This is a genomic window from Arthrobacter sp. UKPF54-2 (genome assembly GCF_007858535.1).
GTDB lineage: Bacteria > Actinomycetota > Actinomycetes > Actinomycetales > Micrococcaceae > Arthrobacter.
Genome location: NZ_CP040174.1, coordinates 114,759 through 345,444 on the forward strand (window position 1 = coordinate 114,759; position 230,686 = coordinate 345,444).

Genomic DNA, 230,686 nt, shown 5'->3' on the forward strand with positions numbered 1-230,686 from the left:
AAGGATGTGCGGCGGCGCGCCGCCGCACCCGTGAAGACGGGCGCGGTGCTGATGGCGGTCTTCACCGCTTTCGGCGGGGCATTCATCGGCGGTTACGCCATGGACGAGCCGGGCGGCACCGCGGGGTTGCTGATGATCCTCGCCTGAGCGGTGCCGATGCTGGTCCTCGCGGCCCTAGCCTGGTTCTGGCCAGCCGGGACCGCTCCCCTGCTGACGGCGCTGACCGCCGCATTCATCGCCATCTGTGTGTGGTTCGCCCTCGACCCGGCGATGGCGCGCGGCTTCCAGGACGACAACGGGCCGGTGCTCGCCGTCGGCGTCGTCGCCCTGGCGTTCCCGGCTGCGGTCCTCGGGCTGAAACGGACCCGGCCGGCCGGCTGGTTGCTGCTGGCCCTGGTGGCAGCCCGGATGGCCCTCGGGAGTTCGACGCCGGACACCGTCCGAGCGGCAGCGGCCTAAGCCTTTGCGGCAGGCAGCCCGGCCACGAAGTCCTCGGCGAAACGCCGGACGCCGTCCCACTCGGTGTAGACGTAATCACGGGACAGGTCCGTGTCCGGTGAGCCCTTGCTGCTGGTGATCCGCTTCATCATGTGCCGCTTGAGGAAGCCGTACTGGGTGTAGGGCAGCGCCCCGGCGAACAGGCCGACGTGCGCCGGTCGCCAGCCAGTCTCCTCCTCGAATTTCTCCACGTACCCTTCCGCGCTTTCCTCGTCCCCGTGGGCAGCGAGGCTGACCGAGAACAGCGCCGAGGGCAGCCGCTCCAACGCCGCCTTGTTCGCGCGGACAAAATCAGTAACGAACCCCTCGTGCTTGCCCATGTGGACCGAGGCTCCGACGATGACGCCGTCGCAGTCGTCCGGGAAGGAGTCACCGGAACTCTGCAGGTCCGCCGCTCGGGCCTCGTGGCCGTGCTCGCGGATCACGTAGGCGATGTACTCGGCGATCCGGGCGGTCTGGCCCTCGACGGTCCCGAAGGGAATGTAAATATTGGCCATGGTCCACCGTGCCCAGCACCCGCGGCCCGGGGCTAGGGCCGAATGTCACCGAGGGTCAATAGTGGGCGGGTCTTGACGGCGACGGCGGCACGACATGTGATGGACGGGGCCGCACCTTCGCTTTCGGGTCCGGCCCCGACGCCTCCGCACGCCACGGTCCCCACGATGAAAGGACAAAGATGTCCCTGCTCGACTCCGCCCTCTGGGAGGGCAAAATCTACCTCAACGGCTGGCGCACCGGCGGAGGCGGGACTGCTGACGCCGTCGAACCAGCCACCGGCGAGACCCTGGGCAGCTACGGCGTCGCCTCCGTGGCGGACGTCCGCGAAGCCGCCACCACCGCCGCGAAAGCCCAGAAGGAGTGGGCCGCCCGGAACCCCGAGGACCGGGCCGCCGTGCTGCGCCGGGCCGGCCAGCTCTGGGAGGAACACGGCGCGGAAATCCAGGACTGGATCGTCCGCGAATCCGGCGGCATCCCGCCGAAGGCCGGGCTGGAGACCCACATCGCCGCCAACGAATGCTACGACGCCTCCGCGCTGCCCTCGCTGCCGGCCGGGGACGTGCTCACCTCGAACGAAAACCGCTGGTCCTTCGCCCGGCGCCGGCCCGTGGGGGTGGTCTCCGTGATCGCGCCGTTCAACTTCCCGCTCATCCTCTCGATCCGCGCCGTCGCCCCGGCCCTGGCCCTCGGCAACGCCGTGCTGCTCAAGCCGGACCCCCGCACCGCGGTCTGCGGCGGCGTCACCGTGATGCGGATCTTCGAGGAGGCCGGACTCCCGCCGGGGCTGCTCTCGCTGCTGCCCGGCGGCGCGGACGTCGGCGCCGCCGTCGTCGAGGCCCCCGAAGTCCGCGTGATCGCCTTTACCGGCTCGACGGCGGCCGGCCGCAAGGTGGGCGAGGCGGCCGGGCGGCTGCTCAAGCGCGCCCACCTGGAACTCGGCGGCAACAACGCGCTGATTGTGCTGCCCGGCGCGGACCTGGCCAAGGCCGCCTCCGCGGCGGCGTTCGGATCGTTTATGCACCAGGGCCAGATCTGCATGGCGGCCGGACGGCACATTGTGCACGAGGACATCTACGAGGACTACGTGGCCGCGCTCGCCGAGAAGGCCGGGCACCTGCCGGTGGGAGACCCCAAGAGCGGCACCGTGGCCCTGGGCCCGGTGATCGACGAACGCCAACTGCAGCGGGTGGACGGCATTGTGCAGGACGCGGTGCAGGCCGGGGCGCGGCTGGCCGCCGGCGGGACCCATGACGGCCGGTTCTACCAGCCCACGGTGCTGGTGGACCTGGCCCAAGACAGCCCGGCGTGGAAGGACGAGATCTTCGGCCCGGTGGCACCGGTGATGAAGTTCTCCACCCTCGATGAGGCCGTGGCGCTGGCCAACGACAACGAATACGGCCTCTCCATCGGCATCCTGGGCGAGGTCGGCATGGCCATGACCATTGCGGACCGGCTGGACTCCGGCAAGGTCCACATCAACGAGCAGACGGTCTCCGACGAGGCGAACTCGCCCTTTGGCGGGGTGAAGAACTCCGGCAACGGCTCACGGATCGGCGGGCACCACGCCAATATGGAGTCCTTCACCGAGATCCAGTGGCTCACCATGCGCCCGGACATCGCGCCGTACCCGTTCTAGGCGAAGGTCGTACTTAGAGGCCTTCTGCTCCGCAACGCACGTCATGGGCCTGCTGAATTGCAACCGAGAAGTCATCAGCGGCGCTGGCCCTCTGGAAGCTGGGTGCGCCGATAGACGATACCGCGGTGTGGACGCAGAACAATCTGACGTGGCGACGAAGTGCCGGTCGCATCAACCATCCCCGGGGGCACGGTCACCCGCCGGCGACAGCGTCCGTCCTCATTGAAATTTACCGCCGCCCAGCCCCCGGTAAACTCCCGCGACCATACGTCTCCCTGTCCCGTCGCGGGATGCAGTGGTGCCCCCAGGTTCCAATCAAGCTCCGGGGTGTGCTGCGTCCGGCTGTAATCGTCGTGGGCAGTCGCGGAGTATGCTCCGGTGCCGGCGTTGAATATCCAGAACGCAGCCAGGCCGTAGCTGAAATTGGGGTGGCGATCGTCTCCATCGGTGGGGACCCGAAGAATGGTAAGTCCTGGGCCGCTAGCCTGGGTGAGTTGGGCTTCCACGGTTGCCGGGCCGAAGAGGTTGGTGGGGCCGTAGCCCAACCAGACCTCCTCGAAGCCGCCTCCGTAGGAGGCGTGGGATGCCCAACGACCCTTCTCACGCCGGGACTCGGCGATGTTGGGAACCAGGATCTTTCCGACCCGATTCAGCGCCTGGCCGGCAGCATGGACCAAGCTGTTCAGGCCGTCCCGGAGCCCTGAAAGGGATTCCACACCTGACAATGGCAGGTTCAAGCCGTAGTAGTCGTCGAACACGTCGTTGTCTCCCATGACGCCGTCGAAGGGAGAGTCCCGGAGTTCGGCAACGACGTTGGCAACCCACTGGGAGCGATAGTCTTCATCCCACACCGTCATCTGCCAGTGTCCCGGATAGCGCTCCCACTGGACGCGCTCCCCGTCCAGCCGTCGTGAGAACCACTGTGCACCGGCGGCTTCTGCCTCTAGATAGGAGACCCCTGACGAATAGATGGGTCCAGGCTCGTAATCGCGTGTCGAGGACAGACACTTGTAGCACAGCAAGGTCATGTCCGGCCGCCGCTGCTTCAGCTCCCGGGCGGCGTCCAGCTCCCATGGCTGCAAGATCGCGGCCCGGTAGTGTTCGGCGGCGAAATCGAGCTGCTCGGGGGTGATCGGATCGCCATAGCGGATCCAGGCTCCGACACCGCTCACAGGGCCACTTGCGAGCTGTACTCGACGTGGGAAGTCTCGTCCCCGGCCAGAACGGGAATGTTGCCCAGGGCACGATAGATCTCGTTGTAGGAAGTCATAACATCGTGCATCTGAAAGAACTCTTGCACGCGTGCGCGGGCGTTGACCGAGTACTCGCTGTAGGTCGCCATGTTGCCGACGACTGCCTCAATGCCCGCGGCCATCTGATGCACATCGCCCGGAGTTGTGAGTACCCCGCAAGGACCCACGGTGCGGCCGTCGGAGGTGTAGAGGTTCTCCGCAACGAGTTGGCCCATGCCTCCCACGTCAGATCCCACCGTGGGTATGCCAGCTGCCATGGCCTCGAGAACCACGATGGGCTGCCCCTCGTTATAGCTGGGGAGTACGAGAACGTCGAACTGATCCAGCATGTCGCGAACATTGACCGTGCCGTGGATAGTTACCTGATCGTGCAGGCCCAGACTCTCGATCTTGGACAGGCACGCTTCGTAGTAGGCGGGCACATGCCCCGTTGGGCCCAGCACATCCAAATGCAGGTTCGGGAAGCCGCGCTGACTCAGGAGGTGGATGCTGGACAGCAGGTCCATGAGCCCCTTGATGGGAACTATGCGCGCAATAAATACGAGCCGCCAAGTGTGCGCTGACGGAGCGCGCATGATTTCCGGCAACGCCGACTGGCGAGCGCGGTGCTTTTCCTCGAACTCCTCGATGACCATACCGTTTGGTACCACCACCGCCTTGTCGATATCAGTTCCCAGGCTTGCCGCCTCGGTAATCGCTGTGGGGTACAAGTACGTGATGAGCTTGGCGCTCGGGTAGCAGAAGTGGCCCATTTCCGTCCACCACGCCATCCATGCCCTCTGTTCGGGCGTCACGTCAAAAATTCGGTAGTCGTCCGACGTTATGGACAAAGCCATATTCCGATCCAGCAAAGTGTTGATCGTATCCCGGACGTAAAGGTTGTGCTCTGTGAGCAGGAAGGAAGACTCATGGTCCCTTGCAGCTGCTGCCCCCAGCAAGGATGCGTAGCCTGTGGTGTGGGCGTGGTAGACGTGGGCCCGCGGCATCGTTTCGCCAAGAATGGCGAAGGCCAGGGAGAAGAAATTACGCAGCGTCCAGAAGGAGTCTGCCAGGGAGAGATTGAGCTGCGGCATTCGCAGAGCCAGTGCTTCCATGAACTCGCGGGATCCCAGCAGCGCCCACAGCGGATAACGTCGCGTGCGTTCGTTAAGGCCCTCGCCAATGAGGTCCCACAGTGCCTGCGTTTCGCCGTCCTCCGCAAGGGCATATAGGGCGTCGAATAGGCGGTGGGAAAGCGCCGTCCGCTCCTCAGCGGTCATGGCAAGATCTTTGGCGGAAACCGCTAGAAAATTGTGTCGGTGCTCCTGCATATTGAGGTACACCGGCCGAACCCAAAGGACATTGCTTGGCATTCCGTACAGGTCCTCGTGTGGGGAGTCGGAGTCCCACGTGATGTGGATGATCCCGTAGGTGAGGTCCGGATTGTGGGTAACAATGTCGTGCACGACGGCCGACACGCCGCCTTTGAGGTAAGGGTAAGTGGACTCCATGACGATCGCCACGTCTACGTCCGGATACTCCCGACTACGGATTTCCTGGGCGGCCGGGGTCAGCGAGTCTTGAAGCTTTGCCCGCCGGGCTTTAGGGAGGTGAAAGCTGTACATGTTTGTTCCTTCGGAGCGCTGGGGTGTGCCTGTGCAAGGCAGACGGGGAATTAGGCGGGGTGGAGCCCAACCACGATGCTGAACTTATGAGCCGAGGGAGACGGTGCGTCCCGGATCACCAGGTGGTGGCGTGGCGCCAGAACAGGGTGTACTCCGGCTGAACCCAATGTCGTTTGTAGAGCAGCCATGCCACACCAACCAGAAGGAGATCGGCAACAACCAGCGCCGCGTAGGCGCCCGCTCCGTTGCCGTCCCCACCCGGAACTCCCAACACGTAGAACGCAGCCACGCACAGGACTAGATGCGCGCCCCCCAAGAACTGAGGGGAGACCTTTTCTCCGATGAAGTCGAGTTCGTAGCTCAGGAGGGTGAGCATCATGAACGCCCAGGAAGATGCGCCGGCGAAGACTGCCAGCAGCACCTGCGTCGGCAGCAGCCCGTTGACCACCAACGAAACTGCCAAAGTGAGAAGTACGCCAATGGTTCCCGTTGTCAGCACGGACCGGTCAACGACAAGGCTCAAGCGCTTCGACGCCGTGAGGAGGGTCGCCATCGGTCCCCCGGAAATAGTCCGGTGGAGTCCTGCCATCTCGCGGTCAACACGCGGTGCCAAGTTGATGAAGTAGAAGTTGTAAGCGACGACGGCCGGCAGCATTGCTGCAAACACCACGACCACTTGAAAGTCGCCCCCGGTAGCGAGGAAAAGCACCAACTTGTCGGCCCACAGGACCGAGCCCATCAGAAGTCCACGGAGGACATCGGCGCTGAACTCCCGGGCTCCAATACGATGCGCTACGCCGAGGTGGCGTAGTCCTGGGCCCATGGCCGCGAGCTGGGTGAGAGACCCAATCAGCGGCGGCAGCCACCAGAGCGTAGGCGCTAGAAAGAGGGCACCGGCGTACGCGCTCCAGGCGAGCGCCCAGGCGCCTCGGCGGTTAGCCACATTGGACATCACCAGGGACTGGACGAATAGGAGGTGCAATCCGCACAAGGAGGCAAAGATGGCCAACGCTGTGGGAGTCCATCCCGTTACTAGCCACAGCGGCAGCGCAAACACCACGACTAGCGGGAGCGACTGCACAAACATCATCGGCCAAAATTGGCAAAAACGTCGTGTGATAGCTTCCAGATCCCGTTCAGCCATGAGGTCTCCGATTACCCGGTAGGCCGGCAGACAGGCCGCTTGCGCGAGCCAGGGCACCGTGATGGACGAGGCCAACACCACGAGAGTCAATGGCACGCCCCCTACATCCACCGCCGCCATTGCAGGGCTCACCATTGGGTAGACCACGTTCAATAGGATGACCGGCGAAAGATACAGCAGGAGGGCTGCCCCAGTACGGGCGTCACCGTTTGTTTCCGTCGATTCTTCGGCGTTGTCAATGCCTGGGCGCATCATGACCAGTAGGGCGATCATGACCACACCTGCGCCGACCGCCAGCAGAACAATCGAGAACCCGGCTGGCATTACTCCATCGACAAATGGAACCAGCCCCGTGAGCACCATGCCCGCGATCATCGCCAGGGTCCGTGTCCGAGCGTAGGTGTCCCTCATCAGGGACGTGAGTGATTTCATTGCTTCCCCCTGCAACGCGTCACACACGTGCCCGGCATCAGACTGCCCACAACCGCGCATCACACGGTCACGGCACGTGAATGTGAAAAATAGCCCTGTCTCGTCAGTGCTTCATCACGCGACAGCCCGTGCAACGGTGCTGAGGTTCGCGCAGTCAGCCACTGATTTCGGGCCCGCCCATTCCTGAACCGAAGACTTGGCGGGTCGTTTGGGCCCACTCGAAAATCTACCTACGGCATGGAGCACGAACGCGAGTAGTTGTTACCTGATTTAGTGAGCCGAATTGTGGCCCCACTACGTACAGCCAGCCCCACAACTACTCAGATCCGGCGCCACGATTACTTGGCCGTCGGACGGCCCGGAACTCCGCTATGTCACGATGCTGCCGGTGTGGGTGCGAGCCAACCAGAGTTCGTCGCGGTTCTTGATCCGAGAGCGGGTGGAAAAATCCCCAATGAGCCGGGGCTACATGTGGACGTGAAGCCGCCGTGCCGCCTCGGAGATGGAGCCGCTCAGCGACGGGTACACGGTAAAGGTGCTGGCGACGTCGTCGACGTGCAGCTTCTGCGTGACCGCAAGGGAGATCGCGAAGATCAGCTCGGAGGCGTTCGGGCCCACCACAACGCCGCCGATCACCGTGCCGGAGCCCTTCCGGGCGAAGATCTTGATAAAACCGTCCTTGTGGTTGCGCATCTTGGCGCGGGCGTTGCTCTTCAGCGAGAGCTTGACGACGTCGCCCTGATACTTGCCGGAGTCGATCTCGGCCTCGGAGACGCCGACGTTGGCGATCTCGGGCGAGGTAAAGATGTTCGAGGCCACCTGGTGCAGCTTGAGCGGGGTGACGCTGTCGCCGAGGAAGTGCGCGATCGCGATGCGTCCCTGCATGGCCGCGACCGAGGCGAGGGCCAGCACGCCGGTGCAGTCGCCCGCGGCGTAGATGTTCGGCGCGGTGGTGCGCGAGACGCCGTCGACCTTGATATGGCCGCTCTCGGTCAGCGCGACGCCGGCCTCCTCGAGACCGATCCCGGCGGTGTTGGGGATGGAGCCGACGGCCACGAGGCAGTGGCTGCCGGTGACCTTGGAGCCGTCGCCAAGGGTGACCACAACGCCGTCGTCCGTGCGCTCCACGGTCTCGGCGCGGGCCCGGGAGAGCACCTTCACGCCGCGGCGTTCAAAAACGCCCTCAAGCACCTCGGCGGCGTCCGTGTCCGAGCCGGGCAGCACGCGGTCGCGGGAGGAAATCAGGGTGACCTTGGAGCCGAGGCCGTTGTAGGCGGAGGCGAATTCGGCGCCGGTGACGCCGGAACCCACCACGATCAGTTCCTCGGGAAGCTCGTCCATGTTGTAGATCTGCGCCCAGTTCAGGATGCGATCGCCGTCCGGGCGGGCGGTGGGCAGTTCGCGCGGGTGGGCGCCAACCGCGAGCAGGATGGCGTCGGCCTCGATCGTCTCGGTGCCCTCGGCGGTGAGGACCTCGATCGTGTGGTTGTCCAGCATCTTGCCGGAGCCGAGCAGGATGCGGACGCCCTGGCCCTCGAGGCCCTTCTGGATGTCGGCGGACTGCTGCCGGGCCAGGCCCAGCAGGCGGTCGTTGATGTGCTTGAGGTCCGCGCGCATCGTCGGGGTGCAGTCGCCGCCGTCGAGGTCGAACTTCACGCCCAGCTCGCCGGCCTCCCCCACGCGGGTCATCAGGTCCGCCGTCGCGATCAGGGTTTTGGACGGTACGACGTCGGTCAGCACCGCGGATCCGCCGAGTCCGGCGCGTTCAATGATGGTGACCTGCGCCCCCAGGGAGGCTGCGACCATGGCGGCTTCGTAGCCGCCGGGCCCTCCGCCCAGAATCGCGATACGGGGTGCACTGAAATCGGGATGCGTAGTCACAATCATCCATTGTCCATCATCCGGACCGGCGCCACCAATAAGGATGCTGGGCAGCGCGGGGCCGGCACGGTAGCTTGTACCAGTGAGTAATACAGAATTCCTGAACACGGACCCCTTCGACGCCGCCCGCGCCGCCGCCGACTACATTGCCGAAGAGACCGGCGTTGACAGCCACGACGTGGCACTGGTGCTCGGCTCGGGCTGGGGCGACGCCGCCGACCTGATCGGCGAGACCACCGCGACGCTCTCCGCGGACGAGGTCCCCGGCTTCTCCTCCCCCTCGGTGGTAGGCCACGTCGGCACCATCCGCTCCGTGCTGACCAAGGAGGGCAAGCGCGCCCTGGTCCTGGGCGCCCGCACCCACTACTACGAGGGCAAGGGCGTCCGCGCCGTCGTCCACGGCGTCCGCACCGCGGCCGCCGCCGGCTGCAAGACCCTGGTCCTGACCAACGGCTGCGGCGGACTCAACGAGGACTGGGCGCCGGGCACCCCGGTGCTGATCAGCGACCACATCAACCTCACCGCCACGTCACCGCTTGAGGGCGCCACCTTCGTAGACCTCACCGACCTCTACTCCTCGCGGATCCGCGGCCTGGCCCGCGAAGTGGACCCCAGCCTGGACGAGGGCGTCTACGCCCAGTTCACCGGCCCGCACTACGAGACCCCGGCCGAGGTGCAGTACGCCAAGCGGATCGGCGCGTCCCTGGTGGGCATGTCCACCGCTTTGGAAGCCATCGCCGGCCGCCACGCCGGCATGGAGGTCTTCGGCATCTCGCTGGTGACCAACCTCGCCGCCGGCATCAGCCCGGTGCCGCTGAGCCACGAGGAGGTCCTCGAGGCCGGCCAGTCCGCGGGACCGCGCATCTCCAAGCTGCTCGCGGAGATCATCGCCAAGCTCTGAGTTAGCCCGCGGCGCTCAGGTGCCGGACGGCCTTCTCCCGGTCCCCGGGGAACCGGCGCTCCATGGACTCGGCGATCCCGGCAATGGTCTGCCGCGCCAGCGCCTGCCGCCAGGCCAGTTCCGCCTGCCGCATGGTCTGGGAAATCAGGCAGGTCCGCACGAAGTTTTCCTGCCGGTCCGCCTCCGGGACGCTGCCCAGGATGCCTTCGCAGCGGAACGCCGGCTCCTGTCCCTCCAGAGCCAGCACCACATCGAGCACCGTGATGTTTTCCGGCCGGCGCGCCAGGTGGAAGCCGCCGCGCGGGCCGGAAACCGAGGTCAGGATGCCGGCCCGGACCAAGGCCTGGAGCTGCTTGTTCAGGTACGCCGCAGGGAGGCGGTAGAACGCCGCGAGCCGGGCACTGTTCACGGCCTCCCCCGGCGGCGTCCAGGACATGTTGACGCAGGAGTGCAGAGCCCACTCCACCCCGCGTCCCATTTTCATATTCAAGACGTTACGTGTCCGGAAAATTTGGTGTCAATGGCCCGCGGCTGCACCGGCTGCGGTCTTGAGCCGATCCTTCGGAAGTCCTGCGCCGGGCCTGAGTGTGACGGAACTGTAAGCCCGCACCGCGCTTGTCGGGGCGCGCGGGCCCGCATTTGCCGCTAGTTTGGTACCCATGACGTCTTCCGATGCCGCCGTGACCCAACTGTTGAGCGACGCCCGCACCTGGGCCGCCCAGGACCCGGACCCCGCAACCGCCGCCGCCCTGACCGAGCTGGTCCGCCTCGCGGAGGAGGGCGCTCCCGGAGCCCGGCACGAGCTGGCGGACAGCTTCAACGGCACCCTCCAGTTCGGCACCGCGGGACTGCGGGCAGCCCTCGGCGCAGGCCCCAACCGGATGAACCGCGTGGTGGTGCGCCGCGCCGCCGCCGGCCTCGCCGCCTTCCTGGTCAGCACCGTCGGAAAGGCATCGCCGGGAACCCGGCCACGCGCCGTCGTCGGCTATGACGCCCGCTACAACTCCGACATCTTCGCCGAAGAGACGGCCGCGATCTTCACCGCCGCCGGCATCGAGACGTTCCTGATGCCCGCCGCACTGCCCACCCCGCTGCTCGCCTACGCGGTGCGCGCCCTCGACTGCGACGGCGGCGTGATGGTCACCGCCAGCCACAACCCGCCGCAGGACAACGGCTACAAGGTCTACCTGGGCCGGCACGCCGTCGAGGACAGCGGCCGCGGCGCCCAGATCGTCGCACCCTACGACGCGCTGATCGCCGCGGAGATCGACGCGGTCGGCGCCCTGGACTCGATCGCGCTGGCACCGGAGGGATGGACGGTGCTGGATCCGTCCATCGCCGCCGACTATGAGGCCGCCGTTGCCGCCCTCGCCGCCGCGGACCGCTTCCCCGCCCGGGAGCTGCAGATTGTCTTGACCCCCATGCACGGCGTGGGCGGGGAAACGGCCGTGGCCGTGCTCAACGCCGCGGGCTTCGCCGACGTCACGCTGGTCGCCGAACAGGCCGAACCGGACCCGGACTTCCCCACCGTGAACTTCCCCAACCCGGAGGAACCCGGTGCCCTGGACCTCGCCCTGGAAACCGCGGCCCGGGTGGACGCGGACATTGTGATCGCCAACGACCCCGACGCCGACCGCGCCGCCGTCGCCGCCAAGGACCCGGACACCGGCGCCTGGCGGATGCTGCGCGGAGACGAGGTGGGCGCCCTGCTGGGGGCGCACGTCGTGGCGCGGCTGGCCGCCGGCGACGTCGCGGCGGAGGGCGTCTTCGCCAATTCGATCGTCTCCTCCCGGCTGCTGGCCCGCATTGCCGCCGCCGCCGGCTACGCCCACGAGGAAACCCTCACCGGGTTCAAGTGGATCGCCCGGGTGCCGGGCCTGCTCTACGGCTACGAGGAGGCGCTGGGATACTGCGTCGCACCCTCGCTGGTGCGGGACAAGGACGGAATTTCGGCCGCCGTGCTGATCGCCGAGCTCGCCGCGGCCGCGAAGGCCGAGGGCAAGACCATCTTCGACACCCTGGACGAGCTCTACCTGGTGCACGGGCTGCACGCCAGTGACCAGCTCAGCATCCGGGTGGCCGACCTGGGCCTGCTGGACGCCATGATGAACCGGCTGCGGGTCAGCCCGCCGGACTCCTTCGGCGGCTCCGCCGTCGAAACCGCGGCGGACCTGGCGGAGGGCAGCGAACAGCTCCCGCCCACCGACGGGCTGCTCTACCTAACCAAGGACGGCACCCGCGTGATCATCCGCCCCAGCGGCACCGAGCCGAAGCTCAAGTGCTACCTCGAAGTGATCCGCAGCGTGGGGTCCGCCGCCGAACTGCCGCAGGCGCGGCTCGAGGCCCGGGCGGCCCTTGACAGTGTCCTGGCCGACGTGCGCGAGGCGCTGGGGCTCTAGAGCTCCACCTCGACGAAGCCGTCCGCGACCCGGGCGGCGTAGGTGCCCAGGCGCAGTTCCGGGTTGCCCAGGCACTCCCCCGTGCCGAGGTCATAGACCTCCTTGTGCAGGGGCGAGGCCAGCGTGGGGCGGGTTCCGCGGGACCCCGTGATGCCGCGGGCCATCACGTGCGCGCCGGTGGCCGGATCGGCCTGTTCCACCGCGAACACGCCGGTGGCGGTGCGGAACAGCGCCACCTGGCGCCCCGCGATAAGCGCGGCCTCGCCCCAGCCCGGCTCCAGGTCCTCGACGGCGCAGACCCGGTGCCACGCGGGTCCGGCGCCTGCGGTGCGCTCCACAAAGCTGCGGGCTGCGCTCTCCAGTACGGCAGTCATGATGGCCCCTCTCAGAATTTTCGCGGCCACCGCTGCGGCCACACCCCCCACGCTAGGACCGCGGTGTTTCAACCGCGTGCGGCCAATGTGTCCGGCCGGTAAAAGAGACCTCACGCGGCCGGAAACGCAGCCGTGATGCAGAAGTTAAGATCACGAAACAAAAGGGAAACTGAAGCGAAACTGCCCGTCCCTAGGCTGAACGGACCAGCTCACCCCGGATGACTCCCCGGGCAGATCACCGCAGCTGGATCGAACCGTTGCAGCGCACCGCCTGCGGCCCAACGAAAGGCCACCCGTGACCGGACAGACCGCCAGCCCCGAAAACGCTAGTCCCACTGCCGCATCCGGGCAGAGCCCCCGCCGCGTCGTCGTCGCCGGCGGCGGACCCGCGGCGCACCGCTTCGCCGAGGCGATGCACGCCCGCGGCCTGGACGGCTGGCAGGTCACCGTCCTCACCGAGGAAGCCCACCTGCCCTACGACCGCGTCGCGCTCAGCAGGGCCCTCACCGACGCCGACGTCGACCTCACCCTCGGCACCGCCTCAATGTGGGACCACGACGCGCTCACCCTCAGGACCGGCGAGCGCGTCACGGGCCTCGACGCCGCCGGCAAAACCGTGCAGACCGCGGCCGGCACCGAATACCCCTACGACGAACTGGTGGTCGCTACCGGCTCGGACGCGGCCCGCCTGCCCATCCCCGGCGCCGAACTCACCCACGTCTACCGCACCCTGGAGGACGTTCGGGCCATCAACCAGGCGATCGCGGAGCTCACCGTGAAGCTGGGCCGCAAGGTCAACGCCGTCACGATCGGCGGCGGGCTGCTGGGCCTGGAATCCGCGGCAGGCACCGAACAGCTCGGCGCCACCCCGATCGTCATCAACGGCTCCCCCTGGCTGATGAACACCCAGCTGGACGAGGGCGCCGGGCAGGCCCTGGGTCGGCTGATCGAGGCCAAGGGCTTCACCGTCCACGGCGGCGTCTTCCCCGCCGAGGTCCTCGCCGACGCCGACGGCCAGGTCACCGGTGTGCTGATGGCCGACGGCCGGATCATCGACGCCGACCTCGTCATCGTCGCGATCGGCGTGAAGCCTCGCGACGAGCTGTTCCGCACGGCCAACGAGGCCGGCCCGGCCGGGGACCAGCTGTTCGACCTCGGCCCGCGCGGCGGCGTCGTCATCTCCGACGGCTGCGAAACGCAGGTCCCCGGCATCTGGGCCATCGGAGAGGTCGCCAACTTCGGCGGCATGTGCCTGGGCCTCGTGGCACCCGCCAACACGATGGCCGAAATCGTCGCGGACCGGCTGCACGGCGGCGCGGCGACCTTCCCGGGGTTCGACACCGCCACGAAGCTCAAGCTCTCCGGCGTCGACGTCGCCAGCTTCGGCGACGCCTTCGCCCGCACCGAACACGCCCTCGAAATCGTCTACGCCGACCCCGCCCGCGGCGTCTACCAGAAGATCGTCACCACGGACGACGCCAAGACCCTCCTCGGGGGCATCTTCGTCGGCGACGCGGCCCCCTACACGTCGCTGCGCCCCCTGCTGGGCCGCGAACTCCCGGCCGAGCCCGGCGCCTACCTCACCGCGGCCGGCGGCGGGGACGACGTACCGGACACCGAACTCCCGGACGACGCCATCCTGTGCTCCTGCAACAACGTCACGGCCGGATCCATCCGCGACGCCGTCAACGGCTGCGGCGCCTGCGACGGCGACGCGCCGGTCCGGGACCTCGGCGAGCTCAAGGGCTGCACCCGCGCCGGGACCAGCTGCGGATCCTGTGTCCCGATGCTCAAGAAGCTGCTCGAAACCGAGCTGACCAAGTCCGGCGTCGAGGTCTCCAAGGCGCTCTGCGAGCACATCGAGCTCTCCCGCCAGGAGCTCTTCGAGACCATCCGGGTGCTGGAACTGGACTCCTTCGAGCAGGTCATGGCCAGGTACGGCACCGGGGACGGCTGCGACATCTGCAAACCGACCATCGCCAACATCCTGGCCAGCCAGAACAGCGCCTATGTCCTGGACGCCGGCCGCGGCACCCTGCAGGACACCAACGACCGTGCCCTGGCCAACATGCAGAAGGACGGCAGCTACTCGGTGGTCCCGCGCATCGCCGGCGGCGAGATCACCCCCAAGAAGCTCGGTGTGATCGCCGCGGTCGCGGAAAAGTACGGTCTGTACACCAAAATCACCGGCGGGCAGCGGATCGACATGTTCGGCGCCCGGCTGGAGCAGCTGCCGGAGATCTGGAAGGAACTGGTGGACGCCGGCTTCGAATCCGGCCAGGCCTACGGCAAGAGCCTGCGGACCGTGAAGTCCTGCGTCGGCTCCACCTGGTGCCGCTTCGGCGTGCAGGACTCGGTGGCGATGGCCATCGCGCTGGAGCTCCGCTACCGGGGCCTGCGCAGCCCGCACAAGTTGAAGATGGGCGTCTCCGGCTGCGCCCGCGAATGCGCCGAGGCCCGGGGCAAGGACGTGGGCGTGATCGCCACCGCGGACGGCTGGAACCTCTACGTCGGCGGCAACGGCGGCGCCACCCCGGCCCACGCCCAGCTGCTGGCCAAGGACCTCGACGACGCCACCCTGGTCAAGTACATCGACCGCTACTTTATGTACTACATCCGCACCGCCGACCGGCTGCAACGCACCGCCCGCTGGCAGGAGGAGCTCGACGGCGGCATCAAGCACGTGGCGGACGTGGTGGTGCACGACACCCTCGGCATCGCCGCGGACCTCGAAGCGGCCATGGCCAAGCACGTGGACACCTACATCGACGAATGGGCCGACACCCTGAAGGACCCCGACCGGCTGCGCCGCTTCCGTTCCTTCGTCAACGCCCCGGACCAGCGGGACGACTCGATCACGCATCTCCCCGACGAACGCGGCCAGATGCGCCCCGCCACCGCGGAAGAAAAAGCCGCCGGCAGGCAACCCGTGCTCATCGGCGCCAGCATTCCGGTCCGGTCCAGCAACGAAAACGAGGTTTAACCATGCAGCTCACCCTTGACCTCACCGGCCGGGACGTCCTGGTCACCGGTGCGGACCCCGCCGCCCGCCAGGCCGTCCGCCGCTACCGGGCGGCCGGCGCCGTCGTCTCCCGGCTAAGTTCCCCGCAGGGCGGACCGCACGACGGACCGCTGCCGGAGCGGCCCTTCCTGGTCGCCGCCGTCGACGACGGCCAGCCCGGCTGGGACGCGCTGCTGGGGCGCTGCCGGGACACCGGCATCCCCGTGGCCGTGGAGCCCGCCGCCGGCCCGGCCGGCCACGTGACCCTGGTGGGCGGCGGCCCCGGCACCGCCGAGCTGCTCACCGTCGCCGCCGTGGCGGCCCTGCGGGACGCAGACGTCGTCTTCTACGACCGGCTCGCCCCGTACCAGGACCTGCCGTCCCTGACCTCTGCCGAGCTGGTGGACGTGGGCAAACAGCCCGGCCACCACAAGGTCAGCCAGTCCGGGATCGAGGAGCTGATGGTGGATGCCGCGCTGGCCGGCCACAACGTGGTCCGGCTCAAGGGCGGGGACCCGTACGTCTTTGGCCGCGGCGGGGAGGAGGTGGCCGCCTGCGTGAAAGCCGGCGTGCCCGTCCGCGTGATCTCCGGCGTCACCAGCGCCATTTCCGTCCCGGCCGCCGCGGGCATCCCGGTCACGCACCGGGACGTCAGCCACCTGTTCACCGTGGTCTCCGGCCACGCCCCGCTGACCGAGCAGGAACACACGCACCTGGCCGGCCTGGGCGGGACAATCGTGGTGCTGATGGGCATCGGCACGCTGCACCAGCTCGCCGCCGGCCTGCGCCGGGCCGGGATGCGCGCGGACATGCCGATGGCCGTGGTGGAACGCGGCTACCGGCCCGGCCAGCGGACCACCATCGCGGACCTCGGCACCATCACAAGCGCCGCCTCAGACTGCAGCAACCCGGCCGTGCTGGTGATCGGCGAGGTGGTCAGGGTGGCCGAGGTCAACCGGGGCTGCGCGGAAGCCGAGGCCGAGCTCAACCGCCTGGCCGCGTCCCTGATGGGGGCGTGAGCGACGTGAGCGCACTCCACGCCGCCGCCCCCGCCGCCGCGCCGGCGCCAACGGCCCCGGCCCCGGCCGCCGCCGAAGAGGCCGCAGCTGAGCTGCCGCTGGAGGGCTTCCGGATCGGGGTCACCTCACACCGCCGCTCGCAGGACCTGATCGAGGCCTTGGAACGGCGCGGCGCCGAGGTGCTGCATGCCCCGGCGCTGAAGATCGCCCCGGTCCAGGAGGACCTGCGGCTGATCGAGGACACCCGCGCCATCATCGAGGCCCGGCCGGAACTGTGCATCGCCACCACCGCCTACGGCATGCGCCGCTGGTGCGAGGCGGCGGACACCTTCGGCATCGGCGAACAGCTGCTGGAAACCCTCGGCGCCACCCGGATGTTCGTCCGCGGCCCCAAGGCCCGCGGCGCCGTGCGCGCCGCGGGCCTGGCCGACGTCGGGATCAGCAGCGACGAAACCACGGCCACCCTGGTGGACATGCTGCTCGCCGAGGGGGTGCGCGGCAAGACCGTCGCGGTGCAGCTGCACGGCTACACCGACGTCCGCCAGCTGGAGCGGCTGCGGATGTCCGGCGCGAACGTTATGACGGTCACGCCCTACCGGTGGGTCAAGCCGGACGGCGCGGACCGGCTGCCGAAGCTGATCGAGGCCGCGTGCGCCGGCAACCTGGATGTCCTGACGTTCACGTCCGCCCCCGCCGTGGACGCCCTGTGGAGCACCGCGCACGAGATGGGCCTCTACAAGCAGCTCGTGCAGAGCCTCAAGACCACGGTGGCCACCGCCGTCGTCGGGCCCATCACCGCCCAGCCGCTGCTCGACGCCGGGGTGCAGCCGCTGATCCCGGAACGGTTCCGAATGGGCGCCCTGATCAGGCTGGTCGTCGAACACCTGGCCCTGAACCACGTCCGCCGCCTGGACACCGCCTCGGGCGCGGTGGAGCTGCGCGGCCGGTCGCTGCGGATCGACGGCGAGGCGGTGGACCTGGCCCCGGCGCCGCTGCTGCTGCTGCGGGCGCTGCTGGGCGCCGGCGGGGCCGTGCTCTCCCGCGACGCGCTCTCGGACCTGCTGGAACTGCGCGGATCGGTCCACGCCCTGGACATGACCGTCAGCCGGCTCCGGTCTGCCCTGCCGGACGGGGCCCTGGTGGAAACGGTGGTGAAGCGCGGCTACCGGATCCGGGTGTGACCCACGGCATTACCAGCTGGTAACAACTGGCGAACGGGCCGGGAAAATACCGCAACACCACCGAAACCTGCCCGAAAAACCGGCCCCCTACGCTGGGGAACATCAAGAACACGGGCCACATCCACCGGCCCACCAGCGAAAGGGCCAGCACATGTCCGTCACGGAAGCCGCCGCCATCTCCACCGTCTCCGCCACCTCCCAGACCCGGCCGCGGATCGTGATTGCCGGCGCCGGCCCGGCGGCGCAGGCGCTGGTCCGCCAGCTCACCCGCACCCCGTTCGCCGGCGCCATCACGGTGCTCAGCAACCGCGACGACGCCCCGGAGGAACTCCTGGAGCTCGCCGCACTGCCCCAGGTCTCGGTCCGTTTCGGTCAGCCGGCCAGCTACATCGACGCCGCCGGCCGGCGGGTCACCACGGCGGACGGCCTTGAGTTCAGCTACGACCAGCTGGTGATCGCCACCGGCTCGGCGCCGGCCCTGGCCCCGATCGAGGGCGCGGGCCGGTGCCTGAGCTACTCCACGATCGACGACGCCACCCGGCTCGGCGACGCCGTCAAGGACGTCACCCGGGTCCTGGGCCGCCGGCCGCTGGGCATCCTGGTGGGTACCGGCACGGCCGCGGGCCAGGCCGAGGCCGTGCTGCGGGCCCGCGGGGTCCGGCCGGTCCGCACCACGCTGCGCCCGTCCGCCGTCGTCCCCACCCTCGCCGGGTCCACGCTGCCGGCCGCCGGCCTTGTCTTCGAGGACGGCGCCCGGATGAGCGGGGACCTGGTGGTCCTCGCCGAAGAGCGCGTCTCCCGCGACAGCCTGGCCCACACGGCCGGCCTGGCCACCGCCCCGCAGGGCGGGATTGTGGTGGGCACAGACTACCGCACCTCGGTGCCCGGGATCTGGGCAATCGGGGACGCCGCGGCGTACGACGGCGTCCGGCTCGGCCTGCTCGTGGCAGCCGGATCCGCCGCCGGGGTCTGCGCCTCCCACCTGCTCCGCGCCTCCCTGTCCGCGCCGCTCGCGACGGCGGCGTAGGGCCCGCTGCCGCCGGTGGCGTTATGGCAAGATGGTTCACTGAGAAGCCACGACATACGCCGTGTCAGCAGGCCGGCCCGGCCACGAACCAGGCCCGCCAGGAAAGGGACCACCATGAGCAACGAAGCCACCACGGACGGCACGGCTGCCGGCACCGACAACACCGCCGGCCAGGCCGCGGGCAGCATCGCCTCGTACATCGACCACACCCTGCTCAAGCCGGAGGCCAGCGAGGCCGAGGTCCTGAAGGTCTGCGCCGAGGCGGCCGAGTACCACTTCAAGTCCGTTTGCGTGAACCCCATCTGGGTCAAGACCGTCAAGACCGCGCTTAGGGGTTCCGGTGTGCTGACCTGCTCCGTGATCGGGTTCCCGCTGGGCGCCACCCCGAGCGACGTCAAGGCGTTCGAGGCCCGCGGCGCGGTGCTGGACGGCGCGGACGAGATCGACATGGTGATCAACATCGCCGCCGCGCGCGCCAATGACAAGGGTGCCCTGGTGGACGACATCCGCGCGGTGGCGGACTCGGTCCACGCCGGCGGCGCCATCCTGAAGGTCATCATCGAGACCGCGCTGCTCGACGACGCCCAGAAGGTCCTCGCCTGCGAGGCCGCCGTCGAGGCCGGGGCAGACTTCGTGAAGACCTCCACCGGCTTCAACGGCGGCGGGGCCACCGTGGAGGACGTCGCCCTGATGCGCCGCACCGTGGGTCCCGGGCTCGGCGTCAAGGCCTCGGGCGGCGTGCGGTCCCTCGCCGACGCGCAGGCTATGATTGCTGCAGGTGCAACACGTATTGGCGCCAGCTCCGGCATCGCGATCGTCAAGGGTGAACAGGGTTCGTCCGCGTACTGACCGCATACCGTAACAGCCGCTGACGCCACAGTTTTTTGAGCCCCGCGGGGCCGAGGAGGAACGAATGTCCAGCAACACCACCAAGACCCCGCAGGGCGAGAGCAGCCTGGCATCCAGCGTCGTGCTGTTTGTCCTGATGATGGCCCTGTTCTTCGGCGCCCTGTACTCGCTGTCGTTCCTCAGCCTGGGCAACCCCTGGCCGATGGCCGCCTGCCTGGGCCTGTTCGCCCTGGCGTTCTGGATCCCGCAGACGCTGCTGGGCCGCTCGGATTCCGCCGGCGAGAACTAGACACTCCCGGCTGTTGCCCCGGTTCTTGCCGGGGCAACAGTTGTTTAAGCGGCCGAACGGCCCAGGCAGGCGTCATAGCCGCCCCGGACGGCCGAGGCTCAGGCGTCGCCGTCGACGTCGCCGCAGCCTGCGGCACTAACCCCCGACGGCGGCCAGCAGGCGGTTGACCAGCGCAGTGCCCAGCGCGAGGGCCGCCGGGAAATGCCCCTTGGCCAGGGCCAGGGCGGCGGACAACATGCCGACCATGGCGTAGGCGCTGACCGGGATCAGCACCAGCCATTCCCGCCGCGACCCGGCCCGGCCCAGCAGCGGGATCGAGAACGCGCCGTTGGCCTTCCACACGTCTTTGACCAGCGGCAGTTTGCGCAGGAACTTCGGCGGCTTGACCACCAGCGGCCAGAGCAGCGGCACTCCCCCGGTGGTGATCATGTCCCCGATAATGTGCACGATGACGCCGGCGAGCATGGACACCGGCAGCCAGGACCACTGGTGCGGCGCGAACCAGGTCACCAGCGACGCCATGGCCAGGGCGAATATCCAGTTGCTGATCCAGCCGTACTTGGGAAACAGCTTCAGCGCCTTCGCGGCGATGTTGATCAAGAACATGCACAGCAGCCCGGCGCCGACGGACAGCTGGCCCCAGCTGGTCTGCAGCTGGAGCTGCCCGGCGAACGCGGCGAGGAGCACAAAGAACGCCGCGCCGAGCACCGAGTGGGTGCCCTGGCGGTGGCCGCCGGAGGCGTTCTCGATCCCGACGGCGATCAGGTTGGAGAGCGGCGGCAGGGCGTGCGCCACCGTGGACGAGCGGTGGTCCCAGTCGCAGACCAGGGCCGTGCCCGCCGTCGCCATCCCGCCGATCAGGATCCCGGTGGCGTCCAGCGGGTACCAGCCCAGCGTGTACGGCCCGGTCGAGGCAATAGCCACCCACGCCGCGGCCCCGGACGCGGCGTGGTGTCCTCCCATCACGGGCTAGCCCACGGAGAGCGGGGCGTCGGAGAAGATCGCCTCGATCACCGTATTGGCCCAGGCCAGAATCTCGGCGTCCTGCAGGTCGCGGCCGCCGATCCTGGCCGTCTTGGGCTTGGGGATCAGCACCGCGTCCAGGGCCGGTTTGGCCTGCGAGCCGGGGTACATCCGGGCCAGCCGCATCAGTTTGGACTCCGGGAGCTGGGCGGGCGAGAACTTGATGAAGTTCCCCTGCAGCGCGACGTCGGTGAGGCCCGCCTCGCGGGCGCCCACCCGGAACCGGGCCACGGCTACCAGGTTTTTCGCCGGCAGCGGCAGCTCGCCGTAACGGTCCACAAGTTCGGCCTCGACCTCGTCGATCGCCTCGTTGCTGAGCGCGGCGGCCAGCTTCCGGTACGCCTCCAGGCGCAGCCGCTCGCCGGGCACGTAGTCGTGCGGCAGGTGCGCGTTGACCGGCAGCTCGATCTTCATCTCCGCAGCCTTCTCCTCGGCCTCGCCGCGGTAGTCCGCCACAGCCTCGCCCACCAGCCGGATGTACAGGTCAAAGCCGACGCCCTGGATGTGGCCCGACTGTTCCCCGCCGAGCAGGTTGCCGGCGCCGCGGATCTCCAGGTCCTTCATGGCCAGCTGCATGCCGGCGCCGAGCTCGTTGTGGGTGGCGACCGCCTTGAGCCGCTCCAGCGCCACCTCGCCGAGGGGTTTCTCCGAGGGGTACAGGAAGTAGGCATAGGCCCGTTCCCGGCCGCGGCCCACCCGCCCGCGCAGCTGGTGCAGCTGCGAGAGCCCGTACTTGTCCGCGCCGTCCACGATCAGGGTGTTGGCGTTGGAGATGTCCAGGCCGGTCTCGATGATGGTGGTGCAGACCAGCACGTCGAAGCGCTTCTCCCAGAAGTCCACGATGATCTGCTCCAGCCGGCCCTCGGACATCTTGCCGTGCGCAACCTCCACGCGGGCCTCCGGCACCAGTTCGCGGATCTTCGCCGCAGTCCGGTCAATCGTGGAGACCCGGTTGTGCACAAAGAAGACCTGGCCCTCGCGCATCAGCTCGCGCCGGATCGCGGCCGAGGTCTGCTTGTCCGTGTACGGGCCCACGTAGGTCAGCACCGGGTGGCGTTCCTCCGGCGGGGTGGCCAGCGTGGAGGTCTCCCGGATGCCGGTCAGCGACATCTCCAGGGTGCGCGGGATCGGGGTGGCGCTCATGGCCAGGACGTCCACGTTGGTGCGCATCTTCTTGAGCGCTTCCTTGTGTTCGACGCCGAAGCGCTGCTCCTCGTCCACGATCACCAGGCCGAGGTCCTTGAACGCGAAGTCCTTGGACAGCAGCCGGTGCGTGCCGATCACGACGTCCACGGCGCCGCTCTTGACGCCCTCGGCCGTCTCCTTGGCCTCCTTGGCGCCCTGGAAACGGGACAGCGGCTTGACCCGCAGCGGGAAGCCGGAGAAGCGTTCGGTGAAGGTCTCGTAGTGCTGCTGTGCCAGCAGGGTGGTGGGGACCAGCACGGCGACCTGCTTGCCGTCCTGGACCGCCTTGAACGCGGCACGGACCGCGATTTCGGTCTTGCCGTAGCCGACGTCGCCGGAGACCAGGCGGTCCATCGGGATCTCCCGCTCCATGTCCGCCTTCACCTCGTTGATGGTGGTCAGCTGGTCCGGGGTCTCCACATAGGGGAAGGCCTCCTCCAACTCGCGCTGCCACGGGGTGTCCGGGCCGAAGGCGTGGCCGCGGGAGGCCATCCGGGCCGAGTACAGCCGGATCAGTTCGCCGGCGATCTCCTTGACCGCCTTGCGGGCCTTGGACTTGGTGCTGGCCCAGTCCGAGCCGCCCATCTTGCTCAGCACGGGGGTGTCGCCGCCGACGTACCGGGTGACCTGGTCCAGCTGGTCGGTGGGCACAAAGAGCCGGTCGCCCGGGGCGCCGCGCTTGGACGGCGCGTATTCGAGCACCAGGTATTCGCGCACCCCGTCGCCCCCGCCGGCCACCTTGCGCTGGATCAGCTCGACGAACCGGCCGATGCCGTGCTGTTCGTGCACCACAAAGTCGCCGGCCAGCAGCTGCAGCGGGTCCACCGCGTTGCGCCGTTTGGACGGCATCCGGCGCATGTCCTTGGTGGACCCGGCGGACGTTCGGCCCAGCAGGTCCGCCTCGGTCAGCAGGGCCAGCTTCAGCGTGTCCAGGACAAAGCCGCGGCCGACGGCGGCGGTGGTCACCTCGATCAGGCCCGGCTGCGGCTCCGCGTCCAGGGTTTCCACCCGGGCGCAGGGGATGTCGTTGTCGTGGAAGAGCTCGGCGAGGCGTTGCGCCGGGCCGGGGCCCTCGGTGGCGACGACGATCCGCCACTGCTCCCGCACGTGCGAGCCGATGAAGTCCATCATCTCCGCCACGTCGCCCTGGTAGCCGCGCGGTTCGCGGGCGTGCAGGTTCAGCACGTCGATCTCGGGCAGCAGCTCTTCGTCGCTGGCGAGCGAGCTGATGGACCACCAGGACACGCCGTGCGCGAGCGCGGTGGAGCGGGTCTCGCCCAGCGAGCGGAAGCTCGCCGAATGCAGCGCCTCGGAGGCGGCGGCGCTAAGATCCAGCGGCGCGGCGCCGCCGTCGGACGCGGTGGACCAGGCCGCTTCGAGGAACTCCTCGTTGGTGGCGGCGAGGTCGTGGGCGCGGGTGCGGACCTTTTCGGGTTCGATGACGACGGAGATGGAGCCGGCCGGGAACTGGTCAAGGAACGGCACCATGGAATCGACCAGCACCGGGGCGAGGGACTCCATGCCTTCGACGGCGATGCCGCCGGCGATTTTCTCCAGCATGTCCGCCGCGGCCGGCAGCTGGGATTTCAGCGTGGCGGCCCGGGACATGACCGAGGGCGTGATCAGGATTTCGCGGCACGGCGGGGCGTGCAGTTCGGTGGGGTGGTGCACGCCGGGGGCCGTCAGCGAGCGCTGGTCGGCGACGGCGAACCAGCGCATCTGCTCGACCTCGTCGCCGAAGAACTCGACCCGGATCGGGTGGTCCTCGGTGGGCGGGAAGACATCCAGCATGCCGCCGCGGACGGCGAATTCGCCGCGCCGGGTGACCATGTCCACCCGGGCGTACGCGGCGCCGGCGAGGCTCTTTACGACGTCGCCGAACGGGGCGTCCTGGCCCACCGTGAGGGTCACCGGGACCAGCTCGCCCAGGCCTGCCACGATCGGCTGCACGACGGCGCGGACCGGGGCGACCACCACGCGCAGGGCACCGCCGGCGGTTTCCGGGTGGGCGAGGCGGCGCAGCACGGAGAGCCGGCGGCCCACGGTGTCCGAGCGGGGCGAGAGCCGTTCGTGCGGCAGGGTCTCCCAGCTGGGGAATTCGGTGACCGCCTCGGCCGGCAGGAAGGCACGCAGGGCGGCGGCCAGGTCCTCGGCCTCGCGGCCGGTGGCGGTGACGGCCAGCACCACCGGCGTGGCGCCGCCGTCGGATGCGCCGCCGGCGGCGAGCCCGTCGGCCATCTCCGCGAGCAGCGCGGCCCGCAGCCCGGCCGGGGCGCTGAGCTGGTAGTCCTCGCTGCGCACTGTGAACGGCCGGGACGCTTCGGCCTGCACGCGGGCGAACGTCTTGTCCTCGGCGAGGGCGCGCCGCAGGCCGGTGAGAGAAGGGCCGTTGAGGCTCATGGCTGGAACTCCTGAAGTGATCACGGGCATGCAGGCAACACGAATACCCGAAATTCGCAAGAATCCCGGGTGCTTCCAGCCTACCGCGACCCGGCGCCGGGGCGGCACCCGGGGATAAGCTGGAATGGTCCCAGTCCGGCGGGTTCGGCGCTCCGAATGGCTTGTATCCGCAACGAGAAGGAGCACCATGAACGGCACCCCCAAGGCTGCAAACCCGAAGACGGTGCTCGTGACCGGCGCCACCGGCTACATCGGCGGCCGGCTGGTCCCCCGGCTGCTCGAGGCCGGGCACCGGGTGAAGGTCCTGGTCCGCACCCCGGCGAAGATCGCCGGCGTCCCGTGGCTGGACGACGTCGACGTCGTCCAAAGCAGCCTCGACGACGGCGCGGCACTCCGGGAGGCGCTCGAAGGCGTCGACGTGCTCTACTACCTCGTCCACTCGATGGCGGGCGGCTCCGGGTTTGAAGCCAAGGAGAAGGCCATGGCGCAGACGGCGGCACAGGCTGCCGCCGGGGCCGGCGTCGGGCGGATTGTCTACCTCGGCGGGCTGCACCCCGCCGGCGCCGAGCTCTCCACCCACATGCGGTCCAGGGAGGCCGTGGGCAAGGTCTTCCTCGACAGCCCGGTCGATGCAGTGGTTTTCCAGGCGGGCGTGGTGATCGGCTCCGGCTCGGCGTCGTTCGAGATGATCCGGCACCTGTCCGAGACGCTGCCGCTGATGCCGGCCCCGAGCTGGGTGCGGAACAAGATCGAGGCGATCGCGGTGCGGGACGTGCTGCACTACCTCGTTGGGGCCGCGGCGCTGGAAGGCCCGATCAACCGCACCTTCGACATCGGCTCCCGGCAGGTGCTCAGCTACGCCGGCATGATGCAGGAGTACGCCGCGGAGGCCGGGCTGCCCCACCGGCTGGTGCTGGCGCTGCCCATCCCGGCCCCCAGGCTTGCCGGGATGTGGGTGGCGCTGACCACCCCGATCCCGCTGTCCATGTCGCTGCCGCTGGTGGAGTCGTTGCAGCACGACGCCGTGTCGCGGGAGCATGACATCGACGCCTTCATCCCGCTGCCCGAGGGCGGGCTCACCCCCTACCGGCGTGCGGTGGCCCTGGCCCTGGGAAAGGAACGCGACGGCCAGGTGGAGACCATCTGGGCCAACGCCGGAGCCGACGCCGATCCGCTCCCGAGCGACCCGGACTGGGCCGGCCACCGCGTCTACGTGGACGAGCGCAGCTACTCCAGCGCGGTGGACCCGAAGTACGTCTGGACGATCATCGAGGGCATCGGCGGCGGCAACGGCTGGTATTCGCTGCCGCTGGCCTGGAGCGTGCGCGGCTGGCTGGACAAGCTCACCGGCGGCGCGGGGCTGGCGCGCGGCCGGCGGCACCCGCACCTGCTGGCCGAAGGCGAGGTGGTGGACTGGTGGCGGGTGGAGCGGATTGACCGCGGCCGGCTGCTCCGCCTGCGCGCCGAAATGCGGGCGCCCGGCCGGGCCTGGCTGGAACTGTCGGTGGAGCCGGAGGGGGCCGGCAGCCGCTACCGGCAGCGGGCCATCTTCTTCCCGAAGGGGCTCAGCGGCAAGCTCTACTGGCTCGCCGTGCTGCCGTTCCACAGCCTGATTTTCCCCGCCATGTCGCGGAACATCGCCGCGGCGGCGCAGCACCTCGCAGAGACGGAGCCGGAGACGGAGCCGGGGACGGAGCCGGCGGCCGAATCGAAACCGGCCGGGCCCACCGCGTAGGATGTTGGGAGCCCGAAACGACCAGTCCCACCCCATGGAGGACCCCCAATGGCCCTGAGTGCATCCACCACCCTTCCGCACAGCGTTGAGAGCGTCACGGCGGTTTTCGTCAACGAGGACTTCCTGCGCCACACCAGCGAACTCGTAGGCGGAACCCTCGAATCGTTTGCCGTCGACGGCGATCCGGCCGGCGCTTTCACCACCACCACCGTCCGCACCATCCCGACCACCCGGATGCCGGACCTGGCCCGCAAGTTCGTCGGCGAGAGCCTCAAGGTGACGCAGCTGGAGAGCTGGGAGGCCCCGGCCGCCGACGGCTCCCGCCAGAGCAGCATCTCGCTGAAGGTCGCCGGCGCCCCGCTGGATGTCAATGCCGTGCAGCGCCTGGTCGCCGACGGCGGCAGCACCCGCATCGAGCTGGAGGGCACCGTGACCTCCTCGGTGCCGCTGCTGGGCGGCAAGATCGCCGACGCGGCCGAGCCGATGGTCGGCAAGGCCCTCAACATCCAGTCCACCCAGGCGCAGGCCTGGCTCGAAAGCCACTAGCCGGTGGAACTCCCCGCGTTCCTCGCCATTGTGCTGGTGGTGGCCGGCGTCTGGTCCCTGGCCGTCTGGCCGCAGTTCCTGCGCCGGGTTATGAAGGACCCGCGGGCGCGCGACGCCGGCGGCCAGGCCACCCGCTTCCTCACCGTCCACGTGGTGCTGGTCAGCATCTCGATGCTGCTCGGCGCGGCGACGGCCGCCATCGGGATCGCCGGCCTGCTGAACTGACCGGGGTCTCCCCCGCCCGGCTGGCCCGCAGTTGTTGACTTTCCCCGGAACGACAACAACTGCGGGCCAACTGGGTTAAAACGCGGGCGGTGCGGGGCTAGAATCAGGAAAACGCCCGCCGACTGCTGAAGGGGGATGCCTGTGCGGCCCCATCGCGTGGCCAGCTGGGGACTCACGGCCTACGTCGCGGTGCTGGCCGCGGTGGCCCTGTGGCCGCAGCCGGTGGACCGGCCTATCGGCGAACTCCTGCACCGGGCGCTTAGGGCTCTGCACCGCCGCGGGATTCCGGACTGGGTCGACTACCCCCTGGTGGAATCCGTCTCCAACGTGCTGCTGTTCGTGCCGCTCGGCGCCCTCGTGGCCTGGATCATCGGCCGCAGCTACTGGTGGGTGGGTGCTGCGGCCGGCCTGCTCACCTCCTGCGTCATCGAGCTCGCGCAGCTCCTTTTCCTCCCGGCCCGCGTCCCCACCCTCGCCGATGTCCTGGCCAACACCATCGGCGCGCTCCTGGGCGCCCTGCTCGTGCTGCCAATAATGCGCCGCCGCAGGCCTGTCCGAAACCGGGCGGCAGCACGTACTCTGTGAACACACCCTTGGCGGGAGGACCTTGGAATGCGGATCTCGGTTATCGGCTGCGGCTATCTTGGCGCGGTCCACGCGGCGTGCATGGCGAAACTGGGCCATGAGGTGGTCGGCATCGACGTCGACGCGGCCAAGGTGGAGCACCTCTCCCGGGGACGGGCCCCGTTCTACGAACCCGTGCTCGATGAGCTCCTGTCCGAACTCGAAGAATCCGGACGGCTCCGGTTCACCACCGAGATGTCCGCCGCCCACGGGGCGGAGGTCCACTTTATCTGCGTGGGAACCCCGCAAAAACGGGGCGAGAACGGCGCGGATCTGCGCTTCGTCGACGCGGCCGTGGAGGCCCTGGCCGGCTATGTGTCCCCCGGCGACGTGATCGCCGGAAAATCCACCGTTCCGGTGGGCACCGCCGCCCGGCTCGCCGAGCTGCTCGCGGAGACGGAGCCGGGCGCCACCCTGGTCTGGAATCCCGAATTCCTCCGGGAGGGCCACGCCGTCACGGACACCCTGAACCCCGACCGTTTCGTCTACGGCGTCCCGGACGGCCGCGAAGACCACCCCGCCGTCGCCGTCCTGGACCGGGTCTACGCGACGCCGCTGGCGGGCGGAACACGGCGGCTCATCACCGACTACGCCACGGCCGAGCTGGTCAAGGCAGCCGCGAACTCCTTCCTCGCCACCAAGATCTCGTTCATCAACGCGATGGCCGAGGTCTGCGAGGCCACCGGAGCGGACGTCACCCGGCTGGCCGACGCGATCGGCATGGACGAGAGGATCGGGCGGAAGTTCCTGAACGCCGGGATCGGCTTCGGCGGCGGCTGCCTGCCCAAGGACATCCGGGCGTTTATGGCCCGCGCCGGCGAGCTGGGGGCGGACCAGGCCCTGACGTTCCTGCGCGAGGTGGACGCGATCAACATGCGCCGCCGCACCCGCGTCGTCGAGCTCACCCGGGAACTGTGCGGCGGCTCGCTGATGGGGCAGCGGATCGCGGTGCTGGGCGCCGCTTTCAAACCCGAGAGCGACGACGTCCGGGACTCGCCCGCGCTGAGCGCCGCGGCCCAGCTGCAGCTCCAGGGCGCCGTGGTAACCGTGACCGACCCGCAGGCGCTGGCCAACGCCGCCAAGCGTTTCCCGGAACTGCCCCTGGAGCCGGACCTGGACGCGGCCCTGCACAAGGCCGACGCGGTGCTGCTGCTGACGGAGTGGCGGCAGTACCGCGAGCTGGACCCGCACGACACCCTGGCCCTGGTCTCGTCCCCGCGGATCCTGGACGGCCGGAACGTGCTGGATCCGGCCAAATGGCGTGCCGCCGGCTGGACCTACAAGGGCCTCGGCCGGCCCTAGTCCGCGGGGTCCTCGTTAGCGAGGTCCTCGTTAGCGGGGTCCTGGCTAGCGGGGTCCTGGTGTGACTCCGCCTGGCCCAGCGCGTCCTCGGCGGCCACCCAGGAGAGCATGGCGCACTTCACCCGGGCCGCGTACCGGGACACCCCTTCGAAGGCCGCTGCGTCGCCGAGGATCTCCGGATCGGCCGGCACCTTGCCGCGGGAGCGCAGCACCTCGCGGAAACTGTCGATCACCTGGTGCAGCTCTGCCGGGTCCAGGCCTTCGGCCAGGTCCGTCAGCACGGACGCGGACGCCATCGAGATGGAGCAGCCCTCGCCGTCCCAGCGCAGTTCGCTGACCTTGCCGCCGGCCACCGACACCCGCAGCGTGATCTCGTCGCCGCAGACGGGGTTGAGCTGGTGCGACTGGCCGCTGCTGGCGCCCTCCGGGACGCCGGCGTCGGCCAGGCCGCTGCCGTGGCGCGCCTTGGAATGCTCGAGGATGATCTGTTGGTACAGCTGGTCAAGACTCATGCAGGGCCGTCCTCAGGCTTGGAAGTATCCGCGGACACCGGCGACGGCGGCGAGGAACGCGTCGACGTCGTCGGTGGTGTTGTACAGGTAGGTGCTGGCCCGGGTGCTGGCCGTGAGGCCGAGGCGGCGGTGCAGCGGCTGGGCGCAGTGGTGGCCCACCCGGACGGCGATGCCGCGGCTGTCGAGGAACTGCCCGACGTCGTGGGCATGCACCCCGGCGACGTCGAACGCGGCGAGGCCGATCCGCTCCTGGCCGGCGGCCGGACCCAGCACGCGGATCCCGGGGATGGCCTCCAGCCCTTCGACCAGCCGTCGGCCCAGTTCGGCCTCCCATGCGTGGATCCTCTCGAGGCCGGTCTCGCTCAGGTAGTTGGCGGCGGCGGCCAGCGCCACGGCCTGCGAGATTTTTTGCGTGCCGGCCTCGAAGCGCTGCGGGCTGGGCAGGAACCCGGCGCGTTCCATGGTGACGGTGGTGATCATGGAGCCGCCGGTCAGGAACGGGGGCATGGCGTTGAGCAGTTCCGAGCGCCCGTAGAGACCGCCGATGCCGGTGGGGCCGAGCATTTTGTGCCCGGAGAAGACGGCGAAGTCCACGTCCAGGGCCTTGACGTCCAGGGCCAGGTGCGGGGCGGACTGGCAGGCGTCCAGCACCACCAGGGCGCCGGCGGCGCGGGCGAGGGAAACCAGCTCTGCCACGGGGTTGATGGTGCCGAGCACGTTGGAGGCGTGGGTGAAGGCCAGCACGCGGGTGCGGCCGCCGATCAGGCGGGCGGCGGCGTCGAGGTCCAGGGCCCCGGCGTCGTCGACCGGAATGAATTTCAGGGTGGCGCCGGTCCGTTCCGCCAGCTGCTGCCAGGGAATCAGGTTGGCGTGGTGCTCCATCTCGGTGACCACAATCTCGTCGCCGGCGGCGAGCGCGAAGCGGGCCGCCGCCGCCGGGGCGCCGGGCAGGGATGCGTTCAGGAACGAGTAGCTGAGCAGGTTCAATCCCTCGGTGGCGTTGGAAGTCCAGACCAGCTCGTCGGGGTCGGCGCCGATGAAGGCCGCAACGGTCTCCCGGGCGTCCTCGAAGGCTTCGGTGGCCTCCACCGCGAGGTGGTGCGCGCCGCGGTGAACGGCGGAGTTGCGCTGCTCATAGAACTCCTGTTCCGCCTCCAGCACGCTGAGCGGGTTCTGCGAGGTGGCGCCGGAATCCAGGTACACCAGCGGGTGCCCGTTGACGGACCGGCCCAGGATCGGGAAGTCGTTGCGGATCCTTCGGACCTCCTCGTTGCCCAGCGCCGTGGCTGAGCGGAGGAGATGGGCGGGTGTGGCAACCATGGGCGGAACTCCTGGATCGGCAGTCGCTGCGGAGCAACAGGGGCGCCCGGCCGGGCCCTGTCCTATTACGTCACGCAGATTAGACCTAATTATCCCACGTTCGCGCAACGCTCGGATCCAGCGGCGGCGCGCAGGTGCACGCGGCGGAACTCAACCGGGGGTCCGGCGTCGTAGTTCTTCAGCAGGGAGAACCAGCCGCCGCCGTAGCGGGCGTCGTCGGTGCTGAGGCTCCAGCGCGGGGTTCCGCCCTCCAGCCGGTGCACCGTGAGGCTGCGCGGCGCCACCGACACCACAAAGGCCAGCCACTCCCCCGGCGCCGGCGCCGGGCTGTTGCCGGCGGCCAGTTCGACGGCGGTTGCCGCGCCGGGGTCGCGCCGGGAGAGGGTGATCCGGCCGTCGGCGCCGACGTCGAGTTCGTAGCCGGGCGCGGCCGGGCCCGGGTCCCGCCGGTAGGACGCATCGGTGGGCTGCCCGAAGGCCAGCCCCGCTCCGCCGGATGCACCGGCCGGCGGCGGCCCGTCCGGCCAGCGCAGCTCGAACGCAAGCTCCCAGTCCGCGGCGTCCACCGCCCCGGCCATGGACCCGAGCAGGTAGCCGGCGTGTTCCCGGTTGGACAGGCGCAGCGCCCCGCCGGTGAAGGCGGGCTGCTCGTCCCACCCGCCGTCCGCTTTCCACGGCAGGTCGCCGGCGCCGCGCAGCCCCTCTGCGAAGAGATCCTCGGCGCGGGGCGACTCCTGGTGCAGTACGTGGCGGATGTTGGAGCAGATGAACCCCCGCACGCCGAGCTCCCGCAGCCGCAGGTGTTCGCTCCGGCGTCGTACCTCCCAGGCGATCACGGGTTTGCCGGAGTCCACAAGTTCCAGGATCCTGTCCTCGGGGGCAGTGTGGTGGATGCCGAGCAGGTCCACCAGCGGCGCCAGTGCGGCGAGCCGGGGATAGTCCGCCCGGGTGACGTAGCCCCAGGTGGTGTAGCCGTCCGCGGAGGCCTGGGCATGGCCGGCGGAGGACGCGGGCTGCTTCCAGACAATGTGTTGCCGCGCGTCCGGGTAGTTCTCCAGCAGGGCCAGGATCCGCTCCGCGTTGGTGCCCTGCTTGTCCTCGAGGAAGATCACGTGGCTGGCCGCGAAGGCATCCAGGACCTCGGTCAGCAGCGGGATCGGTTCCAGCGGGGTTGCCGGGCCGAGCCACGGCCGGGCGTCGTTGCGCAGCCGGGCCAGCGACGCCGCGGAGCTCGCGGCAATGGTCAGCCCGGCGCCGGTCAGCCGGGCCGTGGTGAGGTCGTGGTGGCAGACCAGGACACCGTCGGCCGTGGCGGAGACGGAGACTTCGATCGCTTTCAGGCCTGCGTCCGCTGACTGCCGGTAGGCGCGCATGGTGTGCTCTGGCCAGTTGTCGCCCGATCCGCGGTGCGCCACGAAGAAGTGCGGCGCCGAGAGCAGGGTCCCGATGGTGTGCGGTCCGGTGGTCCCGGGCCCGGCGACGGCGCCTTCGGCCACGAAGGCGGCCGCCGCCGTGGCGGCCGGAAGAATGCCGGTACCGGGCCGGGGGCTGCCCGCGGAACCGGGGCACGGGGCGCAGCCGGCCGCCCCGAGGACCGCGCCGGCCGCCAGGCCCAGGAACGCGCGCCGGCCGAGCCCGTCGGCAGTTTCCCCCGATCCGCCCATGGTCTCCCCCGGTGCGCGCCGGGCTCAGCCGGCCGAAGCCGTGCGCGCGGGCGCCGGGGCCCGGGGGGCCGCGGCCGCCAGGGCTGCCGCTGCCTCGTCGCGCCGGATCCGCTCGCGGCGTTCATCCCCGGCGATCACCACCATCGCCAGCACGGTCCAGACCAGGATCCCGGCCGCGGACCGCGTGGCGAGCGAGCTGTAGGTCTGCGGAATCACCAGGGCCATGACCCCGGCCAGCGCCAGGCCGGGGTAGCCCAGGCGGAACCCGCTGCGGGCCACCAGCACCAGCATGGAGCCGAAGTAGAGACCGGCCGCGACGATCCCGATGTCGACGCTGTACATCAGCAGCGGATTTTCCAGGCTGCTCTGCAGCCCGGCGTGGAAGGCCAGCCTGAAGCTGGTGCCGATTCCGCCGCCGCCGAGGAGGTAGTCGTTCCAGCGGGCCAGGAAATAGTCCAGGGCGACTTCGCGGGCCTGCGCGGAACCGGAGTCGTCGGCCAGGCGGGCCGTCACGCCGTCGATCAGCGGGGAGGAGACGATGGCGGCCCCGACACCGGCGATGCCCGCCAGCATCACCGCTTTCACCCAGACCCGTCCCTGGGCCAGCAGAATGGCGGCGACGGCCGAGACGGCGACGGCAATGATGCCGACCCTCGACTGGGTGATCAGGCTCCCGACCACCATCAGGACCAGCAGCGCCGCCTGCACGAGCTTGTTCCGGAGGCCGGCCACCAGCGGCGCGGCCACCGAAATCGCCAGCGACAGGGCGAGGGGCTGGTCCAGGGTACCCATCCAGCGTCCCGACTGCCGCTCGAACCAGTACTGGGTGCTGTAGCCGGAGCCGTAGAACAACACGTCCTTCGCCTGCCACTGCAGCACCGCGGCCACGCAGGCCAGCGCGACAAACAGCAGCAGCGTGCCGCGGAGGGTTCGAACGAGGCCGCTGCCGCGGGAGGCCTCGGAGAGCAGGAGCAGGAAGAACAGCACCGGGATCAGGATCTGGTCCACCAGGACCACCAGGCCGCCGGCGGTGCTGGTGCTGACGGAGGCGAGGAAGGCCGCGATGAGCACCACGGCGAGGACCAGGAACAGGAGGAAACGCCGGGCCAGCGCCTGGTGGACGCTCCACGGGTCATGCAGCATGCGGACCGCGAAGGCGCAGAGGACCAGCCACGTCGCCGGGTGGAAGCCCAGGGGTCCGGCATCCACGCCGGTCACGACCCCGGCGCCGACGGCGGGAACCAGGATCCAGAGCCCGATCACCAGGACAATCAGCACCCGGGCGTGGCGCCGGAGCACCAGCGCCGCGGCCAGGCACAGCCCGATCCAGAGTGCCAGCTGCATTCAGACCACCTGCCCCGCGTTCCTGTCCGTTGCGCCGCCCATTGAGTGCGACCCTAAGGCCGGCGGGACGCGCTCGCGACCGGTTTACCGGCTTGCGGGGAGGCCGGCAGGCCCGGGGCCGGCTGGCGGGCGTTGGCGGTCAACGGGAATTTGGCGCGGAGCCCGCGGCGGCCTTCCGCGAGGCGTCCCGGCAGGGCGTTCAGCACCACGCCGGCGACGGTGCCGTTGACCAGCTCCAGATTGCGCAGCGCCGCCCGGAGCGTGTCGCGGGTGACCGTCCGGTGCCGGACCACCAGCACCGTGCAGTCAGCGGCCGCGGCAATCACGGCGGCGTCGCTGTAGGGCTCCATGGCCGGCGCATCCAGGACCACCCGGGCGTAGCTGCCCCGCAGCTCCTGAAGCGCGGCCGGCAGCGCCCGGCTGCCGAGCAGTTCGGTGGGGTTCGGGGGCACGTCGCCCGCCGCGACGGCGTGAAGGCCTTCGACGGCGGTGTGCTGGATGACCTGGTCCAACGGCAGCCGGCCGGAGAGGACGTCGGTGAGCCCCGTGCCCGCGCCCAGGCCAAGGTCGGCGGCGAGCCGCGGCGAGCGCAATCCCGCCTCGACCAGCAGCACCCGCTCCCCCGCTTCGGCCCACGCCCGCGCCAGCATCAGCGCCACGCTGGTGCTGCCTTCACCGCTCCCGGCGGCGGTCACCGCGACGACGCCGCCGGTCCCCATGGCGGGGAAATGGTCAATGTTGGTGCGGAGCCGGCGCCCGGCCTCATCCAGCAGCGTCCCCCCGCTTTGGTCCAGGATCCGGGCCGGCGGCCGGACGGCGGTGCTGAGCGGGATGCGGGCCAGCACCGGCAGCCCGGATGCGTCCTCGACCTCCTGCGCCGTCCGCAGCGACTTATCGGAGAGCCGGCGGGCGACCGGGATCGCGATGCCCGCGGCGAGGCCCAGGAGCGCGCCGACGGCCAGGTTCAGCGGCACCTTGGGCGAAACAGGCGCCGGATCGTTGGTGGGTCCTGCCACGACGGTCAGGTTGGTCACGGCTCCGCCGGTATCGAGTTCCCCGGCCGCGCTGCCGAGGTTGTTGGCGATGGACCGGGCGATCGCGAAGGCCTTGGCCTGTTCAGGCTGGCTCACGATGACGGAGAGCGTCAGGGTGTCCCGGTCAGCGGACGCGCCGATGCTGTCGACGAGGTCCTTGCCGGAGATACCGGCGCCGCTGTCCCGGACCAGGCGGCCGAGGAAGCCTTCGCTCTTGACGAGGTTGGCGTAGGAGGTGATGCGGTTCCGCGAGAGTTCCTGGGCCTGCAAGGTTGATTGGCCCGCGGCCGACGGAGTGACGGCGAAGAACTTGATGGTGCTCTGGTACACCGGAGCCGTCCTGGCCGTGACGAGGGCTGCCGCCCCAAGACCCGCCAGCAGGCACACCAGCAGGATCCACCACCCCCGCGCGATCGCCCGGCCGTATTCTGCAAGCTCCAAGGGAACCCCCATGCGGTTCCCATGCCATGCCGCGCCGGCACGGTCCTTCACGGTCCCCTTGGTGCACCATTATTGACTGCAAAGGTGCCCGGCGGAAGCTTTTAACCGGCACCGGTTTGCTGCGCATTCGGGAGCCGCCGGCGGCGTGCTGCCTGGCGTAATCCGCGGCTGCACCGGAACCGGCCCGGAATCCTAGCCAAAGCCGGGCGCCGGCCGTAGTCTTTCCCTAAGCCTGGGCGGATTCCGTGGGTCTCAACGGCTCCTCGCCAGGACCGGGACCGCGCATGCGGCCGCCCGGCCCTGCCGATGAGCTTCCCGTCCGCCGGGGCACGGATCCGCGGGGGAACGATGGACGAGACCGGGCGCAGTTTCACAGTGCTGGTGGCGCATCCCAGTGCCGACCTCTACGGGTCCGACCGTGTCCTGCTGGAAACCATCGACGGCCTGAGCGGCGCCGGCGCCCGGGTCCTGGTGGCACTGCCGGAACCGGGGCCGCTGGTCCCCGAACTGGAACGCCGCGGCGCCGCCGTCGTCCTGTCGCCGACTCCGGTATTGCGCAAGAGCCTGCTCTCGGGCGCCGGGCTGCTCCGGCTGGCGGCCGAATCGGCCCGTGGCCTGCCCCGCAGCGTGGGCGTGATCCGCGGGGCCCGGCCCGACGTGATCCTCGCCAACACCATCACGGTGCCGCTGTGGACCCTCGCCGGCCGGCTCACCGGTGTCCCGGTGGTCACCCACGTCCACGAGGCGGAGGCGAAGGCGCCGCGCCTGCTGCGCGCCGCGCTAGCCGCGCCACTGCTGCTGTCCCGGGGCATCCTGACCAACAGCCAGTTCAGTGCCGACACGCTGGCCGCTTCCCTGCCGGCCCTGCGCGGGCGCTCCACGGTGGTCTACAACGGGGTGCCGGGCCCGGCGGAGCCCGTCCGGCCCCGGGAGAAGCTGCTCGGCGGGCTGCGGATCGCCTACGTGGGCCGGCTCTCACACCGCAAGGGCGTGGACGTCGCGGTCGAGGCGCTGCTGCAGCTGCGCCGCCGCGGCATCGACGCGGAGCTCTCGATCGTGGGAGCCGTCTTCCCCGGCTACGAGGACTATGAAGCCGCGCTGCGCGGCCAGGTCGCCGACGGCGGTGCCGCCGCGCACGTGAAGTTCCACGGGTTCCAGGCCAACGTCTTTCCGTTCCTGGCCGACGCCGACGTCGTGGTGGTGCCGTCCCGGCTGGAGGAGCCGTTCGGGAACACGGCCGTGGAAGCGCTGCTGGCCTCCCGGCCCGTTGTGGTCAGCAACACCTCCGGGCTGCGGGAGGCCGCGGGCGGCTACCGCTCGGCCCAGTTCGTGGAGCCCGGCGACGCCGCGGGCCTCGCCGCCGCGCTCGCGCGGGTGGCCGCCGCGTGGCCGGAGTTCGCCGCCAAGGCCCGGGCCGACTCCGCCGAGGCGGAATTCCGGCACAGCCCGGAGCGCTACGGAAAGGTGATGGCCGACCACCTTGCCCAGGCTGCCGGCGGCCGACAATGACAACCGACCTCGCCGGGAGAGCGGCCCGCAGCGTGCGCTGGAGCTTCGGCGCCGTGCTGGCCCGGCAGGGATTCCAGATCGGCTGCGCCGTGGTGCTGGCCCGGCTGCTGGGCCCTCAAAGCTACGGCACCATCGCTGCCGCGACCGTCTACATCAGCCTGGTCGCGCTGCTGCTCGACCAGGGCCTGTCCGCGGCGCTCATCCAGCGCCCGGACATCACCCGGCGGCTGGCCGGCGCCACCGCCACGCTGAACCTGCTGGTGGCCGCAGCCCTCGCGGCGGGGACCTGGTTCGCTGCCCCGGCGGTGGCGGGGTTCTTCGCGGTGGCCGAGCTGGACCCGATCCTGCGGGTGCTGGCGTTCGCCATCCCGGTCAAGGCGCTCGCGATCACGCCCCGGGCCATGCTGGCCCGGGACCTGCAGTTGCACCGGGTCGGCGCGGCGGACATCGCCGCGGCGGCCGCCGGCAGCGCGGCGGGCATCGGCGCCGCCCTCGCCGGGGCCGGGGCCTGGTCCATGGTCTACCAGGTGGCGGTCACCGACGTCGTCTGTGCCGCCATGCTGCTGGCCGCCAGCCGCGGTCCCGCACCGAACTTCGCGCTCCGCGCGGTGGGCCCGCTGCTGGGATTCAGCCTGAGCGTCTTCGCGACCGATTGCCTCGCCTACTTCTCCCGCAACCTGGACAACATCCTGGTGGGCCGGGTACTGGGCGTCACAGCCCTGTCGATCTACGGAATGGCCTACCGGATCCTGGTGGTTCCGGTCCAGCTGATCGGGCAGACCGTCAACCGGGTCATGTTTCCCGCCTTTGCCAGATCGGCACAGGAACCCGAGCGGGTGGCAGCGAGCCTCGTCGCCGCCACCCGCGTCCTGGCGATTCTGGCCGTTCCCCTGATGGTCTTCGTGTCCTGCGCCGCGCCGGAACTGGTGCACCTGGTGCTGGGACCGGAATGGATGCCGGCGGCGGCGCTGGTCAGTGTCCTGGCGATCGGCGGCGCGCGCGAGACGATCTTCTACATCACCCCCTCGCTGATGAAAGGGCTGGGCCGCGGGGCGCTGATCGTGCGCTACGAGATCCTCGCCGCCGTGGTGCAGGTCGGCGGCATCGTCATCGGCCTGCAATACGGGGTGTTCGGCGTCGCCGTCGGCTACACCGCGGCCGGCTTCCTGCTGACCCCCGTGCTGCTGCGGATCCAGACCCGGCTGACCGGGGTGAGCGCCCGGTCCCAGCTTGCCTCGATCCTGCCGGCGGTCCACGCCGCGCTGTGGGGGGCCGCCGGCTACGCCCTGTGGCAGCTCGGGGACGCGGGCAGGCTGTGGCATCTCTTGGGCGGTCTGGTGATCTTTTTCGCCCTCGCGGCGGGGGCGCTGTGGCTCTTCCACCGGCGGCTGCTGGCAGCCTTCCTGGCCCAGGCGCGCAGCCTCGCCGGGCGCGGCCGGAACCGAACGAACAGCGACGGCAGCCCCGGCGCCCGGACAGGCCGGCCCGCACCAATCGAGCCGGAAACCCCGGACATCCCTCACCCGGACATCCCTCATAAGGCAGGAGGCCTTCATGGCTAACGACGACCGCTCCGCCGGGGAGGTGGTGATCGCGGTCCTGACCTACCGCCGGCCCGGGGACATCAGCCTTGCGCTCCCCCGGCTCGCCGCGCAGGCCACGACCCTCGCCGCCGGTGACCGGCCGCCGGCCACCGTGCTGGTGATCGACAACGACCCGGCCGCCAGCGCCCAGGCGGCCGTGCAGGATATTGCCGGCACGCTGGGTCCCGGCCTGGTCCGCTATGCGCACGAACCGCGGCCCGGCATCGCCGCCGCACGGAACCGCGCCCTCGCCGACGCCGGAACCGCGGCGCTACTGGCCTTCATCGACGACGACGAAGTGCCCTCCGAACACTGGCTCGCCCAGCTGGTGGAGCTGCAGCAGCGGACCGGGGCGGCCGCCGTCGTGGGTCCGGTGATCAGCGAGTACGAACACGAGCCGGAACCCTGGATCCAGGCCGGGCGGTTCTTCCGCCGCCGCAGGCTCGCCACCGGCACGCCGCTGACCGTCGCGGCGACCAACAACCTGCTTCTGGACCTGGACCAGGTCCGGGCCCTGGGGCTGAGCTTCGACGAGCGGTTCGGCCTCAGCGGAGGCTCTGACACGCTCTTCACCCGCCAGCTCGTGCAGCGCGGCGGGTCCATGCTGTGGTGCGACGAGGCGGTGGTGGTGGACCGTGTCCCGGCGTCCCGGCTGACCCGCGGCTGGGTGCTGCGCCGGGCACTCCGGAGCGGGAACTCGGCGGCCCGGGTCAACCTCGAGCTCGCCGCCGCCGCGGCCCCGCGGCTGGCGGCGGCGCGGGCCTCGTCACTGGCCGCGGGTTCGCTCCGGCTGCTCGGCGGCGCCGCCCGCCTCGGCGCGGGGCTTCTGACTGGCTCGACGGCGCACCAGGCCATGGGCCTGCGCACCGCGGCACGCGGCCTCGGGATGGCCTCCGCGGCCTTCGGCTATGTCTACAGCGAGTACCGCCGGAAGTAGTCCTCCACCCCGCCGGGGCACCGCGGCCTTGGTAAGCGGCCCCGGACTCGGCTAGCGTGGAGGCAGGTCTCAGCCGCAGTGTCCCGCCCCGGCGGGGCCCATGACGAGACCCCGGAGGTAACCGAGCATGGCCCGTCCGACCCGCAGCACCGGCGCCGCGCTTGCCGCGGCGGTGCTGGCAGCGGCCCTGACGGCCGGGTGCGGCCAGCCCGCCGCGCCGCCCCCCGCCGCCCGGGACGCCGCCCCCGTCACACCGCCGCCGCCGGTGCCCGCCCCCGCAACTGCGCCTGAGAGGACTCCGGCTCCCGCCGCCGCTGACTCACCGCCACCGGCGCCTGCTCCGGCGCCGCGGTCGGAACTCGTGGCCGGCAGCTACCGCCCCTCGGAAACCACCACCGGGGTGCCCGCCGGAACCGTGGTGAAGCCGCTCAACCCCGGCGCGGCCGAGCTGGTAATTACGCAGGACGGCACGGTCCTTGACGGCCTCGAGATCTACGGCGACGTCAAGGTCCGCGCCAGGAACGTGACGATCAGGAACAGCCGGCTCCACGGCGGCCCGGGCATCCCGGCCTCGAACACGGGCATCATCGACGCCACCGGCGCCGGCGTCGTGAACCTCGTGATCGAGGACAACACGATCATCCCGGACCGTCCCTCCTACTACCGGGACGGCATCGTCGGCCACGACTACACCGCCCGGCGCAACCACATCCAGGGCACCAACGACGGCCTCGGCATCTTCAACCGCCCCGGCGGACCACCCGGCGCCAACGTCACGGCCGAGGCAAACTACATCCATTCGCTGACGTTCTGGTCCAACGACCCGGCCCACACCGACGGCACCCACAACGACGGCATCCAGGTGCAGGGCGGCGAGAACATCCGCATTGCCGGCAACACCATCGTGGCCAGCGCCAGTCCCGGCCGCGGCAGCGGCCCCAACCCCCGCGGCGGCCACGCCGGGATCGGCATCATGCTGCAGCAAAACGTCGCCCGGCTGGGCAATGTGGTGGTCGAGCGGAACTGGGTGGACGACGGGCAGACCTCCATCAACATCGACCACGGCAAGTTCGCGACCATCACGGTGACGGTCGCGGCCAACTATCTGGGCCGAAACCAGTTCGACTTCGGCAACGGCTCGAAGTACCCCGTCCGCGTCATCAACCGCGCCGCCAGTTCGGTCCCGGGCCTGGCGACGAACCGCTGGGCGGACAGCCTCAACCCCCTGGCCGAGGGGCCCGCCGGCGGGATCCGTTTCAACGGCTGAGGCGCCGGCGGCTGCCGGCCGCCTTACCGGGCCGTCAGGCTGACCGTGGTGGAGTATTTGGAGTTGCCGAACGGATCCGTCACCACCACCCGGTAGCTGTGCGTTGTCCCGGGGGCGACGGTGTCCCTGAACTCCATCATCGGCCGCTTCCAGAAGGTGGTGGACAGCGTCTGGGTGCTGATCAACCGCCCGTCCCGTGAGAGCCGGTAGCTCAGCGTGCCGTTGTCCCGGTCCCAGTTGGACTGCCACTTGACCGTGATGACCCCCGGCGACGGGGAGGTCAGCGCCGGGTTGGTTGACGCGGACGAGGAGCGGGCCCCCTCCTTGTTCGGGGCCGCGGAGCTGACCGCGAACCGGACCAGGCCCTGCTGGCCCTTGAAATTGACGTTTTTGAACTCCCCGCCCATCACCACGTAGCTGTTGTTGCCGGTCACGGACCAGGGCCCCTGGCTCTGGCCGGTGGCGGTCCCGGTGTCCAGGTCCGGGTACCAGACCAGCAGCGAGGGCGCCGGCTTGCCCGTGAAGCTCGGATACCCGTGGATGTCCTTCGTCAGCGTGCCGGTGGCCTCCCTGCTGTAGGCCAGTCCCCGGTGCCAGGTCCGCGGCGTCGTCTCCGGGAAGCCCAACAAATTGCCGCAATAGTGGGAGTGGCCGGCCTTGTACACCGCGGTGTTGCTGGCGAACACACTGTAGGAGTCGCCGTGGCAGTCGTCGATCCACTTGACCCCCAGGTCCGTCCAGTTCGCGGCGAAGGAGCCTTCCAGGGTGCCGGTGCCGTTCATCTTCGAGTCGATGAAGCCCGTCCCGTACCAGTTCGTCCCGTCGCTGGAGAGCGAGGTGATGCCGGAGCCGGCGCCCGCATTCCGGACGACGTCGTTGACCGGCGTCACGATGTTCGCCCCCGAGAGGGCGTCGACGGCACCGAGCCCGAAACCCGGCTTGTTGGTGCCGTTCAGGGTGGTGAACAGCCCTCCCGCAACCACCTTGCTGCCATCGGGCGCCAGCACCAGCGCGTTGACCCTGCCACCGGCAGCGATCGGTTTCCAGGGCAGCAGCGTCCCGTTGCTGGCGCGGACCGCGGCCAGCTTGGACCGGGAGGTGGACCCGACGGTGCTGAACAGGCCACCCAGGTAGACCGTCGCGGAGGTGGCTGCGATCGCCCGGACGGTCGAGGACATCCGCGGCGCCCACCCGGGGATCGTGGCGCCGGTCTGCGGGTTGAGGGCCACCACCTTGCTGGCAGGCTGGCCGTTGGCCTCGGTGAAGTCCCCGCCGACGTAGAGCCTGCTGCCGTCCGGCGAGGCAGCGACGGCCAGGGCCTGGGCGTTCAGCGAGGCCGTGAACCCGGTAAGCAGCTGCCCGGTGCTCAGGCTGTAAGCCAGGATGTTCTTGCGCTCGGTGGTCTGGGTTCCTGCGGCGGCCCCGGCCGGCCTGGCGGTGTCAAATTTGCCCACCGCATACACGGTGTCGCCGATGATGGTCTGCTGCCAGACGACGCCGTCAATCTGCACCGTGGGCAGAGCGTCCGCGGAGACGGTGACCGGGGTGGCCGGGTCCGCCGGATCAAGAGGCGCAGTGTCCGCGGAGGCGGGAAGGGCGCCCGCTAGGACGAGCGCGGCGGCCAGCGCCGCGCTCGATGCGGCGGCCAGGCTCCGCGGGCGCCGGCCGCCCGCACGGCGACGGCCGGTGGCGCGACGCGGCACTCCGTGGGGGCCCTGCCGCGGCAGGCCCCAATTCCTCCAGGAACAGTTCATGGCATTCCTCAGCTCAGTGGCCGGGGACGGCGGCTGCCGCCCCCGGCGCCGGACCCCGGCATCGAACGGCGTTCTGAGCAACGCCCAGCGTGCCGCTTCGCGAAGCGGCGTTGTACAAACGGGGCCGATGACGGCGGCTCCCCCGCCGCCGTCATCGGCCCCGGATCATCAGCTCCCTCCCGCTACGGCCTGGCCACGGACAACTCGTCGAACCTGACGGCCACCGGCGCGTTGGTGGCGGTACTCCAGAGGTAGCTCAGCAGGCCGATGCCGCCGGCCGCCTGCAGTGACGGCGTCGAATCCGTTGCCGTCAGCCCCCAGGTGGCCGGCTCGGCCGCCCCGTCCCGCCAGATCTTGGCCCGCACCGTGGTGGGGTTGGTTCCGGTGACCTGCACCCTAAGCCGGAGCTGGTCGTTCGCGGCCACCGTCAAGCCGGCCACCGCGGCGGACTGCAGCGTCGTCTCCGTGCCGCCGGACACCCGGGTCAGGAAGAGCGTCGCCGCCCCGGTCGCCGCGATCCGCAGCTTGGCCCGGTATTCGTCGTCGCCGACCTTACGCCCGACCGCACCGACGTAGGTGCCGCCGCCGGTGGCGATCTTGTCCTGCGAGACCTTCACCGAGAGGTCGGTCGCGGTGGCGGAGACACCGGCCAGGGTGGCCAGCCGGGCGATCCCGCCGGAGCGGGTGGTGATGATGCCCGCGCCGCCGGCCACCGTGTAATTGGCGGCCGTACCGGCCAACGTCCAGGCGCCGCCGGTGTCTGCGGATCCCCAGCTGCCCACGAGGTCACGCCCAAACGTGTCCGCCGCGAGCAGGCCCGCCGGGGGGTTCCCGCCGACGGTGACGGCCCGGGTGACGGTGCCGGTGGCACCGGCGTTGTCGGTAACCGTGAGCGTCACCTGGTAGGTCCCGGCGGCCGCGTAGCCGTGCGAGGCCGTGGCGCCGCTTCCGGTGGCGCCGTCGCCGAAGTTCCAGGCGTACCCGGCCACGGTCCCGTCGGTGTCGGTGGAGCCGCTGCCGTCGAAACTGGCCTGCAGGCCCGTGGCGGTGGAGCTGAAGGCCGCCGCCGGGGCCGCGTTGGGGGCGGGGGCCGCGCCGCCGGCGGTGATGTTCAGGTTGTCCAGCCGCAGGACCACCGGCAGGTTGGTGGAGGAACCGGAGACGTAGCCGCCGGCGCCGGCGGCGCCCGCGGCCTGCAGGGCGGCCGTCGCGTCGCTGACAGTCAGCTGCCAGGCGGCGGGCTCGGCCGCCGAAGCGCGCCAGACCTTGCCGCTGACCGCGGTCGGCGCGGTGCCGTCCAGCTTGAGCCGGATGATCACCGGGTCGTTGGCCGCCAAGGTCAGCCCGCCCACGGCCAACGGCCCGGCGATGGTCGTTTCGGCGCCGGCCACCACCTTGGTCAGGTAGAGCGAGACGGCGCCGTTGGCGGCCACCTTGATCTTGGCCCGGTACTCGTTGTTGTTGGCCCGCCGGCCCACCAGCGTGGCGAACATGCCGCCGCCGTTGGGGACCTTGTCGGCCGAGACGGTGATCCGGCCGTCGTAGGCTGCCGTCGCGACGCCGTTCAGGTACGCGTACCTGCTGGCTCCGGCGGTGCCGATCGTGGCCGCTCCCGCTCCGTTGGCAACGGAGAAGTTGCTGCCGCCGCCGGCCACGGTCCAGGCTCCGCCGACGTCCGCGGTGCCAAAGCCACCGGTGGCGGTCCGGCCGAATGCGTCGGCGGCCACCACGGTGTCGGCCGGCGGGGCCGTGACTGTGACGGTGCGGGTGAGCTGGCCGGTGGCGCCGTCGTCGTCCGTCACCGTGAGGGTCACCTGGTAGCTGCCCGCCGCGGCGTAGCTGTGCGATGCGGTGGTGCCGGTTCCGGTGCCGCCGTCCCCGAAGTCCCAGGCGTAGCCGCTGATGGTGCCGTCGGCATCCGCGGAGCCGGCGGCGTCGAAGGCGGCCGTCAGGTTGTTCACGGCCGAGGTGAAGGCGGCCGTCGGGGGCTTGTTGGGCGGCGGCGCGGTGACCGTGACGGTGTTCGTCACGCTCGCGGTGCTGCCGGAGTTGTCCGTCACCGTCAGCCGCACGTTGTAGCTGCCGGTGGCCGCGTAGCTGTGCTCCGCGGTTACCCCGGTTCCGCTGGAACCGTCGCCGAAGTCCCAGGCGTAGCCGGCGATGGGTCCGTTGGCGTCGGAGGAGGTGCTGGCGTCCACCGTTGCGGTCAGGCCGCTCACGACGGAGGTGAAGGCCGCCACCGGCGGGGACGGCGGCGCGTTCACGGTGCGGCCGGAGGCCACGTAGTGGGCCTGGATCCGGGCTAGCGGAAGCACCGTGGGGTAGAGCGCGACGTCGTCGATCTGCCCGCTGAGGAAGCTGCTGTAGGGCGGCTGGCCCTTGGGCACCGTGGGCCAGTTGGGCCAGCCGGTGAGGCTGTCGCCGCCGACCCGCCAGTACCCGTCGAACGGCCAGGCGGTGGTGGTGGCCGCCCGGTTCGCAACGGTGACCCCGTCGATGGTGAGCTTCATCCCGTCGGCGCCGAGCGAGGCGACAACATGGTGCCACTGGTTGTCGTTGAAGGTCGCCGTCGAGTTGATGGCGATGCGGGTGCCGGCACTGCCGCCGGGCCGGACGCCGAAGAAGATGCGCCCGGCGGGGTCCATGTACACGGTCCGGTCCAGGTCGGCCGAGAGGTCTGCCGGGCTGTTCCCGTAGCCGATGATCTGCCCGCCCGCGGTGGAGTCGGTGCGGATCCACGCCTCGGTGCTGAAGATGTTGGGCCGGGCGGCCAGGGTCGGGTTGCTCGCGACCGCGTCCGGGCTTCCGTTGAGGCTGATGGCGGTGTCCGCGTCGCTGTTCAGGGCGCCGGTGGCGCCGAAGCCGGCACCGGGCTGAAGTTGCAGGTCATCGTTGCCGGCCAGGTCCACGGCCGTGGAACCGGCGCCGTCTCCGAGCCGCCAGTAGTTTCCGGGCTTGTCTGCCAGGACCTGCTGGGCGTAGTTGCCCGGCGATGCCACGGAGCCCGGCACGGTAATGGTGGCGTTGTCGCTGCGGGCTTCGTTGCCGAAAGGATCCCGGACGAAGATGCGGTAGGTGTAGCTCTGGCCCGGCACCCGGGAGGTGTCCAGGTAGCTCATCCCGGGCCGCCGCCAGAAGGTGGATGCCTGGTTGATGGTCGCGATCACGGCGCCGTTGCGCCGGACCTCGTAGACCAGGTTCTCGTTGTCCTGGTCCCAGTTGGCCTGCCAGCGGACCCGGACGGTGCCGGCGGTCGGGCTGGACAGGGTGGGCGTCAGGTTCGCGCCGGTGACCCGGGGCCCGCGCTGGTTCGGGGCGATACTGCTTCGGGCGAAGCGGACCAGGCCCTGCTGTCCGTTGAGGTTGACGTTCTTGAACTCGCCGCCCATCGCCACGTAGTTGCCGTTGCCGGTCACGGACCAGGGCCCCTGATCCTGACCGGTGGCAGTGCCCGTGTCCAGGTCCGGGTACCAGGCCAGCAGCGACGGGGCCGGTTTGCCCGTGAGGCTCGGATACCCGTGCGCGTCATTCGTCAACGTCCCGGTGGCCTCCTTGCTATAAGCCAGCCCCCGGTGCCAAGCGCGGGGCGCCGTCTCCGGGAAGCCGGCCAGGTTCCCGCAGTAATGCGAGTGGCCGGCCTTGTATACCGCGGTGTCGTTTGCGAACATGCTGTAGGAGTCACCGTGGCAGTCGTCAATCCATTTCACCCCCAGGTCGGACCAGTTCGCGGCAAAGGAACCCTCCAAGGTTCCCTTTCCATTGTTACCGAAGTGGATATAGGCCGTCCCGTACCAGCTCGTCCCATCGCTGGACAGCGAGGTGACGCCGGCCGCGAGGCCGGCGTTGCGGACTACGTCGTTGGCAGGCGTCGGAATGCTGGCCCCCGTGAGGGCGTCGACGGCGCCGAGTCCGAAGCCGGGCCTGTCGCTGCCGTTCAGGGTAGTGAACATGCCGCCCACGACCAGCTTGCTCCCGTCGGGGGAGAGAACGAGCGCGTCGACCCGGCCGCCGGCGGCGATCGGCTTCCATGGCAGCAGCGTACCGTTGCTGGCCCGGACGGCGGCCAGCTTGGACCGCGAGGTGGACCCTACGGTGCTGAACAGGCCGCCTAGGTAGACCGTCCCGGAGGTGGCCACGATGGCCCGGACAGTCGACGACATCTGCGGGGCCCATCCGGAGATGGTGGCGCCGGTCTTCGGGTCCAAGGCCACAACCCTGCTGGCTGGCTGGCCGTTGGCCTCGGTGAATTCTCCGCCAACGTAGAGCCTGCCGCCGTCCGGCGAGGCGGCGACGGCGAGGGCCTGGTTGTTCAAAGATGCCGTGAACCCTGTGATCAGCTCGCCGGTGCTCAGGCTGTAGGCGAGGATGTTCGCGCGCGGGGTCGTCTGGGTGCCTGTGGGTGCGCCGGCGGGCCGTGCGGTAGCGAACTTCCCCACCGCATATACTGTGTCCCCGATGACGGTCTGCTGCCAGACGACACCGTCAATCTGCACGGTGGGAAGCGCGTCGGCGGAGACCGTGACCGGCGTGGACGGGCTGGCCGGATCGGCCGGCGCAGTGTCTGCGGATGACGGCGGGGCGCCCACCAGTACCAGTGAGAGCGCCAGCGCCGTGCCGAGCAACACCGCCAGCAGTCGTTGTAGTTGATTCCATACGGCGCCTCCCGGCGCCGGGTAGGGCGCAAACCCCGCAGCTTTCGTCTGAGCGCTCCCCAGCGTGGCGTTCCGGAACATGTGCTTCCCCTCTAGTCCATTCGGTGTCTGGCGGCGCTGCTGGTCAGCACAGCCACGTCTTCGGCCGTGAAGAGGCCTCGGATCCAGTGGTCGTTTCGGCTTTCGCCGACATTCGTTGTCATCAGTGCTTCGCCCTGGCTTCCCGGGATCATTGGGAAGTGCCGAGGCGCCGGGCGGACCTGACGGACCGGTATCCCGGCGCGCAGGGCCACCCACTTGAGCCAGATGTCGTCGGCGCCCGGGCAGGCGGCGGCGAAACCGGTGCCGTGCCCTCTCAGCGCCTGGAGCATCGCCGGAGGGTAGATGACCCCGGAGACGCCGACGGCGAAATTGGCCGTCCGGGCGGCGGTGTCCCGGGCCCGCGCCCAGGTGGCGTAGTCGGCTATCCCGTCCACGGAGGGGCCGATGATGCTGATCCAGTGCCCGCAGACGGCATCCGGGTGCCGGCGGTTGGCGTCGGCGAGCAGCGCCAGCCAGTTCCGCGGGTAGATGATGTCGTCGTCGGCGGTCACGAGCGGCACGGTGTGCCGTTCCACCGAGGCAACGTACGGGTAGTACTTGGTGTGGGGGCCGTAGTCCGGGCTGAACATGATTTCCACGCCCCGGCGTTCGAGCCGGCGCAGGGCGGCCGGAGCGTTCCTTAGCTGCTCGGGCGTCTGCAGCCACAGCAACAGCCGTTGCGGCCTGGTGCTGCCGCGCGCAATCGATTCGAGCGCGGCCGCCACGGACTTCAGCCTTGCCCCGTGCGTCGTCATGGAGACCACGACGGGCGCGGTGCCGGTGGCCGGGCGGCGGAGCAGCCGGTTGCGGAGCCGCAGGTACCCGAGGGCGGCGGCGGCCCGGAGCCGCTTCGCCGCTTTCCTTCCCCGCCGGGCCGTGGTCCGGACCAGCAGAAGCGATGGCAGGCTGTCCAGTTGTGTTGCCATGGCCTGGATCCTTTCCTGTGATTCAACGGTCAGTTCTGATGCGTCGGCCGGGTCGGCTCAGGCCGGGACCTTGCCCGCAAACGTCGCCACCGGCGTCTCGGCCTCAAGGTTGAGATGGATCTTGACGTTGTCGCGGGCATCCAGCGGCACCGCGAAGACGAACACGCCGACGCCGCTGGTCCCGGGCGCCACCAGGGACGGGAAGGCGGCCGTGTCCGGGCCGCTCAGGGCGCCGGCCGGTTCGTCGTCCCGGCCGAACGTCACGTCAACGACGGCGGAGTCCAGGGAGATGGTCCCCGCGGTGCTGTTGGTCACGGTGACCTTGAAACGCACGGCCGGGCCGGCGATTTCACCGATGCCCTTCGCCTCGCCCTGAACGGACTGGACGTCCGTGATGGACGCCGAGACGCCGCCCTTGACCGCTTTCTTGTCCTTCAGATCCACGGGGGCGGCGGTGGGCTGCGGTATTTCGGCGAGCTGCTGCTCGGACTTGCCCTGGCGGTCCACCGGGCTCGGATCGGGCCTGGCTTCGGCGGGCGCCGGGGCCGGCGCGGATCCGGCCTCGGTGGTGGCCGCCGGTGCCCCTGTCGCGGCGGCCTTGGCCGCTGCGGGGCCGGCCGGGCCCGCCGTCTCCGGTTTCGGGCCGGCGGGCCGGGCAACGGTGTCCTGGCCGGGCCGCTCCCCTGCCGCCCGGGCGACGGTGTCCTGGCCCGTGGCCCAGACGGTGCCGCCCAGGGCGAGCAGTGCGGAAATGCCGATCGAGGTGGCGAGCAGGCGCCGGCGCCGGCCGGCGCTGTGGGCTCCTGGCCCGTGGTGTGCGGTGTTCATTGCGGGACCCCAGTTCCAGTGGTGTTGCCGGTTGGTGCGGACGGTTCCGTGAGGCTGTGCCGGCCCGCCCGGCCGGGCGCCGGCGGGAAGGCGGAGATTTCTCGGAACCACTTGATGGATGCCAGCAGCAGGAAGCCTGCCGTTGCGGCGACGATCAGGGTGTAGAGGGCGAGGAAGAGCGGGACCACGCCGTAGAAGGCAAAGCAGAGGCAGAGGACCCCGTAGTCCATCGGGACCACCAGCACCGAGCGGAGCCAGGACCGGCGGCCGGGGGCGGCCATGGAGACCAGGCCCCGCTGGCGGCGCAACTGCTCGGTGAGGATCATGCTGAAGAACAGCACGGCCGAGATGACGGCGGCGGCTAGCGGAACCAGCAGCCAGCGCCGGTCCACGGTGCCGAAGCGGTACAGCCCGACGGCGAGCGCCAGCGGAAGGGCGGAGGTTTTCACCGCGTCCACCATGTGGTCCAGCCACTCCCCCGCAGCCGATCCGCTGCCCTGCATCCGTGCGACCTGTCCGTCGGCCGAGTCCAGGGCGTAGCCGACCACCAGCAGCAGGGCCACCCCGATCCCCAGGGCTCCGGACGGCGGGAACATCATCAACAGGGCGATCCCCGAAAAGGTGAAGACCGCGCTGACCGCCGTGACGGTGTTGGGCCCCAGCCCGGCATGCAGGGCCACCGCGGCCAGCAGCCGGCCCAGCCGGCGGTTGACGTAGCGGGAGTACGCCGGAGCCCCGCGGGCCGCCGTCTTCTGCGCCGCGGCGAGCCGCTTCACGGTGTCCCGGTAGCCGGTGCTGGCCGGGGCGGCCGCCCCGATGCCCGGATCGACGGCGGTCATTGTCCGGCCCCCAGGCTGCGACGCGGCGCCCGCCGCCGGTCCCCGGCGCCCGCTTCGGGACGCGTCCGGGCGGTCCGCGTCCGGCGGCCCAGGAGCGTCTCGCAGAGTTGTTCGTAACCGGCCGCGACGTCGCCCCAGTTGTACCGGCGGGCCAGCTGCTGCGCGTGCCGGCCGCGGTCCTCGGCGTCGGAACCGGGGGCCTCGGCCTCGTCCACCAGCCGGGCGACGTCGGCAGGGCCGGCGAAGTACCGGCCGGCGGTCTCGAGCACCTCGCGGTTGAACCCGACGTCGAACGCGTTGGTGGCCGTGCCGGACCCGAGGGCCCGCAGCAGCGAGGGGTTGGTGCCGCCGACGGAGTGCCCGTGCCAGTACACCAGCGCGTTTGCGTACAGCTGGTCCAGCAGCGTCTGGTCCCAGACGCCGCCGACAAAGCGGACCCTCTCGTCGCCGAGGGCGTGGACCTCGCGGGTGTACCGGTCCGAGTAGGGTGCGGAGCCGACGACGACGAGCGGCAGCCGGGCGGCGCTCCGGGCGAACCCTTCGACGATGAGGTGGACGTGGTTTTCGGGCTCGAAGCGGGCGACGACGAGGTGGTAGCCGCGCGGCGCCAGGCCCAGTTCCGGGAGCCTGTCCGAGCCGGCGTCTGCCTGGATCGGCGCCCCGTAGGCCAGGTACACCGTGTCGGCGTCGAACTTCTCCCGGTAGTAGTCCTGGATGCTGACCGCGTCGGCGATCAGCGCGTCGGACCACCGGACCGCGAGCCGTTCAACGAGCTGGTAGTAATTCCGGCCCGCCCTGCCCCACTTGGCGCGCTTCCATTCCAGCCCGTCGACGTGGGTGGCCACGGGGATGCCGGCGGCCTTGATCGCGGGCAGGTAGGGGGCGTTGGCCGCGTTGAAGACGATGGCGGCGTCCGGCCGGTGCCGGAGCAGGTGGGCGACGGACAGCCCAGTGTGGCTGAGGGTCTCCAGGGACCGTTTGCGCAGCGCCGGCAGGTGCACCAGGTCCATCCCGAGGTGCCGGTCCGGCCGGTCGCCGCCGCCCGTCTCACGGCAGTAGACGGTGACGCGGTGGCCGCGCTGCACGAGCCGCTGGCCGATTTCCTCGATGGCCGTCTCGAATCCGCCGTACCGGGCCGGGACACCGCGCGTTCCGACCATCGCGATGTGCAGCCCGCTCACAGCCGCACCCCGTGGAGCCGGTGCCCGGGTTCGGGGGAACGGTTGATCAGTTCGAGGGCGGTGCGCAGGGCGGAGCTGGACGTCTGCACGGTGTACGGGAAGAAGACAACGTCGACGCCGACCGCCCGGAACGCCGCTTCCAGCCTGTCGCCCTTGGGGGTGCCCTTCCAGTCGTCGCCCTTGAAAAAGACGTTGAACCGCAGTTCCTCCCAGACCTGGAGCTTGTCCGGGACGGTTTCGGCGTAGACCTTGTCCACGTAGCCGATGCTGGCGACAATCTCCATCCGCTCGGCCAGCGGGATCACGGGCAGCCGGCCCTTGGCCTGTTCCAGCATTTCGTCCGAGACGACCCCGGCGACCAGGAAGTCGCACTGGCTCCGGGCGTGCTTGAGGATGTTGAGATGCCCGATGTGGAACAAATCGAACGCCCCCGGCGCGTAACCGATTCTGAGACCCATTTCCTGCCCTTTCAATTCACCGCCGGCCCTCACCAGCGTTTAGTAAGCCCCCACCGGGTTCAGGATGACCTTGACGGTTCGCCAGAGGATCATGATGTCTCCGGTCAACGACCAGTTCTCCACGTAGTAGAGGTCCCAGCGGACACTCTCTTCCCAGCCAAGATTTGACCGGCCGTTCACCTGCCACAGCCCGGTGATGCCGGGTTTGATCAGCAGCCGGCGGGTCACGTCGCCCTCGTAGCCCTCCACCTCGCAGGGCAGCTGCGGACGCGGCCCCACCAGGCTCATGTCCCCCTTGAGCACGTTCCAGAACTGCGGCAGCTCATCGAGCGAATACTTCCGGAGCCAGCGTCCGCACTTGGTGACCCGCGGATCCTGCTTCATTTTGAACAGCAGGCCGGCCCCCTCGTTCAGCTCCCTGAGCAGCGCCAGGTCATCCTCCGCGGTCACCACCATGGAGCGGAACTTGATCATCTTGAACCGTTCGCCGTTGCGGCCGACCCGCTCCTGCTGGAAGAAGACCGGACCCTTGCTGTCACGGGCGATCACCCAGGCCAGGATGCACAGCAGGGGCGAGAGGAGCAGCAGCGCCGCGGCCGAGGCAACCACGTCGACGAGGCGTTTGAGCGTGTGTTTGCCGCCGCTGAACTCCGGCAGCTCCACGTGCATCAGCGGCAGGCCCTCGACGGGCCGCCAGTGGATCCGGGGACCGGCGACGTCGGTCAGGCTGGCGGCCAGGACCAGGCTGGCGTGCGTGCCCTCCAGAGCCCAGCCGAGCTGGCGGATCGCCCGGCTTCCGCCGTGCAGCTGTCCGGCGACGACGACGGCGTCGGCCCCGGTCTCCGTGACCTTCCCGGCCACCGAGTCGACATCGCAGAGCACGGGCACCCGGGTCGCGGAAATCTGCAGGTGGCTAGCGGTGTAGCCGGCCGGCAGGGCCGCCCCCACCACTTCGTAGGCGGCACCGGACACCTTGCCGAACTGGCGGATGACGTATTCGACGTCGGCGGGTTCGCCCACCACAATCACTTTGGAGAGGTAGTGGCCGAAGTTGCGCTGGCGGTTCAGCCAGGCCCGCCACCGCCACCGGCTCAGCAGGAGCAGCAGCGAACCGGCTGGGAGGGCGATCGCGAAGTGGCTGCGCACCACATCGATTCCCAGCAGCAGGACCACGATGGCGATGCCACCGAAGACCCCCACGGTGGCATCCATGACCCGCTTGTATTCCTCGGCCCCGACCCCGAGGACGGTCTCCTCCCGGGTGCGGTGCACTTCGAGGGCGACGATCCAGGCCAGGAGGATGGCGATGCTGAGCGAAACGTAGGTGCTGACTGCGGGGGTCCGGGCGAGCACGCCCTCGGCGTCGAGGCGGACCGCGTAGGCCACGGCAACCGCACTGGTCACGATGGTGATGTCGGTGAACCGCAGCCAGCGGCGGTAGCGCCGCGCCCAGGACATTCCCGAGTCCACGGGCCGGGCCGCTGCAGGTTGCCGCCCCGCGGTTGCGGGGTGATCAAACGCCCCGCCTGCGGGCCTTAGGACCCGGGCGGGGCGTCGATTCCAACGACTGCCTCTTTTTCTGTAGCCGGCGCGGTGTTCGTCTACCGCGCTCACGGCAATTCCACATCTCTCAGTGGTGCAGACCGTTTAAGGGAGCCGGCGGCGGCTGGGGGGAGAGCCTCGGTCTCAGAAGGCTCTGACGCCGCCGGCTCCGTCTTTGGGGTACGGCTGCCGGCTGGGGCACCGTACGGTTCCAATGAAGGAGTTCGGATATGGGAGGTGTCGACGCGGCCACCGTTGCTGGTGGCTCTGGCAATTGCGGCGCTGGAGCTCAGGCTTGTGGCCTTGCTCCTCCGCGGGCGCTGCCCGCAGTCGAATACCGCCCTGTAGTTACTCATTTTGAGACCTTTGTGAGTCGTTCCTGGGACTGACTTAAGTCAATCGCGGGGGCCTCATCTGCACACGAGTAGGGGTTACCCGACTTCTCTTGAGGTCGACTCCGGCGAACTACTTAGGCATACTCCCGGGGGGCGCCCGGGTCACGCAGTAGATACGCGGGATCCCCCGTGGCACCAGCGAAAAACCCTTGAATGGCGCACTCGCGCCCTGCCGGTGCCTGCCCCGCCGCGCTCACGGCAGCGGAAGATCGCGCTGGATGTCCATCAGCTCGCCGCGGCGGCTGACGCCGAGCTTGCCGAAGATGCGGTACAGGTGACCTTCGACGGTCCGCTGGGACAGGGTCAGGCGGGCGGCGATTTCGGCGTTCGTGGCCCCGCCGGCCACCAGCTTCAGGATCTCGGTTTCGCGGGCGGTGAGGTCGGCGTAGTGCTCGCCGCGGACGATGTTCATCTGCCCCGACATGCCGGCGGCGACCATGCGGTGGTGCACCTTGCGCTGGACCGCGGTGAGTTTCCATTTGTCCGGGTCATGTTCGAGCAGGTGCGCGGCCTGCTGGGCGGCTTCGAGCGCCAAGAGCAGGTAACCGGCGCTCAGGGCCTGGTCGCTGAGCGCCATCAGCCGGTTCGAGTCAGAGGCGGCGACGGCGAGCGCGTAGTCCCGCAGCAGGCCCGCCTCCGGGCCCTCCACGGCGCCGCTGCTGGCCGCCAGGGCCTCCGCGGCCCCGGTGTCCCCGCCGCGCAGCGCGAGCCGCCTGATGTCCGTTTCCACGGCCCGCAGCCCCTGCCGCTGTGCCTCGGCGGCGAGCCGGTCAAGTTCCCGGCGGCCGTCGCCGGGAACTTGACCGGAGGCGACCTCCGCGGCAGCGCAGTAGGCCTCCGCGAGGAGCCGGAGCGTCGCCGGCTCACGGTACCCGGTGCTGCGGAAAGCCAGCGTCTGCTCCGCCGCGTCACCGGGGTGCCCGGCCGCGGCGGCGGCGTAGGCTGCCACGGCGTGCGCGAAGGCAAGCAGTTCCCAGGGGTCGGCGATCCGGAGTTCTTCCACCCCCAGCAGCAGCTCGGCGTGGCTCTCCGGGATCCGGCCCTGACGCAGCCTGGAGTAGCCGCGCATCACGTGCAGCATGCCCCCGCTGTACAGCAGGCGGGGCGACAGGACGGCGGTGTAGTCGTCCAGGGCGGAGGCGAGTTCCTCCCATTCGCCGGCGCGGATCAGGTTCAGGCAGTGCCGGGCCAGTACGTCCTCATAAACCAGCGGCAGAGCCAGGCCGGTGCCCTGTACCCCGTGCCACGCTTCCCGGTCGATGCCGAGTCCCGCCAGCACCCGGCCCTGCGCGGTCAGCACCTCCGCCAGGCGGGACACCGCCGGGAGCCGGATTTCCGGGTTGCCCTCCGCAGCGGCGGCCAGCCCCTGCAGCCGCTCCTTCAGTTCGGCGGTGCGGCCGTCCCAACGCTCCAGCAGCAGGCCGGTGGCCAGGCCCACGGCCGGGCCACCCCAGCGCAGCTGATCGGGACCGCCGGTTTCCGCTTCACCGCTGCCGGCGTCGCGCGGAAGGTCAAGGGCAGCGGCGAGGGGCCCGAGCCGGGCGGCCAGGAGGGCGGCAAGATACGAGGCCCGGCCGTAGCGCACAGGCTGCGCGGCCTCGAGGTAGCCGGCCGACGCCTCGCGCCGGCCCAGGATGTAGTTGGCGTAGGCCAGTTGGATCCGGCCCTCCGGCAGGAAGCTGTCCTCCCGGATGGCGCCCGCGGCCCGCAGCGCCGTCGCGGCATCCAGGTCGATGTTCGCCGCCGTCGCCGCCCGGAGCAGCTCCGGGTCCGGGACGTCCGCGCCCGAGTCCAGAGACCAGCGCAGCTGGTTCAGGAAGGCGTCCGGGTGCACCGTGCCCGCCCACGGCAGCGCCAGCAGGCTGGCCCGGAGACTGGCGCTCCGGCCTGCGGGGACACGGCGGCGGATGATCTCGCCGATGAGCGGGCTGGCGGGCCTGACGATCCGGTCGCGGTCCCGCGAGACGGTGATGATCCCGGCCATCTCGAGCGCGTCGACGGCCCGGGGGCTGCTGAACCTGAGGATCTGGCCGAGCGAGAGCGGCCCGGCCAGGGCGACGATCGCTGCGGCCGTCTTTTCCTCCGGGGACATGGAGCGGACCTGGTGGTCCAGCAGGTCCGCGGCCGGAACGTCGCCCAGCTCGGGCGGAGCCAGGAGGAACCACGCGCCGCGGCGCTGGCCGATGGCTCCGGTGGCGCGGGCGTGCTCGATCAGGGACATCAGCATAAACGGGTTGCCCTCGGTCAGTTTGGCGAAGAGTTCGCTCACCCAGGGGGACACCTCGGCCCGCAGCACTTGTTCGCAGAGCTGATGCACCTCGGCGCGGCTGAGCGGCGCCAGGTCGAACTTCGCGATGATGCCGTCATCCCACAGGGCCAGGAACTCCTCGGGGATCAGCGGCCCGGGACGGCAGGTGGCGAGCAGCCGGGCCGCGCCGGTGGCTACCGCCTGCGCGATGAGCTGGACGGTCCCCCGGTCCAGGCTTTGAGCGTCGTCAACCACGAACAGCGCCAGCGTCGGCTCGGCCCTCAGGCTGGCGGTGACGGCGCCCAGCACGGCCGTGTAGGAGTCGAGGTCGTGGGCCGGGAGGCCCGCAAGGTAGGGGGTGAGGGCACCGAACGGGACGGCGGCGAGCGCCGGGGTGGCCGCGAGCCTGATCACCGTTCCGTGGGGGTGCAGTTCCGCCAGGACGGCCTTGACGACGGCGGTTTTGCCGGACCCGGAGCTGCCGACAATCAGAGCCCCGGCCCTGCCCTCGTCGCGGAGGCAGCGCACCACCTCTTTGACGACGCCGGACCGGCCGATCAGGGTCGCGGCATCAGTCAGGCTTTCCACTCAGGGCCACTCCCGCCGCCGTGGACCGCGTCCGGGGCCGCGGAGGGCCCCGCGCGGGTCAACCGATGCGGGCGCTGGCCGCCGGTCCCGAGATGACATCTTTGAGCTCCGATCGGCTGGCGACATGGAGTTTTGCGTACACCTGGTACAGGTGGCCCTCGACTGTGCGGACCGAGACGTGCATCTGTTCGGCGATCTTGCGGTTCGAGATTCCGGCGGCGGCCCGGACGGCGACTTCGCACTCCCGGGCGGTCAGGGTGGAGGTGGTCAGCGAGTGAAGGCCGTTTTTCGGGCTGCCGAACCGGTCGTCCAGGGACTGTTCGGTGCGTTGGGAGACACGGAGCGCAATCCGGTTTCCGGCTTCGTTGGCGCAGTAGACGGCGCGGCGGGCCACATCCCGGGCGAACACCGCGTTCCCCGAGGCGTCGGCGTCCCTGGCAACGGCCAGCAGCTGCTCGCTGGCGCAGTCCTTCACACCGTCGGCCAGCCGCAGGCAGAGCAGGGCGAACTGCCCGGTCACCCGGCCGGCGAGGCCGGCGAGCTTCTGGCACAGCTGCCGGTCCCCGAGCCTGGCCGCGGCGGACAGGAAGAGCAGCGCGGTGGCCGTGGCGCCGGCGTCGGCGTCGGCGTCCGAATCGGTGACGAGGCTGCGGATCGCCGCGGGCCGCTGGCCGAGTTCGGCCAGCGCGCACAGTTCGAAGTACCGGGTCATCCGGTCCACCAGCCAGGGGCTGGCCAGCTGGGGCTGTCCCGCCTCGGCGAGCAGCAGGCTGGCCCGTTCCTCGTCCCCGGCGAGTCCGGCGGCGTAGGCGCAGGCCGCCGTGGCCAGTCCGGACAGGGCATCGGGGTCCTGCATCCGCAACTGCCACATCCCGGCCTCGAGCCACGGGCCGGCGGCCTCCAGGTTGCCGGCGTGCAGGTCGATCACGCCTTGGACGATCTCGAACATCCCGCCGAGGCGCGTCTGCGGCTCGGCGGTGCCCGACGTGGCCGTGAGGAAGGCTGACGCCTCGCGGAACTTCGCCGAGAGCAACATCAGCAGCAGGAACCTCCCCCTGATCTCACGGACGGCCCGGTCGGACATCGGCACGGTGGAGGCCGCGGCTACGACCTGCTTGCCCAGGGCCATGGCCCCAAGGACGTTGCCGGTGACGGACATCGCCTCGCAGAAGATGCTGGCGGTCAGGAGCCCGGTTTCGGTTCCCAGCTCGGTGTCCATCCCGGCCTGCACGGCCAGGACGTCGGCGTAGCGGCCCTCGAAGGCTGCCAGTTTCACCTCGGCCAGCCGCAGCTGTTCCCGGGCCGGCTCCAGTCCCTCCGCCTCGTCCGCGGCGGGTCCGTAGAGACGGTCGCGGACCACGTCCAGCCTGGCCCGGGCACCGGCCGCGGTGGCGGCGCTGCGCAGGTCCAGGTCCACCCGCAGCAGCTGCAGGGCAACCCACTCGGCCAGCGGGCGCCCGGCGCCGCCGGAGCCGTCGGAGCTGTCAAGGTTATGGAGCAGTCGCCGCGCGGATTCGTCGTTGTTGACCCCCAGCTGGGCGTGCACGGATTCGATGGCGACTCCGGCGAGCGCCTCGCCGCCGTCGATTTCGTGGATAAACCGCAGCGCCGAGGTTGGATCCGAGGCGTTGTTGGCCAGGTGGGCGGCGGCCAGGGCGGTGGCGGAGCTGATCTGTTCCCCGCAGTCCAGGGCCCACGCGACGTCGGCGGAGCCGGTGGGTTCGCCCGGGTCAGTATCGGCCAGCACCGCGGTCAGGCGGCGCCGGAGCTCGGCGCTGCGGCCCGGCGGGACGACGCTGGCGACGATCGCGGCGGTCACCGTGTTGGCGACGCTGACCATGGGCGGGTGGTCGTGGCTGACCTGGATCAGCGCCCGCTCCTGCAGGTTGTCCATGTCCTGCGGGTTGAAGATCCGCATGAGCGTCTGCAGCGGCACCGCGCCGGCGAGGGAGAGGAGTTCAAAAACATCGCGCTGGCCGGGGCTGAGCCGGTTCAGCCGCGCTTTGACGACATCGCGCACTTCCCCCGTCAGGGCGATGGAGCGGCCGCCCTGGACCCATGCGCCCTCCTGCCGCACGATCGTGCCGAGCTTGATCTGTTCCCGGGCCAGGGAATGCAGGAACAGGGCGTTTCCGCCGCTGGCACTCCAGAGCGCGCGGGCAGCCGTGTGGGAAAAGTGGCCGCCGTATTCCTGGTTCAGCGTGGCGGCCGTCTCGGCGAAATCGAACGGCTCCAGGTCCACGCGGCGGAGCAGGTCATCCTTCCAGAGCCCCATGATGTCGCCGCCCACATGGGGCAGGTCAACGCACGCGGCCAGCAGGGTCACGTGGCCACCGGCGCTGAGCTGGGCGACCATCATGCAGGACAAGTCATCCAGGTCGTGGGCGTTGTCCACGAACAGGACAATGGCGCGCCCCTGGGCTTTGGCGTGCAGGAGCTGGGTGAGACCGCGCAGCACCATCAGCGGGTGTTCCAGATGGGAGGCGTCGAGGTCGTTGAGCAGCACACTCAGTGCGCCGTACGGGAGTTTGGATGAAATGGAACTGCCCCGGACCTGGACAACCAGGTAGTCGTCGCCGAGTTGCTCAAGGGTGCGCTGGGCGATGAAGGATTTTCCGGCCCCGTGCTCCCCCACCAGGACGACGCCGCAGCCCGATCCTGAGGTCAGGGTTTCAAGGACGTCCGCCACGATGTGCTGGCGGGTAAAGGGTTTTTCCTGCCGCCCCTGCGGGGGGCGTTGCGCTGGTGGAATCGCGTCCGTTTTGCCGCTGCCCGCGGGCACGCCGGCTTCTTGCTGAAACATGGGAGAGACCTTCGCAATCAATGTTTAACCAGTGATAGGTCAACGCTAGGGACCGGCCGCGGCGAAGGCATCCGTAAGTAGTACTCGATTGCCAGGCGGGTACGGCGCGGGTGCCTACGCGGCTGTACTCGGATTCCGCCGGCCTCCCGGGACCGCGGACCAAGTAGTCACCGACGGACTTCGAGTGCTCCCGGCCGTAGTGCGCCGGGGCCGGGCAGGCAACACCTACTCCTCGGCCATCCGGCGGAGTTCCTCGCGCCCCTTGACGTTCAGCTTGGCGTAGCTGCGGTACAGGTGGCCCTCTACGGTGCGGACGGAGACCTGCAGATCGGCGGCGATCTGCCGGTCGCTCAGGCCCCGGACCGCCAGCGCCACGATGTCGCGTTCCCGGCGGGTCAAGAGCCCGAGGGTGTCGTCCTGGCCGGCGGGTTCATCCCCGGGAGCGCTGTCGGCACGATCACGGCACCGCTGCCGCTGGGCCGCGGCCATCCGCTCCCGCAGGCTGTCTCCGGCGGCATGGTAGGCAGTGGCGGCGTCACCGTACGCCAGCGCTGCGAAGCCCCACAGTTCGGCTTCCTCGCAGGTCTTGGCGGCGTCGAGCAGCTCGCCGGGGAGCCCGGTTCCGATCGCCGCGGCGTACCCGCAGATGGCCCCCGCCCGGCGTCCTTCCAGTTCTGGTTTGAGTTCGCGCAGCCGCACCGCGGCCTCCGTGTCGCCGAGGGCCAGCCGGAGGGTCAGCGAATCGAACTCCAGTCCCGCGGTGTTGCCGTCGCCGTCGGGGTTTCCGAGCCGTTGCAGTTCCTCCGCCGCGCGGCGGTAGCCGCCGAGCCGGGCCTTGCCGTACACCACGGCCATGGCGGCGAGGGCGCGCAGGTAGCGGGAGACGGGCGGGCGGGCGGATTCGTAGTCCGCCAGGAACCCGGCGGCCTTTTCCGTGAAGCCGGCGTCGGCGGCGGCGGCAAACGCCATCGCGGCGGTCAGCGAGAACAGCTGCTGGGGGTCGGCCAGCCGCAGGGCTTCGAGGGCTGCCCGCAGCGTGCGTTTGGCCTCGGCGGCCCGGCCCTGGTAGAGCAGCACGATCCCGGCGGCGGTGTGGACGCCGCCGCCGAAGGTGATCAGGCTGGGCCCGAACCCGGCCACGAAGCCCTCGAGCAGGCTGTCCGCGGCGTTCCAGTCCCCGCCGTGGATCGCCGCCGTGACGGCGCGGACCACCAGGAAATCGGAGAGGAAGTACAGTTCGTCGTGTTCGGTCCCGGCCGCCTGCAGGGCGGCGGCGGCCACCGTGTAGGCGCTCTCCGGCTTCCCCGCAACCAGCAGTTGTTCCGCTTCCAGCGCCAGCCCGAAGGCCCCCTCGAGGTTACTGGCCGGCGGCTGCCCCTCGTCCGGACCGGCCGCGCCGGCAGCGTCCGCGTCCCCGGCGAGGGCCAGGACCATCGCGCGGATGGTCCGCACCCGCTCCCGCGTCGCGGCGAGGATGCCCTCGGCGTCGGCGGGGTTGTCCGCGGCCAGCCGTTCGCCGGCGCGGAGCAGCGCCTCGGCGCGCTGCATGATGTCCGCCGGGGTGTGTCCGAGCGCGGAGAGGACCGCCGCCCACAGCAGCGAGCCCGTCAGCAGGCTGTCCACGGTGCGTCCCTTGGCGAAATCCACCTCCAGGATGTCCCGTGCCGCCGCGTGGTTGGAGGTGTTGTAATACGTCCGGGCGATCACCGCCCGGGCCGTGATCTGCAGTTCAGGGTCCTTGACCTGCGCGGCCGCCTTGCGGGCAAGTTCGTCTTCGAAGAGCCTGCCGGCCAGGATCGCGGCCCGGAGCAGCTGGCGGTCTTCGACCTCGACGCCGCATTCCATCGACCAGCTCACCTGCCGCAGGAGCCCCTCGGCCGAGGCGGGTTCCCGGTCCATCAGCCGCAGCAGGCTCTGGCGGAGCTGCAGGCTGCGTGCGGGGGAAACCAGGTTCCGCAGCGTGTCGCCGTAGACGGTGTGCCAGAGCCGCAGTTCGGGCTCAGACCCCTCGGAGATGCGGAGGAGTTCCTGTTCGACCAGCCCCGCGACGGTGGATTCGTCCACCATGGCCTCGATCAGGGCCTTGGACACCGGCTCGGCCAGCGCCACGAGGTTCAGTGCCTTGCGTTCGTCGGCGGGGCGCCGGAGCAGCTGGCGGCGGACGACGTCGGTGAGCCGTTCGCCGTGGCTGTTCAGCGGCCGGGCGAGCAGCCACACCCCGTTGCGCTGGAGCAGGGTGCCGTCGCTGATCGCGTCGTCCACCAGGCAGCTCAGCAGCAGCGGGTTGCCGCCGGAGGCCTCCCACAGAACCTCGGCGACATTGGGCAGGACCTGGCGCCCGAGCCGGTGCGCCAAGGCTTCGGTCGTTTGCTCCCGGGTGAGCGGGCGCAGGTCGTGGCGTTCGGCGATGCCCTCGAACCAGAGCTGCAGGAGTGGCTCGGGCAGGCCAGGGCGGGCCGCCGCGCCCACCAGCAGCTTGGCCCAGCCGGCGGCGGCGAGTTCCACCAGCACCCCCGCCGTTGCCTCGTCCAGGTCGTGGGCATCGTCGACAATCAGCAGCAGCGGCTTCTGCGTTGTCCGCCGTTGCCCTTCCAGGTAGCTCCAAAAGGTCCGGAGCACGGCCAGTTGGGAGGTGGCGTCCTCCACGGGCAGGTCCACGATGAACGGCGCGAGCACGCCGTAGGGCACGTGGCTCAGCGCCGGGCTGCCGTGCAGACGCACCGGGGTCACCTGGCCGCGGAGCTCCTCGGCCACGGCCTCCATCAGCTGCGATTTGCCGATTCCGTGGTCACCGAGCAGCAGCACGGCCCCGTGCGTGCCGCCCTGGAGTGCCTCCACCGCGGATGCGAGGTCTTCCGAGCGTCCGGCCAGGACACCCTGCCGGGCTTCGCCGGGAGCGGCTGCCGCTGCGGCTGCGGCTGTGCGGACCCTAGATGAGTCCAAGCAGATCACTCCGCGAGGACACTCCGAGCTTCGTGAATACCTGGTACAAGTGCCCCTCCACTGTCCGAACCGAGATGCCCACTTCCAGGGCGATGTCTTTGTTGGAAACCCCGTTGCCAGCGAGCGCCGCGATTTGCCGCTCCCGCTCGGTCAGCAGCGGACCCTTGTTGCGCGGAACGACCGGCAGGGCCGGGACCGAGTCGGACAAGGATTCCAGCATGCTGTGCGCTGCCGTGGCGCTGCCGGCCAGCCCTGCGGCCTTGGCAAAATCGAAGGCGAGGGCCGCGCACCTGGCCTGGACGGCGTCGAGCTCCAGGGCGGCGGCGAGCTCCGCCGCTTCGAGCATGGTCACGGCGTCCTTTTTGCGGCTGCCGACCGCCACCACCCGGGACAGCTCCGCCAGCGGGCCCTCCCGCAGCGCGGCGATCTCCTCCAGGAACTGGAAGTCCTTGACGGTGCCGTTGACGGTTGCGCCGAACATACTGATGCCGGCCAGGGTGTAGAGCCCGTTCCGGAAGTGCCGCTCGGCGGCGTGGACCAGCCGGTCCTTCGCGTCGGGGTCGCCCAGCCACCGGGAGGCCATGTCCATGCAGAACTCCGCCGAACTGCTGACGACAAAGCGCGCCGGGCCATCCGCGGACCGGGCACGCTCCAGGTAGACGGTGGCCTGCACGGAGTTCCCCATCTGTGCGTAGGCAAAGGCGGTGGCGGCGTAGGCCTGGCGCAGCGCGTGCAGGCTGGTCCTGACTTCCAGCTGGGCGATCGCGGCCAGCAGCGGGTCCAGTGCCAGGTAGCCGCGGCCGGCATACACGTAGGCGAGTCCGACGGCGAGGTCGGTGGCGGCGCTGCCGGAGTGCAGGCCGTGCCCGGCGCGGCCGCTCGCGTCCTTGAGCATGTCGATGCTCTGGCGCCACTGGCCGGAGAGCAGCAGGACATTAAAGGAACGCCAGGCGAAGTTCTCCCTGATCCGCGGGACGTTGGCCCATTCACCAAGCCGTCCGCCGATGTCCCGCATCAGCGCCCGGGCCTGCAGTTCCTTGCCCGTCAGGCACAGGGCCTCCATCAGGATGATCGAGGTGCGCAGCCGGTGCACCGGGTCGATGGCGTCAGTATCGGCACTCGATGCGGCGGCGAGCCGGTCCATCATCGGCTCGTAGTCGCCGATGAAGGACAGGTAGTTGAACTCGCTGAGGTCAAGGCACAGGCCGGCGCGGGCCAGCGCCGCGGCGTCGGCGTCGGCGTCGGGGTCACTGTCCGCCTTTTCGCGGCGGAACTCCTGCAGCCGCAGGCGGGCCTGCCGGATCAGCTCCGGGACCTTCCCGCTGCGGTCCTCCAGCCAGGCCATGCAGTCAGCCTTGGCCGCGATCAGCTCGGCAAAGGCCTCGGGGGCGAGGGCATTGATCTGCGCCTCGGTGACGTCGTCGAGGGCGGACATCGCCTGCAGCGGCAGGCCCAGCTGCAGGTACGCGGCGGCTTTCTGCAGCTGCCCCCCGGGCCATTCGCTGTCGCCCGGTGCGATGCTCCCGGCGCATTTGAGCGCGAATTTCGGGTCGAAGAGGCGGACGGCTGCCTGGGCGGCAGCCAGTGCGTGGGCAGGCGCCAGCTCGGCGTGGCAGTCGTGGGTCCACGCCGCGTAGGCGAGCAGGTCCTCCACGGTCAGTTCCCCGAGTTGGTGGACCTGGTGGCCGGGGACCTTGTCGCGCAGTTCGAGCCGCCGTTCCACGCTGAGCCAGTTCCGCACGATGTCGCCCAGGTACCGGTCACCGAGCGTCACGAAGTGCCGGTCGGTGCGGTCGACGACGATCTGCCCCGCCTCCTCCATGTCCGCGATCAGTCCCGGCCCGTACATTCTTGCCAGCCGCGACAGCGACATGCTGCGGGCGCAGGAGAGAACCTCGATGACCTCGCGCGCCTCGGGCGACTCCCGGGCGTAGCGCGCCCTGACGATGTCCTCCAGCGCGGTTTTGCCCTCCAGCACCACCTCGTCGAGAAGGGTCCAGACCGAACCGGAGAGCACGAGGTTGCCGCGTTCGATCTGCTCGGAGACAACGGCCTGCAGGAGGGTGGGGCTGCCGCCGACCAGCTCGTGCATCTGGGTGGCCAGGGCGGTCGACACCCGGTGCCCGAGTGCCGCCTGGAGCACCTCGCGGGTTTCGATCTCGGTCATGCCGGCGAGCCGGACCTCGGCGAGCTGCCCGGAGGTGATGAGCCAGTAGAAGTCCGGCGGAAGATCGGTGGCGCGCTGCGCGGTGGCGATCAGCCGGGCGGTGCCGGTCTGCAGCAGGTTCAGCAGCACCCCGGTGCTTTGCTCGTCGAGGGAGCCCGCATTGTCCACCAGGATCACGCACTTGCGTCCCGCCGCGTCGTTGCGGATCAGCGAGGTGATCCCGTGCAGGATCGCCGTCGGCGAGCCGAGCGAGCTCTGCGGGAGGCGGGCGAGGGTGAACGCGAGGCAGCCGTAGGGGGTGGCGGCGCCGGGGCCGGAGGTGCGCAGCTGCAGGCTGTAGACGTCGGGGCCGAAGCCGGCGAGGGCGCTGCGGCCGACGAGGGATTTCCCGACGCCGCGGTCCCCGGTGATGACCACGCCCATGCTCTCGGGCGCGGTGAGGGCAGACCGGACACGGTCGGCGTCTGCGCCGCGGGCCAGTCCTGACCACGCGTGTCTGTTCACCGGCCCCGCGGCGTGCTGATCTTCGGCGGGCGCCAATGTAATGGAAACATTCCCCCAGCCCAGCGAATCCCTCGACATCTAGTTTCCTTTGTACCGCTTTGCGGACGGCAAACCCGTCTCCGTCCGCCTAGAAGTAGCGTAACCCTATCCCCCGACAAGAGAGTAGACAGATCATAGCGGCACAGCGGACGCTTGGAAAGGAACCAGCGACGGCGCCTGCTACGTCGCCTTCGCGGGGTGGAACTTCTGCTGGGCGGCCTGCAGCCCGTCGCGGACCAACGCCTCGACGGCGTCGGCAGCGGTGTCAATCAGGAACGGCAGTTCCTTCTTCTCCGCCGTCGCGAAGTCCCGCAGCACAAAGTCGGCGGTGTCCATCCGGCCCGGCGGCCGGCCCACCCCGACGCGGACCCGCAGGTAGTCCTTGGTGGCCAGCGCCTTGGAGATGTCGCGGAGGCCGTTGTGGCCGCCTTCGCCGCCGCCGATCTTCAGTTTGACCGTATTAAAAGGAATGTCGATCTCGTCGTGGACGGCAATGACGTGGGCGGGGTCGACGTCATAGAACTTCGCCAGCGCGGAGACCGGGCCGCCGGAGACATTCATGTAACTCAGCGGCTTGGCCAGCACCACCCGCGGGCCGCCGATGCCCAGTCTGCCTTCGAGGACCTGGGCGCGGGACTTGTGCGACTTGAAACCGCCGCCGACCCGGGCCGAGAGTTCATCGAGCACCATCTGGCCGACGTTGTGCCGGTTGTGGGCGTACTCGGTGCCCGGATTGCCGAGGCCTACGATCAGCCAGGTGTCGGTCATGGGTCCATCCTTCTCATGGGCGGCGGGCAGGGGGTCGGGCAGGGCGGCGGGCGCGGAGACGACGGCGGCCGGGCCCCATCGGGACCCGGCCACCTGAGAATACGCCGGAATTACTCGGCTGCAGCCTCGGAGGACTCTTCGCCTTCCGCGGCTTCGGCGGCCGGGGCAGCCTCTTCCGTGGTCTCTTCTTCTTCGAGGGCGATTTCAACGGCCTCGGAGATGTTCACGACCAGGGCGTCGGCGTCGGCCAGCAGGACGGTGCCCTTCGGCAGCACGACGTCGGAGGCGTGGATGTGCTCGCCGGCGGCGCGGCCTTCGATGCTGACCTCGACGGCGGTCGGCAGGTGGGTTGCCTCGGCCTCGAGCGAGATGGTGGTCATCTCGAGGTTGTGCACGTTGCCCGGGGCGACATCGCCGGTGACGTGCACGGGGACGTCGACGGTGACCTTTTCGCCCTTGCGGACGGTCAGCAGGTCGAGGTGCTCAACGATCTGCTTGATCGGGTTGCGCTGGATGTCCTTGACCAGGGCCAGGTGCTCTTCACCGTTGATGTCCAGGGACAGCAGGGCGTTGGCGGTGCGGACGGCCAGGGTGGTGGCCTTGGCCGGCAGGGTGATGTGGATCGGCTCGGCGCCGTGGCCGTAGATGACAGCCGGGATCTGGTTGGCCATGCGGGCGCGGCGGGCAAAACCCTTGCCGAATTCGGTGCGTACTTCTGCTGCGAGCTTCTGCTCAGCCATGGAAATCTCCTCTGGGACGAACGGTGTTCAGCAAGGGCGGAGGTCTGTCAGCGACCTTCAACGCCGGGCGGCCGGGCCGCCCCTCAGAAGGGAGATTCAGACCCAGTCGATTACGGAGACCAGCAGTCCGGCTGTCACAGCCGGCGCTCTCCCTCGCCAAGGTATCGGATCGAGTTTAGCAGTGCCGGGCCCCGTCGCGAAAACGGGGCCCGGCCGGGCGGCTGCTACGCGTTGCCGTCGAAGAGGCTCGTCACGGAACCGTCGTCGAACACTTCACGGATCGCGCGGGCGATCAGCGGCGCGATGGAGAGCACGGTGAGCTGCGGGAAGTGCTTGCTCGCGGAGATCGGCAGCGTGTTGGTGACCACTACTTCGCGGGCGCCGGATTCGGCGAGGCGCTGCGACGCCGGGTCGGAGAACACCGCATGGGTGGCGGCGATGATGACGTCCTTGGCGCCGGCGTTCTTGAGCACCTGGACGGCGCCGGAGATGGTTCCGCCGGTGTCGATCATGTCGTCGATCAGCACGCAGGTGCGGCCTTCGATCTGGCCGACGACGGTCTTGGAGACCGCCTGGTTGGGGACCGTGAGGTCGCGGCTCTTGTGCACGAAGGCCAGCGGAGCGCCGCCGAGGCGCTCGGCCCACTGTTCGGCGACGCGGACGCGACCGGTGTCCGGGGAGACGACCGTGATGTTGTCCGAGCCCACCCGGGTGCGGATGTAGTCGGCGAGGAGCGGGATGGCCATCAGGTGGTCCACGGGGCCGTCGAAGAAGCCCTGGATCTGCGAGGTGTGCAGGTCAACGCTCATGATCCGGTCGGCGCCGGCCGTCTTGTACAGGTCGGCGACCAGACGCGCGGAGATCGGCTCGCGGCCGCGGCCTTTCTTGTCCTGGCGGGCGTAGGGGTAGAAGGGCGAGACCACGGTGATGCGCTTGGCGGAGGCCCGCTTGAGCGAATCGATCATGATCAGCTGCTCCATTAGCCAGTTGTTCAGCGGGGCCGGGTGCGCCTGGATGACGAAGGCGTCGGTGCCGCGGACGCTCTCCCCGGCGCGGACGTAGATCTCGCCGTTGGCGAAGTCGTAGGCGTCCAGCGGCAGCAGCTCGGTGCCCAGCTCCTTGGCGATTTCGCGCGCCAGCTCCGGGTGCGCCCGCCCGGCGGCAAGTACCAGCTTCTTCTCGCCGTGTGCCGTAATTTCGCTCATGATTGCTAGCCCTGTTCTGTCGATGCCGGAGGAGTGGAGGATGTCGGGGTGGCGCCGGCCGCCTCGGCCAGCGCCGCGGAAAGGGAGCCCGGGCGGTTCGCCACGACCCAGCCCTCGGAGTTCCGCTGCTTGGCCAGGGACACGGCCAGGGCCCCGGCGGGTACGTCGCTGCGGATCACGGCGCCCGCGCCGCTGTACGCGCCGTCGCCGACCCGGACGGGGGCGACGAACACGGTGTTGGAGCCGGTGCGGACGCCGGAACCGATCACGGTACGGTGCTTCTTCTCGCCGTCGTAGTTGGCCGTGATGTTCCCGCAGCCGATGTTGGTGTCCTCGCCGATCTCCGCGTCGCCGGCGTAGCCGAGGTGGGAGAGCTTGGAGCCGCGGCCGATCGTGACGTTCTTCGTCTCGTAGAACGCGCCGATCTTGCCGGTTTCGCCCAGGACGGTGCCGGGGCGCAGGTAGGTGAAGGGGCCGACGCTGGCGTTCGCGCCGATGCGCGAGCCCGAACCGTGGGTGCGGATCACCGTGGCGCCCTCCCCCACCTGGACGTCGGTCAGGGTGGTGTCGGGGCCGACGACGGCGTCGCGCGCCACCGTGGTGGCGCCGTGCAGCTGGGTGTTGGGCAGCAGGCGGACGTCCTCGTCGAGCGTGACGGTGGCGTCGATCCAGGTGGTGGCGGGGTCGACGACGGTGACGCCGGCGCGCATCCAGGCCTCGACCGTGCGGCGGTTGTGCTCGGCGCCGAGGGCGGAGAGCTGGACGCGGTCGTTGGCGCCTTCGACCTGCCAGCGGTCTTCGGTGACGACGGCGGCGACCCGGCCGCCCGCGGCGCGGGCCAGGGCGAGGACGTCGGTCAGGTACTTTTCGCCCTGGGCGTTGTCTGTGGTGACGTGGGCAAGGGCGTCCCGCAGCACGGCGGCGTCGAAGGCGTAGATGCCGGAGTTGATTTCGCGGATGCCGCGCTCCGCGTCGCTGGCGTCCTTGTGCTCGCGGATACCGGTCACGGTGCCGTCGTCGGCGCGGAGGATGCGGCCGTAGCCGGTGGCGTCGTCGAGGACGGCGGTGAGGACGGTGACGGCGTTGCCCTCCGCCTCGTGCGCGGCGACAAGTTCGGCGAGCAGCCCGCCGGTGAGCAGGGGCACGTCGCCGTAGGTCACGACGACGGTTCCGGCCAGCTGCGCCTGGGGGTGCTGCGCGTCGAGGGCCTCGAGGGCGGCTTCGACGGCGCGCCCGGTGCCGGGCACCTCATCCTGGTCGACGATCAGCGCCTTCGGGTCGAGCGCGGCGATGTGCGCGGCGACCTGGTCACGTTCGTGCCGGACCACCAGGGCGAGTTCGCGCGGCTGGAGCGAACGGGCGGCGTTCAGCGCGTGGCCGACGAGGGAGCGTCCGCCGATTTCGTGGAGGATCTTGGGGGTACGGGATTTCATCCGGGTACCGGCACCTGCAGCTAGGACAATGACGGCGGCGGGGCCGGTGTTCTCGGGGCTCACGTACGGGCTCTCCTTGCTCAGTGGCCTGACTCAGTGCCGCTGCTCGGTCGATCTCGGTTGGCCCGTGGACGACAGCCAGGTGGTCTACCTCGTTGCCGGCTCCGCGCGGCCGAGCCGGACCACATTCCGGCCGCGGCATCCTCTTCATCCTACTGGACACACGCCGGGCAGGTTCCTCCGGCCGCGGCCGCCCGCGGCAGTTCCGCCCATAGGACTCGAACCTATACTCCACGGCTCCAAAGGCCGGGGTGCTGCCATTACACCAGAGCGGACCGTGCCCGGGCGTCAAGCCTGTGGCACAAGAGACAATTCTGCCACGAAGGATGTTGCTCGTGCGACCCGGCGCCCCGGGGGCGGGCGGGCCCGTAGGGCATGATGGTGCTGTGAGCAACAGCGCAGGCGTGTCCGGAGGGGCGGACCACTTCACCGGCAGGCCGGTGCGGTCCCCCGGCCACATCCCCAGGGCCCGGATGACCGGCCCGCAGCGCCGCACCCAGCTGATTGGCGTCGGCCGCGGCCTCTTCGCCCTCCGCGGCCTGGACGGCACCACCATCGAGGAGATTGCCTCCGCCGCGGGTGTTTCGAAGCCGGTGATCTACGAGCACTTCGGCTCCAAGGAGGGCCTGTACACCCAGGTGGTGGAGTGCGAATTCCGGATCCTGCTCGGCTCGATCAACGATGCCCTGTCCGCGGAGGCCAAGCCGCGCGTCCTGGTCGAACGCGCCGCCCTGGCGCTGCTGGGCTACATCGAGGACCGCACCGACGGCTTCCGGATCCTGATGCGCGATGCGCCGCCGTCGCAGCCCGAGGGCGCGTTCTCCAGCCTGCTCTCGCAGGTGGCCGCCCGCGTCGAGTACATCCTGGCCGACGAGTTCGCCCGCCGCGGTTTCAGTGCGGCCGACGGCGCCATGTACGCCCAGATGCTGGTGGGGATGGTCGCGATGACCGGCCAGTGGTGGCAGGACAGCCGGACCCCCGACAAGCGCGAAGTGGCCGCGCACCTGGTGAACCTCGCCTGGAACGGCCTCACCGGCCTGAGCAAGGAACCTGAGCTCAAGACAGAGGACTGAGACTCATCTCCGTGGTCACCCTCGCAGCGCAGGGGCCCTTCGCCGCTATTGCCGACAGCCCCATTCCGAAACTGTTGGCGCTGTAGGGTGACGATCCATGCGCCGGAGGCGGTCCTTCCGAAAGGAGCGCATCGCAGCGCCTCGGGGTCCGGAGGTCGCCCAGCGACCGAAGGGCTCCGAGTTGCCGTGTCTAAGCGAGGTGGAAGGGCCGGCTGCGGCACCCAACCCAACCACGCGGAAGGGGCTATTCGCCGAGGACTTCGAGGGCCTCGAGCCATTCGAGTTCGAGGGCTTCGCGTTCTTCGGCCAGGGATTTCAGCTTTTTGTTCAGCTCCGCCATGGCGTCGAAGTCGTTGTCTGCGGTGCTCTTGACCATCTCGGCGTGGATCTTGTCCTCCTGCTGGGTCAGTTTGCCCAGCTGGCGGTCGATCCGGTTCTTGGCCTTGCGGGCGTCGCGCTTCTCGGCCTCGGAGGGGCCGGAGGCGGCCGGGGCGGAGCTGCCGCTTGCGGCCGTGACCGGGTTGCCGCCGCCGGTGATCGTGGAGCCGGCCAGCGCCGCCTCGCGCAGTTCCAGGTACTGGTCCACGCCGCGCGGCAGGGCGCGGATCTTGCCGTCGCCGAGCAGCGCCATCTGGTGGTCCGTGACGCGTTCGAGCAGGTAGCGGTCGTGGCTGACCACGACAAGGGTGCCGGGCCAGCCGTCGAGCACGTCTTCGACGGCGGCGAGGGTGTCCGTGTCGAGGTCGTTGGTGGGCTCGTCGAGCATCAGCACGTTGGGCTCCCCCACGAGCAGGCGCAGGAGCTGGAGCCGCCGCCGCTCGCCGCCGGAGAGGTCCCTGACCGGGGTCCACTGCTTCTCGTTGGTGAAGCCGAGCTGCTCCACGAGCTGGCCGGCGGTGAATTCCTTGCCGCCGACGTTGAAGGACCGTTTTTCGCGTTCGATCACTTCGATGACGCGCAGGTCCGAGACGTCGTCGAGCTCTTTGACCTCCTGGCTGAGGACCGCGGTGACCACCGTCTTGCCGCGCTTGACCTTCCCGGAGCTGGGCTGGATTTCGCCGTTGAGGAGCTTCAGCAGCGTGGTCTTGCCGGCGCCGTTGACGCCCACCAGGCCCAGCCGCTCACCGGGCGCGAGGCGCAGGGTGATGTTGTCGAAGAGCTTCTGCCCGGCGTCGCCGCCGAGGAAGTCGAGGGAGACGTTTTCGAGGTCCAGGACGTCCTTGCCGAGCCGGGCGGTGGCCATCTTGCTCAGCGCCGTCGAGTCGCGCGGCTCCGGGACGTCGGCGATCAGGGCGTTGGCGGCCTCGATCCGGAACTTGGGCTTGGCCGTGCGGGCCGGGGCCCCGCGGCGCAGCCAGGCGAGTTCCTTCTTGACCAGCTGCTGGCGCTTGCCTTCCATCACGGATGCGGCCCGGTCGCGCTCGGCGCGGGCCAGCACGTAGGCGGCGTAGCCGCCGTCGAACGGCTCCATGATGCCGTCGTGGATCTCCCAGGTCTTGTTGCAGACTTCATCGAGGAACCAGCGGTCGTGGGTGACCACAAGGAAGGCGCCCTGGTTGGGCCGCCAGCGGGTCTTCAGGTGCCGGGAGAGCCAGGCGACGCCTTCGACGTCGAGGTGGTTGGTGGGTTCGTCGAGCATGATGACGTCGTGGTCCTCGATCAGCAGCTTGGCCAGCGCCACGCGCCGCTTCTGCCCGCCGGAGAGCGCGTGGACGTTGGCGTGCCAGTCGACGTCGGAGACCAGGCCGCCCATGACCTCGCGGATCCGCGGGTTGCTGGCCCATTCGTAGTCGGCCTGGTCGCCGACGATCGCGGCGCCGACGGTGAGGTCGCCGTCGAGCACGTCGCTCTGGTCCAGGTAGCCGATGTTGACCTCGCTGCGCTTGGTCACCCGGCCGGAGTCCGGGGTGGAGCGCATGGCGAGCAGCCGCATGAGGGTGGACTTGCCGTCGCCGTTGCGGCCCACCATGCCGATCCGGTCGCCCTCTTCAAGGCCGAGGGTAATGCCATCGAGGACTGTACGGGTTGCGTACGAGACCGAGAGGTTCTCGCCGCCGAGCAGGTGTGCCACGGGGAACTGCTTTCCTAGATGAAATGGTCGAGCTGGGGGCGCTGATGGCCCGGGTGGTGCCGCCGCTGCGGCGAAAGCTATTAAAGGAGCGTATCGGAGATGATGCGGGCCCCGTGCACCGGTCCGTGGACCGCCTGGGCGTCCAGGCCGTGATGCCGCAGCTCCCCGGCGAGTGACTCGGCGGCCGCCGCGCCGTGGGCGAGCAGCGCCACGGTAGGACCGGACCCGGAGACGAGGCCGGCGATCGCACCGCAGGATTCACCGAGGCCCAGCACGTCGCGCAGCCCGGGGGCCAGCTCAATTGAGGCGCGCTGCAGGTCGTTGACGAGGACCCGGCTCAGCGCGTCGGCGTCGCCGCCGCGGAGGGCCGCGAGGACGCGCGGATCCACCGAAGTGGGCTCCTCGATCTCGACGCCCTCGGCGGCGCGCAGCCGGTCCAGGGTGCGGAACACCTCCGGGGTGGACAGGCCGAAGTCGGCGGTGACGAGGACCCAGTCCGTCTGCGCCTTGACCAGGGCGGGCGAGAGGTCATCCCCGACCCCGAGCCCGACGGCGGTGCCTCCGAGCAGTGCGAACGGCACGTCGGCGCCGAGTTCGGCAGCCAGGTGGGCCAGTTCGTCGCGCGAGAGCCCGCTGTTCCAGAGCGCGTCGCAGGCCAGCAGGGTGGCCGCGGCATCGGCCGATCCGCCACCCATGCCGCCGGCGACCGGCACGCGTTTGGTGATCTCCAGGTGGACGCCGGTGGAGTGCTCCGAGACGTCGGCCATGATGGCGGCCGCCTTGTGGGCGAGGTTGCGCTCGTCGAGCGGGATGTCGACGCCGTCGAGGTCCAGGGTGCTGGCCGGGCTGATACTGACAGTGATCCCGGGGGTGTCCGTGCTGGTGGCCGCGACTTCCTCGTAGAGCGAGACCGCCAGGTAAACGCTGGCCACCGAGTGGTAGCCGTCGGCGCGCAACGGCCCGACGTCCAGTGAGACGTTGACCTTGCCGGGTGCCTTGACCCGGACGGTCCTCGCGGAAAAGCGCCCTCTCACTGCGTTCATGGCTCCACGCTATGGCATGGCGACCCGTGGCTCCAAGCAGGGCCGGCAGCTCCGGCGGCGGGGACTGCGCTCAGGAGGCGGGCCGGGCGTGCGCCTCGGCGATCCGGGCAAAGGCGGCAATGTCGAGCACTTCGCCGCGGGCGGTGGGATCGACGCCGGCGGCCCGGAGGCAGCGTTCGGCTTCGGCGGCGCTGCCGGCCCAGCCGGCCAAGGCGGCCCGGAGGGTCTTGCGCCGCTGGGCGAAGGCCGCGTCGATGACGGCGAAAACTTCTTCGCGGGTGGCGGTGGTGGCTGGCGGTTCCCGGCGGGTGAAGGCGACGAGCCCGGAGTGGATTTTTGGCGCCGGCCAGAAGACGTTCATCCCGATCACACCGGCCTTGCGCATGCCGCTGTACCAGGCGGCCTTGACCGAGGGGACGCCGTAGGTCTTGGAGCCCGGGGGCGCAGCCAGACGGTCGGCAACTTCGTCCTGGACCATCACAAGGCCGTGCCGCAGGCTCGGGAAGTGCTGCAGCAGGTGCAGGACGACAGGGACGGCGACGTTGTAGGGCAGGTTGGCGACCAGCGCCGTCGGCTGCACCGGCAGTTCGGTGACCTTCATCGCGTCGGCGAGGACAAGATGGAAGTTGTCCCCGGCGTCGGGCCGCCACCGGCTGACCGTGGCGGGGAGCTTGCCCGCCAGCACCGGGTCGATCTCGACGGCGACGACGGCCTTCGCGGCGTCCAGCAGGCCCAGCGTCAGGGAGCCGAGGCCCGGCCCGACCTCGAGGACCGTTTCCTCCGCGCCGATGTCCGCCGCGGCGACGATGCGCCGGATGGTGTTGCCGTCGATCACGAAGTTCTGGCCCAGCGTTTTGGTGGGGCGGACGCCGATTTCCTCGGCCAGCCTGCGGATGTCGGAGGCGCCCAGGAGGGGTGCGGGGGCGCCGGGGGTCAGCTTCCCGGCGGGCTCGACGGCGGCGGAGGGGGTCGGTTCAGTCACCTAGGTATCCTATCCCGCGGCAGCTACGGCGAAGGCCGGTCCCGGGGGTCCGGGACCGGCCTTCGCCAGTTGACTGCTGTCCTGCGCTGCGCGGGTCAGGTGCCGCGGGGGTGCGCTAGCGGGACGCCGCCCAGCCGCAGCCCCAGGGCTGCAGGCCACGCTGGGCGTAGACGCGGTTGGCGATGTCGATCTGCTGGGCCTTGGTGGCCTGGCTGGCGTTGGGGGCGTACGCGCCGCCGCCGGAGCCCACCCAGGTGCGGATGTCGAACTGCAGGCCGCCGTAGTAGCCGTTGCCGCTGTTGATGGACCAGTTGCCGCCGGACTCGCACTGGGCGATCTTGTCCCACATGGCTTCGTTCATCATGGCCGGGGCCGCGGCGCCGGTATTGGCGGCGGCTTCAGCCTTGGGCTTCTCCTTCGTGCCGACCGTGACCTTCTCGGTCACCGGCTGGAGGGTGATGTTCTGGGAAACCAGGGTCCGGGAGGCTTCGCGGCCGTCCACCAGCACCAGCTTAAAGCTCTTGCTGATGCTTCCGGCGGCACCGGCCTGGGTAACCTTCTTCTCACCCTTGAGCATGGCCGCGTCTTCGGTGGTGAGGGTCTCGAACGGGATGGCCTCGGTGGCATCCGCGGTTTTGGTGGCGTCGACCCGGGACACCTTGACCACCATGTTGTTGACCACGGGGGCGTTGGCCGGCTGCGAGGTGCGGTCGCTGGCGCCGAGCTTGATGCCGGCGTCGGCGAGCAGGTTCCCGACGGTGGCGGAGGTGGTGGTGGTCTGGGTTGCCTTGCCGTCGGCGACGATGGTCACGGACTTCGGCGTCGAGATGCTGACGAAGGATCCGGAGACGGCGAGCTGCGCGTCCTTGGGGGCGGAAACTTCCGAGGCGCCGGCGACGCCGAGTTCGCTCACCAGGGACTCCACGGTGGGCGCGGTGGTGTTGATGGTCCGCTCGGCGCCGTCCACGCTGACCTTCACGGCCTTGGCGAGGTTGACGTTGATGACGGATCCGTCCTGCACATGGGACTCAGCCGAGGGCGAGACCTTGTCGGCGGACTGCAGTTCCACTTTGGCGCCCCGGACGACCTGGCCGACGGTGCCGCCGAAGGTCTGGACGGAGCTCACTTTGCCGTCGACGTTCAGGGTGACCGTCTTGTTGTTGCCAACGAAGGCGACCAGGCCCAGCACGAGTGCCACAAGCACCACCAGCTGCGCGCCGACCTTGACGAAACTGACCTTGCCGTCCGATGTGAAGAACTTGACCACGATTGCCCATATCTTTTGGACCATCCGGGCACGGGGATAAGCACCCACGCCTCCCCTGCGCAAACACCCCCAGGGCAGCTCCGGACAGGTCCGGATATTTGCGGAAAACGCGGGCACCGCCACACCCCCAAACGAGAGCGCACACGTGGATTGTTTACCGCGGTGCGCGCCCGGAGGGAGTGAAATTATCCGAAGGCCTTCCCCGACCCCGGCTAATAGTTGACCACTGTAACCGTAGCGTTATAAACCAACCAAGATTTTGTGCATACTCGGTATGTTGCCAGAGTGACGCCGGGGGATGGATTTAGTCCCAGGATCCGTACGCCTGCAGGGTGTTTTCGGCCAGCCGGGCACACAGCCCGGAGAGCTCCCGGCCTGTCAATTCGGCCATCGCCCGGACCGTATAGGGAACCATGTAGCTGGCGTTGGGCCTGCCCCGGTGCGGGTGCGGGGTGAGGAACGGGGCGTCCGTCTCCACCAGCAGCCGGCCGGGGTCCGCGATGGCCAGCGCCGCCCGCAGGTCCGCCGCGTTTTTGAACGTCACCGTCCCGGCGAAGGACATGTACCAGCCCTCGCTGTTGCAGGTGCGGGCCAGGTCCTCGCCGCCGGAGAAGCAGTGGAAAACCACCCGCTCCGGCGGCCCCTCTTCGCGAAGCACCTGCACGACGTCGTTATGGGCGTCGCGGTCATGGATCTGCAGCGCCAGGCCGAGCCGCTTGGCGATGTCAATGTGACGCCGGAACGAGTACCGCTGCTGCGCCAGCCCCTCCCCTTCGGTGCGGAAGAAATCCAGGCCGGTCTCGCCGATGGCCCTGATCCGCGGGTGGGCGGCGAGGGCCTCGATTTCGGCGAGGGCCTCCTCCAGCTCGCCGCGGGCGGCGTAGGCAGGGGCGTCGTTGGGGTGCAGCGCGACGGCACCGAGCAGCCGGGAGTCCTGCTCCACCGCCTGCACGGTGAACCGGGAGGATTCAAGGTCGCAGCCCACCTGGACGGCGCCCTGGACCCCCACGGCCTCCGCGGCATCGAGGGCGTCCTTGATACTGACGGCCGGACCCCCCTGGGAGTAGTCGGCGCCCGGGAAGTCCAGGTGCGTGTGGTTGTCCATCACCGGCACGGGCAGCGGCTCCGGCGCCGGCGGGTACCCTTTCCGGCCGGACGGGCCGGTTCCGGAAGGGCCGCCGTCGGCCGCGTCAGTGCCGGTCGCACGGAAGGGGGCGGGAGTCAGCGGATTGCACATTCTTCCAGCCTAGCCGCGGGGTGCGCGGAGATTTACCCGGAACTCTCTGTCTGCATCGTCAGTTGTGTTAGTACGCTGTTAGGAATACAGGCGTGCACGAGATGGGGTTCCCGGCAGACGTTGCCGCTCCGCCCGGGCCGCACCAGGGCTGAAAGGCTGCCGATGGACTACCACCGACGCACCTCCGTAGACGAAGCGCTGCCCGAACGGCAGGGCTTCCCGCACGAGCCGGCCGGGTCCGGGTCCGGGTCCGGAAGCGCGGGCGGCACCGGGGCCCCGAGCGCCAACGGCAACGGCAAGGGAAGCCGCCGGCAGCCGGCGCCGGCACTCCCGGCCGCCATGGAGGCCGAGGCCTTCCACGCCGCCAGCGAGCGCATCCTGCGCGCCATCAACACGGTCATCGACGGCAAGGCCGAGGCGGCCAAGCTGGCGCTGACCGTACTCCTTGGCCAGGGCCACCTGCTGCTCGAGGACGTGCCGGGCGTGGGCAAGACCCTGCTGGCAAAAACCCTGGCCCGCACCATTGACTGCTCGGTCAGCCGGATCCAGTTCACCCCTGACCTGCTGCCCTCCGACGTCACCGGCGTCTCCATCTACAACCAGGCGTCCCGGATGTTCGAATTCCGGCCGGGCGCGGTGTTCGCGAATATCGTGATCGGCGATGAGATCAACCGCGCCTCCGCCAAGACCCAGTCGGCCCTGCTGGAGTGCATGGAGGAACACCAGGTCACGGTGGACGGAAACTCCTACAAGCTGGACGAGCCCTTTATGGTGGTGGCCACCCAGAACCCGATCGAGATGGAAGGCACCTACCCGCTTCCGGAGGCGCAGCGCGACCGTTTTATGGCCCGCATTTCAATGGGCTACCCGGACAAGGACTCCGAGATGGAGATGCTGGAAACCCACCAGGCCACCTCCCCGCTCGCCCGGGTGACGGCCGTGGTGACCGCGGATGAGGTGGCGTCCATGATCGCCACCGTCCAGCAGGTGTACGTCTCCCAGTCGATCAAGGAGTACACGGTTGCCGTGGGCCGCGCCACGAGGGAGAGCTCCATGCTCCGGCTCGGCGCCAGCCCCCGGTCGATGCTGCAGCTGTTGCGCGCCGCGAAGGCCACCGCCGCGCTGGCGGGCCGGGATTTTGTGCTGCCGGACGACGTCGTGAGCGTCGCGGAAGCGGTGCTGGCGCACCGGATCATCCTGGACCGCAAGGCGGCCAGCACCGGCGAGACGCCGCAGAGCGTCATCCGGGCCATCCTCGCGAAGGTGCCCGTGGGACAGGAAGCGGCCCCGGCGCTGGCCCGGTCCGGGCACGGGAACGGACGTCCCCGCTCCGCCGCGCAGCCCGCCACGAACCCCACCACCCGCTAAGGGGCTGTCGCGGGCGTGGCGTTGCTGGACCGGTTTCCGAGGCACATCTTCAGCACGCGCGGCTGGGGCCTGCTCGGCACGGGAACCGTGTCCCTGCTGGCCGCCCAGGTGATGGGGCGCCGCGACCTGCTGGCGCTGGCCCTGCTGCTGCTGGTCCTGCCGCTGCTGTCCCTCGCCGGGACCCGGGTGCTCAAGCCCCGGTTCCAGGTCTACCGGGAGTTCAATCCCTCCCCGGTCGAAACCTCCGCCACCACCACGGTCCGCCTGGCGGTGGCCCGCACCGGCCCCGGGACCGGCCACGCCCTGATGGAGGAGCAGCTGCCGTCCCGGTTCGGACAGTCCCCGGTCTTCCGGTTCCCGGCGCGGACCGCCACCGCCGGGTCCAGCCGCTACGAATACCAGCTGCGGAGTGCGAAGCGCGGCCAGTTCCTGATCGGACCGGTGACGGCCGAGTTCAGCGACCCCTTCGGGCTTTCCGTCCACCGGCACGCGATCGACGCCGGCGACGTCCTGACCGTCACCCCGGCAGCGGTCGACCTGCCCGAAACCGGGCTGGCCGGCGCACGCGGCCACGACGGTGTCACCGCGACGCGGATCCGCGCCAACCCCAGCGACGACGACGTGATGACCCGTGAGTACCGGAACGGTGATCCGATGCGCCGTGTGCACTGGGCGGCGACCGCGCGCCACGGGTCCCTGATGGTCCGCCAGGAGGAATCCGTCACCACCCCCGAGGCCACCATCATCCTGGACCAGCGGTACCTGGCGTACTCCCACGGCGCCGGCTACATCTCCGGCGGTGCCGCGGCCGACGCGCACGAACTCGTCACCAACGATGCGTTCGAGTGGGCCGTGACCGCCGCCATGTCCATCAGCACCCACCTCGGCGAGCGCAACTATGCGCTGCGGTGCCTGGACCCGGCGGGCGAGCCGGCGTTCCTGCATTCGCCCTCGGCGCCCGAACCGGAAGCCGACGAGTACTCCGGCGCCGGCGGGCTGCAGTCCATTGCGGAGAGCCTGGCGGCGATCGGGCTCACCGGGCCGCGCCACCCGGGCGCCGACGCCGGACCGCAGCCGTTCGATGACCGGCTCATGGACAAGCTCTCGGCGCACCGGCTGCGCGGGCCCATCCTGGCGGTCCTGGGGCGGCTCTCGGCGGCCGAGGCGGCGGCCCTTGCCCCGGCGGCAGGGTTCGGCGCGAATGCCTTCGCCTTGGTCATCACCGACCGCGCGGCGGACGCCGGCCCGGTACTGGAGACCCTGCGCCGCGGCGGTTGGCGGGCCGTTGCCGTTACGGCGGCCACTCCGCTGGCGGCCGCCTGGTCGGCCTTCGACCAGGGTGGAACCCCGGGGCTTGCGGCGGCCGCCGATGTGCGCCGCGGGGCGGGAGGCCGGCGATGACCCTGACACCGCAGCGCACTCCGGCCGCCGGGAGCCCCGCGTCCGACGCCGGGCCGCGCCCCGGGCCCGCACCGGGGGGCGGCGGCGGGCCGAACCTGGCCGTCGTCGAACCGTGGGCGATGGGCCTCGCCGTCGCGGTGGCGGTGGCCGGGGCGGCGCTGGGACTGAACGGTGTGCTGCGCGGCTGGGCGTGGTTCCCGGCGGTGCTCACCACGGTCTTCACCGTTGCCATGACGCTGGCGGCGCTCCGGGCCCTCCGGCTGCGCGGCGTCCTGGTCGGAGCCGGCGGGTTCCTGGCCCTGGCCCTGGTCCTGACCTTCACCTTTTTCCGGCAGCACAGCATCGCCGGCATTATCCCTTCCGGCGACACCCTGGCCCAACTGCAGCGCTTTCTGCGGCGGGCCAGCGAGACCGTCCTGGCCGAGAGCACCCCGGTGGCACCCAACGCCGGCATTGTGATGCTGGTCTGCGGCGTCCTGGGCCTGCTGGTCATCCTGATCGACGCGCTCGCCCTGCCGCTCTCGTTGCCGGCGACCAGCGGGCTCGGAATCCTGGCCATTTTGGTGGTCCCCGCGATGGTCAAGCCGCAGAGTGTCGGTTGGCTGGGTTTCACCGGGGCGGCGGTCGGCTACCTGATGATCCTGGCCTGCAGCCACTGGTTCCATCCGGGGTCCGGGGCGCGCACGGATACGGCGCGCAACCCGGGACAGCTCCGGCGCGCCACCCTGACCGGGGCGATGGCGCTGGCCCTGACGCTGCTGCTGCAGCTGGTAGTCCCGGGATTTGACCAGGGAATCTTCCCGGAGGGCTCCCGGCTGAATCCCTGGGGCACCGCCAACGGCCTGAACCCCATGATCAGCCTGGGCAACAGCCTGCGCAGCCCCACCGGCACCGGCCGGATCACCTACGCCACGAACGCCGCCACCGCCCCCTACCTGCGCTCGGTCACCGTGGACAGCTTCGACGGCGATTCCTGGTCGCCGGATGACCGGGACGCCAGCCGCAGGGTGGGCACCGGAAGGATCGACCCGGGGGTCGACTCGACCGTCGAGGAGCAGGTCCGGGTGGTCACGGCCGTTAATGCAGGCCAGTTCACCAGCCCGTACCTGCCGGTCCCCTACGCGCCGGAGGCGGTCAACGGACTGACCGGCCGGTGGAGCTGGGACCCGGCCACGCTGAGCATCAAGGGTGTGGACCTGAACTCCCGCAACCAGCAGTACGTGGTGACGTCCGTGGCGCCGAAGCTGACGCCCGCCACCCTGGCGCAGTCCTCGGCCCCGGTGCGCGGCATTGCGGACACCTTCACCCGGGTTCCCGGCAACGTCCCGCAGATTGTTCGCCAGACCGCGGACAGGGTTACGGCCGGGAGCGGCACCAGCTACGCCAAGGCGATGGCGATCCAGAAGTATCTGCGGTCCGTGGAGTTCCGCTATTCGCTGCAGTCCCCCGTCCAGGGAGGCTACGACGGCAACGGGCTGTCCGTGCTGGCGGACTTCCTGGCCGCCAAGAGCGGCTACTGCATCCACTTCGCCTCGGCCATGGCCGTGATGGCACGGCTGGAGGGCATCCCGAGCCGGATCGCCGTCGGCTACGCGCCGGGCCGTGCCACCGGGGCGACGGTGTCGATCGCGGGCCAGGGGGCGCTGCCGGAGTACGAGGTTGATGCCCGCGACGCGCACGCTTGGCCGGAGCTGTACTTCCAGGGCGTCGGGTGGGTGGCGTTCGAGCCGACGCCCTCGCGCGGGGTGGTGCCCGCGTATGCCATCGAGCCGGCCGCGCCCAGCGGCGCCAGCACCAACGAGAACAATGACGGCCTGTTCCCCACGGGCGACCCCAAACCCACCGCCGCCCCGGCTCCGGCCCCGCTGCCGCTGCCCGGCCCAGGCGGTGAGGCCGGGTCCGGGAACCGGTTAGCCCCGCTGCTCTACGGTGCCGGCGGGCTGCTGCTGGCGATGCTGCTGCTCGCCAGCCCGGCACTGGCCCGCCGCGGCCTCCGGCAGCGCCGGCTCCGGATGGCAGGGGCGGCCGGCGGGAGCGCTGCCCCGGCCTGGGCGGAGCTGCAGGACCTGGCCACGGACTTCCGCGTCCCGCCGCGCGGGAGCGAGACGCCGCGGCATTTCGCCGCACGGTTGAGCGGATCCGCCGCGCTCGGCGGCATGGACGAAGCGGGCCGGCCGGACAGGCCGGGCGGGGCGGAGGAGTCGGGCGGCGCGGACGCGGGCGCGCGGGCCGCCGTGGCCGGACTGACCGACGACTTTGAACGTCAGCAGTACGGCCGCCCCGGCGCGGCGCCTGCGCCCGCCGACGCCGGCGCCGCGGACCGGATTGCCCGGGTCCGGGAGTCCCTCCGGGCAAACGCGTCGTGGTGGACGCGGCTGCGCGCCACCTGGCTCCCGCCCTCACTGCTGGCCCGCTGGCGGCGCCGGGCGTCGACGCCGCTGCGCGCGGTTTCGGGGCCGGCGCGGGGCGCCGGGCGGGCCGCCGCGGTGGCCTGGTCCAGGATCCGCGACGCCGCCCGCCGGCTCCGCCGCGGCTAGCCGGCGTAGGGGTCGGCGATCCCGATGTACTGGGTGTAGAGGTACTCCTCGATGCCTTCGAGGCCGCCCTCGCGGCCCAGTCCGGACTGCTTGACCCCGCCGAACGGTGCCGCCGCGTTGGACACCACACCGGCGTTCAGGCCCAGCATGCCGGTCTCGAGCCGCTCGCCCATCCGGATGCCCCGGTTCAGGTCCTTTGTGAAGACGTACGCCACCAGGCCGTACTCGGTGTTGTTCGCGAGCCGGACGGCCTCGTCCTCGGTGTCGAAGGTAATGATCGGGGCGACCGGGCCGAAGATCTCCTCGGACAGGATCCGGGTGCCCTCGGTGACGCCGGTGAGGATTGTGGGCTGGTAGAAGTAGCCGGGGCCCTCGACGGCGGCGCCGCCCAGCACGGCAACCGCGCCGGCCGAGACCGCGTCGGTGACCAGTTCGTGGACCTTGTCGCGGCTCTTCGCGTCGATCAGCGGGCCGACCTTGGACTCCGCCTCGGTGCCGCGGGCCGTGGTCATCTCCTTCATCTTCGCGGCGAACTTCTCCGCGAACTCACCGGCCACGGACTCGTGCACAATAAACCGGTTGGCCGCGGTGCAGGCCTCGCCCATGTTGCGCAGCTTCGCCAGCATCGCCCCGGCCACGGCGGCGTCGACGTCGGCGTCCTCGAACACCACGAACGGGGCGTTGCCGCCGAGCTCCATCGAGGTCCGCAGCACCGTCTCGGACGCGTCGGCGAGCAGCCGCCGGCCGACCTCGGTGGAACCGGTGAAGGAGAGCTTGCGCAGCCGGGCGTCCTTGATCAGCGGCCCGGTGGTGGCGCCGGCGGTGGAGGTGGGGATCACGTTCAGCACGCCGGCGGGCAGGCCCGCTTTGAGCATCACGGCGGCGAAAAGCTGCGAGGTCAGCGGGGTGAGGTTCGCTGACTTCAGCACCATGGTGCAGCCGGCCGCGACGGCGGGGGCGATCTTGCGGGTGGCCATGGCCAGCGGGAAGTTCCAGGGCGTGATCAGCAGGCAGGGGCCCACCGGCTTTTTGGTCACCAGCAAGCGGGACTTGCCGTCCGGGGACACCGAGTAGCGGCCGAAGGCACGGACGGCTTCCTCGGAGAACCAGCGCAGGAACTCCGCGCCGTAGGTGACCTCGCCGCGGGCCTCGGCCAGCGGCTTGCCCATCTCCAGGGTCATCAGCAGGGCGAAGTCATCGGCCCGTTCGGTGACGAGGTCGAAGGCGCGGCGCAGGATTTCCCCGCGCTCCCGCGGCGGGACCTTGGCCCAGGACTCCTGCGCGGCGGCGGCCGCGTCGAGGGCGGCGGCGCCGTCCTCGGGCCCGGCGTCCGCCAGGCTCAGCAGCACCTTGCCGGTGGCGGGGTCCTCGACGTCGAACGTCTTGCCGGACGCGGCCGGACGCCACTGTCCGTCAATGAGCAGGCCGGTGGGCACGGAGGCCAGCAGTGCGGCTTCGCGCTCCGCGGTAACAGTGGGCTGGGCAGTTACAGTCACAATGACTCCCTCGTCAGCAATGGGTTCGGAACTTTCTGAGCGGCCCGCGGCGGCTTGGCGCCGCAGGCCCGGACTACTGCCACGGTACTGCCCGATTCTCCGCAGTGTCTACGCGTCCGCGCACTAGCGCATGCCGGTTTCGCTGTGCAGCTGCACAAGGCCGGAGCCGGCCCCGCGGCGGAGCCGGCGCGTGCCCAGCCCGCGGGCCAGCGTAAGGGTTCAGCGTGCGGCGAGTACGGCCGCATAGAGTTCGCGTTTGCTGACCCGCGCGTCCTCGGCGACGGCGGCGACCGCCTCCTTCAGCCGGATGCCCTGGGCCATGAGCGCGGTGACAGCGGCGACGTGGTCTTCCGGTTTGCCCGGCTCCCGCTCGGGCGCGCCGGCCACCACCACGGCGATCTCGCCGCGGACCTCGTTGTTCTCCGCCCATTCGAGGAGTTCGTGCACGGTCCCGCGGATGACCTCTTCGTAGGTTTTGGTCAGTTCCCGGCAGACCGCCGCGCGCCGGCCGGGGCCGAAGCGTTCGTGCAGGGCCCGGAGCATGGGTTCGAGCCGGTGCGGCGCCTCGAAGAACACCATGGTGCGCCGTTCGGCGTCGAGGTCCGCGAGCCGGGAGGCCCGTTCCCCGGCCTTGCGCGGCAGGAAGCCTTCGAAGCAGAAGCGGTCCGTGGGCAGCCCGGAAAGGGCGAGCGCCGTCAGCACGGCCGAGGGCCCGGGAACGGCGGTGACGGTGAGCCCGGCGGCGACAGCGCCCTCCACCAGCCGGAAGCCGGGATCAGAGACCGCGGGCATACCAGCGTCGGTCACCATGACCAGGGTCTTCCCCGCGCGCACCTGGTCCAGGAGCTCGCCGGTCTTGGCCGCCTCATTGTGCTCGTGGTAGCTGACCACCCGGCCGGCCACGGTGATGCCGAGGCTCTGCACCAGCCGGTGCAGCCGCCGGGTGTCCTCCGCGGCCACGATGTCCGCCGTCTCCAGCAGGCCGATCAGCCGGGCCGAGGCATCCCCGACGTTGCCGATCGGGGTGGCGGCCAGCACGATCCGGCCCGGACCGGCGGGCACCCCCGCTGCCGGAACGGCGTCGTCGGGGGCAGGGATAGGGGAGGTGCTTTGCTCGGGGTCCACCCCACCAGCCTACTGCCGGCGGCCGCGCGGAACCGACGATCCCGGCGTCGAAAGGTAGCATGGGCAACGTGACGCAGACCCCCATGCGGCCTGCCGAGGCCGGTTCAGCCGCATCGGCGCCCGACGACGCCAGCCCGGACAGCACCCGCCCCGCCGGAACCCCCGGGCCCGCCGGGACCGGGCGCAACCTGGAGGGGCACCGCTGGATCAGCCGGCCGGCGGAGGCGTTCACGGCCGGGGCGCTCACGCAGCGGCTGATCGGCGACATCCGCAGCTGGCGCGACTTCCCGGCCTCGCTGCGGCTCTGGTTCTGGCTCATCCCCGCCCTGACCGCGCTGCTCGGCGGGGTCCTGCGCTTCGTCCGGCTGGACGCCCCGCACAACCTGGTCTTCGACGAAACCTACTACGTCAAGGACGGCTACTCGTTCCTGGTCAGCGGCTACGAGCGGGCCTGGCCGGACAAGGCCAACGACGCCTTCATCGCGGGCAACCCCGGGGTGCTGCTGGAGAGCCCGGAGTACGTGGTCCACCCGCCGGTGGGCAAGTGGATGATCGCCGCCGGGATGTGGCTGTTCGGGCCGGAGAGCTCCTTCGGCTGGCGTTTCGGCGCCGCCCTGACCGGCACGCTGTCCATCTTCCTGCTCGCGCTGATCGCGCAGAAGCTCTTCCGCTCACTCACCCTCGGCGCCGTGGCCGGCACACTGCTGGCGGTCGACGGCCACCACCTCGTGATGTCCCGCACCTCGCTGCTGGACATCTTCCTGATGTTCTGGGTCCTGGCCGCCTTCGGCGCGCTGCTGATGGACCGCGACGACGGCCGGCGCCGGCTCGCGGCGCGCCTCGCCTTACAGGCTTCCGCCTCCCCCGGCGGGGTGCCCTCCCGGCTGCAGCTCGCCGCCGGGCCGTGGCTGGGGATCCGCTGGTGGCGGCTTGCCGCGGGCGTCTGCCTGGGCCTGGCGGTCGGCACCAAATGGTCCGCGCTGTTCTTCCTGGCCGGCTTCGGGCTGCTGACGGTCCTCTGGGACCTGAGCGCGCGCCGGATCGCGGGCATCCACGGCTGGATCACCGGCGGCATCCTCAAGGACGGCATTTTCGCGTTCCTCAGCATCGTCCCGGTCGCGGCGCTGGTCTACACGGCCACCTGGACCGGCTGGTTCCGCTCCGCCAACGCCTACTTCCGGCACTGGGCCGAGACCAACCCCTCCGCGGAATGGGGCTGGCTGCCCGATTCGCTCCGCTCGCTGGCGCACTACCATCTGGAGGCGTACAAGTTCCACCAGGGCCTCACCGCAGACCACCCCTACGAGGCGAGCGCCTGGAGCTGGCTGGTGCTGGGCCGGCCGACGTCGTTCTTCTACGAGTCGCCCAAGCAGGGTACGGCCGGCTGTGAACTGCCGAACTGCACCTCGGCCATCCTCTCGGTCGGCAACCCGCTGATCTGGTGGAGCGCGGCCATCTGCCTCGGTGTGCTGCTGTTCTGGTGGGCGGGCCGGCGCGACTGGCGCGCCGGGGCCATCCTGGCTGCCGTGGGCGCCGGTTACCTGCCCTGGTTCCTGTACCCGGAACGCACCATGTTCTTCTTCTACGCGGTGTCCTTCGAACCGTTCCTGGTTCTGGCCCTCACCTACTGCCTGGGCCTGGTCCTGGGCCGGCGCACGGACCCGCTCTGGCGCCGCCGCTCCGGCCTGCTCCTGGTCGCGCTGTTCGTTGTGGCCGCCGTGCTGCTCTCGGCGTTCTTCTATCCGGTGTGGACGGCGGAGCTGATTTCCTACCAGGACTGGCGGTTCCGGATGTGGATGCCGTCCTGGATCTAGGGCAGGATTACTAACGGAGTCCGGGGCCGCCGGGCCTCGGACCGGAACGGGAGATGTGGGTTGTGAGAGAAGCTAGCACCGGGCTGCTTGTGGAGCTGGACCCGGACAGCAATGTGACGGACCTTTTGCTGGAGCAGCACGCCAAGGATCCGGTGCACGCGCTCTACTCCCGCAAAGGCCCCTCGGGCTGGGCCGACATCCCGGCCCAGCAGTTCCTGGACCAGGTCCGGGCCCTCGCCAAGGGCCTGATCGCGGGCGGCCTGGCCCCGGGCGAGACGGTCGCCGTGATGTCCGCCACCCGCTACGAGTGGACCGTGGTGGACTTCGCCATCTGGTTCGCAGGCGGCGTCACGGTCCCGGTCTACGAAACCTCCTCCGCCAGCCAGGTCGAATGGATCCTGCACGACTCCGGCGCCCGCCGCATCTTCGTCGAAAACCAGGAGAAGGCCACGCTGGTCCAGGGCGTCCTGGACGGCTCCGGCCTGCTCGGCGACCGGCTGCTCGGCGTCGTCCGGATGGACTACGACGGCGCCGCCCCGAACCTCGCCAGCCTCGCCGCCGCCGGCTCAGGGGTCAGCGACGCCGAACTCGAGCGGCACCGCTCCGCGGCCGGCCTCGCCGACGTCGCGTCCCTGGTTTACACCTCCGGCACCACCGGCCGGCCCAAGGGCTGCGAAATCACCCACGGCAACTTCGCCCTCGTGGCCAAGAACATCGTCCTGTTCCTGCCCGAAATCCTCCTCCAGCCAAACACCCGGACGCTGATGTTCCTGCCGCTGGCGCATGTCCTGGCCCGCGCCGTCCAGGTGATCTGCCTGACCGCCGGCACCACCCTGGGCCACACTTCCAACGCTAAGGAACTGCTGGAGGACCTGGGCACGTTCAAGCCGACCTTCCTGCTGGTGGTGCCCCGGATCTTCGAGAAGGTCTACGCCGGCGCCGCGCACAAAGCTGCGCTGGCCGGCAAGGACCGGCTCTTCGGCGCGGCCGCCGACGTCGCCGTCGAGTATTCCAAGGCCCTCGACGCCGCCGCCCGCGGGGCCGGCACCGGCCCGGGCTTGGTGCTCCGCGCCAAGCACGGCATCTTCGACCGGCTGCTGTACCCGAAGCTGCGGCAGGCGTTCGGCGGCCGCGTGGGCTACACGGTCTCCGGGGCGAGCCCGCTGAGCGCGAACGACGCGCACTTCTTCCGCGGCGCCGGCATCCCCGTGCTCGAAGGCTACGGGCTGACCGAAACGACGGCGCCCTGCACCGCCAACACCCCCACCCGCACCCGGGTGGGCACCGTGGGAATCCCGGTGCCGGGCACCACCATCCGGATCGCCGACGACGGAGAGATCCTGGTCAAGGGCATCGGCGTCTTTAAGGGCTACCACGCCAACGAGGCCGCCAACGCCGAGGCGTTCGTGGACGGGTTCTTCCGCACCGGGGACCTCGGCTCCCTGGACGCGGACGGCTTCCTGACCATCACGGGCCGTAAAAAGGACCTGCTGGTCACCGCCGGCGGCAAGAATGTGGCCCCCGGCCCGCTGGAGGAGAAGATCCGCGAACACCAGCTCGTGGCGCAGGCCGTGGTGGTCGGCGACGGGCGGCCGTTTGTCTCGGCGCTGGTCAACCTGGATCCGGAGGGTCTGGAGAACTGGTGCGCGGCGCAGCGGGTGCCCGTCATGGGTACCGCCGAGGCGGCTGCCAGCGCGCAGGTCCGGGCCGCCATCCAGGCCGCTATCGACGAGGCCAACACCCTGGTCTCCAAGGCGGAGTCGATCCGCAGCTTCGTGGTCCTGGACGCCGACTTCACGGTCGAGTCCGGTCACCTCACGCCGTCCCTGAAGCTCAAGCGCTCCGCCGTCGTGCGGGACTTCGAGGCGCAGATCAACGGGATTTACGGCTAGCGCCGCGGAGTTTCCCGCGGACGCAAAAGCGGCCGGCACCCGGGAGGGTGCCGGCCGCTTTTGGCGGTGCTGGTGCTGGTGCTAGGCGGAACCGTCGCGGCCGGCGGGTGCGCCGGCGCGGTCTGCCGCGGGGGCGTCGACCGGGTCGCGGCCCGTACCGGTGTCCCGGCCGGCGTCGCTGTCGGGGCTGGCCGGGTGTTCCGCCTTGGTGGTCCGGCGCTTGAAGCGGCGGCCCGTGAGCGCGGCGGGGTCCACGGCGCCTGTCTCGTCCTCCACGGATTCGGCCGCCGGGGCGGCGGTCCGGGGCGGCAGCCCGCGGCGTTTACGGGTCGGCCAGGTCAGGACCAGGGTAAGGAGCGCGGCGAGCAGGACCAGTGCGCCGATCACGATGCCGGCGTCAACCCAGAACTGGCCGGGGAACAGCCGGATCAGGGTGTCCTGCAGCGAGAACGTCCAGGTGCCGTTGGCGAAGAAGACGCGGTGGAACTCGGTGAAGAACTGCTCCCAGCCCAGCACCGCGAGCACGCCCAGGCCGATGATGATCACCAGGGTGGCGATTGACCCGGCAAACAGGCCGCGGCGGACACCGCCGCTGCTGCGGCGGCGCAGATAGAGGATGGCGACCAGGCTGAACAGCACCAGCAGGGCGCCCGCACCGAACGCGGAGAGGATAACAAGCTTGACGTCCGCCATGTGGCTGACTTCGCCGTCCTTGAACAGCTTGTCGCCGGCGCGGTTGACGAGTTCGCCCAGGTAGCGCGGGCCGGACCAGTTGCTCAGGTAATCCACCGCGTAGGAGCCGTAGGTCATCCGGTCGTCGGTGCTGAAGCCGTAGCCGTCGCCGGGGAAGCCCGGGCGGTTGTACTCCACCCAGAGGAACAGCGGGCTGGTCACGGCGCGCACCGCGAGGACCAGCAGGATCACCGGGAAGCAGACCGCGAGCAGGACCTGCATGACCCGGGGGGCCACCGGCTTGGCGTTGGCGGCCTGTTCGCGTTCGGCGTTGCGGCGCTCCACCTCTTCCCGCGGCGGCCGGACCTGCAGCGCCGAGGTGGGCAGCGACTCGTTGAAGCCCCCGTCCGCGGCCGGGCTCCCGGCGGGTGCGGCCGAGGCGGCGGTACCGGTGCCGGCGGCCGTTCCCGTGCTCTCGGCAGCGGCCCTCCGCTCGGCGCGGCGGCCCTGGCGTTCGCCGGCGGCGTGCGCCGCGGAAGGGTCCCCCGGCTCCGGCGTCGTGCCGGTCTGCCCGGCGTCCGGCGCCGTGTTGCCCCGCCCGGCGTCGGCGGTGCCGGCGGCGCTCGGGCCGGCGGCCGGCTTCATCCAGTCGAAGGCGGGCTCGTCGGCGTCCTCCGCGGGATCCAGGGGCGGATCCTGCCGCTTCGGAGGGGTGGGGCTCTGTTCAGTCACTGCAGCTTCGCTTCCGTAGGCTCTCACGCTGCCGGGCCAAGGGTCCGGCGGCGCCACATATCTGACTTCGAGCCTACCGTCAGGGCCTGAGCAGCGGCGAGGTGCCACCCCGGGGCCAGGCCGATTCAGGCGGCAATTTCGGTGTATCCGGCATCCGCACTGCCGAGGTCGCCGCTGGCTCCGGCCCGGTTTGCCCGTCCGCCGAACCCGAGCACATAGGCCCAGTAGGCCGCGAGCACCGCGGCGCCGATCGCGATTTTGGCCCACACCGGAAGGTCGCTGGGCGTCACAAAACCCTCCACCAGACCCGAGACCAGCAGCACCAGCACCAGGCCGAGGGCCACGGTGATGAGCGAGCGGCCCTCCAGCGCGAGCGCCTGCGAGCGGCGGCGCGGACCCGGCGCCACCACGGACCAGAAGATCCGCAGCCCGGCCGCGCAGGCCACGAACACGGCCGTCAGTTCCATCAGGCCGTGCGGGAGGATGTAGCTGAAGAACACGTCGGTTTTGCCGGTCGCGGCGAAGACGCCGGCCGCGACGCCGACGCCCTGGGCATTGGCGATCAGGATCATCGGGACCCAGAACCCCGTGACGCCCAGGGCCACGGCCTGCGCGGCGATCCAGGCGTTGTTGGTCCAGACCAGCCCGGCGAAGGATGCCGCGGGATTCTCGGAGTAGTAGTCCACAAAGTCGTGGTCCACGTAGCGGCGGACCGCGGCATCCGAGCCCAGGGCGCGGAGGGCCTCCGGCGAGTTGCCGATCCAGAGCGCGTACGCCGCGGCGATCAGGCAGAAGACGAGCCCGCAGCAGAGCGTCAGCCAGCGGATCCGGTACAGGGCGGCGGGCAGCGCGATGACGAAGAACCCGGCGAGGTCGGCCATAAAGTTCGACCGGGCTCCGGTGAACCGGGTGCGGGCCTGGGCGAGGGTCGCCGAGAGCGCTGCCGACAGCCCGCTCTCGGGCGCCACGGAGCGCAGCAGCGAGAGGTCGGCGGAGGCGCCCTGGTAGAGCCGCAGCAGCTCGTCCGCCTCGGCACCGCCGAGCCTGCGCTGGTGCGCCAGCGCATGCAGCCGTGCCCACTTGTCCCCGTTCACCAGGGAGAACGCCTCGATGTCCACGGCACCACCCTAAGCCCCGGGACCCCCATTAGGCCCGCCCGTTGACCCGGATGATTAGACTGTGCCTGACTGGCAGAGGAGCGGGGGCGGGTTGAGTTCCATCATCACAGGCGAGGCCGTTGTGCTCGAGCTGCGCCCGGCGTCGTTCGCCGCGCGGGCGCTGGGGCTGCTGCTGGATGTCCTGGTGCACGCCGCCGCGCTCTGGGGCCTCATCGCGCTGGTGGGCGCCGCCGCGCCGGATCTGGACCGCGCCGCCCTGGGCGCCCTGATCACCGTGGCCGTGGTGTTCTGCTTTGTGGTGCTGCCGGTCGCGGTGGAAACCCTCAGCCGCGGGCTGTCGCTCGGCAAGCTCGCCGCCGGGCTTCGGATCGTGCGCGACGACGGCGGTTCCATCCGCTTCCGGCACGCCCTGATCCGGGGGCTGATCGGGTTCCTCGAAATCTACGCCACCGTGGGCGGCCTGGCGGTCGCCGTCGCCCTCTTCAACGGCAAGTCGAAGCGGCTCGGCGACTTGGTGGCCGGCACCTACGCGCTGCGGCGACGGGTCCCGGCCGAGGCGCCCGTCCTGCACCACGTGCCGTTCCAGCTGCAGCCCTGGGCATCGCTCGCGGACATCGGCCGGATTCCGGACGCCGCGGCCCGCCGCGCCTCGCTGTTCCTGCGCCAGTGCGGGCGGATGGCCCCCGGCTCCAGGGTGGCGATGGCGCAGTCACTCGCCTCGGAATTGGCGGCGCACGTCGCTCCCCCGCCGCCGCCCGGGACTTCTCCGGAGGACTACCTCGCCGCAGTGCTGGGCGAGCGGAGCCGGCGCGAACTGGACCGGCTGCGGCTCAGCCGGGAACGCAGCGCGCGCCTTGGCGCACGGCTGGGCCGGCTGCCCCACGAACGCGGCCGCTGACCCTTCCACTGACCCGGCCGCGGCCGGAGTCCTCAGCGTTTGGCGTACTGCGCCCAGGGGATGTTCCAGTCGCCGAAGCCTTCCAGCGGTTCGACGGCGGGCGCGCCGGTGTTCAGGGTCTGCACCACATCACCGGTCTTCATGTTGTTGAAGAACCAGGCGGCGTCCGCCGGGAGCAGCCCCACGCAGCCGTGCGAGACATTGAATTTGCCCACCGCGCCCCACGCAGATTCGAGGGCCTGGTGGACATACACGCCGGAACTGGTGAGGCGGTTGGCGTACTCCACGGTCAGCGGCGGGTAATAGCCCTTGTCCCCCGGCTTGAGGCCGATGCTGCCGGCGTTGAACTTGGAACTGCGTTCCTGCTCCATGATCACCGCGTACCCGGTGGGTGAGAGCCAGTCCGCGTCGCCCAGCGTGACGGGCGCGGTCTTGACCAGCTGGCCGTCGAAGTAGACGTTCATGGTCTTGCTGAGGTCATCGACCACGGCGAGGCGCCGCTGGCCCACCGTGAAGGTGACCTTGGTGTCGGAGTTGCCGATCATCTTGTTGCCGAAGTCGACGCCGAAGAGCTTCAGGTCCACGGTGACCTGGGTGTTGGCCGCCCAGAACGCCTCCGGCCGGATCCGGACGCGGCGGTCCGAGTACCAGCGCAACGCCACGGCCTGGCCGGACGAGGCCGTGACGGTCACTGCCTTCTCCATCGCGGCCTTGTCCAGCACCGGCTCGCTGAAGACAATCTCGATGGGCTGGCCGGCGCCGACCGTGGTGCCGGCCAATGGATAGACCGCGGCGTCCGCCTCATTGGCCTTCGCGACGGTGGCGAAGGTCTGGCCTTTCTTCGTTTCGCGCCCGGCCTGGTCCACGATGGTGAAGCTGTACCGGTACGTGGTGTCGAAGTCCAGGGGCTGCTCTGCGGTCCAGGTCGAGCCGTCCGCGCTCGTGGTCCCAGGCACAGGCCCGCCGCCGGAGTCCGGCTCCAGCAGCACGTCCTTGACCACCCCGTTGACGGCCTTGACCGAGGGGAGGGAGGCGGGGTTGACGCCCCGGGCGCCGTCGGTGGGCGACACCCCGAGTTCGACCGGCTTCACCACCGGCGCCGCCAGGCCGGCGACGTTGCGCATCGGCGCGGCCGCCTCCGAGGGCAGGGCGCTGTCGGCCCAGACCGGGGCCGTGGCGGCGCCGATCCCGCCGGCGCCGACGGCGAGGCAGACCCCGGCGACGGCCAGCATCTTGCCGGTGCTTGGACGGGCGCTCCGTGCGGCGGCCCTTCCGCCGCGAGTGGTCCGGTCGCTCATTCCCTGGTCCATCGTGTTCTCCCCCAATAACAAATCTTCCGGCAGCCGGACGGCTCAGTTCGCGTACTGGGCCCAGGGGATGTTCCAGTCCCCGTAGCCGTCGTCGTTCGCCGCGTAGTCGCCGTCGGTGTTGACCACCTGGACGACGTCGCCGGCGGTCATGTTGTCGAAAACCCACTGGGCGCCGTCCGGGCCGAGCCCGATGCAGCCGTGCGAGAGGTTGGCCTTGCCGATGAACGGCAGGGCGGAGTCCGTGGCCTGGTGGATGAACTCCCCGCTGGGGGTCAGGCGGGTGGCGAAGTTGACGTCCAGTTCGCCGTAGTAGGCGGGGTCGCCGGGCTTCAGGCCGATCGAGGCGGCGCTCATGTGCTCCACCCGGTACTTCTCCATCAGGACCAGGTAGCCGCGCGCGGACGGGAACCGGGTGTCGCCCATGGTGGCGGGCCACTCGCCCACCTGCTTGTCGTTGATGAAGGCCTTGAACGTGTGGGCGGCGGCGTCCGCGACCGCGGTCTTCTTGTCCCCGATGTGGATGGTGACCTTTTTGTTAAAGTTGCCGATCTGACCCTTGCCGAGGTCGACGCCGAACAGCTTCATATCCATGGTGATGGTGCTGTTGGCGGCCCAGAAGTTTTCCGGGCGGTACCGGACCATGGTGTTGCTGAACCAGTGGAAGTCACCCGCCTGGCCGGCGCTGGAGCTGATCTTGATCGCCTTTTCGACGGCGTCCCGGTTCAGTACGGGCTCGCTGAAGGTGATCTGCAGCGGCTGCGCCACCCCCACCTTCATGCCGTCCAGCGGGTAGATCGCGGCGTCCGCCTCGTTCGCGGTCGAGACCGTGGTGAAGCTGTGCGTGGTGCTGGTGCTGCGCCCGGCGCCGTCCACGACCGAGTACGTGTAGGTGTAGCGGGTGTTGAATTTCAGCGGCCCGGCGGCGGTCCAGGCGGAGCCGTCGGCACTGAGCGTTCCGTCCACGGCGTCGCCGGACGCGCTCGTGAGTGCCGCCCGTTCGATCCGGCCGTTGTCCACCTTCAGGGTCACCGGGGCTGCGGGGTTGACCTGGGTGGCCGCGTCCGCGGGCGCGGCGGTCAGTTGGACCGGGGGCACCACCGGGAAGGCGAGTCCCTGCGTGGACCGCTCCGGGGAGGCCGCCTCGGACGCGAAGGACGGGTGGGCCAGCGGACCGGCCGCGGCGAAGACTCCGCCGGCGGCGGCCAGGGCGCACACCGCGGCCAGCGCAGCGGCTTTCCGGCCGGTGCTCCAGCTTTTGGGGGCGATCACGATACTCGGGTCCTTCCAGACGTTACCCTGAAAGCATAGGTGACTTTCGGCTGCGGGCCGCCGTCGCGCACACCACGATCCGGTCACAAAAAGAGGCCCCGGACGGTGACGTCCGGGGCCCCTGGCCGCACGATGGCGGGTGTGCCTAGTAGCGGTAGTGCTCCGGCTTGTAGGGGCCGGCGGCGTCGAGGTCCAGGTACTCGGCCTGTTCCTTGGTCAGCTCGGTGAGCTCCGCGCCGAGGGCGTCGAGGTGCAGCCGGGCCACCTTCTCGTCGAGGATCTTCGGCAGCACGTAGACCTGGTTTTCGTACTCGCGCTCACCCTCGGGCTGGCCCGCCTTGGTGAAGAGTTCGATCTGCGCGATGGTCTGGTTGGCGAAGGAGTTGCTCATCACGAAGGAGGGGTGGCCGGTGGCGTTGCCGAGGTTCAGCAGCCGGCCCTCGGAGAGCACAATGATGGACTTCTCCGCGTCCGTGCCCTGGTCGAAGACCCACTCATGCACCTGGGGCTTGATCTCGACCTTCTTGATGCCCGGAACCCGGGCCAGCCCGGCCATGTCGATCTCGTTGTCGAAGTGGCCGATGTTGCCCACGATCGCCTTGTCGCGCATCCCGGCCATGTGCTCGGCCATGATGACGTCCTTGTTGCCGGTGGCGGTGATGAAGATGTGGCCCTCGGCCAGGACATTCTCCAGTTTGGCCACCTGGTAGCCGTCCATGGCGGCCTGCAGCGCGCAGATCGGGTCGATTTCGGTGACGATCACCCGCGAGCCCTGGCCGCGGAAGGCCTCCGCGGCGCCCTTGCCGACGTCGCCGTAGCCGCAGACGACGGCAACCTTGCCGCCCATCAGCACGTCGGTGGCCCGGTTGATGCCATCCGGCAGCGAGTGGCGGATGCCGTACTTGTTGTCGAACTTGCTCTTGGTGACGGAGTCGTTGACGTTGATGGCCGGGAACAGCAGCTTGCCCTGCTCGGCGAGCTGGTAGAGGCGGTGCACGCCGGTGGTGGTCTCCTCGGTGACGCCAAGCAGGCGCGAGCCGATCCGGGTCCACTTCTGCGGGTCCTTCTCCAGCGAGGCGCGCAGGACGGACAGGAAGACGCGGCCTTCCTCGGATTCGTCGTCGGCCGCGGCCGGGACGGTGCCCAGGGCTTCGAACTCGGCGCCCTTGTGCACCAGCATGGTGGCGTCGCCGCCGTCGTCGAGGATCATGTTCGGGCCGAGGTCCGGGTTGCCGTCCGCGCCGGGCCAGGTCAGGATCTGCTCGGCCGTCCACCAGTATTCCTCGAGCGTCTCGCCCTTCCAGGCGAAGACGGGGACACCCTGCGGGTCCTCGACGGTTCCGTTGCCCACCACGACGGCGGCGGCGGCCTCGTCCTGGGTGGAGAAGATGTTGCAGGAGGCCCAGCGGACCTCGGCGCCGAGGGCGGTGAGGGTCTCGATCAGCACGGCCGTCTGGACGGTCATGTGCAGGGAGCCGGCGATCCGGGCACCCTTGAGCGGCTGGCTCGCGCCGAATTCCTCCCGCAGGGACATCAGGCCTGGCATCTCATGCTCGGCAAGGCGGATCTGGTGCCGGCCTGCCTCGGCCAGGGAGATGTCGGCAATTTTGTAATCGAAGGTCATGGGGATCCTTTGTGGTAGCCGGAATGGAGCTGAAGGGACTGCAGGTGGTTCGGCGCCGGAGCGCCCGCCGATGGGCCGTGGCGGCAATTACCGTGGTTTCTGACGTCACAGCGGCGGGGCCGGTGCGCGGCGGGCTGTCGCGCGGGCGGGCTACTGCGCGGCGTGGCGGCCGCCGTTGGGCTGGCCGCCGTCGTGCTGGTCGGAGCGGGCCGAAGTGGCGGCGGCGAGCAGTTCCGGCGGCAGCAACAGCGGGATCCCGTCCTCGACCGTGTACCGGAGCGTCTGCCCGTCCGCGCCCGGGCTCGCGGCGACGAGCTCCTCGCCTTCCTGCACCAGGGCCGAGCCCGTGACGGGGCAGCGCAGGACGGACAGCAGTTCGGGGCTGATCAGTGGCGTGGTAAGACCTGGCATGGTGAAGGCTCCCTGGGGGCGACGCAGCAGGCGCCGGTGGCGTACGGAAATTTCAGTTCCCAGCCTACCGCCAGTTCGCGGCTCAGGAGGGTTCGCGCAGGACGCGCAGGTGCCCGCGGCGGGTACCCTCGGCGGCGGCCGGGGCTTCGAGCGCCGGATGCGGGCTCCGCTGCCCGGGGGCGGGCTCCGCCGCTGCGGGTCGGGCCGCGGCGGCCTCGCGGACGGCGTGCGCCAGGGCCAGCAGGTCATCGGGTCCGGGGCCGGCGGGGGTGGCGGGCATCGCTAGCCGCAGGACTTCCCAGCCGCGCGGCACGGTCAGCGAGGAGGCGTGCTGCTCGCAGAGGTCATAGCAGTGGGGTTCGGCGTAGGTGGCCAGCGGGCCGAGGACGGCCGTGGAGTCGGCGTAGACGTACGTCAAAGTCGCCACCGCCGAATTGCGGCAGGCGGATCTTGAACACTGACGAATTGCACCCACGACATCACAGACTACTCCCCCCGGCCCCCGGCACCGCGCATTGAAACGCCCCGTGCGGCCCGCCGCCCACCGTCTCGCAGAAATCAGGCGCCGGGTTTAGAGTCAAGATATGCAGTCATCGCACCATGTTCCCGGCTTTACGGTCCGGTTGGCTGACCCCGCCGCCGGCGGCACCGCCACGGCCAAGGGCTTCCGGCAACGCCGCCGGAACCGGCATGGCCGAGGCCTCCGCGGCGAGTTGATGCTCCCCACCCTGCCCGGCTACCGGACCCGTTCGGACCGTTTCGATGACTTTGTCCTGGATTCGGCCCAGCGCCTGCATGACATCTGGGGCAAACCACTGGACGGTGTCCGCTTCGCCGTCGAGGAAATCCCGCCCGGCCTCGAACAGCTCGTGGCCGACGGCACGCCCGCGCCGATGGGCAGCTACGCCCCGGCGACGGCGGAGGACGGCCCCGTGATCACGCTGTACCGGAGGGTCGTGGAGCAGGCCTGCGGCAGCCGCGAAGAACTCCAGGACCTTGTGCACGACGTCGTGGTGGAGCGCACGGCGGAGATGCTCGGCGTCCCGCCGGAGTCGCTGGACCCGGTCTACCGCCGGCGGTACTAGCGCCACCGTCCCTAGGCCGTTAACCCGGCCGAACTCCGGCCGAACGTGCTAGTAGCCGAGGATGACGGGAACCTGCTCCTGCCCCGCCGCACCGGGCGCCACCGGAACGCTCGAAACGTCGGCCTTGTTGTCCTCTTCGAGCAGGACGGACCCGTAGGCCGCGCCGCCCGCCGCCGACACGAGGTAACCCACCAGCGGTGAGCCCTCAATATCGGCGGGGACCTTGACGGACGTGGTGGTTCCGCCGGCGATGTCGGCGGTGGCCGCGGCACGGACCTTGCCGTCCGCAGTGACCGGGGTGTAGGAGATGGTGGCGCGGCCTTCCGGCGCGCCGAACACCAGGAACCGGGCGCCGGTGGCGGGCACCGGGACCACGTGCTGGCTTCCGAGCCGGGCCGAGGCGGGAGCCCAGGCGAAGTCCGCGGCCTCCTCAGCCTTGAGCCCGCGGGTGACGCGGGCGGCGGCGGCAAAGGACACATCGGAACTGGCCGCGAGCGTGTAGTGGCCGGCCGGAACCCCCGCGAGCGAAACCTCGGTGACGGCGCCCGCCTTGGCGGTCACCACGCCGCCGCCGGGGAGCGGCTTCTGGCCGTCGCGGCCGAACAGTTTCACTTCCACCACGGCGTCCGCGGCGCCCGGGACGGTGATCTGCAGGGCCGGCTTGGCGTCGGCGAAGCCCGGTTTGTCGGCCAGCGCGGCCAGCGCTGCAGGGTCCTGCAGGTCAAGGCCCGCGATGGCCTGCCGGGTGGCGGGCGCCGTGCCGGGCGAGATGAAGTCCACGCCCCCGGCGGTCAGGCCGCGGAGCACACTCTGCGCGATGACGGCGGCGACCGGTCCGCCCGTGCTGCGCACCCGCACGCTGAGCTGCTCTTGCCCCGGGGCCAGGCCGGCGAGGATCACAGAGCGCGTGCTGCCCGGTGCCACCAGCAGCCCGCGGCTGCCGGACGCCTGGATGGGCCCCTTGGCGCCGTACAGATCCAGGCTGACGGTGGCCGGGGTGCCGGAGGCGTTGCTGAGGTTGAGCACCGCGGTCCGGCCGACGGCGGTGTTCGCCCCGACCAGCCAGAGGTCGTTGGCCGGACGCTGGCAGGCGGCGGCTGCGGTGCCGCGCAGGTCGCCGTCGGCGGCGGTGTAGCTCATCACGGCCCCGGCGGACGGCTGCTGGTTTCCCTGCGCATCGGCGCTGAGCACGCTGACGGCGTCCACGGGGTGCTGCGGCACCACACCGGCCCGCAGCGCTGGGGCGGCCGGCGCGGGGCTGGGCGCCGCGGACGCGGCAGCGGGCTTGGCCAGTTCCACCAGCGGGCTGCCGGTGAGCGCTGCGAGGCGGCTTCCGGGGAGGACGCCGGCGCTGGAGCTGAGCACCACGGCGTTGACCGCGCTCTTGGCGGTGGCCGATTCCGGGCTGAACTGGGGGTCGGTGCCTACGGGTGTGCCCTCCAGCAGCCGGGCCGGTCCCGGGCAGATGCCCACGCTGTTTCCAGCGGGCACCGCGGTCAGGGGCGCCTCGAGGGCCCTGCTTCCGGGGCCCTGCGGGGACAGTGCCGACGCCGCGACGAGGCCGCCGCCGGCCGCGGCCAGCAGCGCGGCGGCGAGGATGCCGCCCACGGCGCCCGAGAGGCCCTTCAGCCGGGCCAAGGCCGGAACCGGGGCGGCGGCCCGGCGCATGTCGCCGCCGCGTCCGTTCCTGTCCCGTTTGCCGTGCTCCGTCGCGGCCTGCTCCGCCGGGGTTTGCTGCGCCGGTTCGGCGGGTGTCTCCGGGGGCGTTTCGGGCCGGTTCCCGTTCACGTTCTTTATCTCGTCATGCATGCTGGTGTTCCTTACGCAGCGAGCCTTCGTCCCTGGAGAGCCCGGTGTTCGGGCGGCGGGCGGGCATCGGGATGGCGAGCAGGACGGTCAGTCCGATCACGAGGGCCTGGCCGATTCCGGTCCACAGCGCCCACGGGTTCTCGTAGCGGATGCTGAGCTTGCCGCCCTGGGCCGGCAGGGTGAACGCCTGGGCCCAGTCCGAGGTGGTGGCGGTCAGGCGCCGGCCGTCCACCCAGGCGCTCCAGCCAGGATCGGAACGTTCGGCGAGGACCACCAGGCGGCCTTGCGGCCCGGCGGGCACGGCCGCCTCCGCCGTGACAGCCTCCGACGGCAGCAGCCCGGCGGTTGCTCCGGCGCCGTCGACGATCCGGACGCGGTGCGCGACGTCGGCGGCGTTGATCACCGGCTGGTTCAGCGGGCTGATCCGCCACAGCCAGCCGGCGTCGGTCTGGCCCACGGCCACGAGGCCGGGGACGGCGTCCATCCGGCTGGCCGTCAGCTGCGCCGCGCTGTCGGCGGCCTCCAGCACCACGAACCCGACGCCGAGCTGCTCCAGCTGCGCGCGGGGGTCAACCCCCTGGCCGGCGACGATGGTGGCGACCACCCGGCGCAGCATCGCGGCCACGGCGTCGTCGTCGCGCACCGTTTCCTCCCCGGGGGCTCCGATGACGGTGCGGGCGGAGGCGACGGCCGAGAGGCCGTCCAGCCGGGTGCCGGCCCCGCGCATCAGCGCTGCGGCAAAAGCCCCGTTTTCCTTGGCGGTGATGACCAGGGTCCGGGCCTGTTCCGGGCCCTCGGCCCGGTCGATGGCCGTCGCCGGCAGCGTGCGGGTCTTGCCGGCCTGGACCAGCCGGCGGGTGCCCAGCTCCCCCGCGGCGGGGCCGGCCGTGCCGGTGGCGGCGGTTTCCACTCCAGGGTCCGGGGCGCCGGTGACTGACGCAGGCGCGGGTACGGCGGCCGGGACGGTCTGGAGCACGTTGTGCGCGGCCCACGCGGTGAGCCCGGCCAGCGGGCCGGCGAGCAGCAGCACCACAGCTGTGACGGCGGTGCCGCGGACCAGGATCTTGCGGTACAGGACGTTGCGGCCGGGCGCGAGGGCCGCCGTGGCGTCGGCGGCGTCGAGCAGGGCCTCGGCGCCGAGCAGTGCGGCTCCAAGCAAGGTGAAGGCGGCGGCGGAGACGGCCGGGCCGGTGAACGGGGTGACGAGGACCTCGGCGCTGGCGCCGGTCGCAACGTGACCGGCCAGCCAGCCCCCTGCCAGCATCAGCAGGCCGGCGGCCCAGAGGCAGCGGGCCAGCCGGGGCCGCCGGCCGGCTCCGTGCCGGCCGGGAAGGAAGAGGGCCGCCAGGGCCAGCAGCAGCACGGGCAGGCCGAGCAGCAGGGCCAGCAGCAGCGCCCACGGTACGGCCCCCGGTCCGAAGGCCGCCAGGCCGGCGAGGCCGGCGCCGGCGTCGAAGCGCAGCGGCTGGCCGAGCGCCTGCTGCCAGAGCGGAGCGGCGTCGAAGCCCAGCGGCAGGCCCGGATCGGCCAGCAGGGCGCGGGGCCGGTCCGGGACGGAGAGGGTGAAGGGAACGAACAGGGAGAGGCTGGGCAGCAGCGACCACCAGACGGTGCGGCCGCGCCGTCCCAGCAGCACACCGCAGAGTGCAACGCCGGCGACGGCGGGCAGCAGCAGCGACGGCGCTGCCGCGGTGACAACAGCCAGCGCCAGTCCGGCGGCGGCCGCGGCGGTCCAGGACGGGGTGCCGTTGATGCCGGGTTTGGCCGGAGGTTTCTCGGTGAAGCGCCGCTCCCCCGGACCCGGGACGGCAAAACGTCCGCGGCCGGGCACCGAGCCCGTGGCGCGCAGCAGCGCCAGGACCAGCAGCGGCATCATCACGTGTGCAACGAGCGCGCCGAGGCGGCCCTGGTTGAGGGCCACCTGCAGGGCCGGCGCGCCCGCCCACAGCAGCGCGGCCGCAAGCCGGAGCCGGCGTCGCTGCGTCAGGGCCCCGGCGGCAAACCAGGCACCCAGGGCGGACAGCGGCATCGCCAGGACCAGCAGCCACACCACGGCGCCGTTGGCGTTGCCGGCCGCCAGGACGCCGAGCAGCCAGAGCACGTAGCCAAAGGGGTCGCCGTGGCCCGGGAGCCCGGCCCCAAGCGCGATCCACCAGCCCGAGGCGTGGTCCCAGATCTCGCCCAGGCGGGCTGAGACCGGCATCAGCGCCCCGCCGGTGGCGGCGTCGGCGCGGAAGAGGTTCAGCAGGCCGATGAGGGAGGCCGCGGCGGTGACCAGCAGGGCCAGCAGCGCCCCGTTGCCCACCCAGGCGCGCCCGGTGGTGCTGAGCGCGGCGAAATCGTCGGCGGCGTCCCCGCTGGGCTGGTCCGCCAGCGGGTCATGCCCGGCGGTAGGTTCGGAATCGTCGGAGCCGATGGCCTCGATCAGGGAGCGCCGGTGGGCCCAGACCTCGCGGCGGGGCGTCTGCAGGCCCTTGATCACGGAGCGCCGGATGCGCCGGGTGCGGGCAGCGTTGCGGCGGCCGCGGAGCACGGCGGCGGGCCGGCCCAGCGCGCCGAGCGTGGCCAGCAGCTGGGAGAACCCGTGCCCGGGGTCCTTGACGGCGATGCTGAGGACAAGTTTGAAGAGGCTGCCCAGGAGGGCGCCGACGGCGTGCAGCGGAACCTTCCACGCCGGGGCGTGCTTGAGCCGCAGGTGGACCTGGGCCTTGCGGGCCGCCGTCGCGGTCCCGAGGGCGTGCGGCCGGTGCGCGACGTGGAACATCCGTGCGCTCGGGACCACCACCACGCGGTGGCCGGCGAGCCGGTTGCGCCAGCAGAAGTCGACGTCGTCACCGCTGCCGGGCAGGGCCGGGTCGAAGCCCCGGAGCTCCTCCCAGACGTCACGGCGGACCAGCATGCCGGCGGAGTTCACGGCGAAGGTGTCGCTGCGGCCGTCGTACTGGCCCTGGTCGAGTTCATCCGCCTCGATCAGGGTCAGGCGCTCGGCCCACCGGCTGGTGGAAAGCCCGACGTCGATCAGCCGGCGCCCGGCGTGCCAGTCGAGCTGCTTGCAGCCCGCCACGGTGACCGAGGGTGCGCGCTCGACGGCGTGCAGCAGTTCGGCGAGTGCCTCGGGGGCCGGTGCGGCGTCGTCGTGCAGCAGCCAGATCCATTCGGCGGCCGGGTCGCCGGAACCGCCGCGACGGGGCGCGAGGTCCTTGAGGGCGGCCTGCACCGCTCCGCCCATGCCTGTCCTGGTCTGCTCGAAAACGGTGACGTTGGACGTGCCGAGCGCCTGGCCCAGCAACGCCGCCGAATGGTCGCGGGATCCGGTGTCAACCCCGATGACTGAGTCCGCGGGCCGCGTTTGCGCCGCCAAAGCCGCCAGGGTCCTGGGGAGATAGTCACCGCCGTTGTGGGCTACCACAACGGCGGTGACGTGTACTTCCTGAAGAATTAGACTGCCCGCTTCCTAAGCCGGCGGCGTTCCCGCTCGGAGAGGCCGCCCCAGATACCGAAGCGCTCGTCGTTGGACAAGGCGTACTCCAGGCACTGCGAGCGGACGTTGCAGGCGCCGCACACCTTTTTGGCGTCGCGGGTGGAGCCGCCCTTTTCCGGGAAGAAGGCCTCCGGGTCGGTCTGTGCGCACAGCGCGTCTGTCTGCCATCCCAGTTCGCCTTCATCGTCGAAGTCCTGCCGGGGCGGCAACCCGATCCACACCGGCTGCACGGCGGTTCCGGAGTGCAGGGTCTGCAGCTCCATGGGAGGGTCAAGCGGGTCGTTGTGCTCCGGGCTGTCCGCCAGAAGCGCTTCGTGGGCTGCGAGGAAGGCCGTGGCCTGGTCCTGCAGGGAATCCTGGGTTTGTTCGTTGTACCGCTCCGCGGCGACCGGATCGGCCGGGTCGACATACCAGTCGCTCGGCACCCCGCGTGAACGGTATTTTGCCGTCGCCTGGCCGGCGACGACTTCATCTTCATGGATACGCTCTGCAAGCCCCATTGGCGTTCCCTCTCTGATTTTGCAGCCCCTGCCTGACCCTCGGACACTCGGTTGTGTGCCGGCTGTTGCGCAGTGGCTTTCGATACCTAATTACACGTGTGTAAGTATCCGGGAGTCAAGCCGCAGCGGAGATAATAATCAACTTTTGTCGGATTGCCGGGGCACGCCACGCCCGGGATTTTTCAGCCCTCTTTGTCGGCCCGGGCCCGGAATTGACAGCATACTGAGCAGTTTCAGGCGCGTTTCCGGCCATCGGGCCGGGAATTTCCTGCATTTTCGGCGGTTCCGCACCGTGGCCCTCCACCGCGCCGCGGCCCTTGCCCCCGCGCCGCCCGGGCCGCCCGTGACGGAGATCACGCCAGCGGCCGCCATGGCAAGATAAACGCATGAGCATCCCGGCAATCGACCTGATGACAGCCCTGCGTTCGGGCCAGTCCACCTCCCCCCGGCTGACCTGGTACGGCCCCGACGCCGAACGGGTGGAACTCTCCGGCCGGGTGCTGGACAACTGGGTCGCCAAGACCAGCAACCTCTTCCAGGACGAACTCGACGCCGAACCCGGGACGCGGCTCCGGCTGGACCTGCCGGCGCACTGGAAATCCGTGGTGCTCGCCCTGGCCGCCTGGCAGCTGGGCATGGAGGTGGTGTTCGACGCCGCCGACGCCGAGCTGGTCGCCACCGCGGCCCCCGGTCCCGCTGCCGCCGGCGGCAGCTTCGAAACGGTGATGGCGGTGGCGCTGCCTGCCCTGGCGATGCGGTGGCCGGGCAGCCTGCCCTCCGGCGTCGTCGACTATGCCGCCGAGATCCGCTCGCACGGCGACTTCTTTATGCCGCACGTGGACCCGGAACCGGAGCGCCCGGCCGTGCGTGACGCCGCCGGAACCGTGCACACCCACGGGGCACTGCTGGCCGGTTTCGCCGCGGCGGGCGACGCGGGCGCGGCGGGCGGCGCCCCGAAGGAGGGGCCCCGCCTGCTGGTCCGGGCGGACGACGGCCTCGAACCGGTCCTGGCCCAGGCCCTCGGCGCGTGGGCGGCCGACGGCTCCGTGGTGCTGGTCCACCCGGAGGTCGCGGTGACGGAGCGGCTGCTGGGCGACGAGCGCGTGAGCCGGAGCTGACCCGGCCGGCTTAGCGGCGTTCGGGGTTGGCGCCGGGAGCGTCGGGGTCCTGCGCCGGCCCGGGAACCTTGACCGGCGTGTGGCCGTGCGGGTGCCGTTCGATGATCTCGTGGTCGTGCGAGAACTCCGGCTCGTCGTCGAGTTCCTTGTTGAAGACGAGGAAGCGGTAGGCGAAGAAGCGCACGACGGTGGCAACGAGGATGCCGACCACACCGGCGAAGAACAGCATGTTCTTGTCCGTGATGCCCATGCCGTACTTGGCGAGGGCGGTAAGGCCGGTGGAGATGCCGATGCCGATGCCGTTAATCAGCACGAACATCGCGAACTCGCGCAGCACGTTTTCCTGCCGGCGGTGGCGGAACGTCCAGAAGCGGTTCGCGATCCAGGAGAAGATCGTCGCGACGGTCGCGCCGACGAAGCGGGCCTTGGCCTCGCTGTCGGACATGGCGCCGTGCATCAGGTAGTACGTCAGGCCGTTGTCGATGACGAAGGCGACACCGCCGACGGCGCCGAACTTCGCCACTTCGCGCCAGAAGAGCGATGCGAGCCCGCGCACACGATCTGCAAGTGTGTTAATCATGACCCTCCGTGGCCCTCGTGAAACAGTCAGCCATCCGGCCAACGGCCCATTTTAGCGCCGTTTCCCGGGTGCGCGCCCCCGCCCGGCGCTAATCCGCGGTCCGTGCCCCGGCAATCCCGGCCGAAAAAGGGGCGGATTCGGGCGCCCTGGCGCGCGGGGGCCGGTTCCGCGCAGGTTTTCGGTAGGCTGGGAGATGTGACTTTTCCTGTAATCGGTGTGGTTGGCGGCGGCCAGCTAGCCCGCATGATGGCCCCGGCCGCGACCGCACTCGGCTTCGAACTCCGTGTCCTGGCCGAGGGCGAGGACGTCTCCGCGGTCGCCGCCGTGGCCAAGGCCCCGGTCGGCGACTACACCGACCTCGACCACCTGCTGGAGTTTTCCCGCGGCCTGGACGTACTGACCTTCGACCACGAGCATGTCCCTACCGGGCACCTGCGCGCGCTGATCGAGGCCGGCGTCAACGTCCACCCGGGCCCCGACGCCCTGGTCAACGCGCAGGACAAACTGGTGATGCGTGCCGCGATCGACCGGCTGGAGCTGCCCAACCCGCGCTGGGCCGCCGTCGAGGACGTCGAGGCCCTGGTTGCCTTCGGCGAGGAGGCCGGCTGGCCGGTGGTGCTGAAGACGCCGCGCGGCGGCTACGACGGCAAGGGCGTGCGGATCGTGGCCTCCGCCGAGGACGCCGCGGCGTCCTCGGACTGGTTCGCGGCCATGTCCCCGCTCCTGGCCGAAGCCAAGGTTGAGTTCAGCCGTGAGCTCTCGGCCATGGTGGCCCGCACGCCCGACGGCGAATCCCGGGCCTGGCCTGTGGTGCACACCATCCAGGTCGACGGCGTCTGCGACGAGGTGATCGCCCCCGCCCTGGACATCCCGCTGGAGGTCGCCGCCGCCGCCGAGGACGCCGCGGTGCGGATCGCCAACGAACTCGGCGTCACCGGCGTGATGGCCGTGGAAATGTTCGAGACCCCCGGCGTCGGCGCCGGCTTCCTCATCAACGAACTCGCCATGCGCCCGCACAACACCGGCCACTGGACCCAGGACGGCTCGGTGACGAGCCAGTTCGAGCAGCACCTGCGGGCCATCCTGAACCTGCCGCTGGGCGCCACCGACCTGCTCGGTCCCGTGGTGGTCATGAAGAACTTCCTCGGCGGAGCCAACCAGAACCTGTTCTCCGCCTACCCCGCGGCCCTGGCCAGCGAACCGGCCGCCAAGGTCCACTGCTACGGCAAGGCCGTGCGCCCGGGCCGCAAGATCGGCCACGTCAACCTCGTCGGCGGCTCCGCGGCCGACGTCGATTCCGTCCGCCAACGGGCCGGCACCGTTGCCACCATCATCCGGGACGGGCGGGCCCAGGCCGGCACCGCCCCGGGAACCACCGAGGAGACCGCGTGAGCGCCAGCACCGAAGCCCAGGACTCCGGCCCCCGCGCCGCCCCCACCGGGCCCGCCCCGATCGTGGGGCTCGTGATGGGCTCCGACTCCGACTGGCCCGTGATGGAGGCCGCCGCGGAAGCGCTGGCCGAGTTCGGCATCCCGTTCGAGGCCGACGTCGTCTCGGCGCACCGGATGCCCACCGAAATGATCCGCTACGGGCAGAGCGCCCACGAACGCGGGCTGCGCGTGATCATCGCCGGTGCGGGCGGCGCCGCGCACCTGCCCGGCATGCTCGCCTCCGTGACGCCGCTGCCGGTGATCGGTGTGCCCGTGCCGCTGAAAACCCTCGACGGGATGGACTCACTGCTGTCCATCGTGCAGATGCCGGCCGGCGTGCCGGTCGCCACGGTCTCCATTGCCGGTGCCCGCAATGCCGGACTTCTGGCGGTGCGGATGCTGGCCTCGGGCACGGACGCCCTCGCCGAGCAGCTGCGCTCCGAACTCCTCGACTTCGCCCGGGAACTCAACGACGCCGCCACCGCCAAGGGCGCGAACCTGCGCAGCAAGGTGGCCGAGGTGTTCTCCGACGAAAACTGCGTTCCGCGGGGCGGCCGGTAAGGATCCAGGACATGAGCAAGAGTTTCGCCGCTGCACAGCAGACGAAGCAGCCGGCAACGGGCGCCCTCACCGACCCGGTCCGCTACCCGTCCGGGTCCGGCCCGCGCGTCCTTACCAAGCGCGCCTTCCTGCTGATCCTGCTGACCCTGCTGGTGCCCGGCAGCGCGCAGACCGTTGCCGGCAACCGCAGGCTGGGGCGGACCGCGCTCCGGGTGACGTTGACGGTCTGGACGCTGGTCCTCGTGGCGCTCATCCTGGCGCTGGTTTCCCGCCCCACCCTGATCAACCTGGTCGCCGACCCCGTCACCTCGCTGGCGCTGGTCATCGTGCTCACCGCCCTGGCCCTGGGCTGGGCGGTGCTGTTCATCAACACGCTGCGCCTGATCCGGCCCGCGCTGCTCGAAACCCGGGCGCGCGCCGCCGTCGTCGTCGCCCTGGTCCTGGCCATGCTGCTCAGCAGCGGCAGCCTGGGCTACGCGGCGTACCTGCTGAACGTCGGCCGGGACGCGATCGGCACGATCTTCGCCAGCGGCCCGGCCATGGAACCCTCCGAGGGCCGCTACAACTTCCTGATGATGGGCGGCGACGCCGGTTCGGACCGCACGGGACGCCGGCCGGACAGCCTCTCCGTGATCAGCGTGGACGCCAAGACCGGCAAATCCGCCATCATCTCGATCCCGCGCAACCTGCAGAACGCCCAGTTCAGCGAGGACTCGCCGATGCGGAAGATCTATCCGGACGGCTACGACTGCGGCAACGAGTGCCTCATCAACGCCATCAACACCGAGGTCACCAACGAACACAAGGATCTCTACCCCGGTGTGGAGGACCCCGGCGCGCAGGCCACCCTGGAGGCGGTCTCCGGCACGCTCGGCATCAAGGTCCAGGCCTACGTCCTGGTGGACATGGACGGCTTCGCCAAACTCATCGACGCCATGGGCGGCATCCGGATCAAGGCCGGCGGCTGGGTGCCGATCAGCGGCGAAACCATCGACGAGGCCAACGGCATCCACGGCATGCCGCTGGGCTGGATCCCCGCCGGAGACAACACCCTGGACGGCTACCACGCCCTTTGGTACGGCCGGTCCCGGGAATTCGTCGACGACTACGCCCGCATCGCACGCCAGCAGTGCGTCCAGCAGGCGATGCTCAAGCAGCTCGATCCGGCCACCCTGCTGACGAAGTTCGAGGACATCGTCAAGGCTGGCACCAAGGTGGTCGATTCCAACATCTCCGCCGGCCAGCTCGGCAGCTTCGTGGACCTCGCGATGAAGTCCAAGGGCCAGCCGGTGAGCCGGCTGACCATCGGCCCGCCCGACTTCGATGCCTCCTTCTCCACGGTTCCGGACTTCGAGAAGATCCACCAGGCCGTGGACAAGCTGCTGGCCCCGGCACCCGCCGCGGGGGCCGCCGACGATTCGCTCCGGGTGCCGCCCGTGGCGCCCGGGCCGCTCTCCGCCGCCGGCGGGGCACAGCCGGGCACCCAGCCCGCGCCGTCGCCGACGTCGTCGGATTTCACCCCCGTGACCACCACGCCCGAGGGCGAGCCGATCACCGAGGAAATGCTCAACGAGTTCAAGCGCAACGGCGATGAGCAGTCCATCCGCAACCTGGTAGCCACCAACGGCCAGTGCGCCCCACTCTAGGCCCGGGCGCCCGGCCACCCGTTACTCCAGCAGGCTCCAGCAGCCAGTCGCTCCCCGCGAGCAGATAAGGACCCCGTGTACGAACTTGAGAACGTCCTCCGGCCCTACGCCTGGGGATCCAGGACCGCGATCGCCGGCCTGCTCGGCCGACCGGCCAGCGGCGGCCCGGAAGCCGAGCTGTGGATCGGTGCCCACCCGGACTCGCCCTCCGTGGCGGCCGACGGCGGCGACCGGCTGGCGCTGGACGCGCTGATCGCCGGCGACCCGGAGCACCACCTCGGTGGCGAGAGCGTGGCCGAGTTCGGTCCGCGGCTGCCGTTCCTGCTCAAGGTCCTCGCCGCCGAGCGGCCGCTGTCCCTTCAGGTGCACCCGACGCTGGAGCAGGCACGGGAGGGGTTCGCCCGCGAGGAAGCCGCCGGCGTCGACCACGCCGCCGCGACCCGCAACTACAAGGACGCCTCCCACAAGCCGGAAATGATCTTCGCCCTGACGGACTTCGAGGCGCTGTGCGGTTTCCGGCCCGCGGCGGAGTCGCGCGCCGTCTTCCTGCACCTGGCCTCCTGCTTTGACCTGGCCGGACTGGACCTGCCGCCGCTGATCCCGCAACTGCTGGATGACCTCGCGCAGCCGGATGAACCGGCCGCCCTGCGGTCAGCCTTCGAGCGGCTGATCGCCGGCGGGGACGACGTCGCCGAGGCGACCGCCGCCGTCGTCGCCGCCCTCGTCTCCGGCGCGCCGCTGGGAGCCCACGCGGCGGAGCTGGACACCGCCGTGAACCTCAACGGTGAGTATCCCGGGGATCCCGGGGTGCTGATTTCGCTGCTGTTGAACCGGGTTTCGCTGGCGCCCGGGGAGGCCGTGTACCTGCCGGCCGGCAACGTCCACGCCTACCTCCACGGCCTCGGCATCGAGGTGATGGCCTCCTCGGACAACGTGCTCCGCGGCGGCCTGACGCCCAAATTCGTGGACGTGCCCGAGCTGCTGAAAACGGTTGCCTTCGAGGCCGTCGCCGTGCCGAGACTCTCCGCCGAGACCACGATGCTGGGCCAGGAACTCTACCGACCCCCGTTCCGGGAATTCGCGCTGCAGCGGGTGGAACTGCTCCCGGGCGCGGAGCCCGTCCCGCTGGCACAGTCCGGGGCAGCGGTGATCATCGTCGTCGCCGGCGCGGTCCTGCTGGACTCCCCCAGGGGCGATCTCCAGCTGGCGCACGGCGCGTCCGCATTCCTGCCGGCCGCCGAGGCACCCGTCAACGTGCACCCCGTCGCCGGCGCCACCGGGCCCGCCGTGGCCTTTGCCGTCACTACCGGAATGAAGGCCTGAGCCGTGGACTACTTCCTGCAGGGCCCCCACTGGGCCGAGGTACAGCGCGCCCTGGGCCGCACCGTCCACGAAGAGGCGGGCACGGGCTGGCGGTTCCTCGCCGTCGAGGAAAGCAACCCGGCCGGCAAGCTGCTCTACGTCCCCTACGGCCCGCTGGCCGATTCCTTGGAGGCCTTCGACGCCGCGCTTGCGTCCCTGACGGCACTGGCACGCCGGTGCGGGGCGGTGTTCGTCCGGGTTGAGCCGGTCGACGCGGGCTTCACCGCCGCCGACGCCGGCACCGTGCTGCGCAGCCGGGGCCTGCGTCCCGCACCGGCGAACCTGCAGCCGGAACTGAGCTGGATCGTGGACCTGGACCGCGACTTCAAAGACGTGCTGGCGGACATGAAGCCGGTGAACCGCAACCTGTACCGCAACATCCACAAGAAGGGTGTGACGTTCCGGTCCAGCCAGGACCCCGCAGAGATTTCCGTGCTGCTGAGGTTCCTGCACCTGACCGCGGCGCGCAACGGCTTCAAGCCGCAAAGTGACGAGTACCTGAGCCAGGTGGCACGGTCGCTGATGCCGGCCGGCGCGGCCACGCTCTTCATCGCGGAACTGGAGGGCGAGCCGATCGCCGCGGCCCTGGCGTACGACTCGGCGGACACCCGCACCTACGCCCACGCCGCGCTGGACGACACGCACCGCAAGCTCAGCGCCGGGATTCCGCTGCTGGTGACGCTGATGGCTGACGCCAAGGACAAGGGCCTGGCGCACGTGGACCTCTGGGGTGTGGCGCCGGCCGACGAGCCCGGCCACAAGTGGGCCGGCTTCACGGCGTTCAAGAAATCCTTCGGCGGCCGTGAAATCGCCTACCCGGGGACCTGGGACCTGCCGGTGAAGAAACTCCGCTACGGCGCCTACCAGCTCGCCCGGATGGGAGCCCAGACGGGGAAGAAGCTCCTCACCGGCCTGCGCGCCCGGCTCCGGAAGTAGCCGCCGGTTCCTAGGCTGCCGCTGCGGCCGCGCGCTTCTGGGCGTCGTAGGCGCTGGCCACCATCTCTTCGACGGTGTGGCGCATCTTCCAGTCCAGATCGCGCGCGGCCAGGGTACCGTCGGCAACGATCCGGTCAGGGTCTCCGGCCCGCCGGGGACCGATCTCGGGATCGAAGTCGATGCCCGTCACCTGGGCCATGGCCGTCATGATCTGCCGCACGGACAACCCGTCGCCGGAGCCGAGGTTGTAGACGCGTTCCAGCGCCTTGCCTGCAGCGAGGGCCTGCGCCGCGGCCACGTGGGAGGTCGCGAGGTCTGCAACGTGAACGTAGTCACGCACGCAGGTGCCGTCTTCGGTGTTGTAGTCCGTGCCGTTGATCCGGGGGGTCTTGCCCGAGGTCAGCGCGCGCAGCACGATCGGGAAAAGGTTGTGGGGGCTGGAGTCGTAGAGCTCGGGCGAGCCGGAACCCACCACGTTGAAGTAGCGCAGCGAAGTGTGCCGCAGGCCGCGTGCGACGCCCTGGTCACGGATAAGCCACTCCCCGATGAGCTTGCTCTCTCCGTAGGGGGATTCGGGCTGGGTCGGGGTCGCCTCGGTGACGACGTCCGCCCTGGGGGTGCCGTAGGTGGCGGCCGAGGAGGAGAAGACCATCTTGTCCACCCCGGCGCGCTCCATCGCCTTCAGCAACTCGGCGGTGCCCGTGACATTCTGCTCGTAGGTGAGCAACGGCTCCTGCACGGAAACGCCGGCGTACTTGAAGCCCGCGAGGTGGATTACGCCGGTCACGGCATGATCGAGCATCGTGCGGGCCACCAGGTCCGCGTCGAGGATGCTCCCGTGCACGAACGGCACGCCCTCCGGCACGAACTCCCGGTGCCCGCTCGAGAGTGAGTCCACCACCACCGGCGACATCGATGCCGCGCGCAACGCCGCGACCACGTGGGAACCGATATACCCTGCACCGCCAGTAACAAGCCAAGTCATGGCTCCACCCTATCCAATGCCAGCGAAGCAACGGAAAAGCGGCCGGCCGTGGCGCCGGACCGGAAAACGCAGGATCCCGGGGCGCAGGGCGCATCCCGGGATCCTGTCATGCCAGAAGGCTAGTGCTTGCGGGCGTAGCCCTCCCACTTGCTGGCCTGGTGCTCGCCGTCGACGAACCGGATGGTCCCGGACTTGGAGCGCATCACGATGGACTGGGTGAGGACCTTGTCCTTGGAGTAGCGCACCCCCTTGAGCAGGTCGCCATCGGTGATGCCGGTCGCGGCGAAGTAGCAGTTGTCGCTGGAGACTAGGTCGTTGGTGGAGAGGACCCGGTCCAGGTCGTGTCCGGCGTCGATCGCCTTCTGCTTCTCCTCGTCGCTGGTGGGCCAGAGCCGGCCCTGGATGACGCCGCCGAGGGACTTGATCGCGCAGGCCGCGACGATGCCTTCCGGGGTTCCGCCGATGCCCATCAGGGCGTCGACGCCGGTGCCGGCACGGGCCGCGGCGATGGCGCCGGCGACGTCGCCGTCCATGATGAACTTCGTCCGGGCGCCGGCCTCGCGGATCTCCTCGACCAGCGGGCGGTGCCGGTCGCGGTCCAGGATCATCACGTTGAGCTGGTTGACCTTGACGCCCTTGGCCTTGGCGATCAGGTGCAGGTTCTGCTTGACCGGCAGGCGCAGGTCCACCATGTCGGCGGCCTCCGGGCCGGTGACGAGCTTTTCCATGTAGAACACGGCGGAGGGGTCGAACATGGAGCCGCGCTCGGCGACGGCCAGGACGGCCAGGGCGTTGTTGATGCCCAGGGCGGTCAGCCGGGTTCCGTCGATCGGGTCGACGGCGACGTCGCACTCGGGGCCGGTGCCGTCGCCGACACGTTCGCCGTTGAACAGCATGGGGGCTTCGTCTTTTTCGCCTTCGCCGATGACCACGACGCCGTTGAAGTGGACGGTCTGCAGGAAGGAGCGCATGGCATCGACGGCGGCCCCGTCGGCCTTGTTCTTGTCGCCGAATCCGACCCAGTGGCCGCCGGCGATGGCCGCGGCTTCGGTGACGCGGACCAGTTCCAGGGCAAGGTTGCGGTCAGGCTCATCGATTCCGACGGCGAGCGACGGGGAAAGCGTGGAGTACTTCTGGGTCATGGACGCTGGTGACACGTGAACCTCTTCTTCGAGTGGCGATCGTTGAACCAGCGGCATCCGGTGTCCGGCTGCCGCGGGGATCCGTCTGTTACTGATCATAGTCGCGGCGGCCGCGATCGGTGCTGGAATGACGCCACCATGAACGGCCCCGCGCCAACGGGCGCCCTCCGGCCGAATGTGAGATCGGCTCGGAATGGGCGACTATAGAGGGGTGAATGAATTGCAGGACACCCCGCCCGAGGCCGCCGGATCACCGGCCGGCGGAGCATCCCCCGAAGCCGCGGGCACAGGACCCGAAGCCGCCGGAGCCCAGCCCGTGAAGCCCGTCATCCGGGCGGCTGCCGCCAAGCGGGCCAACGCCTCGGTGATCGGCATGATCATCGCCCTGGTCCTGAGCATCGGCGCTTTCCTGCCCGTGGTGCTGATGAACCCGTCCCCCAAGTCCGACGGCTACCGCCCCAACATCAACGTCAGCGCCATCGCTTCCAACGCGGCAGGTGTGGCGGGATTCACACCGGTGGCCCCGGATACCGGCAACGCATTCCGCTCGAATTACGCCCGCTGGGAGTCCGGCTCGGGCAGCGGCGTGGCCACCTGGGAGGTCGGCTACCTGACGCCCAAGGACTCCTTCATCGGCCTGGTCCAGACCCGGCAGTCCAATCCGACCTGGCTGCTGCAGCAGACCAAGAGCGCCCCGGTGACCGGGACGCGGAGCGCCGGCGGCCGCGACTGGCAGCTGCGCGACACCGGCAAGGGCGAGAAGTCCATGGTGCTCGACTACCGCGGGACCACAGTGGTCCTGACCGGGCCGGCATCCCTGGAAGAGTTCTCCGTGCTCGCCGCGGCCGTCGTGAAGTCGCTGGAAAGTAATCCGGCGGCAACAAGTTCCGCTCAGGCCACCCCGGCGCCGTAAAGTAAGCAGGGTGACTACTAAGCTGACTCCCGCCCTGGCCTGGCGCCGACTGCGCGAAGGCAACGAACGCTTCGTCGCCGGTGAATCCTCCCACCCCAACCAGGATGCCTCGCGGCGCTCCTCGCTGGTGGAGACCCAGAACCCCTTTGCCGTCATCTTCGGTTGCGCCGACTCCCGCCTCGCCGCCGAAATCATCTTCGACCTGGGCCTCGGCGACGCCTTCGTCGTCCGCACCGCCGGACAGGTGATCGATGACGCGGTGCTCGGTTCGCTCGAGTACAGCATCGGCGTCCTGGGCGTGCCGCTGATCGTGGTCCTGGGCCACGACAGCTGCGGCGCCGTCATCGCCACCAAGGACGCGGTGGAGACCGGCCAGATGCCGACCGGCTTCATCCGCAGTCTGGTCGAACGCATCACGCCGTCCGTGCTGACCTCGCTGCGCAACGAGCAGCCGGACGTCAATGACATGGTGGTCGAGAACGTCAAGCAGACCTCGCAACGCCTGGTGGACAGCTCCAAGGTGATTTCCGAGGCAGTCGAGAGCGGCCGCGCTGCAGTGATCGGGCTGGCCTACCGGCTCGCGGAGGGCCGCGCCGACTTGGTCTCCGGAATCGGCGAGCTCTAGAAGCTTCATTTCTGCGCCGGTTCACGGTTTTCGGTGGGACGCTTGGGCCGAATAAGCTAGCCCCATGACTTCCACAGCAGATTTGAACACCGAAGAGTTCCGCATTGAACACGACACGATGGGCGAAGTCCGCGTCCCTGTGAACGCGCTGTACCGTGCCCAGACGCAGCGTGCGGTCGAGAACTTCCCGATCTCCGGCAAGACCCTGGAGCGCGCCCACATCGAAGCCCTCGCCCGGGTCAAGAAGGCTGCCGCGCAGGCCAACGCCGAACTGGGGGTGCTCGACGGTGAGCTGGCCCAGGCAATCGCCGACGCCGCCGACGAGGTTGCCGCCGGCAAGTACGACGGCGACTTCCCGATCGACGTGTTCCAGACAGGGTCCGGAACCTCCTCGAACATGAACACCAACGAGGTCCTGGCCGAACTCGCCTCCCGCGCGCTCAAGGCCGCCGGCAGCGACAAGGTGGTCCACCCGAACGACCACGTCAACGCCTCGCAGTCCTCCAACGACGTGTTCCCGACGTCGGTCCACGTTGCCGCCACGTCCGCCCTGATCAACGACCTGATCCCGGCGCTGGGCTACCTCGCGGAATCGCTCGAGCGCAAGGCCGCCGAGTTCAAGGACGTCGTGAAGTCCGGCCGCACGCACCTGATGGACGCCACCCCGGTCACCCTTGGCCAGGAGTTCGGCGGCTACGCCGCGCAGGTCCGCTACGGCATCGAGCGCATCAACGCCTCCCTCCCCCGCGTCGCCGAGGTCCCGCTCGGCGGCACCGCCGTCGGCACCGGCATCAACACCCCGGCCGGCTTCCCGGAGCGCGTGATCGAGCTGCTCGCCGCGGACACCGGCCTGCCGCTGACCGAGGCCCGCGACCACTTCGAGGCCCAGGCCAACCGCGACGGCCTGATCGAGGCCTCCAGCCAGCTGCGCAACATCGCGATCTCCTTCATGAAGATCAACAACGACCTGCGCTGGATGGGCTCCGGCCCCAACACCGGCCTCGGCGAAATCGCGATCCCGGACCTGCAGCCGGGTTCCTCGATCATGCCCGGCAAGGTCAACCCCGTCATCTGCGAGGCGTCCATCATGGTCTGCGCCCAGGTCATCGGCAACGACACAGCCATCGCCTGGTCCGGCACCAACGGCGCCTTCGAGCTCAACGTTGGCATCCCCGTGATGGCCGCCAACCTGCTCGAATCCGTCCGCCTGCTGGCCAACACCAGCCGTGTGATGGCGGACAAGATGATCGACGGCATCACCGCCAACGTCGAGCGGGCCCGCTTCCTCGCCGAGGCCTCGCCGTCCATCGTGACGCCGCTGAACAAGTTCATCGGCTACGAGAACGCCGCCAAGATCGCCAAGAAGGCCGTCGCCGAGGGTCTGACCATCCGCGAGACCGTCGTGGCGATGGGCTTCCTCGAGCGCGGTGAGCTGACCGAAGAGCAGCTGGACACCGCCCTCGACGTGATGTCCATGACGCGGCCGCCGCACAAGGCCTAGGCCTTTGCGCCCGCTGCAGCGGGCACCGCGTCCGACGGCGGCGGGCACCTTTCCAGCGAAAGGCGCCGGCCGCCGTCGGGCTTTAACTACCGCCGGAGGCCCGGGCTTACTCCCGCGGCACCTCTCCCCCGGCGGCACGGCGCTCTTGGGCGGTGTAGGCGGAGTGGGCCGAGGCCTCCGCCAGACTGGCCCCGGCCATGCGCGCCTCCCGCAGCCGGCGGGTCTTGGCGGACTGGCCGGAGAAGGCGGCGTCCACGTTGCCAGCGGCATACGTCAGGGCGTCTTCGGCCCGGATGCCGAGTCCGTGCGCCGTCAGGACAGCGTCCTGGTTGGCTCCGAGGTAGGTGAACTGCCAGCCGTACTGGTGCTGCTGGCGCTCGACCAAGGCCTTGACCATGGCGCCGCTGGCTTCGCGCGAAGCGTTTTCGTGCCCGTCGGTCAGCACGGCCACGAGCACAGTGCCCGGACGCTCCGGTTCGGGCAGCGCCGCCAGTTCCGCGCCGGCCTCCCCGATCAGCCGGACCATGGCATCGTGCAGGGCGGTGCTGCCGCGGGGCTGGAGGACCAGCGGCGGGACGTCCTGGATGTCCACTGCGGCGTAGACCCGTTCGTAGACGTCATCGAACTGGGCCAGTGAGAGCTTGCACCGGCCTGCCACCGCCTGCTGTTCGCGGACGAAGGCCGCGAAGCCGCCCGCCGTCTCGTCGGCGATGGAGCTCATGGACCCGGAACGGTCCAGGAGAACGTACACGTGCGTCAGTGCCGAATCTGTCATGCTTCCCCATTTCCGGCCCGGAGGGGTACCCCGGGCCCACTGTCCCCAGCGGAGGGCTGGATAAGCATGAGGCTACGGCGGGGCTGCGACAGTATTGCCCGAACCCTCAGCTGCGGAAGTGCGCGGGGCCCTCGGGATCCCGGGCCCGCTCGATCGCCTCCAGGTGGCCCGGCATCAGTTCGGGAAACTCCTCGGGCCGGAACCAGCCCACGGCGAGGGATTCGTCGTCGTTGACGCGCGCCTCCCCCGAGACGTACCGGCAGCGGAAGACCAGGGTCAGGAAGTGGCAGACGTCCCCGTTGGGGTAGGTGGTGGGTCCGACGGCGTCCACCGAGACGAGCCGCTCGGCCACGGCCACCACCCCGGTTTCCTCCAGGACCTCCCGGAGCAGGCCCGGCGCCGGGTCCTCGCCCGGTTCCAGGATGCCGGTGATCAGCCCCCACCGGCCGTTGTCCGCCCGCTGGCCGAGCAGGACCCGGCCGGCGTCGTCGAAGACCACGGCCCGCACGCCCGGAATCCACAGCATCTCGTGGCTGATCTTCTCGCGCAGTTTCAGGATGAAGTCGGGAGTGGCCATGCCGCCAGCCTAGCCTGCGGGCAGCAGCATCGCGGCCGCGGTGCCCGCCAGCATAAAGGGACCGAACGGGATGTCCGATTTCAGGGTGCCGCGCCGGGTCAGGAGCAGGGCCACGCTCCAGAGTCCGCCGAACAGGAAGGCCGCGAACGTTCCGGCGAAGACGTGACCCCAGCCGAGGAAGCCGAGGTACAGGCCCAGCACCCCGGCGAGCTTGACGTCGCCGAAGCCCATCCCCGGCGGGTAGGCGGCGCGCAGCAGGAAGTAGAACAGCCAGAGGACCGCGGCGCCGGCCAGCACCCGGAGCCCGGGCACACCGAACAGCCCGGCGCCGCCGCCCGCCGCGGCACCGGCGAGCAGCAGCACGCCCGCGACCGCGTAGGAGGGAAAGATGATCCGGTTGGGCAGCAGGTGGTGCCGGATGTCGATGACGGTCAGCCGCGCAGCCATCACGGCAAAGTACGCGCACGCCAGCAGCACCAGCCAGAAGGCCAGCGGGGCGGCTCCCCCCAGGTCACCGAGACGATGGATCACCCTCGGATGCTACCGGTTTTTGCCGCGGCGGCGCCGCACGCGGCCCGGCGGCGTGTGACTGGCGGCCGGTCCGGCCCGGCGCTAGGCTTCCCGGATGACTGACCTCGCCCGCTACTGGCCGCCCTTCGGCCTCACCCTGGCCACGCCCCGCCTCACACTCCGGCCGATCCGGGACGAGGACATCCCGGCGGCGGTGCAGGCGGCATTGAGCGGCATCCACGAGCCCGGACACAGCCCGTTCAGTACTCCGTGGACCGAGTTCCCCGCCGAGGAGCTCGGGCCGAACATGGCCCAGTGGTACTGGCGCTGCCGCGGCACTATGTCGCCGCAGGATTGGACGCTGCTGCTGGGCATCTGGCACGACGGCGACTTCATCGGCTGCCAAGACGTCGGGGCCAAGGACTTCGCCACCCTGAAGACGGTCAGCACCGGCTCCTGGCTAATCCGGGGCGTGCAGGGCCGGGGACTGGGCAAGGAGATGCGCGCCGCCGTGGCCCTCTACGCGTTCGACTGGCTCGGCGCCGAAGTCGCCGAATCCTCCGCGGCGGCCTGGAACCAGCAATCCCTCGGCGTCTCCCGCTCCCTCGGCTACGAACTCAACGGAACCACCCGCGCCAACTGGGGCGGCCAGCTCCGCGACGTCCAAAAAGTCCGCCTCACCCCCGCCACCTTCAAACGCCCCGACTGGACGCTCGAAGTCCAAGGCCACGAACCCACCGCAAAGTACCTGGGGATCGGGTAGCACGGCAGGGCAACGGCGCCCCGCCGTCGCTTAGACACCTCCCGTCGCTGCGCTGCCGTCGGCGATGCGCTACTACGCGGGCCACCGCGTCCCCGTGAAGGTGACGAACGCACACGCCGCGCCGCGGGCCTTTCGTGTAGTCGCGCATCGCGGCACATCGGCCCCCAAAGGTCGCCCAGCGACCGTCGGGGGGCGATGGGACGAAGCGGCGTCCCGAGGGCCCCACGGCGAGCCTGCGAGCCTTGGGAAGGGATCGCCGCGCTAAGCGACGGCGAAAGGGCCGCGGCGGGCGAACCCAACCACGGCGAACCCAACCACGACCCCCAACGCAAAGGGCCGCAGCGGGGCGAACCCAACCACGGCCCCAAGCGGACGGCGAGGCCTAGATTTCCGCCCCCTCGAGCATGTCGGTCACCAGAGCCGCGATCGGCGAGCGCTCGGAGCGGGTGAGGGTGATGTGGCCGAAGAGCGGGTGGCCCTTGAGTGTCTCGACGACGGCGGCGACGCCGTCGTGCCGTCCGACCCGCAGGTTGTCGCGCTGGGCGACGTCGTGGGTCAGGACGATCTTGGAGTTCTGCCCGATCCGGCTCATGACCGTGAGCAGGACGTTCTTCTCGAGGGACTGGGCCTCGTCCACGATGACGAACGCGTCGTGGAGTGAGCGGCCACGGATGTGCGTGAGCGGCATGACCTCGAGCATGCCGCGGTCCATGACCTCCTCGACCACCTCCTGGCTGACCAGTGCGCCGAGGGTGTCGAAGACGGCCTGCGCCCACGGGGTCATTTTTTCCGACTCGGAGCCGGGCAGGTAGCCGAGTTCCTGGCCGCCGACGGCGTAGAGCGGCCGGAAGACGATCACCTTGCGGTGTTCCCGGCGCTCCAGGACGGCCTCGAGGCCGGCGCACAGGGCGAGGGCGGACTTGCCGGTGCCGGCGCGGCCGCCGAGGGACACGATCCCCACCGACGGGTCCATCAACAGGTCGATGGCCAGCCGCTGCTCGGCGGAGCGTCCGTGCAGGCCGAACACGTCCCGGTCGCCCTTGACCAGGCGGACCTGTTTGTCCGCCCCGACCCGGCCCAGGGCGGAGCCGCGGCCGGAGAGCAGGACCAGCCCGGTGTTGACCGGCAGCTCGGCCGCGGCCGGAATGAAGACCGGCTCGTGGCCGTAGAGGGTGGCGACCTCGTCTTCGGCGGCGTCGATTTCGGCGATGCCGGTCCAGCCCGAGTCCTTGACCAGCTCGTTGCGGTATTCGTCCGCGAGCAGGCCCATGGCGGAGGCCTTGACCCGCATCGGCAGGTCCTTGGATACCACGGTCACGTCGCGGCCCTCGTTGGCGAGGTTCTTGGCGACGGCCAGGATCCGGCTGTCGTTGTCGCCTCCGCGGAAACCGGCCGGCAGGACCTCAGCCGAGATGTGGTTCATCTCCACCATCAGGGTGCCGCCCTCGGTGCCCAGCGGGATGGGGCGGTCCAGGCCGCCGTGCTCCACCCGGAGGTCATCGAGGAGCCGCAGCGCCTTGCGGGCGAAATAGCCCAGCTCCGGGTCGTGCCGTTTGCCTTCCAGCTCGGTGATGACCACGATCGGCAGGATGACTTCATGCTCGGCGAACCGCAGCAGCGCGCGCGGGTCGGACAGCAGCACGGAGGTGTCGATCACGTAGCTTCGGGCGGATTCCCGTTCTGCCGTTCCTTCCCCGGAAACAGCAAGACCGGCCGCAACGTCGGGATTCGCTGCGCCGGTCGTGGAAGTTGCTCGCTTGGCGCGAGAGGTAGCCTTCTTGCCCTGGTCGGAAATGACGCCGGGCAATACTTCAGAAATAGCCACATCGACTCCAGCCCCGGGCCGCCGGCCCGGAATTGTTATTGGTGAGGCGGCTCGGCCGTGAGGCCGGACGCGGCCTCCCATACACCCGGTGCGAACTTCCGCTCCATGTACTGGCCTCCCCGATCAGCCGGCGGTTTGCCTGCTGATGGGATTAACGTACGTCCACGGCGCGTCGATTGCCGGACTATTTTTCGGCGATTCTTGCGGACATCAGGTGACGGGCGGGTGAACCGTTCAGGCGCCGAAGCGGCGCTGCCTGCCGGCGTAGTCCCGCAGGGCGCGCAGGAAGTCCACCTTGCGGAACGCGGGCCACAGGGCCTCGCAGAAATAGAACTCGCTGTAGGCGCTCTGCCACATCAGGAACCCGGAGAGCCGCTGCTCCCCGGAGGTGCGGATCACCAGGTCCGGGTCGGGCTGGCCGCGGGTGTAGAGGAAGCGGGAGATGTCGTCGACGCTGAGTTCGTCCGCCAGCTTGCCGATGTCGGCGCCGCGGGCGACGGCGTCGTGCAGCAGTTCGCGGACGGCGTCGACGATTTCCCGGCGTCCGCCGTAGCCGACGGCGACGTTGACGTGGATCTTCTCGTGCGCCGGGGTGCGGGCCGTGAGCTTGTTCAGCCGTTCGGCGAGGTAGTCGGGCAGGAGCTCCGGTGCACCCATGGCGTGCACCGAGATGTCGGCGTCCTCGTCGAGGCGGTCAAGGGTGTTGGCGATGATCCCCATCAGCAGGTCCAGCTCCTCGCCGGAGCGGTTCATGTTGTCGGTGGAGAGCATGTAGAGCGTGACCACCTTGACGCCGAGCTCCTGGCACCAGCCGAGGAATTCGTGGATCTTGTCCGCGCCGGCCTGGTGGCCCTGGCTCGTGGGGGCGTTGAACTGCCGGGCCCAGCGCCGGTTGCCGTCGACCATCACCCCGATGTGCCGCGGGATCCGCTCCGGGTCGAGGGAACGCTGGAGTTTGCGCTCGTAGAAGCCATACAGGAACCCGGGCAGTTCCATCCGGAGATTCACCTGGCTTCCTTGGGGTCTGACGGCAGTGCATTCCTAGGCTACCCGCCGGAGGGCCGGTGCCGCGCACGCCGCCGCCGTCATTTTCCGCCGCACCCCTTGTTACCGATGGGTAACTTACTGGACCGTAGGTTATTATGGCGGCATGGAGAGCACCAGTCCGGAGCCCGGATCCGAGCGGTCCGCGCAGAGCGCATCAGGCCCCTCGGCCCGCAGCAACAGCCCGGTCGACGACGCCGCCGTAAGGATCGCCGAACTGCTGATGATCAAGCCCAAGTGGCGGGGCTGGATCCACACCGTCACCGCGCCGCTGGCGCTTGCCGCCGGCCTGGCGCTGGTGCTGCTGGCCCCCACGGCGGATCTGAAGATCGCCTCGGCGGTCTATGCGTTCACCGGGGTGCTGCTCTTTGGTGTCAGTGCCGTCTACCACCGCGGGAACTGGTCCCCGGGTGTGAAGATCGTGCTGAAAAGGCTGGACCACACCAACATCATGCTGGTGATTGCGGGCAGCTACACCCCGCTGGCCTGGGCGCTCCTGGAGCGGCCCAAGGCCGTGCTGCTGCTCTGGGTGATCTGGTCCGGCGCCGTGCTGGGGGTGCTCTTCCGGCTGCTCTGGACCGATGCCCCGCGCTGGCTGTATGTGCCGATCTACATCGCCCTGGGCTGCGGCGCCCTGTTCTACCTGCCGGACTTCTTTGCCGCCAGCATCCCCGCCGCCGTGCTGATCTGCGTCGGCGGAGCGCTGTATATTGCCGGCGCCGTCTTCTACGCCCTGAAGAAACCGAACTTCAGCTACGAGCATTTCGGCTTCCACGAACTGTTCCACGCCTTCACGGTCTTTGCCTTCGCGGCACACTACATCGGCATCGCGATCGCCGTCCTGGGCTGAGGCCTCGTGCCGGTCCGGGAGGCACCGGCGCGGATTCTCCCCACGTTTGACGGCCCGACGCCGAGACCCGCCGGGACTCCGGCCCGACACGCCGTCCGCCGCCGTCGAACCCGGGGAAAATCCGGCGACGGAGTCGGCCCATAGTCCGGCCGTCCTGCGGCGATCAGTTCCGGGCCCAGGACGCCGTCACAGTCAAAAACCACCAGCTCAAACGGGTCCGGGGAGGCCGGGGAAGAAGTCATTCAGCCATGGTAGCCAGTTGTTCCCGGAGCTCCCCGGCGGAACGCGCCGGCAGCCGGCAGACCATGCCCCGGCACAGGAAGGCCTGCGGTGCCCCGTCCGGAGCGGCCTCCCGGCCCTCCAGCAGGGGCACTAGGGCGGCACCGGACTCCCCCGCCGGGTCCTGCAGCGCGATCACCAGTCCGGGGCTGGGCGAGTGCAACAGCACCCGGTGCAGCGCGGCCCGCTGCGGCGTGTCCGGCCCGACGACGGCGGCCTCCAGGGGGCCTGCCAGCGCGGCCTGCGCGGTGGCGAGCAGCCAGCCGGCCACCCGGGGCGCCCGCACGGCCAGCGGCGGCAGCAGCGACAGGATGTTCCCGGCCAGAGCACGGTGTTCGGCAGATCCTGAGAGCGCGGACGAGGTCAGCAGGGCCCCGGCAAACGCGGCCGCACCGCTGGGCGTGGCGTTGTCGAACGGGTCCATCCCGGCCGTGCCGCCCTGGGCGTTGCTGACCTGGGACGATTCGCCCGCCGCGTCGTGCAGCTCCCCGCCCGCGGTGAACCGGATACCGGCGGCGGCCACGATGTCTTCGGCGAGGGTGTACCAGCGGGTCCGGCCGGTGGCGGCGTAGAGCGCGAACAGGCCCTCGGCGCAGAAGGCGTAGTCCTCCAGCAGGCCGCCGATGCCGCGGGCCGTCCCGCCGTGGGAGACCCTGACCAGCCTGCCCGGTTCAGACCGGTGGCCGGGGGTCCAGTGCACCCGTTCAAGGTAGCCGGCGATCCGTCCGGCGGCATCCAGCAGCTCCGGCCGCTCCAGCACGGCCCCGGCCTCGGCCAGGGCGGCCACGGCCAGGCCGTTCCAGCCGGCCACCACCTTCTCGTCCCGGGCAGGCTGCGGCCGCACCGCACGGGCGCCGCGCAGCACCGGCCGCACCCGCTGCCACAGCTCCTCCTCCGCCCCGGACAGCGCCCGGCCGGGATGCAGCGGCGACCCGTCCGCTGACACCGTCCCCGCCGCGCGGACATTCATCAGCCCGGCGGCGGCGGCGCCGTCCGCCGGGCCCAGCAGTGCGGCCAGCTCCCCGGCAGTCCAGAGGTAGCTGGCGCCCTCGGCGTGCACCCCGTCCACCACGGTGTCCGCGTCGAGGGATGAGGCCAGCGCCGCGGGGCCCTCCGCCTCCGGTCCCCCGGCGCCGGACAGCCCCAGGGCGGCGAGCATCCAGTCCGCAGTGCTGCCGGCGACGGCGGCCGCCTCCCCGGCCGGGTACGCCTCGGTGCCGCCGAGCCGGATCCAGTGGACGTAGACCCGCAGCAACTGGGCATTGTCGTAGAGCATCTTTTCAAAGTGCGGCACCGACCAGTCTCGGGTCACCGAGTAACGGGCGAACCCGCCCTCGAGCCGGTCGAAGAGGGCCGAGCGCGCCATCGCAGCGAGCGTGCGCCCGGCCAAATCCCGGGCCGCCTCCGCCGTCCCGGACGGCACCGCGGCGTGGCGGATCAGGAATTCCAGGACCGCCGACGGCGGGAACTTGGGCGCGGCGCCGAAACCTCCGGCGGCGTCCTCGGCGCGGGCCAGGGAGCGGACCGCCTCGGAGAGCAGCTCCGGATCCAGGTCCGGCGCGGGCTCGTCGACACGCACGGCGGCGCCGGCCTGGGCGGCGGCGATGCCGCGTGCCAGCGCGTCGGCGTTCTGTTCGACGGCGCTGCGGCGCTCCAGCCAGGCCTCACGGACCGCCTCGAGCACCTGGCGGAAAGAGGGCCGGCCGGGCAGCGGCCGGGGCGGATAGTAGGTGCCGGCGTGGAAGGCCCGCCCGTCGGGGAGCAGGAAGACGGACATCGGCCAGCCGCCCTCGCCGCTGATGGCCTGCGTGGCGGCCATGTAGACGGCGTCGACGTCGGGGCGTTCTTCCCGGTCCACCTTTACGGGGACAAAGTTGGCGTTCAGGAAGTCGGCGGTGTCCCGGTCCTCGAAGGACTCGCGGGCCATGACGTGGCACCAGTGGCAGGCCGCGTAGCCGATCGAGAGGAAGACGGGCACGTCGCGGGCTGCGGCGAAGGCGAAGGCTTCATCGCCGAAGGGGCGCCAGTGCACCGGGTTGCCGGCGTGTTGGCGGAGGTAGGCAGAGGGTTCCCCGCCCAGGGCGTTGGCCGCCCCGGGCCGGTCAGCGGAGGAGCCGCGGTCAGCGGTTCCCGGGTCCGGCGTCACCGTTGGCCTCCGGGCGCGTGTCCGCGCCGCCACCGGTCCGGGCGTCGCGGCCGGTCCGGGCGTCGTCGCCGGGCAGCCCGGCATCGCTGCCGCTACCGGGCTGGGCGCCCTCGGGCTGGACGCCCCCGGGCCGGGCGGCGTCACGTTGTGCGGCTTCCTCCGCCGCGGCGCGTTCTTCCTCCACCTGCGCACGGTACCGGACCCGGCGGATCCGGCGCACCATGTCCACAATCAGCAGTGCCGTGAGCACCACGATGAAGGCCGTCAGCAGGAAACCCAGCAGGCCCGGGGTGACCTGGTCCTGGTCGAGCCCGGGGCGCAACGACGGCGACGGGGCGGGCGCCGGGGATGTCGCCAGGGCGATGAGCAAGGAATGCACGGTGGAAACCTTCTGTGGGGAACGTCTTTCGCGGAACTTCCCCGCCGCATTTCTACGCGGCATAGAAGTCCCTGCTGTCTATCTTAGCCCGGCGAAGAAGTCGGTTTCCGGCACGTCGGCGGGGACCCGGGACTGGATCAGCGAGTAGTCCTCCCACGGCCAGGTCTGCCGCTGCATCGCCGGTGACACGGCGAAGAAAAAGCCTTCCGGGTCGATCTGGGTCCGGTGCGCGCGCAGGGCGTCATCGCGGGCCTCGAAGTAGTCCCCGCACTGGATCTGCGTGGTGGTGGGGTGCGTGGGCGCCGGCGGGGTGTGGCCCTCCGCGTCGGCCTCCAGCCAGGCCGCGAGCCGTTCGGCATAAGGCGACTGCAGACCGGCCTCCTCCAGGGCGTAGTGCAGGGCCCGGAAGCGTTCCGGGCTGAAGGCGCGGTCGTAGTACAGCTTGGCCGGCGCCCAGGGCTCGCCCGTTCCGGGGTACCGGGCCGGGTCGCCGGCGGCTTCGAAGGCCTCGACGGCGACGCGGTGCGCCATGATGTGGTCCGGGTGGGGGTAACCGCCGTTCTCGTCGTAGCTGAGGATGACCTGCGGCTTGAACTCGCGGACCAGCCGGACCAGCGGCGCGGCCGCCCGCTCCAGCGGCAGGGTGGCGAAGGAACCGGCCGGCAGCGGCGGCAGCGGGTCGCCCTCGGGCAGGCCCGAGTCGACGAAGCCCAGCCAGCGCTGCCGGATCCCCAGGACCCGGGCCGCGTTGGCCATCTCCAGCCGGCGCGCGCCGGCCATGTCCCGTTTGGGGTGCGGGGCGCTCTCCATGGCCGGGTTCTGGATGTCGCCGCGGGAACCGTCGGTGCAGGTGGCCACCATGACGTCGACGCCGGAGGCCGCGTACATGGCCATCGTCGCGGCGCCCTTGCTGGACTCGTCGTCGGGGTGCGCGTGGACGGCTAGCAGCCGGAGCGGGGCCGGCTGGCTGGGGGACGCTGTCATCGTCGGACGGCTCCTCTTTCTTCTGCGGGTTCGGTGCCGGGGCGTGCGGCGGCTGCGGACTTTCCCCCACCCGATCCACACTAAACTGGACTGGTGACTTCCGAGGAGCAGCCTGCCGCGCCCGCGCCGGCACCTACCAGCCTAGCCAATCGTTACGGCGGCCAAAAGCGTGCCCTGGGCGGCAAGGCCAAGCGGAACCTCCTGATCGTTGCCCTTGCCGCCGGGATCGGTCTGATGGCCTGGATCTCGACGTCGGCTGCCACCGAGTCGGTCGGCTTCAAGGACATCGGCTACAGCACCCCCGACGCCACAGTGGCTGAGATCGATTTCCAGGTCACAAAGAATCCGGGCACGGCCGCCAAATGCGCCGTCAAGGCGCTGGACTCGAAGTTCGCCGTGGTCGGCTGGAAGGTCGTCGACGTTGGTCCCAACGCCGCCGACGCCGGCACCGACGGCGGCCGCACCACGGTGCACAGGGTCACGGTGCGCACCGAATCGCAGGCCGTGTCCGCCGTCGTGGACAACTGCTGGATCCCGGACGCCGCCAAATAGGTCCCCCGCCGTCGGGGCAGCGGCGCGTAACACGGTGTGAGCTGCACCGCAGTGGTTCTTGGGTTTATCCACAGCATTGACTACAATGGATCAATACCTCTGCCCCGCTGAGTTGGTTACTGAGATCCATAAGTGGCCACCGTGGCGGGGTCTTTGCTTGTTTGACCAGCATGTTTGACCATCAAAAGGAGAAGTCCGTGTCGACCACCAACAGCGCAACTGCAGCTTGGCTCACCCAGGAAGCTTTTGACCGCCTGAAGGCTGAGCTGGACCACCTCTCCGGCGCCGGCCGTGCAGACATCGTCCAGAAGATCGAAGCTGCCCGCCAGGAAGGCGACCTCAAGGAGAACGGCGGCTACCACGCGGCCAAGGAGGAGCAGGGCAAGATCGAGGCGCGCATCCGCCAGCTCACCGTGCTGCTCCGCGACGCGCACGTGGGCGAAGCGGCGGCCGACGACGGCATCGTCGAAGCGGGCATGATCGTGGTCGCGAAGATCGCCGGGGACGAAGAGACCTTCCTGCTCGGCTCCCGCGAAATCGCCGGCGACTCGGACCTGGACGTCTTCAGCGAGAAGTCCCCGCTGGGTTCGGCCATCGTCGGCCACAAGGAGGGCGACAAGCTCAGCTACACTGCCCCGAACGGCAAGGACATCACGGTGGAGATCATCTCCGCCAAGCCGTACGTCGGCTAGGCACACCAGCTCACGACGCCGGCCCTCCCCTCTGCGGGAGGGCCGGCGTCGGCGGTTAAGCGGTGCTCAGGCCGGCCGGCGCCGGCTCAGCAGCAGCGCCGCCACCACGCCGCCGGCGGCCCCGCCCAGGTGGGCCTGCCAGGAGACGTACCCCGCCACGGTGGGCAGCACCCCGAACAGGATCCCGCCGTAGGCCAGGAAGAGCACCACGGAGAGCAGGATCTGCCCCCAGTGCCGGTTGAAGAAGCCGCGCACCAGCAGGAACGCGAAGAGCCCGAAGACCAGCCCGGACGCGCCCACCGTGATGTTGAAGCCGCCGATCAGCCACACCGCCACGCCCGAGCCCAGCCAGCTGGAGGCCAGCGCCGTGGCGAAGACCCGCGCGCCGGAAAGGAACACCAGGAACCCGAAGATGATCAGGGGCAGGGTGTTGGAGAGCAGGTGCGCGAGGTTGGCGTGCAGCAGCGGAAACGTCAGGATGTCCAGCAGCCCGTCCGGGGTCCGCGGGCGCAGCCCGAAGGTGCGGTTGAGGGAGTGCAGCATCAGGGTGTTGAGGATCTCGATCGCGTAAAGCAGCAGCACAAACGAGCCCACCACCTGCAGGCCCCGGCGGGCCCGGAGTGCGGGCGTGTCGCCGCGCCGCTCCCCCTTGGACGCTTCGAGCACCGCGGCGCCCCTAGTGCACCACGATCGGCTGGAAACCCTCGGCCCGGAGCGCCCCGAGGACCTGCTCGCAGTGCTCGTGGCCCTTGGTTTCCAGGTTGACCGTGATGGAGACGTCGCCCATGCTGATCGAGCCGCCCACCCGGGTGTGATCCAGGCCGGTGACATTGGCGTCGTTCTCGGCGATAATCCGGGCAATGGTGGCGAGCGAGCCCGGCCGGTCATCGAGCATCATCCGCACCGTCATGTAGCGTCCGGCCGCGGAGAGGCCGCGCTGGATGACTTTGAGCATCAGCATCGGGTCGATGTTGCCGCCGGAGAGCACCACGGCGGTGGTCCCGGGGTTCTCGATCTTGCCCTCCATCAGGGCGGCCACGCCCACGGCGCCGGCCGGTTCGACCACCATCTTGGCCCGTTCCAGCAGGAAGATCAGCGCACGGGCCAGCGCGTCCTCGCTGACTGTGACGACGTCGTCGACGAGTTCGCGGATGATGCTGAACGGCAGCTGCCCGGGCCGGCCCACGGCGATGCCGTCGGCCATGGTGGAGACGCGTTTGAGCGGCACGAGCGCGTCCGCGGCAAGGGAGGGCGGGTAGGCGGCGGCGTTTTCGGCCTGGACGCCGATGATCCGGATGTCCCGGCCCAGTTCCTTGGCCCGGGCCTTGACGGCGACGGCGACGCCGGCCAGCAGCCCGCCGCCGCCGACGCCCATCAGGATGGTGTCCACGTGCGGGATCTGTTCGAGGATTTCCAGGCCGACGGTGCCCTGGCCGGCGACGACGTCGACGTCATCGAAGGGGTGGACGAACACGGCGCCCGTTTCGTCGGCGTAGCGTTTGGCCTCGGCCAGCGCCTCATCGACGTTGTGGCCGTGCAGCACCACCTCGGCCCCGTGGCTGCGCGTCGCCGCGAGTTTGGGCAGGGCGACGCCCAGCGGCATGTAGATCCGGGCCTTGATGCCGAGGGCCTTCGCGGCGACGGCGACGCCCTGGGCGTGGTTGCCGGCGGACGCCGCCACAACGCCGCGCTTCTTTTCCTCGGCGGAGAGCTTGGCCATCCGGACGTAGGCGCCGCGGACCTTGAAGGAGCCGGCCCGCTGCAGGTTCTCGCATTTGAAGTAGACCTCGCCGCCGGCCAGGCCGCCGAGGGCCCGGGAGGATTCCACCGGGGTCCGCGTAATAATCCCGTCGAGCAGCTTCTGCGCCTCCAGGACATCGTCCAGCGTGACGGGCAGGCTCTCGAGGGTATTCACGAACTAGTCTCCTTTGGGGGTTCCGGCGTCGGCGCCAGGGAGGCGGACCTCCCTGAAGCTCGGGTCCTCGCCGGCGCCGGCAAGTGCAGGGGATCCCTGCGGGCTCGCGGCGGCCAGCTCTTCATCATGTTCCCACGTTCTGCCCGCAATGTACCGAACGGCCGAGTTTGCTACGGCGAGGATCGGCACCGAGAACAGCGCGCCCGGGATCCCGGCCAGGTAGGAGCCGGCGGCCACGGACAGGATCACGGCCACCGGGTGCAGCGACACGGCCTTGCCCATCACGAGCGGTTGCAGGATGTGGCTTTCGAGCTGCTGGACCAGCAGCACGATGCCGAGCATCACCAGCGCGTTGACCAGGCCGTTGGCCACGAGGGCCAGCAGCACGGCGATGGCGCCGGTCACGAGCGCGCCGACCACCGGGATGAAGGAGCCGATGAAGACCAGCACGCCGAGCGGCAGGGCCAGCGGCACGCCGATGATCGCGGCGCCGACGCCGATCCCCACGGCGTCCACGAACGCGACGAACATCTGGATCCGGGCGTAGCTGACCATCGAGGTCCATCCGCGCCGGCCGGCGCCGTCGACGGCCCGGCGGGCCTTCCGCGGCATCAGGCGCACCAGGAAGCCCCAGATCCGTTCGCCTTCGAGCAGGAAGAAGATCAGGACGAAGAGGGCCAGCAGCAGCCCCGCGGCGAAGTGCCCCGCGGTGCTGCCGAAGGTGAGCGCCCCGCTGAGGATGCTGCTGCTGTTGTTCTGCAGCGCCGCGGTGCCTTCCTGGATGTAGGTGTCGATCTGCGCCGCCGTCAGGTGCAGCGGGCCCTCGGCAAGCCAGGCCTGGACCTGCTGCACGCCGGTGAGCGCCTGGCTCCAGAGTTCACCGAAGCCGGCGGTGAGCTGGCGGCCCACTAGGGCGAGGGCGCCGGCGATCAGCCCGATGAAGCCGAGCACGGTCAGGGCCACCGCGGCGCCGTTGGGCACCCGGCGCCGGCGGAGCCAGCGGGTGACGGGGCTGAGCAGCCCGGCCAGCAGCGCGGCGACCATCACCGGGATGATGAGGAAAGTGATCTTGCTGAGCAGCCAGATCAGTACCCCGGCCACAGCCAGGATGAGTCCGATCCGCCAGGCCCAGGATGCCGCGATCCGCACGCCGTAGGGGATGTCCTCGTCCAGCTGCCGGTCGCTCCGGGGCCGGGGTGCGGCTCCGGGCACGGCGCCGGCGGCCACCGGGCCGGTCCCCGCTGCGGCCGGGGCCGGGGCGGAGAGCCCGGGGGCGGCGTACCCGGGGAGCTCGGGATCGGGGAATTCGGAGTCGGTGCGGCGGGCGGCGTCCTCAGCTGGCGTCATAGCCCCATAATTCCCCAGTGCGGGGCGGAAGTGAAACGGGAGGGCAAACCCGGCTAGGCGCCAAGCGCGGCGGTGATTCCCCAGCTCATGGTGAAGGACTCCCCCGGCGGCAGCCAGTTCAGGCCGTCACCGCTGTTGAAGGCGTTGGCGGGGCCGGTCATCGGCTCCAGCGCCACGGCCCGGGTGCGGCCGGGGAACGTGTCGGTGATAAAGACGTGGACGTAGCGGCAGTGCGCATCCTGCCAGAGGCTCACGCTGCGGCCGTCGGGGGCGTGCAGCGTGCTGCGGGCCACGCCGCCGTCGAAGTCCAGGTCGGTGTAGGCGCAGTCCAGGGTGGCTCCGTCGACCTGCCGGCCGGCGCGGAGGTCGAATCCGCCGTCCACGGGCTCGGAGCTGCGCGGGATCAGGCGGTCGTCCGTCACCAGCCGGGTCCGGCCGCTGACGGTCACGGTGAGGTCCTCGGCCGGGACTTCGCCGAGGCGCAGGTAGGGGTGGGCGCCCAGCACAAACGGCGCCGGCGCCTGGGAGTCGTTGACCAGGGTCTGCCGGACGGTGAGCCCCAGGGATTCGTCCAGTTCGTAGCCCACCCGGTGCCGGAGCAGGAACGGGTAGCCGTGCTGCGGGAACACGGCCGCTTCCAGGGTCACCGAGAACTCGGACTCGTCCACAAGTTCGTAGGAGGCGTTCCGCAGCAGTCCGTGGCTGGCGTTGTTGCGGGACACCTCGGTGATGTCGAGCTGCTGTTTCTTCCCGTCGAGATACCAGAGGCCGTCCTCCACGCGGTTCGCCCACGGCGCCAGGGTGATCCCGGCGGCGCCCGGAGAAATCTCGTCGTCCCCGTAGCTCTCCGTCAGCTGGACGCCGTCCCGGCTGTACAGCCGCAGCCCGGCCGCCAGCTCGGTCACGACCGCCAGGGCGTCGCCGCGGCGCAGCTCATACTGCCGCCCGCTCGCGTAGCGCCGGGCGGAGGCGTCGGACGGGGATGCGGGGGAAGCGGTGCGGTCCATGGGCACCACGGTACCGAACCGGGCCGCCGGCCGTACACGGCGGGGCTTTGCCGGAAGCTCGCGAAGTCTGATCGAATGAGGGAATGCGCGCCCACAGCATGACCCAGGCCACCCTCGCCGACGGCCGGGACCTCTTCTACTTCGATGACGCCCCCGACGGCGCCGGGGAGGCGGAAGCCAGGCGGCGGGGCCGCCCGCGGCCGGCCTTCGCGGACCTTCGGGCACCCGGGCGCCGCAGTGCCGCCGGCGAGCTGCGCTTCGACGCCCTCACCTGCGAATGGGTGGCCATCGCGGCGCACCGCCAGAGCCGGACGCACCTTCCGCCCGCCGACGAGTGCCCGCTTTGCCCCAGCACCCCGGCGAACCCGTCCGAAATCCCGGCGCCGGACTACGACGTCGTCGTGTTTGAGAACCGTTTCCCGTCCCTGGGGCCCGACGTCGGGCAGCTGCCCGGTGAGCCGGCGTGGGGCACCAGTGTGCCGGCGTACGGCCGCTGCGAGGTGGTCTCCTTCACCCAGGACCACACCGGCTCCTTCGGCAGCCTCGGCGAGGTCCGGGCCCGCACCGTGGTGGAGGCCTGGGCCGCCCGCACCGCGGCGCTCAGCGCGCTGCCCGGGATCCGCCAGGTGTTCCCGTTCGAGAACCGCGGGGCGGAGATCGGCGTCACGCTTCACCACCCGCACGGCCAGGTCTACGCCTACCCCTACGTTCCGCCGCGCGCCGCCGTGCTGGCTGCGGCGGCCCGGAAGTATTACGACGACGCCAGCGGCCGGGACACCCTGACCGGCTCGCTGCTGCGCGCCGAACGGACGGACGGCAGCCGGATGGTTTTCGAGGGCCGGCACTTCAGCGCCTACGTGCCCTTCGCCGCCCGCTGGCCGCTGGAGGTGCACCTGGTCCCGCACCGGCAGGTGGCCGACCTCGCGGGCCTCAATGGCGGCGAGAAGGACGAACTCGCCCGGCTGTACCCGGACCTGCTCCGGCGCCTCGATGCCCTCTACCCGACTCCCACGCCGTACATTGCCGCCTGGCAGCAGGCGCCGCTGGATGGGCAGCTGCGCCCGGCCGGCTACCTGCATCTGCAGCTGACCTCCCCGCGCCGGGCCGCGGACAAGCTGAAGTACCTGGCCGGCTCCGAGGCGGCCATGGGGGCCTTTATCAACGACACCACCCCGGAGGCCGTCGCCGCCCGGCTCCGCAGCGCCGGCAAGGAAGGCAGCACACAATGAGCGTCCCGCTGGGCACCACGGAACTCCGCTCGAGGTTCGAGGCCGTTTTCGGGGGCGCCCCCGACGGCGTCTGGCAGGCCCCGGGCCGGGTGAACCTGATCGGTGAGCACACTGACTACAACGAGGGCTATGTCCTGCCGTTCGCCATTGACCGGGCGGCGAGGGTGGCCGTCCGGCTCCGGCCCGATTCCACTGTGCGGATGCTCTCCACCTTCGGAAACCAAGGGCTGACGACGGCGGATGCCGCCGCGCTGGACCCCGCCGCGGCCAAGGGCTGGACCAAATATCCGCTCGGGGTGCTCTGGGCCCTGCAGCAGCGCGGCATGACCGTCCCGGGCCTTGACCTGCTGCTGGACTCGGACGTGCCGCGCGGGGCAGGCCTGTCCTCCTCGCACGCCATCGAGTGCGCCGTCATCCTGGCCCTGAACGAGCTGACCGGCGCGGGCCTCAGCGTCCAGGACATGGTGCTGGCCACCCAGCGGGCGGAGAACGACTTCGTCGGCGCCCCCACCGGGATCATGGACCAGTCGGCCTCGCTCCGGGGCGCCGCGGGCCGGGCCGTGTTCCTTGACTGCCGCGACCAGGCCGTCCGGCTGGTGCCGCTCGACGCCGAGGGCGCGTCCCTGGTGCTGCTGGTGATCGACACCAGGGTCTCGCATTCCCACGCCGGCGGCGGCTACGCTGCCCGGCGCGCGTCCTGCGAGCTGGGCGCGGACGTGCTCGGCGTCCGGGCCCTGCGCGACGTGGGGGTCGGCGACCTCGAGGAGGCTGCCGGCCTGCTGGACGCGGAGACGTTCCGCAGGGTCCGGCACGTCGTCACCGAGAACGACCGCGTGCTGCGGACCGTGGAGCTGCTCGAGGGCGCCGGGCCGCGGGCGATCGGGCCGCTGCTGGACGCGTCCCACGCCTCGATGCGGGACGACTTCGAGATCTCCTGCCCCGAGCTGGACCTGGCGGTGGACACCGCCCGCACCGCCGGCGCGATCGGCGCCCGGATGACCGGCGGAGGTTTCGGCGGCTGTGCGATCGCCCTCGCCCCGGCGGACGCGGAGGAAGGGCTGCGGGCCGCCGTCGGAAGCGCCTTCGCCCGGGCAGGCTACGCGGCGCCGGAGATTTTCCCGGTGCGCCCGGCGGCGGGGGCCCGGCGGCTGGACTGACCCGCGCCGGCCTGCCCGCCCGGCCTGACCTTCCGCCCCGCCCCGGCGTAGGCTGGGCGCATGCCTGAAGCTGTCATCGTCGCCACCGCCCGAAGCCCCATCGGCCGCGCCTTCAAGGGATCGCTGAAGGACGAACGCCCCGACGACCTGGCCGCCGCCATGGTGGCCGCCGCCCTGGCGAAGATCCCCGCCTTCGACCCGACCGACGAGAGCCGCGGCCTCGACGATCTCTACCTGGGTTGCGCCGAGCCCAGCGGCGAGGCCGGCTCCAACATGGCCCGGGTTGTCACCATCCTGGCCGGGCTCGACAACGTGCCCGCCGCGACCATCAACCGCTTCTGCGCCTCCAGCCTGCAGACCCTCCGGATGGCGTTCCACGCCATCAAGGCCGGCGAGGGCGATGCCTTCGTCGCGGCCGGGGTGGAAGCGGTCTCGCGGTACCGGGACTGGGCCGGGGCCGGGGAGACCGACGCCGGCACCCACAACCCGCTGTTCGAGCCGGCCCGGCAGCGCACCGCAGCCCGGGCCGCGTCCAACACCCCCTGGACCGACCCGAGGCTGGGCGGCCGGATGCCGGACATCTACATCTCGATGGGCCAGACCGCGGAAAACGTCGCCACCAGCTACGGCGTCGGCCGCCCCGAGCAGGACGCCTGGGCGGTGCAGAGCCAGAACCGGGCGGAGGCGGCCCTCGCCTCCGGGTTCTTCGCCCGGGAAATCACCCCGTACACGCGCCGGGACGGCACCGTCGTGGACCGGGACGACTCTCCCCGGTCCGGCGTCACCTTGGAAGCGGTGAGCGCCCTGCAGCCGGTCTTCCGCACCGAGGGCACCGTGACCGCCGGCAACGCCTGCCCGCTCAACGACGGCGCGGCCGCCGTCGTGGTGATGAGCGATACCAGGGCGAAGGAGCTGGGGCTGGAACCGCTGGCCCGCATCGTCGCCACCGGCGTCAGCGCCCTGTCCCCCGAACTGATGGGCATGGGCCCCGTCGAGGCGACCAGGCGGGCGCTGACGCGGGCGGGGCTCACGATCGGCGACATCGACCTCGTGGAACTGAACGAGGCCTTCGCGGTGCAGGTGGTGGCGAGCGCGCGGGAACTGGGGATCGACCCGGAGCGGCTCAACGTCCACGGCGGCGCGATCGCCCTGGGACACCCGTTCGGCATGACCGGCGCCCGGATGACCACCACCCTGCTCAACGGGTTGCGCGAGCGCGACGGCAGCCTGGGCCTGGCCACCCTGTGCGTGGGCGGCGGCCAGGGCATGGCGGTCATCCTGGAACGCCTCAGCTGAGGCGCGGCGACGACAAAGCGGGCCCCGGCTTCCCGGCGGGGCCCGCTTCCTGTCGTCCTGTTGGTGCGTGCGGCTGCTAGTCGTCGCCGCGGAGAATGGCCAGCAGGCGGATAATCTCAACGTAGAGCCACACGAGGGTGACGGTGAGACCGAACGCCGCGGTCCAGGAGAAGCGCTGCGGGGCGCCGGCGCGGACGCCGGCCTCGATGCTGGTGAAGTCCATGATCAGGGAGAACGCGGCCAGGCCGATCGCGAGCAGGCCGATGAAGACGCCCAGCGGGATGCCGAAGATCTCGAAGCTGGTGCGCAGGCCGAACGGGGAGTTAACCGCCCCGGTCCACATCATGACCATGTTGACGAGCGCGAAGACGGCGTAGCCGATCAGCGCGATCATAAAGAAGCGCATGGCCTTGGGCGTGGCCCGGACCTTGCCGCTCTTGAACAGCACCAGGGTGACGGCGAAGACGGAGAGCGTGCCGATGACGGCCTGCAGTCCGACGCCGGGGAACATCCCGTCGAGGATCCGGGTCAGGCCGCCGAGGAACAGGCCTTCGAGGGCGGCGTAGGCCAGGATCAGCGCCGGGGAGGGCTGCTTCTTGAAGGTGTTGACGAGGGCCAGGACGAAGCCGCCCAGCGCGCCGACGATCATCAGCATGGAGGCCAGGCCCGGGGCCACCACGAGGGTGACGGCTGCGCCGGCGATCACGGCGCCGAGGCAGGCCGCGGTCTTCATGATGACGTCGTCGAAGGTCATGCGGCCGGTGTCGGCCGGTCCCGCGGCGGGGCGGTTGTACATGTCCTGCAGCTGGTCGTTGCTCATTGCCTGCTGCGCAGGGTTCCAGCCGGCCTGGGCCTGTCCGTAGCCGTTCTGGCCGTATGGGGCCTGACCGAAGCCCTGCCCAAAGCCGTTCTGGCCGTAGCCCTGTCCGTAGGGGGCCTGCGGGGCAGGCGGTGCCTGGGTGGCTCCACGGAAGTTCTTTCCGTTGAAGATCGGGTTTCCGCCAAGTGCCATTGCTGGTGTCCTCCAGGTTAAGGGGGTAGGTGATGCTAGCTCGTGAAGATCGGTACGCTTCACGCTACCAATTCCCACGCCCGGCGGGCAGGGATAGTTCCCGCCGGTATCCGGCCGCAACACAACCGTGATCTGGCGCGGACGGTTCAGGCGGTGCCGGCCGGGCGGTTCAGGCCGTGTCGCCCGGACGGTTCAGGCCGTCGCGGCCTCGGGCCAGGAACTCGGAATGCGTGCCGCTGTCCACCTCGCCGGGCCGTTTCAGGATGCCGGGCTTGGGCACGGGCAGGACCCCGGGGATGGGGCCGGGGACGCCCGTGCCGCCGTTGACCACCAGGTCGTCGACGTAGATGTCACCCTTTTGCTGGTCATGCTCGGACCCCAGCTGCACCGTGTCGGCCGTGGTGGCAACGATGTTGAGGGTGTTGGAGTCGAAGACGGACCGGCCGTCCCACCAGATCTGCACGCCGGTCGCGGGACCGTTGGGGACCACGTGCATCACCAGACGGTGCCAGATCCCGTTCCGCACATTCGGCGCCAGGCTGGTGTACGTGAATCCCTGCGGCGTCGTGGTCCGCAGCACGAGCTCGTGCGAGACGTTCTGCCGAAAGACATCCATGATCCTCACTCCGCCGGAGAAGATGCGCAGATACGGGACGTTGTTGCCGACGGGGCCCTCGGTGGCGATGTTGAACCAGCCGTCGGCGTAGATTTCCCGTGTCCCGGCGTCGAGGCCCAGGCTCACTTTCGCGAGGGAGTCCGGGTCCGTGGTGGTGTGGAGCCGGATGGAGCAGGTGCCGGAGTGGGCGGCGGCAGAGGAGAGCGACGCGGCTCCGGTGCCCGTGGTGGATAGCTGCAGCCTCCCGTCCAGGGAGCCCGTCTCGAAGTTGGCTGCCACGGCCGTGGTGCCGGGGTAGGGATCCACGGCCGGCGCTGTTCCGCTGACGCACGCCTGCGCCCCGGCGGTGGACGGACCCGAGACAAGCGCCGGCACAAGCAGAAGCGCCAGCGCGGCTGCGCCGGCGGCTAGATACCTGGACCACCGTTTCACCGGTCGTCCCTCCGACATACGCATTGAGATCACACCACAGCACCAACCTGAGGACGGGCACCCCGCGGGACGCCGTTGCACGAACCATACCCCGGGCCAACTTGGGTAAACCTTGGGCGCTCGCCGCGGCCGGGGTCCGGGCGACGCGCCGCGCGGCTCGCGACTGTTTAGGAATCCTCCGGATCAACAAAAGTTTTCTTTAGCCCGGCTAAACCAGCCTTTGCGGCCTGCTTCACGGTTGTTACGCGATCGCGACGTTCTGCCTGCTCGCGGCGGCATTGGAAGGCCCGGCCGGGCTGTAACATTGGGCCAACAGGGTGACGAAGGTCACAGGCTTTACCGCTCCATCGCATCGCAGTATCCGCCCGCCGTCGTCCCCTGAACGTTCGCAGCGGTTGCAACGGCGCAACCCAGACCACCCCCATGTGGAGGTTTTCAATTTGAGAAGCACACCGAGAGGCCTGTCGCAGAGACGGCGCGGCAGGATCATGCAAGCTGTGGGGGCCGTTTTCGCCGCCGTGGCCGCCCTCCTGCTGATCGTCGCCCCGGCATCGCAGGCCACGACCCCGTCGCCGACACCATCCCCGTCGAGCACCACGTTCCAGAACAGCATCAGCGGCTTCCTGCGCGGCGACGACCGCGCCCCGCTCGCCGGTGTCACCATCACCGCCAAGAGCGGCGACTTCAAGGGCACAACCAAATCGGGTGCCAACGGCTCCTGGAGCATAGGCGTGCCCACCCAGGGAACCTACGAGGTGGAACTGGACGTCAAGACGCTTCCGGAGGGCATCAAGCTCGCCGATGGCCAGGAAAACCCCCGCAAGGTCACCTTCAGCCAGACCTCCAACCTCTCGGTGATCTTCGCCTTCGGCAAGGGCATCGTTGTCCAGCAACAGGACTTCGGCCAGAACCTGCTTAACCGCCTCGTCGCCGGCCTGAGCTTCGGCCTGCTGCTCGCCCTCGCGTCGGTGGGCCTGTCCCTGATCTTCGGCACCACCGGCCTGACCAACTTCGCGCACGGCGAGATGGTCACCCTCGGCGCCGTCCTGGTCTTCGGCTTCAACGCCATGAACCTGCCGTTCTGGCTCTCCATCATCCTGGCGCTCCTCGGCGGCGGCCTCTTCGGCTACGTCCAGGACGCGGGCCTGTGGAAACCGCTTCGGCGCCGCGGCACCGGCCTGGTCCCGATGATGATCGTCAGCATCGGCCTCGCCCTCGCGGTGCGCTACGTGATCCAGTTCTACTTCGGCGGCGCCACCCAGCAGCTGCCCTTCGCCCAGAGCGCGGAAATCCAGATCGGGCCGGTCTCCATCTCGCCCAACAACCTCTGGTCCCTGCTCATCAGCGTGGTGGTCATTGCCGTCCTCGGCGTTGTGCTGCTCAAGACCCGGCTGGGCAAGGCCACCCGCGCGGTGGCCGACAACCCGGCCCTCGCGGCCGCCTCCGGCATCGACGTCGACTCGGTCATCCGGATTGTCTGGGTCACCGGCGGCATGCTCGCCTCCCTCGGCGGCATCCTCTGGGCCTACTACCGGCCCGGCGTCACCTTCGACATGGGCTCGCAGATCCTGCTGCTCATCTTCGCCGGCGTGACCCTCGGCGGCCTCGGCACGGTCTGGGGCGCCCTGTTCGGATCCATCATCGTCGGCATCTTTGTGGAGCTGACCACCGTGTTCGGCCTCGCCGCCGACCTCAAATACGTGGGAGCACTGTTCATCATGATCGTTGTCCTCTTGTTCCGGCCTCAGGGCATCCTGGGCCGCCGCGAGCGCGTGGGTTAGGAGACAGACATGGACTTCGGATTTATTCTTTCCAGCGCTGCCGGTGAACTGTTCAGCCCGACGACGGCGGCGTACGCGCTTGCCGCCCTCGGCCTGGCGGTCCACTTCGGCTACTCGGGCCTGCTGAACTTCGGCCAGGCCGGCTTTATGGCGGTGGGGGCGTACGGCTTCGCCATCTCCACCCTGACCTTCCACGTGCCGTTCTTCGTGGGACTGCTGATCGCCGTCGTCTGCTCGGCGATCTTCGCCCTGCTGCTCGGCATCCCCACCCTGCGGCTGAGGGCGGACTACCTGGCCATCGTGACGATCGCGGCCGCGGAAATCGTCCGCTATATCGTCACCACCAACCAGCTCACCTCGGTGACCGGTTCGGCCAACGGCCTGGCCGCCTTCGAGGGCGACTTCTACGCCATGAACCCGTTCCCCGCGGGGTCCTACTTCGGCATGAACAACCGCGACTTCTTCATCCGGATCGTCGGCTGGGGCCTGGTGATCGTCTGCTGCGTGCTGGTCTGGCTGCTGATGCGCAGCCCGTGGGGCCGTGTCCTCAAGGGCATCCGCGAGGACGAGAACGCGGTCCGCTCCCTCGGCAAGAACGTCTACTCGTACAAGATGCAGGCCCTCGTGATCGGCGGCGTGCTCGGTGCCCTCGCGGGCATGGTGTTCACGCTCCCCCGCGGCGCGGTGCAGCCGGCCAACTACGGGACGGAGCTGACGTTCTTCCTGTACACGTGCCTGCTGCTCGGCGGACTCGGCACGGTGCTGGGGCCGGTGGTGGGCGCGATGATCTTCTGGGTGGTGCTGTCCCTGACCCAGGGCGTGCTGTACGGCCTGATCGAATCGGGCGCCGTCACGTGGCTCAACACGGTCCAGGCCGGCCAGCTGCGCTACATCCTGGTCGGCATCGCACTGATGCTGCTGATGATCTTCAGGCCCCAGGGCGTCTTCGGCAACAAGAAGGAGCTGGCGTTCGCATGAGCATGCACAGCGAAGAACCCAAGGCAGCCGTCGGGGCCACCGGCGACGCCGAGACCATCGACTACATGACGGACAACCGTCCCATTGCGGCCGGCGAGATCGCTCCCGGCTGCAAAAAGCGCGACCCGATCGTGGTGGCGGAAAACGTGACCCGCAGCTTCGGCGGCATCAACGCCGTCGACGTCGAGTACCTCGAGATCCCGCGGCACAAGATCACGGCCCTGATCGGCCCCAACGGCGCCGGCAAGACCACCCTGTTCAACCTGCTGACCGGCTTCGACACCCCGAATTCGGGCAAGTGGCAGTTCGAGGGCAACAGCCTCGCCGGCGTCTCCTCTTACAAGGTGGCGCGTATGGGCATGGTCCGAACGTTCCAGCTGACCAAGGTCATGGGCAAGCTCACCGTGATGGAGAATATGCGCCTCGGTGCGTCCGGCCAGTCCGGGGAGAAGCTCTCCAAGGCCCTGTTCAAGGGGATCTGGGGCGGCCAGGAAAAGAAGATCACCGAAGAAGCCAACGTGCTGCTGGAGAAGTTCAAGCTGGACGCCAAGAAGGACGATTACGCAGCGTCCCTCTCCGGCGGCCAGCGCAAACTCCTGGAGATGGCCCGCTCGCTGATGGTGCGCCCGAAGCTCGTTATGCTGGACGAGCCGATGGCAGGCGTCAACCCGGCCCTGACCCAGTCCCTGCTGGACCACATCAAGAACCTCAAGGCGGAGGGCATGACCGTGCTGTTCGTCGAGCACGACATGCACATGGTCCGCCACATCGCCGACTGGGTGGTGGTGATGGCCGAGGGCAAGATCGTCGCCGAGGGCCCGCCCGCCGAGGTCATGAAGAACCCTGCCGTGATCGACGCCTACCTGGGCGCCCACCACGACGTCGACCTGGGTGATTCGGAAGGCATCAAGGAGCTCGCGGCTGAACTCGAGGCCGACGAGGAATCGATTGTCGGCACTGAGAACGCCGGCCTCATCTCCACCGATGTCCTCGTGGCGGAGGCGGCAGAGCCCGACACCGCCACCGGGGCACCGCACGGCAGGCGCAGCGCCGAGGAGCCCACGCGCGGCGAGCCGAACCGGACAGAGAAGGACACAGAATGAGCGCCACCAGCGCGGCAGCAGCCGCCAAGAACACCTACGACGGCGACTCGGTTGTTAAGGTCACTAACCTGGTGGCCGGCTACATCCCGGGCGTGAACATCCTCAACGGCTGCAGCATCGAGGCCCGCAAAGGTGAACTGATCGGCATCATCGGTCCCAACGGCGCCGGCAAGTCGACCCTGCTCAAGGCCATGTTCGGCCTCGTCAAGGTCCACTCCGGCTCCGTGGTGGTCCGCGGCCAGGACATCACCGGGCTCAAGGCCAACAAGCTGGTCAGCCGCGGGGTGGGCTTCGTGCCGCAGACCAACAACGTGTTCGCGGCCCTGACCATCGAAGAGAACCTGCAGATGGGCATGTTCCAGCGGCCCAAGGACTTCGCCGAACGGTTCGACTTTGTTGCTGAGCTGTTCCCGGAACTGGCCAAGCGGCGTGCCCAGCGCGCCGGTTCGCTCTCCGGCGGCGAACGCCAGATGGTTGCCATGGGGCGGGCCCTGATGATGGATCCGGCCGTGCTGCTGCTCGATGAGCCTTCCGCGGGCCTCTCCCCCGTCAAACAGGACGAGACCTTCCTGCGGGTGCACGAGATCAACCGGGCCGGCGTCTCCGTCATCATGGTGGAACAGAACGCACGCCGCTGCCTGCAGATCTGCGACCGCGGCTACGTCCTGGACCAGGGCAAGGACGCGTACACGGGCACCGGACGGGAACTCATGAAGGACCCCAAGGTCATCCAGCTGTACCTGGGCACCCTGGCCGACACCGTCGACTAGTTCGTCCGCAGTCCATCGCAGTCCTGAGGGGCCGTCACCAGCCGGTGGCGGCCCTTCTGCGTGGGCGGGCGCGTTGTCCGCCGTGCCTGCCCCTCCGGGCCTGTCGGCCCCTCCGGGCGCCTCCGCAGACACTTGCTCGGCGCCTGCGCTCGTTCCTCCCCGGCGGCCCCCTTCCCTCGCAAGCTCGGGCAGGGAACCCTGCCGCCGTGGGCCCACCGCAACAACGGCGCTTTCGCAAGCGCCTGCCTCCGTCGCCCTACATGTGTCCCACCTTCCGCGGCGGTTCCGGACAGGCGCACCCCGGGCCCGCCCCCGTCCGATTCCGTAGCGCTTATCCGCTTCCGCAGCGCATTTCCGATTCGAAGCCCACATGGCCCCAGCCGAGCCCCGACGCCGGACCGGCCACTATGGCACCCCTGCCACGTTTCCGCGCCGGATTCGGACCGGCGCACCCCGGAGCCCGGTGTCCGTCGTCCGATCCCGTAGCGGAAAGTGCCCGGCCGACGCCGTGCGGTTGCCGCGGCGCTGGCCTCCGACGGCGGGCGGGCCGGGTTAGGTGCCCTTGTCGCCGGGGAGATGCGTACCGGGGGCACATTGACACGGACATACCGCCTGGCGGAGACCGAAAGGCCTAGGTGGGCGCCATAGCCGCCCCGGACGGCCGAGGCCCAGGCCCCGGCCCAGGCCCAGGCGGGCGCCTTAGCTGCCCCGCACGCAAAAGACCCCCGTCCGGCGAGGACGGGGGTCTTTTGTTTGTCTAGGGGAATGCGGCTTTACAGCTTGCCGAATTCTTCCTTGACGGGCTTGTAGGTGTTGTCATCCTGGAACTCGTAGATGCCGATGTAGGCTTCCGTCGGGTCGCCGGCGTCGGAGAACGTTACGGGGCCGGACTGGCCGTCGTAGTCGATGTCCTTGCCGTTGCGGAGCAGGGTGACGCAGGAGGCGAAGTTGTTGCACTTCTCGCCGCCTTCGGAGACTGCCTTGAGCTGCTTGGCAATGTCCACGCCCTTGGTGCTCTTGGCCGCTTCTGCAGCCAGTGCGATCAGGTTCACGGCGTCGTAGGACTCTCCTGCGTAGCTGTAATCCTTGAGCGCGGGATCGATCGCGAGGAGCTTCTTCTTGAAGTCATCCTTGGCGAAGGTGCCCGGGATGGTGCCCTGGGCGCCCTTCAGGGTGCCCGCCTTGAAGTCCTTGCTGTAGTCGGACATGTTGCCGTCCACCATGAAGATCTGGGTGGGCTTGACGCCCTTGCCTGTCATCAGCGGCACGATGCTCTTGGCCTGGTCGAAGGTGATCAGGGCAATCGCGTCCGGTTTGGCGGCCAGGACCTTGTCCACCTGGCTGCTGAACTGGGAGTCGCCTTCGTTGAAGAGCTCCTGTGCCACGACCTTGCCGCCGGCGGCTTCAACTGCCGCCTGCACGTTCTTGGCCAGCCCGGTGCCGTAAGCGTCGTTCAGCACGATCATCCCGACGGTCTGGGCGCCGCAGGTGGTCATGTAGTTTCCGAGGACCTTGCCCTGCAGCACATCGGAGGGGGCGGTGCGCCAGTAGAGGCCCTTGTCGTCCCAGGCGGTGAAGTCCGGCGAGGTGTTGGCCGGCGAGAACTGGATAACGCCGGCGCCGGTGATCTGGTTGATCACGGTCTTGGAGACGCCCGAGGACGCGGCGCCGATGATGGCGCTGACGCCCTGGCCCAGGAGCGCGGACGTGGACTGCGTGGCGATGTCAGTCTTCGTATCACCGGAGTCGCGGTGGATCACCTCGACGGGCTTGCCCAGGACGCCGCCGGCGTCGTTGATTTCCTTGATGCCAAGGTTGACGCCCGCGATTTCGGGCGGGCCGAGGAAGGCCAGGGAGCCGGTGGTCGGCAGCAGTGAGCCGAGCTTGAGCGGGGTCTCGGTGGTGGTCGAGGAAGCAGGCACCGAACCTGCCGCGCTGGCCGAACTGGTGGCACCACCGGTTGCACTGGGAGCGGGGCAAGAGATCCCGCCGGCCTGTGCTGATGCCGAACCCGAACCGGATGACGACGGCGTGGACGAACCGCCACAAGCCGTAGCCAGAAGGGCGACGCCGAGGCTAAGCGCTGTGAGCTTAGCGATGCGCGGCGCCACCTGGGGGAGTGAAGTCATAGAAAATCTCCTCGATCGAAAGGTGCGAACGGCCTTTGACGCGAAAGATCAGGTGTTCCTGATTTAGATTCAAGCTAGTGCAATTTCCCCGCGAAAATAAGTGACTACGGTCACATCCTTATAACACTCGTTGCCTAGGGGGAATCAGGGCGCCGGATAGCGGCCGCAGGCTGCCTCAGGACGGCTCCGAGGCAGCCGCCGCTTGCCGCCACTGCCGGGGGCTCCGCGCGCTTCCCCCGGGCCCCGCAGGGCCGGACAGGACGCCTCTACAAATAACGAAAAACGCCCCCGCACCGGTCATTACGACTCACGGGGCGGGGGCGTCTTTTCGTGTTCCCCTGCCGTTGGGGGGATATGGAGGAACCGCCTAAACATATGTGGCAATAATGCGCAAGTCAAAAGCGTCCGGCGGAACGGCCTCCCGGCCGTGTGCCCCAGGTGGGACTCGAACCCACAACACGCGGATTTTAAGTCCGCTGCCTCTGCCAATTGGGCTACTGGGGCGCCCGGTCAATGGTATCCCGGCGCGGGGCTGCTAAGAGGCCGCCGGCGGGCCGTTGAAAGGCTCGGCGTAACGGAACGCTCCGTTGACGCCCCCGGGCCAGAGGGCCAGCGGCAGCAGCTGGAAGTGGTCGCCCCAGGCCGGGTCCGGGGGCTGCACGCCGAGGGAGGTGGAGGGAACAAAGCCGAACCGTGCGTAGTATCCCGGGCTGCCCAGCAAGGCGATGCCCCGCTCCCCCGCTGAGTTCGCCCGGTCGATGGTTTCCTTCATCAGCGCCGAGCCGATTCCGTGGCGCTGCAGCCGCGGGGCCACCCCGATCGGGCCGAGACCCAGCAGTTCCAGCTCCCCCGCCCGGCCCCGTGTGCTGATCACATGGCCCACAATCTCACCGTCGAGCTCCGCCACGATACTGAAGTCGGGCAGGTACTCCCGGCATTCGAAGAGCCGCCGCAGCAGGTCCACTTCCTCCGGTTCCCCTTCGACCGGCAGACCCGTGACGGGCGAAACGGAGAACGCTGCCGCCGTGAGGGCCAGGATGGACTGCCGGTCCTCCGGCTCCTCGGTGCGGAGCCGGAGGGTGGGCACGGGCTGCTGGCCGCCGCCGTTCGCGGTGCGGCTGGCCGCGGAGAGCTCGTGCAGAACCTCCAGCGCGCGTTCGGCGTCGGCCACGGGAACCAGCAGGTGGTCGTGGTGGAAGCCGGCGAGGACGTTGCAGCTGATTTTCGCTTCCGTCAGGGCCGCGCTGACGGCCGCGGTCAGCCCCAGGGCCTCGAGCGAGGAATGTACCTGCAGGGTGATCCAGGCGGCCACGAAGTCGTACCTCAGGCCCTGGGCATCGGCGTCCTCGCGCGGCAGGACTACCGTCAGGCCCTCGGCTTCGCGCACGGCGGCCGCAATGTGGCCGGCCAGCGGTTTGCCGTGCGGCCACAGCGCGTAGACGTACTCGCCCTCGCGGATTACCGGCTTCATGGTCGCGAGCAGGGTGAGCAGATCCTTTTCGGCGGGAGTCATGGGCCCAGTCTAGGCAGGTCGGCCCATCCCCCGGCCAATCCGCCGTGCCCTCCGGCCGGCCGCGGGCATCCGTACCAACGACGACGGCGGCCGTTCCCGTCAAGGGGAACGGCCGCCGTCGTGGTGCTGCTGCGGACTACTTGGAGTTGGCCGGTGCAGCTTCCTTGGCAGGAGCCTCGGCCGGCTTCTCGGCGGCCGGAGCCGCCGGTGCGGCGGCCGGCTTCGGAGCCGGCTTCGCCGCGGCTTCGAAGGCGCCGCGCGGGTTGTCCAGGTCCATCAACTGGGTGGTGTCGCGGCCCAGGAAGAGCTGCCAGAACCAGCCGGAGATCACGCGGATCTTGCGCTCGACGGTCGGCATGGCCAGGCCGTGGTAGCCGCGGTGCGCCAGCCAGGCCAGCGGGCCCTTGAGGCCGATCCGGCCGATGAGGTTGATGTTGGCAACACCCTTCCATTCGCCGAAGCCGGCGACGGCGCCCAGGTTCTTGTGCTTGTAGTCCTTGAGCTCCTTTTCCCAGCGGGAGGCCCACAGGTTCTTGGCGAGGCGCTTGGCCTGGCGCAGGGCGTGCTGGGCATTCGGAACGCAGGTGCCGTCGGGCAGTCCGCTGCCGGTGAGGTCCGGCACGGCGGCGATGTCGCCGGCGGCCCAGGCGTTCTCGACGATGCCTTCGTCGCCGGAGACGCGCAGGTCGGCGAGGACGCGGACGCGGCCGCGGGGCTCCAGCGGGAAGTCGGTGGAGCGGACCATCGGGTTGGCCTGCACGCCGGCGGTCCAAACGAGGGTGTCCGATTCGAATTCCTGCGCGGGGGTCTTGTCCGGCAGGTTGATGAGCTTCAGGGAGCCCTCGGCGTTGTCGAGGGAGGTGTTCAGGAGCACCTCGATGCCGCGGCTGCGCAGGTGCTCGACGACCCATTCGGCCTGCTTGGCCGTGACCTCGGGCATGATCCGGCCCATGGCCTCGACCAGGACGAAGCGGACTTCTTCCTGCTTGACGCGGGGGTTGTTCTTGACCGCGGCGCGGGCCAGGTCTTCCATTTCCGTGATGCATTCGATGCCGGCGAAGCCGCCGCCGACGACGACGAAGGTCAGGGCGCGGGCACGCTCGACCGGGTCGGTCATCAGGGAGCCGGCTTCAATGCGCTCCAGGACACCGTTGCGCAGGGCGACGGCCTCCTCGATGGTCTTCAGGCCGATGCCCTTCTCCGCGAGGCCCTTGATCGGGAACGTGCGGGTGATCGCACCGGCGGCCAGCACAACGTCGAAGTACGGGATCTCGAAGTTTTCGCCGCCGTCGGTCGGCGCCACCACGGCCGTACGGTTGGCGTGGTCGATCGAGGTGACGCGGCCCTGGATCAGTTCGGTCTGCTTGAGGTGCTGGCGGTGCGAGACGACGGCGTGGCGTGCCTCGATGTTGCCGCCGGCGACCTCGGGGAGGAAGGGCTGGTAGGTCATGTAGGGCAGCGGATCGACGACGGTGACGATGCCACCGGCGTTTGCGATCTTCTTCTGCAGTTTGAGGGCTACGTACAGGCCGACGTACCCGCCGCCGACGACGAGTACCCTGGGACGGTCCTGGAGCTGAGGGGTGGATGCCATGGGTCAAGAATACCGTAGTTTGTGAAAAACTTCACTAACTCCCGGGGCTGCCGGAGTCCACGGCATCCAGCGCGCTCGTTTCCGGCCCGGCCGGTTGCTCCGCCGTGCCGCGCACAGCCCGGCGGAGCTGGATGGCGGCCGCGGCGATAATGCAGACAAAGAGCCCGCCGAAGCCGAGCACCACCATCGCCGGGACGGCGCTGTCGGCAGGCGAGGGCGCCTGCGCAGCCGGAACGGTCGCCTCGGGCAGCGTCGGAGCCGCGCTGGAGGGGCTGGGCTGCGCAGCGGGCGCGGAACTCACAGGATTGCCCCTCCGATGGACGCGAATCCAGTCGGAAATTGAGCCGAGGGGGTTGACCGCGCTCTCCGGGACATCGGCCTTCAGGGCCGCCTCCGCGTTGAGCACCCCGAAGCCATAAAGCGGGTCCTTGCCGGGCAGCCCGGCGTCTTTCGCCGTACTGACGATCCGGTTGATGACCTGGCTCGCCGACATGTCCGGCCATTTGGACCGGATCAGGGCCGCAACGCCGGCCACAACCGGGGTGGCGCCGGAGGTTCCGGCCCACTCGGCGTAGCCTCCGCCGGGCAGGCCGCCCACCAGGTTCTCGGCCGGGGCGGCGACGCCGATGCTGATGCCCTGGGAGGAGGAGTCGATGCTGGCGACGCCCTTGCGGTCCAGGCCGGCCACCGTCAGCACCCCGGGGATGGTGGCCGGGGCCCCCACCTGGATGTTGCCGCCGACACGGTTGCCGGCGGCGGCGACGATCACCACGTCCTTCTGCTCGGCGTACAGGAACGCCGCATCCCAGCTTTGCGGCCACTCCGGTGAGGTGCTGCCGAGCGAGATGTTGATGACGCGGGCTCCGTTGTCCACGGCCCAGCGGACCGCGGCGGGAATCTGGTCCTGGTCGCTCTTGCCGCCCGGGTTGGCCGATCCCAGCCAGGTGGACACGGAAAGGATCTGCGCCTCGGGGGCCACCCCCACGATCCCGTCGGGGCCGACGCCGGTGCCCGGCGATGGGCTGGGGCTGGCGGTGGAGGACGCCGGCTGGTGTCCCCGGCCGGCCAGCATAGTGGCAACGAGCGTGCCGTGTTCTGGCTTGGCGCCGATGCTCTTCTGGCCGTCGGCCGCCCCCGCGCCGGAGACGTCCGCTCCCCCGGCCAGCACACCTTTGAGGTCCGGGTGCTTGCCGTCGACGCCGCTGTCAATCACGGCGACCTTGACGTTGGCGCCCTTGGAGACCTCCCAGGCCTTGGTGATGCCGGATTCGGCCAGCCAGTATTCCTTGTCCCGGGTGGCATCCGCGTGGGCGGCCGGGGCACCCGACAGCGCGCCCGCGGTGCTGCCGCCGGCCAGGGCCAGGGCCATCAACGCGGAGGCGTTCCGGCGGTGCCGGGCTGTTGCTCTGGTCATTCGGGTCCAATCGGCGGTCTGTCCGGGCGCAAAAGCTGGCTCATGCTCAGGGCAGGATGCTCAGGGCAATCCCGTCAAGAATATCGTGTTCACTGCTGACGGCGGACGTGATCCGGCCGTGGGTGGCGTCCGCCATCCGTTCCAGCACCCGGCGCCAGACGAGGCCGCCGGCGCCGATGACGTCCACGCGTCCGGGATGCATGTACGGCAGGGCCGCGCGGTCCTCCCGGGCCATTTCCAGCAGCGAGGTGCAGGCCTCGCGGGCCGTGGCCAGGTCCAGTTCCGTGCCGTGAATGGCCGCCGGGGAGTACTCGGCCAGCTTCAGTGCGTGGGCGGTGATGGTGGTGACGGATCCCGCCACGCCGATCACGGCGGTGGCTCGCTCCAGCGGCACCGTCAGCGCCGCGTGGCTGATGGCGGCGTCGACGTCGGCTTCCGCAGCGGCGATCTGGGCGGCGGTGGGCGGGTCGCCCACCAGGTGGCGTTCGGTCATCCGGACGCAGCCGACGTCGACCGATTTGGCGGCGATGACGCCGTCGGCGTCGCCAAGTACGAATTCGGTGCTGCCGCCGCCGAGGTCCACCACGAGGACCGGGTCCTTGCCCCGCGAGGGCAGGACGCTGCTGGCACCGGCGAACGACAGTGCGGCCTCCTCATCGCCGGTGATCACTTCGGGTTCGACGCCGAGCAGCTCGCGGACGCCGTCGATGAAGACCTGCCGGTTGCGGGCGTCCCGGGTGGCGGAGGTGGCCACGAAGCGGACCTTTGTGGCGCCGTGGCGGCGGATCAGACCGGCATAGTCGCGGGCCGCCTCGAGGGTCCGCTCCAGCGCCTCCTGGGCGAATACCCCGGTGGCGTCGACGCCCTGGCCGAGCCGGACCACGCGCATTTCCCGCACGACGTCGGTGAGCCGGGGGGTGGTGCCGCCGGCGTCCGCCGCGTCGGCGATCAGCAGGCGGATGGAGTTGGTGCCGCAGTCGATCGCGGCCACGCGGGTCACTGGCCTGCCCCGGCGTCCGCGTCCGCGTCTGCGTCCGCGTTAACGGCGGTGGTCTCCGTGCGGGCCTTGCGGACCGGGGCGGGACGGCCAACGATGTCCGGACGCCCCTGCGGTCCGTGCCGGCTCAGGTCCTGCGAGGGGGCCTCTCCCCCGGTGTCCCAGGCGCCGTCGCAGTAGCAGCGCTCCCGCGTCCACCATTGGCTGATGCCGGCGATGGCCTCGTCGCCGAGGGGGTTGACGCCGGGTCCGGCCGCGAGCGAGTGCCCCACCAGGACGTGCAGGCACTTGACGCGGGTGGGCATGCCACCGGCGGAGACCCCGTCGATCTCGGGCACGGAGCCGATGCCGGACCGGGCCCCGATCTCCGCCCGGGACTGCAGGTAGGCCTCGTGCGCGGCACGGTAGCCCGCCGCCAGGGCGGGGTCGGCGCCGAGCCGGTCGTTCATTTCGTTCATCAGCCCGGCCGCTTCCAGCCGTGACACGGCGGAGGTGATGACCGGGTGGGTGAGGTAGAACGTGGTGGGGAACGGCGTGCCGTTGCTGAGCCGCGGCGAGGTGGCTGCCACGAGCGGGTTGCCGCACACGCAGCGGGCGGGGATTTCGACGACGTCGCGCACCGGCCGGCCGAGCTGGCGGCTGAGGACGTCCAGGTCGCGGGCCGACGGCCGGCGGGACCCCTCGACGATCTCGGCTGCCGCGGCCGGGGCCGCGTCGGCGGGGTCCCCTGCCCGGGGGGTGTCCACTCGGTTCTCGTCCACTGGCGCGGCACCTTCCTGCCCTGTTGGGATCACCGGCCTGCGGTAATCGGCGGCGGGCGCCGCTCCTAGTCTGTTGCCGAACGCCTGATGGACTCCCAGAGGGAATCCACCCACGGCAGGTTGGCGGGGTCTGTGGCTGTGCCCGGCGCGGTGCCGGCACCGGACGTTCCGGCAGGAAGATCGCTGCCGAAAACCCAGTAGCCGGTTTCGCCGGGCATAACCATGTTAATGCGGTCGCGGGCCTGCTGCTTCACATAGTTCGGGTCCTGCCAGCGGGAGACCTGGCGCTTGAGGTCCGTCTGCTTCGCCTGCTTGGCCGAAATGTCGGCTTCCAGCTCCGCGATTTCGGCGCGCTTTTCGAGGAAGATCTTGACCGACGGCGCCAGCAGGATGGTGATCGCGATCATCACAAGGCCCAGGGCCAGCATGCGGCCGGAGAAGGCCTTGGCCGGGACCGGATCGGAGTCCTCCGCTGCGGCGGAGTCCGCGGACCGGCCTGCCTTCGCTGCGGCCGCACGGGCCGCGGCCGTCCTGGCGGCGCCGGGCGCCGCCCCGGCGGGGGTGCGGTTGCCGCCGTCGGAGGCACTGTTGGGCTGGGATTTGGGTTGGGATGTGGGGTGGGGACCGGCGCCGGGTGCGGTGCCCGGCCGTGTCCCGCCGAAATCGGCCCGGATGACGTCGGCGCCGTCGGTTTCCGCCCGGCCGGCGGGCTGGGACGCCGGGGCCGCAGCGGCGGCCCGGGGAACCTTGGGACGGCGGGTTGCCATGTCACTCCTCCAAACAGGCCACAAGACAGGGCCAAAAACCGGCCAGGAAAGGACCGGCCAAAACAGAACCGGCGGCCATGGTCATTCCACCATAGCCACCGGTTCCGGGATTTAGCGGGTACTAGCCTTTGAAACGCGGGAACGCGCTGCGGCCGGCGTAGCGTGCGGCGTCGTCGAGTTCCTCTTCGATGCGCAGCAGCTGGTTGTACTTGGCAACGCGCTCGGACCGGGCCGGGGCGCCGGTCTTGATCTGGCCGGCGTTGGTGGCCACCGAGATGTCGGCGATGGTGGTGTCCTCGGTTTCGCCGGAGCGGTGCGAGGTGATGGTGGTGTAACCGTTGCGCTGGGCCAGGGAGACGGCGTCCAGGGTCTCGGTCAGCGAACCGATCTGGTTGACCTTGACCAGCAGGGAGTTGGCGGTCTTGGCGTCGATGCCGGTCTGCAGGCGCTCCGGGTTCGTCACGAACAGGTCATCGCCCACGATCTGGACCTTGTCGCCGATCGTGTCCGTGAGGGTCTTCCAGCCCTCCCAGTCATTCTCGTCCAGCGGGTCTTCGATCGAGACCAGCGGGTAGTCGGCCACCAGTTCGGCGTAGTAGGCGCTCATCTCGGCGGAGCTGAGGGTCTTGCCTTCGAACTGGTAGGCGCCGTCCTTGAAGAACTCGGAGGAGGCGACGTCCAGGGCCAGGGCGATGTCCTTGCCCGGGGTGTAGCCGGCGTTCCTGATGGCTTCCTGGATCAGGTCCAGGGCCGCGCGGTTGGAGGGCAGGTTCGGGGCGAAGCCGCCCTCGTCGCCCAGGCCGGTGGCCAGGCCCTTGGACTGCAGCACGGCCTTGAGCGCGTGGTAGACCTCGACGCCCCAGCGCAGGCCCTCGGAGAAGGTCTCGGCGCCGAGCGGGACCACCATGAATTCCTGGATGTCGACGTCGGAGTCGGCGTGCGATCCGCCGTTGAGGATGTTCATCAGCGGCACCGGCAGGACGTGCGCGTTCGGGCCGCCCAGGTACTTGTACAGCGGCAGGTCGGCGGAGGCGGCAGCCGCGTTGGCGACGGCGAGGGAGACGCCGAGGATCGCGTTGGCGCCGAGCTTGCTCTTGTTGGCGGTGCCGTCCAGGTCGATCATCGACTGGTCGATGCTGCGCTGATCGGTCGCGTCGAAGCCGATCAGAGCGGGGGCGATCTGGTCGATGACGGCGTCGACGGCCTTCTGGACGCCCTTGCCGAGGTAACGGCCCTTGTCTCCGTCGCGGAGCTCTACGGCCTCGTGTTCGCCCGTGGAGGCGCCGGAGGGGACTGCTGCGCGGCCGATCTGGCCGTCGGAGAGCAGGACTTCAACTTCTACGGTGGGGTTGCCGCGGGAATCGAGGATCTCGCGGGCGTGGATGGCATCGATAAGCGCCATGAATATGCTCCTTTGGGTGAAGCGATCTGCTGGGAATCTGACTGCTGGGAATCTAGCGGTGGATCAAGCCGAAAACCGACGTCCTCGTCGCCTCTAGCCTAGTCGAGAGTGGGAAAAGTTACGGAAAGCTATCCAGCCTCCGGACGCTGACCCGGAGCGCCCGTGCCGCCCGGGGGTGTGTCCTGGAAACGGCGGTTGGCCGCGCGCAGCGCCCGTTCGGCGTCCAGGCCGTCGCGGCGGGCCGCAGCGACGATACCGAACAGCAGCTCGCCGAGCTCCTGTTCGGTGGCGGGGGCGGGGGTGGCGGGTGCGGGTATGGCGCCGGGCGCCGGCAAGGACCCGGGGGCACCGGGCAGTCCGGCACGTTCTGCACGGTCCAGCAGCTTCTGCGCCCGGGCCAGGGCCGGCAGCGCGGCGGGGACGCCGTCGAAGGCGTGGTCCCGGCCGGGCTTCTCGGCCCGCTTCACGGCGTCCCATTTCAGCACGATCTCCTCGACTGTGGCCGGGAAGGTGTCCTGCAGGGACCCGTCCGGGCGGAAGACGTGCGGATTGCGCCGGATCATCTTCTCGCGCAGGCCGCGGGCGACGTCGTCGAAGGCGAAGGCGCCGCGCTCCTCGGCGAGCCGGGCGTGGAGCACCACTTGGAGCAGGACGTCGCCGAGTTCGGCCTGCAGTTCGGCGTCGCCGCCGCCGGCTTCGATGGTTTCGGCCACCTCGTGGGCCTCCTCGAGGAGGTATTCCACGAGGGATTCGTGGCTCAGTGCGCCCATCCAGGGGCAGTGGACACGCAGCTCGGCGATGGTTTGCAGCAGCCCGCCGAGCTGCGCGTCCGTGATTTCGGGGTCCTTAGCCAAGGTCGGCGTAGGCCTCGTTGATGTACTCGACCAGGGCTTCCTTCTCCTCCAGCGGCAGGAACGCGGCTTCGGCGGCGTTCAGCGTCAGCTCAAGCAGGTCGTCCAGGTCGTAGTCGAAGGTCTCCACGAGCAGTTCGAACTCGTCCGTGAGGCTCACGCCGCTCATCAGCCGATTGTCCGTGTTGATCGTGACGTTGAAGCCGAGCTGGTAGAGCATGTCCACCGGGTGGCTTTCGATGCCCTCGCCGAAGCCGGCGATCGCGCCGGTCTGCAGGTTGGAGGACGGGCAGATTTCCAGTGCGATGCCGCGGTCCCGGACCCAGCTGGCGAGTTCGCCGAGGGTCACGAGACCGATGTTGTCATCGACTTCGTCGCTCTCCGGGTCGGTGGCGGCGTCCGCGGGGTCGGCGCCCTCGAACTCGACCGTGATGTCCTCGGCGATCCGCACGCCGTGGCCCAGGCGCAGTGCCCGGCCGTCGACCAGGGCGGACTGGATGCTCTCCAGGCCCGCTGCCTCGCCGGCGTGGATGGTGGCCGGGAAGTTGTGCTGGGCGAGGTAGGTGAAGGCGTCCTTGAAGCGGGAGGGCAGGAAGCCGTCCTCGGCGCCGGCGATGTCGAAGCCGACGGCGCCCTTGTAGCGGTGGCGCACGGCGAGTTCGGCGATCTCCTGGCCGCGGTCCGCGTGGCGCATGGCGGTGATCAGCTGGCCAACCTGGATTTCCCGGCCGGTCTCGGCGACGGCGTCGACGCCGGCGTCCAGGCCCGCCTGGACGGCCTCCACGACCTCGTCCAGGGACAGGCCCTGCTGCAGGTGCTGCTCCGGCGCCCAGCGCAATTCGCCGTAGACGACGCCGTCGTCCGCGAGGTCCTCGACGAATTCCTTGGCAACGCGGAACAGGCCGTCCTTGGTCTGCATCACGGCGATGGTGTGGTCGAAGGTTTCCAGGTAGCGCACCAGCGAGCCGGAGTCGGCGGATTCGCGGAACCACTCCCCCAGCGCGACCGGGTCGGTGGAGGGCAGCGTGTGGCCGACTTTTTCGGCGAGTTCAATGATGGTGGCCGGACGCAGTCCGCCGTCCAGGTGGTCATGAAGGGAAACCTTGGGGAGGCCCTTCAGGTCGAATTCGAGGTCAGGGGCAGCGTCAGGCATAGTCTCAGTCACGTTCCCACCATAGGGTCGGACAGCGCCGGGCGCTACTTGCGGGAGGCGTCGGTCGCCGCGGCGTCGTCGTGCGCGGTGTCCGGGGACGCGGCGTCATCGTCCGCCGGCTCGTCGTGCCGGCCGAGCCGTTTGTGCCACCAGCGCAGCACGTGGTCGACGGCGATGCCGAGGACAATAGCGAAGACGACGGCGATCGCGGCGCTCAGGAGCGGGTTGTGGTGCAGCCAGGGGAAGGAGCTGGCCAGGATGCCGATCCCGATCGAGTAGATCACCCAGGTGAAGCAGGCAAAGGCATCCAGCACAAAGAACCTGCGGTGCGGGAATCCCGTGGTGCCGGCGACGTAGTTGACGGCGACGCGGCCCCACGGGATGTAGCGGGCGGTGAAGATCAGCACGGCGCCGCGCTTTTCCAGCTCGTAGCGCGCCCAGCCGAAGGCCCGCTGCACCTTGGGCTTGCGCATCCAGCGGAACCGTTCAAGGCCGATCTTGCGGCCCAGCAGGTAGGCCATGTTGTCCCCGGCAATGGCGCCGATCAGCGCCGTCAGCCCGAGGAACCAGAGGTTGGGCTGGCCGCTCTGCCGGGAGTAGGCGGCGAGGGCGACGATCAGCGTCTCGCTGGGAACCACCATGGCGAAGCCGTCGATGAAGAAGAAGAGCAGCAGGAGGGGGTAAATCCACCACTGGCCGGCGGCATGGAGCACGGCCTCATTAATGAACTCCACGCGGGCTGTGCTCCTAGAAACTGAAAGGGTCGGGACGTACCCGGAACGGACTGGGTGGTACTGGCGGGCTTACGGCACCGACGTGACGGGAATCGCACCCCAGTGTCCCACGGCCGGGGCACCTTGCGCTACGCGCCGGTGCCGATGTTTCCCGCCATGGCGCCACCGGTGGCCTAGCCGTCCGCCGGCGGGGCGGGCTGGTCCGTCTCGTCCAGGACCGGTTCCTCCTGCAGGCTGCCGCGCAGCCGGCTGAGGGCGACGTCGATTCCGATGCCCAGCACTATGGCGCAGATGATCGCAATCGTGGCGCCCAGCAGGTGGTTGTCCTCGAACCATTGGCCGAAGAACAGCCCGACGGCCACTGAATAGCTGGACCACAGTGCCGCGGAGAGCACCGTCAGCCCGACGAAATGGGAGTGCGCGTAATGCGTGGCGCCGGCGGTCAGGTTGACGGCCACCCGGCCGATGGGGACAAACCGCGCCACCATGATCAGCGAGGCAGGACGCTTCCGGAGCTCGCGGCCCGCCCAAGTGAAGGCCCGCTGCGCCCGGTGCCCGCGCATCCACTTCCAGCGCGAGGTTCCGGTGGCCCGTCCGATCAGGTAGGCGATGTTGTCCCCGCAGAACGCGCCGGCGGCCGCCGCGACGACCAGCACGAGCGGGTTGGGCACATCGGCGGTCGCTGCGACGGCGGCGAGGCCGACCACCACCGACTCACTGGGAACCGGCGGGAAAAAACCGTCGATCAGACAGCAGGCGAACACCAGGAACAGCACCCACGGTTGGCCCGCTGCTGCCAGGATGAAGTCGTTGATTGCCTGCACAGTTTCCTAACGCACGGCGGTACCCGGTTTCTCCCGGAATTCTGTGGTGCCAGTGTACTGCCCGGCCGCAGCCCGTTGCCCTAGGCGATACGGTCGATAATGAGCTGCTGCGCCGGGCGGGAGCCTTCCGGCGCGATCACCGCGGCGTGCTCGAGCGCTTCCTTCGCCCGGTCGAACTTCTCCGGGGTGTCCGTCAGCAGGGTCATCAGCGGTTCACCGGCGCGGACCGTGGCGCCCGGTTTGGCGTGCATCCGCACCCCGGCCCCGGCCTGGACCTGGTCCTCCTTGCGCGCCCGTCCGGCGCCGAGGCGCCAGGCGGCGACGCCGACGGCCATCGCGTCGAGTTCAACCAGCACACCGTCCGCCTGCGCGTAGATGGTCTCGGATTCCCTGGCGACCGGCAGCGCGGCGCGCGGGTCCCCGCCCTGGGCCTCGATCATCCGGTTCCAGACGTCCATGGCGCGGCCGTCCTTGAGCGCGGCGCGGGGATCGGCGTCGCGCACGCCGGCGCAGGCCAGCATTTCCTCGGCCAGGCGGACGGTGAGTTCGACGACGTCCTCCGGGCCGCCGCCGGCGAGGACCTCCACGGATTCCTCCACCTCGATCGCGTTGCCTGCGGTGAGGCCCAGCGGGGTGTTCATGTTGGTCAGCAGCGCCACCGTGTTGACGCCGGCGTCCTTGCCCAGCGCCACCATGGTCTCGGCCAGTTCGCGGGCCCGCGCCTCGTCCTTCATAAACGCGCCGCTGCCCACCTTGACGTCCAGGACCAGCGATCCGGTGCCTTCGGCGATTTTCTTGCTCATGATCGAGGAGGCGATCAGCGGGATGGCCTCGACCGTGCCGGTCACGTCGCGCAGGGCGTAGAGCTTCTTGTCCGCCGGGGCCAGTCCGGCGCCGGCGGCGCAGATGACCGCGCCCACGTCCTGCAGCTGGGCCATCATCTCCTCGTTGCTGAGGTCCGCGCGCCAGCCCGGGATGGCCTCGAGCTTATCCAGGGTGCCGCCGGTGTGGCCCAGGCCGCGGCCGGAGAGCTGCGGCACCGCGACGCCGAAGACCGCCACGAGCGGCGCCAGCGGCAGAGTGATCTTGTCCCCCACGCCGCCGGTGGAGTGCTTGTCGGACGTAGCTTTCACACCGCCGTCGGGGCGGCGCAGGCTGGAGAAGTCCATTCGCTCGCCGGAGTTGATCATCGCCGCGGTCCAGCGTGAAATCTCGGCGCGGTCCATGCCGTTGAGCAGGATGGCCATGTTCAGGGCGGCCATCTGTTCGTCGGCGATGGCGCCGCGGGTGTAGGCGTCGATCGTCCAATCGATCTGGGCGGGGCTGAGGACGCCCTTGTCCCGCTTGATGCGGATGATGTCGACGGCGTCAAACGCGTTAGCGTTATCGGAAGCAGTGGTGCTGGTGTTCTGGGTCACCGGGTTTCCTCCAGGTGTTGGGGGCCAAATGCGTCGGGGAGCACCTGGTCCATCGTCTTGATGCCCTGTGTGGTCATGAGCTGCATGTCCGGGGCCCGGAATTCGTAGAGCAGTTGCCGGCACCGGCCGCACGGCATGAGCACGTTGCCGTGCGCGTCGACGCAGTAGAAAGCGCGAAGCAGGCCGCCGCCGGTCATGTGCAGGTTGCCGACAAGCGCGCACTCGGCACACAGCGTGAGTCCGTAGCTGGCGTTTTCGACGTTGCAGCCGCTGACGATCCGGCCGTCCGCGGTGAGGGCGGCTGCCCCCACCGCGAACTTCGAATACGGCGCGTAGGCGTTGTGCATCGCCGCGACGGCGGCTGCCTCGAGGGCTGCCCAGTCGACGGCCGGCGCCGTGCCTGCTGCCAGGTTCGTCGCCACCGTCAGCCCTTGACGTACGGAATGCCGCTGGCCGCCGGCGGCCGGGAGCGTCCGACGAGGCCGGCGACGGCGAGCACCGTCACGAGGTACGGGAGCATGGCCATGAACTGGCTCGGGACCGGGGTGCCGATGATCGTCACGATGCTCTGCAGGTTGTCCGCGAAACCGAACAGCAGGGCGGCGAAGAAGGCGCCGATCGGGTTCCAGCGGCCGAAGATCAGGGCGGCCAGTGCGATGAAGCCGCGTCCGCCGGAGATCTCCTTGGTGAAGCTGTCGATCGCGACGAGCGTGAAGAAGGAGCCGCCGATGCCGGCGATCGCGCCGCCGAGGGTGACGTTCCAGAAGCGGGTGGCGTTGACCTTAATGCCCATGGTGTCGGCTGCCTGCGGGTGCTCGCCGACGGCCCGGACCCGGAGGCCCCACTTGGTCTTGAACAGCCCGACCCAGACCACAATCACGGCAATGTACATCAGGTAGCCGATCAGGGACTGCTTGAAGAGAATCGGCCCGATCAGCGGGATGTCGCCCAGGATGGGAATGGTGATCGGGTCCAGGTGCGCCGGCGAGTTGAACTTCGCCTTGTCCGCCTGCATCACGGTGCTGAACAGGAAGCCCGTAACACCGGAGACCAGGACGTTGAGGACCACGCCGACGATGATCTGGTTGACCACGTACTTGATGCTGAACAGGGCCAGGACCATGGACACGAGCGCCCCCGCGACGGCGGCCGCGAGCAGGCCCAGGAAGGGGTTGTGCGTCAGCGTGGCGATGATCGCGGCCGTGAACGCACCGCCCAGAAGCTGGCCTTCGATGGCGATGTTGACGACGCCGACGCGTTCGCAGAGCACGCCGGAGAGCGAACCGAACACCAGCGGCACGGCCAAGGTCACCGACCCGGCGATCAGCCCGGCCAGGGAGATGCTGTTGGTGCGGGCACCGCCAACAACCCAGATCAGGAACGCCGCGACGAACAGCACAATGAACGCGACCGGGACCCAGCCCGGGGCCTTGAGGTTCTTGGTCTTGAGGAACACGGCGTAGCCGGCCAGGGCCAGCATCAGCACGGACAGGACGATGCCGCCGAGGAACGCGGGAACCTCCAGTGCCGGCAGTTGGAAGAAGTCGCTGCCGGTGGAGATGCCGAACTTCGCGGTCTGGTGCGGGCCCATCAGCCCGAAGAAGATAAACGCGACAACCGCGAGGACGGCCAGGGTGACCGGGATTTTCCAGGTCACGGGCTTGGCGGTCACGGCCCGCTTGTGGTTCCGGGCCGACGGCGTTTCGTCGGGCCGGGCGGCAGGCTGCTTTCCCGGCTGGGGCGAGGTTGCTGTTGTGCTCATGCTGCTGCTCCGGTGGTTGCGGCCTGCTTGGACTTGGCGGCCTTGGCGGCCTTTTTCTTGCGCGGGTTCAGGCCGAACACCGCGCGCACCAGCGGCGGGGCGGCGATGAAGAGCACGATCAGCGACTGGACCACCAGCACGATGTCGATCGGGGTTCCGGTCTGGATCTGCATCTGGACGGCGCCGGCGCGGAAGGCGCCGAACAGCAGGCCGGCGGCGAAGGTGCCCCACGGCGTCGAGCGTCCCAGCAGGGCGACCGTGATGGCGTCAAAGCCGTAGGTGGCCGCAACGCCGTCGGTGAGGACCTTCTCGGTGCCGGCCACCTGGGCGACGCCGGACATGCCGGCGAGGGCGCCCGCGATGGCCATCACCAGGATGGTGGCGCGCGGGACGTTGATGCCGGCGGTGAGGGCGGCCTTCGGGTTGGCGCCGACGGCCCGGAATTCGAAGCCGATGGTGGAACGGTTCAGCACCCACCAGACGAACACCGTGGCGGCGATCGCCAGGAGGAAGCCCAAGTGCAGGCGGTACTGGGTGCCCAGGATCTGCGGGTAGACGGCGCTGGGATCCAGGATCGGCGAAATCGGGTTGGTCTCGCCGGGCCGCTGGAAGGCCGGGGTGTTGAGCAGGTAGCGCAGGAAGTACAGCGCGATGTAGTTGAACATGATCGTCAGGATCACCTCGTGGGCGCCGGTGCGGGCCTTGAGGAACCCGACCAGGCCGGCCCAGAGGGCGCCGCCGACGATGCCGGCCACGAGGACCAGCAGCAGGTGCAGCCCCATCGGCAGGTGCAGGGCGAACCCGACCCAGGAGGCGAGGATGCCGGACATGATGATCTGGCCCTGCGCACCGATGTTGAACAGGCCGGCGCGGAAGGCCAGGGCGACGCCGAGGCCGGCGGTGATCAGCGGGGTGGCGATGGTGAGCGTTTCCATCAGCGGGGCGAACTGCCCGGCCACCCCCGTGCCGCGTGGGTTGAACACCGAGCCCTGGAACAACGCCACGTAGGAGCGGGTGGCGGCGGACCAGACGGCGGAGAAGAAGTCGCTCGGCCGGGCGAAGAGGTAACCAGCGGAGGCGCTGACGTCCTTGTCCGTGCTGGCGATCAGCAGGCCACCGAGGATGAGCGCGAGGAGCACGGCCAGCACGGAGACCATGCCGCTGCCTGTGAAGATCTTGCGCATGAGCGAGTCGGGGCCGCCGGGCACGGTCCCGCTCTGGGCGGAGACCGGGACGGCAGAGGGACGCATCGCTCCGCCGGCGGTGTCCAGCGAGGTGGCGGTGGTGGCGTCGGCGGCCGGGGTTTCGGCCGTGTCGGCGGGGTCCGGCTCAGCCGCGTGGCGGGGTTTGTTGGTTTCAGTCATGGTGCTCTCCTACGGCGCCGGAGGCTGGCTCCTGCGCGGGCTGGGCGGCGGGCGCCGGGGCAGCGGCTGCGGTTGCCGGGGTCTTGGTGGTGTCGGCGTGGGCCTCGTCGGGCGACAGCCCGGCCATCATCAGGCCAAGGACGTCGCGTCCGGTGCCGGCCGGCACAATGCCCACCAGCTTGCCCTTGTAGAGCACGGCGATCCGGTCCGCCAGTTCGATCACTTCGTCGAGTTCGGTGGACACGATCATCACGGGGGTGCCGTGGTCGCGTTCGGCCACGATCCGCTTGTGCAGGAACTCGATCGACCCGACGTCGACCCCGCGGGTGGGCTGGGAGGCGATGAAGAGGCGCAGCGGACGCGAGAGCTCGCGCGCCATGACCACCTTCTGCTGGTTGCCGCCGGACAGGGTGCCCGCGGCGAGCGATCCGGAGGGCGTGCGCACGTCGAACTCGTCGATCCGGGTCTTCGCGTTTTCCAGCACCTTGGCCGGGCTCATGCTGATGCCCTTGGCGAACGGTTCCTGGTCGTAGCGGTCCAGGATCAGGTTCTCGGCGATCGAGAACGTTCCGATCAGTCCGTCCACCGAGCGGTCTTCCGGCACAAAGCCGACGCCGGCCTTGAGCACGTCCTTGACGCTGCGGCCCAGCAGCTCTTCGCCGTCGAGGAGGACGGAGCCGTGCACCCGGTCCTGCAGGCCCAGGATGGCTTCGGTGAGCTCGGTCTGGCCGTTGCCCTGGACGCCGGCGACGGCGAGGATCTCGCCGCGGGCGATGTCGAAGCTGATGCCGTCCACGACGTGCTGGCCGCTGGGCGCGATCACGGTGAGGTCCTTGACCGAGAACGTGGTCTCCTGCGGCTTGGCCGGGGCCTTGTCCAGGGTCAGGTTGACCGCGCGGCCCACCATCATGGAGGCGAGCTCGGTCGTAGACGCCGCCGGGCTCGCCGTGCCCACGACCTTGCCGCGCCGGATCACCGTGATGGTGTCCGAGACGGCCTTGACCTCGCGCAGCTTGTGCGAGATGAAGACAATCGAGGTGCCGTGGCTCTTGAGCTGGCGCATGATGTCCAGCAGCTCATCGGTGTCCTGCGGGGTCAGCACGGCGGTGGGCTCGTCCAGGATCAGCACCTTGGCATCGCGGACCAGGGCCTTGATGATTTCCACCCGCTGTTGGACGCCGACCGGCAGGTCCTCGATCAGGGCGTCGGGGTCGACGTCGAAGCCGTACCGGTCGGAGATCTCCTGGATCTTCCGGCGGGTGTCATCGAGATTGAGGAATCCGCCGGCCTTGGTGGCCTCGGCCCCCAGCGCCACGTTTTCCGCGACGGTGAAGACGGGCACCAGCATAAAGTGCTGGTGCACCATGCCGATGCCGGCGGCCATGGCGTCGCCCGGTCCCCGGAAGCTGACGGGTTTGTCGTCGATGAGGATTTCGCCTTCGGTGGGCTCGTAGAGCCCGTAGAGGACGTTCATCAGCGTGGACTTGCCAGCGCCGTTCTCGCCAAGCAGACAGTGGATCTGCCCGGGTTCAACCACCACATCAATGTGGTCGTTGGCTACCAGGGAGCCGAAGCGTTTGGTGATCCCCTTGAGTTCAAGTTTCAAAACTCTGACCAATCTCGAAGTATGTCCGGGTCACGTCCCGGAGGGGGTGATGGGGCTGCAGAACCAGCCTAGTGCCTGCGGCGGCCGGCGAAGCGGGGCCGGCGCAACGAAAAGCGCCACAGCCCGTGCGGTCTAAGACCGTGCGGGCCGTGGCGCTTAGCGAGGGAATTAGGACTTCGGGCTTGCTGCGGATTCAACCTTCAGCTTGCCGGAGGCGATGTCCTTCTTGATCTGGTCCAGGTCGGTCTTGAGCTGGGCCGGGACCTGGGAGTCCATGTCGTGGAACGGGGCCAGCTGGACGCCGTCGTTCGCGAGGGTGCCAACGTACGGCGCGTTGGTGAACTTGCCGTCCTTGTCTTCCTTCACAACGGTCTCCACGGCCTCGCCCATCTGCTTCATGACGGAGGAGAGCATGATGTCCTTATAGTCCGGAGCGGTGAGGTAGCCGTCGGAGTCAACCCAGATGAGCTTGACGTCCTTGCCTGCCGCCTTGGCTTCCTTCAGGGCCGCGCCTGCGCCCTTGCCAACCGGTCCGGCGACGGGCATCACGATGTCCGCACCCTGGTCCAGGAAGTTCTGGGTGAACTGCTTGCCCTTGTCCTGCTTCTCGAAGTCGCCGGTGAAGGAGCCGTCCTGCTTGGCCTTGTCCCAGCCAAGAACCTTGACGTTCTTGCCGTTCTTCTCGTTGTAGTACTTCACGCCGTCGGCGTAGCCGTCCATGAAGATGGTGACGGTCGGGATCTTGATGCCGCCGAAGGTGGCGACGGTGCCGGACTTGGTGGTGCCGGCGGCGAGGTAGCCGGCCAGGAAGGCAGCCTGGGCCGTGTCGTAGATGATCGGCTTGACGTTGGCGATCGGGGTTTCGTAGCCGAAGTCGATGATCGCGAAGTGCTTGTCCGGGTTGGCCGTGGCCTGGGTCTTGGTGGCGTCGCCGAGCAGGAAGCCGACCGTGATGGTCAGGTTGCAGCCGGCGGTGACCATGGCGCGCAGGTTCGGTTCGAAGTCGTTGTTGGTCTTGGACTCGACCTGGTTGACCTTGATGCCGAGGTCCTTCTCGGTCTTCTTCAGGCCTTCGTAGGAGGACTGGTTGAACGACTGGTCGTCGAATCCACCGGAGTCGGACACGATGCAGCCCGTGTAGTTGCTGGCCGACTTGGTGGCGCTGCTGCCGGCGTCCGGGGCAGCCCCGCAACCGGTCAGCAGCAGGGCAGCCGCGCCCGCGGTGGCGACGCCGGCCATTGAACCGCGCTTAAGGGTTGCGCGCAGTGAGTTCTTCAAAGTTCCTCCAGGAAGAAAGAGATAGGCGCTACGACGGGAGTTCAATGAGTGTCTGCTTCCGGTTGTCCCCCGAAACACTGTTGTCACTGACGGATTCGCAGCACTGCGCCGAGGCGCACTGATGGAAGCTACTTTAGTGTCCTGGAACACGTCGAGTAACACACTTCACAGCCGTTTCCCAGATTGTTGAGAACTTGTTACCAAGCGGTACCCAACGGCGCGACCGGACACGTGAGGCCCCGAAATCGTTGGAAATCGGGGCCTCACGTGGACCTTCGCGCGGCGCTGACGGGCTGGCGACCGCCCGGGTTGTTCAGAGCCGGACGAGCATCTTGCCTGTGTTGGCGCCGTCCAGCAGGTCCATAAACGCCTGCGGCGCGTTCTCCAGAGAGTCGACGATGGTCTCGTCGTAGCGGATGGTGCCGTCGGCCAGCCAGCCGGAGATTTTCTCGACGAACTCCCCCATGTACTGCCAGTAGCTACCCACCAGGAAGCCCTTGAGGGTCAACTGTTTGCCGATGGCCAGCATGAGGTTCCGCGGGGCCGGCGTCGGCTCGGTGGCGTTGTACTGCGCGATCGCACCGCACATGGCGACGCGGCCCCCGACGTTGAGCACGGACAGCGCGGCTTCGAGGTGCTCGCCGCCGACGTTGTCGAAGTAGACGTCGATGCCCTTCTCCCCCGCGGCCTCCTTCAGGAGGTCCAGGACCGGACCGTCGTGGTAGTTGAAGGCGGCGTCGAATCCCAGTTCCAGCAACCGGGCGACCTTTTCCGGGGTGCCGGCACTGCCGATCACCCGGGAGGCCCCCATGGCTTTGGCGATCTGGCCCACCAGGGAGCCGACAGCGCCGGCGGCGCCGGAGACGAACACGGCGTCGCCGGGCTTGAACTCGGCCACCTTGAGCAGCCCCGCGTAGGCGGTCAGGCCGGTCATCCCCAGCGCACCGAGGAAGGCCGACGCCGGGGCCAGGTCGGTGCGGGCCAGTGCCGTGGCGCTGGCGTCCAGGACGGCGTATTCGCGCCAGCCGAGGCTGTGCACGACGGTGTCGCCGACTTTGCGGTCGGCGGAGCGGGAGGCGATGACCTCGCCGACGGCACCCCCTTCCATGGCGGCGTCGAGGGCGAACGGCGCGGAATAGGACTTGACGTCGTTCATCCGGCCGCGCATGTAGGGGTCCACGGAAATATAGAGGTTGCGGACCAGGACCTGGCCGTCCTGCAGTTCCGGCAGGGGCGACTCCGCGAGGCGGAAGTTCTCCGGCGCGGGGCGGCCGTGCGGACGGGAAGCGAGCTGGATTTCCCGGGTGGTGGCGGGGAGGGTGGTGTTCTCGGTGCTCATGCGGCAACCTCCAGGATCTTGATGTCTACGGTGATATTGCCTCGGGTGGCGTTGGAGTAGGGGCAGACCTCGTGGGCCTTGGCGACGAGCGCCTCGGCGGTTTCGCGGTCCACGGCCGGCAGTGCGATCTCGAGTTCCGCGGCGATGCCGTAGCCCGCGCCGTCGTCCAGCGCGCCCAGGTGAATCCGGGCGGCGACGGCGGAATCCGTCAGGTCCGCCTTCTGCTGGCGGCCCACCAGGCGCAGGGCGGAGTGGAAGCAGGCCGCGTACCCGGCCGCGAAGAGCTGCTCCGGGTTGGTGCCTTCGCCGTTGCCGCCCAGTTCCACCGGACTGGCCAGGGCCACGTTGAGTTTGCCGTCGCTGGTCTGCGCGTTGCCGTCGCGTCCTTCGCCGGAGGCCAGTGCCTCGGCCGTATAAAGGGTCTTCATCAGGGGTCCGATCTGTTGGAAATTCAGGAAACTGGGGGCACCGAGCGGCGCAGGTCAGCGGCCGGACTGCAGGGCGGCGGTGAGCCGGCCCAGGGTTTCGCGGAGCTGGTCGAGCTCGGGGCCGGAGAGCCCGGCGGCGTCGGCGAGCCGCTGCGGGATTCCGGCGGCGCGGGCACTGAGTGAGGCTCCGGCCGCTGTCAGGAAGACCTCGACGCGCCGCTCGTCCGCCGCGGACCGCCGCCGTTCCACGAGGCCGAGCGATTCGAGCCGCTTCAGCAGGGGCGAGAGGGTGCCGGAATCGAGACCCAGCTCCTCGCCGAGTTCCCGGACGCTGCGCGGCGCCTCCTCCCACAGCACCATCATCACGAGATACTGCGGGTAGGTCAGGCCCAGCTCATCGAGCATCGGCCGGTAGACGGCGGTGGCGGCCCGCGACGCCGCGTACATGGCGAAGCACACCTGCCGGTTGAGGCGGGGGGCGTCGAGGCGGGGGGCGTCAGGCTCGGAGGCCCCGGCGGGAACAGTTGCGGTCACGATCAAACTGTAGCCTACAACTTAGTTGTGCACAATCTAATCGCGCAGGGCTGGGAGCGCGAACGTACATTTGAGCCCGAAATCGCGGGGCCTCGGGCGGGGGTTAGAGGTCGCGGAGGGTGCGGAGTGCGGCGGCGGTGAGAACCTGGATGCCCAGGCCCAGGGCGCGTTCGTCCAGGATGTAGTCACCGCGGTGCAGGTCGTACTCTTCGCCGCCGGGGGTCTTGGTGCCCAGCCGCATCATCGCCCCGGGCAGGTCGGCCAGGAACCAGGCAAAGTCCTCCCCGCCCATCGACTGCGGGGTCAGCACCACCGAGCCTTCGCCGATCTCGGCGCGGGCCGCGGCCTCGATCAGCGCGGTTTCGTGTTCCGAGTTCACCACCGGCGGCACTCCGCGGGTGTGTTCCAGGTGGACGTCGACGCCGTAGGGCGCGGCGATCTGTTGCACCACCTCGTCGAGGATCTCCCCCGCGCTGTGCCAGGCGTCGCGGTCCAGGCAGCGCATGGTGCCGGCCATATAGCCGCTCGCCGGGATGGCGTTCGGGGCGGAGCCGGCGGAGATGTGGCCCCACACCACGGACACGCCGCTGCGGACGTCGACGCGGCGGGACAGCACGGCCGGGACGTTGATGGCGATCTGGGCCAGGGCGAAGACCAGCTCCTCGGTCAGGTGCGGGCGCGAGGTGTGCCCGCCGCGGCCGGTAAGTTCGATCTTGATGGTGTCCGACGCCGAGGTGATGGCGCCGATCCGGGTACCGATCTTGCCCACCTCGATCCGCGGGTCGCAGTGCAGGGCCAGGATCCGCGGCACGCCTTCCAGCACACCCTGTTCGATGCAGGCGTGCGCGCCGCCGGGCATGGTCTCCTCGGCCGGCTGGAAGATGATCCGCACCGTGCCGCCCAACGGCGAGGTCTGGTGCATCTGCTGCAGGACCAGTGCGATGCCCAGCATCGTGGTGGTGTGGACGTCGTGCCCGCACGCGTGCGTCACGCCGTGGTTCTTGGACGCGAACTCCAGCCCGGTCTCTTCGATGATGGGCAGCGCATCGATGTCGCCGCGCAGCGCGGTCGCGATCGGCCCCTCGCCGACGTCGACCGTCAGCCCGGTGCCCTCAAGCCGGCGGGGCGTCAGGCCGGCGGCCTCGAGCCGCCTGGCGAGCTTGTCCGTGGTCCGGAACTCCTTGAAGGACAGCTCCGGGTGCGCATGCAGGTCGCGGCGGAAGCCGATCAGCTCCGGCAGCAGTGGCTCCAGCCACGGCCCCACCATGGTGGTTGGCTCAGCTTCAGTAGTGTAGTTGCGCACACAATCACTGTAGCGAGAGTCTAAAAAATAGCGGCATCCCCGACGGCGCGTTACGGCACCGGCCGGCGCAGCGGAAGCGGCGCGGGGCCCGGGGAAACGGACTAGAGCACGTCCGTATCGCCGCTGGCCTTGAGCGCGTCCACCGCGGCCTTGACCCGCTGGGAATGCGCCTTTGTGGTCACCAGCAGCGCATCCGGGGTATCGACAATTACGACGTCCTTGATGCCGATCAGGGCGATCACGCGCTTAGTGTCGGTGACCACCACGCCGCTGGCGTTTTCGGTGAAGACGCGGGCGCCCTCGCCGATTACGGTGACGTCGTCGACTTCCTTGGCGCTGTTGAGCCGACCCACGGAGGCGAAGTCCCCGACGTCGTCCCAGCGGAAGGTGCCCGGCACGACGGCGACGTCCCCGGCGGCGGCGGCCGGCTCGGCTACGGCGTAGTCAATGGCGATCTTGGGCAGGGTGGGCCAAACGCGGGAGGTGACCTCGTCGCGCAGCGGGGTGTCCCAGGCCTTGGCGATTTCCTGCAGGCCCGCGAACAGCTCCGGCTGGTTGGCTTCCAGGTGCTTGAGCATCAGCGAGACCGGCGCCACGAACATCCCGGCGTTCCAGACGTACTCGCCGCTGTCCAGGTACTGCTGGGCGACTTCCTCGCTGGGCTTCTCGACGAACTCGACGACCGTGTGGGCGCTCGGGGCCCCGGGCACGCTCAGTTTGTCGCCGGCGCGGATGTACCCGAACCCGGTGGAGGGGTGGGTGGGCTTGATGCCGATCGTGACGATCTTGCCGGCGGCCGCGGTGTGGATGGCCTCTCGGACGGCGTCCTGGAACAGCTCGTCGGGGCTGATGACCTGGTCGGCGGCGAAGGAGCCCATGATGGTGTCCGGGTCGCGCTCGTACAGGATGGCGGCGGCGAGCCCGATGGCCGCGCCGGAATCCTTGGGCTCGCTCTCCAGGACCAGGTCCGCCTCGGCCACCTCGGGCAGCTGGCGGCAGACGGCCTCGCGGTGCGCGGTTCCGGTGACGACCAGGACACGGCTCCCGGCGAGGGGTTCCAGCCGGTCGTAGGTGGCGCGCAGCAGGGTGCTGCCGGACCCCGTGAGGTCGTGCAGGAACTTCGGGGCAGCGGCCCGGGACAGCGGCCAGAGCCGGGTCCCTACTCCGCCGGCGGGAATCACCGCGATAAAGCGGTCGAGCGGGGAGTCCGCCGCAACACCCTGGAGGGAGTCGGTGCTGGTCATTTTGTCTGTAGTCATCAGGGCTACTTTAGCCGAACGCCGCCCGGACGCCCCGGGGCACGCGGGCTAAACGCGCGGACAGGGCTGCCCGCGAATCCGCGCCCGGTGCCGGCGGATGTGGCGTTCGTCTCAAAACCGGTCAAAATCCGCGCAGGGCGCCGTCACCATCGATCGGCTGAATTGAATAAGCTGAGAGCGAAGCCTAGATTTAGGCTTGAGCTTACGAGTGCTCTCGCAGCAGGCGTTCCCCCCGCGTGGATCCCATGCCAGCGCCGCTGTGTTGCAGGGAGGTTTATTCAGTGCCGACAAAACCAGCTGGCACCTTGTACCGCGGCCGTGAAGGCATGTGGTCCTGGGTTGGACATCGCGTTACCGGTGTAGTGATCTTTTTCTTCTTGTTGGTCCATGTGCTGGACACCTCATTGGTGCGTGTGTCCCCCGAGGCCTACACCGCCGTGATCGGTGCCTACAAGAACCCCCTCATGGCCCTGGGTGAAACGGGCCTCGTCGCAGCGATTGTGTTCCACGCCTTCAACGGCCTGCGGATCATCGCCGTCGACTTCTGGAAGAAGGGCGCAAAGTACCAGCGCCAGATGCTGTGGACGGTCCTGGCCCTCTGGGTCGTCGTCATGGTCGGCTTCTCCATCCGCCACCTGTCCCTCGCCTTGGGAGGTCACTAAGCCATGAGCGCAACCGAGATCAAGAGCCCCCGCACTCCGCAGGTGGGCAGCGGCAGGATTGCTCCGCAGTACCGCCGCAACGGTTCCTCCAAGGGCAACTTCGAGATGCTGGCCTGGCTGTTCATGCGGCTCTCCGGCGTCGTGCTGGTGGTCCTCATCTTCGGCCACCTGACCGTCAACCTGCTGGTGGGCGAAGGCATCCACGCGATCGACTTCGGCTTCGTCGCCGGCAAGTGGGCCGATCCGTTCTGGCAGGTCTGGGACCTGGCCATGCTGTGGCTGGCCATGCTGCACGGCACCAACGGCGTGCGCACGATCATCAACGACTATGCCGAGAAGGACGCGACGCGCCTCTGGCTGAAGATCGTGCTCTACGCGGCTGCCGCGGCCATCATCATCCTCGGCACCCTGGTGATCTTCACCTTCAACCCGTGCCCCGTGGTCGACGGCGTGCAGCTGCCCGGCGGGTTCTGCCCCGCCCCGTAGCGGCCCCTGTTTTCGGGCACTGATCCTCGCCTGCCCGCAGGGAGGGAAGGATCAGCAGACTTCACTGCGCAGGCTCCGCCGGCGGTGTATTACAGCGAATTTTGAGAGAAAGAGCATCCGGTATGCAGGTCCATAAGTACGACGTCGTCATTGTCGGTGCCGGTGGCGCTGGCATGCGCGCCGCGATCGAATCCGGTCAGCGCGCGCGAACAGCGGTACTGACCAAGCTTTATCCCACGCGCTCCCACACCGGCGCGGCGCAGGGCGGCATGTGTGCCGCCCTGGCCAACGTCGAGGAGGACAACTGGGAGTGGCACACCTTCGACACCATCAAAGGCGGCGACTACCTGGTGGACCAGGACGCCGCCGAGGTCATGGCGAAGGAAGCGATCGACGCCGTCCTGGACCTGGAAAAGATGGGCCTGCCGTTCAACCGCACGCCTGAGGGCCGGATTGACCAGCGCCGCTTCGGCGGCCACACCCGCGACCACGGCAAGGCTCCGGTGCGCCGCGCCTGCTACGCCGCGGACCGCACCGGCCACATGATCCTGCAGACCCTGTACCAAAACTGCGTCAAGCACAACGTCGAGTTCTACAACGAGTACTACGTGCTGGACCTGCTGACCGTCGAGGAAGACGCGGTCCGTGAAGACGGCACCCCGTACAAGCAGAAGCGCGTGGCCGGCGTCGTGTCCTACGACCTCGCCTCCGGCGAACTGCACGTTTTCCAGGCCAAGTCCGTGGTGTTCGCCTCCGGCGGCGCCGGCAAGGTCTTCAAGACCACCTCCAACGCCCACACCCTGACGGGCGACGGCATGGGCATCGCGTTCCGCCGCGGCATCCCGCTGGAGGACATGGAGTTCTTCCAGTTCCACCCGACCGGCCTGGCCGGCCTGGGCATCCTGCTCTCCGAGGCCGCCCGCGGCGAAGGCGCGATCCTGCGCAACTCCGAGGGTGAGCGCTTTATGGAGCGCTACGCCCCCACCATCAAGGACCTCGCCCCGCGTGACATCGTGGCCCGCTCGATGGCCAACGAGGTCCGCGAGGGCCGCGGCTGCGGCCCGAACAAGGACTACGTCCTGCTGGACCTGACCCACCTCGAGCCGGCCCACATCGATGCCAAGCTGCCGGACATCACCGAGTTCGCCCGCACCTACCTGGGTGTGGAGCCGTACACGGAGCCGGTTCCGGTTTTCCCGACGGCGCACTACGCCATGGGCGGCATCCCCACCAACATCAGCGCCGAGGTCCTGCAGGACAACGACACCGTTGTCCCCGGCCTCTACGCCGCCGGTGAGGTCGCCTGCGTCTCCGTGCACGGGTCCAACCGCCTGGGCACCAACTCGCTGCTGGACATCAACGTCTTCGGCAAGCGCGCCGGCATCGCCGCCGCGGAATACGCCAAGACCGCGGACTTCGTGGACCTGCCCCCCGATCCCGAGGCGTACACGCTGAACCTGCTGAACCACGTCCGCACCTCGGACGGCACCGAGAAGGTGGCCCAGATCCGCAAGGAGCTGCAGGACACCATGGACGCCAACATGCAGGTGTTCCGCACCGCCGAGACGCTGAACCAGGTCCTCAAGGACATCGCGTCCTTCGAGGAGCGGTACCAGCGCATCAGCGTCCAGGACAAGGGCAAGCGCTTCAACCTGGACCTGCTCGAGGCCGTGGAACTCGGCTTCCTGCTGGAACTCGCCAAGGTCATGACCGTGGCTGCCCTGCACCGCGAGGAATCCCGCGGCGGACACTTCCGCGAGGACTTCCCCGAGCGCGACGACGAAAAATTCATGAAGCACTCCATGGCGTACAAGGATGACCACGCCCCGGCGGACGGTTCCGCCGAGTCGATTGCCGGCATCCGGCTTGCCACCAAACCGGTGGTCTTTACGCGCTACGAGCCGATGGTGAGGAAGTACTAAGATGACCGCTGAACTCGCTGAGCCAGCCTCCAAGATCGAACTGCCTGCCGGCGTCGGCGGCGGCGGGGACATCCCCTCCTTCGACGTCCACCTGCGCGTGCGCCGCTACAACCCCGAAGTCTCCGACGAGTCCACCTGGGACGACTTCCACGTGACGATGTACGGCACCGACCGCGTCTTGGACGCCCTGCACAAGGTCAAGTGGGAAATCGACGGAAGCGTCTCCTTCCGCCGCTCCTGCGCCCACGGCGTCTGCGGCTCCGATGCCATGCGCATCAACGGCCGCAACCGCCTCGCCTGCAAGACCCTGCTCAAGGACTTGGACACCTCCAAGCCGATCACGGTCGAGCCGATCAAGGGCCTGCCGGTGGAGAAGGACCTGATCGTGGACATGGAGCCGTTCTTCCAGTCCTTCCGCGAGGTCATGCCCTTCCTGATCAACCGCGGCCACGAGCCCACCAAGGAACGCCTGCAGTCCGCCGAGGACCGCGAGCGTTTCGACGACACCACCAAGTGCATCCTCTGCGCCGCGTGCACCTCGTCCTGCCCGGTGTTCTGGACCGACGGCCAGTACTTCGGCCCGGCCGCGATCGTCAACGCGCACCGCTTCATCTTCGATTCCCGTGATGACGCCGGCGACATGCGCCTGGAGATCCTCAACGACAAGGAAGGCGTGTGGCGCTGCCGCACCACCTTCAACTGCACCGAGGCCTGCCCCCGCGGCATCCAGGTCACGCAGGCCATCGCCGAGGTCAAGCAGGCCATCCTGTCCCGCAAGATCTAGCACCCGTTTTACCAGCAGTTCCACACGACGACGGCGCCTCCCACCTTTCCGGTGGGGGCGCCGTCGTCGTAAGCCCCCAGACCGAAAGGCCCCCGTGTCGCGCTCCGAGAAAGTTTCCTTCGAAGGTTCCACCGGCGAGCTGCTCTCCGGCGTCGTCGACCTCCCCGAGGGGCCGGTGAAAGGCTGGGGCGTGTTCTCGCACGGCTTCACCCTGGGCAAGGACAGCCCCTCGGCCTCGCGGATGTGCAAGGCGCTGGCGGACAACGGGGTGGGCATGCTCCGCTTCGACAACCTGGGCCTGGGCGAGTCCGCCGGGCACTGGTCCGAGGGTTCCTTCAGCCACAAGGTGGCGGACACCGTGAAGGCCGCCGAGTTCATGCGGGACTCCGGCCGGCCCATCTCGCTGCTGGTGGGGCACTCCTTCGGCGGCGCCGCCGTCCTGTCCGCCGCGCGCCAGATTCCGGAGCTCGACGCCGTCGCCACCGTCGGCGCCCCGTTCTCGCCCAAGCACGTAGCCCACGTCTTTGACGCGGCCCTGGACCGGATCCTGAGCGAGGGCAGCGCCGAAGTGGACCTCGGCGGCAAGCGGGTGGAAATCCGGCGACACTTCGTCGAGGACTTGGAAAACGCGGACCTGACCGACTGCATCCGGCAGCTGCACAAGCCGCTGATGGTGTTGCACTCCCCCACCGACAACACGGTGGGCATCGAGAACGCCAGCAGCATCTTCCAGACCGCGCGGCACCCGCGCAGCTTTGTCTCGCTGGAGGGCTCCGACCACCTGCTCACGGGAAAGGGGCAGGCGGCCCGCGCCGCGAAGATTATCTCGGCGTGGGCCGATCAGTACCTCGACGCCGGAAACTAGCGGCCGGCCGGCGGCGGACCCGCGGCTCGGCCGGGGTTTTCCCCGGCTGCACTTGGCGGGCGCCCCAGCCGGCTGTCTTGGCCGACGGCGCCGATTTCAGGTCCTCCTCGCGGACCGCGGACCACGCGGCCGAGACGAGGTAGACCTGGCTGACCAGGTTGAACCAGATGAGCAAGCCGATGATAATCGCGAACGGCGCGAGGATCGGGTTCCGGCCGGCGCTGGCGAGCAGCTCGGCGCTAAAGATCTGCAGGATGCTCGTGCCCACGGTGGCGAGGATGGTTCCTTCCAGCAGGGACCGGCGCTGCAGTTTCAACCCGGCGGCGAGGCGGAACATAATCAGCGCGGTCACCCAGCCCAGCACCAGCGGCACGGCGATCTTGATCGACGTGGTCAGCGGGCCGGCCACCAGCGGGTCCAGCCGGAGCTGTTCGGCCACCCAGCTGGCGGCGGTGCCGAACACCAGCGAGGCGCCGGCGCTGATCACCAGGGCGACGCCGAGCAGCAGCAGGGTGCCGACGTCGTGCAGTTTCAGCAGGACCGGGTTCATCTTCAGCGGACCGAGCCCCAGCACCCCGCGCAGGCCGTCGCGCAGGCCCGCGATCCAGCCCAGCGACGTCACCACGGTCACGACGGCGGCGATCACGGCGGTCCAGCCCAGGCCGTTGCGGTTCAGCAGCTCCTGCGGGTCCACCAGCCCTTCCCGGCCGTCAATCTTGAGCAGGCCGGGGGCGCTGGTCGCGACGCTGCCCACCACCCGGTCCAGCAAGGCGGGCTGGCCGCGGAGCAGCAGCCCGGCCACCGAGAAGCCGGTGGCCAGCAGGCCGGTGATGGAGAAGAACATGTTGAACCCGATACCGGCGCTCATCAGCGGGCCATGCTGCAGGTTGTAATGCTGGAACGCCCGCATCGGCCGGAAGGCGTTGAGCCGGGCGAGCAGCCACTGGACCATCGCCAGCGGCGCGGCGAGGCCGCCGCCGGAGGCGCGGCTGGCTTTGCTCCAGTCGACCCGTTTCCGGCTCACTTCCAGCCGCAGCCGGGCCAGTTCGGTGGGAAGGGGAGGGTCAGCGGGCCCCTGCTGGGCCGGCCGCGCCTCGGTGGTCGTCAGATTCGGTGCCAAAGTCAAGCTCTTCCCGTAGCTGCCAGATGCCGTTGTCGTCGTGCTCGTAGAGTCCCATGCTAGCCACCGGGAAGCTGGCCCTGTAATCCTTGAGCACCGTTTCGGCCTCGTCGAGGCTTTCCGGTGCCACGTCGTGGGCCACCGTCACGTGCGGGTGGTAGGCGAACGGCAGTTCGCGTTCCAACGGCCCGGCCTGCAGCTGGCGGTGCAGGTTGACGCACTCGCCGAAGCCGGCCTCGACGTTCAGGAAGACCACAGGCGAGACGGGCCGGAAGGAGCCGGTGCCCGCGATCGTCACGGTAAACGGCTCCTGCCGGCGCGCCACCTCACGGACGTGGCTCCGGGTGGCCTCCCAGTCCTGCGTCATGGTGGTTGTCACCAGGGTGATGTGCGCCGGCACCGTCGCGGCCATCGGATCCCCGAAGGAGGCCCGCCAGCGCTGCAGTTCCTCGGCGATGTCCGGCGGGAAGCCCAGGATGACGCCGATGCTGATGCCCTCGTCCGGGGTCTGCCCGTTGCCGGACGCAGTGCCCTTGTGCGGGGCGGCGGCCGAACCTTTGCGCGCGCTGTGGTGGGCGGCGCGTCCGGTGTCGCTGGCGGTGACTTTGCTGACGGAGGACATTGCGCTAGTGGACTCCCCGGATTCCGGCGTAGGGCAGGAAGCCGACCTTGGCGTACACGTCCTTCAGCGTCACCGAGGCGATCTCCCGGGCCTTGTCCGCCCCCACGGCCAGCAGCCGGTCGAGCTCGGCCGGGTCGGCGAGCAGCTCGTTGGCGCGGTCGCGGATCGGCGAGAGGTGCGCCGTGACCGCTTCGGCCAGGTCCACCTTAAGGTGGCCGTACATCTTGCCCTCGTAGGCCGCGACGAGCTGGTCAACGCTCTGGCCGGTGATGGCCGAGTAGATCGTCAGCAGGTTGGAAACGCCGGGCTTGGCCTCGCGGTCGAAACGGATTTCGGTTTCCGCGTCCGTCACGGCCGATTTGATCCGCTTGGCAATCAGCTTCGGCTCGTCCAGCAGGTTGATCAGGCCCGCCGGGGACTCCGCGGACTTGGACATCTTCGCCGTCGGGTTCTGCAGGTCGTAGATCTTGGCCGACTCCTTCTGGATGAAGGGCTGCGGCACCGTGAACGTCTCGCCGAAGCGGGAGTTGAAGCGCTGCGCCAGGTCCCGGCTCAGCTCCACGTGCTGGCGCTGGTCCTCGCCGACCGGCACGCCGTGCGGCTGGTACAGCAGGATGTCCGCGGCCTGCAGGATCGGGTAGGTGAAGAGCCCGACGCTGGCCTGCTCCGACCCCTGCTTCAGGGCCTTGTCCTTGAACTGGGTCATCCGGGACGCCTCGCCGAAGCCGGTGATGCAGTTGAGCACCCAGGCCAGCTGGGCATGCTCGGGGACCTGGGACTGGACAAAGAGCGTGCACTTGTCCACGTCGACCCCGCCGGCAATGTACTGCGCCGCGGTGACGCGGGTGCGGTGGGCAAGTTCGGCCGGGTCCTGCGGGACCGTGATGGCGTGCAGGTCCGGGATAAAGAACACGGCGTCGTATTCGTCCTGCATCCGGACCCAGTTCACCAGGGCGCCCAGGTAGTTGCCCAGGTGCAGGGAGTCCGCGGACGGCTGCATGCCCGAGAGGATGCGGTGCCGGGCGCCGGCGACGGCAGGTGCCCGGCCGTCGGTCGAGAGGGCCGCGTCGGGGCTGGCTTCTGCGTCGGCGACGGTCGGCGCGGTGGAAGGAGAGGTCATCGGGGGAACCTTTTGGCTAGAGCCGGTAGTCCACTACCAGCGGGGCATGGTCGGAGAAGCGGGTGTCCCAGGACGGCGCCCGGTCGACAACGGCTGACACCGCCGCGGCGGCGAGAGCGGGCGTGGCCATGTGGTAATCAATGCGCCAGCCGGTGTCGTTGTCGAAGGCCTGTCCCCTCTGCGACCACCAAGTGTAGGGGCCGTCGACGGTACCCGCCAGGCCCCTGTGAACATCCTTCCAGCCGATTTCCTCGCCGAAGAAGCGGTCGAAGTAGGCGCGCTCCTCGGGCAGGAAGCCGGCACGTTTGACGTTGCCCTTCCAGTTTTTGATGTCCAGCTCGGTGTGGCCGACGTTGAGGTCGCCCACCACGAGGGCGTGGTCGCTGTGCTTGGCCAGTTCGGGCAGCCGCGTCGACATCACGTCCAGGAAGCGGAACTTGTCGTCCTGCTTCGGCGTGCCGGCCTCGCCGGAGTGCACGTAGGCGCTGGCGACGGTCAGCTGTGAGGCCTGGCCCGCGGCGTCGCGGACGATGTAGTCGGCCTCGACCCAGCGGCCGGCGGTGGCGAAGTAGTCGTCGCCGATGCCGGTCCGGGTGGCGACGGGCTCGGTGCGGGAGGCGATGGCAACACCGGCGCGGCCCTTGGCTTCGGCCTCGGCGTGCAGGATGTGCCAGCCCTCGCCGAGGAGTTCGTGGACGATCGCGTCAGGCGCGCGGACCTCCTGCAGGCAGAGGATGTCCACGTCCCGCGGCGCCAGCCACTCCGCCATGCCCTTTTTGTAGGCGGCGCGGAGGCCGTTGACGTTGACCGATGCGATGCGAAGGTGGTCCTTCTTCAATGCCGAGCTCACCCGCTCCACTCTAGTCGATGATGGTTCCGCTGACGGGCTCGTCGGAGCCGCCCCCGGTCTTGATCATGTCCCGGGCATTGGTGGCGGTGATCTCGATGGTCTCCAAGGCGCGGCGGATGGTGTCCTGGTCCGAGGCCTCGCCCTTGGCGCGTTCCTGCTCCACCACGCGGACCTGAACCTGCACAATTTTGAAGGAGTGGTCCAGTTTCATGTCGCGGATGTCGTCCGCCTCGCGGCGGTCCCCGACCAGTCGCGTGCCGCCGTGGTCGGCACTGCCGGACGACGGCGCCCGGCCCACCGCCGAGTTGAAGGCGTTCTGCGCCTCGTTGAGCTTGGCTCCGGCCTTTTTCGCGGCCCGCTGGATGCTGAACACCACAAAGGCTGCCAGCGCGAGCCAGAACGCGGCGATGGCGGCCACAACCCAGCCCACGACGTCGTTCTGGTTCGCCGCGAAGATGACGGCCACCAGGAAGGCGATGATAAAGACCGTCATCCCGAGTCCGCCGATGCGGAACATCGAGAACTTTCCGGTGGCGGCATTGAACGCGGACGGCTTGGAGGGGGGGTTGCCCAGTGATCGCATGAGCCCATTATCGCAAACCGGCACGGCGCCGGGCGGCGCTTCCACCCCCGGCGAACGGAGCGGGCATCCGCTTACTTCAGGAACAGCCGGCGGAGCCGGCCGGTGGTGAGCGCCACGCCGAGGACGATCATAACGAGGTAGTAGCCGATGTGCACCGCGGTGGCGGGGGTGAACACGCCCACGCTGATCTGGCGCAGGAGTTCCACGCCGTGCCAGAGCGGCATCGCCTGGATCAGCCACTGGATCCACTGCGGGTAGACGCTCAGCGGGTAGAACGTGGCGCTGAAGAGGAACATCGGCAGCATCACGAAGTTGATCCAGTCCATCTGCTGGAACGTCTTCATGAAGCTGGTGATGCCCATCCCGAAGCTGGCAAACCCGAAGGCAATCAGCACCGAGGCCGGGACCATCACAATGGCCCACGGGGTGGTGATCAGTCCCATCACACCCATCACTGCGGTGAACCCGGTGGCATACATGGCACCGCGGAGCAGGGCGAGGAAAATTTCGCCCATCGCGACGTCGACCGGCCCCAGGGAGGTGTACAGCATGCCCTGGTAGAGCTTGGAGAAGTTCATCTTGAAGAAGACGTTCCAGGTGGAGTCGTAGACGGCCCCGTTCATCGCCGAGACCGCCAGCAGCGCCGGCGCGATGTACGCGGCGTAGCTGATCTCCTGGCCGCCCGGGCCCTGGACGGACCCGACAATCGCCCCGAGGCCCACGCCCATCGAGATCAGGTAGAGCACGGGTTCGAAGAAGCCTGAGAGCATGACCATCCAGTTGCTGCTCTTGGTGGCCATCAGCCCGCGGGCGACGACGGCGTGCACGTTGCGTGAGTAGAGCGGGCCGAAGCGGCGGTTGCGGGCAGCCTCGGTGACGCTGCGGCCGTCGGCTTGGTTTCCCGGATGTCCGGCGAGCAGGCTCATGATGCCATCCTTTTGGCGAAGAGACGCCTGGACAGGACCCAGCCGATGACGGCGAGGCCAACCAGGAAGACGACGTGGGCCACGGTCAGCAATGGCGCCTCCTCGTAGCCGTAGCTGAAGACGCGGCCCAGCTCGGTGCCGTGCCAGATCGGTGAGATCCAGCCGATCCAGCGGACCGCCATTGGCAGGGTGTCGAGAGGGAAGAAGGTGCCGGAGAACAGGAACAGCGGCATCACGATGAAGCGCATCACCATGGCGAACTGGCCTTTGTCGGTGGTGACGGTGGCGGCGTAGGCCATCAGCGGCAGCCCGAAGGAGAGCCCGGCCAGGGTGGCTACCAGGATGGAGACCCAGCCCCACGCGCCTGGCGATGCCCCGAACAGGACCACGACGCCGAAGTAGATGGCGGACTGCAGAACGAACCGGACCGTCACTGCGATGACCTGCCCGGCGGCGATCTGCTCCGGGGTCAGCGGCGAGGCGTGCGGACCGTAGTAGACCCGGCGCCACTTGAATCCGTCCATCACCGGGAAGGTGAATTCGTTCGCGGCGGTCATCACCGCGGCGGAGATCAGCAGCGCAGGGGAGATGAACGTCAGGTAGCTGACGCCGCCGAAGACGGTGGTGGAGTTGGTGTCCACCAGGGTGGCCAGGCCCACGCCCATGGCGAAGAGGTAGGCGACCGGTTGGCCCACACCGTACATCACGATGGTCCAGCCGTAGCCCTTCATCACCCGCAGGACCTGCTCGGCGTAATAGAAGGCGCCCCAGCGGCGGGCGCGGGCAGCTGAGACGGCCGGCGGGTGCGCGCGCAGGGCGGGCGCCGCCGTCGTCTCCGGATTAGTCAACGAGGCTCCGGCCGGTCAGGCGCAGGAAGACGTCCTCCAGCGAGGAACGGCGCACCAGCGAGGTGACCGGGCGCAGTCCCCGGGCGGAGACCTGCTCCAGCGCGGCTTCGCCGTCGTGGGCGTAGATGAGGACCCTGTCCGGCAGCGTTTCGATCCGGTCGCCGATGCCTTCTAGCTCGGCGGCGACGGTGGCGTTGCGCTCGGAGCCGAAGCGCAGCTCGAGGACCTCGCGGGTGGAGTAGTCGCGGATCAGGCTCGCGGGGGAACCCTCGGCCATGATCTTGCCCTTGTCAACGACGATCAGCCGGTCGCAGAGCTGCTCGGCCTCATCCATGTAGTGGGTGGTGAGGATCAGGGTGACGCCCTGCTCCTTGAGCCGGAACAGCCGGTCCCAGAGGATGTGCCGGGCCTGCGGGTCCAGGCCGGTGGTGGGTTCGTCCAGGAGCAGGATGCGGGGTTCGTTGATGAGGGACCGGGCGATCGTGAGGCGGCGCTTCATGCCGCCGGAGAGCGCATCCACCTTGGACTTGGCCTTGTCCGTCAGCTGCGCGAATTCCAGCAGCTCGTCGGCTTTGGGCTTGAGGTAGCTCATCGGCAGGCCGAAGTAACGGCCGTAGACCAGCAGGTTCTCGCGGACCTTCAGCTCCTCGTCCAGGTTGTCCTGCTGCGGCACCACCCCCAGGTGGGCGCGGACTTCCGGGCCGTGGTTCTCCGGGTCCAGACCCATGATGCTCAGGCTGCCCGAGGTGCGCTGCGCGACCCCGCCGATCATCTTCATGGTGGTGGACTTGCCGGCCCCGTTGGGTCCGAGCAGTCCGAAGGCTTCGCCGGCCGGCACCCGGAAGGAAATGCCGTCGACAGCGGTGACATCGCCGTAGGTTTTGGTGAGGTTTTCGGCGGTGATGACGTACTGCGGTTCGCCGCTTTCGGCGGGGCTGCTCACGGGAGCTTCTTTCGACACAAGTTCAGACACCCGGAACACGGTAGTCGATCCGGGCAAACCATGAAAGAGTCTTTTCGTAAAAATATCCAGACGTTTGCCAATTCGTGATGTCGATTAACGGCGCAGGGGCGCCCGCTCGCTGAGGAGGGGCGCCCCTGCGCCGGATTCGCACCGGTGGCCCTAGGCAGTGGCGCGTGAACTTTCCAGGCGGCGTTCGGCGGTTTCCACCACGTTGGCGAGCAGCATGGCGCGCGTCATCGGCCCCACTCCCCCGGGGTTCGGCGAGAGCCACGCGGCGACGTCGGCCGCGGCGGGGTCCACGTCCCCGGTGACCACGGCCTTGCCGGTGCCGTCGTCGACGCGGCTGACACCGACGTCGAGCACAATCGCCCCGGGCTTGAGGTCCCCCGCCTTGATCATGTGCGGCTGGCCGGCCGCGGCGATCACGACGTCGGCCTGTCGGAGTTCGGCGGGCAGGTCCACGGTGCCGGTGTGGGCGAGGATGACGGTGGCGTTGACGTCCTTGCGGGTCAGCAGCAGGCCCACCGGGCGGCCGATGGTGACGCCGCGGCCCACCACCAGGACGCGTTTGCCGTTGAGGCTGATGCCGTGCCGAGTCAGGAGCTCCACGCAGCCCTTGGGTGTGCAGGGCAGCGGCGACGTCATCGGACCGTTGACGTTGGCCACCAGCCGGCCGAGGTTCATCGGGTGCAGGCCGTCGGCGTCCTTGTCCGGGTCCATGGCCTCCAGGATGACGTCCTGGTCGATGTGCTTCGGCAGCGGGAGCTGGACAATGTAGCCGGTGCACTCCGGGTTCTCGTTGAGCTCCCGGACCACGGCCAGGAGTTCGTCCTGCGTGGTTTCTTCCGGCAGGTCGCGGCGGATCGAGGTGATGCCCACCTCGGCGCAGTCCTTGTGCTTGCCGCCCACGTACCAGGTGCTGCCCGGGTCGGAGCCGACCAGGATGGTGCCCAGGCCCGGGACGATCCCCTTGGCCTTGAGAGCTGCGACGCGTTCGGTGAGTTCGGCCTTGATCGCCGCGGCGGTGGCCCTGCCGTCGAGGATCCGGGCGCCCTGAGCCTGGGCCGGCGCGGATTCCGCGGTGTGGGAGTCAGTGGCGGTCATCGAATCACCACTGCTCGTGCTGCGGGTACAGCGGGAAGTCCTCGGCGAGCTTGTCCACGCGGGTCTGGAGGGCCTCGACGTCGGCCGCGGCGCCGGCCTTCAGTGCGGTGGCGATGATCTCGGCCACCTCGGTGAATTCCTTGGCGCCGAAGCCGCGGGTGGCGAGGGCCGGGGTGCCGATGCGCAGGCCGGAGGTGACCATCGGCGGGCGCGGGTCGAACGGCACGGCGTTGCGGTTGACCGTGATGCCCACCGAGTGCAGCAGGTCCTCGGCCTGCTGGCCATCCAGCTGGGAGTTTCGCAGGTCCACCAGGACCAGGTGCACGTCGGTGCCGCCGGTGAGGACGGAGACGCCGGCGTCGGACAGGTCGGACTGGTTCAGCCGGTCCGCGATGATCCGGGCGCCTTCGAGGACGCGTTCCTGGCGCTCCTTGAATTCCTCCGTGCCGGCGATCTTGAAGGCCACGGCCTTGGCCGCGATTACGTGCATCAGCGGTCCGCCCTGCTGGCCGGGGAAGACGTTGGAGTTGATCTTCTTGGCCCACTCCTGCTTGGCCAGGATCACGCCGGAGCGCGGGCCGGCGAGGGTCTTGTGCACGGTAGAGGTGACGACGTCGGAGTACGGGACCGGGCTCGGGTGCAGCCCGGCGGCGACGAGGCCGGCGAAGTGCGCCATGTCGGTCCAGAGCAGCGCGCCGACCTCATCCGCGATCGAGCGGAAGGCCTCGAAGTCGAGGTGGCGGGGGTACGCGGACCAGCCGGCAATGATGACCTGCGGCTTCTCGGCGAGCGCCTGGGCACGCAGCTTGTCCATGTCGATCCGGAAGGTGTCTTCCTCGACCTGGTAGGCGGCAACCTCGTAGAGCTTGCCGGAGAAGTTCAGCTTCATGCCGTGGGTCAGGTGGCCGCCGTGGGCCAGCGAGAGGCCCAGGATCTTGTCCCCCGGGGTGATCATGGCGGACAGCGCGGCGGCGTTGGCCTGCGCGCCGGAGTGCGGCTGGACGTTGGCGAACTCCGCGCCGAAGAGCTCCTTGACCCGGTCGATCGCGAGCTGCTCGGCGACGTCGACGTACTCGCAGCCGCCGTAGTAGCGGCGGCCCGGGTAGCCCTCGGCGTACTTGTTGGTCAGGACGGAGCCCTGCGCCTCCATCACGGCGCGCGGCGCGAAGTTTTCGGAGGCGATCATTTCCAGGGTGCCGCGCTGGCGGCCGAGCTCCTGGGCCAGGACGGCGGCGATTTCGGGATCGAGTTCAGCGAGCGGCTGGTTGCTCACGGCTGCTGAGGAAAGGCGAAGGGAAGTAGTCACGAAGAACTCCTGGCTTGGCAACGGTCACTGCTTTAAGGTCAGGTTACCGGCTGGCCCGCTGCGGCGCCGCAAAAATTACGGCCCCAAAACCGGGGCCGGGCCGCGGGCGCGGCCCCCCTCAGGGAAACCGTCTGCGGGCCGGCAGCGGGGGCTGCCAACCGGAAAAACGTGACCCTCGGCCCAGGCGTACGATCCGTGGTCTGCGTGCGTGCCGCTCCCTGGTGGTTACCCACCCAACGCCAGTTGCGACACATCCAGCCTATCCCAGCCGCGGGTAGGCTTGTCTTTCGTGACTGACGAGAAGCTGACTGCCTCCTACATCCTGACTCTCTCCTGCCCGGACCGGCCCGGAATCGTGCATGCCGTCGCCGGCGCCCTCCTGGTGGCGGGCTGCAATATTACGGACTCCCAGCAGTACGGCAGCCAGGGCACCGGAACCTTCTTTATGCGGGTGGAGGCCACGACGGCGGCCCCGCCGGCCGAACTGCACGCCGCCCTGGAACCCGTGGCCCAGGCCTTCGACATGCAGTGGAGCCTCAACCCCGCCGGCCGGAAGGTCCGCACCCTGCTGATGGCGAGCACCTCCGCGCACTGCCTCAACGACCTGTTGTTCCTGCAGCGCTCCGGCACCCTGCCGATCGAAATCCCCGCGATCGTCTCCAACCACCGGGACCTGGCCGGTCTGGCCGAGTTCTACGGCATCCCGTTCCACCACATCCCCGTCACGAAGGACACCAAGGTCGAGGCCGAGGACGCGCTGCGCAAGCTGATGGCCGAGCACGACATCGAACTCACGGTCCTGGCCCGGTACATGCAGATCCTCTCCGATGAGCTGTGCACCGAGCTCACCGGCAAGGCCATCAACATCCACCACTCGTTCCTGCCGTCCTTCAAGGGCGCCAAGCCGTATCACCAGGCCCACGCCCGCGGCGTGAAACTGATCGGCGCCACGGCACACTACGTCACCGCTGCCCTGGACGAGGGCCCGATCATCGAACAGGAAGTTATCCGGGTGGACCACCGGCGCACCGCCGAGCAGTTTGTCCAGATGGGCCGCGACGTCGAGGGCCGCACCCTCGCCCAGGCTGTGCAGTGGCACGCCGAACACCGGGTGCTGCTGGACGGCAACCGGACGGTTGTTTTCAGCTAAGCGCGTTCAGCTAAGGGCGTTCAGCTGGGCCCTTGCCTTGGACGCCCGCCCGCCCTTGACTAGGTCCATGGGTGCAACGCTGACGGAGGAGTTGGCCGGGTTCATTGCCCTGCTCAAGGACGAGGGCCGGCGCGGCGTGCTGGGCGTGGACTGCGGGCCCGGCGCGGACGGGCTCGCCTTTGTCCGTGCGGGCATCCACTACACCGGCGTGGACGCCTCGGAGGAGAACATCCACGCCGCCCGCGCCCGGGGGCTCTCGGCCTCGGTCGCGACCGGGACCGCCCTGCCCTTTGCCGACGCGGCATTCCCCGCCGTCTGGGCGGTTGACGCCTTGGCGGGCCTGCCGCCGGCGGAGTGCGACGACGTCGTCCGCGAACTAAGGCGCGTGGCCGAACCCGGCGCGCCGATCGCCGTCGTCCTCCCCGACACCGTCTTCACGGTCCTCCGCTCCCCCGCCTAAACCCTCACTCACGTACGGCGGCGATTTATGAAACCCTCCCGCACATCTGGCAGCGACTTACCCAACCCTCCCGCACCGACGACGGGAGCGTCCCCCCAGGACCGCCAGAACTGCGGGAGGATCACGTGAACACCCGCCGGAACTGCGGGAGGGTTTGTCAGGGACGCCGAACGCTGCGCATGTAGCCACCCAGGAAGCCGCCCACAATCAGCACCAGGGCGCCCACCCGCGCCAGGTTCACCCCCCGCCGGTGCCGGTCCCTGCGCCGCGCGCGCCAGGAGGCGAGGAAGATCATCGTCGCGGTCAGGTTGGCGGCGGCATGCACGACGCCGATGCGCCGCGTGGCGGTGTCGGCCCGCGCCCACTCAGCCCAGCCACTGAGTCCCGTCGGGGCCGCCGCGAGGACGCCGAGCCCCACCAGCCGGCGGGCGGCCCGGCGGGAACCATCGTCCGGGAAGAAGTCCAGGAACACGGCCATGAACCACGCCCCGAAGGGCACATCGGTGAGAATGACATGCGGCGGGATACCGGTGGCGTCGCCGTGGAAGAAGCGCCGCAGCCTGGCGTCAGCGATCAGCCGGGCGGCCAGCGGCTCCGCGGTCCGGACCGCCGGGTCGAGCGCCTTGGCCTCCCCCAGGCGTTTCATCAACTGAAGGAACATAGCGGCCACCTCCGGACGAACGCGGGAATGGCCACGATCCTACTCAGCGAAGCCGCCGCTGCAAGAGGCTGGTGTCCTAGGCTGGGGGCATGACTCCCGTTTACGCTTTCGCCGGCGATACCCCGGCTGTCCACGAATCCGCTTTCGTCGCCCCGAGCGCATCAATCATCGGCAAGGCCACCCTGGCCGAGCACTCCAGCGCCTTTTACGGCGTGTCCGTCCGCGCCGACACGGCGGCGATCACCGTCGGCGCCGGCAGCAACCTGCAGGACAACGTTGTGCTGCACGCGGATCCGGGCTTCCCCTGCAGTGTCGGGGCCCGGGTCAGCGTCGGCCACAGCGCCGTGGTCCACGGCTGCACCGTCGAGGACGACTGCCTGATCGGAATGAGCGCCACCATCCTCAACGGGGCAGTGATCGGCGCCGGCTCGCTCGTCGCGGCCGGCGCGGTGGTGCTCGAGGGCACCGTAATCCCGCCCCGCTCCCTGGTGGCCGGAGTGCCCGCCAAGGTCCGCCGCGAGCTAAGCGACGAGGAGTTCGAGGGCGTGAAGCGCAACGCCTCCCACTATCAGGAGCTCGCCCGGGCACACCGGGAAATTCACAGCTGACTCACAGGGACCGCCCATGAACATCGCCGGACACGGGCACCGCGGGTTGCGTTAACTTCTTGACTACAACGTCGTGATGGGGCACGCTTCATTGCATGCCCTCACCAACGCGCTCAACGAGGAGCCGCACCAAAAACCCCGGGTCGCAGTCCGCGCTTCGGCATCTGAACCAGCAGCGGATCATTGAATGCCTGCTCGCGGGCCCCTCCACCCAGGCGGAACTCGCCCGCCAGACCGGCCTTTCCACGGCCACCGTCTCGAACATCGTCAAGATCATGCAGGACGCCGGGCTGGCGTCCACGGAGCCGACCACCAGCTCCGGACGCCGGGCCCTGAACGTCCGGCTCAACAGCAACGGCGCCGTCGCCGTCGGCATCGACTTCGGCCGCCGCCACCTGCGGGTGGTCCTGGCCTCACTGAGCTACCACGTGGTCGCGGAAGAATCGGTCCTGCTACCCCTGGGCCACCACGCGGAAGAAGGCATCGCAGCCGCCGTCGGGGTGCTGGACCGGCTGCTGGCCGGAAGCGGCGTGGAACGCAGCGCCCTGGTGGGCGCCGGCGTCGGGATCCCGGGCCCGATCGACCGCCGCACCGGCACCGTGGCGCAGGGCGCCATCCTGCCCGAGTGGGTCGGCATCAATATCCTCCAGAGACTCGAGGAAGCGCTGGATCTTCCGGTTTTCCTGGACAACGATGCCAACCTCGGTGCCCTGTCCGAAGTCACCTGGGGGCCGCACACCGGCATCAGCAACCTGATGTTTATGAAGATCGGTTCGGGCATCGGCGCCGGGCTGATCCTCAACGGCATGCCCTACTACGGAAACGTGGGCATCACCGGCGAAATCGGCCACGCCACGATCCACGAGCACGGTCTGGTCTGCCGCTGCGGCAACCGGGGCTGCCTCGAGACGATCGCCTCCACCACCACCATGATCGAACTCCTCGGCCGGGGCGAGGACAAACCGCTCACTGCGGAAGACATCGTGCGCAAGGCCCTCGCCAGGGACTCCGCCACCCTCCGCGTGGTGGACGACGCCGGACTCGCCGTCGGCCGCGCGCTGGGCAATGTCGCGAACCTCATCAACCCCGAGGTGATTGTGGTCGGCGGCCCGCTGGCAGGGCTTGGCGAGCTGCTCCTGGACCCGATCCGGCGCGGCCTTGTGCGCCACGCCGTCCCCGTTATCGGCGAGACCACCACCCTGACGATGTCCTCGCTCGGCGACCGCGCCGAGGCCCTGGGGGCGACGGCCCTGGTGTTCCAGCACGCCGGAATCCGGCGAAACTAACGCAGCCGTTACCGTGCCGTTGCGTTAAAGACTTGACGACAACGGCGTGATCCAGTTTACTTTTCCATCAGACGGCCCTGCGGTTTGCAGGGGCGGACAACGAAGTCATGCATTGGAGGCGTAAGGGCAGATGACGTCCCTCAACACGCACAGCGATCCGATAATTCTCGAGATGCGCTCCATCACCAAAGAGTTCCCCGGCGTTAAAGCATTGGCCGAGGTGAACCTGCGGGTGAAGGCCGGCGAGATCCATGCCATCTGCGGCGAAAACGGCGCCGGAAAATCCACCCTGATGAAGGTGCTCTCGGGCGTTTACCCTTATGGCAGCTACACCGGCGACATCGTCTACCAGAGCGAAGTCCAGCAGTTCAAGGACATCCGCGCCAGCGAGCACGCCGGCATCGTGATCATCCACCAGGAACTGGCGCTCATCCCGGAACTGTCCATCATGGAGAACATCTTCCTGGGCAACGAGCCGACCAAGCGCGGCGTGATCGACTGGGCCGAGGCGCGGATCCGCTCCACCGAACTGCTCGCCCGGGTGGGACTGCGCGAGGACCCGGACACCCCGGTCAAGGAGATCGGCGTCGGCAAGCAGCAGCTTGTCGAAATCGCCAAGGCGCTGAACAAGAAGGTCAAGCTCCTCATCCTGGACGAGCCCACCGCGGCCCTGAACGAGTCGGACTCCCAGCACCTGCTGGACCTGATCCTGGGCCTGAAGGGCCGGGGCATCACCTCGATCATCATTTCGCACAAGCTCAACGAGATCGAGCAGATCGCCGATTCCATCACCATCATCCGCGACGGCAAGTCGATCGAGACCCTCGACGTCAAGGCCGACGGCGTCGACGAGGACCGCATCATCAAGGGCATGGTGGGCCGCACCTTGGAGTCCCGGTTCCCGGACCACGAGCCCAAGATCGGCGAGACGTTCTTCGAGGTCAAGAACTGGACCGTCGGCCACCCGCAGATCCAGGACCGCCTGGTCTGCAAGAACTCGAGCTTCTTCGTCCGCCGCGGCGAGATCGTCGGCTTCGCCGGCCTGATGGGCGCCGGACGCACCGAGCTCGCCCGCTCACTCTTCGGCCGCTCCTACGGCCGCTTCATCTCCGGCCAGGTCTACAAGGATGGCAAGGAGCTGCACCTGAAGACCGTCAAGCAGGCGATCGACGCCGGGCTCGGCTATGTCACCGAGGACCGCAAATCACTCGGCCTGAACCTGCTGGACGACATCAAGGCCACCACGGTCTCGGCCGCGCTGAAGAAGATCAGCAAGCACAACGTCGTCGACGCCGACAAGGAATTCACCGTTGCGGAGCAGTACCGCAAGTCGCTGCGCACCAAAACGCCGTCCGTGGAGGAAGGCGTGGCCAAGCTCTCGGGCGGCAACCAGCAGAAGGTGGTGCTGGCGAAGTGGATGTTCACCGACCCGGACCTGCTGATCCTGGACGAACCCACCCGCGGGATCGACGTCGGCGCCAAGTACGAGATCTACGGCATCATCCAGCAGCTGGCCAACCAGGGAAAGGGCGTCATTGTCATCTCCTCGGAGCTTCCCGAACTGCTGGGCCTCTCCGACCGCATCTACACCATTTTCGAAGGCGCCATCACCGGCGTGCTGAACAAAGAGGAAGCCAGCCAGGAAAGCCTCATGAAGCTCATGACTTCCGCCCGCAAGACCGCCTGACCCTCTGGACCATCCAGAACATTCCGGACAACAAGGACTGACAAAATGAACGCGCTCAAGAAGCTCTTTGGCGGCAACACCCGCCAATTCGGCATGATCTTCGCCCTGGTTGCACTGATCGTCTTCTTCCAGATTTTCACCGAGGGCCGCACGCTCACCCCGGGCAACGTCATCAACCTCTTCAACGGCAACTCCTACATCCTGATCCTCGCCATCGGCATGGTGCTGGTGATCATCGCCGGCCACATCGACCTCTCGGTCGGCTCGGTCGCCGCATTCGTCGGCGTCAGCGTCGCCCTCATGATCCGCGACTGGGGCATCCCGTGGTACGCCGGCATCCTGTTCGGCCTGCTGCTCGGGGCCCTGATCGGCGCCTGGCAGGGCTTCTGGACCGCCTACGTGGGGATCCCGGCCTTTATCGTCACGCTGGCGGGCATGCTGCTCTTCCGCGGCTTCAACCAGTTCGTCGGCAAGTCCAACACCATCCCGGTGCCGAACGACTTCCAGTACATCGGCTCCGGCTACCTGCCGGAATTCGGCCCCAACACCGGCTACAACAACCTGACCCTGCTGCTGGGCCTGCTCGGCGCCGGCTTCGTGGTGTTCAGCGAGATCCGCTCGCGCCGCAAGGCCAAGGCCCTGGGCGCCGAGGTGCCCGAGACCTGGGTCACCGTCACCAAGCTCGTCCTCATCTGCGGCGCCATCCTCTACGCCACGTACCTGTTCGCGACCGGCCGCCCCGGCACCTCGTTCCCGATCCCGGGCCTGATCCTGGCCGTCCTGGTCCTGATCTACGGCTTCATCTCCTCCAAGACCATCATCGGCCGCCACGTCTACGCCGTCGGCGGCAACCGCCACGCGGCCGAACTCTCCGGTGTGCAGTCCAAGAAGGTCAACTTCCTGGTCATGATGAACATGTCCATCCTGGCCGGCCTTGCCGGCATGATCTTCGTCGGCCGCTCCACCGCCTCCGGCCCGTTCGACGGCGTCGGCTGGGAACTCGACGCCATCGCAGCCGTCTTCATCGGCGGCGCCGCGGTGACCGGCGGCGTCGGCACCGTGATCGGCTCGATCGTCGGTGGCCTCGTGATGGCCGTCCTGAACAACGGCCTGCAGCTCCTCGGCGTCGGCGCCGACCTCACCCAGATCATCAAGGGCCTCGTGCTCCTGATCGCCGTCGCCTTCGATGTCTACAACAAGACCCAGGGCAAGAAGTCGATCATCGGCATGATGATGAAGAACTTCGGCCGCAGCAGCGAGATCAAGCCCGACGAGACCACGTCCACCAAAGAGGTCATCGCCAAGGAATCCTGACCGGCTCCCTGGCCCTGGAACCCCGATACTCCGAACACCATCTATAGAAAGTGAACCAAGCAATGCAACTGATTGGTAAAGCAGGAAAGGCAGCAGCGATCGCTGCTATTGCGGCACTGGCGCTGACAGCCTGCGGCCGTTCCGACAGCGGGACTTCCGGCGGCGCTAGCGGCGGCGGCGAGGCGTTCCCCAAGAACTCCTCGATCGGCGTCGCGCTCCCCCAGAAGACCAGTGAAAACTGGGTGCTGGCAGAGAAGCTGTTCAACGATGGCCTCAGTGGTGCTGGCTTCAAGGCAGATGTGCAGTTCGCCAACGGCGGCGTCTCGGAGCAGCAGAACCAGATCAGCGCCATGGTCACCAAGGGTGCCAAGGTCATCATCGTGGGTGCAATCGACGGCGCCCAGCTGGGTACCCAGCTCAAGCAGGCCAAGGACGCCGGCGCTACCATCATCGCGTACGACCGTCTGCTCCTGAACACCGAGAACGTCGACTACTACGTCGCCTACGACAACTTCAAGGTCGGCGTGCTGCAGGGCCAGGCCCTGCTGGACGGCATGAAGGCCAAGAAGCCGACGGGCCCGTACAACATCGAGCTGTTCGCCGGCTCCCCCGATGACGCCAACGCGAAGGTCTTCTTTGACGGCGCCATGAGCGTCCTGAAGCCGAAGATCGACGACGGCACCCTCAAGGTCGTCTCCGGCCAGACCTCCTTCGAGCAGGCTGTTACCCAGGGCTGGAAGGCTGAGAACGCCCAGCGCCGTGCCGACACCCTGCTGACCGGCAGCTACGGCAGCGCCACGCTTGACGGCGTGCTCTCCCCGAACGACACGCTGGCCCGCGCGGTCCTGACCTCGGTGAAGGCCGCAGGCAAGCCGCTGCCGGTCATCACGGGCCAGGACTCCGAGGTTGAGTCGGTCAAGTCGATCCTCGCCGGTGAGCAGTACTCCACCATCAACAAGGACACCCGCAAGCTCGTTGAGCACGCGATCACCATGGTCAAGGACATCCAGGCGGGCAAGAAGCCTGAGATCAACGACGACAAGTCCTACAACAACAAGGTCAAGACCGTTCCCGCGTTCCTGCTGGCGCCGGTCATCGTGACCAAGGAAAACGTTAAGACGGCCTACGTCGACGATCCGGTACTCGGACCGCTGACCAAGTAGTCTCAACGCTCCACCACCAGGGCCCCGGCTCCCCCGCTGACCAGTTCAGCCACGGGAGGGCCGGGGCCCTTCTGTGCGCCACGGACGGCGTGCGCCGCGGAAAGTCCCCGGCCCGCGGCGGGCGCAGGGTGAGAAGATGACACCATGTCTGCCCCCATCGCAAAACCGTGGCTCTTCAGCCAGCCGGACCAGGACCCGCGCACCGCCACCGGCGCCAGGCTGCGGTGGGGTGTGGTCGCCACCGGAGGGATCGCGGCGGCGGTGACCCGGGACCTTGAGCTCCTGGCCGACGCGGAGCTGTACGCCGTGAGCTCCCGCAGCCAGGCCGCGGCCGACGCCTTCGCGGCCGACTACGGCTTCGTCCGGGCCTACGGCGACCAGGACGGCGCGGCCGGCTACGAGCGGCTCCTGGCCGACGACGCCGTCGACGTCGTCTATGTCGCCACCCCGCATGCCCAGCACCACGCGATCGCGCGCGCAGCCCTGCTGGCCGGCAAACATGTGCTCTGCGAGAAGGCCCTCACGATCAACGCCCGGGAGGCTTCCGAGCTGGTGGAGCTGGCGCGGGAGCGCGGCCTGTTCCTGATGGAGGCGATGTGGAGCCGGTTCCTGCCCAGCATGCAGCGGGCGTTCGAAATCGCCGCTTCCGGCGAGATCGGCGAGGTCAAGTGGGTCGCGGCAGACCTGGGGTTTCCGGCCCCCTACTCCCCCATGTCCCGGCTCTGGGCACCGCGGGACGGCGGCGGCGCCCTGCTGGACATCACGGTCTACCCCCTGCTGTGGGCGCTGGGGACCCTCGGTTTCCCGCAGACGGTCAGTGCCACCGGCTGGCTCAACGACGACGGCGTGGACGCCCAGAACGCGCTCACCCTCGGCTACCACCACGGCGCCCAGGCCCAGCTCACGTCCTCGCTGCTGGCGCACGGTCCCCGCGCCGCTACGGTGGCCGGCAGCGGCGGCTTCCTGCAGAGCCTGGGGTCGGTCAACAACCCAAAGGAGCTGCTGGTGCGGGTGGGCTTCGACGAGCCGCGCACGGAACGGTTCAGCGTGGTCGGGCGCGGCTACAGCTACGAACTCCGCGAGGTCACCCGTTGCATCCAGCAGGGCCTAACCGAGAGCCCGGTGATGCCGCTGGAGGACTCCCTCAACACAATGCGTCTGTTCGACGGGGTGCGCGCACAGCTGGGAGTGAGCTACCCGAACGACCTGCACTGAGCTGCGCCGTCGGAGCGGCGGCACCTCCGCAGCGGACCCTTGCGGGGCGGGAAGCTTCCGGCCACTTTTCGCGCCGGAATCGCGGGCCCGGCGATGCCAAATTTGCCGTCCGCTATGGACTACCCCGGGCCCCCGGACTTAGGCTGTAGACCAATCGTCGATAGATTTCGGGGAGGGGTGTTGCGCATGCAATCAGCAGCGAGCCCTTCCCCTGCGCGCCGCTTCCTGCGGCCCGTGCTGCTGGCCATCGCGGCCGCGCTGACGTGGCTGGCGCTCACCGCCTCCGCTGCGAGCGCCGACGGACCCACGGTAACCAGCACGGCCCCTGGCACCCCGGCCGCGTCCGTTGTGGCCATGATCCAACTGCCCATGGCGGACGACGTGGAGCCCAGCCCGCCGGCGCCGCTTCCTGCGGCACCCGTCCCGACGTTGCCGGCCATCGCCCCCGTCCTGCCTCCTGCGCCGTTGCCTCCGGCCCCGCCACCCCCGCCGGTGGAGCAGCCTGCACCCCCTGTTATGCCGGTGCCCCTGCCTGTGCCGCCGCCCGCCCCGGCGCCGGAGCCTGCCCCGCCCGCAGCCGAGAGCCCGCCCCCGGTTCCACCGGCGACCGGGCCGGTGGCCGGCTCCCCGGCGGAGCCAGCACCCGTTCCCGCCCCTGCTCCCGAGCCGGCCCCCGCGCCGGCACCCGAGCCCGCGCCCGCCCCGGCGCCGCCGGTCGCCGACCCCTCCCTCCCCGTCACCGATCCGGTGACTGATCCGGCCCAGGATCCTGGCGGCCTGCCAGGTGTCCCTGTGGTCCAACCGGCCCCGAGGCCCACACTCCCGGCCGGCCAGCCCGCCTCGGGTGCCACCCCGCCGGCCCCGCTGCCCGGCGAGGTCCCGGCACTGCCGGCCCCCGACAGCGCCGTTCCCGGCCCAACGCCGGTTGACCCTGCACCTGCGCCAGCGCCGGGAACCGCTCCCGTGACCGACCCTGCACCGGCGGCGCCGGCCACGGAACTGCTGGTGCTGCCGATGGAATCCGTGGTGGACGTCACCCCGGCCGACCCGGCGCTGGCCTGCGGCCCGGGAGCCGCAGCCGCGCCGCAACCGGTGATGGCCGACTCGGCCTGGCGCGTCACCGTGCGCCCGGCCCATGTTCCGCTGATGGTGCTGCCGGAACCGCAAGGCTCGGCCGGCAGCCCGCCCAGCGCCCCGCCCGCCGATAACCCGCTTCCCGCCAGCCCTGTTCCGGCCGGCAACGACACGCCGGCAACGCCGGCCGGCGGCAACGACGCCCCGCGCCCCTGGGGCGGCGGAACCGGCCTCCCTGCCCCCAACGCCCTGCCGCCGGTTCCCGGCTCAGGGTCCGGCAGCGGAGCAGCGTCCAGCGGGCCCTCGGGCGCCCTGGCCTGGTTGCCCGGTGCACTTTTCTTCATTCCCCCCATGGGTGCTGACCCCATCAGCGGCCCCCTGCAGCACGTCCATCCTGCTGACGCCGCTGACCCCGGATCTTCTCCTGACTAGTAGGGCCGTCCTCTGCCATTTTCATGCGCAGAGCACGGTCCTTCGGGCTGCCATGTGCGCCCGCCATCAGTCATTCAGGAGAATTCCCCATGGACACCACCGTCCGCCGCCGGATCACCGGCACTCCCGTTTCGCCTAAGCGCCCCGTCTCAGCGCTATCCGCGAACCGGCCCGTGCTGTCCCGTCGCGTACCCCTGCAGCTTCGCCACCTCCAAGTGATACCCCCGTCTACGGAACGCCCGCCGTAGCGCGCGCCCGCTCCTGCCCAGGTCCCTTAACCGCCGGAGCGATGTCGTTGGGTCCGCTGGGGGATCCAACGGCCTCACAGGCAACGGCGTCAACCCTTCCCTACGTACGAAAGGCGGGTACATCCACCCCTATGCCAAATAGGCGGGACTGCACCATGCTGGAACGCGATACCCGTACCCGTATTATTCTTTAGGGGCGCCACCGCGGCGCCGACGAGAGGGACGGGGTAACATCGTGGACGCTTCGCCCAGCGAGGTCACGACTGAGATTTTGAGCGGCCGCTACCGGCTCGGTGAAGTGGTGGGCCGGGGCGGCATGGCGTCCGTGTACTCGGCCCGGGACGAGAACCTGGGCCGCGACGTAGCGCTCAAGCTGTTCGCTCCGCAGTCCGCCGATGCCGACGAGCTCAAGCGCCAGCAGGCCGAGATCGAACTACTGGCCACGTTGAACCACCCGAGCCTGGTCACGCTGTTCGACGCCGGCACGGACACGCGGATTCCGGAGGAACCGCGGCCCTTCCTGACCATGGAACTGGTGGAGGGGCAGGACCTCCGGAGCCGGATTCGGCACAGCCCCGTGCCGCTCGACGAACTTGCCGTCATCGGAGCGGGGCTTGCGGATGCCCTCGCCTACGTCCACTCCCTCGGCATCATCCACCGCGACATCAAGCCGGCCAATGTCCTGCTGGTTCAGGTGCGGCCCGGCGAGCCGCTGCGGCCGAAGCTGACCGACTTCGGCATTGCCAGGATCGTGGACGGGACCCGGCTCACCGCCACCGGAACCATGGTGGGAACCGCGGCCTACCTGAGCCCCGAGCAGGCGCGCGGCGCGGATATGGGTCCGGCCAGCGACATCTACTCCCTCGGCCTCGTGCTGCTGGAGTGCATCAAGGGATCCGTCGAATACCCGGGCAGCGCCGTCGAATCCGCGGTGGCCCGGCTGCACCGCGCGCCCGTCATCCCGGACAGCGTTCCCGCGGAGTGGGCCGCGCTCATCCGCGCAATGACGGCACTGGACCCCCTGGACCGCCCGGCGGCCGCCGAACTGGAATCGGCGCTTCGGCAGGCGCTGATCTCCCCCGACTCGCTGCCGGGTCAGCTGGCCGAAGACCGCACCCGCGTGCTGCCCGCACCGCCGGCCAGGCCCCCGCGCTCGGCGCAGGACACGGGGTCGGGAACCGCACCGAGCACGGCCCGGATCGCAGCGCAGGAGGCGGCCGGCGCCGTTCCCGGCGTCGAGGCGCACACGCGCCCGCAATACGCGCTCACCCCCGACGTGCCGGCAGCTCGCCGTCCAGGCGGCCGGGGTGCCTTGTCCCGCGGGCTCGCCGGGTTCCGCGCCGCCCGGCCCAGGACCAGGGTCGCCGTCGTCCTGGCCCTGGTCGCACTGCTTGCGGCGGCCGTGATCGCCACCGCCATTCTCGCCGCACCGAAGCCGGCGCCCGCCGTCGTTCCCTATCCGGCCGTCACCGGCGACCTCGGCGAACACCTGAAACAGCTGCAGAAGAGTGTGCAACCATGACCGGCACCAACACACGACACCGGAGCCCGGCCCTGGCCGGCCCCCTGCTGACGGCCCTGCTGGTCGCGGGCTTGCTCGCCGGCTGTGCTGGGCCGGCGCCCGAACTGGACGGCGCGGCAGCAACGCAGCTTCAGTCCCAGGTCCTCGCCGTCACCGAGGCCGCGGCCGCCGAGGACTCCCCCGGCGCGCTCAAGGCGCTGGACGATCTGATGACCAAGCTCGACGCGGCCGCGGCGGACGGAAAGGTGTCCTTCAAGCGGCACCAGAGCATCAAGGCCTCCGTCGATGCTGTCCGCACCGACCTCAACGCCAAGGTGGCACAACAGCAGGCGGCTGCGGCCGAGGCCGCGAAGGCCGCCGCGGCAGCCCAGGCCGCTGCCCAGGAAGCCGCGGCGAAGGCGGCAGCAGACCAGGCGGCCGCGGCCCAGGCGGCGCAGGCACCGGCTCCTGCCCCGGCCGAGAAAAGCAAGGCGAAGGGCAAGGGCAAAGGCGACTAGCCGCATCCGCTTTCCCTGCAGGCCGGTTCCGGCTAGCTTGGTCAGTCAGGCCAAAATTGGCCTGACGGCCCGCCGACTGAAGGAGTGAAGCAAGCATGGCAACAGTCCAGGAATCCATCAATGTGAACGTTCCCCTGAGCCAGGCCTACAACCAGTGGACCCAGTTCGAAGAGTTCCCGCTCTTTATGAGCGGGGTCGACGCCGTCCGGCAACTCGATGACACCACCGTCCACTTCCAGACCAGCGTCGGTGGAGTCAAACGCGACTACGACGCCCGGATCACCAGCCAGGACCCCGACCGGCAAGTGTCATGGGAGAGCCTCGACCGCCCCCGCAACGCCGGGACGGTGCGGTTCTCGGAGCTTGGGCCGGCGGAAACCCGGGTCGACGTCGAACTCAGCTGGGAGCCGGGCTCCGCGGCTGAAAAGATCGGCGCGGCGGTGGGCCTCGACTCCCGGCAGGTCGGGGCGGACCTGCAGCGGTTCAAGACTTTCATCGAGGGCCGCGACTTCGAAACGGGGGTCTGGCGCGAGCGCGTGAGCAACGCGGAGGTGGACGGGCAGGTGCCCGCGGCGCCGCTGCTGACGGACACCGGCTACGACGTCGTCGGCCCCGGCGCGTCGCTGAACACCGATCCGGACATGGCCACCGAGCCGGCCTTCGACGCCGTCACCGCCGAACGACGGGACCGCCGGGCTTCCGACCGCTGACGCGGGCCAACACGCCGCCGGCTACGACGCGGGCCGCTTAGACCGCCGCCGCCGCCGCCGCTTAAACGCCGAAGGGCGCACCGGGAACATCCGGTGCGCCCTTCGTCCTGCGGGGACTAGCCGAGCAGGGAGAGCACTTCGCTGAACTTGGCCGAGGGCCGCATCACGGCGGAGACCTTGGCTTCGTCCGGACGGTAGTAGCCGCCGATGTCGACCGGGGAGCCCTGCACCGACAGCAGCTCGCCGACGATCGTCTCCTCGTTGGAACCCAGCGCGTCGGAGACTGCGGCGAAGGCCGCGGCCAGCTCGGCGTCGTCGCTCTGGCGTGCCAGCTCGTCGGCCCAGAACTTTGCGAGATAGTAGTGGCTGCCGCGGTTGTCCAGCTCGCCCGCCTTGCGCTTCGGGGACTTGTCCTCGAGCAGGAACGTGCCGGTGGCGCGGTCCAGGGTGTCGGCCAGGACCTGCGCGCGGGCGTTGCCCGTGGAGGTGGCGAGGTGCTCGAAGCTCACGGCCAGGGCCAGGAACTCGCCCAGGCTGTCCCAACGCAGGTGGTTTTCCTTCAGCAGCTGCTGGACGTGCTTCGGGGCCGAGCCACCGGCGCCGGTCTCGAACAGGCCGCCGCCGTTGATCAGCGGGACGATCGAAAGCATCTTGGCGCTGGTGCCGAGTTCGAGGATGGGGAACAGGTCCGTGAGGTAGTCGCGGAGCACGTTGCCGGTGACCGAGATGGTGTCCTCGCCCTTGCGCAGGCGTGCCAGGGTGAAGGCCGTGGCCTCATCCGGGGACATGATTTCCAGCTGCAGGCCCTCGGTGTCGTGGTCCTTGAGGTATTCCTCGACCTTGGCGATCATCCGGGCGTCGTGCGCGCGGCTCTTGTCCAGCCAGAAGACGGCCGGGGTGGCGGAAGCGCGGGCGCGGGTGACGGCCAGCTTGACCCAATCGCGGATCGGCACGTCCTTGGTCTGGCAGGCGCGCCAGATGTCGCCCGGGGCGACCTGGTGCTCGATCAGGACGGTGCCGGCGTCGTCGACCACCTGGACGGTGCCGGCGGACTGGATCTCAAAGGTCTTGTCGTGGCTGCCGTATTCCTCGGCCGCCTGCGCCATCAGGCCGACGTTCGGGACGGTGCCCATGGTCCTCGGGTCGAAGGCGCCGTTGGCGCGGCAGTCGTCGATGACGACCTGGTAGATGCCAGCGTAGCTGCTGTCCGGGAGGACGGCGAGGGTGTCGGCTTCCTGGCCGTCGCGGCCCCACATGTGGCCGGAGCTGCGGATCATGGCCGGCATGGAGGCGTCGACGATGACGTCGGAGGGCACGTGCAGGTTGGTGATGCCCTTGTCCGAGTCGACCATGGCCAGCTCGGGGCCGTCGTTGAGGCCCTTCTGGATGGCTGCCTCGACGTCGCCGCGGATTTCCTCGGGCAGGTCTTCAAGGCCGTTGAGGATGGAGGCCAGGCCGTTGTTGGGGCTCAAGCCCGCTGCGGCGATCTGCTCGCCGTAGGTGGCGAAGAGCTCGGAGAAGTAGGCCTTGACGACGTGGCCGAAGATGATCGGGTCGGAGACCTTCATCATGGTGGCCTTCAGGTGCGCGGAGAAGAGCACACCCTCTTCCTTGGCGCGGGCGACCTGGGCGGCGAGGAAGGAATCCAGGGCGGCGGCGCGCATCACGGTGCCGTCGATGACCTCGCCGGCGAGCACGGGGAAGGCGCGCTTGAGGACCTTGACCGTGCCGTCTTCCTTGACCAGCTGGATCTTGAGGTTCGTGTCGGCCTCGATCACCACGGACTTCTCGTTGGAGCGGAAGTCGTCGGAATCCATGTGGGCCACGTTGGTCTTGGACTCCGGGGTCCAGGCGCCCATGCTGTGCGGGTTCTGGCGGGCGTAGTTCTTGACCGAGAGCGGCGCGCGGCGGTCGGAGTTGCCCTCGCGGAGCACCGGGTTTACGGCGGAGCCCTTGATCTTGTCGTAGCGGGAGCGGATGTCCGTCTCCTCATCCGAGGCGGGGTTGTCCGGGTAGTCCGGCAGCGCGTAGCCCTGGCCCTGCAGTTCGGCAATGGCGGCCTTCAGCTGCGGCACGGAGGCACTGATGTTGGGCAGCTTAATGATGTTCGCCTCGGGCGTCTTGGCGAGCTCGCCTAGTTCCGCCAGGGCATCGCTGACGCGCTGTTCTTCGGTGAGGTAGTCGCCGAAGACGGCGATGATGCGGCCGGCTAGCGAAATGTCGCGGGTCTCCACTTCCACACCGGCCGTCGAAGCGAACGCCTCGATGATCGGCAAGAACGAATAGGTGGCCAGCATCGGCGCTTCGTCGGTGTGGGTATAGATAATCTTGGCCATTGCTCGGGCGTCTCCCTGAAAGTCTGCGGAAATCTTTTGTTATCTCAACGGCTCTAACTTACCCGAGGTGGCCGCATCGGCGCCTATCCGGGACGGGCGGCCGGGCCCGCGTGACAGAGGGAACCGCGGCAAGGTTGCGGAAATCTTGCGTGACAAATATTGACAAATCGCTTTACTCGCTCGTCACACTGCCGTAGCTTCTAACCCATCACCGCGGCCGGCCCCGGCTGACCGCCCCGTATTCCTCCCGGTTAGGACACCCATGAGAACACCCAAGACTCTGGCCACCAGCCTCCTTAGCCTCTCCGCCGCCGCACTCCTTGCGGTCTGCGCGGCCGGCACGGCGTCGGCCACACCGGCCCCCGCTGCACAGGACAGGGATACCCCGCTGGTGGCCAGCCAGTCCGTCGACGGCGCCCAGGCCGCTGAGTACTGGACGCCCGAGCGCATGAAGTCGGCGATCCCGGGCGATGTCTTGGCGAACAAGGCGCTGGCCCGCGGCAACAAGTCCTCCGCGGCCACCGTGGAGAAGGGCTCCAGCACGCAGATCTCCGGCAAGGCCGCGCGGGGCAAGACCACCCTGCACGCTGACGAGTCGCCGGTCGCCAACATCGGCAAGGTGTTCTTCACCATGGGCGGCAGCAACTACGTCTGCTCCGGCAACTCTGTGACGGCAAGCAACAAGAGCACCGTCTCGACCGCCGGCCACTGCGTCAATGAGGGCCCCGGGGCGTTTGCCACGAACTTCGTCTTCGTCCCGGCCTACCTCAACGGCGCCGCCCCGTACGGCAAATGGGCGGCCAAGGCTCTCTACACCACGCCGCAGTGGAGCTCGACCGGTGACATGCAGTACGACACGGGCTTCGCCGTCGTCTCCCCGCTGAACGGGCAGAACCTGTCCGACGTCGTCGGATCCTCCGGCGTCCAGTTCAACGCAGCACGGGGCCTGACCTACAAGTCCTACGGCTACCCGGCCGCGTCACCGTTCGACGGCCAGTCCCTGGTGAGCTGCACCGGCCCGGCCTCCAACGACCCGAACAACCCGCAGTTCAACGCCCAGGGCATCCCCTGCGACATGACCGGCGGGTCCTCCGGCGGGCCCTGGTTCATTGGCACCAGCTCCTCCGGCTACCAGAACTCCATCAACAGCTACGGCTACGGCACCCGCTCCACCGTGATGTACGGCCCGTACTGGGGTTCGGTCATCCAGCAGGCCTACACGACCGCCGCAGCTTCCTAAACCTAGTCCCGAGAAACCCGCACCCAGAAAGGAAAAAGCAACGCGGGGTCACTGGCCGCCCATCCCCCTCGACAGGGCGGCGCAGTGACCCCGCGTTGCTGTGGGCGCGGGGCGTGTGAGCTGCTGGTTGCTGGGCCCTTGTTGCTGGTTCCTGATCCCTGGTCGGGAGGATGGACATGCCCATCGCTGGGGCCCGGTTGCTGGGCTTGGTTGCTGGTTCCTGATCCCTGGTCGGGAGGATGGACATGCCCATCGCTGGGGCCCGGTTGCTGGGCTTGGTTGCTGGTTCCTGATTCCTGGTTCGGAGGATGGACATGCCCATCGCTGGGGCCCTGCACCGGACATGCCCCTCGTCCGGGCCAGCCGAGGGGCATAAGCTGCATATGCCCATTCCCGGCCTCGAAGAATGGGCATGCCCGTCGGCTTTGAAGCGCCGGAGCATTTCCTGGTCTAGGCTGCGGGCTGGCCCATTTGTCCACTCGCCGGACATGCACATTGCTCGCGGCGGCCATTGGACATAATCCACATATGTCCACTCCCGGGCACGAAGAACGGGCATGTCCGTCCGTCTTGAAGCGCACGCCCACTCCCGGGCACGAAGAACGGGCATGTCCGTCAGCGCTGAAAGGCATGCCCAGCCCTCGTCTCGAAGAATGGGCATGTCCGTTGGAGCCGCCGCCCCGGCCTACTCGGCACCCTAAGTGACCAAGAATCGGCACCCGAGGTCACCGCAGGTCGGGACAAAAAAGGACATGCCCGTCCGGACAGGAAGGGCATGTCCATTCTTGGTGACTGCCGCGGAGCGCGTCCCTTGGTGGACCTAGTGGAAGAAGTGCCGTGCCCCGGTGAAGTACATCGTGATCCCGGCGGCGTTGGCGGCGGCGATGACCTCCTCGTCGCGGACGGATCCACCAGGCTGCACGACGGCGCGGACCCCAGCGTCGATCAGGATCTGCAGGCCGTCGGCGAACGGGAAGAACGCGTCCGAGGCCGCCACGGCGCCGCGGGCACGTTCCGGCGCCCCGGTTGAATCAGCGTTGGACGCCCCGCCGGCACCGTCGACGTCGGACTCCACGGTGACGCCCAGGGTGTTGGCGCGCTCGACGGCGAGCCGGCAGGAGTCGAGCCGGTTGACCTGGCCCATGCCGATGCCCACGGCGGCCCCATCCGCGGCCAGCAGGATCGCGTTGGACTTGGCTGCGCGGCACGCGGTCCAGGCGAAGGCGAGGTCCGCCAGGGTGGCCTCGTCGGCGGCCTCGCCCGCAGCGAGCGTCCAGTTGGCCGGGTTGTCGCCCTCGGCGTCCACCTTGTCCGTGGCCTGGACCAGCATGCCGCCCGAGACCTGGCGGAATTCGGTCGGGTAGCGGCCGTAGCCTTCGGGCAGCGTCAGCAGGCGGATGTTCTTCTTCTTGGACAGGATTTCCACGGCCTCGTCCTCGAAGCCGGGGGCGATGACCACCTCGGTGAAGATGCCGGCGACGGTCCGGGCCATGCCGGCGGTGACGGGGCGGTTGGCCGCGATCACGCCGCCGAACGCGGAGACCGGGTCGCAGGCGTGGGCCTTGGCGTGGGCGTCGGCGATCGGGTCCGCCGCGTCGGCGGAGCCCACGGCCACGCCGCAGGGGTTGGCGTGCTTGATGATCGCAACGGCGGGCTCGGCGAAGTCGAACGCGGCGCGCAGGGCGGCGTCGGCGTCGACGAAGTTGTTGTAGCTCATCGCCTTGCCGTGCAGCTGGTCGGCCTGGGCGATGCCGGCCGGGGCGGCCTTGTCCACGTAGAGGGCAGCCTGCTGGTGCGGGTTTTCGCCGTAGCGCAGCACCTCGGAGCGCTCCAGGGCCAGGCCGGCGTAGGCGGGCCAATCGATCACGCCGTCGCCGTCCTCGTCGAGGAACTGGCTGGCGGTCCAGGTGGCCACGGCGGTGTCGTAGGACGCGGTGTGCGCGAACGCCTTGGCGGCGAGCCGGCGCCGGGTCTTCAGGTCGAACCCCCCGGAGGAGGCCGCCTCCACCACGGAACCGTAGGAGGCCGGGTCCACCACAATCGCGACGGCGGCGTGGTTCTTCGCGGCGGAGCGAACCATCGCGGGGCCGCCGATGTCGATCTGCTCGACGACGTCGTCCTGCGCGGCGCCGGACTTCACCGTCTCCACGAACGGGTAGAGATTCACGACCACGAGGTCGAAGGGCTCGATGTCCATGTCCTCGAGGGTCTTCATGTGGTCCGGGACCCGGCGGTCGGCGAGGATGCCGCCGTGCACACGCGGGTGCAGGGTCTTGACGCGGCCGTCCAGCATTTCCGGGGAGCCGGTGACTTCCTCGACTTCCTGCACCGGGATCCCGGCGGCGGCGATCTTCTTGGCGGTGGAGCCCGTGGAGACGATCTTGACGCCGGCTTCGTGCAGGCCCTTCGCGAGTTCCTCCAGACCGGTCTTGTCGTAGACCGAAATGAGGGCCCGGCGGATGGGAACTCGGTCGATGGATACACGTTCAAGCTGCGTAAAGCTCACAAAAGTCTCCGTCTTATATCGCGGCGGGGCCGCGGGTGGTGGGGATGCGGCCAGTTTATCGCGTCCGGCCTCCCTGCCGTCCGCCGGGACGTCCGCGCGCCCAAGTGTGAAGCAGCACCGCGGGTGCGCCGCGGGACGTAGAGTTTTCCCAGGAGGCCAAGATGAATACGTACACCACTGTGCCCAGCGGCGAACAGGTGGTCCAGGAACTGCCGTGGCGGTGGAAGGTCCAGGGCCGGATCTTCCTGATCGGCGGCCTGGGCTTTATGTTCGATGCTTGGGACGTCACGCTCAACGGCATCCTCATTCCGTTGCTGTCCAAGCACTGGTCGCTGGGCCCGGGCGACGCCGCCTGGATCGGCACCGCGAACCTGATCGGCATGGCCCTGGGCGCCTTCGTCTGGGGCACCATCGCGGACACCATCGGCCGCAAGAAGGCCTTCACCGCCACCTTGCTGATCTTTTCGGTCTTTACGGTGCTCGGCGCCCTCTCCCCCGACTTCTCCTGGTTCGTGGCGTTCCGGTTCCTGGCCGGCTTCGGCCTGGGTGGGTGCATTCCGGTGGACTACGCGCTGGTAGGCGAGTTCACGCCCCGCAAGCAGCGCGGCAAGGTCCTCACCGCCATGGACGGCTGGTGGCCGATCGGCGCCGCGCTCTGCGGCTTCGTTTCGGCGGGGCTGGTGGCGGCCTTCGCGGACTGGCGGCTGACCATGCTGATCATGGTGCTGCCCGCGCTGCTGGTGTTCTGGGTCCGCCGCAGTGTTCCGGAGTCGCCGCTGTTCCTGATCCGCAAGGGCCGCCGCGAGGAAGCCGCCCGGGTGATTGACGACCTGGTAGCGGCCACCGGCGCCGAAGCCCGGGTCTACAGCCTGCCCGCACCCCAGGACGCACCCCGGCTCTCCGCCGGCAGCGCCTGGACCCAGCTCCGCGCGCTCTGGCAGTTCAACTGGAAGATCACGACGGCGGCCTGGGCCCTGTTCTTCTCGATCCTGCTGGTCTATTACCTGTCGCTGACTTGGATGCCGCGGATCCTGATCGGCGCCGGCTTCGAGGAGTACAAGGCCTTCCTCACCACGGCGTCGATGGCCGCCGTCGGCCTGCTGGGCGTGGTGGTCGCCGCGCTGCTGGTGGAACGCACCGGCCGCAAGTGGATCCTTGCCATTACCGGCCCGCTGTCCGCCCTGACGCTGGTGATTGTGGCCGTCGTGGTGGACATTCCGACGGCGGCCGTGTTCTGGCTGCTGGTTTTCGGCTTTGTGGTCCAGGTGGCCATCCCGGTGCTCTACGCCTACGTCTCGGAGCTGTACCCGACCGAGTTGCGCGGCTCCGGCTTCGGTTGGGCGTCGACGTTTTCCCGCCTGGGCGCCGGGTTCGGGCCGCTGATCTTCGCCGCCTTCCTGTGGCCCGAACGGGGGCTGGCGACGTCGTTCGCGCTGGCAGGGGCCCTGGTGCTGGTCTCGGTGCTGTGGATGGCCTTCTTCGCCCCGGAAACCAAGCAGCGCCGCCTGGCGTAGCTTCCCCTCTCTGACGCTCCGCCGCCGGCCCAGGTCGCCGGAATGCCCTAGCACTTTTGGTTGCTCTGAGGGCTCAGAAGCAGCCAAAAGTGATAGGGCATTCCGGCGATCCGGCCTACTGTCCTGCGCGTTAGTTGGCCGGCGCAGCGGGCGCAGCGGGCGCCGCGGCGGCGAGGGACTTGAGGGTCGAAACCAGCAGCCGCCGCTCCACCGTTTTGATCCGCTCGTGCAGCGTTTCCTCGGTGTCGCCGTCGGCCACGGTCACCGCCTCCTGGGCGATGATCGGCCCGGTGTCCACGCCCGCGTCGGCCCAGTGCACGGTGCACCCCGTGACTTTCACGCCGTAGGCCAGGGCGTCGCGGACGCCGTGCGCACCGGGGAAAGCGGGCAGCAGGGCCGGATGGGTGTTCAGGTACTTGCCGCCGAATGCGTCGATGAAGTCCGCGCTGACAATGCGCATAAAGCCGGAGGACACAACGACGTCGGGCCGGTACGCGGCCACGGCTTCGGTGAGCGCGGCGTTCCAGGCCGCCCGGTCCGGGTAGGCCTGGAAGTCCACCACGAACGTCGGAATGCCGGCCGCCGCGGAGCGCTCCACCCCGTAGGTTCCGGCGCGGTCGGCCCCCACGGCGGCGAGCTCCACGTCCAGCTCGCCGGCCTGGACGGCATCGATGACCGCCTGGAGGTTGGAGCCGGTGCCGGAGACGAGGACAACAATGCGCATTGCCTTAGCTTATGGGGCCGCTCGCGTACGCTGGAAACCATGAATTCACCGCACGTCCCCGGCGAGAGCCCGCGGGGCCAGAATCCGCGGAGCGAGGCGGCCAAAGCGTCGCTGCTCAGGACGCACAACCTGTTCCGCATGTTCATCGTGACGGTGCTCGGATCGTTCTTCGTGTTCCAGCTGGACGTCAACTACCTGTGGCTCGCCGGGATCCTCACCGTTGCTTCCCTCGTGCTCGGCGTCCTGTTGCTGGTCCGAGCGACGAAGCTCCGGGAATCGCGCCTGGTGCTGTTCGGGACCATCTCCGGCTTGGTGGTCGCCTTGGTGATGGCCCTGATGGTCACGGTTTCCGCGGTCTTCTTCAACCAGATCCGGGATTACCAGCAATGTGCCCGGCACGCCCTGACCCAGCAGGCGGCCTCCGCCTGCCGGACGGAGCTGGAGAAGTCGATGCCCACCCAGCTGCGTTGACGCCGCCGGAACCGCGGGCCGGAACCGGATCAGTCGGCTTCGGCGGCCAGCTCGAGGTCGGCTTCATGCAGCCGTTGCCGGCGCTCCAGCCACGGCCCCGCCGCGTAGCCGATCACGACGCCGACGCCGGTTTCCAACGCGACGAACAGCGCTGTCATCGTCGGGTCCGGGCCGATGTCCGTGAGCCGGCCAATGCCGGCTGAACCCCGGGCCAGCCAGGCCAGCGCCGCCGCGAGCAGCCCCGCCACGGCGCCGGTCATGGCCGCCAGGACAAGGGTGGAAACGGTGGCCGTGAACCAGCGCGCCTTGACCTTAATGGAGAGCCATTCATCGAAGTGGTTTTCGCCTTCGCGCAGGAACCACCAGCCCGCCAGCACGCCGGCCAGGGCCGGAACCACCAGGGCCACGAACCCGTACTCTAGTGCCCCGGAGGGCAGCGCAGCGAACACCGGAATGGAGGGGAGCGGCCCGACGGCGGTGGCCAGCGGCCCCGCGTGGGAGCCGACGCCGAGCGCGAACCCCGAGCCCGAGGTCCAGGCGAGCGCGAACACGGCCAGGTTGGGCAGGTAGCCGAGCTGCGCGATGGTGAGGGCGGCACCGCCCACCGGGCCGGCGTCGAGCGCCTCGTAGACGGCGATGACGAGGTTCCAGTGGATAAGCAGGTCCACGGCGAGCAGCGCGGTGGCCATCGCCAGGCTGGCCATGACGGCCACGAAGCCGGCCTTAAGCACGGAGCCGAGGTAGGAGCCGGCCCAGCGCGAGTGCTGGCTGGTGCGGGAGAGCCACGCGACGGCGTCGACGCCGATCAGCCGGCTCCAGGAGCCGGCTTCGCGCCGGGCCCCGATCACCATGCCGAGGGCGAATGGGACCAGCGGCACAATCGAGGCGTACCAGAGGCTGACGCCCACCTCGGCGGTGCGGCAGACGAAGCCGGTGGCGAACCCGAAGGCGCCGTAAATCAGCCAGGAACCGAGCAGCGCCTGCCAGAGCTGGTCGGTGTATGAGGCCCGGGCCAGCCTCCGGCCGGCGCGCCAGGCGAGCAGGAACGGGATCAGTGTGAGGCCCAGCGGGATCAGCCAAAGGACACCGGATTCGGGTTGGGCCGCGGCGCCGTCGCCGACGGGGTCCAGCAGCAGGGGCACCCCGTGGATCACCAGCCAGGCCTGGCCCGCCAGCCGGGCGAGGAATTCAAAGCCGCTGTCCCGGAACCCGAACGTGGCCCAGACCGCGACGATGGGTGCAACCACGGCGAGCGCGGAGATCACGGCCGCCTGCGCGGACTCGAGCGCCCCCTGCAGCCACAAAGGCATCGGAAGGCCACGGTCCCCGGTCTGATCAGCGCGCAGTTTCATCGTGGTCCATCGTCCCACGGGCGGGGCCGCGACCGGCGTTCCGACAGGCTTTGACGCGCGTATTTTCGCGCCGGCGAGCAGGACCGCGACGGCGCTTTTTCCGCTACCCCGCCGTAAAATTTAAAGTGTCCGCAATCACTGGTTGGAGGCAGAAAATGACTACCGCATCTCCACATGCGCACGGCGTACATTTCGGACGGACAGATGTCCAAAACGTCGGCATGGGTGTGGGTATTGTCCTAATTGTCGTGGGCGTCCTGGGGTTCATCCCGGGCATCACCACGCAGTACAGCGAACTGAGGTTCTTCGGACCCGATTCCAGGGCCATGTTCCTCAGCCTGTTCCAAGTGTCCATGCTGCTGAACATCGTCCAGCTGGCCATCGGCGCCACCGGCCTGACCATGTCCCGCAACGGCATGGGAGCTAGGAACTTCCTTATGGGCTTCGGCCTGCTGTACATCATCTTCAGCGTGTACGGGCTGATCGTCGGCGTAGGGTCGGCGGCCAATTTCCTTTCGTTCAACACCATGGACAACTGGACCCACATGGTGCTGGGCGTGGCAATGATTGGCGCCGGCTGGCTGCTCTCGAGGCATCTGGCCGATGACGCACAAACCCGGTAAGCGAACACCGGGAAAAGGGAGCCGCGAATGAGGACCGTTTCATAGCAATCCAATAATTCGTACTACCTGCTGGTGCGGACGCCGCGAGATTTCTCAGGCGTCCGCACCAGCTTTCTCTTTTTTGCCAGCGTCCGCCGGAAGTGCTTTGCGCCAAATGCTGGACTTATTCGACGGCGGCACCCCAGACTGGCCTGACGCACCGACCTGAAAGGTTTTCCATGCCGGATTTCTCAGCCTTTATCCCGCTCCTCGCGATCCTTGCCGGGGCGCTGCTCGCCGTCGCGGTTGTCTGGGTGGCGATCAAGCTGATGTGGAAGGTGGCTGAACCAAACGAGGCCCTGATCATTTCCGGCCTCACCCGCGGGACGCTGGAGACCAGGGACGGCATGGACTTCAAGATCGTCACCGGCAAGGGCGCGCTCGTGTTTCCCGGCCTCCAAACCGTGCGGACCCTGTCCCTGACCCTGAACGAGACCGAGCTGAAGGTCTCCTGCGTGACGTCGCAGGGCATCCAGGTGATCGTGGAGGGCGTGGTGATCTACAAGATCGGGGACGCGCCGCCCTTCATCGCCAATGCCGCACGCCGGTTCCTCGGCCAGCAGCCGAAGATGCAGAGCCAGGTCTACAACGTCTTCGAGGGGCACCTGCGATCCATCATCGGCAGCATGACCGTGGAGGAAATCATCCGCGAGCGCGACAAGCTCGGCTCGCAGGTGCGCAGCGCGAGCGGGGTGGAGATGGAGAAGCTGGGCCTGGTGGTCGACTCGCTCCAGATCAAGGACCTCCAGGACCCCACCGGCTACATCCAGAACATCGCCAAGCCGCACATCGCGCAGGTGAAGATGGAGGCCCGGATCGCCGAAGCCACGCGCAACCGGGAGGCGGCCGAACGGGAGGCGGAGGCGGCCGCGCAAATCGCCGACGCCCAGAGCCTGTCCGCGATCAAGCAGTCGGAGGCACAGGCCAACGCGGAGCGGGCCCGTGCCAACGCCGCCCAGGCCGGCCCGCTGGCGGAGGCGACCGCGCGCCAGCAGGTGGTGGTGCAGGAAACCGAGGTCGCCAAGCTCGAAGCGGACCGCGAGGAACAAAAGCTCCAGACCACCATCCGCAAACCCGCGGACGCCAAGGCCTACGCCAAGCGCACCGAGGCCGAGGGCCAGAAATCCGCTGACATCAGCGCGGCGGAGGCCCTGGCCCGCCGCACCGAACTGGAGGCACAGGTCAACGCCCGGCGCACCGAGCTCCAGGCGCAGGCCAACGCCACGGCAGCCGCGGCCGCCGCCGGGGCCACCCGCGTCACCGGCGAAGCGGAAGCCGCCGCCACCAAGGCGCGCGGCGACGCGACGGCGTCGTCGATCAAGGCCAAGGCGCTGGCCGAAGCCGAAGGCATCAAGGCCCGCGGCGAAGCCCTCGGCACCAACCAGGACGCGGTCATCTCGCAGCAGCTGGCCGAGAACATGCCCGCCATCATCGCAGCCGCCGCCGAGCCGTTTGCCCACGTCGGCCAGCTCACCGTCCTCAACGGCGGGGAAGGCATCAACCGGATGATCGGCGGCATCCTGGCCCAGGTCGGCGATTACCTGCCGGCGCTGCGGACGGCCCTCAAGGACGGCCGGCAGGCAGCCAAACAGCCGCCGAAAGCCCCGGATGCCTAGGAACGTCGACCGCAGCCTGACCGGCAGGATCGGCCGGGTCACGGGACGGGTGGGCCCCGGCACCATCGGGGAGGTGATGCTGCCGTTCCGCGGCGGCACGAGCGCGTTCCACGCCCACCCCTTCGACAAAACGAGCATCTTCGCCGTCGGGGACGAGGTGCTGGTGATTTACTACGAGCCGCCCCAAACGGTCTACGTGGACGAGCTCCCGGACGTGCTCCGGCACGAACCAACCGAACCGCGCCGCTGAGGCGACCGCCGCCTGTTAACCCACTCTTCCCCCACAGGCCACACCCGTGACCCCGCGCCGTCAGCCGCCGCGGCCACGGTGGAGGCGTGAGGATCGCACTAGTCGCCGAATCATTCCTGCCCCAGATGAACGGGGTCACGCACTCCATCCTGAGGGTCCTGGAGCATCTGCAGGACCGCGGCGACGAGGTGCTGGTGATCGCGCCGTCCACGCAGGACACCGCTGTCCCGGGCGAGGTTTACGGCGCGCACGTCCACCGGCTCCCCTCGGTGCCGCTGGCCGGCTACACGAACGTACGGGTGGCGTTGGGCGGTGTGGCCCGGGTCAAGCGAATCCTTGCCGACTACGCCCCCGACGTCGTCCACCTCGCCTCGCCATTCGTGCTCGGCTGGCGGGCAGCCCAGGCCGCACACCAGCTCGGCATCCCCAGCGTGGCCATCTACCAGACCGAGGTCCCCGGCTACGCCGCGCGCTACGGTGTCCCGTTCCTGGAGAACTGGGCCTGGAACCGGGTGGACCAGATCCACCTGCTGGCCACCCGGACCCTGGTCCCCTCCACGTTCGCGCTGAACCAGTTCCTAGGCCGCGGCATCCCCCGGGTTCACATGTGGCGGCGCGGGGTGGACACCACCCGCTTCAGCCCGGAAAAGCGCGACGACGCGTGGCGGGCCGCCGTCGCCCCCGGCGGGGAGCGCATCATCGGCTACGTCGGCCGGCTCGCGGTGGAGAAGCAGGTTCAGGACCTGGCGGTGCTCGCGGACGTGCCCGGCACCAGGGTGGTGATCGTCGGCGACGGCCCGCAGCGCGAGGCCCTGGCGGCCGCCCTGCCGGAGGCCGTGTTCACCGGCTTCCTCGGCGGCGAGGAGCTGGCCCGCGCCGTCGCGTCCTTTGACCTCTTTGTCCACCCCGGCGAGTTCGAGACCTTTTGCCAGACCATCCAGGAGGCCATGGCGTCCGGGGTTCCGGTGGTGGCCACGGGCCGCGGCGGGCCGCTGGACCTCGTGGAGAATTCGCGCACCGGCTGGCTCTACCCGCCCGGGGACCTCGCCGCACTCCGGGCCCGGGTGACGGACCTGACCGGCGACGACGCCAAACGCCGCGCCTTCGCCGCCGCCGCTCACGCGTCGGTCCAGGGCCGGACGTGGCACGCGCTGGGCGAGGAACTGGTGCGGCACTACGAGGCAGTCCTGGCCCGCCCTGCCGGGCCCAACCCAACCACCCCAAGCCCCACCCCCAGAGGAGCAACCCTGTGAAGATTTCCGTGATCGGCTGCGGCTACCTCGGCGCCGTCCACGCCGCCACCCTGGCCTCGATGGGGCACTCCGTGGTGGGGATCGACGTCGACGCCGCCAAGGTGGCCCAGCTGGACCGCGGCACCGCGCCCTTCTACGAACCGGGCCTCGACGAGCTCCTGCGCGACGGCCGCTCCAACGGCCGGCTCGCGTTCTCCACCAACTTCGCCGACGCCGCCGGCGCGCAGCTGCACTTCCTCTGCGTCGGCACACCGCAGTCCAAGACCTCCGACGGCGCCGACCTCAGCTACCTGGTCTCCGCCACCGAGGCACTGTTGCCGTTCCTGGCGCCGGGCGCCGCCGTCGTGGGCAAGTCCACGGTCCCGGTGGGAACGGTGGACATGCTCCGCGGGGTGCTCGCCGGCAGGCCCGATGTGCTCCTCGGCTGGAACCCCGAGTTCCTGCGCCAGGGCACTGCGGTCAAGGATTCCCTGGTCCCGGACCGGCTGGTCTACGGCGTGCCCGGCGGAAAGGACGCTGCCAACGGCGCCGGCGCGTCCGTCACCGCGGCCCTGGACGCGGTGTACGCGCCGCTGCTCTGCGCCGGCATCCCCCGGCTCGTCTGCAACTTCGCGACGGCGGAACTGATCAAGTCGGCGTCGAACGCGTACCTGGCCACCAAATTGAGCTTCATCAACGCCATGGCGGAACTCTGCGAAGCCTCCGGCGCTGACGTGACGGAGCTCGGCGAAGCGATGGGCCTGGACCCGCGGATCGGCGGCCGCTACCTGCACGCCGGGCTCGGCTTCGGCGGCGGCTGCCTTCCCAAGGACATCCGTTCGCTCCGGGTTCAGGCCGCCGCGCTGGGCGTGGATTCGGTGGACGCCTGGATGGCCACGGTGGACGGCATCAACCAGGGCCAGCGCTCCCGCACCGTGGAGGCGGCCCGGGAACTCTGCGGCGGCCAGCTGGGCGGCCGGCGGGTGACCGTGCTGGGGGCCGCCTTCAAACCGGACACGGATGACATCCGCGACTCCCCCGCCCTGGACGTGGCCCGGCAGCTGGCCGAGGCCGGCGCGCACGTCACCGTCACGGACCCGGCCGCGATCAACAACGCCTGGCTGCGCTACCCGCAGCTGCGCTTCGAGGCCTCCACCGACCGGGCGCTCGAGGGCGCCGAACTGGTGCTGCTGCTCACCGAATGGGACGCCTACCGGGAGCTCTCGCCGGCCGCCGCCGGGGCCCTGGTCCGGCGGCGGACGGTGCTGGATGCCCGGAACGCCCTCGACGCCGCCGCCTGGGCGGCGGCGGGCTGGACCGTGCGCGGACTGGGCAGGCCAGAGGCCGCCGGGCGCGCCGCCGCGGCGCCGGGAAGACTCGCCGCCGCCGACTGAATCCCGCGCCGTGGCGCCCGGGCCGCGCTGCGCCCCCTATGATTTCTGAGGGGAGGATTCACCATGCAGCATCGTTGGTCTCAGATTCATCCGGTTGCGGCCGCGTGAGCACTTCAGCGCGCACCGAAGAGGACGCCAGGCTCCGCGAGGCCATGTCCCTGCTATCAGCCACGCTGGAGTCCACCGCGGACGGCATCCTCGTAGTCAGCGCCGAGGGCCGGATCTCCTCCGTGAACAACAAGTTCCTGTCCATGTGGGGCATCCCGCGCGAGCTCGTGGACGCCGGCGACGACGAGGCCGTGATCGGCTCCGTGCTGGGCCAGCTGGTGGATCCCGAGGCGTTCGTGGCGAAGGTCTCCGCCCTCTACGCGGATCCGGATGCCGAGAGCAACGACGTGCTGCACTTCCGCGACGGACGCACCTTTGAACGGTATTCGCGCCCGCAGAAGGTGGAGGACCGGGTGGTGGGCCGCGTCTGGAGCTTCCGCGACGTCACCCAGGCACGGCGGGACCGGGACCAGATCAACCGGGCCATGGCGGATCTCGCGGCGCAGGCCAACCAGCTCAAAACCCTTGCCTTCCAGGACCCGCTGACCGGCCTCTCCAACCGCCAGCTCTTCAACGACCGGCTGGCGCACGCGCTGGCCGGCCCGTGCGGGACCGCCGTCGACGTCCTGCTGCTGGACCTGGACGACTTCAAGGAGGTCAACGACGTCCACGGCCACCACGCCGGGGACCAGATGCTGATCGAGGTGGGCCGCCGGCTGCGCGCCTGCGTCCGGCCCAGCGACGTTGTAGCACGGCTGGGCGGCGACGAGTTCGTGGTCCTGCTGGTCGGCTCGCTCGACGCCGACGCCGCCGCGGAACGGATCGTGGAATCCCTCAAGGTCCCGGTCTGGCTCGACGGCACCATGCTGCGGCCCAGCCTGAGCCTGGGCCTGGCGTCCATCGGCGAGGACGCCGACGACGCCTCCGAGCTGCTCCGCCGCGCGGACATCGCCATGTACGCAGCCAAGGCAGCCGGCAAGAACCGCTACCTGCGGTTCCGCCCGGAAATGATGTCCGCCCTGCTCGAGCGCACCGACCTCGAAGCCGGACTGCGGGCCGCCGTCGACAGCGGCGAGATCGCGGTGCACTACCAGCCGATCGTCTCCACCCGGCTGGGCACCGTGGTCAAGGTCGAGGCCCTGGCCCGCTGGGAACGCGACGGCGCCCTGGTCCCGCCGCAGCAGTTCATCCCCACCGCCGAACGCAGCGGCCTGATCGTGGAAATCGGCACCGAGGTCCTGCACCGCGGCTGCACCGAGCTCGAGTCCTGGCTCGCCGAGGACCCCACCCGGTCGCTCGCGGTCAACGTCTCCGGCGTCCAGCTGCAGCAGGGCAACTTCCCGGAGCTGCTCTTCGCCACCGCAGCCTCCTGCGGCGTCGATCCGCACCAGCTGGTAGTGGAGGTCACCGAGAGTGTCTTCTTCGACGACGACTGCCTCGTCCAGCGCCAGCTGGTACAGCTCCGCAGCGCCGGCGTCCGGGTAGCGCTGGATGACTTCGGCACCGGCTACTCCTCGCTGGGCCGGCTCCAGGACCTGCCCGTGGACACGCTGAAGATCGACCAGTCCTTTGTGGCCATGATCCGCACGGGGGACGAGCGCCTGCCCATCCTCAATTCCATGATCGACATGGCCCACGGGCTGGGCCTGACGGTCACGGCCGAGGGCGTTGAGACCCCGGAGCAGGCCGGGTACCTGATGCGGCGCGGCTGCGATTCCCTGCAGGGATTCCTGTTTTCCAGGCCCCGGCCGGCGGCCACGCTGGCCAAGGCGCTCTCGGCGTCAGCGAACACCATCACCGCCCTGCGCGGCGACACCGCCGCCCAAACGCAGCCGGTGCTGTGATTTGGGTCTCATGGCCCTATGATGCTTGAAGTTTAATGACCACCGCCCTGTCGGTGGAACGGATCATCAACCGTCTGGGGGCTGGCATCGACGTGGAACAAGGACTGGCGGAGACCCTGCTGGCGCAGGGCCCTGACGGGTTGCTGCTGCTCAGCACCGACGGCACCATCGCCTTCCTCAACCCGGCCGCCGAACGCCTTTTCGGGTACTCCTCGGAGCAGCTGGTCGGCCACGTGCACACCCGCCTGCTGGTGGAGGATGACCGCGGCGGGTTCCTGCGGGTCCTGAGCCGCCTCGGCCGCGCCGGCACCTTCGGCACCAAACCCTTCCCCGCCGTCGGGCTGCACCGCAACGGCACCGAAATCCCGTTGGAACTGACCTGCTCGCTGGTCACCACCCGGACCGAAACTTCAATGGCCGTCGCCGTCCGCGAGACCACCCACCGCCAGGACGACGACGCCGGACGCCGCCACGCCGTCTCGCTCCTCGACGCAACGCTGGAGACGACGGCGGACGGCATTGTGGTGGTGTCCAACACCGGCCAGATCACCGGCGTCAACGAACAATACCTCCGGCTGTGGGGCATGCCGCGGGAGATCCTGGCCGAAGATGACGCCTACGCGCTGGTTAAATTCATCGCCAAGCAGCTGGTGGACCCGGACTCCTTCAAGGCCAAGGTCGCCGAGCTGTACGCCAATCACGAGCTGCACAGCCAGGACCTGCTGGAGTTCCAGGACGGCCGCACCGTGGAACTGTATTCGCGCCCGCAAAAGGTCGCGGACGAGGTGGTGGGCCGGATCTGGAACTTCCGCGACGTCACTACGCGCACCATGGCACAGGACCAGGCCCGCCGCGCCCTCGACGAGCTGGCCCAGCAGGCGGACCAGCTCAAGGCCCTGGCCTTCCAAGACCCGCTGACCGGGCTGGCCAACCGGATGCTCTACAACGAACGCGCCAGCGCCGCTCTGGAGTCTCCCGGCCCCGTGGCCGTGCTGCTGCTGGACCTGGACGACTTCAAGGAAGTCAACGACATCCTGGGCCACCACGCCGGGGACCAGATGCTGGTGGAGATTTCCCGGCGGCTGCAGAACTGCGTGGGACCGCACGGCACCGTGGCCCGCCTCGGCGGCGACGAATTTGTGGTCCTGCTGGTGGGCTGCAACGACTCCGACGCCGTGGCGCAGCGGATCGTGAGCACCCTGAACGCCCCCGTCTCGATTGAGGGGACCCTGATGCGGCCGGGCCTCAGCCTGGGCGTGGCGACCCGCGGAACGGAGAGCATGTCCTCCTCCGAGCTACTGCGGCAGGCGGACGTTGCCATGTACGCCGCCAAGGAGGCCGGTAAAAACTGCTACGTGCACTTCCAGCCGGAGATGCTGGCCTCGCTGCTGGAACGCACCCAGCTGACCGCGGGGCTGCGCCGCGCCGTCGAACTCGGCCAGATCACCGTCTTCTACCAGCCCGTGGTCTCCACCAACCGGCGCGAAGTGGTGCAGTTCGAGGCCCTGGCCCGCTGGGAACGCGACGGGGAAATCATGGCCCCGGACGCCTTCATCCAGACCGCCGAGCGCAGCGGCCTGATCCGGGACATCGGGGCCGAGGTGCTCCGGCAGAGCTGCGCCGAGCTGCAGTCCTGGCTCGCCGAGGATCCCGGACGGACCCTGGCCGTGAACGTCTCCGGCGTACAGCTCCAGCACAAGGACTTCGCCGAGCGGGTGCTCGACATTACCGCGTGGAGCCGGGTGGATCCGCACCAGCTGGTCATCGAGGTCACGGAGAGTGTGTTCTTCGACCCCGACTCCCACGTCATCCAGCAGCTGATCACGCTGCGCGCGGCCGGGATCCGGGTGGCGCTGGATGACTTCGGCACCGGCTACTCCTCGCTGGGGCGGCTGCAGGAGCTCCCCGTGGACGCGGTGAAGATCGACAAGTCGTTTGTGTCCATGCTTCATACCGGGGAGGAGCGGCTTCCGATCCTGACCTCGATGATCCATATGGCGCACAGCCTGGGCCTGCGGGTGACGGCGGAGGGAATCGAGACCCCCACCCAGGCCCGGTACCTGATGGAACACGAGTGCGACGCCCTGCAGGGCTACCTGTTCTCCCGGCCCGTGCCGGAAGCGCGCCGGGAGGCGGCCGTGGCCCAGTCCGCGGAGGCAATCGAGGCGCTGCAGGAATCCGCCGTCGCGCTGTAGCGAGGGCTGTAGTCTTGGGCTGAGTCCGGGCGCCCGGACGACACATTCGGACGCTTTCGCGATCAGCTTCGGGGCGGCATGAGACTGTGCAGCAGAGCACATATGATTTCAGCAGGCGCGGGCCGCAGCGAACCCCCAACGGTTCCCGGCGTTGCGCCACCATTCACAGATCCATCGCTTTGGGGGCAACACACATCATGGACGCAGCATTCGCACAAACGGTGCTGGAGCACAGCCCCGACGCCCTCGTCCTGCTGGCCCCGGACGGATCCATCTCCTTCCTGAACAACGCCGCCGAACAGCTCTTCGGCTACTCCCGGGCGCAACTGCTCGGCGCCGACTACAGCCTGCTCCTGGCCGAAGCCTCCCGCGAGGACTTCCACCAGCTCCTCACCGGCCTGACCGCCGGGGCCGCCGGCGATGCTGGCCGCGGCACCGCCGCCGCCAGGGCGCCCTTCGCCGGCGCGGGCCGCCGCGGCGACGCCTCCGAGTTCGCTCTGGAAATCACCTGCGCCGCGCTGCCGGCCGCGGCAGGCAACGCCGGGAGCGACGCCGCCGTCGCGCTCTCCGTCCGCCCCGCTGCCGCTGCCGCCCGCCCGGCCGCGGCCGGGCCCTCGGCCGCCGCCAATCACTCCGCAACCCCGCTCGACGCCGGCGCCACGGCGGGCGCCGCCCCGCGCCGTCGGACGTTCACCTCACTGGAGGCCGAACTGGTGCCCGGCACCACCGGCGTCCTCCCCCGCCTCACGCCTGCCGAGCACGACGACCAGTTGAAGGCCGCGGTGCTGCGGGACACGCTGACCGGGCTCCCCAACGGCACCCTGTTCAACGAACGCCTCGCCGCGGCACTGCGCCGGCCGGATCCGGTGGACGTGCTGCTGCTGAACGTGGACGACTTCAAGAGCTACAACGACATGCTGGGCCGCTCCGCCGCGGACGAGCTGCTGGTGGAGGTGGCCAGCCGGCTGCGCAACTGCGTCCGGCCGCACGACACCGTGGCCCGGCTCGGCGGCGACGAATTCGTGGTGCTGCTGACCGAGTGCCTCAACGCCGGCGCCGTCGCCAAGCGCATCTCCGAGTCGCTGTACGTCCCGGCGCGGATCGGCGGTTCCACGGTGCGTCCCGGGGTGAGCATGGGCCTGGCCTCCAAGACGCCGCAGACGCACGACGGCGCCGAACTGCTGCGGCAGGCGGACTCGGCCATGACGGCGGCCAAGGCCGCGGGGAAGAACACCTGGCTGCAGTTCCGGCCGGAGATGCTCAACACCCCCGCGCACAAGGCCCAGGGTGAGACCGGGCTGCGGCAGGCCGTGGAGCTGGGCCAGATCTCGGTGCACTACCAGCCCGTGGTGTCCCCCGGGCTGGGGGCGGTGGTGCAGTTCGAGGCGTTCGCGCGCTGGGAGCGGCACGGCAAGCTGGTCCCGCCCAACCAGTTCCTGCCCGTGGCTGAGCAGAGCGGGCTGATCCGGGAGATCGGCGACGAGGTGATGCGCCGCGCCTGCGCCGAGATCCGCCCGTGGCTCGCCGGCGACGCGGCGTACAGCGTGGCCGTGAACGTCTCCGGCCTGCAGTTCCAGCACCGCGACTTCGCCACCGACGTCCTGGGCATCGTCGCCTCCACCGGAGTGGACCCGCGCCAGCTGATGCTGGAGCTGACCGAGAGTGTGTTCTTCGACGCCGATTCGGACGTACTCCGCCAGCTCCGGCAGCTGCGCGAGGCCGGCGTGCGGATCGCGATGGACGACTTCGGCACTGGCTACTCGACGCTGGGCCGACTTAAGGAGCTGCCGCTGGACAAGGTGAAGATCGACCGGTCCTTTGTGGCAATGATCAAGACCGGCAAGGAACACCTGCCCTTCTTCCGCACCATGATCAACGCCGCGCAGAACCTGGGCCTGAAGGTCACCGCCGAGGGCATCGAGACGGCCGCGCAGGCCAAGTACCTGATGGATCTGGGCTGCGACTCTCTGCAGGGCTACCTGTTCGCCAAGCCCGCCCCGGCGAGCGACCTGGCCGGCACGATGGAAAGCGCCCTCACCGCGATCGACAAGGTCGAAGCCGCGGGGTAGCCGCTCCGGTTGCACCCCGCGCGACGCTCCCTCACATCCGGCACCTGCGGCCCCGACGCTCCCTCACCTCCCGCTGCTGTGGCCACGACGCTCCCGCACATCCGGCTGCTGTGCCCGCGACGCTCCCGCATCTCCGGCGCGGCCACGGGCTGACGCTCTCGCCCGGTTACTTCCCTCAGCAGGACGCCGACCGCCTGGGCCGCCGCGAGTTGGCGCGGCGTTCGCCTGCTGCCATGCCTAGTAACTGGGCTGGAACGTCGCGGTCCGTTGCCTGTTAGCTGCGGGGATCGAGCTTATCGACGTCCTGCGCCACCATGGCCGCGCTGCGCTCCCACAGCTCCCTGGCCAGCTCCGCGTCGTAGGCCTGCTTGTTGCCCTTCGCGATGGCCCGCTTGAAGTAGTACGCGCCGGAGGCCCACTCCTGCCCCGGGACGGCCGTAGCGAGCCATACCAGGGTTTCTGCGCCCTGCTCCGGGGACAGCATGAACCGGTTGAGGAAGCTGCGGTACATAAAGCGGAAGGGGCTGGTGGTGTCTGCGGCGAAGTTGGTGGCCACCACGCCGGGGTGGAACGCCGCCGTGGAGATGCCGGCCGCGTGGTACCTGTGGTGCAGCTCCGCCGTGAAGAGGATGTTCTCGAGCTTCGCGTTGCCGTAGGCCAGGTTGGCTGAGTACTTGTTCGCAACCTCCAGGTCGTCAATGTCCAGCCGGCCGTACAGCGAGTTGGCGGCGCTGGAGGTATTGATGACGGTGGCCCCACTGGCGGTAAGCACGTCCATCAGCTCGGTGGTGAGCAGGAACGGCGCCAGGTGGTTGATCTGGAAAGTCTTCTCGTGGCCGTCCACGGTGAGCTCGCGGGCGCCCATGATCCCGCCGGCGTTGTTCGCCAGCACGTCAATCCGGGGATACTTCTCCCTCAGCTGCGCCGCGAGCCGCCGGACCTGCGCCAGGTCCGCGAAGTCGGCGACGAAATAGTCCGCACCCAGCTCCGCCGCGATCCGTTCGGTCTTTTCCGCGGAACGCCCGACGACGACGACGTGCTCCCCTTGGGCGGCCAGCGCCCGCGCCGCTGACGCACCAATGCCGTCGCTGGCGCCGGTAATAACGATCGTCCGTGCAGTCATGGGGTCTCCAGTGGTCGTGGCTTCAAAGGGTCAAGCTACTCAAGGGTAACCAACGCCGGACGGCAGTCCGGTGTTCCGTGGCTGGTTCAGTTTTGGCCGTTAAATGGCTCAGGCCCCGACAGTGTGTGTCGGGGCCTGGCTGTAATGGTTGTCCGGCGGTGACCTACTCTCCCACACCCTCCCGGGTGCAGTACCATCGGCGCTGTGGGTCTTAGCTTCCGGGTTCGGAATGGGACCGGGCGTTTCCCCCACGCTATGACCGCCGTAACCCTTGCTCCGCACCCTGGGGCTGTGAAAGCCGGCCCGGGGTGGGAAATCTGTGGTTACAACTTGTGGTGTTGTATTCAGTTGTTTTGGTTCCTGTGCAACGTTTCGTCTGGCGACGGGTTTGTTGTTTGGGAACCACATAGTGGACGCAAGCAGTCTTGTTTCTTTGTACCCTTCCCGTGGTGCGAACCCCTTTTGATGTTGGTTCGCGGGAGGGGTGTGTGGTGTAAGTTATCGGCCTATTAGTACCGGTCAGCTTCACGAGTCGTTAGTCCTCGCTTCCACATCCGGCCTATCAACCCAGTGGTCTGGCTGGGGGCCTCTCACACGCAAGGTGTATGGAAATCTCATCTCGAAGCGAGCTTCCCGCTTAGATGCTTTCAGCGGTTATCCCATCCGAACGTAGCTAATCAGCGGTGCACTTGGCAGTACAACTGACACACCAGAGGTTCGTCCGTCCCGGTCCTCTCGTACTAAGGACAGCCCTTCTCAAATTTCCTGCGCGCGCAGCGGATAGGGACCGAACTGTCTCACGACGTTCTAAACCCAGCTCGCGTACCGCTTTAATGGGCGAACAGCCCAACCCTTGGGACCTACTCCAGCCCCAGGATGCGACGAGCCGACATCGAGGTGCCAAACCATGCCGTCGATATGGACTCTTGGGCAAGATCAGCCTGTTATCCCCGAGGTACCTTTTATCCGTTGAGCGACGGCCATTCCACAATGTACCGCCGGATCACTAGTCCCGACTTTCGTCCCTGCTCGAGATGTCTCTCTCACAGTCAAGCTCCCTTGTGCACTTACACTCGACACCTGATTGCCAACCAGGCTGAGGGAACCTTTGGGCGCCTCCGTTACTTTTTAGGAGGCAACCGCCCCAGTTAAACTACCCATCAGGCACTGTCCCTGACCCGGATTACGGGCCGAAGTTAGATGTCCAAAGTGACCAGAGTGGTATTTCAACGATGACTCCACCCGAACTGGCGTCCGGGCTTCAACGTCTCCCACCTATCCTACACAAGCCACTCCGAACACCAATACCAAACTATAGTAAAGGTCTCGGGGTCTTTCCGTCCTGCTGCGCGTAACGAGCATCTTTACTCGTACTGCAATTTCGCCGAGTTTATGGTTGAGACAGCGGGGAAGTCGTTACTCCATTCGTGCAGGTCGGAACTTACCCGACAAGGAATTTCGCTACCTTAGGATGGTTATAGTTACCACCGCCGTTTACTGGGGCTTAAATTCTCAGCTTCGCCTTGCGGCTAACCGGTCCTCTTAACCTTCCAGCACCGGGCAGGAGTCAGTCCGTATACATCGTCTTGCGACTTCGCACGGACCTGTGTTTTTAGTAAACAGTCGCTTCCCCCTGGTCTCTGCGGCCCCTGCACGCTCCGGACAGCAAGTGTCCATCACGATAGGGGCCCCCCTTCTCCCGAAGTTACGGGGGCATTTTGCCGAGTTCCTTAACCATAATTCTCTCGATCGCCTTAGTATTCTCTACCTGATCACCTGTGTCGGTTTGGGGTACGGGCGGCTAAAACCTCGCGTCGATGCTTTTCTAGGCAGCATAGGATCACCGAATCCCCCCATACGGGGGTCCCGTCGGGTCTCAGGCATCATGAACGGCGGATTTGCCTACCGTTCGCCCTACATCCTTAGACCGGGACAACCATCGCCCGGCTCGGCTACCTTCCTGCGTCACACCTGTTAATACGCTTGCCTCCCAGGTTTCGGTCCCGCGCTCCACCAAAACCCTTCACCCACAAGGGGTGTCGGGCAGGTCTCGGGCGGTTAGTATCCCCTGTTCAGCATGGGCGGTTTTTCGCCGGTACGGGAATATCAACCCGTTGTCCATCGACTACGCCTGTCGGCCTCGCCTTAGGTCCCGACTTACCCAGGGCAGATTAGCTTGACCCTGGAACCCTTGATCATTCGGCGGACGGGTTTCTCACCCGTCTTTCGCTACTCATGCCTGCATTCTCACTCGTGTAGGCTCCACCGCTGGTTTCCACCGCGACTTCACTGCCCACACGACGCTCCCCTACCCATCCAGACGCCTGAACCACAAGGGCTTAGCTACTATCTGAATGCCACAACTTCGGCGGTGTACTTGAGCCCCGCTACATTGTCGGCGCGGAATCACTTGACCAGTGAGCTATTACGCACTCTTTTAAGGATGGCTGCTTCTAAGCCAACCTCCTGGTTGTCTTCGCAACTCCACATCCTTTCCCACTTAGCACACGCTTAGGGGCCTTAGTTGGTGGTCTGGGCTGTTTCCCTCTCGACTATGAAGCTTATCCCCCACAGTCTCACTGCTGCGCTCTCACTTACCGGCATTCGGAGTTTGGCTGACGTCAGTAACCTTGTAGGGCCCATTAGCCATCCAGTAGCTCTACCTCCGGTAAGAAACACGCAACGCTGCACCTAAATGCATTTCGGGGAGAACCAGCTATCACGAAGTTTGATTGGCCTTTCACCCCTACCCACAGCTCATCCCCTCCATTTTCAACTGAAGTGGGTTCGGTCCTCCACGACGTCTTACCGTCGCTTCAACCTGGCCATGGGTAGATCACTTCGCTTCGGGTCTAGATCACGCCACTGCAACGCCCTGTTCAGACTCGCTTTCGCTACGGCTTCCCCACACGGGTTAACCTCGCGACGTAACACTAACTCGCAGGCTCATTCTTCAAAAGGCACGCCGTCACCCCAACACAGCAAGCTGCGGAGGCTCCGACGGATTGTAAGCACACGGTTTCAGGTACTGTTTCACTCCCCTCCCGGGGTACTTTTCACCTTTCCCTCACGGTACTGGTCCGCTATCGGTCATTAGGGAGTATTTAGGCTTATCAGGTGGTCCTGACAGATTCGCACGGGATTTCTCGGGCCCCGTGCTACTTGGGATACTTCCCAGGCGGCACACTACATTTCGGTTACGGGGCTCACACCCTCTCTGGCCGGCCTTTCAAGACCGTTCACCTATGTACATGCTCTCACCCCACTGTCCCGGCAGAGACAGAACGGAAAGTCCCACAACCCCGACCATGCAACGCCCGCCGGCTATCACACATGGAACGGTTTAGCCTGATCCGCGTTCGCTCGCCACTACTAACGGAATCACTATTGTTTTCTCTTCCTGCGGGTACTGAGATGTTTCACTTCCCCGCGTTCCCTCCACGCACCCTATGTGTTCAGATGCGGGTCACCAGATCACTCGCGCGTCTGGCGGGGTTTCCCCATTCGGACACCCTGGGATCACAGTCCGGTTATCGACTCCCCCAGGCTTATCGCAGATTCCTACGTCCTTCTTCGGCTCCTAATGCCAAGGCATCCACCGTGTGCTCTTAAAAACTTGACCACAAAAGATCAAGGAGTAATTTCGAGAGAACCACGAAACCAACCACACCCAACAACACCACCCCAAAAGAGTGACACCATCACGCGCAGCCAGATCCAGGTTCATATTCTTGGAAATTGCTTCTTATAAAAGATGCTCGCGTCCACTATGTAGTTCTCAAACAACAACCCCGTACCACACACCCCACACACCCGGACCCCAAAGGGACCCATACAGTGCATGAAACGTCGCAGCCGGGAAACCAGAAACACAAGTCCCGGACACCACCACCCGAAGGCCGTGGCAACCGGTCCTGTTGTCTCAGGACCCAACAGTGTGCCAAACACTAAACCGCCCGAACCCTCACACACCGTTCCAGGACCCACACAAGGGTGGATCCGTACTTGGTGCCGGAGGAAACGCAGCGGCCGCTATTTGTTGATATTCCACCCGTGAGCACCCGCCGCAGAACTTGCGTCTGCGCAACGGGCGTACTCCTGACAACACCACCACACAAACACTGTGGCTTGGCGGGGTTGTTGTAGGTGCTCCTTAGAAAGGAGGTGATCCAGCCGCACCTTCCGGTACGGCTACCTTGTTACGACTTAGTCCCAATCGCCAGTCCCACCTTCGACAGCTCCCTCCCACAAGGGGTTAGGCCACCGGCTTCGGGTGTTACCAACTTTCGTGACTTGACGGGCGGTGTGTACAAGGCCCGGGAACGTATTCACCGCAGCGTTGCTGATCTGCGATTACTAGCGACTCCGACTTCATGGGGTCGAGTTGCAGACCCCAATCCGAACTGAGACCGGCTTTTTGGGATTAGCTCCACCTCACAGTATCGCAACCCTTTGTACCGGCCATTGTAGCATGCGTGAAGCCCAAGACATAAGGGGCATGATGATTTGACGTCGTCCCCACCTTCCTCCGAGTTGACCCCGGCAGTCTCCCATGAGTCCCCGCCATTACGCGCTGGCAACATGGAACGAGGGTTGCGCTCGTTGCGGGACTTAACCCAACATCTCACGACACGAGCTGACGACAACCATGCACCACCTGTGAACCGACCGCAAGCGGGGCACCTGTTTCCAGGTATTACCGGTTCATGTCAAGCCTTGGTAAGGTTCTTCGCGTTGCATCGAATTAATCCGCATGCTCCGCCGCTTGTGCGGGCCCCCGTCAATTCCTTTGAGTTTTAGCCTTGCGGCCGTACTCCCCAGGCGGGGCACTTAATGCGTTAGCTACGGCGCGGAAAACGTGGAATGTCCCCCACACCTAGTGCCCAACGTTTACGGCATGGACTACCAGGGTATCTAATCCTGTTCGCTCCCCATGCTTTCGCTCCTCAGCGTCAGTTAATGCCCAGAGACCTGCCTTCGCCATCGGTGTTCCTCCTGATATCTGCGCATTTCACCGCTACACCAGGAATTCCAGTCTCCCCTACATCACTCTAGTCTGCCCGTACCCACCGCAGATCCGGAGTTGAGCCCCGGACTTTCACGGCAGACGCGACAAACCGCCTACGAGCTCTTTACGCCCAATAATTCCGGATAACGCTTGCGCCCTACGTATTACCGCGGCTGCTGGCACGTAGTTAGCCGGCGCTTCTTCTGCAGGTACCGTCACTTTCGCTTCTTCCCTACTGAAAGAGGTTTACAACCCGAAGGCCGTCATCCCTCACGCGGCGTCGCTGCATCAGGCTTGCGCCCATTGTGCAATATTCCCCACTGCTGCCTCCCGTAGGAGTCTGGGCCGTGTCTCAGTCCCAGTGTGGCCGGTCACCCTCTCAGGCCGGCTACCCGTCGTCGCCTTGGTGAGCCATTACCTCACCAACAAGCTGATAGGCCGCGAGTCCATCCAAAACCACAATAAAGCTTTCCACCCCCCACCATGCGATGAGGAGTCATATCCGGTATTAGACCCAGTTTCCCAGGCTTATCCCAGAGTTAAGGGCAGGTTACTCACGTGTTACTCACCCGTTCGCCACTAATCCCCGATGCAAGCACCGGATCATCGTTCGACTTGCATGTGTTAAGCACGCCGCCAGCGTTCATCCTGAGCCAGGATCAAACTCTCCGTTGAAGAAAAACAGACACAGCATCCGCCCCCGGGAAAACGGGAACACACACTGCACAAAATTTGAAACCAGCTAAAAACACCAGACCATCCACGGGGTGGACAATCCGGCACAATCAACCAATTCAATACAAAAAATTGGTATCAACAAACTTGGCACACTATTGAGTTCTCAAACAACAGACACACCCGGCACCACCACAACCCCTCAGGGCCGCGGATCGCTCCGGAGCAACTTTTCAAACTTACCCGCACAGCAGGTCCTTGGCAAATCGGCGTTTCCGCGATTTCCAGTCCCGCACAGCAGGTCCCCGCCATTATTCGGCACGCAAATTTGCGAACCATTTTCTGGCTGTTTATCAGGGGGTCGGTCGCTTTCTCTCCGCATCAGCGGCGGCGACTCGAACTACTTTACACACCAACCCGACCCCAAACAAATCGGCCCCCCAGAGAGGTCCCGCAGCGTCACATTCGCCGGAATTGCGCGGATTCCGGCCCCCGCAACGGCCGCGAAGGGGCCAGGTGGCCGGCGTCGGGCGTTTATGGAGTGGATCACATCCGGGTCCCCTCCGGCGGTTCCGCCCGGGCCGCGGGGGCCGGATCTTGGAAGAGCCCGATCAGGCCGTCGATCTCGCGGCTTGCGGCGGCGGGGTGGCGGAAGTGCTGGTGCGGCTCGATGGCGTAGCTGGTCCGCCGGCCGTCCCGCCGGCGGTGCAGGTACCCGCCGTCTTCGAGATCCTTGAGGATTTGCAGGGTGGAGCGCGGGGTGATGCAGACCCTAGCGGCGATCTCCGTCACGCGGGCGTGGGGGTCGGCCGCCACTGCCCGCAGGACATGCCCGTGGTTCGTGAGGAAGGTCCACTGTGGGCGCTCAGTTCCCGGAGGAACCGGAGCGCCCGCAAAATCCGGCGGACGAAGGGCCTCGCTCATGTCTGCCCGCCTTTGGCCGGTACGTGCGGGACAGCGCCGTCGTCCCCGCCGTCGTGCCCGTCACCTTCCCCGCCGTCGTGTGGGCCGCCCGCCGTCGTGGTTGCCGAACTGGAGCGGCGCCGCCGCCACAGTGGTTCCAGCTCGGCGATTTCCGCGGGCGAGGCTGTTCCGAACGGAGGCCGCGCCGGCGCCGCCGGCGCCTTCCGCTCCTGGCCACGGGTGGCCCATAGGCTCGCACCGATGGCCGCACCCAAGATGGTGGCGATGACACCCAGGGACAGCGTGGTGGGGATGTGGTAGACGTCGATTTTGAGGAGCATCTTGATGCCGACCCAGACCAGGACAACAGCCAGGCCGATCTTGAGGTAGATGAAGCGGTGGATCAGGTCCGCGAGCAGGAAGTACATGGCCCTGAGCCCCAGGATGGCGAAGGCGTTAGCGGTGAAGACCAGGAACACCTCGTCGGTGACGGCGAAGATCGCGGGGATCGAGTCCACGGCGAAGATGATGTCGGTGACTTCAACCAGGACCAGAACGGCGAGCAGCGGGGTGGCTAGCACGGCGCCGCGCTTGCGGACCAGCAGGCGCTGGCCGTGGAACTTCTCCGTCATGGGAACCCGCCGGCGGAAGAGATTCAGCGCCCGGGACCTTTCGGGATCAACGTGGTCGTTGCGGTCACGGATCATCCGGTAGCCGGTGAAGAGCAGGAACGCCGCGAAGAGGTACAGCACCCACCCTGCGCTGGCGATGATTGCCGAGCCCGCGGCAATGAAGAGGCCGCGGAACACCAGGGCGCCCAGGACGCCGAGGAACAGCACCCGGTGCTGGTATTCGCGGGGCACGGCAAAGTACGTGAAGATGATCGCCCAGATGAAGACGTTGTCCACTGCCAAGGATTTTTCGATCAGGTAGCCGGCGAAGTACTGCTGACCGAATTCGGCCCCGTACAACTGCCACACCAAGGCGCCGAAGCCGACGCCGAACGCCACCCAGACGGCCGACCACAGTGCCGCTTCGCGGACACCGATCACGTGTGCTTTGCGGTGCGCAAACAGGTCCACCACCAGCATCAGGACGATTACACCAAGGACGGCCAGCCAGGCCCACAAGGGAACATTCGTGAGGAGTACCCGCTTCCAGTCAGTTCAACCAACCGGAGGTCTCTCCCGGCCCCTCGGGGCCTGTCCGCCGGGCCGCTCAGGTGCGGCCGTATTGACGACGGATCATCCGGGGATACTCCCCTCCACAAAATAAGTGAAGCACAGTTCACCTATGGTGACAACGGTCTGCCCGGCAGGCTACCGGTCCCCCAGCTTTGCCTGGACCTCGAGCAGGAACTTGAGGCCGCCGTCGGACAGTTCCCGCTCTCGCAGCCGGAAGCGCTCCCCGGGAAGCGTGAGCTGGAGGCGGTCCAGGGACTGCCGCACCGTGCGGTCGATGTCCCGCACCCACTCGGCGGGGATTGGGTCGCCGGAGCGGGTCACGAAGCCGGAGGCCTCGAGCGCGCTGATGATGACCTCGTCGCGGATGGAATAGGAGGGCTCGAATCCCTGGACGGCCCAGTGCGCTGCCAGCCGCGTCATGAGTTTCACGGCGTCGTGCTGCGGGGCGCCGATGGCCTGCACCAGGTAGTCCCACAGTTGGTCCGGATCGGCCAGGCCGAGCTTGCCCAGCGAGCCAAGTACCAGCCTGCCGTTGCGTTTGCGCAGCAGTTTCCACGTGAGCAGCTGCAGGCGGAGGTCCAGTACCTCGGGGGTATGGGACTCCCGGTTGCCCTTGCCTATGATTTCGTCGCTCCAGCCGAGCTCTTCCAGCGTGCGGCGGACCATTGCCGGCTTCAGGTAGCCGTCCTTCGTCAGTTCCAGCCCATCCCCCGCAGCATTTTCCAGGAGCCACAGGACCGGGCGGAGCACGGCGTCCCGCTCCGCCGAGGTGACCGGCCGCGGCCACAGCTGCAGGCTGAGACGGCGGAGGCTCCGGTTGACGGCGTCGAGGTCAAATGCGGTGACATCGAACGTGGATGTCCACTCGCCGGTGACCTCGTAGAACCACATGGCCGCGTCGTGGTGCTCCGGGTGCTTCTCATTCGCGAGCACCTCGGCCAGGTGGCGGTGCCCGCCAATCCCGCCGGAGTCCTCCACCGGCCCGCGGTTGGCACCCGCCACACACCTGATGTTGCCCTCGGGGAGCAGCGCGGGCCCCACCAGTTCGACCGTGTGCGTCCAGGAATCGCCAAAATCGTATTCGTACTCGAACACCTGGGGCGAGGGGCCCGTTGCATCCACCAGTTCACAGAGGACGACGCCGGACGCCGGCTCGGCGCCGGAGTCCTCCACCGCCTCGTCGGGGCCCACAATGATCCGGGGTTCGCCGTGGCGGTCGACGCAGCGGACCCCGTACAGATGCTGGTCCCGCCAGCCGAAGGCCCGCTGGATGGCCTCGTGGAACTGCGGGACGGTGACAGTTTCCGGCACGAGGAGGCGCCGCCAGATCTCCGGCTCCGTGCCTTGGATGCTGATCCGTAGGTCGACGGCGGGGACGGAATTCAGGATGGCGGGGTCCGCGGGCTGCATGACGGCCATTGTGCCAGAGGTCCAAGGCCAGCTGGGCCCGCTTCGGGGGCATAGCAACGGTCACACAGTCGAAGGACGTGCGGTGCCATACTCAGGGGGTGACGACGTCGTACGTGTTCCGTGGCGAGCTCTGGCACTACCCCGGTGAGGCGGGCTGGCACTTCATCACACTGCCGCCGGACCTGGCCGAGCAGCTCAGGGTAGAGGCAGCCCCGTTCCGGAAGGGCTTCGGCTCGGTGAAGGTGCTCGCCCGCATCGCCGGGACCCGCTGGTCGACGTCGCTCTTCCCGGACAGCAAAAGCAACTCGTACCTCCTCCCGGTGAAGAAAGACATCCGGACGGCGGCTGGTATTCACGCCGGCGACGATGTGGAGGTAGAAATCCAGTTGGCCTTCGAGTTCAAGGCGGGGTGACGGGCGCCCGCGGCTGAACCAGAACAAGCCAAAGACAAACCGCGGCTCGCCCCGTGCCTACCCCTGCGGCGGCCGCCGCAGGGCCGTAGTTGAAGGAGAGGGAACAATGCAGAGGTCTCCGGGCAGCAGCCAGCAGTAGTGCAGGTCAGTTTCCTGCGCAACGGCCGCCGGCGTCTCCCCTCCGCTACGCGGGTCTGAGCCGTAGAGGATCCAGGATCCCCACTTCCTAAGGTTGGGCATTGCCGCTCCTATCCATCGTTGACGCTCCCTCGGCTAGGACCTGGGGCCTGGTGCCGCCGTGCATGCCGGCTTCCCGGGGCAACGGGACTGTCCCGGGAAGCCGGCTCGCTGCTACCTCCGGCTGGCGCCCGACCAAAGCCCCCGGCCAAATCCGGTTATGAGCGCCTCACGGAGGACGCCATGTAGTCCGGTGCTTCCGGACGGCTCCGGCCGGGTCGATTCCCGTCCAGGGGCTCCCTGCCCGGCCCCGGCCGGCGTGTGATGCCCACCCCCGTCCTGCCCGGCCCCGGCCGTTCCTGACCGCACCGCTTCCAGCGCAATTAACCAGTCCCCATACCGGGTGATATCTGTACCGTTCATAGCGGCCACCGCATCACAGGCGAAGCCGACGGCGGTTGTGCCGTCATTCAGGCGCACGGATCCGAGCAGCATGGGCTCCGGCAGGGCCGCCAGGAACTGCCCCAGTGCCGCCTCCGACAGGAGCCATCGCTCGGCCGCCAGTTCCGCGCCGTCCTCCGAGCGGTAGACGCCGGGCTTCGGCGGCTGCGTATCCAGCGACACCATCCGGTAGCGGGCCGCGGTCCGCACCTGCCCGTCCCAGGCGGCGCCCAGGGCTTCGACCTGGTGCGCCAGCGGCTGGCCCTTCCGGTGCGCCCCCACCACCACCAACGGAACCGCGGCCGCACCCGCCCGGACTGGCCAGGGCAGCCGCGGCCGGGACGGAAGCGCGGCAGCAGCACCGGCCGCAAACGACGCAGGCGGCAGCGGGGTCGCTTCGATGATGCCGGCGACGTCGGCCGCGACCGCGTCTTCGAAGGTGCGCCCCACCACGGTGAGCCCAAACTGGGCCCCATCCACTACGCCGGCCGGCACGGCCACGGCACACAAATCGAACAGGTTGCAGAAATTCGTGTACGTGCCCAGCTTTGAATTCACCCCCAGGGGGTTGGCCGCGACATCAGCCAGGCTCGGGTGGAACGGCGCAGTGGGGACCACCAGGGCATCAAACCCCTCCAGCCGAGCCATCGCCTGCCGCTTCAGTCCGTCAAGCCGGGCGGTGTCCGCCACATAACGGGACGCAGCCACCAGGCCTGCGCGGTGCACAATCCCAGCCACCGTCGGATCCAGTCCCGGATCCGGCTCCGCGGGATTTCCCGGGCTGCTCCCGGCGGCGTCCACGAACTCCCCGACAGCGGCATGACGCTCAGCCACCAGGCCGCCGTCGTACAGCAGACGCGCGGCCTCGAGGAAAACGTCGAAGTCGATGGGCTCGGCCTCCACGCCGGCGGCCCGGAGCCGGGTGATCTGGCGGCCGAACTCGTCTGCCCAGGCCTGCGGGAGCTCCGGGAGGCTGGACGGGTAGGCGACGCGTGCCCGGGCGGGCGCAGCCAGCCGGACACCTGAAGGCCACCGGCGCGCGCCGCCGGCCATGATGCCCATGGCCAGCTCGGCCATGGCCAGGTCCCGGGCGAAAATGGTCACGGCATCCCATGACCGGCAAGCCGGCACCACTCCGGCGGTGGAGACCATGTTCAGTGTGGGCTTGATGCCCACGATGCCCTGGAACCCTGCCGGAACGCGCCCAGATCCGGCGGTATCGGTGCCGATGGCGATGTCCACCAGTCCCAGGGCCACGGCCACCGCGGAGCCGGAGCTGGACCCGCCGGAAATCCGGTCCGGGCGGCGGGCGTCACGGACCGCGCCATGCGGGCTGCGGGTCCCCACGAGCCCGGTGGCGAATTGGTCCAGGTTGGTGGCTCCCACCACCACCGCTCCCGCTGCCCGCAGCCGGGCCACCGCCTCGGCGTCCTGCTTCGGCCGATAGGCAAAGCCG

Annotated in this window: 185 protein-coding genes, 2 tRNA genes and 3 rRNA genes (2 of these 190 only partly in view); 78 read left to right on the forward strand and 112 right to left on the reverse strand. The window is 69.2% G+C overall.

Annotated elements, in window-relative coordinates:
- Together E7Y32_RS00520 and E7Y32_RS00525 are read left to right on the forward strand one after the other, a co-directional pair.
- A protein-coding gene (locus tag E7Y32_RS00520; protein ID WP_146335337.1) for a hypothetical protein crosses the window boundary here: on the forward strand, window positions 1-147 show its 3' portion. It extends 78 nt beyond the left edge of the window; the window shows 147 of its 225 coding nt (coding positions 79-225); the start codon falls outside the window, past its left edge; its stop codon occupies window positions 145-147.
- Between the two features lie 3 nt (window positions 148-150).
- The gene (locus tag E7Y32_RS00525; protein WP_146335338.1) at window positions 151-459 is read left to right on the forward strand and encodes a hypothetical protein; all 309 of its coding nucleotides are present in this window, start codon (window positions 151-153) and stop codon (window positions 457-459) included.
- On the opposite strand, the gene E7Y32_RS00530 is transcribed toward E7Y32_RS00525, so the two are convergent.
- On the reverse strand, window positions 456-995 hold the full coding sequence (locus tag E7Y32_RS00530; protein WP_146335339.1) for a flavodoxin domain-containing protein: 540 nt from the start codon (window positions 993-995) through the stop codon (window positions 456-458). The two genes, E7Y32_RS00525 and E7Y32_RS00530, sit on opposite strands and share 4 nt — an antisense overlap.
- Before the next feature lie 179 nt (window positions 996-1,174).
- Between E7Y32_RS00530 and E7Y32_RS00535 the strand changes: the two genes are divergently transcribed.
- On the forward strand, window positions 1,175-2,632 hold the full coding sequence (locus tag E7Y32_RS00535; RefSeq protein WP_146335340.1) for a benzaldehyde dehydrogenase: 1,458 nt from the start codon (window positions 1,175-1,177) through the stop codon (window positions 2,630-2,632).
- 74 nt (window positions 2,633-2,706) lie between these two features.
- On the opposite strand, the gene E7Y32_RS00540 is transcribed toward E7Y32_RS00535, so the two are convergent.
- From E7Y32_RS00540 to E7Y32_RS00555, 4 genes are all read right to left on the reverse strand, one after another.
- Complete coding sequence (locus E7Y32_RS00540) at window positions 2,707-3,804, reverse strand: putative glycoside hydrolase (RefSeq protein WP_146335341.1); 1,098 nt, start codon at window positions 3,802-3,804, stop codon at window positions 2,707-2,709.
- Window positions 3,801-5,489, reverse strand: a complete 1,689-nt coding sequence (pelF, locus tag E7Y32_RS00545) for a GT4 family glycosyltransferase PelF (RefSeq protein WP_146335342.1) — start codon at window positions 5,487-5,489, stop codon at window positions 3,801-3,803. The genes E7Y32_RS00540 and pelF overlap by 4 nt, the downstream gene beginning before the upstream one ends.
- Window positions 5,490-5,604: 115 nt before the next feature.
- Window positions 5,605-7,065, reverse strand: coding sequence for a hypothetical protein (locus tag E7Y32_RS00550; protein ID WP_261382492.1), 1,461 nt, complete (start codon window positions 7,063-7,065; stop codon window positions 5,605-5,607).
- A 465-nt stretch (window positions 7,066-7,530) separates the two neighbouring features.
- Window positions 7,531-8,946: an NAD(P)H-quinone dehydrogenase gene (locus E7Y32_RS00555; RefSeq protein WP_146335343.1), complete on the reverse strand. Its 1,416-nt coding sequence runs from the start codon at window positions 8,944-8,946 to the stop codon at window positions 7,531-7,533.
- Window positions 8,947-9,028: 82 nt separating this feature from the next.
- Between E7Y32_RS00555 and E7Y32_RS00560 the strand changes: the two genes are divergently transcribed.
- The gene (locus E7Y32_RS00560; RefSeq protein WP_146335344.1) at window positions 9,029-9,847 is read left to right on the forward strand and encodes a purine-nucleoside phosphorylase; all 819 of its coding nucleotides are present in this window, start codon (window positions 9,029-9,031) and stop codon (window positions 9,845-9,847) included.
- Between the two features lies 1 nt (window position 9,848).
- On the opposite strand, the gene E7Y32_RS00565 is transcribed toward E7Y32_RS00560, so the two are convergent.
- Window positions 9,849-10,331: an Rrf2 family transcriptional regulator gene (locus E7Y32_RS00565; protein ID WP_146335345.1), complete on the reverse strand. Its 483-nt coding sequence runs from the start codon at window positions 10,329-10,331 to the stop codon at window positions 9,849-9,851.
- A 175-nt stretch (window positions 10,332-10,506) separates the two neighbouring features.
- Between E7Y32_RS00565 and E7Y32_RS00570 the strand changes: the two genes are divergently transcribed.
- Window positions 10,507-12,246 (forward strand): phospho-sugar mutase, encoded by a 1,740-nt coding sequence (locus E7Y32_RS00570; protein ID WP_146335346.1) that lies wholly within the window; start codon window positions 10,507-10,509, stop codon window positions 12,244-12,246.
- Here the strand turns inward: E7Y32_RS00570 and nirD are convergent.
- Window positions 12,243-12,620, reverse strand: coding sequence for a nitrite reductase small subunit NirD (nirD, locus tag E7Y32_RS00575; protein WP_146335347.1), 378 nt, complete (start codon window positions 12,618-12,620; stop codon window positions 12,243-12,245). The two genes, E7Y32_RS00570 and nirD, sit on opposite strands and share 4 nt — an antisense overlap.
- Before the next feature lie 295 nt (window positions 12,621-12,915).
- Between nirD and nirB the strand changes: the two genes are divergently transcribed.
- The 6 genes from nirB to E7Y32_RS00605 all read left to right on the forward strand — a co-directional run bounded on the left by nirB (window position 12,916) and on the right by E7Y32_RS00605 (window position 19,986).
- Window positions 12,916-15,603, forward strand: coding sequence for a nitrite reductase large subunit NirB (gene nirB / locus E7Y32_RS00580; protein ID WP_146335348.1), 2,688 nt, complete (start codon window positions 12,916-12,918; stop codon window positions 15,601-15,603).
- 2 nt (window positions 15,604-15,605) lie between these two features.
- On the forward strand, window positions 15,606-16,640 hold the full coding sequence (gene cobA, locus E7Y32_RS00585; RefSeq protein WP_146335349.1) for a uroporphyrinogen-III C-methyltransferase: 1,035 nt from the start codon (window positions 15,606-15,608) through the stop codon (window positions 16,638-16,640).
- Window positions 16,641-16,645: 5 nt separating this feature from the next.
- Entirely contained in the window at window positions 16,646-17,821 is a 1,176-nt protein-coding gene (locus E7Y32_RS00590; protein ID WP_186467008.1) for a uroporphyrinogen-III synthase, read from the forward strand.
- Between the two features lie 151 nt (window positions 17,822-17,972).
- Window positions 17,973-18,848, forward strand: coding sequence for an FAD-dependent oxidoreductase (locus tag E7Y32_RS00595; protein WP_146335350.1), 876 nt, complete (start codon window positions 17,973-17,975; stop codon window positions 18,846-18,848).
- Window positions 18,849-18,962: 114 nt separating this feature from the next.
- Window positions 18,963-19,697 carry a deoxyribose-phosphate aldolase gene (gene deoC / locus E7Y32_RS00600; protein WP_186467009.1) on the forward strand — a complete coding sequence of 245 codons (735 nt, stop codon included), beginning with the start codon at window positions 18,963-18,965 and terminating at the stop codon, window positions 19,695-19,697.
- 64 nt (window positions 19,698-19,761) lie between these two features.
- Window positions 19,762-19,986, forward strand: coding sequence for a hypothetical protein (locus E7Y32_RS00605; protein ID WP_146335351.1), 225 nt, complete (start codon window positions 19,762-19,764; stop codon window positions 19,984-19,986).
- Between the two features lie 135 nt (window positions 19,987-20,121).
- On the opposite strand, the gene E7Y32_RS00610 is transcribed toward E7Y32_RS00605, so the two are convergent.
- Window positions 20,122-20,949, reverse strand: a complete 828-nt coding sequence (locus E7Y32_RS00610; RefSeq protein ID WP_146335352.1) for a metal-dependent hydrolase — start codon at window positions 20,947-20,949, stop codon at window positions 20,122-20,124.
- A gap of 6 nt (window positions 20,950-20,955) precedes the next feature.
- Window positions 20,956-24,594 carry a transcription-repair coupling factor gene (gene mfd, locus E7Y32_RS00615; RefSeq protein ID WP_186467010.1) on the reverse strand — a complete coding sequence of 1,213 codons (3,639 nt, stop codon included), beginning with the start codon at window positions 24,592-24,594 and terminating at the stop codon, window positions 20,956-20,958.
- A 187-nt stretch (window positions 24,595-24,781) separates the two neighbouring features.
- On the opposite strand from mfd, the gene E7Y32_RS00620 reads away from it, so the two are divergent.
- The 5 genes from E7Y32_RS00620 (at window position 24,782) to E7Y32_RS00640 (ending at window position 29,026) form a co-directional block, all read left to right on the forward strand.
- Window positions 24,782-26,329: an SDR family oxidoreductase gene (locus E7Y32_RS00620; protein ID WP_146335354.1), complete on the forward strand. Its 1,548-nt coding sequence runs from the start codon at window positions 24,782-24,784 to the stop codon at window positions 26,327-26,329.
- A gap of 48 nt (window positions 26,330-26,377) precedes the next feature.
- Window positions 26,378-26,875 (forward strand): DUF2505 domain-containing protein, encoded by a 498-nt coding sequence (locus tag E7Y32_RS00625; protein ID WP_146335355.1) that lies wholly within the window; start codon window positions 26,378-26,380, stop codon window positions 26,873-26,875.
- Window positions 26,876-26,878: 3 nt separating this feature from the next.
- Window positions 26,879-27,100 carry an SCO4848 family membrane protein gene (locus E7Y32_RS00630; protein WP_146335356.1) on the forward strand — a complete coding sequence of 74 codons (222 nt, stop codon included), beginning with the start codon at window positions 26,879-26,881 and terminating at the stop codon, window positions 27,098-27,100.
- A gap of 141 nt (window positions 27,101-27,241) precedes the next feature.
- On the forward strand, window positions 27,242-27,685 hold the full coding sequence (locus tag E7Y32_RS00635; protein WP_186467011.1) for a VanZ family protein: 444 nt from the start codon (window positions 27,242-27,244) through the stop codon (window positions 27,683-27,685).
- 27 nt (window positions 27,686-27,712) lie between these two features.
- Window positions 27,713-29,026 carry a UDP-glucose/GDP-mannose dehydrogenase family protein gene (locus E7Y32_RS00640; RefSeq protein WP_146335358.1) on the forward strand — a complete coding sequence of 438 codons (1,314 nt, stop codon included), beginning with the start codon at window positions 27,713-27,715 and terminating at the stop codon, window positions 29,024-29,026.
- Here E7Y32_RS00640 and sufU read toward each other — a convergent pair.
- The 5 genes from sufU to E7Y32_RS00665 form a co-directional block, all read right to left on the reverse strand.
- Window positions 29,023-29,538, reverse strand: a complete 516-nt coding sequence (gene sufU, locus E7Y32_RS00645) for a Fe-S cluster assembly sulfur transfer protein SufU (protein ID WP_146335359.1) — start codon at window positions 29,536-29,538, stop codon at window positions 29,023-29,025. The genes E7Y32_RS00640 and sufU overlap by 4 nt on opposite strands.
- A 12-nt stretch (window positions 29,539-29,550) precedes the next feature.
- On the reverse strand, window positions 29,551-30,858 hold the full coding sequence (locus tag E7Y32_RS00650; protein ID WP_146335360.1) for a SufS family cysteine desulfurase: 1,308 nt from the start codon (window positions 30,856-30,858) through the stop codon (window positions 29,551-29,553).
- 89 nt (window positions 30,859-30,947) lie between these two features.
- The gene (locus tag E7Y32_RS00655) at window positions 30,948-32,522 is read right to left on the reverse strand and encodes a glycerophosphodiester phosphodiesterase (RefSeq protein ID WP_146335361.1); all 1,575 of its coding nucleotides are present in this window, start codon (window positions 32,520-32,522) and stop codon (window positions 30,948-30,950) included.
- Between the two features lie 24 nt (window positions 32,523-32,546).
- On the reverse strand, window positions 32,547-33,866 hold the full coding sequence (locus tag E7Y32_RS00660) for a hypothetical protein (protein ID WP_146335362.1): 1,320 nt from the start codon (window positions 33,864-33,866) through the stop codon (window positions 32,547-32,549).
- Window positions 33,867-33,919: 53 nt separating this feature from the next.
- The gene (locus E7Y32_RS00665) at window positions 33,920-35,341 is read right to left on the reverse strand and encodes a polysaccharide biosynthesis tyrosine autokinase (RefSeq protein ID WP_186467012.1); all 1,422 of its coding nucleotides are present in this window, start codon (window positions 35,339-35,341) and stop codon (window positions 33,920-33,922) included.
- A gap of 306 nt (window positions 35,342-35,647) precedes the next feature.
- Between E7Y32_RS00665 and E7Y32_RS00670 the strand changes: the two genes are divergently transcribed.
- From E7Y32_RS00670 to E7Y32_RS00685, 4 genes are all read left to right on the forward strand, one after another.
- Window positions 35,648-36,850, forward strand: a complete 1,203-nt coding sequence (locus E7Y32_RS00670) for a glycosyltransferase (RefSeq protein WP_261382493.1) — start codon at window positions 35,648-35,650, stop codon at window positions 36,848-36,850.
- Complete coding sequence (locus tag E7Y32_RS00675) at window positions 36,847-38,412, forward strand: lipopolysaccharide biosynthesis protein (RefSeq protein ID WP_146335364.1); 1,566 nt, start codon at window positions 36,847-36,849, stop codon at window positions 38,410-38,412. Before E7Y32_RS00670 ends, E7Y32_RS00675 begins: the two co-directional genes overlap by 4 nt.
- Window positions 38,405-39,370, forward strand: coding sequence for a glycosyltransferase family 2 protein (locus E7Y32_RS00680; RefSeq protein ID WP_146335365.1), 966 nt, complete (start codon window positions 38,405-38,407; stop codon window positions 39,368-39,370). The genes E7Y32_RS00675 and E7Y32_RS00680 overlap by 8 nt, the downstream gene beginning before the upstream one ends.
- A 127-nt stretch (window positions 39,371-39,497) precedes the next feature.
- Window positions 39,498-40,637, forward strand: coding sequence for a right-handed parallel beta-helix repeat-containing protein (locus E7Y32_RS00685; protein ID WP_146335366.1), 1,140 nt, complete (start codon window positions 39,498-39,500; stop codon window positions 40,635-40,637).
- A gap of 23 nt (window positions 40,638-40,660) precedes the next feature.
- Here the strand turns inward: E7Y32_RS00685 and E7Y32_RS00690 are convergent, their stop codons facing one another.
- The 17 genes from E7Y32_RS00690 to E7Y32_RS00770 form a co-directional block, all read right to left on the reverse strand.
- Window positions 40,661-42,340 carry a hypothetical protein gene (locus E7Y32_RS00690; protein ID WP_146335367.1) on the reverse strand — a complete coding sequence of 560 codons (1,680 nt, stop codon included), beginning with the start codon at window positions 42,338-42,340 and terminating at the stop codon, window positions 40,661-40,663.
- Between the two features lie 233 nt (window positions 42,341-42,573).
- Window positions 42,574-47,016 (reverse strand): PKD domain-containing protein, encoded by a 4,443-nt coding sequence (locus E7Y32_RS00695; protein WP_146335368.1) that lies wholly within the window; start codon window positions 47,014-47,016, stop codon window positions 42,574-42,576.
- A gap of 119 nt (window positions 47,017-47,135) precedes the next feature.
- Complete coding sequence (locus E7Y32_RS00700) at window positions 47,136-48,050, reverse strand: hypothetical protein (RefSeq protein WP_146335369.1); 915 nt, start codon at window positions 48,048-48,050, stop codon at window positions 47,136-47,138.
- Between the two features lie 57 nt (window positions 48,051-48,107).
- Complete coding sequence (locus E7Y32_RS00705) at window positions 48,108-48,878, reverse strand: hypothetical protein (RefSeq protein ID WP_146335370.1); 771 nt, start codon at window positions 48,876-48,878, stop codon at window positions 48,108-48,110.
- Complete coding sequence (locus E7Y32_RS00710) at window positions 48,875-49,717, reverse strand: CDP-alcohol phosphatidyltransferase family protein (protein WP_146335371.1); 843 nt, start codon at window positions 49,715-49,717, stop codon at window positions 48,875-48,877. Before E7Y32_RS00710 ends, E7Y32_RS00705 begins: the two co-directional genes overlap by 4 nt.
- A complete protein-coding gene (locus tag E7Y32_RS00715) occupies window positions 49,714-50,877 on the reverse strand; it encodes a DUF1972 domain-containing protein (protein WP_146338074.1) in 1,164 nt (387 codons plus the stop codon). Before E7Y32_RS00715 ends, E7Y32_RS00710 begins: the two co-directional genes overlap by 4 nt.
- A gap of 17 nt (window positions 50,878-50,894) precedes the next feature.
- A complete protein-coding gene (locus E7Y32_RS00720) occupies window positions 50,895-51,356 on the reverse strand; it encodes an adenylyltransferase/cytidyltransferase family protein (RefSeq protein ID WP_146335372.1) in 462 nt (153 codons plus the stop codon).
- Window positions 51,357-51,395: 39 nt separating this feature from the next.
- On the reverse strand, window positions 51,396-52,814 hold the full coding sequence (locus E7Y32_RS00725) for a sugar transferase (RefSeq protein WP_146335373.1): 1,419 nt from the start codon (window positions 52,812-52,814) through the stop codon (window positions 51,396-51,398).
- Between the two features lie 672 nt (window positions 52,815-53,486).
- On the reverse strand, window positions 53,487-56,129 hold the full coding sequence (locus E7Y32_RS00730) for a LuxR family transcriptional regulator (protein ID WP_146335374.1): 2,643 nt from the start codon (window positions 56,127-56,129) through the stop codon (window positions 53,487-53,489).
- 58 nt (window positions 56,130-56,187) lie between these two features.
- Window positions 56,188-58,932, reverse strand: coding sequence for a LuxR family transcriptional regulator (locus tag E7Y32_RS00735; protein ID WP_146335375.1), 2,745 nt, complete (start codon window positions 58,930-58,932; stop codon window positions 56,188-56,190).
- Window positions 58,933-59,157: 225 nt separating this feature from the next.
- Window positions 59,158-61,875, reverse strand: a complete 2,718-nt coding sequence (locus tag E7Y32_RS00740; protein ID WP_186467013.1) for a LuxR family transcriptional regulator — start codon at window positions 61,873-61,875, stop codon at window positions 59,158-59,160.
- Window positions 61,862-64,546: a LuxR C-terminal-related transcriptional regulator gene (locus E7Y32_RS00745; protein ID WP_261382494.1), complete on the reverse strand. Its 2,685-nt coding sequence runs from the start codon at window positions 64,544-64,546 to the stop codon at window positions 61,862-61,864. The genes E7Y32_RS00740 and E7Y32_RS00745 overlap by 14 nt, the downstream gene beginning before the upstream one ends.
- A 219-nt stretch (window positions 64,547-64,765) precedes the next feature.
- On the reverse strand, window positions 64,766-65,353 hold the full coding sequence (pth, locus tag E7Y32_RS00750; protein WP_146335378.1) for an aminoacyl-tRNA hydrolase: 588 nt from the start codon (window positions 65,351-65,353) through the stop codon (window positions 64,766-64,768).
- Between the two features lie 110 nt (window positions 65,354-65,463).
- A complete protein-coding gene (locus E7Y32_RS00755) occupies window positions 65,464-66,093 on the reverse strand; it encodes a 50S ribosomal protein L25/general stress protein Ctc (protein ID WP_146335379.1) in 630 nt (209 codons plus the stop codon).
- 224 nt (window positions 66,094-66,317) lie between these two features.
- Complete coding sequence (locus tag E7Y32_RS00760) at window positions 66,318-67,298, reverse strand: ribose-phosphate diphosphokinase (RefSeq protein WP_146335380.1); 981 nt, start codon at window positions 67,296-67,298, stop codon at window positions 66,318-66,320.
- Window positions 67,299-67,303: 5 nt separating this feature from the next.
- Window positions 67,304-68,794: a bifunctional UDP-N-acetylglucosamine diphosphorylase/glucosamine-1-phosphate N-acetyltransferase GlmU gene (gene glmU, locus E7Y32_RS00765; RefSeq protein ID WP_146335381.1), complete on the reverse strand. Its 1,491-nt coding sequence runs from the start codon at window positions 68,792-68,794 to the stop codon at window positions 67,304-67,306.
- 200 nt (window positions 68,795-68,994) lie between these two features.
- Window positions 68,995-69,066 (reverse strand) — tRNA-Gln (locus E7Y32_RS00770).
- A 198-nt stretch (window positions 69,067-69,264) separates the two neighbouring features.
- On the opposite strand from E7Y32_RS00770, the gene E7Y32_RS00775 reads away from it, so the two are divergent.
- Complete coding sequence (locus E7Y32_RS00775; RefSeq protein ID WP_146338076.1) at window positions 69,265-69,864, forward strand: TetR/AcrR family transcriptional regulator; 600 nt, start codon at window positions 69,265-69,267, stop codon at window positions 69,862-69,864.
- A 244-nt stretch (window positions 69,865-70,108) separates the two neighbouring features.
- Here the strand turns inward: E7Y32_RS00775 and E7Y32_RS00780 are convergent, their stop codons facing one another.
- The 5 genes from E7Y32_RS00780 to E7Y32_RS00800 form a co-directional block, all read right to left on the reverse strand.
- On the reverse strand, window positions 70,109-71,935 hold the full coding sequence (locus E7Y32_RS00780) for an ABC-F family ATP-binding cassette domain-containing protein (protein ID WP_146335382.1): 1,827 nt from the start codon (window positions 71,933-71,935) through the stop codon (window positions 70,109-70,111).
- A gap of 80 nt (window positions 71,936-72,015) precedes the next feature.
- On the reverse strand, window positions 72,016-72,978 hold the full coding sequence (locus E7Y32_RS00785; RefSeq protein ID WP_146335383.1) for a 4-(cytidine 5'-diphospho)-2-C-methyl-D-erythritol kinase: 963 nt from the start codon (window positions 72,976-72,978) through the stop codon (window positions 72,016-72,018).
- A gap of 70 nt (window positions 72,979-73,048) precedes the next feature.
- The gene (gene rsmA, locus E7Y32_RS00790) at window positions 73,049-73,960 is read right to left on the reverse strand and encodes a 16S rRNA (adenine(1518)-N(6)/adenine(1519)-N(6))-dimethyltransferase RsmA (RefSeq protein ID WP_395940432.1); all 912 of its coding nucleotides are present in this window, start codon (window positions 73,958-73,960) and stop codon (window positions 73,049-73,051) included.
- Between the two features lie 115 nt (window positions 73,961-74,075).
- Window positions 74,076-75,251 carry a resuscitation-promoting factor gene (locus tag E7Y32_RS00795; protein ID WP_186467014.1) on the reverse strand — a complete coding sequence of 392 codons (1,176 nt, stop codon included), beginning with the start codon at window positions 75,249-75,251 and terminating at the stop codon, window positions 74,076-74,078.
- Window positions 75,252-75,531: 280 nt separating this feature from the next.
- On the reverse strand, window positions 75,532-76,464 hold the full coding sequence (locus E7Y32_RS00800; RefSeq protein WP_146335384.1) for a TatD family hydrolase: 933 nt from the start codon (window positions 76,462-76,464) through the stop codon (window positions 75,532-75,534).
- A 162-nt stretch (window positions 76,465-76,626) separates the two neighbouring features.
- Here E7Y32_RS00800 and E7Y32_RS00805 point away from each other — a divergent pair, with 162 nt between their 5' ends.
- From E7Y32_RS00805 to E7Y32_RS00815, 3 genes are read left to right on the forward strand one after another with little or no spacing between them, the layout of a single operon-like run.
- Window positions 76,627-77,832 carry a MoxR family ATPase gene (locus tag E7Y32_RS00805; protein ID WP_146335385.1) on the forward strand — a complete coding sequence of 402 codons (1,206 nt, stop codon included), beginning with the start codon at window positions 76,627-76,629 and terminating at the stop codon, window positions 77,830-77,832.
- A gap of 15 nt (window positions 77,833-77,847) precedes the next feature.
- Entirely contained in the window at window positions 77,848-79,233 is a 1,386-nt protein-coding gene (locus E7Y32_RS00810; protein WP_146335386.1) for a DUF58 domain-containing protein, read from the forward strand.
- Window positions 79,230-81,770 (forward strand): DUF3488 and transglutaminase-like domain-containing protein, encoded by a 2,541-nt coding sequence (locus E7Y32_RS00815; protein WP_146335387.1) that lies wholly within the window; start codon window positions 79,230-79,232, stop codon window positions 81,768-81,770. Before E7Y32_RS00810 ends, E7Y32_RS00815 begins: the two co-directional genes overlap by 4 nt.
- On the opposite strand, the gene E7Y32_RS00820 is transcribed toward E7Y32_RS00815, so the two are convergent.
- On the reverse strand, window positions 81,767-83,266 hold the full coding sequence (locus E7Y32_RS00820; protein ID WP_146335388.1) for an NAD-dependent succinate-semialdehyde dehydrogenase: 1,500 nt from the start codon (window positions 83,264-83,266) through the stop codon (window positions 81,767-81,769). The two genes, E7Y32_RS00815 and E7Y32_RS00820, sit on opposite strands and share 4 nt — an antisense overlap.
- A 219-nt stretch (window positions 83,267-83,485) precedes the next feature.
- Window positions 83,486-84,364: a 16S rRNA (cytidine(1402)-2'-O)-methyltransferase gene (gene rsmI, locus E7Y32_RS00825; RefSeq protein ID WP_261382586.1), complete on the reverse strand. Its 879-nt coding sequence runs from the start codon at window positions 84,362-84,364 to the stop codon at window positions 83,486-83,488.
- Between the two features lie 86 nt (window positions 84,365-84,450).
- On the opposite strand from rsmI, the gene E7Y32_RS00830 reads away from it, so the two are divergent.
- Together E7Y32_RS00830 and E7Y32_RS00835 are read left to right on the forward strand one after the other, a co-directional pair.
- Complete coding sequence (locus tag E7Y32_RS00830) at window positions 84,451-86,205, forward strand: dolichyl-phosphate-mannose--protein mannosyltransferase (protein ID WP_146335389.1); 1,755 nt, start codon at window positions 84,451-84,453, stop codon at window positions 86,203-86,205.
- A gap of 62 nt (window positions 86,206-86,267) precedes the next feature.
- Entirely contained in the window at window positions 86,268-88,097 is a 1,830-nt protein-coding gene (locus tag E7Y32_RS00835; protein ID WP_146335390.1) for a long-chain fatty acid--CoA ligase, read from the forward strand.
- Between the two features lie 81 nt (window positions 88,098-88,178).
- Here E7Y32_RS00835 and E7Y32_RS00840 read toward each other — a convergent pair whose 3' ends face one another.
- Both E7Y32_RS00840 and E7Y32_RS00845 read right to left on the reverse strand, forming a co-directional pair.
- Window positions 88,179-89,501 (reverse strand): TIGR01906 family membrane protein, encoded by a 1,323-nt coding sequence (locus E7Y32_RS00840; RefSeq protein WP_261382495.1) that lies wholly within the window; start codon window positions 89,499-89,501, stop codon window positions 88,179-88,181.
- A gap of 125 nt (window positions 89,502-89,626) precedes the next feature.
- The gene (locus E7Y32_RS00845; RefSeq protein WP_186467016.1) at window positions 89,627-90,619 is read right to left on the reverse strand and encodes a stage II sporulation protein M; all 993 of its coding nucleotides are present in this window, start codon (window positions 90,617-90,619) and stop codon (window positions 89,627-89,629) included.
- 91 nt (window positions 90,620-90,710) lie between these two features.
- On the opposite strand from E7Y32_RS00845, the gene E7Y32_RS00850 reads away from it, so the two are divergent.
- Window positions 90,711-91,517, forward strand: a complete 807-nt coding sequence (locus tag E7Y32_RS00850) for an RDD family protein (RefSeq protein WP_146335391.1) — start codon at window positions 90,711-90,713, stop codon at window positions 91,515-91,517.
- 32 nt (window positions 91,518-91,549) lie between these two features.
- Here the strand turns inward: E7Y32_RS00850 and E7Y32_RS00855 are convergent, their stop codons facing one another.
- From E7Y32_RS00855 to E7Y32_RS00875, 5 genes are all read right to left on the reverse strand, one after another.
- Window positions 91,550-92,815 carry an Ig-like domain-containing protein gene (locus E7Y32_RS00855; protein ID WP_146335392.1) on the reverse strand — a complete coding sequence of 422 codons (1,266 nt, stop codon included), beginning with the start codon at window positions 92,813-92,815 and terminating at the stop codon, window positions 91,550-91,552.
- Window positions 92,816-92,869: 54 nt separating this feature from the next.
- Window positions 92,870-94,093, reverse strand: coding sequence for an Ig-like domain-containing protein (locus tag E7Y32_RS00860; protein WP_146338087.1), 1,224 nt, complete (start codon window positions 94,091-94,093; stop codon window positions 92,870-92,872).
- A 148-nt stretch (window positions 94,094-94,241) separates the two neighbouring features.
- A complete protein-coding gene (gene ahcY / locus E7Y32_RS00865) occupies window positions 94,242-95,720 on the reverse strand; it encodes an adenosylhomocysteinase (RefSeq protein ID WP_146335393.1) in 1,479 nt (492 codons plus the stop codon).
- Window positions 95,721-95,870: 150 nt separating this feature from the next.
- Window positions 95,871-96,131 (reverse strand): hypothetical protein, encoded by a 261-nt coding sequence (locus tag E7Y32_RS00870; RefSeq protein ID WP_146335394.1) that lies wholly within the window; start codon window positions 96,129-96,131, stop codon window positions 95,871-95,873.
- Window positions 96,132-96,213: 82 nt separating this feature from the next.
- Window positions 96,214-96,606, reverse strand: coding sequence for a DUF3499 domain-containing protein (locus E7Y32_RS00875; RefSeq protein ID WP_146335395.1), 393 nt, complete (start codon window positions 96,604-96,606; stop codon window positions 96,214-96,216).
- Window positions 96,607-96,715: 109 nt separating this feature from the next.
- Between E7Y32_RS00875 and E7Y32_RS00880 the strand changes: the two genes are divergently transcribed.
- Complete coding sequence (locus E7Y32_RS00880) at window positions 96,716-97,216, forward strand: metallopeptidase family protein (protein ID WP_146335396.1); 501 nt, start codon at window positions 96,716-96,718, stop codon at window positions 97,214-97,216.
- 48 nt (window positions 97,217-97,264) lie between these two features.
- Here E7Y32_RS00880 and E7Y32_RS00885 read toward each other — a convergent pair whose 3' ends face one another.
- Genes E7Y32_RS00885 through E7Y32_RS16355 form a run of 3 tightly spaced genes read right to left on the reverse strand, consistent with a single transcriptional unit; the run spans window position 97,265 to window position 103,006 of the window.
- On the reverse strand, window positions 97,265-99,025 hold the full coding sequence (locus E7Y32_RS00885; RefSeq protein WP_395940433.1) for a DUF5719 family protein: 1,761 nt from the start codon (window positions 99,023-99,025) through the stop codon (window positions 97,265-97,267).
- Window positions 99,018-102,434: a glycosyltransferase family 2 protein gene (locus E7Y32_RS00890; RefSeq protein WP_146335397.1), complete on the reverse strand. Its 3,417-nt coding sequence runs from the start codon at window positions 102,432-102,434 to the stop codon at window positions 99,018-99,020. The genes E7Y32_RS00885 and E7Y32_RS00890 overlap by 8 nt, the downstream gene beginning before the upstream one ends.
- 29 nt (window positions 102,435-102,463) lie before the next feature.
- A complete protein-coding gene (locus E7Y32_RS16355; RefSeq protein WP_146335398.1) occupies window positions 102,464-103,006 on the reverse strand; it encodes a WhiB family transcriptional regulator in 543 nt (180 codons plus the stop codon).
- A 386-nt stretch (window positions 103,007-103,392) separates the two neighbouring features.
- Here E7Y32_RS16355 and E7Y32_RS00900 point away from each other — a divergent pair, with 386 nt between their 5' ends.
- Window positions 103,393-104,124 carry a TIGR03089 family protein gene (locus E7Y32_RS00900; RefSeq protein WP_146335399.1) on the forward strand — a complete coding sequence of 244 codons (732 nt, stop codon included), beginning with the start codon at window positions 103,393-103,395 and terminating at the stop codon, window positions 104,122-104,124.
- Window positions 104,125-104,134: 10 nt separating this feature from the next.
- Here E7Y32_RS00900 and E7Y32_RS00905 read toward each other — a convergent pair whose 3' ends face one another.
- A complete protein-coding gene (locus tag E7Y32_RS00905) occupies window positions 104,135-104,704 on the reverse strand; it encodes a GtrA family protein (protein WP_146335400.1) in 570 nt (189 codons plus the stop codon).
- A 243-nt stretch (window positions 104,705-104,947) separates the two neighbouring features.
- Here E7Y32_RS00905 and E7Y32_RS00910 point away from each other — a divergent pair, with 243 nt between their 5' ends.
- The 5 genes from E7Y32_RS00910 to E7Y32_RS00930 all read left to right on the forward strand — a co-directional run bounded on the left by E7Y32_RS00910 (window position 104,948) and on the right by E7Y32_RS00930 (window position 110,639).
- A complete protein-coding gene (locus tag E7Y32_RS00910) occupies window positions 104,948-106,096 on the forward strand; it encodes a 5-(carboxyamino)imidazole ribonucleotide synthase (RefSeq protein WP_261382587.1) in 1,149 nt (382 codons plus the stop codon).
- A gap of 74 nt (window positions 106,097-106,170) precedes the next feature.
- On the forward strand, window positions 106,171-106,695 hold the full coding sequence (purE, locus tag E7Y32_RS00915) for a 5-(carboxyamino)imidazole ribonucleotide mutase (protein ID WP_146338089.1): 525 nt from the start codon (window positions 106,171-106,173) through the stop codon (window positions 106,693-106,695).
- Window positions 106,696-106,706: 11 nt separating this feature from the next.
- Window positions 106,707-108,341 carry an LCP family protein gene (locus E7Y32_RS00920; RefSeq protein ID WP_146335402.1) on the forward strand — a complete coding sequence of 545 codons (1,635 nt, stop codon included), beginning with the start codon at window positions 106,707-106,709 and terminating at the stop codon, window positions 108,339-108,341.
- 75 nt (window positions 108,342-108,416) lie between these two features.
- The gene (gene manA, locus E7Y32_RS00925) at window positions 108,417-109,664 is read left to right on the forward strand and encodes a mannose-6-phosphate isomerase, class I (protein WP_146335403.1); all 1,248 of its coding nucleotides are present in this window, start codon (window positions 108,417-108,419) and stop codon (window positions 109,662-109,664) included.
- Window positions 109,665-109,667: 3 nt separating this feature from the next.
- Window positions 109,668-110,639 carry a peptidoglycan bridge formation glycyltransferase FemA/FemB family protein gene (locus tag E7Y32_RS00930; protein ID WP_146335404.1) on the forward strand — a complete coding sequence of 324 codons (972 nt, stop codon included), beginning with the start codon at window positions 109,668-109,670 and terminating at the stop codon, window positions 110,637-110,639.
- Between the two features lie 10 nt (window positions 110,640-110,649).
- Here E7Y32_RS00930 and galE read toward each other — a convergent pair whose 3' ends face one another.
- Together galE and glpX are read right to left on the reverse strand one after the other, a co-directional pair.
- Entirely contained in the window at window positions 110,650-111,624 is a 975-nt protein-coding gene (galE, locus tag E7Y32_RS00935) for a UDP-glucose 4-epimerase GalE (RefSeq protein WP_146335405.1), read from the reverse strand.
- 119 nt (window positions 111,625-111,743) lie between these two features.
- Window positions 111,744-112,766, reverse strand: coding sequence for a class II fructose-bisphosphatase (gene glpX / locus E7Y32_RS00940; protein WP_186372267.1), 1,023 nt, complete (start codon window positions 112,764-112,766; stop codon window positions 111,744-111,746).
- A 193-nt stretch (window positions 112,767-112,959) separates the two neighbouring features.
- Here glpX and E7Y32_RS00945 point away from each other — a divergent pair, with 193 nt between their 5' ends.
- The 3 genes from E7Y32_RS00945 to E7Y32_RS00955 all read left to right on the forward strand — a co-directional run bounded on the left by E7Y32_RS00945 (window position 112,960) and on the right by E7Y32_RS00955 (window position 115,805).
- A complete protein-coding gene (locus tag E7Y32_RS00945) occupies window positions 112,960-113,679 on the forward strand; it encodes a DUF4245 domain-containing protein (protein WP_146335406.1) in 720 nt (239 codons plus the stop codon).
- A 10-nt stretch (window positions 113,680-113,689) separates the two neighbouring features.
- Window positions 113,690-114,304 (forward strand): carbonic anhydrase, encoded by a 615-nt coding sequence (locus tag E7Y32_RS00950; protein WP_146335407.1) that lies wholly within the window; start codon window positions 113,690-113,692, stop codon window positions 114,302-114,304.
- 64 nt (window positions 114,305-114,368) lie between these two features.
- Window positions 114,369-115,805: a class II fumarate hydratase gene (locus tag E7Y32_RS00955; RefSeq protein WP_146335408.1), complete on the forward strand. Its 1,437-nt coding sequence runs from the start codon at window positions 114,369-114,371 to the stop codon at window positions 115,803-115,805.
- Window positions 115,806-115,911: 106 nt separating this feature from the next.
- On the opposite strand, the gene E7Y32_RS00960 is transcribed toward E7Y32_RS00955, so the two are convergent.
- The 3 genes from E7Y32_RS00960 to E7Y32_RS00970 form a co-directional block, all read right to left on the reverse strand.
- The gene (locus E7Y32_RS00960; protein WP_146335409.1) at window positions 115,912-116,580 is read right to left on the reverse strand and encodes a vWA domain-containing protein; all 669 of its coding nucleotides are present in this window, start codon (window positions 116,578-116,580) and stop codon (window positions 115,912-115,914) included.
- A 106-nt stretch (window positions 116,581-116,686) separates the two neighbouring features.
- Entirely contained in the window at window positions 116,687-117,157 is a 471-nt protein-coding gene (locus E7Y32_RS00965; RefSeq protein ID WP_146335410.1) for an NUDIX domain-containing protein, read from the reverse strand.
- A 9-nt stretch (window positions 117,158-117,166) separates the two neighbouring features.
- A complete protein-coding gene (locus tag E7Y32_RS00970; protein ID WP_146335411.1) occupies window positions 117,167-117,688 on the reverse strand; it encodes an A24 family peptidase in 522 nt (173 codons plus the stop codon).
- Between the two features lie 94 nt (window positions 117,689-117,782).
- Here E7Y32_RS00970 and E7Y32_RS00975 point away from each other — a divergent pair, with 94 nt between their 5' ends.
- Entirely contained in the window at window positions 117,783-118,430 is a 648-nt protein-coding gene (locus E7Y32_RS00975) for a GNAT family N-acetyltransferase (protein WP_146335412.1), read from the forward strand.
- Window positions 118,431-118,812: 382 nt separating this feature from the next.
- Here E7Y32_RS00975 and E7Y32_RS00985 read toward each other — a convergent pair whose 3' ends face one another.
- Both E7Y32_RS00985 and E7Y32_RS00990 read right to left on the reverse strand, forming a co-directional pair.
- The gene (locus tag E7Y32_RS00985) at window positions 118,813-120,255 is read right to left on the reverse strand and encodes a PhoH family protein (protein WP_146335413.1); all 1,443 of its coding nucleotides are present in this window, start codon (window positions 120,253-120,255) and stop codon (window positions 118,813-118,815) included.
- A gap of 234 nt (window positions 120,256-120,489) precedes the next feature.
- Complete coding sequence (locus tag E7Y32_RS00990; RefSeq protein WP_146338091.1) at window positions 120,490-121,251, reverse strand: isoprenyl transferase; 762 nt, start codon at window positions 121,249-121,251, stop codon at window positions 120,490-120,492.
- Window positions 121,252-121,507: 256 nt separating this feature from the next.
- Between E7Y32_RS00990 and E7Y32_RS00995 the strand changes: the two genes are divergently transcribed.
- Window positions 121,508-122,149, forward strand: a complete 642-nt coding sequence (locus E7Y32_RS00995) for a hemolysin III family protein (RefSeq protein WP_146338093.1) — start codon at window positions 121,508-121,510, stop codon at window positions 122,147-122,149.
- 238 nt (window positions 122,150-122,387) lie between these two features.
- On the opposite strand, the gene E7Y32_RS01000 is transcribed toward E7Y32_RS00995, so the two are convergent.
- The 3 genes from E7Y32_RS01000 to mca all read right to left on the reverse strand — a co-directional run bounded on the left by E7Y32_RS01000 (window position 122,388) and on the right by mca (window position 125,937).
- Window positions 122,388-124,658 carry a thioredoxin domain-containing protein gene (locus E7Y32_RS01000; RefSeq protein ID WP_146335414.1) on the reverse strand — a complete coding sequence of 757 codons (2,271 nt, stop codon included), beginning with the start codon at window positions 124,656-124,658 and terminating at the stop codon, window positions 122,388-122,390.
- On the reverse strand, window positions 124,549-124,953 hold the full coding sequence (locus E7Y32_RS16495; protein ID WP_146335415.1) for a hypothetical protein: 405 nt from the start codon (window positions 124,951-124,953) through the stop codon (window positions 124,549-124,551). The genes E7Y32_RS01000 and E7Y32_RS16495 overlap by 110 nt, the downstream gene beginning before the upstream one ends.
- A 78-nt stretch (window positions 124,954-125,031) precedes the next feature.
- Window positions 125,032-125,937: a mycothiol conjugate amidase Mca gene (gene mca / locus E7Y32_RS01010; protein WP_146335416.1), complete on the reverse strand. Its 906-nt coding sequence runs from the start codon at window positions 125,935-125,937 to the stop codon at window positions 125,032-125,034.
- A 93-nt stretch (window positions 125,938-126,030) separates the two neighbouring features.
- Between mca and E7Y32_RS01015 the strand changes: the two genes are divergently transcribed.
- Both E7Y32_RS01015 and greA read left to right on the forward strand, forming a co-directional pair.
- Window positions 126,031-126,489 carry a DUF4307 domain-containing protein gene (locus E7Y32_RS01015; RefSeq protein ID WP_146335417.1) on the forward strand — a complete coding sequence of 153 codons (459 nt, stop codon included), beginning with the start codon at window positions 126,031-126,033 and terminating at the stop codon, window positions 126,487-126,489.
- A gap of 197 nt (window positions 126,490-126,686) precedes the next feature.
- On the forward strand, window positions 126,687-127,181 hold the full coding sequence (gene greA / locus E7Y32_RS01020) for a transcription elongation factor GreA (RefSeq protein WP_146335418.1): 495 nt from the start codon (window positions 126,687-126,689) through the stop codon (window positions 127,179-127,181).
- A 66-nt stretch (window positions 127,182-127,247) separates the two neighbouring features.
- On the opposite strand, the gene E7Y32_RS01025 is transcribed toward greA, so the two are convergent.
- Genes E7Y32_RS01025 through E7Y32_RS01040 form a run of 4 tightly spaced genes read right to left on the reverse strand, consistent with a single transcriptional unit; the run spans window position 127,248 to window position 131,450 of the window.
- A complete protein-coding gene (locus E7Y32_RS01025) occupies window positions 127,248-127,847 on the reverse strand; it encodes a rhomboid family intramembrane serine protease (protein WP_146335419.1) in 600 nt (199 codons plus the stop codon).
- Window positions 127,848-127,857: 10 nt separating this feature from the next.
- The gene (gene ilvA, locus E7Y32_RS01030) at window positions 127,858-129,096 is read right to left on the reverse strand and encodes a threonine ammonia-lyase (protein WP_146335420.1); all 1,239 of its coding nucleotides are present in this window, start codon (window positions 129,094-129,096) and stop codon (window positions 127,858-127,860) included.
- Between the two features lie 3 nt (window positions 129,097-129,099).
- Window positions 129,100-130,443: an AI-2E family transporter gene (locus E7Y32_RS01035; protein ID WP_146335421.1), complete on the reverse strand. Its 1,344-nt coding sequence runs from the start codon at window positions 130,441-130,443 to the stop codon at window positions 129,100-129,102.
- A 53-nt stretch (window positions 130,444-130,496) separates the two neighbouring features.
- A complete protein-coding gene (locus E7Y32_RS01040) occupies window positions 130,497-131,450 on the reverse strand; it encodes an aldose 1-epimerase family protein (protein ID WP_146335422.1) in 954 nt (317 codons plus the stop codon).
- Between the two features lie 83 nt (window positions 131,451-131,533).
- On the opposite strand from E7Y32_RS01040, the gene galT reads away from it, so the two are divergent.
- From galT to E7Y32_RS01055, 3 genes are read left to right on the forward strand one after another with little or no spacing between them, the layout of a single operon-like run.
- The gene (galT, locus tag E7Y32_RS01045; protein WP_261382496.1) at window positions 131,534-132,679 is read left to right on the forward strand and encodes a galactose-1-phosphate uridylyltransferase; all 1,146 of its coding nucleotides are present in this window, start codon (window positions 131,534-131,536) and stop codon (window positions 132,677-132,679) included.
- Window positions 132,676-133,836, forward strand: a complete 1,161-nt coding sequence (gene galK, locus E7Y32_RS01050) for a galactokinase (protein WP_146335423.1) — start codon at window positions 132,676-132,678, stop codon at window positions 133,834-133,836. Before galT ends, galK begins: the two co-directional genes overlap by 4 nt.
- Window positions 133,837-133,896: 60 nt before the next feature.
- Window positions 133,897-135,132: an acetyl-CoA C-acetyltransferase gene (locus tag E7Y32_RS01055; protein ID WP_146335424.1), complete on the forward strand. Its 1,236-nt coding sequence runs from the start codon at window positions 133,897-133,899 to the stop codon at window positions 135,130-135,132.
- A 76-nt stretch (window positions 135,133-135,208) separates the two neighbouring features.
- Here the strand turns inward: E7Y32_RS01055 and E7Y32_RS01060 are convergent, their stop codons facing one another.
- A complete protein-coding gene (locus E7Y32_RS01060) occupies window positions 135,209-136,144 on the reverse strand; it encodes a Bax inhibitor-1/YccA family protein (RefSeq protein ID WP_146335425.1) in 936 nt (311 codons plus the stop codon).
- A gap of 169 nt (window positions 136,145-136,313) precedes the next feature.
- On the reverse strand, window positions 136,314-137,066 hold the full coding sequence (locus E7Y32_RS01065; RefSeq protein ID WP_146335426.1) for a hypothetical protein: 753 nt from the start codon (window positions 137,064-137,066) through the stop codon (window positions 136,314-136,316).
- A 614-nt stretch (window positions 137,067-137,680) separates the two neighbouring features.
- Here E7Y32_RS01065 and E7Y32_RS01070 point away from each other — a divergent pair.
- Genes E7Y32_RS01070 through E7Y32_RS01085 form a run of 4 tightly spaced genes read left to right on the forward strand, consistent with a single transcriptional unit; the run spans window position 137,681 to window position 141,824 of the window.
- Complete coding sequence (locus E7Y32_RS01070) at window positions 137,681-138,973, forward strand: branched-chain amino acid ABC transporter permease (RefSeq protein WP_146335427.1); 1,293 nt, start codon at window positions 137,681-137,683, stop codon at window positions 138,971-138,973.
- Window positions 138,974-138,982: 9 nt separating this feature from the next.
- Window positions 138,983-139,951 carry a branched-chain amino acid ABC transporter permease gene (locus tag E7Y32_RS01075; RefSeq protein ID WP_146335428.1) on the forward strand — a complete coding sequence of 323 codons (969 nt, stop codon included), beginning with the start codon at window positions 138,983-138,985 and terminating at the stop codon, window positions 139,949-139,951.
- A complete protein-coding gene (locus E7Y32_RS01080) occupies window positions 139,948-141,054 on the forward strand; it encodes an ABC transporter ATP-binding protein (RefSeq protein WP_146335429.1) in 1,107 nt (368 codons plus the stop codon). The genes E7Y32_RS01075 and E7Y32_RS01080 overlap by 4 nt, the downstream gene beginning before the upstream one ends.
- Window positions 141,051-141,824, forward strand: coding sequence for an ABC transporter ATP-binding protein (locus E7Y32_RS01085; RefSeq protein WP_146335430.1), 774 nt, complete (start codon window positions 141,051-141,053; stop codon window positions 141,822-141,824). Before E7Y32_RS01080 ends, E7Y32_RS01085 begins: the two co-directional genes overlap by 4 nt.
- A gap of 773 nt (window positions 141,825-142,597) precedes the next feature.
- Here the strand turns inward: E7Y32_RS01085 and E7Y32_RS01090 are convergent.
- Window positions 142,598-143,746 (reverse strand): ABC transporter substrate-binding protein, encoded by a 1,149-nt coding sequence (locus E7Y32_RS01090; protein ID WP_261382497.1) that lies wholly within the window; start codon window positions 143,744-143,746, stop codon window positions 142,598-142,600.
- Between E7Y32_RS01090 and E7Y32_RS16365 the strand changes: the two genes are divergently transcribed.
- Window positions 143,727-144,020 carry a hypothetical protein gene (locus tag E7Y32_RS16365; RefSeq protein ID WP_261382498.1) on the forward strand — a complete coding sequence of 98 codons (294 nt, stop codon included), beginning with the start codon at window positions 143,727-143,729 and terminating at the stop codon, window positions 144,018-144,020. The two genes, E7Y32_RS01090 and E7Y32_RS16365, sit on opposite strands and share 20 nt — an antisense overlap.
- 363 nt (window positions 144,021-144,383) lie before the next feature.
- Here E7Y32_RS16365 and E7Y32_RS01095 read toward each other — a convergent pair.
- The 23 genes from E7Y32_RS01095 to E7Y32_RS01205 form a co-directional block, all read right to left on the reverse strand.
- Window positions 144,384-144,457, reverse strand: a tRNA-Leu gene (locus E7Y32_RS01095).
- Between the two features lie 31 nt (window positions 144,458-144,488).
- Window positions 144,489-145,466 carry an N-acetyltransferase gene (locus E7Y32_RS01100; RefSeq protein WP_146335432.1) on the reverse strand — a complete coding sequence of 326 codons (978 nt, stop codon included), beginning with the start codon at window positions 145,464-145,466 and terminating at the stop codon, window positions 144,489-144,491.
- A gap of 136 nt (window positions 145,467-145,602) precedes the next feature.
- A complete protein-coding gene (locus tag E7Y32_RS01105) occupies window positions 145,603-147,060 on the reverse strand; it encodes an NAD(P)/FAD-dependent oxidoreductase (RefSeq protein ID WP_146335433.1) in 1,458 nt (485 codons plus the stop codon).
- Between the two features lie 34 nt (window positions 147,061-147,094).
- Window positions 147,095-148,474, reverse strand: coding sequence for a S8 family serine peptidase (locus E7Y32_RS01110; protein WP_146335434.1), 1,380 nt, complete (start codon window positions 148,472-148,474; stop codon window positions 147,095-147,097).
- Between the two features lie 46 nt (window positions 148,475-148,520).
- A complete protein-coding gene (locus tag E7Y32_RS01115) occupies window positions 148,521-149,474 on the reverse strand; it encodes a Ppx/GppA phosphatase family protein (protein WP_146335435.1) in 954 nt (317 codons plus the stop codon).
- On the reverse strand, window positions 149,471-150,160 hold the full coding sequence (locus E7Y32_RS01120) for a DUF501 domain-containing protein (RefSeq protein WP_146338097.1): 690 nt from the start codon (window positions 150,158-150,160) through the stop codon (window positions 149,471-149,473). Before E7Y32_RS01120 ends, E7Y32_RS01115 begins: the two co-directional genes overlap by 4 nt.
- A gap of 137 nt (window positions 150,161-150,297) precedes the next feature.
- The gene (locus E7Y32_RS01125; RefSeq protein ID WP_146335436.1) at window positions 150,298-150,999 is read right to left on the reverse strand and encodes a septum formation initiator family protein; all 702 of its coding nucleotides are present in this window, start codon (window positions 150,997-150,999) and stop codon (window positions 150,298-150,300) included.
- 121 nt (window positions 151,000-151,120) lie between these two features.
- Window positions 151,121-152,401, reverse strand: a complete 1,281-nt coding sequence (gene eno / locus E7Y32_RS01130; RefSeq protein ID WP_146335437.1) for a phosphopyruvate hydratase — start codon at window positions 152,399-152,401, stop codon at window positions 151,121-151,123.
- 128 nt (window positions 152,402-152,529) lie between these two features.
- Window positions 152,530-153,171 carry a MazG nucleotide pyrophosphohydrolase domain-containing protein gene (locus tag E7Y32_RS01135; protein ID WP_146338099.1) on the reverse strand — a complete coding sequence of 214 codons (642 nt, stop codon included), beginning with the start codon at window positions 153,169-153,171 and terminating at the stop codon, window positions 152,530-152,532.
- A 76-nt stretch (window positions 153,172-153,247) separates the two neighbouring features.
- On the reverse strand, window positions 153,248-154,417 hold the full coding sequence (locus E7Y32_RS01140) for an adenosine deaminase (protein WP_146335438.1): 1,170 nt from the start codon (window positions 154,415-154,417) through the stop codon (window positions 153,248-153,250).
- Between the two features lie 32 nt (window positions 154,418-154,449).
- Window positions 154,450-155,139, reverse strand: coding sequence for a DedA family protein (locus tag E7Y32_RS01145; RefSeq protein ID WP_146335439.1), 690 nt, complete (start codon window positions 155,137-155,139; stop codon window positions 154,450-154,452).
- Between the two features lie 173 nt (window positions 155,140-155,312).
- Complete coding sequence (locus tag E7Y32_RS01150; RefSeq protein WP_146335440.1) at window positions 155,313-155,963, reverse strand: DedA family protein; 651 nt, start codon at window positions 155,961-155,963, stop codon at window positions 155,313-155,315.
- An 80-nt stretch (window positions 155,964-156,043) separates the two neighbouring features.
- On the reverse strand, window positions 156,044-157,381 hold the full coding sequence (locus E7Y32_RS01155; protein ID WP_146335441.1) for a thymidine phosphorylase: 1,338 nt from the start codon (window positions 157,379-157,381) through the stop codon (window positions 156,044-156,046).
- Window positions 157,378-157,728 carry a cytidine deaminase gene (locus E7Y32_RS01160; protein ID WP_261382589.1) on the reverse strand — a complete coding sequence of 117 codons (351 nt, stop codon included), beginning with the start codon at window positions 157,726-157,728 and terminating at the stop codon, window positions 157,378-157,380. The genes E7Y32_RS01155 and E7Y32_RS01160 overlap by 4 nt, the downstream gene beginning before the upstream one ends.
- A gap of 77 nt (window positions 157,729-157,805) precedes the next feature.
- Window positions 157,806-159,143, reverse strand: a complete 1,338-nt coding sequence (locus E7Y32_RS01165; protein ID WP_146335443.1) for an ABC transporter permease — start codon at window positions 159,141-159,143, stop codon at window positions 157,806-157,808.
- Window positions 159,140-160,507: an ABC transporter permease gene (locus tag E7Y32_RS01170; protein ID WP_146335444.1), complete on the reverse strand. Its 1,368-nt coding sequence runs from the start codon at window positions 160,505-160,507 to the stop codon at window positions 159,140-159,142. The genes E7Y32_RS01165 and E7Y32_RS01170 overlap by 4 nt, the downstream gene beginning before the upstream one ends.
- The gene (locus E7Y32_RS01175) at window positions 160,500-162,113 is read right to left on the reverse strand and encodes an ABC transporter ATP-binding protein (protein ID WP_146335445.1); all 1,614 of its coding nucleotides are present in this window, start codon (window positions 162,111-162,113) and stop codon (window positions 160,500-160,502) included. Before E7Y32_RS01175 ends, E7Y32_RS01170 begins: the two co-directional genes overlap by 8 nt.
- Before the next feature lie 168 nt (window positions 162,114-162,281).
- Complete coding sequence (locus E7Y32_RS01180; protein ID WP_146338101.1) at window positions 162,282-163,352, reverse strand: BMP family protein; 1,071 nt, start codon at window positions 163,350-163,352, stop codon at window positions 162,282-162,284.
- 352 nt (window positions 163,353-163,704) lie between these two features.
- Window positions 163,705-164,730: an NADP-dependent oxidoreductase gene (locus E7Y32_RS01185; RefSeq protein ID WP_146335446.1), complete on the reverse strand. Its 1,026-nt coding sequence runs from the start codon at window positions 164,728-164,730 to the stop codon at window positions 163,705-163,707.
- Window positions 164,727-165,158: an organic hydroperoxide resistance protein gene (locus E7Y32_RS01190; protein ID WP_146335447.1), complete on the reverse strand. Its 432-nt coding sequence runs from the start codon at window positions 165,156-165,158 to the stop codon at window positions 164,727-164,729. Before E7Y32_RS01190 ends, E7Y32_RS01185 begins: the two co-directional genes overlap by 4 nt.
- A 54-nt stretch (window positions 165,159-165,212) precedes the next feature.
- Window positions 165,213-165,605 (reverse strand): MarR family winged helix-turn-helix transcriptional regulator, encoded by a 393-nt coding sequence (locus tag E7Y32_RS01195; RefSeq protein ID WP_146338103.1) that lies wholly within the window; start codon window positions 165,603-165,605, stop codon window positions 165,213-165,215.
- 190 nt (window positions 165,606-165,795) lie between these two features.
- Entirely contained in the window at window positions 165,796-166,995 is a 1,200-nt protein-coding gene (locus tag E7Y32_RS01200) for an amidohydrolase (RefSeq protein WP_146335448.1), read from the reverse strand.
- Window positions 166,996-167,096: 101 nt separating this feature from the next.
- The gene (locus E7Y32_RS01205; RefSeq protein ID WP_146335449.1) at window positions 167,097-168,254 is read right to left on the reverse strand and encodes a mannose-1-phosphate guanylyltransferase; all 1,158 of its coding nucleotides are present in this window, start codon (window positions 168,252-168,254) and stop codon (window positions 167,097-167,099) included.
- Between the two features lie 326 nt (window positions 168,255-168,580).
- Here E7Y32_RS01205 and sdhC point away from each other — a divergent pair, with 326 nt between their 5' ends.
- The 5 genes from sdhC (at window position 168,581) to E7Y32_RS01230 (ending at window position 172,973) form a co-directional block, all read left to right on the forward strand.
- The gene (sdhC, locus tag E7Y32_RS01210; protein ID WP_056740111.1) at window positions 168,581-168,916 is read left to right on the forward strand and encodes a succinate dehydrogenase, cytochrome b556 subunit; all 336 of its coding nucleotides are present in this window, start codon (window positions 168,581-168,583) and stop codon (window positions 168,914-168,916) included.
- A gap of 3 nt (window positions 168,917-168,919) precedes the next feature.
- Window positions 168,920-169,402 carry a succinate dehydrogenase hydrophobic membrane anchor subunit gene (locus E7Y32_RS01215; protein ID WP_146335450.1) on the forward strand — a complete coding sequence of 161 codons (483 nt, stop codon included), beginning with the start codon at window positions 168,920-168,922 and terminating at the stop codon, window positions 169,400-169,402.
- 122 nt (window positions 169,403-169,524) lie between these two features.
- Window positions 169,525-171,324: a succinate dehydrogenase flavoprotein subunit gene (gene sdhA, locus E7Y32_RS01220; protein WP_146335451.1), complete on the forward strand. Its 1,800-nt coding sequence runs from the start codon at window positions 169,525-169,527 to the stop codon at window positions 171,322-171,324.
- Window position 171,325: 1 nt separating this feature from the next.
- Window positions 171,326-172,108, forward strand: a complete 783-nt coding sequence (locus E7Y32_RS01225) for a succinate dehydrogenase iron-sulfur subunit (RefSeq protein WP_146335452.1) — start codon at window positions 171,326-171,328, stop codon at window positions 172,106-172,108.
- Window positions 172,109-172,202: 94 nt separating this feature from the next.
- On the forward strand, window positions 172,203-172,973 hold the full coding sequence (locus tag E7Y32_RS01230; protein ID WP_146335453.1) for a S9 family peptidase: 771 nt from the start codon (window positions 172,203-172,205) through the stop codon (window positions 172,971-172,973).
- Here E7Y32_RS01230 and E7Y32_RS01235 read toward each other — a convergent pair.
- The 10 genes from E7Y32_RS01235 to glyA all read right to left on the reverse strand — a co-directional run bounded on the left by E7Y32_RS01235 (window position 172,930) and on the right by glyA (window position 182,416).
- Complete coding sequence (locus E7Y32_RS01235; RefSeq protein ID WP_186467017.1) at window positions 172,930-174,093, reverse strand: YihY/virulence factor BrkB family protein; 1,164 nt, start codon at window positions 174,091-174,093, stop codon at window positions 172,930-172,932. The two genes, E7Y32_RS01230 and E7Y32_RS01235, sit on opposite strands and share 44 nt — an antisense overlap.
- Window positions 174,038-174,715, reverse strand: a complete 678-nt coding sequence (locus E7Y32_RS01240) for a 2'-5' RNA ligase family protein (protein WP_261382499.1) — start codon at window positions 174,713-174,715, stop codon at window positions 174,038-174,040. Before E7Y32_RS01240 ends, E7Y32_RS01235 begins: the two co-directional genes overlap by 56 nt.
- A gap of 4 nt (window positions 174,716-174,719) precedes the next feature.
- Window positions 174,720-175,835, reverse strand: a complete 1,116-nt coding sequence (gene trpS / locus E7Y32_RS01245) for a tryptophan--tRNA ligase (RefSeq protein WP_146335454.1) — start codon at window positions 175,833-175,835, stop codon at window positions 174,720-174,722.
- 16 nt (window positions 175,836-175,851) lie between these two features.
- Window positions 175,852-176,685, reverse strand: a complete 834-nt coding sequence (locus E7Y32_RS01250; RefSeq protein WP_146335455.1) for an exodeoxyribonuclease III — start codon at window positions 176,683-176,685, stop codon at window positions 175,852-175,854.
- A gap of 10 nt (window positions 176,686-176,695) precedes the next feature.
- Window positions 176,696-177,268 carry a hypothetical protein gene (locus E7Y32_RS01255; protein ID WP_146335456.1) on the reverse strand — a complete coding sequence of 191 codons (573 nt, stop codon included), beginning with the start codon at window positions 177,266-177,268 and terminating at the stop codon, window positions 176,696-176,698.
- A 71-nt stretch (window positions 177,269-177,339) separates the two neighbouring features.
- Window positions 177,340-178,194 carry an ABC transporter permease gene (locus tag E7Y32_RS01260; RefSeq protein ID WP_146335457.1) on the reverse strand — a complete coding sequence of 285 codons (855 nt, stop codon included), beginning with the start codon at window positions 178,192-178,194 and terminating at the stop codon, window positions 177,340-177,342.
- Window positions 178,191-179,042: an ABC transporter permease gene (locus tag E7Y32_RS01265; RefSeq protein WP_146335458.1), complete on the reverse strand. Its 852-nt coding sequence runs from the start codon at window positions 179,040-179,042 to the stop codon at window positions 178,191-178,193. Before E7Y32_RS01265 ends, E7Y32_RS01260 begins: the two co-directional genes overlap by 4 nt.
- Entirely contained in the window at window positions 179,035-179,985 is a 951-nt protein-coding gene (locus E7Y32_RS01270; RefSeq protein ID WP_146335459.1) for an ABC transporter ATP-binding protein, read from the reverse strand. The genes E7Y32_RS01265 and E7Y32_RS01270 overlap by 8 nt, the downstream gene beginning before the upstream one ends.
- Before the next feature lie 180 nt (window positions 179,986-180,165).
- A complete protein-coding gene (locus tag E7Y32_RS01275) occupies window positions 180,166-181,110 on the reverse strand; it encodes a bifunctional methylenetetrahydrofolate dehydrogenase/methenyltetrahydrofolate cyclohydrolase (protein WP_146335460.1) in 945 nt (314 codons plus the stop codon).
- Between the two features lie 4 nt (window positions 181,111-181,114).
- Entirely contained in the window at window positions 181,115-182,416 is a 1,302-nt protein-coding gene (glyA, locus tag E7Y32_RS01280) for a serine hydroxymethyltransferase (RefSeq protein WP_146335461.1), read from the reverse strand.
- A gap of 289 nt (window positions 182,417-182,705) precedes the next feature.
- On the opposite strand from glyA, the gene purU reads away from it, so the two are divergent.
- Together purU and E7Y32_RS01290 are read left to right on the forward strand one after the other, a co-directional pair.
- On the forward strand, window positions 182,706-183,566 hold the full coding sequence (purU, locus tag E7Y32_RS01285; protein WP_146335462.1) for a formyltetrahydrofolate deformylase: 861 nt from the start codon (window positions 182,706-182,708) through the stop codon (window positions 183,564-183,566).
- Window positions 183,567-183,633: 67 nt separating this feature from the next.
- Window positions 183,634-184,026 (forward strand): class I SAM-dependent methyltransferase, encoded by a 393-nt coding sequence (locus tag E7Y32_RS01290; protein ID WP_146335463.1) that lies wholly within the window; start codon window positions 183,634-183,636, stop codon window positions 184,024-184,026.
- Between the two features lie 157 nt (window positions 184,027-184,183).
- Here the strand turns inward: E7Y32_RS01290 and E7Y32_RS01295 are convergent, their stop codons facing one another.
- On the reverse strand, window positions 184,184-184,687 hold the full coding sequence (locus E7Y32_RS01295) for a DUF2231 domain-containing protein (protein ID WP_146335464.1): 504 nt from the start codon (window positions 184,685-184,687) through the stop codon (window positions 184,184-184,186).
- Between the two features lie 89 nt (window positions 184,688-184,776).
- Between E7Y32_RS01295 and E7Y32_RS01300 the strand changes: the two genes are divergently transcribed.
- The 10 genes from E7Y32_RS01300 (at window position 184,777) to E7Y32_RS01345 (ending at window position 196,443) form a co-directional block, all read left to right on the forward strand.
- Entirely contained in the window at window positions 184,777-185,295 is a 519-nt protein-coding gene (locus E7Y32_RS01300; protein WP_146335465.1) for a gamma carbonic anhydrase family protein, read from the forward strand.
- A 95-nt stretch (window positions 185,296-185,390) separates the two neighbouring features.
- Window positions 185,391-186,581 (forward strand): ROK family transcriptional regulator, encoded by a 1,191-nt coding sequence (locus E7Y32_RS01305; RefSeq protein WP_146335466.1) that lies wholly within the window; start codon window positions 185,391-185,393, stop codon window positions 186,579-186,581.
- A gap of 130 nt (window positions 186,582-186,711) precedes the next feature.
- Window positions 186,712-188,268, forward strand: coding sequence for a multiple monosaccharide ABC transporter ATP-binding protein (gene mmsA, locus E7Y32_RS01310; protein WP_146335467.1), 1,557 nt, complete (start codon window positions 186,712-186,714; stop codon window positions 188,266-188,268).
- 45 nt (window positions 188,269-188,313) lie between these two features.
- Window positions 188,314-189,582 (forward strand): multiple monosaccharide ABC transporter permease, encoded by a 1,269-nt coding sequence (mmsB, locus tag E7Y32_RS01315; protein ID WP_146335468.1) that lies wholly within the window; start codon window positions 188,314-188,316, stop codon window positions 189,580-189,582.
- A gap of 62 nt (window positions 189,583-189,644) precedes the next feature.
- Window positions 189,645-190,745: a sugar-binding protein gene (locus E7Y32_RS01320; RefSeq protein ID WP_146335469.1), complete on the forward strand. Its 1,101-nt coding sequence runs from the start codon at window positions 189,645-189,647 to the stop codon at window positions 190,743-190,745.
- Between the two features lie 144 nt (window positions 190,746-190,889).
- Window positions 190,890-191,960: a Gfo/Idh/MocA family protein gene (locus tag E7Y32_RS01325; protein ID WP_146335470.1), complete on the forward strand. Its 1,071-nt coding sequence runs from the start codon at window positions 190,890-190,892 to the stop codon at window positions 191,958-191,960.
- A gap of 186 nt (window positions 191,961-192,146) precedes the next feature.
- The gene (locus E7Y32_RS16205) at window positions 192,147-193,466 is read left to right on the forward strand and encodes a hypothetical protein (protein ID WP_186467018.1); all 1,320 of its coding nucleotides are present in this window, start codon (window positions 192,147-192,149) and stop codon (window positions 193,464-193,466) included.
- 480 nt (window positions 193,467-193,946) lie between these two features.
- Window positions 193,947-195,236, forward strand: coding sequence for a serine/threonine-protein kinase (locus tag E7Y32_RS01335; protein ID WP_146335471.1), 1,290 nt, complete (start codon window positions 193,947-193,949; stop codon window positions 195,234-195,236).
- Window positions 195,233-195,733 carry a mucin-associated surface protein gene (locus E7Y32_RS16210; RefSeq protein WP_261382500.1) on the forward strand — a complete coding sequence of 167 codons (501 nt, stop codon included), beginning with the start codon at window positions 195,233-195,235 and terminating at the stop codon, window positions 195,731-195,733. Before E7Y32_RS01335 ends, E7Y32_RS16210 begins: the two co-directional genes overlap by 4 nt.
- Before the next feature lie 95 nt (window positions 195,734-195,828).
- A complete protein-coding gene (locus E7Y32_RS01345; RefSeq protein ID WP_146335473.1) occupies window positions 195,829-196,443 on the forward strand; it encodes an SRPBCC family protein in 615 nt (204 codons plus the stop codon).
- 116 nt (window positions 196,444-196,559) lie between these two features.
- Here the strand turns inward: E7Y32_RS01345 and E7Y32_RS01350 are convergent, their stop codons facing one another.
- On the reverse strand, window positions 196,560-198,779 hold the full coding sequence (locus E7Y32_RS01350) for an NADP-dependent isocitrate dehydrogenase (RefSeq protein ID WP_146335474.1): 2,220 nt from the start codon (window positions 198,777-198,779) through the stop codon (window positions 196,560-196,562).
- A gap of 262 nt (window positions 198,780-199,041) precedes the next feature.
- Here E7Y32_RS01350 and E7Y32_RS01355 point away from each other — a divergent pair, with 262 nt between their 5' ends.
- Window positions 199,042-200,019 carry a serine protease gene (locus E7Y32_RS01355; RefSeq protein WP_146335475.1) on the forward strand — a complete coding sequence of 326 codons (978 nt, stop codon included), beginning with the start codon at window positions 199,042-199,044 and terminating at the stop codon, window positions 200,017-200,019.
- 820 nt (window positions 200,020-200,839) lie between these two features.
- On the opposite strand, the gene purH is transcribed toward E7Y32_RS01355, so the two are convergent.
- The gene (gene purH, locus E7Y32_RS01360) at window positions 200,840-202,525 is read right to left on the reverse strand and encodes a bifunctional phosphoribosylaminoimidazolecarboxamide formyltransferase/IMP cyclohydrolase (protein ID WP_146335476.1); all 1,686 of its coding nucleotides are present in this window, start codon (window positions 202,523-202,525) and stop codon (window positions 200,840-200,842) included.
- A gap of 161 nt (window positions 202,526-202,686) precedes the next feature.
- On the opposite strand from purH, the gene E7Y32_RS01365 reads away from it, so the two are divergent.
- Window positions 202,687-204,039 carry an MFS transporter gene (locus E7Y32_RS01365; RefSeq protein ID WP_146335477.1) on the forward strand — a complete coding sequence of 451 codons (1,353 nt, stop codon included), beginning with the start codon at window positions 202,687-202,689 and terminating at the stop codon, window positions 204,037-204,039.
- A 130-nt stretch (window positions 204,040-204,169) separates the two neighbouring features.
- Here the strand turns inward: E7Y32_RS01365 and purN are convergent, their stop codons facing one another.
- Window positions 204,170-204,763 (reverse strand): phosphoribosylglycinamide formyltransferase, encoded by a 594-nt coding sequence (purN, locus tag E7Y32_RS01370; RefSeq protein ID WP_146335478.1) that lies wholly within the window; start codon window positions 204,761-204,763, stop codon window positions 204,170-204,172.
- A gap of 39 nt (window positions 204,764-204,802) precedes the next feature.
- Here purN and E7Y32_RS01375 point away from each other — a divergent pair, with 39 nt between their 5' ends.
- On the forward strand, window positions 204,803-205,234 hold the full coding sequence (locus E7Y32_RS01375; RefSeq protein ID WP_146335479.1) for a hypothetical protein: 432 nt from the start codon (window positions 204,803-204,805) through the stop codon (window positions 205,232-205,234).
- Between the two features lie 29 nt (window positions 205,235-205,263).
- Here E7Y32_RS01375 and E7Y32_RS01380 read toward each other — a convergent pair whose 3' ends face one another.
- Complete coding sequence (locus E7Y32_RS01380; RefSeq protein ID WP_146335480.1) at window positions 205,264-206,586, reverse strand: DUF6350 family protein; 1,323 nt, start codon at window positions 206,584-206,586, stop codon at window positions 205,264-205,266.
- 155 nt (window positions 206,587-206,741) lie between these two features.
- On the opposite strand from E7Y32_RS01380, the gene E7Y32_RS01385 reads away from it, so the two are divergent.
- From E7Y32_RS01385 to E7Y32_RS01420, 8 genes are all read left to right on the forward strand, one after another.
- Entirely contained in the window at window positions 206,742-207,209 is a 468-nt protein-coding gene (locus E7Y32_RS01385) for a DUF4383 domain-containing protein (protein WP_146335481.1), read from the forward strand.
- Between the two features lie 218 nt (window positions 207,210-207,427).
- Complete coding sequence (locus E7Y32_RS01390) at window positions 207,428-208,864, forward strand: flotillin family protein (RefSeq protein WP_146335482.1); 1,437 nt, start codon at window positions 207,428-207,430, stop codon at window positions 208,862-208,864.
- Window positions 208,857-209,114 carry a hypothetical protein gene (locus E7Y32_RS01395; RefSeq protein WP_146335483.1) on the forward strand — a complete coding sequence of 86 codons (258 nt, stop codon included), beginning with the start codon at window positions 208,857-208,859 and terminating at the stop codon, window positions 209,112-209,114. Before E7Y32_RS01390 ends, E7Y32_RS01395 begins: the two co-directional genes overlap by 8 nt.
- An 86-nt stretch (window positions 209,115-209,200) precedes the next feature.
- Window positions 209,201-210,367, forward strand: a complete 1,167-nt coding sequence (locus E7Y32_RS01400; protein ID WP_146335484.1) for a glycosyltransferase family 1 protein — start codon at window positions 209,201-209,203, stop codon at window positions 210,365-210,367.
- A complete protein-coding gene (locus tag E7Y32_RS01405) occupies window positions 210,364-211,740 on the forward strand; it encodes a UDP-glucose/GDP-mannose dehydrogenase family protein (protein ID WP_146335485.1) in 1,377 nt (458 codons plus the stop codon). Before E7Y32_RS01400 ends, E7Y32_RS01405 begins: the two co-directional genes overlap by 4 nt.
- Before the next feature lie 152 nt (window positions 211,741-211,892).
- Complete coding sequence (locus E7Y32_RS01410; protein ID WP_261382590.1) at window positions 211,893-213,632, forward strand: bifunctional diguanylate cyclase/phosphodiesterase; 1,740 nt, start codon at window positions 211,893-211,895, stop codon at window positions 213,630-213,632.
- A 35-nt stretch (window positions 213,633-213,667) separates the two neighbouring features.
- Complete coding sequence (locus E7Y32_RS01415; protein WP_186467019.1) at window positions 213,668-215,827, forward strand: bifunctional diguanylate cyclase/phosphodiesterase; 2,160 nt, start codon at window positions 213,668-213,670, stop codon at window positions 215,825-215,827.
- 197 nt (window positions 215,828-216,024) lie between these two features.
- The gene (locus E7Y32_RS01420) at window positions 216,025-217,896 is read left to right on the forward strand and encodes a bifunctional diguanylate cyclase/phosphodiesterase (RefSeq protein ID WP_146335487.1); all 1,872 of its coding nucleotides are present in this window, start codon (window positions 216,025-216,027) and stop codon (window positions 217,894-217,896) included.
- A gap of 274 nt (window positions 217,897-218,170) precedes the next feature.
- Here E7Y32_RS01420 and E7Y32_RS01425 read toward each other — a convergent pair whose 3' ends face one another.
- From E7Y32_RS01425 to E7Y32_RS01455, 7 genes are all read right to left on the reverse strand, one after another.
- Complete coding sequence (locus E7Y32_RS01425; RefSeq protein ID WP_146335488.1) at window positions 218,171-219,019, reverse strand: SDR family NAD(P)-dependent oxidoreductase; 849 nt, start codon at window positions 219,017-219,019, stop codon at window positions 218,171-218,173.
- Between the two features lie 150 nt (window positions 219,020-219,169).
- A 5S ribosomal RNA gene (gene rrf / locus E7Y32_RS01430) occupies window positions 219,170-219,286 on the reverse strand.
- Between the two features lie 221 nt (window positions 219,287-219,507).
- Window positions 219,508-222,641, reverse strand: a 23S ribosomal RNA gene (locus E7Y32_RS01435).
- Window positions 222,642-223,176: 535 nt separating this feature from the next.
- Window positions 223,177-224,702 (reverse strand): 16S ribosomal RNA (locus tag E7Y32_RS01440).
- Together the 16S, 23S and 5S rRNA genes form the textbook arrangement of a ribosomal RNA operon.
- A gap of 546 nt (window positions 224,703-225,248) precedes the next feature.
- Entirely contained in the window at window positions 225,249-225,626 is a 378-nt protein-coding gene (locus E7Y32_RS01445) for a winged helix-turn-helix domain-containing protein (protein WP_146335489.1), read from the reverse strand.
- Entirely contained in the window at window positions 225,623-226,696 is a 1,074-nt protein-coding gene (locus E7Y32_RS01450; protein WP_146338110.1) for a TerC family protein, read from the reverse strand. The genes E7Y32_RS01445 and E7Y32_RS01450 overlap by 4 nt, the downstream gene beginning before the upstream one ends.
- A 228-nt stretch (window positions 226,697-226,924) precedes the next feature.
- Entirely contained in the window at window positions 226,925-228,199 is a 1,275-nt protein-coding gene (locus E7Y32_RS01455) for a plasmid pRiA4b ORF-3 family protein (RefSeq protein WP_186467020.1), read from the reverse strand.
- 98 nt (window positions 228,200-228,297) lie between these two features.
- On the opposite strand from E7Y32_RS01455, the gene E7Y32_RS01460 reads away from it, so the two are divergent.
- Entirely contained in the window at window positions 228,298-228,612 is a 315-nt protein-coding gene (locus E7Y32_RS01460; RefSeq protein WP_146335491.1) for a DUF1905 domain-containing protein, read from the forward strand.
- A gap of 351 nt (window positions 228,613-228,963) precedes the next feature.
- Here the strand turns inward: E7Y32_RS01460 and atzF are convergent, their stop codons facing one another.
- Window positions 228,964-230,686 carry the 3' portion of an allophanate hydrolase gene (gene atzF / locus E7Y32_RS01465; protein WP_146335492.1) on the reverse strand. The gene runs 236 nt beyond the window's last position, so the window shows 1,723 of its 1,959 coding nt (coding positions 237-1,959); its start codon lies off the right edge, out of view; it ends in the stop codon at window positions 228,964-228,966.

Excerpts from the sequence above, each read along its gene's own strand:
- pelF (WP_146335342.1), bottom strand. The coding sequence starts at position 5,489 with ATGTACAGCTTTCACCTCCCTAAAGCCCGGCGGGCAAAGCTTCAAGAC.
- E7Y32_RS00955 (WP_146335408.1), top strand. The coding sequence starts at position 114,369 with ATGACTTCCACAGCAGATTTGAACACCGAAGAGTTCCGCATTGAACAC.
- mca (WP_146335416.1), bottom strand. The coding sequence starts at position 125,937 with ATGACAGCGTCCCCCAGCCAGCCGGCCCCGCTCCGGCTGCTAGCCGTC.
- deoC (WP_186467009.1), top strand. The coding sequence starts at position 18,963 with ATGAGCAACGAAGCCACCACGGACGGCACGGCTGCCGGCACCGACAAC.
- E7Y32_RS00880 (WP_146335396.1), top strand. The coding sequence starts at position 96,716 with ATGCAGTCATCGCACCATGTTCCCGGCTTTACGGTCCGGTTGGCTGAC.
- E7Y32_RS01350 (WP_146335474.1), bottom strand. The coding sequence starts at position 198,779 with ATGGCCAAGATTATCTATACCCACACCGACGAAGCGCCGATGCTGGCC.
- E7Y32_RS01170 (WP_146335444.1), bottom strand. The coding sequence starts at position 160,507 with ATGACTGAAACCAACAAACCCCGCCACGCGGCTGAGCCGGACCCCGCC.
- E7Y32_RS01075 (WP_146335428.1), top strand. The coding sequence starts at position 138,983 with ATGGACTTCGGATTTATTCTTTCCAGCGCTGCCGGTGAACTGTTCAGC.
- ahcY (WP_146335393.1), bottom strand. The coding sequence starts at position 95,720 with ATGACCTTCGATTACAAAATTGCCGACATCTCCCTGGCCGAGGCAGGC.
- E7Y32_RS01365 (WP_146335477.1), top strand. The coding sequence starts at position 202,687 with ATGAATACGTACACCACTGTGCCCAGCGGCGAACAGGTGGTCCAGGAA.
- sdhA (WP_146335451.1), top strand. The coding sequence starts at position 169,525 with ATGCAGGTCCATAAGTACGACGTCGTCATTGTCGGTGCCGGTGGCGCT.
- E7Y32_RS00620 (WP_146335354.1), top strand. The coding sequence starts at position 24,782 with ATGAACGGCACCCCCAAGGCTGCAAACCCGAAGACGGTGCTCGTGACC.
- E7Y32_RS00885 (WP_395940433.1), bottom strand. The coding sequence starts at position 99,025 with ATGCATGACGAGATAAAGAACGTGAACGGGAACCGGCCCGAAACGCCC.
- E7Y32_RS00675 (WP_146335364.1), top strand. The coding sequence starts at position 36,847 with ATGACAACCGACCTCGCCGGGAGAGCGGCCCGCAGCGTGCGCTGGAGC.
- mmsB (WP_146335468.1), top strand. The coding sequence starts at position 188,314 with ATGAACGCGCTCAAGAAGCTCTTTGGCGGCAACACCCGCCAATTCGGC.
- pth (WP_146335378.1), bottom strand. The coding sequence starts at position 65,353 with ATGACCGACACCTGGCTGATCGTAGGCCTCGGCAATCCGGGCACCGAG.
- E7Y32_RS16355 (WP_146335398.1), bottom strand. The coding sequence starts at position 103,006 with ATGGGGCTTGCAGAGCGTATCCATGAAGATGAAGTCGTCGCCGGCCAG.
- E7Y32_RS01190 (WP_146335447.1), bottom strand. The coding sequence starts at position 165,158 with ATGAAGACCCTTTATACGGCCGAGGCACTGGCCTCCGGCGAAGGACGC.
- E7Y32_RS00640 (WP_146335358.1), top strand. The coding sequence starts at position 27,713 with ATGCGGATCTCGGTTATCGGCTGCGGCTATCTTGGCGCGGTCCACGCG.
- E7Y32_RS00965 (WP_146335410.1), bottom strand. The coding sequence starts at position 117,157 with ATGGCCACTCCCGACTTCATCCTGAAACTGCGCGAGAAGATCAGCCAC.
- E7Y32_RS01070 (WP_146335427.1), top strand. The coding sequence starts at position 137,681 with ATGCAAGCTGTGGGGGCCGTTTTCGCCGCCGTGGCCGCCCTCCTGCTG.
- E7Y32_RS00625 (WP_146335355.1), top strand. The coding sequence starts at position 26,378 with ATGGCCCTGAGTGCATCCACCACCCTTCCGCACAGCGTTGAGAGCGTC.
- E7Y32_RS01105 (WP_146335433.1), bottom strand. The coding sequence starts at position 147,060 with ATGGCATCCACCCCTCAGCTCCAGGACCGTCCCAGGGTACTCGTCGTC.
- E7Y32_RS01325 (WP_146335470.1), top strand. The coding sequence starts at position 190,890 with ATGTCTGCCCCCATCGCAAAACCGTGGCTCTTCAGCCAGCCGGACCAG.
- E7Y32_RS00725 (WP_146335373.1), bottom strand. The coding sequence starts at position 52,814 with ATGTCCTGGGCGCGGCGCTACCGCCGCTGGCTGCGGTTCACCGACATC.
- E7Y32_RS00565 (WP_146335345.1), bottom strand. The coding sequence starts at position 10,331 with ATGAAAATGGGACGCGGGGTGGAGTGGGCTCTGCACTCCTGCGTCAAC.
- E7Y32_RS01425 (WP_146335488.1), bottom strand. The coding sequence starts at position 219,019 with ATGACTGCACGGACGATCGTTATTACCGGCGCCAGCGACGGCATTGGT.
- galK (WP_146335423.1), top strand. The coding sequence starts at position 132,676 with ATGAGCGTCCCGCTGGGCACCACGGAACTCCGCTCGAGGTTCGAGGCC.
- E7Y32_RS01135 (WP_146338099.1), bottom strand. The coding sequence starts at position 153,171 with ATGGGCGCACTGAGCCACGAATCCCTCGTGGAATACCTCCTCGAGGAG.
- E7Y32_RS01040 (WP_146335422.1), bottom strand. The coding sequence starts at position 131,450 with ATGGACCGCACCGCTTCCCCCGCATCCCCGTCCGACGCCTCCGCCCGG.
- E7Y32_RS01300 (WP_146335465.1), top strand. The coding sequence starts at position 184,777 with ATGACTCCCGTTTACGCTTTCGCCGGCGATACCCCGGCTGTCCACGAA.
- E7Y32_RS00720 (WP_146335372.1), bottom strand. The coding sequence starts at position 51,356 with ATGGGTCTCAGAATCGGTTACGCGCCGGGGGCGTTCGATTTGTTCCAC.
- E7Y32_RS01355 (WP_146335475.1), top strand. The coding sequence starts at position 199,042 with ATGAGAACACCCAAGACTCTGGCCACCAGCCTCCTTAGCCTCTCCGCC.
- E7Y32_RS01085 (WP_146335430.1), top strand. The coding sequence starts at position 141,051 with ATGAGCGCCACCAGCGCGGCAGCAGCCGCCAAGAACACCTACGACGGC.
- sdhC (WP_056740111.1), top strand. The coding sequence starts at position 168,581 with ATGTGGTCCTGGGTTGGACATCGCGTTACCGGTGTAGTGATCTTTTTC.
- E7Y32_RS00680 (WP_146335365.1), top strand. The coding sequence starts at position 38,405 with ATGGCTAACGACGACCGCTCCGCCGGGGAGGTGGTGATCGCGGTCCTG.
- E7Y32_RS01080 (WP_146335429.1), top strand. The coding sequence starts at position 139,948 with ATGAGCATGCACAGCGAAGAACCCAAGGCAGCCGTCGGGGCCACCGGC.
- E7Y32_RS01420 (WP_146335487.1), top strand. The coding sequence starts at position 216,025 with ATGGACGCAGCATTCGCACAAACGGTGCTGGAGCACAGCCCCGACGCC.
- E7Y32_RS00595 (WP_146335350.1), top strand. The coding sequence starts at position 17,973 with ATGTCCGTCACGGAAGCCGCCGCCATCTCCACCGTCTCCGCCACCTCC.
- E7Y32_RS00975 (WP_146335412.1), top strand. The coding sequence starts at position 117,783 with ATGACTGACCTCGCCCGCTACTGGCCGCCCTTCGGCCTCACCCTGGCC.
- E7Y32_RS00550 (WP_261382492.1), bottom strand. The coding sequence starts at position 7,065 with ATGAAATCACTCACGTCCCTGATGAGGGACACCTACGCTCGGACACGG.
- E7Y32_RS00795 (WP_186467014.1), bottom strand. The coding sequence starts at position 75,251 with ATGGTCCAAAAGATATGGGCAATCGTGGTCAAGTTCTTCACATCGGAC.
- E7Y32_RS01165 (WP_146335443.1), bottom strand. The coding sequence starts at position 159,143 with ATGAGCACAACAGCAACCTCGCCCCAGCCGGGAAAGCAGCCTGCCGCC.
- E7Y32_RS01450 (WP_146338110.1), bottom strand. The coding sequence starts at position 226,696 with ATGCTGGTGGTGGACCTGTTTGCGCACCGCAAAGCACACGTGATCGGT.
- nirD (WP_146335347.1), bottom strand. The coding sequence starts at position 12,620 with ATGACTGCCGTACTGGAGAGCGCAGCCCGCAGCTTTGTGGAGCGCACC.
- E7Y32_RS01290 (WP_146335463.1), top strand. The coding sequence starts at position 183,634 with ATGGGTGCAACGCTGACGGAGGAGTTGGCCGGGTTCATTGCCCTGCTC.
- E7Y32_RS00535 (WP_146335340.1), top strand. The coding sequence starts at position 1,175 with ATGTCCCTGCTCGACTCCGCCCTCTGGGAGGGCAAAATCTACCTCAAC.
- E7Y32_RS00800 (WP_146335384.1), bottom strand. The coding sequence starts at position 76,464 with ATGTGCAATCCGCTGACTCCCGCCCCCTTCCGTGCGACCGGCACTGAC.
- E7Y32_RS00650 (WP_146335360.1), bottom strand. The coding sequence starts at position 30,858 with ATGGTTGCCACACCCGCCCATCTCCTCCGCTCAGCCACGGCGCTGGGC.
- E7Y32_RS01240 (WP_261382499.1), bottom strand. The coding sequence starts at position 174,715 with ATGTCCTCCGTCAGCAAAGTCACCGCCAGCGACACCGGACGCGCCGCC.
- E7Y32_RS00960 (WP_146335409.1), bottom strand. The coding sequence starts at position 116,580 with ATGACAGATTCGGCACTGACGCACGTGTACGTTCTCCTGGACCGTTCC.
- E7Y32_RS01380 (WP_146335480.1), bottom strand. The coding sequence starts at position 206,586 with ATGAAACTGCGCGCTGATCAGACCGGGGACCGTGGCCTTCCGATGCCT.
- E7Y32_RS01215 (WP_146335450.1), top strand. The coding sequence starts at position 168,920 with ATGAGCGCAACCGAGATCAAGAGCCCCCGCACTCCGCAGGTGGGCAGC.
- E7Y32_RS01100 (WP_146335432.1), bottom strand. The coding sequence starts at position 145,466 with ATGACTCCCGCCGAAAAGGATCTGCTCACCCTGCTCGCGACCATGAAG.
- E7Y32_RS01395 (WP_146335483.1), top strand. The coding sequence starts at position 208,857 with ATGCCTAGGAACGTCGACCGCAGCCTGACCGGCAGGATCGGCCGGGTC.
- E7Y32_RS00715 (WP_146338074.1), bottom strand. The coding sequence starts at position 50,877 with ATGGTCGGAACGCGCGGTGTCCCGGCCCGGTACGGCGGATTCGAGACG.
- E7Y32_RS00830 (WP_146335389.1), top strand. The coding sequence starts at position 84,451 with ATGGGCAACGTGACGCAGACCCCCATGCGGCCTGCCGAGGCCGGTTCA.
- E7Y32_RS00655 (WP_146335361.1), bottom strand. The coding sequence starts at position 32,522 with ATGGGCGGATCGGGGGAAACTGCCGACGGGCTCGGCCGGCGCGCGTTC.
- eno (WP_146335437.1), bottom strand. The coding sequence starts at position 152,401 with ATGGCGCTTATCGATGCCATCCACGCCCGCGAGATCCTCGATTCCCGC.
- E7Y32_RS01180 (WP_146338101.1), bottom strand. The coding sequence starts at position 163,352 with ATGGCCGGCGTCGCCACCGCGGGCGCGGCTGCCCTGCTGCTGACCGGT.
- E7Y32_RS01415 (WP_186467019.1), top strand. The coding sequence starts at position 213,668 with ATGACCACCGCCCTGTCGGTGGAACGGATCATCAACCGTCTGGGGGCT.
- E7Y32_RS00910 (WP_261382587.1), top strand. The coding sequence starts at position 104,948 with ATGATGGCCCCGGCCGCGACCGCACTCGGCTTCGAACTCCGTGTCCTG.
- galE (WP_146335405.1), bottom strand. The coding sequence starts at position 111,624 with ATGACTTGGCTTGTTACTGGCGGTGCAGGGTATATCGGTTCCCACGTG.
- sufU (WP_146335359.1), bottom strand. The coding sequence starts at position 29,538 with ATGAGTCTTGACCAGCTGTACCAACAGATCATCCTCGAGCATTCCAAG.
- E7Y32_RS01225 (WP_146335452.1), top strand. The coding sequence starts at position 171,326 with ATGACCGCTGAACTCGCTGAGCCAGCCTCCAAGATCGAACTGCCTGCC.
- trpS (WP_146335454.1), bottom strand. The coding sequence starts at position 175,835 with ATGACCTCTCCTTCCACCGCGCCGACCGTCGCCGACGCAGAAGCCAGC.
- E7Y32_RS01295 (WP_146335464.1), bottom strand. The coding sequence starts at position 184,687 with ATGTTCCTTCAGTTGATGAAACGCCTGGGGGAGGCCAAGGCGCTCGAC.
- E7Y32_RS00755 (WP_146335379.1), bottom strand. The coding sequence starts at position 66,093 with ATGGCTGAGCAGAAGCTCGCAGCAGAAGTACGCACCGAATTCGGCAAG.
- E7Y32_RS00685 (WP_146335366.1), top strand. The coding sequence starts at position 39,498 with ATGGCCCGTCCGACCCGCAGCACCGGCGCCGCGCTTGCCGCGGCGGTG.
- E7Y32_RS00855 (WP_146335392.1), bottom strand. The coding sequence starts at position 92,815 with ATGAGCGACCGGACCACTCGCGGCGGAAGGGCCGCCGCACGGAGCGCC.
- E7Y32_RS00605 (WP_146335351.1), top strand. The coding sequence starts at position 19,762 with ATGTCCAGCAACACCACCAAGACCCCGCAGGGCGAGAGCAGCCTGGCA.
- E7Y32_RS00785 (WP_146335383.1), bottom strand. The coding sequence starts at position 72,978 with ATGAACGCAGTGAGAGGGCGCTTTTCCGCGAGGACCGTCCGGGTCAAG.
- E7Y32_RS01385 (WP_146335481.1), top strand. The coding sequence starts at position 206,742 with ATGACTACCGCATCTCCACATGCGCACGGCGTACATTTCGGACGGACA.
- purE (WP_146338089.1), top strand. The coding sequence starts at position 106,171 with ATGGGCTCCGACTCCGACTGGCCCGTGATGGAGGCCGCCGCGGAAGCG.
- mfd (WP_186467010.1), bottom strand. The coding sequence starts at position 24,594 with ATGAGCCTCAACGGCCCTTCTCTCACCGGCCTGCGGCGCGCCCTCGCC.
- E7Y32_RS01320 (WP_146335469.1), top strand. The coding sequence starts at position 189,645 with ATGCAACTGATTGGTAAAGCAGGAAAGGCAGCAGCGATCGCTGCTATT.
- E7Y32_RS00815 (WP_146335387.1), top strand. The coding sequence starts at position 79,230 with ATGACCCTGACACCGCAGCGCACTCCGGCCGCCGGGAGCCCCGCGTCC.
- E7Y32_RS01125 (WP_146335436.1), bottom strand. The coding sequence starts at position 150,999 with ATGGCAACCCGCCGTCCCAAGGTTCCCCGGGCCGCCGCTGCGGCCCCG.
- E7Y32_RS01035 (WP_146335421.1), bottom strand. The coding sequence starts at position 130,443 with ATGACGCCAGCTGAGGACGCCGCCCGCCGCACCGACTCCGAATTCCCC.
- E7Y32_RS00920 (WP_146335402.1), top strand. The coding sequence starts at position 106,707 with ATGAGCAAGAGTTTCGCCGCTGCACAGCAGACGAAGCAGCCGGCAACG.
- E7Y32_RS01445 (WP_146335489.1), bottom strand. The coding sequence starts at position 225,626 with ATGAGCGAGGCCCTTCGTCCGCCGGATTTTGCGGGCGCTCCGGTTCCT.
- E7Y32_RS01185 (WP_146335446.1), bottom strand. The coding sequence starts at position 164,730 with ATGAGCACCGAGAACACCACCCTCCCCGCCACCACCCGGGAAATCCAG.
- E7Y32_RS01410 (WP_261382590.1), top strand. The coding sequence starts at position 211,893 with ATGTCCCTGCTATCAGCCACGCTGGAGTCCACCGCGGACGGCATCCTC.
- E7Y32_RS01110 (WP_146335434.1), bottom strand. The coding sequence starts at position 148,474 with ATGACCAGAGCAACAGCCCGGCACCGCCGGAACGCCTCCGCGTTGATG.
- E7Y32_RS01390 (WP_146335482.1), top strand. The coding sequence starts at position 207,428 with ATGCCGGATTTCTCAGCCTTTATCCCGCTCCTCGCGATCCTTGCCGGG.
- E7Y32_RS01195 (WP_146338103.1), bottom strand. The coding sequence starts at position 165,605 with ATGTACGCGGCGTCGCGGGCCGCCACCGCCGTCTACCGGCCGATGCTC.
- E7Y32_RS00905 (WP_146335400.1), bottom strand. The coding sequence starts at position 104,704 with ATGATTAACACACTTGCAGATCGTGTGCGCGGGCTCGCATCGCTCTTC.
- E7Y32_RS01375 (WP_146335479.1), top strand. The coding sequence starts at position 204,803 with ATGAATTCACCGCACGTCCCCGGCGAGAGCCCGCGGGGCCAGAATCCG.
- E7Y32_RS00660 (WP_146335362.1), bottom strand. The coding sequence starts at position 33,866 with ATGCAGCTGGCACTCTGGATCGGGCTGTGCCTGGCCGCGGCGCTGGTG.
- E7Y32_RS01055 (WP_146335424.1), top strand. The coding sequence starts at position 133,897 with ATGCCTGAAGCTGTCATCGTCGCCACCGCCCGAAGCCCCATCGGCCGC.
- E7Y32_RS01205 (WP_146335449.1), bottom strand. The coding sequence starts at position 168,254 with ATGACTACAGACAAAATGACCAGCACCGACTCCCTCCAGGGTGTTGCG.
- E7Y32_RS00990 (WP_146338091.1), bottom strand. The coding sequence starts at position 121,251 with ATGGAACTGCCCGGGTTCCTGTATGGCTTCTACGAGCGCAAACTCCAG.
- E7Y32_RS01160 (WP_261382589.1), bottom strand. The coding sequence starts at position 157,728 with ATGCACAACGCCTACGCGCCGTATTCGAAGTTCGCGGTGGGGGCAGCC.
- purN (WP_146335478.1), bottom strand. The coding sequence starts at position 204,763 with ATGCGCATTGTTGTCCTCGTCTCCGGCACCGGCTCCAACCTCCAGGCG.
- E7Y32_RS01255 (WP_146335456.1), bottom strand. The coding sequence starts at position 177,268 with ATGCGATCACTGGGCAACCCCCCCTCCAAGCCGTCCGCGTTCAATGCC.
- E7Y32_RS00700 (WP_146335369.1), bottom strand. The coding sequence starts at position 48,050 with ATGGCAACACAACTGGACAGCCTGCCATCGCTTCTGCTGGTCCGGACC.
- E7Y32_RS00775 (WP_146338076.1), top strand. The coding sequence starts at position 69,265 with ATGACCGGCCCGCAGCGCCGCACCCAGCTGATTGGCGTCGGCCGCGGC.
- mmsA (WP_146335467.1), top strand. The coding sequence starts at position 186,712 with ATGACGTCCCTCAACACGCACAGCGATCCGATAATTCTCGAGATGCGC.
- cobA (WP_146335349.1), top strand. The coding sequence starts at position 15,606 with ATGCAGCTCACCCTTGACCTCACCGGCCGGGACGTCCTGGTCACCGGT.
- E7Y32_RS00805 (WP_146335385.1), top strand. The coding sequence starts at position 76,627 with ATGGACTACCACCGACGCACCTCCGTAGACGAAGCGCTGCCCGAACGG.
- E7Y32_RS01305 (WP_146335466.1), top strand. The coding sequence starts at position 185,391 with ATGCCCTCACCAACGCGCTCAACGAGGAGCCGCACCAAAAACCCCGGG.
- E7Y32_RS01060 (WP_146335425.1), bottom strand. The coding sequence starts at position 136,144 with ATGGCACTTGGCGGAAACCCGATCTTCAACGGAAAGAACTTCCGTGGA.
- E7Y32_RS00570 (WP_146335346.1), top strand. The coding sequence starts at position 10,507 with ATGACGTCTTCCGATGCCGCCGTGACCCAACTGTTGAGCGACGCCCGC.
- E7Y32_RS01000 (WP_146335414.1), bottom strand. The coding sequence starts at position 124,658 with ATGCCGGGCTGCCCGGCGACGACGCCCGGACCGGCCGCGACGCCCGGA.
- E7Y32_RS16210 (WP_261382500.1), top strand. The coding sequence starts at position 195,233 with ATGACCGGCACCAACACACGACACCGGAGCCCGGCCCTGGCCGGCCCC.
- E7Y32_RS00705 (WP_146335370.1), bottom strand. The coding sequence starts at position 48,878 with ATGAACACCGCACACCACGGGCCAGGAGCCCACAGCGCCGGCCGGCGC.
- E7Y32_RS01260 (WP_146335457.1), bottom strand. The coding sequence starts at position 178,194 with ATGAGCCTGCTCGCCGGACATCCGGGAAACCAAGCCGACGGCCGCAGC.
- E7Y32_RS16205 (WP_186467018.1), top strand. The coding sequence starts at position 192,147 with ATGCAATCAGCAGCGAGCCCTTCCCCTGCGCGCCGCTTCCTGCGGCCC.
- E7Y32_RS00530 (WP_146335339.1), bottom strand. The coding sequence starts at position 995 with ATGGCCAATATTTACATTCCCTTCGGGACCGTCGAGGGCCAGACCGCC.
- E7Y32_RS01275 (WP_146335460.1), bottom strand. The coding sequence starts at position 181,110 with ATGACCGCCACTGACTCCCACACCGCGGAATCCGCGCCGGCCCAGGCT.
- E7Y32_RS00760 (WP_146335380.1), bottom strand. The coding sequence starts at position 67,298 with ATGAGCGAAATTACGGCACACGGCGAGAAGAAGCTGGTACTTGCCGCC.
- E7Y32_RS00710 (WP_146335371.1), bottom strand. The coding sequence starts at position 49,717 with ATGACCGCCGTCGATCCGGGCATCGGGGCGGCCGCCCCGGCCAGCACC.
- E7Y32_RS00945 (WP_146335406.1), top strand. The coding sequence starts at position 112,960 with ATGGGCGACTATAGAGGGGTGAATGAATTGCAGGACACCCCGCCCGAG.
- E7Y32_RS00670 (WP_261382493.1), top strand. The coding sequence starts at position 35,648 with ATGAGCTTCCCGTCCGCCGGGGCACGGATCCGCGGGGGAACGATGGAC.
- E7Y32_RS00610 (WP_146335352.1), bottom strand. The coding sequence starts at position 20,949 with ATGGGAGGACACCACGCCGCGTCCGGGGCCGCGGCGTGGGTGGCTATT.
- E7Y32_RS00735 (WP_146335375.1), bottom strand. The coding sequence starts at position 58,932 with ATGTTTCAGCAAGAAGCCGGCGTGCCCGCGGGCAGCGGCAAAACGGAC.
- E7Y32_RS00870 (WP_146335394.1), bottom strand. The coding sequence starts at position 96,131 with ATGCCAGGTCTTACCACGCCACTGATCAGCCCCGAACTGCTGTCCGTC.
- galT (WP_261382496.1), top strand. The coding sequence starts at position 131,534 with ATGCGCGCCCACAGCATGACCCAGGCCACCCTCGCCGACGGCCGGGAC.
- E7Y32_RS01455 (WP_186467020.1), bottom strand. The coding sequence starts at position 228,199 with ATGCAGCCCGCGGACCCCGCCATCCTGAATTCCGTCCCCGCCGTCGAC.
- E7Y32_RS01345 (WP_146335473.1), top strand. The coding sequence starts at position 195,829 with ATGGCAACAGTCCAGGAATCCATCAATGTGAACGTTCCCCTGAGCCAG.
- E7Y32_RS00900 (WP_146335399.1), top strand. The coding sequence starts at position 103,393 with ATGAGCATCCCGGCAATCGACCTGATGACAGCCCTGCGTTCGGGCCAG.
- glpX (WP_186372267.1), bottom strand. The coding sequence starts at position 112,766 with ATGACCCAGAAGTACTCCACGCTTTCCCCGTCGCTCGCCGTCGGAATC.